Origin of the sequence: Clavibacter sp. A6099 (assembly GCF_021919125.1) — a bacterium.
Lineage (GTDB): Bacteria > Actinomycetota > Actinomycetes > Actinomycetales > Microbacteriaceae > Clavibacter > Clavibacter seminis.
Map to the genome: position 1 here is coordinate 2,151,062 of NZ_CP083439.1, position 228,930 is coordinate 2,379,991.

Here is a 228,930-nt window from a genome sequence, read left to right on the forward strand (position 1 = left end):
CCGAGCACGCGGCCTACGACCAGGCGGCGGCCGTCCCGGCCGTGACCGCAGCAGGCTGATCCGCGCCCGGCGCGCACCGAGCCGCCGCGCGCCGGGCCGCGATCAGCGCCGCGCCGCCTCGAGCGCCCGCGCGGCCTTCACGAGGTCCGCGCAGCGCTCGCCGATCATCATCGTCGTGATGTTCGGGTTCACGGTCGTGAGCTCGGGCATCACCGACGCGTCGGCGACCCGCAGACCCGTGACGCCCTTGACGCGCAGCTCCGGATCCAGCGGCGACATCTCGTCGTCGACCGCGCCCATCCGCACCGTGCCCGCCGGGTGGTAGACGGTGTTGTGCGTGCGGGAGATGTAGTCCGCGAGCTCCTCGTCGGTCTGCGCCTCGACGCCCGGGTACAGCTCGCGGCCGGCCCACTCCGCCATCGCGGGCTGCGCCACGATCTCGCGCGCGAGCCGGATCCCGGCGATGAGCACGCGCATGTCATGCGGGTCGGTGAGGTAGCGCGGATCCACGAGCGGCTTGTCGCGGTGGTCGCGGCTGCGGAGGCGCACCGTGCCGCGCGAGCGCGCGTGCGTGACGTTCGGCGTGAGGCAGAAGCCGTTCTCCGTCGTCGGGTAGCCCTGGCGCACCGTGTGCATGTCGAACGGCACCGAGCCGTAGTGGAACATGAGGTCCGGCCGGTCGAGCCCCTCCTCGGTGGTCGCGAAGATCCCGATCTCCCACCACTGCGTGCTCTCCGTCGGCATGGGCTGCTTCGCCTCCCACTGGATCACGCCCTCGGGGTGATCCTGCAGGTTCTCGCCCACGCCGGGTGCGTCGACGCGCACGGGGATGCCGAGCTCCGCCAGGTGCGCGGCCGGCCCGATGCCCGAGAGCATGAGCAGCTTCGGCGAGTCGATGGCCCCGGCGGAGAGGATGACCTCCCGGCGCGCACCGATGGTGCGCGTCCTCGCGAACGCGTTGTCGACGACCTCCACGCCCGTGCACCGGCGCTCGTCGTCGAACGCGAGCGCGCGCGCCTTGAGGTCGGTGAGCACGGTGAGGTTCGGCCGGTCGGCGATCGGGTGCAGGTACGAGACCGACGACGACGCGCGCGTGCCGTCCGCCTGCCGGTTGATCTGGAAGAAGCCGGCCCCGTTCCGCACGGTCTCGCCGGTGTTGAAGCGCGTGCGCGGGATGCCCGCCTGCTCGCACGCGTCGAGGAGCGCGACGCCGGACGGGTCGCGCGGCGGCACGTTCATGAGGTGCACCGGGCCGTCGTGGCCGTGGTGCGGCTCCGGATCCTCGTTCGTCTCGAGCCGCCGGTAGAGCGGGTAGGTGCTGTCGGCGTCCCAGCCGGTGGCGCCGTGCTCGTGCGCCCAGCCGTCGAGGTCCTCGCGCGGGGCCCAGAACGCGATGCACGAGTTGTGGCTCGAGCAGCCGCCGAGCACCTTGGCGCGCGCGTGGCGCATCGACGAGTTGCCGTTCTCCTGCGGCTCGATGGGGTAGTCCCAGTCGTAGCCGGACTCGAGCAGCTCCATCCACCGGTCGAGGCGGAGGACCACGTCGAGGTCCCTGTCGTGCGGGCCGGCCTCGATGAGGGCCACCTGCATGTCGGGATCCTCACTGAGGCGGGCGGCGACGGCCGCGCCGGCGGATCCCCCGCCGACGACCACGTAGTCGTACTCGGTGCCGGTCATGTCGTCTCCCCTGCTGTCGCTCATCGCGCCGGGAACCATCCGGTCACCTGCGGGCGCGTGTTCTGGTAGATGTGCTTGGCCTCCTGGTACTCGGCGAGGCCGGTCGGGCCGAGCTCGCGGCCGACGCCGGACTGCCCGAAGCCGCCCCACTCCGCCTGCGGCAGGTAGGGGTGGAAGTCGTTGATCCAGATGGTGCCGTGGCGGAGCGCCTGCGCGACCCGCTGCGCCCGGCCGGCGTCCTGGGACCAGACGGCGCCCGCGAGCCCGTAGTCGGTGTCGTTCGCGATGGCGACCGCCTCCTCCTCCGTGCGGAACGTCTCGACCGTGACGACGGGTCCGAAGGCCTCGTCGACCACCACGGACATGCCCCGCTGCACGCGGTCGAGCACGGTCGGCAGGTAGTAGAACCCGGCCTCGAGGTCGCCCGTGCCGAACGCGCCGCCGGTGCGGAGGCGCGCGCCCTCGGCGATGCCCTTCTCGACGTACGCGTGCACCTTGTCGCGGTGCGCGGCCGAGATGAGCGGGCCGGTCTCGGCGTCGGGGTCGAACGGCCCGCCCAGGCGGATCCCCTCGGCCCGGCGCACGAGCTCGTCGACGAAGCGCTCGGCGACGGACTCCTCCACCACGAGCCGCGCGCCCGCCGAGCACACCTGGCCGGAGTGCACGAAGGCCGCGTTGAGGGCGTTGTCGACGGCCGCGTCGAAGTCGGCGTCGGCGAACACCACGTTGGGGTTCTTGCCGCCGAGCTCGAGCGCGACCTTCTTCACGGTCGCCGCGGCGGCCGCCGCGATGGTGCGTCCCGTGGCGAGGCCGCCCGTGAACGAGACCATGTCGACGTCGGGGTGGCTCGAGAGGGGCGCGCCCGCGACGGCGCCCGCGCCGAGCACCAGGTTGGCGACGCCCGCGGGGAGGCCGACGTCGGCGAGCAGCTGCATCATGAGGATCGAGGTGTGCGGCGTCAGCTCGCTGGGCTTCAGGACGAACGCGTTCCCCGCGGCGAGCGCCGGCGCGATCTTCCACGCGGCCTGCAGCAGCGGGTAGTTCCACGGCGCGATGAGGCCGCACACGCCGACGGGCTCGTGGACGATGCGGCTCACCACGTCCGGGTCGCCGGCGTCGACGACGCGGCCGGCGTCCTGGCCGGCGAGCTTGCCGAAGTACCGGAAGCAGGCGGCGATGTCGTCCATGTCGATCTCGCTCTCCACCAGGCGCTTGCCGGTGTCGAGCGTCTCGGCGCGGGCGAACTCGGCCTTCCGCTCCACGAGGCCGTCGGCCACGCGGAGGAGGAGGTCGCCGCGCTCGGGTGCGGGCGTGCGCGACCAGGCGCCGCCGTCGAACGCGGCGCGGGCGCTCGCGATGGCGCGCTCGACGTCGGCGGTGCCTGCTTCGGAGACGTGCCCGACGAGGGATCCGTCGGCCGGGCAGCGGATCTCGCGGGTCGCGCCGTCGGCGGCGGGCTGCCAGCTGCCGTCGATGAAGAGGGAGGCGGGCGCCTCGGTCGTGTGCTGCGTGGTCATGCGGTCCTCTCGGGCTGGTCGGTGACGACGACGACGGTGTTGCCCGGCTCGTCGCGGTTGAGGTGGAGGAACTCGAGGTGGGTCTCGTAGTGGTCGAGGACGTCGGCGATCACCTGCTCGGGCGTGTAGTCGAGGACGTCGTAGCCGCGGCTGCCCTCCAGGGAGAAGACCTCGAGGCGGTAGTAGTGCTCCTCGGATCCGGCGGCCGCGTGCGGCGCGTAGGTCGGGGTGTCGTACCGCACCGGGCGGATCGCGTACCGGAAGTCGCGCTCCTCGCCCATCGAGACCTCGAGGTCGAGCTCGCGGATCCCGTGCTCGGAGTGCTCGCCCTCGACGAGGCGCACGGTCGCGCCCTGCACGATGAGCTCGTCGTGCACCTCGGTGAGCGCGGGCAGCGCCACCTCCTCGGTGAAGCGCTGGGCGCGCTCGCGGTCGGGGTACGTCATCGACCGGGCGAGCCGCTGGCGCCAGCTGCGTCCGTGTCCGGTGTCGCCGGAGCGCCCGGAGAGGAGGCCCGGCAGGCTCGACCGGTAGCTGGCGGCGAGGGAGTTCTCCACCTTCAGGGCCTTGTACAGCCCCAGCATGATGAGCAGCAGCACCACCGAGAACGGCAGGCCCATCACCACGGTCGCGCTCTGCAGGGTCGGCACGCCGCCGACCGCGAGCATCACGAGCGTGAGCGCGCCGGTGGCGACGGCCCAGAACAGGCGCAGCCACTTGGGTCCGTCGGTGTCGGCGTCGGGCAGGTGGGAGGTGAGGTTCGCCATGACGAGCGCGCCGGAGTCGGCGGAGGTCACGTAGAAGAGGAGCCCCGTGAAGGTCGCGACGGCGGCCGTGAGCGGAACACCCGGGTACTCGGCGAGCAGCGAGTAGAACGCGCGCTCCGGCGTGTTCATCGCGACGTCGCCGAAGCCGCTGTCGCCGCCCATGACGATGTCGAGGGCGCTGTTCCCGAAGATCGAGATCCACAGCAGGATGAACGCGAACGGCACCACCATCGTGCCGATGACGAACTCGCGGATGGTGCGGCCGCGGGAGATGCGGGCGAGGAACAGCCCCACGAAGGGCGCCCACGCGATCCACCAGGCCCAGAAGAAGAGGGTCCAGCTGCTGAGCCACGCGTCGGGGCGGTCGTAGGCGAAGGTCTCGAGCGTCATGGCGGGGAAGCGGCTGATGACGTCGCCGACGTTCTGCACGATGGCGTCCATCAGGAAGCTCGTGCGACCCGCGAAGAGCACGAAGAGCATGAGCGCGATGGAGCAGAGCACGTTGAGCTCGGACAGGCGCCGGATGCCCTTCTCCACCCCGGTGAGCACCGAGACCGCCGCCATGATCACCGACAGCGCGATGAGGCCGGCCTGCACGGTGAGGCTCTCCGGGATCCCGAACATGAAGTCGATGCCGTAGTTCAGCTGGGCGACGCCGATGCCGAGCGTGGTCGCGATGCCGAAGATCGTGCCGAGCACCGCGGCGATGTCGACCGCGTGGCCGATGGGGCCGTGGATGCGCTTCCCGAAGATCGGGTGCAGCGCCGAGCGGATGCTGAGCGGCAGGTTGTGGCGGTAGGCGAAGTAGCCGAACGCCATGCCCATGAGCGCGTAGAGCGCCCAGCCGGTGAGGCCGTAGTGGAAGAGCGTGTAGACCATGGCCTGCCGCGCGGCCTCGACGGTGGACCCGTCGCCGGTCGGCGGGGCGAGGTACTGGGTGATGGGCTCCGAGACGGAGAAGAACATCAGGTCGATGCCGATGCCGGCCGCGAACAGCATGGCCGACCAGGTGAAGTAGTTGAAGGCGGGGCGGGAGTCGTCGGGCCCGAGGCGGGTGCGGCCGGCGCGGGAGGCCGCGACGACGACCACGAAGCCGACCACGAGCGTGACGACGGCGATGTAGTACCAGCCGAAGCTCTCGGAGACCCACGCGACGGCGGTGCCGATCGCGTCGGCGGCGGCGGTCGGGGCGAGGGAGGCCCAGGCGACGATGGCGATGATGCCGATCGAGGAGCCGAGGAAGACGGGCTTGTTGAGCCGGGGGCGGCCGGGCGGCGCGCCGTCGACGACGGGGGCCGAGTCGACGGCTGCCGAGCTGTCGGGGGCGGAAGCGGGCATGGGTGTGCGAGTACTCATCGCGTCCTTCGCTGGGAGGGGAATGAGGCTTCGGTCGACACCCGGGGTCTCACGGACCACACCGGGTTGCGCGACCACCCTAGCGAGGAGCCCTCCCCCGGCCGCAAGGCGGTTCGGGCCTGCGGTAGGGTCCGCGCGCGCGGGCGCGTGGCACGGGATCGGGCCGCTCCGACCGCCCCGTATCGTGGCCGCATGACCGCGCCCGTGACCGTCCGCCCCGCCGTGCCCGACGACGCCGACGGGATCGCGGAGGTCCACATCCGCACCTGGCAGGAGACGTACGCGCACCTGCTGCCAGCCGCGTACCTCGAGGGGCTCGACGTCACGGCGCGGGCCGAGCAGTGGCGCGGCTCGCTCAGCGACTCCGCCGGGGCTCCGGTCTTCGTCGCCCTCGACGGCGACCGGATCGTCGGCTTCGCCCTCGCGGGACCGGCGCGCGACGAGGATCCGCCGCGCGACTTCCAGCTCTACGCGATCAACATGGTCGCCTCCGCCCACGGCTCGGGCGCCGGCCAGGCCCTGTTCGACGCGGCCGTCGGCGACTCCCCCGCCTACCTCTGGGCCGCCGACGACAACCCGCGCGCGGCGGCGTTCTACCGCCGGAACGGGTTCGCGCGCGACGGCGGCGTGGAGCGGCAGATGTACCAGGGGGCGGAGATGGTCACGGTGCGGATGGTGCGGTGACGCTAGGACGGCACGTGGGAGACCCGCAGGGAGCCGGGTTCCGGCAGCGATCCGTTTGAGAGCCCGGCCACCCGTTCGACCTCACGGAGACAGGCGACCAGCTCCCGTCGCAGGTTCATCAGGCCGAGCTGCCACTGCTCCGGCTCCTTCTCGACGAACTCCTTGTAGTCGACGCACCAGAAGACCATTGCCTGGAGCTTCGTCCGAAGCCGGTCGTTCGGTGCGATCTCATCGCGGATCACGCTGATTCGTTGCTGGGCCGAGTGCACGCTGCGGAAGCAGCGGTCGGCTTCGTCGCTCGCTCCACCGCCCACGCTCGGGACGATCAGCTCGAAGGCCCGCCGCGCCGCCAAGTCGTCCGCCAGGTTGCGGATGAGCTGTCGATTGCGTCGCCGGAGCTGCAAGAAATAGGTGCCTACGGCTATGCCTCCGGTCAAGACTGCGCCGACCAGGCCGACGATGAGATCCGGGACGAACGAGGACCAGTTCACGAGCGCATCACCGCTCGCATCACATCGTGTTCCAGTGGTACCGGCCGCTGGCGTCGGGGCCCTTGCCGCCGCACTTATAGCTGCGTCCGTTGTCCGCCTGCGCCACTGCGCCCACCGAAGAACAGAAGCCGCCGGGGTTGATGCCGCCGGTCTGCTGCGCGGGCGCGGGGGCCGGGGCGGCCGGAGCCGGGGCGGGTGCAGGCGCGATGGGCGCCGGAGCGGGAGCCGCCGGCTGCTGGACGGGCGCCGGAGCGACCGTCGGCGCGACTGTGGGCTCGGGCGTCGGAGTCGGCGCGGGCGCCAGCAGCACGAGCGTCACGGTGGATCCTGCGTCGACGCGCGATCCCGCGACCGGGCTCTGCGACTTCACAGTCATGCCGTCGGTGACGCTCGGGACCCCGCCCGACTCGAGCACGTACTGCACGACGTAACCGGCCTCGCGGAGGAGCGTGCGGGCGTCGGAGGCGCTCTTGGCGTTGACATCCTCGACGACGTGGACCACGGGGGTCGGCGTCGCGGTGGGCGTCGGGGTGGCCGTCGGCGTCGGGCTCGCGCTGGCGGAGATCGCCTCCGCCTGGCGCGGAGCGGGAGCGGACGCCGCGACCGGGACCGTCGCCCCGATGACGATGAGCACGGCCGCGCCCAGGGCGGCGACGCCATTGCGCGATCGGGTCGTCAGGATGGGGATCCAGCTGCGGCGGCCCGTGGCGTAGGGGTAGAGAGCCGTGGCGATCCCGACGAGGCCGAGTGAGACGAACATGCCGCCGAAGCCGCCGAGGGCGCTGATGATCAGCACCGCCAGCGCGACGACGGAGGTGATGACCCACGTGGTCGCCGGGTGGCGGCTGGGCCGGGTGTCGGTGATCACGGAGGCAGGAGCCGCAGGGGCGACCAGCCCCGCGATGGCCGCCTGTCGCGGCGGAACCTGTGTCGCGACGGTCGCCGCTGCCGCGCGGGCGCTCTGCTCCCGAGACGCCGCCTCGCGCTCCGTGGCCTTCGCCTGCATGGCCGCCTCGCGCTGCGCGAGCTTCGCGGCACGCTGCTGCTCGGCCTCCGCGGCGCGCACGGCCTTCACCTGCGCGGCCTCGGCGGCCCGCATCGCCTTGTCGTGCGCGGCCTCGGCGGCCTGCGCGTTCCGGACTGCGTCGGCCTGCTGCGAGGCCGCCACGGCCGCCGTCGCCGCTGCGCTCGGAGCGGGCGCCGGCGCTGCGGCGGGCTGGACCATCGGCGCGACGTGCTGCGTCCACGCGGATCCGTCCCAGTAGCGGAGCTGCCCGGATCCGTCGGGGAACCAGCCGGCAGGAGCGGCACAGGGGACGTCGGGCATGGTGCTCCTCGGGTGCATGCCGCGGCGAAGGGGTAGGCGGCAGGTGGCGCCGTCGAGTGACGACGCCTGAGGCTATGGGCGCGCTCCCCCGGGCGTAAGCCCTCGCATGGGGGTGGAAGGGGTGCGGGACTACTGGGATCCGCCAGCACCACCAGCGTCGTGTAGATCCTTCGTCCTCGGCGCCTGTGATCGCGCTCTCTGGACCGCAACGATGATCCGTTCCGCCGCCTCCCCCGCCGGCTCGTGCGCCCAGAACCGCAGCACGGTCCAACCGAGGTCTCGCAGGTTCGCTGTCACCTCGGCATCGAGCCCCCCCCACCCCCGCGCAAGCTTCGGGTCCAGTAGCCGGCGTTCGCCTTCGGCACACTGCAGTTGCTCCGGGTAGCCCTACCAGAAGCACGCATAGATTTAGACGGCGATGCGCTGGAAGGGGTGATTGCGACGTCCGCTCCACCGCCGGCATCGCACACTACGCAGTAGTCGACGCGGTCACGCAGGCCGTGCACGCCGCGCGCGCGGAGCTCGGGTCAGGTGTCGCCGTGCGTTGTGCTGCGGGTGGACTCGGCCGAGGCAACGGATGTGGGCCCGCTGAGGCTTGAACGGTGCACGTCGCTCCTTACCTTGACCGAATGGCACGGCCGCGATTTGCGAAGAAGCCCATCAAGAGCACGAACGGCCGTGCGCTCGAGACACCAGCACGACCCGAGGCTGGCACTGCGACCCCCTCGACTGCCGTCAACTCCTCCGACGCGACACCATCCCTTGAGCCCCCCCCCCCCCCGGATGGGGGCTCTAGACCACTCAACATCGGCCCCTGTTCGAAGTCGCTGCCGCTAAAACCAGCGGCTACCAGCACCGTAACCATTCCCGCTGACCGCTCAGATGACGCGGGCTTGCCACAAAGCACCGCGGCCTCTGCATCGGGCTTGAAGCGGTCAGCGACCGACGCGCCCCTGTACGGTGTCAGTGAACCTTGAGATTTTAGGATCGCACTCCCGGGCTCGGATCCAGCAGGGACAGCAGACTCTACGGCGGTCGAATGCAACTATAAGGACTAGTCAAGCCGAGACACGCGCCGTTTGAGCATGCCACCTACTCCTCGCCGCGGGTCGGTTCGTGTATCTTGAACATCACGGTATCTGGTTCGCCGCGGCCACGCCCTGCATTGCGTCGCAACACAGCACCGCTCTCACGATGAAGTGTGGCCACAAATTAAGGAAACTAGTGACACGATCACCCCTAAGGTGGGCCGGTAGCAAGAGAAGCCTACTCCCACTGATAAGCGGCCTCACTCCAGATTTTAATGGGCAATACGTCGAACCATTTATGGGTTCCGCATGCGTTTTCTTTAACATGAAGCCGAAAAAGGCAACTCTCTCAGATTTCAACGGCGACCTCGTTATCTTCTTTACTCAGCTGAGGGATAATGTTGACGAACTTGCTAGCCGGTTTCAGAATTTGGACGAGACTGGTCTCGACTACTACTCCCAGCGGGCGATGCGCATCTCGGAGCTCACACCGCCGGACCGGGCTGCGAGGTTTTTATATCTTAATCGGCACTCATTTAACGCGGTCTATCGAACAAATCGACAAGGGCAATTTAACGTGCCAAAAGGGACTCGAACCGGTGCCGCCCCTACCCGCGACGAACTAATTAGCGCCTCTCGATCATTAACAAATACAGTCATTAGGCATTGCGACTATCTCCAATCTACGGCGCAGGCAACGGTAGAAGACTTTGTCTACCTAGACCCGCCCTACCGTAACGCCGACCGAAAGACGTACGGAGAATATGGGTATAACGCATTCGGTACCGATGAAGACGTTAGCATGCTTGCCGTCGAACTCGACAGACTTAATGAAATCGGGGCCAAGGTACTTCTTTCATTCAATATGGATGACCATCTCATGAGTGCCCTTGACGGCTGGACGATCGTCCACGTTCAAAGACGCAGATCGGTGGCTGCGAACGCCTCGTCCAGAACAGCGCTTCAGGGCGAGATACTCGCGTACAATTACGAGGTCTCCGTCAATGCTTAAAATTGCAGTCCTGAGCGACATACATGCCCACTCTAAGACTCAGTTGAAAGACGGGGAAGACGCGCCTTCTTATGCAGAGGTCACGTTGCCCGACGATCCGCAGTTGAATCCCTTCAGTGGTGTCCGCGACCTAATCCTAAGGGAGGGCATTACAACTGATGTAATCGTTTGTGCAGGCGACATGGGCGATAAGGCCAATCCTGAAGCTGTCCGCTACTCCTGGAACCAAATACAGGCCCTCCAGGCTACACTGTCTGCACCTCTGATACTCGCTGCTACCGGCAACCATGACATGGATTCACGTAGTATAAATGGATATGACGCGAAGGCTACTCTTCAAGAGCTAACTAATTATCCATTTTCTTCCGAAGCGCTAAACAACGAGTACTGGGCCAATAACGCGGTAGTTCAAGCACATGGCAGTTTTCGTTCCGTGCTTCTAAACAGCAGCGCCTATCACGGCTACTCCAATGAACATACTCACGGACGAATTTCGAGTCGGACGCGTAGTTACATCAAACGCAAACTCACGGACCTTCCCGATCCAGGCATAAACATACTTGTCACTCATCATCAGGTGTACAAATACGGCGCGGTGGACCTTACAGACCTCAGCGAGATGCACGATGCCTCCGCGCTGCTAGAAGACTTAAATTCTGGCGAACACGGCTCATGGCTACTCATCCATGGGCATCGTCACTGGCCCGCAGTCACAAATGCCGGCGGCGGTCGAGGGGCACCCATAGTTTTTTCGGCCGGAAGCTTCTCTGCGGTGCTGTACGCAGAAATCCAGAGCCGCGCGCGAAACCAGTTTTACATACTAGAACTTGAAGACACGCAACCAGGCTTTCCTATTCGAGGCACATATAAGGCCTGGGACTGGATTGTAGATCGCGGTTTTCTGCCCGCGCAAGAGAGATCCGGGTTGACACACGTCGGAGGTTTCGGTGGAGCCATGAACGGAGCCGAGCTAGCTGCGGCCGTCAAAGACTTCTACGAAGTTGCGGGGAGCGGATACCAAACGTGGGAAGACGTCACTGCCGCCGTCCCGGATGCACGTTTTACGATGCCATCAGACTTCGAACAGTTCAAACGAGTGCTCAAGAATCAATATGGGCTGACTGTTCTGCAAGACGGCGCAGTGCCGCTTCAAGTCGGGAGGGCTTAAATTGAAAACAGTACAGTCAGACGTCTTCGCAGCCGCTAACGCTCGTTTTCGATCTGCCAGCATGGTTGCTGAGACATTCGTTCCGCCTGAACAATTTAAAACGCTAACCCGCCCTTCACATACTATTATGGTCGGGCCCCGAGGCAGCGGCAAGACAACACTTCTAAAGATGCTTACGCCCGAGGCTCTCGAGGCTGCCTCGAAGGCGAAGAGATTCAAATTATCTCGGGGCATAACCTTCACGGGCATCTTTATTCCATCGGATATCGCATGGAACCGACAGGTTGCGGTCCTCGAAGAATCCGACATACCAACCGAGGTAGCGGAGGGTCTTTTTGAGGCATCTTTCACAGCGTCCGTGCTGCGTAGTTTCGCTACATCATTGCATGAGCGCTTTACTCGATCTGTACCACAGGTCTGGTTAAATCTCCCCACATTAACTATGTCACAGGACGTTGAGGAGTCGCTCGTGCGTGATTTGGCGCGCGTCTGGCATCTCGAACTACACGTTCCAAGCTTTCTCGGCTTACGAGCAGCCGCGTCTGAGCGAATAGTAGCCGTGGGTGCGCTTGCGGCGACAATGCACCGCTCGCACGACTTTACCGGACTTGACTCGCTGTCAACAGGAAGCGGCCTTATTCCCGCAATTACTACAGCTTTGGACACTCTTGAAGCGCATGTCCCAGCACTCGTGGGCGAGAAGTGGTGCATGCTATTTGACGAGCTTGAACTTGCCCCTCTTGAGGTGCGGCGATCACTAATCGCGTCAATGCGGTCAGTCGATGACCGACTCATTTTCAAGTTAGCCATCAGTCCCTATAGCGCCGATCTTAGTGACCTCGTGTCATCTCTTGGCGCCATGGCCGGGCACGATCACGAAGAAATATGGTTAAGTTACGGACATAAACAAGACGCCCTGCGATTCACCTTTGATCTAATGAGCGAGGTTATCCGGGAGCGTCTTGGCCAAAACGCAAGCGTCGAGTCCATGCTTGGCGAAGCAGTTTTTACGGCGGAACTAGAGAATGAAAATCTGGACGACGGAGCCTCACGTGCTTCAACCGATGAGTATGTGAGTGATCTATACGATAGCGACGCCAGTTTTCGTGATTATGTAAACGAAGCAGTGGGCGACCTGCCGAGTCTGCTGTCAAGCGAAGGCCAAAAGCGTGCTCAGCATTATCGAAAAGTCATGCCGCTAGTCATTACTCGCCTTGCTTTTCGTACTCCCGATGACTCTGAGTCATCAGGCACTCGTCGATATCGCTCCCGCAAAAATCCGGATATTTATGCCGGCGCCAACGCTCTCGCTGCCATTCTCGAGGGTAACCCGCGGTGGATCATTGGCGTCATGAACACTCTGTTGGACTCCGGTCCTGGCCGCATTGAGACTCACGTCCAGGCTGCGGAGGTCACTCGTACACGAAATCGCTTCCGCGCTCTACTGTCGACCATCCCAGTGCCCTTGGATTCGAAGGATACACGCAAAGGCCTACTATGGCTCATTGATCAGCTTGGTGCTGCTTTTCGTAAAAACGTAATCGCAGATGATTTCACACCAGATCCGGTCGGTACATTTATAGTCGACAGAGGTGCGTCCGACGCCCTCCTCGAGGCGCTCGGAAGTGCGGTCAATACTGGTGCCCTTGTTTACGTTCCAGACAGTGACAGCTCCGGACTTTTGACCTCTATGCGAGGCAAGCGGCTCCGCCTAAGTTACTTACTCGCGACTGGCTATCAACTACCTCTCGGCCTGCAGCGTGGCGCATCAATGCGCAGCGTATTGGGTCGCATTCAGACGCCGAATCAACTGGAGTTGTTTGATGACCTTTAATACGTCTTTCGTTGTCCGGCACGCAACTAGAGCTACGTCCTATGATTTACTTATTGTGGCGCTGGGATATGAAACCCGCTCGAGTTATATTGCGGCTGAGCTCCATGGGCACTCAATAGCAAAATTGGCTTTAGACCTGGATGGGGACCGCATTTTTGGCTACAGCACGAATCGTACTTTACTAACAGCATTTGGTTTCACCATAGAGGCTCCGTCAAGTGACTTAGCTAACGTGGTGACCTTATCTTTAAACAATTGCTCCACGACTAATGCTTGCATCGGCATTGATGTGTCTAGCTTCACCCGCCTGCAGCTCGCACAGATTATTGAGGGTGTTCTATCAGCTACACCCACCTCCCGCTTGCGGGTCGAGTTTTTATATGCTCCGGCCTCCAGCGCCGGATGGGAAGATCAGGAGGGACCGATCAAGGTAGCCCGCCCAGTGCATCCTGCATTCACATCATGGGCAGATGATCCATCGCTACCGCTCACGGCCGTTATTGGCGTCGGTGTGGAGACTAACTTTGCGCTAGGCGTTGCAGAGTTTCTTGATGCCTCGTCCGTGTTGGCGTTTGTTCCGTACGGCGGCGATGCAGAGTTCGATGTGATGAACGCTGCCGCGAATCATGAATTTTTTCTTGCAAACGACGTTGTGCGGCGCGCCGAGTACGACCTGCTAAAACCATATGACCTATATGTAAAACTTGAGTCGCTAATGTACAGCCTTGCTCAGGAGCAGCGGCTGGCGGTTGTCCCTCTTGGGCCAAAAATGTTTGCGCTTTGCGCATTGCTTGCGACAGCTTCTTTAGACGCTGCAGCTACTGTGTGGCGCTTTTCCCCTGCCGACGCTGGGGTCCCGGTCGATCGCGTTGCTTCGGGTGCCGTAGCTCATTTGACCATCGAAGTGCGAGTTTCTGCATAGGCAGGAACAGCCCGCTACACTTCTGCTACATCGCATCGTCATAGACATCGTAAGCCGACGCCGACGGGATCGTATTACCGTCTGTAACGTAATTCTGAAGACGCGGCAATTGCAAGATGCCTCGGTGTGACCTTTAAGTCACACCGAGGCATGTCCGTCGGGCTGACAGGATTTGAACCTGCGACCCCTTGACCCCCAGTCAAGTGCGCTACCAAGCTGCGCCACAGCCCGCTACCCATCGCTGGGCAACTCGTAGAGCCTACCGCATCGGCGGCACTGCTCCGGCACGCGCGGGGCCCCGGATCAGGCCGGCGCACCGCCCGGGCGACCCGGAGCTGAGGGGTCCGGCGCTCCGGCAGCAGCCACCCGCCCCGGCTTCGGGAACGCGTCCCGCATGTGGTCGCTCCGCAGGATGTCCGCCACCCCGATGAGCAGAAGCGAGAAGACGATCTGCTCGATGACCATCCAGAGCGGGTAGAGGCCCGGGATCGCGGCGACCACCAGGGTCACGATGGGGAAGATCTGGCTGAACAGGCGCAGGCGCGAGTACGCCCACCAGTAGCCGGCCGAGGCGCGCCAGGCGAAGTAGTAGAGCGTGAGGGTCATCGCGAGCACCACGAAGGAGCGGAACCAGACGGCGGGGGCGATCGCGATGCCGTCCTCGGCGAGGGTCAGGGCGATGGCCACGGCGGTCGCGCCCACGATGGTCTCAGCGATGAGGATCCACCGGATCCAGCGGAAGGCCCGCGCCGTCCACGGGTGGTCGCGCATGTCCTCGGCGATGACGTGGCCCGCCTGGCGCCCGGCGGCGATCCGATCGAGACGGCTGAGCAGCTGGTCCACCGGTGCGATCCTCCGTGTCTCGTGAGCGGGCGTCGGATGCGCCCGGAACACGGTACCTCGTGGGGCTGCGGACCGGCTCGCTGTGCTGGCAGTCGTTGGCTCAGGGAGCGGGCGCGGGTGCTTGAGGCGCGTCCCAGGCACCCCGGAAGACGGCCTCGACCTGTGGCCAGACGAGGTCCCGAGCTGCCTCGACGGAATCGATAGCGCCCTCGAGCGGCGGCAGCAGCACGAACTCATGCGAGATGACGCGACCCGCCCTGTCCCGGCGGCCCTCGGGATCAGGGAATCTGATGGCGAGGCGATCGCCGACTCGCGTAAACGCCTCCGGCCCCTCTGCCACACCCGCGAAGGCTGTCTCGTACGACTCGAAGGCGTCCGACAGCCTGGCCGTGCGCAGCACTCGGAACCCCCAGGTCCTGCCACGGGTGACCCAGATGAAGGTCACCGGTTGCTCCGGATGAGGACCTTCTTCTTCACGCCGCGGTCCAGGTCGAGCTGGAACTGAGTGAGGACAGTGGTCAGGAAGTCATGCTTGGCCACCGCCCGGTCGTGGAACGCCTGGAGCGGAGTGCCGGCCAGCTTGGCCAGCACCTCAACGGGCTTTGGGAGCACGAGCGCGGCAATGGCACCGATCGGGGCGGGGAGCTTGATCTTCTTGCCCAGCAGGATCAGCAACGGCCCCGCGCCGTCGAGCAGCTGTTTCGCCACCCGTCCACCTGCCTTCTGCCGCTGCGCCCAGACGACGAAGCGCGCGAAGGGCAGCATCGCTGCCATGGGAAGGATGAGATCGAGGCCGGTCCGCTTGCTCACCTCGATCTTCCCGGGCTCGAACTTCGCCGACGACAGCAGGACGAAGTCTTCTCCGACCGACAGCGCGTCCGATCCCTGGACGAAGGTGGCTATCTCCTTGCCGAGCGCGGTCATCTCCGCAGCGGCCTTCTCGGTCATCAGGTCGCGGAAGCCGTCGATGTCCATCGCGGGGAGGAGGTCGGACTTCGACAGCGCGATCAACCAGATCCGCGGGAACTGCACCAGCGGCTTCCCATCCGGCAGGAGCTCGTCACGGAGCCGGATCAGGTGCGTGCTGAAGCCGGAGAGCAAGGCCTTCAGGTAGCGCTCCTCCTCGCCCGCGTTGTCGATCAACCGCTGCGCATCGACCAGGACGAGAGCGACATCCGAGCCGAGCAGCGCTCGGAACGCCTCTAGTCGACGCTGACGCTCGGTCGCGCCCTGCGGCTCGGACTCGAACCACTCCCCCGGGTAGTCGTGCCACACCAGTCGCAGATCCTCCGCGGGCTTCTTGGCGGCGGCTTCCGCACCCGGCCGTCGCTTGACGGAGAACGCGTATGAGGTGGTCTGCCGCGTCGATTGGGGCAGGGTCGACGAGTTCTTCATCCCGAGGTAGTTCTGGTGCAGACGGCGCCCGTCCCCCACGTCGTCGGCAACGATGTTGAAGAGGCTCGAATCCGCGAAGGCCGGCTCGAGCGCTGAACCGTAGAACGAGGACACCAGCACCGTCTTACCGCTGCCCGATTCTCCGAATACCGCTATGTGTTGCTCGCGGGCGACCTTCTTGGTTTCCATGTCTCGAACCTACGCACAGTTCTCGATGACCGGCTCGGGCCGGGGCCTCGATGCTCGCCTCTTCAGGCTCACCGCATGACACCCCGTGACGCCCCGCGTCGTCACACCCCGCAACCCCGCGTCACACCCCTCGCGACCGCCGCGACCCGCCCCTACCGTGGCCCCACCGCGAGGCGCGGCACCGGTCGCGCCCCTTCACGAGAGGTACAGGACATGACCCTGATCGACCGCGAGCACCGACCCGCATCCGGCTCCCCCACGCCCGCCCCCGGTACCGCGAACGCGAACGCGCAGGCCGACCGCCCGCGCCCCGCCCCCCTCGGCGACGCGCCCGTGGACCGATGGAAGGGCGCGCCCCGCCCCACGACCCCGGCCGCGTGGATCGCCCGCGCCCGCGAGGTCGCCGACATCCTCGCCGTCGACCAGGTCGAGCGCGACCGCGCCGGCGCCAGCCCGCACCAGGAGGTCGCGCTGCTCAAGCACGCCGGCCTCGTCACGCTGCTCGGGCCCGCGGAGCACGGCGGCGGCGGGCAGACGTGGGAGACCGCGTACAAAGTGATCCGCGCGGTCGCCCGCGGCGACGGATCCATCGGCCAGCTCCTCGGCTACCACTACCTCTGGGCGTGGGCCGCGCGGCTCGTGGCGACCGACGCGCAGATCGAGGCGATCGAGGAGCTCGCGACCACCGGGAACCTCCTCTTCGGCGGCGCCGTGAACCCGCGCGACTCCGACCTCGTCATCCGCGAGGACGGCGACGACCTGATCTTCTCCGGCCGGAAGTCCTTCTCCACGGGCGGCGTCGTCTCCGACCTCACGGTGCTGGAGGGCGTGATCGAGGGCACCGAGACGCACGTGTTCGCGATCGTGCCGACGGACCAGCCGGGCATCGTCTTCGGCCACGACTGGGACAGCCTCGGGCAGCGGCTCACGGAGTCGGGCTCGGTCGAGATCCGCGACGTGCGGGTGCCGTGGACCGACGCCGCCGGCTTCGTCGACAAGGTCTTCCAGCCGCTCGTCTACGGCACGCTGAACGTGCCGGCGATCCAGCTGGTGTTCGCGAACTTCTACTTGGGGATAGCGGAGGGCGCGCTCGAGACGGCGGCCGCCTACACGCGCAGCACCACGCGGGCCTGGCCCTACGGCGGCGACGACAAGGAGCGCGCGACCGACGAGTGGTACGTGCTCGAGGGCTACGGGCAGCTGCAGTCGAAGGTGTGGGCGTCGGAGGCGCTGCTGGATCGGGTGGGCGCCGAGATCAGCGCCGTGCTGCACGCGCCGCGCGAGAGGCTGACCGAGCGGAAGCGGGGCGAGATCGCCGTGCGGGTCGCGGCGGCCAAGGCGCGCATCGCGGAGGACGGGCTGGAGGTCGGCACGCGGATCCTCGAGCTCACGGGCGCCCGCGCCTCCTCCTCGAAGGCCGGGCTCGACATCTTCTGGCGCAACCTGCGCACGCACACGCTGCACGACCCGATCCCCTACAAGCGCCGCGAGGTGGGCCGGCACGTGCTCCTCGGCGAGATCCCGGAGCCGACCTGGTACACGTGATCCCCGCCCCGACGACGGACGGCGCCGACCCCTGAGAGGGATCGACGCCGTCCGTCGTGCTGCGAGCCGGAGCCCGCGGAATGCGCGGGCGCTAGCGCTTCCGCTTCTCCCGCACGCGCATGTTGACGATGATCGGGCTGCCCTCGAAGCCGTAGATCTCGCGCAGGCGACGCTGGATGTAGCGGCGGTACTGCGGGTCGAGGTACCCGGTCGTGAAGAGCACGAATGTCGGCGGACGGCTCGAGGCCTGGGTGCCGAACAGGATGCGCGGCTGCTTGCCGCCGCGCACGGGGTGCGGGTGCGCCGCGGTGAGCTCGGCGAGGAACGCGTTGAACTTGCCCGTCGCGATGCGGGTGTCCCACGACTCCAGCGCCGTCTCGAGCGCCGGCACGAGCTTCTCCATGTGGCGGCCGGTGCGCGCCGAGATGTTGACGCGCGGCGCCCACGACACGTGCGCGAGGTCGGTCTCTATCTCGCGCTCGAGGTAGCGGCGGCGCTCGTCGTCGAGGAGGTCCCACTTGTTGAACGCCAGCACGAGCGCGCGGCCCGACTCGAGCACCAGCTCGATGATGCGGATGTCCTGCTCGCTGATGACCTCGGAGACGTCGATCATGACGACCGCGACCTCCGCCTTCTCCAGCGCCGCGCTCGTGCGGAGCGACGCGTAGAAGTCGGCGCCCTGGGCGAGGTGCATGCGGCGGCGGATGCCGGCGGTGTCGACGAAGCGCCACACCTTGCCGGCGATCTCGACCTGCTCGTCGACCGGGTCGCGCGTGGTGCCGGCGAGCTCGTTGACGACCACGCGCTCCTCGCCCGCTGCCTTGTTGAGCAGGCTGGACTTGCCGACGTTCGGGCGGCCGAGGATGGCGACGCGGCGGGGTCCGCCGACCTCCTCCTTGGCGACCTTGGAGACGAGCGGCAGGGTCTTCAGCACGAGGTCGAGCAGATCCGCGACGCCGCGGCCGTGCAGCGCGGAGACGGGGTGCGGCTCGCCGAGGCCGAGCGACCACAGCGAGGCGGCGTTCGGCTCCTGGCGCGCGTCGTCGACCTTGTTGGCCGCGAGGATCACCGTCTTCTTGGTCTTGCGGAGCAGGCGGACGACGTGCTCGTCCGTGCTCGTGGCGCCGACGTTCGCATCCACCACGAAGAGCACGGCGTCGGCGAGGTCCATCGCGATCTCGGCCTGCATGGCGACGGACGCGTTGATGCCCTTCGCGTCGGGCTCCCATCCGCCGGTGTCGACGAGCGTGAACCAGCGGCCCGCGTACTCGGCCTTGTAGGAGACGCGGTCGCGCGTGACGCCGGGGGTGTCCTCGACGACGGCCTCGCGGCGGCCGAGGATGCGGTTGATGAGCGCCGACTTGCCGACGTTCGGTCGGCCGACGACCGCGAGCACGGGCAGCGCCGGCAGGTACGTGACCTGGTCGGGGTCGTCCGTGGCGGATTCGAGGACCTCGAGGTCCTCGTCGTCCAGCTCGTAGTCCTCGAGCCCGGCGCGGAGCGTCTGCGCGCGCTGGGAAGCGAGCTCCTCGTCGATGCTCGACAGGCGCTCGTGGAGCCCGCTGTCGAGCTCGGGGAAGTCGTCGTCGTGATCAGCCATGTTGTCCTCTGGCGTGTCGGCCCGTCACCGGGCCGCGCCTCAATCTGTTCGTGCGTGAACGAGATCGACCACCGCCTGGACGGTCTGGTCGAAGTCGATGTCCGTGGAGTCGATGGTGGTCACACCATCTGCGGCGTTCATGAAATCGACGACCTGCGAGTCGGCCCGATCCCGGGAGGCGAGTGATTCGCCGACCGCGGCTGCCGACTGGGTCGACGTCTCCGCGGAACGCCTGCTCATCCTAGCTTCCGGGGAGGCCGTCAGCAGAATGCGCACCTGGGCGTCGGGCGCCACGACCGTCGTGATGTCGCGGCCCTCGACCACGATGCCGGGCTTGTCGCTCGACGCCATGAGCGAGCGGAACAGCTCCACCATGTAGTGCCGCACCTCGGGCACGCGGGCCACGCGGCTCACGACGGCGGAGACGCGGGGCTCCCGGATCGCCTCCGTGACGTCCGTGCCGCGGACGCTCACGCGGGTCTCGGACGGATCGATCGCGATGTCGTAGTCGAAGCCCTCGATGAGGCTCGTGACCGTCGCGGGATCCTCGGTGTCCACGCCGCTCTCCAGCGCGAACCAGCTGAGCGCGCGGTACGCGGCGCCCGTGTCCTGGTAGTCGAAGCCGAGGGCGCGCGCGGCGGCGCGGCTCACGCTCGACTTGCCGCTGCCTGCGGGGCCGTCGACGGCGACGACCGTGCGGTTGAGCGTGGCGTCGACGAGCAGGGCGTCCTCGAGGGGATCCCTCTCCAGCGGGTCGGGTGCGGTCGGGTCGGGTGCGTCCACGGCATTTCCGGTCATCCGGCGATCCTCCAGTTCCGTTCTTCGAGCCGCGCGACCAGGCGGTCGCGGGCCTCGGGCAGCACGGCGATCTCGACGAGACCCACCTGCGCGCCCTGCGAGTGCTCGAGGCGCAGGTCCTCGATGTTGACGTCGGCGGCGCCCACGTCGTCGATCAGCGCGGCCAGCTGGCCGGGGCGGTCGTCGATCATCACGGTGACGGCGGCGAAGCGGCGGTCCTGGCCGTGCTTGCCGGGGATGCGCGCGACGCCCGCATTGCCCGCGTGGATCCGCTCGGCCACCCGCAGCCGGGACCCTCGTGCGTCGACGTCGTCGAGCGCGTCGATGACCTCGTCGAGGTCGGTGCGGAGGGCCTTAAGGATCGGCACGATGCGGGCGGCGTTCGCGCCGAGGATCTGCACCCACAGCGCCGCGTCGCTCGACGCGATGCGCGTGGTGTCGCGGAGCCCCTGCCCGGACAGGCCGAGCGCGCTCGCGTCGCCGTCGGCCAGCCGCGACGCCAGGAGGCTCGCGACGACCTGCGGCACGTGCGAGACGAGCGCCACCGAGGCGTCGTGCTCCTCGGCCGTCATCTCGATGGGCACGGCGCCCAGGTCGAGGATCAGCTGCTCGACCGGCGCGCCCGCAGCGTAGGTGATGCCGTCGTGGCCCGCGATGACCCAGGGCCGGCCGAGGAAGAGGTCGCCCGTCGCGGAGACGGGACCGCCGCGCTCGCGCCCGGCGAGCGGGTGGGAGCCGAGGTAGCGGGAGAGGTCGGCGCCCATCGCGGCGAGCTCCGCGAGCGGCGCGGCCTTCACGCTCGCGACGTCGGTGACGAGGGCGTCGGGGTGCGCGGCGAGCTCGGCCGCGACGACGCGAGCGGTCACGTCCGGCGGCACGCAGACCACGACGAGAGACGGCCGATCGGGGACGACGGCGATGTCGGCGACGCGGCCCGCGCCCATGTCCGCGGCGAGGCGGAGCGTGGTGGGCGACGCGTCGGCGAGCACCACGTCGACGCCGCGCGCGGAGAGCCCGAGGCCGATGCTCGTGCCGAGGAGCCCGGTGCCGACGATGCGGACGGTCCCCTGCACGCGCGTGTCGGTCGCGGCGGCCGCGCCCGCGGCCTCGCTCACTCGCCGTCCTCGCGGTCCACGTCCCCCTGCGCCTCGGCGGCGGCTCCCGCACCCTGCGGCGTCGCGGGTCCGGCCTGCGCGCGGGCCTCGCGCGAGATGGTGAGGAGCTGGCCGAGCTCGTCGGAGGTGAGGTCGCGCACGCGGCCGACGCCGAGGGATCCGAGGTGCAGCGGCCCGAACTGGCGGCGCACGAGCTCCTCCACCGGGTGGCCGACCTCGTCGAGCATGCGGCGCACGATGCGGTTGCGGCCCGAGTGCAGCGTGATCTCCACGAGCGTCTGGTCGCCTCCGCCCGAGAGGATGCGCGCGCGATCGGCCTGGATGGGCCCGTCCTCGAGGTCCACGCCCTGCGTGAGGCGCTGGATGGTCTGCGGTGTGACGCGCCCGGTGACCTTCGCGATGTACGTCTTCAGCACGCCGAACGACGGGTGCGCGAGCACGTGCGCGAGGTCGCCGTCGTTGGTGAGGATCAGCAGGCCGCTCGTCTCCGCGTCGAGGCGGCCGACGTTGAACAGGCGCTCCTCGAAATCCTCCGTGAACTCGCGGAGGTCGGGGCGGCCGCGCTCGTCGCGCAGCGAGGAGTAGATGCCCACGGGCTTGTTGAGCATGAGGTAGCGCTTGGAGGTGTCGAGCTGCACGGCCTGGTCGTCGACCGCGACCTCGTCGACGTCCGGGTCGATCCGGCGGCCCGGCTCGGTGACGACCTCGCCGTTCACGGTGACGCGGCCCGCGGCGATCATGTCCTCGCAGACGCGGCGGCTGGCGACGCCGGCGGCGGCCATCACCTTCTGCAGGCGGATGCCCGCGACGGGCTCGTCCGGGTTCCAGGAGTGCGCGGGCGCGCGGTCGTCGGGCTCAGAGGAGGGGGTCATGGAAGCCTTCCGCCCCGTCGGGGAGCAACGGGGAGATCGGGGGGAGCTCGTCGAGCGAGTTGATGCCGAGCTGCGTGAGCAGGTGGTCTGTCGTACCGTAATGGATCGCGCCGGTCTCGCCGTCGGTGAAGGCCTCGGTCACGAGCCCCCGCGCGAGCAGCGTCCGCACCACCGAGTCGACGTTCACGGCGCGGATCGCGGCGACCTGGCTGCGGCTGATCGGCTGCTTGTAGGCGATCACCGCGAGCGTCTCGAGGGCCGCCTGCGAGAGGCGCGTGGGGTTCTGCGTGAGCACGTGGTCGCGGATCACGGTGTCGTACTCGGGCCGCACGTACACGCGCCAGCCGCCGCCGACCTCGCGCAGCTCGAAGCCGCGGCGCACTCCCCCTGTCCTCCCGTCGAAGTCGTCGACGAGCCGCTGGATCGCACGGCGCACCTCCTTCACGGGCGTCGAGGTCGCGGTCGCGAGGGTCGTCACGCTCTGCGGCTCGTCGGCGACCATGAGCAGCGCCTCGAGCGCGCGGTCGAGGTCGAGGGGAGCATCGGCGGGCTCCGCGGCGGTGCCGACAGCGGGATCAACGGGCTCAGCTGTCATAGCCGGCCCCCAGGCTCGCGAGCGCGTCGTCGGTCCAGCTCTCGGCGGTCCACGTGAGCGTGAGCTCGCCGAGCGCCTCCGGCTGGTCGAACTCGATCGCCGCGACACGGTACAGCTCGAGCACCGCGAGGAACCGCGCGATCACGACGCCCGTGACCCCGGCGTCGGCCACGAGCTCCCGGAACGTGACCGGCGCCCCGCTCCGCAGCCGCGCGACGACGACGGCCGCCTGCTCGCGGATGCTCACGAGCGGCGCGTGCAGGTGGTCGAGCCCCACGGTCGGGATCTCACGCGGCGCGAGCGCGAGCAGCGCGATGGCCGCGAGGTCGGCGGGCGACGTCGTCCACACGAGCTCCGGCACCTGCGCCCGGAACCGCTCCTCGAGCGGCACGTCGCGGAACGCGCGGCCGGACTCGGCGGCCAGCCGCTCCTGGAACCACGACGCCGCCTGCTTGAACGCGCGGTACTGCAGCAGCCGCGCGAAGAGCAGGTCGCGCGCCTCGAGCAGCGCCACGTCCTCGGCGTCGACGAGCTCGCCCTGCGGCAGGAGCCCGACGAGCTTGAGGTCGAGCAGCGTCGCGGCGACCACGAGGAACGAGCTCGCCTCGTCGAGGTCCTCCGGCCCGTCGAGCCCGCGGATGTGCGCGATGAACTCGTTGGTCACGAGGCTGAGGCTGACCTCGGTGATGTCCATCTCGTGGCTGCCGATGAGCGACAGCAGGAGGTCGAACGGCCCCTCGAAGTTGCCGATGCTGACCCGGAAGGCGCGCTCCGGATCCGCCCGGACGGCAGCGGCGGCGTCCGCGTCGACGGCGAGCTCGCGCTCGGCCAGGGGTGCGCCCCTACGCGACGGCGCCACGCGCGATGAGCTCCCGCGCCACCTTGCGGTACGCGAGCGCGGCCGGGTGCTCGGGCGCGAACTGGATGATGGGCTTGCCCGCCACCGACGCGTCGGGGAACTTGACCGTCCGGCCGATCACGGTCTCGAGCACGCTGTCGTCGAACGCCTCGACCACGCGCTGCAGCACCTCGCGGGAGTGCAGCGTGCGGGAGTCGTACATGGTCGCGAGGATCCCGTCGAGCGCGAGCCCCGGGTTGAGCCGGTCCTTGACCTTCTCGATCGTCTCGACCAGCAGCGCGACGCCGCGGAGGGCGAAGAACTCGCACTCCAGCGGGATCAGCACGCCGTGGCTCGCGGTGAGCGCGTTGACGGTGAGGAGGCCGAGCGACGGCTGGCAGTCGATGAGGATCACGTCGTAGTCGGCGCTCACCTTGCGCAGCACGCTGGCGAGGATCTGCTCGCGCGCCACCTCGTTGACGAGGTGCACCTCCGCGGCCGACAGGTCGATGTTCGCGGGGATGACGTCGAGGCCCTCGAAGCCCGTGGTCTGAATCGCCTCGCGCGGGTCCTTCACGGTGCCGAGCAGCAGGTCGTAGATGGTGACGGCGTCGTGCGTCTGCACGCCGAGGCCCGCGGACAGCGCGCCCTGCGGGTCGAAGTCGACGGCCAGCACGCGGCGGCCGTAGCTCGCGAGCGATGCGCCGAGGTTGATGGCGGTGGTCGTCTTGCCGACGCCGCCCTTCTGGTTGCAGAGGGAGATGATCTTGGCCGGTCCGTGGCCCTGGAGCGGCTCGGGTTCGGCGAACTCGCGCAGCTCGCGACCGGTGGGTCCGAGCACGGGGACGTCCATTCCCGGGAGCTCGGTCACATCTGGCTTGCGCGTCACGTGGATCTCTCTCTGCCGCTCCTCCGACGCGGTCCCGTCGGATCCTGGAAGTCTACCGGGGAGGGTCGCTCACGCCCGGCGGGCACGCGGGTGCGCGGTCGTGTAGACGTCGCGCAGGGTGTCGACGGTCACGCGCGTGTAGATCTGCGTGGTCGCCACCGACGAGTGGCCGAGCAGCTCCTGCACCACGCGCACGTCGGCGCCGCCCGCGATGAGGTGCGTCGCGAACGAGTGCCGGAACGTGTGCGGGGAGATCTCCTCCGCGACGCCGGCGCGCTCGGCGGCCGCCTTGATCACGAGCCACGCGTTCTGCCGCGACAGCGCGTGGCCGCGGAGGCCGAGGAAGAGCGCGGGGGTCGCGGTGCCGCGCGCGGCGAGGATCGGGCGGACGCGCACGAGGTACGCGTCGACGGCGCGGCGCGCGAAGGACCCGACCGGCACGATCCGCTGCTTGCCGCCCTTGCCGAGCACGCGCACCAGCTCGGCCGCGGCGCCGTCGGGGCCGAGCACGTCGTCGACCGTGAGCGCCGTGATCTCGCTGACGCGCGCGCCCGTCGCGTACAGCAGCTCGAGCAGGGCCTTGTCGCGCACGCGGAGCGGCTCGTCGCCGTCGGTGGCGTCGAGGATCCGGCCCATCGTCTCGATGGAGACGGCCTTCGGCAGACGGCTCGGCAGCTTGGGCGGCCTCTGGTCGGCGGACACGTCGACCTCGACGATGCCCTCCTCCACGAGGAAGCGGTGGAAGCCCCGGACGCTCGACAGCATGCGCGCGAGCGACGACGCCGTGAGGCCGCCGTGCTCGGGGTCGCGGACGCGCTGCGCGAAGGCGGCGACGTGCGCGGCGCTGGCACCGGCCGGATCCGATACCCCTTCCGCCGCGAGGTGCGCCGTGTAGCGCGCGAGGTCACGGCGGTACGCCTGGAGCGTGTTGCGGGACAGGCCGCGCTCCACCTCGACGTGCCGGAGCCAGCGGTCGACGGCGCGCCGCAGCGCCACCGGGATCTCGGGCGCGGCGTCGGGCGTCGCTCCCCCGGATCCCTCGGCCGCGTCGGTCACGAGCCGGACGCGCCCCCGCCGTCGCCGTGTCCGTCGCCGTCGCCGTCGCGGAGCTTCGGGTGACGCGGCCACGGCGCGTCGGCCGGTCCCAGCGTCGACCAGCCGCGCGAGCGGGCGACGTGCGCCTGCAGCACCGCGATCACGGTCGACGGGTTCTGGATCCGCCGCTCGAGCACCGCCGTGACGACCTCGTCGAGATCCACCCAGCGCACCTCGATGTCGGCCTCCTCGTCGGTGCGCGCGAACGCCTCCGCCGTGGGGGTCAGCCCGCGCGCGAGGTAGACGCGGATCGCCTCGTCGCTGCCGCCTGGCGTCGTGCAGTACTCCGCCAGCACGCTCCACTCGGCGGCGACCAGGTCGGCCTCCTCCGCGAGCTCGCGCTGCACGGCCGTGAGCGGCGGCTCGCCCGTGATGTCGAGCAGCCCCGCCGGGATCTCCCACTCGCGCATGCGCACGGGGTGCCGGTACTGCTTGATGAGGAGCACCCGGTCCTCGTCGTCGATCGCGAGCACCGCGACGGCGCCCGTGTGGTCGACGAACTCCCGCGTGATCTCGCCGTCGCCGTACGCGAAGGTCTCACGGCGGATGTCCCAGATCTTCCCCTCGAACACGCGCTCGCTCGACGTGACGTCGTACGAGACCGCGTCGTCGTGCAGGCCGTCGGTCGGCGAGCCCGCGACGGCGTCTGTCACGCGACCGCCTCGGCGTCGTCCTCGACGAACAGCGTGCTGGCGGCCTGGCGGTCGAGCGCGGCGCGGATCAGGCCCGCGAACAGCGGGTGCGCGCGGTTCGGGCGCGACCGGAGCTCCGGGTGCGCCTGCGTGCCGATGTAGAACGGGTGCACCTCGCGCGGCAGCTCCACGTACTCGACGAGCGTGCCGTCGGGCGACGTGCCCGAGAACACGAGGCCGGCGTCCTGGATCCGCTCGCGGTACTGGTTGTTGACCTCGTAGCGGTGGCGGTGGCGCTCGTGCGAGACGGGCGCGCCGTACAGCTCGGCGGCGAGGGATCCGGGCGCGAGCGCCGCCTCGTAGAGGCCGAGGCGCATGGTGCCGCCGAGGTCGCCGCCCGCGATGATGTCGACCTGCTCCGCCATCGTCGCGACGACCGGGAACTCGCTCTCGGGGTCGAACTCGCTGGAGGAGGCGCCCTCGAGGCCGGCCTCGTTGCGCGCGTACTCGATGACCATGCACTGCAGACCGAGGCACAGGCCGAGCACGGGGATCATGTTGTCGCGCGCGAACTTGAGCGCGCCGAGCTTGCCCTCGATGCCGCGGATGCCGAAGCCGCCCGGCACGCACAGCGCGTCCAGGTCGCCCAGCCTCTTCGCGGCGCCCTCGGGCGTCTCGCACTCGTCGGACGCGACCCAGCGCAGCTTCACGCGCGCCGAGTGGGCGAACCCGCCGGCCCGCAGCGCCTCGGTGACCGAGAGGTAGGCGTCCGGCAGGTCGATGTACTTGCCGACGAGGCCGACGGTGACCTCGTGCTTCGGGTCGTGCACGGCGTCGAGCAGGTCGCTCCAGCCGGACCAGTCGACGGCGTCCGCTGCCGGCAGCCCGAGGTGGTCGATGATGTAGCTGTCGAGGCCCTGCCCGTGCAGCATCTCGGGGATGTCGTAGATGCTCGGCACGTCCACCGCGTTCACGACGGCCTGCTCGTCGACGTCGCACATGAGCGCGATCTTCTTCTTGTTCGAGTCGGAGACGGGCCGGTCGCTGCGGAGCACGAGCGCGTCCGGCTGGATCCCGATGGAGCGCAGCGCAGCGACGGAGTGCTGCGTGGGCTTGGTCTTCTGCTCGCCCGACGCGCCCATGTACGGCACGAGCGAGACGTGCACGAAGAAGACGTTGTTGCGGCCGAGCTCGTGGCGCACCTGGCGCGCCGCCTCGATGAACGGCTGGCTCTCGATGTCGCCGACCGTGCCGCCGATCTCGGTGATGATCACGTCGGGCTGCGGCTCGTCCGAGGACTGCAAGCGCATGCGGCGCTTGATCTCGTCGGTGATGTGCGGGATGACCTGCACCGTGTCGCCGAGGTACTCGCCGCGGCGCTCCTTGGCGATGACCTCGGAGTAGATCTGGCCGGTGGTCACGTTGGCCGCCTGGTCCAGCTCGATGTCGAGGAAGCGCTCGTAGTGCCCGATGTCGAGGTCGGTCTCCGCGCCGTCGTCGGTCACGAAGACCTCGCCGTGCTGGAAGGGGTTCATGGTGCCCGGATCCACGTTGAGGTAGGGATCGAGCTTCTGCATGACGACGCGCACGCCGCGCGCCGTGAGGAGGTTGCCCAGGCTGGCCGCCGTGAGGCCCTTGCCGAGCGAGGAGACGACGCCGCCGGTCACGAAGATGTGCCTAGTCGTCTTCGCCGCGCCTGTCGTGCTGGTGATGCTGTCCGTCGAGCTCGGGTCCGTGTCCGCTGAATTGATGTCCGCCACGGGCTTCCATCCTACGTGTGTTCCGGGGCAGCGCGACAGCCACGCCGTGCTGGGGCTGCCGCCGGCCATCCGCTCAGCGCAGGGACGCCGCCGTCTCCACGAGCTCGCGCGCGTGCGCCAGGCCGCTCTCGCTGTCCGGCAGGCCGGAGAGCAGGCGCGCCATCTCCTGGATCCGCGCGTCGCCCTCGAGCTGCGTGACGCTCGACGCGGTGACCTGCCCGTCGCCGCCCTTGACGACGCGCAGGTGGTTGGTGGAGAACGCCGCGACCTGCGCGAGGTGCGTGACCACGATGACCTGCGCGCGCTCCGCCAGCCGTGCCAGTCGCCGCCCGATCTCGATCGCCGCCGCACCGCCGACGCCCGCGTCGACCTCGTCGAACACGAAGGTGGGCACGGGGTCGTCGCCGGCCACCACGACCTCGATGGCGAGCATCACGCGCGACAGCTCACCGCCGGACGCGCCGCGGCCGAGCGGACGCGCCTCGGCTCCCGCGTGGGGCCGCAGCAGGATCTCGACCCGGTCGGCGCCCGACAGCGCGGGCTCCTCCCGCGGCGACACCCGCACCTCGAGCGACGCGTCGGCCATGGCGAGCGCGCCGAGCTCGGTCGTCACGGCCGCGGCGAGCCGCGCGCCGGCCTCCTCGCGGACGGCGGTGACGCGCGCGGCCAGCTCGCCGACGAGCTGCTCGTCGCGCTCGACCTCGACCCGCAGCAGGTCGATCCGGTCGGTGTCGCCGTCGAGCTCGAGCAGGCGCGCACTGCCGGTGTCGAGGAACGCGAGAGCGTCCTCCACCGTGGGGCCGTGCGCGCGCGTGAGGGCCGCCAGCTCGGCGCGGCGGTCCTGCAGGGTCTCGAGCTCGCGCGCGCCGTCGGCGTCGAGCCCCGCGAGGTAGCCCGAGAGCTGCACGGCGATCTCCGACACGAGGATCCTCGCGCTGTCCAGCGACTCGATGATCTCAGCGAGGCCCGGGTCGTGCGCCGCGACCCGGTCGAGGCGGCGGTGCGCGGTGTCGAGGACGGACGCGGCGTCGGCCATCTCGCCGGACGCGTCCTCGGCGGACATGAGCTCGTGGGCCGCGGACGCGGCGGCCCGCAGGTCCTCGAGGTTGGTGAGCCGGTCGATGCGCTCACGCAGCTCCTCGTCCTCGCCCGGCTGCGGCGCCACGGCCTCGATCGCGTCGATCGCGATGCGCAGCTCCTCGGCCTCGCGGGTGCGGGCGTCCTGCTCCGTGACGAGGCGGTCGAGCTCGGCGCGCGACGCCTGCCAGCGGCGGAACACCTCCTGGTACTCGCCGAGCACGGGCGCGAGCGCGGATCCGGCGAACCGGTCGAGCGCCTGCCGCTGGGCGGTGGACGACCGCAGGCGCATCTGGTCGGACTGGCCGTGCACCACCACGAGCTGCTCGCCGATCTCCGTCAGCAGCGCCGCCGGAGCCCCGCGGCCCCCGACGGAGGCGCGGCTGCGTCCCTCGGACGAGAGCTGGCGCGTGACGATGAGCTCGCCGCGCGTGCCGTCACCGAACGGGTCGACGTCTCCCCCGGCGTCGCGCACGCGCTCGGGCACGGGCCCGTCGGCCGCGATGATCCAGCGCCCCTCGACGACCGCGCGCTCGCTCCCCTGCCGCACGGCGCCCGAGTCGGCGCGCGCGCCGAGCAGCAGGCCCAGGGCGGTGACGACCATGGTCTTGCCCGCGCCGGTCTCGCCCGTGACGGCCGTGAAGCCGGGCCCGAGCGGCAGCGTGGCCTGGCCGATCACCCCGAGGTCGCGGATGGTGATCTCCTCAATCACGGTCGATCGGCCCCCTCCAGCCGGTGACCGGCAGCTCGAACTTGTTGACGAGGCGGTCGGTGAACGGCGACTGCTTGAGGCGCGCGAGGCGCACGGGGATGGCGGAGCGGCGGGCCTCGACCCGCGCGCCGGGGGGCATGTCGCGGGTGCGTCGCCCGTCGCACCAGAGGACGCCGGATCCGGAGGTGCGGCTCAGCACCTCGACGGCGACCGTCGACTCCGGGCCCACGACGAGCGAGCGGGCGAAGAGCGTGTGCGGGCTGAGCGGCACCACGAGCATCGCCTCCAGGCTCGGCCACACGATGGGGCCACCCGCGGAGAACGCGTACGCCGTGGATCCCGTGGGCGTCGACACGACCATGCCGTCGCAGCCGTAGGACGCGAGCGGCCGCCCGTCGATCTCGACCACCACCTCGAGCATGCGCTCGCGGCTGGCCTTCTCCACGGTCGCCTCGTTGAGCGCCCACGTGCGGTAGACGATGTCGGCGCCGACCTTGAGCGTCACGTCGAGCGTCATGCGCTCCTCGACCGTGTAGTCGCGGTCGAGCACGCGGCGCACGGTGGCCGTGAGGTCCTCGCGCTCGCTCTCGGCGAGGAAGCCCACGTGCCCGAGGTTCACCCCGAGGAGCGGCACGGAGGTGCCGCGCACGATCTCGGCCGAGCGCAGGATCGTGCCGTCGCCGCCGAGGACGATGACGATCTCGAGGTCGGCCGTCTGCACGTCCTCCCCCAGCACGGCGACGCCGTCCATCTCGGGCGCGAACGGCAGGATGTCGGCCTTCTCGTCGGCCGTGAGCACGAGGTGCACGTCGGCCTCGGCCAGCTGCGCGCACACGCTGAGCGCCGCGTCGATGGAGTCGCGCCGTCCCGTGTGGGACACGACCAGGATGTGCCTCGCGGGTCCAGCCACTTCGCTCACGCTCCTGTGATCTCGTTCGACGTCGATCTCCATTGTGTCGGATTGCTCCCCGCGCGACCGCTGAACCAGGCGAGGTACTCGTGGTTCCCGGCCCCGCCGACGATCGGGGAGGAGACGAGGCCGGCGGTCCCGAGGCCGAGGTCCCACGCGGCCCAGAGCACGCGCATGACGGCGTCGTCGCGGAGCCCCGGGTCGTGCACGATGCCCTCGCGGATCCCCGAGCGGCCCACCTCGAACTGCGGCTTGATCAGCAGCACGATGTCGGCGCCGTCCGCGGCGGTGCGCGCGATGGCCGGCAGCACGAGCCCGAGCGAGATGAAGGAGAGGTCGCCGACGACGAGCTCCGGTCGCTCCCCCGCCATGTCCGCGGGCGTCACGCCCGCGAGCGACTCGGGCGTCAGGTCGCGCACGTTGAACCCCTCGACGACGTCGACGCGCGGATCCTCGCGGATGAGCGGATCCAGCTGCCCGTGCCCCACGTCGAGCGCGACCACCCGTCGCGCGCCCCGCTCGAGCAGCACCTGCGTGAACCCACCCGTGGACGCGCCGACGTCGAGCGCCAGGCGCCCGTCGACCGCGACCCCGGGGAACGCGTCGAGCGCGCCGATCAGCTTGTGGGCACCGCGGCTCACGTACGCGTCCGTGCCTGCGACCTCGACGACGGAGCCGGGCATCACCCGGAACGACGCCTTGACGACACCGCGCCCGTCGACCGTGACGAGCCCGTCGGCGATGAGCCGGGCGGCGTGGGTGCGCGAACGCGCCAGGCCGAGCGCGGGCAGGGCGGCGTCGAGCCGCAGGGCGCCGCCGAGCGGCTCGACGGGAACCGGGTCGGCAGCCGGCGTGGACGCGGTCGTGTCGCCGGGGTCAGCCACGCGTCGCGGCCCCGTCGCCGCCCTCGAGCCGGGCGCGCAGCTCGTCGTGCAGCAGCGCGAAAGCGGCCGCGCGGTCGCCGAGCGGCTGCTCCTCGATGAGCTGCAGCCGGGAGACCAGCTCCTCCTCCACGTCGCGGCCGTCGTCGGGCTCCGACTCCGGTGCGGATGCCGCTCGAGCACTGTCGTCCGGGTCGTCGCTCACGCCGTCACGCTATGCCCGGCCTGCGCCGGCCGCGACGTACAGCGACTCCTGCACGTCGAGCCCGTAGATCGGCCGGCCCGAGTTCCAGATCACGGCGCAGGCGGCGCGCAACGTGTCGATGGTGGATCCGCCGTCCTTGACGACCTCCACACGGTCGCCCGCGATGCGCACGGACGACTTCCCGACCGTCGCCACGCGGCCCTCCTGCGAGAACCGCGTCTCGGGGTACGGCTCGTGCAGCTGCCCGAGGTGCTCGAGGATGAACGTCGGCCGCTGGTCCTCCTCGGCGGCGAGGAGCTGCTTCGCCCGGTCGATCCCGGTGAGCACGTGGACCGACGTCATCCCGGCGCGCGTCGCCCCGAGGATGTCGGTGTCGAGCCGGTCGCCGAGGAACACGGGCCGCTGGGCGCCGAAGCGCTCGCGCGCCACGTCGAAGATCGGCGTCTCCGGCTTGCCCGCGACCACGGGGAGCCGACCGACCGCCGTGTGCACGGCCGAGACGAGCGTGCCGTTGCCGGGTGCGATGCCCCGCGCGACGGGGATGGTCCAGTCGGTGTTGGTCGCGACCCACACCACGTCAGGGTCGGCCAGCGCGAACGCGGCCTCGGCCAGCTGGGCCCAGCCCACCTCCGGCGAGAAGCCCTGCACGACCGCCGCCGGGCTGTCCTCCGTGGAGCGCGTGACCACGTACCCGGCCTTCTCGAGCTCGTGCACGAGGCCATCCCCGCCGACGACGAGCACGGTGGATCCGGCGGGCACCCGGTCCGCGAGCAGGCGCAGCGCGGCCTGCGGCGACGTGACGACGTCCGCGGGCGCCACCGTGAGCCCGAGCGAGCTCAGGTGCTCGGCGACCGACGCGTCCGTGCGCGAGGCGTTGTTGGTGATGTAGCCGAGCCGGATCCCGTCGCCGGCGGCGCGGTTCAGCGCGTCGACCGCGTGCGGGATGCTGTCGGGCCCGGCGTACACGACGCCGTCGAGGTCCGCGAGGATCACGTCCACGCCGTCGAGCGGCGCACTGCCCTTGGACGCCCTAGCGAACATCGCGGTCAGCCTCCCCGGCGTCGTCGGCCCGCGGGGCCTCGTCCTGGGCGTCCGCGGCGGGCGACTCGTCGGCCGCATCGCCATCGACCTCCAGCTCGTCGTCGACGTCGACCGCGATGTCCTCGCTGTCGCCCTCCTCGCTCGGCGGGCTCGGCTCAGCCGCGTGGACGGGGTCGTCCGAGGCGTCGACGGTGGCATCCGACGCCTCGTCGGACTCGACGGCGCTCGCGCCCGCATGGAGCGCGTCGCCGGCTCCGTCGTCCTCGGACGACTCGTGCCCACCGTCCTCGACCTCGAGCTCCTCCTCGACGACCTCGACCATGTCGTCCCAACCCTCGTCCGGATCCGCGAACGCCGCCTCGGCCGCATCGGCTCGCTGACGCCAGGCATCCGCCTCCGCCGAGCGACCCAGCTCCGCGAGCACCTCCGCGTAGGCGTGGAAGAGGTCCGCGCTGTACGAGTAGGCGACGTCCCGGTTCAGCTGCGCGATCGAGAGCTCGTCGAGAGCCGCCTCCGTCTGGCCGAGGTCGAGACGCGCCCCGGACATCGCGATCGCGAGCGCGACCTGCTCCGCCGCCGGCAGCGTCTCCTTCGGGACCGAACGCCCGAGCTCCAGGGCCTTGTCCGGGCGTCCCTGCCCGCGCTCGCTGTCGACCATGAGGGCGAGCTGGTCGTCCTTGCCGGAGATGCGCCGGTAGGTCCGCAGCTCGCGCAGCGCGAGCGCGTAGTCCCCGACGGCGTACGCCGTGATGGCCAGCGATTCCCGGACCACCGCGATGCGACCTGCACGGCGAGCAGCCGAGGTGGCGTGCCGGTGCGCGAGCTCCGGATCCTCCTCGATGAGACGAGCCGCCATCACCAGGTGCTGCGCGACGCCCTCGGCGTTGTCCTTGCTCAGCGTCTTCAGCTCGTTGCGGGCGATGCGGTCGAGATCGCCCGGCTTCACGTCCTCGGGGATCTCGGGATCCTCGTGGCGCGGACGCACGGACCGCAGCTCGCGCGCGCGCAGCTGCTCCTCCGTCAGGGCCTCCTCGTAGCGAGGGGCGTCGCGGTCGTTCCGCGCTGGTCGTCCGTCGCGCGTCCAGAGCTTGTCGCCGTCGCGCGGCGGTCGAGCGCCTCCACGTCCGGCGTCACGGCCACCGGCATCCCGACCGCCGTCCTTCGACCACGGCTTCCGCTCGCCGTCCCTCGCCGGACGCGGCGAACTCGACCCGCCATCACGCGACCAGGGCTTGCGCTCCCCGTCACGCTGCGGCCGGGAAGCCCCACCGCCGTCCTTCGACCACGGCTTGCGCTCCCCGTCACGAGCGGGACGAGCCGGACCGCCGGCCCCGCCGCCGTCCTTGGACCAGGGCTTGCGCTCCCCATCGCGCTGCGGCCGGGACGTCCCACCGCCGTCCTTCGACCACGGCTTGCGCTCCCCGTCACGAGCGGGACGAGCCGGACCGCCGCCATCACGGGACCAGGGCTTGCGCTCACCATCACGCTGCGGCCGACCGGCGGCTCCACCGCCGTCCTTGGACCAGGGCTTGCGCTCTCCGTCACGAGCCGGGCGGTCTCCCCCGGCGGCACGCGGACCGGAGGAACGCCCGCCTTCACGGGGCCCGCGAGGCGCACCCGCGGAACCGCGGTCGTACGGCGGCTTGCCGCCATCACGGCCACGCGCCGAGTGCGACGATCCGCGGTCCTGGCCCTCTGGCCGGCTGTCTCGATCGGATGAGTCGCTCACTGTGCTCCTGTCGGCCGCGTGGGCCAGATGATGTCTGTGGTGTTGTGGGTGTCGCCGAAGTCAGGTCCCAGGCTAACCGCTGCCGTCGTCCGTGTGCAGCGGACCGGCTTCGGCGATCATCCTGGTCGCGCACGGACCCCCGGCGGGCCGCATGGCCACCGCCAGGTCAGGCCGACCACGTGGCCGGACTCCACCCGCGAGAGGCTCACCCGCCCGTCCCCGCCGCGAAGGCCGATCACGGACCCAGTCCGAAGGCCATGCCGCGGAGGATCGCCCGGGACGCCTCGGGTGTTAACGCAGAAAGGCCCGCCGCACGATGTGCGACGGGCCTCCCCGATCATTCTCAAGTTAAGTCCGGCGGTGTCCTACTCTCCCACAGGGTCCCCCCTGCAGTACCATCGGCGCTGAGAGTCTTAGCTTCCGGGTTCGGAATGTGACCGGGCGTTTCCCTCTCGCTATGGCCGCCGAAACACCTCATACACACCCCGACAGGGCATGAAATCTGTGATGAATCGACCAGTCAAGCTGGTTGTTCAATTAGCACCCGACCGTATATCGGGAACCACATAGTGGACGCAAGCAAAGTGTTTTCAAGATATCGGCTTATTAGTACAGGTCAGCTCCACGAGTCTTTAGTCCTCGCTTCCACATCCTGCCTATCAACCCGGTAGTCTAGCCGGGAGCCTTCACCCTGAAAGGGATGGAAATCTCATCTCGAAGCCGGCTTCCCGCTTAGATGCTTTCAGCGGTTATCCGTTCCGAACGTAGCTAATCAGCGGTGCTCCTGGCGGAACAACTGACACACCAGAGGTTCGTCCATCCCGGTCCTCTCGTACTAGGGATAGATCTTCTCAAATTTCCTACGCGCGCAGCGGATAGGGACCGAACTGTCTCACGACGTTCTAAACCCAGCTCGCGTACCGCTTTAATGGGCGAACAGCCCAACCCTTGGGACCTACTCCAGCCCCAGGATGCGACGAGCCGACATCGAGGTGCCAAACCATGCCGTCGATATGGACTCTTGGGCAAGATCAGCCTGTTATCCCCGAGGTACCTTTTATCCGTTGAGCGACAGCGCTTCCACAAGCCACTGCCGGATCACTAGTCCCGACTTTCGTCCCTGCTCGACTTGTCAGTCTCACAGTCAAGCTCCCTTGTGCACTTACACTCGACACCTGATTACCAACCAGGTTGAGGGAACCTTTGGGCGCCTCCGTTACTCTTTAGGAGGCAACCGCCCCAGTTAAACTACCCACCAGGCACTGTCCCTGAACCGGATTACGGTTCGAAGTTAGATATCCAGAGTGACCAGAGTGGTATTTCAACAATGACTCCACCCGAACTAGCGTCCGAGCTTCACAGTCTCCCACCTATCCTACACAAGCCACACCGAACACCAATACCAAGCTGTAGTAAAGGTCACGGGGTCTTTCCGTCCTGCTGCGCGTAACGAGCATCTTTACTCGTAGTGCAATTTCGCCGAGTTCGCGGTTGAGACAGCTGGGAAGTCGTTACGCCATTCGTGCAGGTCGGAACTTACCCGACAAGGAATTTCGCTACCTTAGGATGGTTATAGTTACCACCGCCGTTTACTGGGGCTTAAATTCTCAGCTTCGCACTTGCGTGCTAACCGTTCCTCTTAACCTTCCAGCACCGGGCAGGCGTCAGTCCGTATACATCGTCTTGCGACTTAGCACGGACCTGTGTTTTTAGTAAACAGTCGCTTCCCACTGGTCTCTGCGGCCTTCAAACGCTTCAGGAGTAAATCCCTACACGCCTCAGGCCCCCCTTCTCCCGAAGTTACGGGGGCATTTTGCCGAGTTCCTTAACCACGATTCTCTCGATCTCCTTAGTATTCTCTACCTGACCACCTGAGTCGGTTTGGGGTACGGGCGATTGGAACCTCGCGTCGATGCTTTTCTTGGCAGCATAGGATCACTGATTTCGTCCGTGAGGACTACCCATCGGGTCTCAGGCTTCATAGAAGACGGATTTGCCTATCTTCTGCCCTACATCCTTAGACCGGGACAACCATCGCCCGGCTCAGCTACCTTCCTGCGTCACACCTGTTAATACGCTAAACGCCCCAGCGTAGGGTCGTGTGCTAGGCCAAGACCGTCACCCCGAAGGGATCGAATCAAGGATTCAGACACTTAGCATTACTGGATTGTCTTGGGCGGTTCTTCATCGGTACGGGAATATCAACCCGTTGTCCATCGACTACGCCTGTCGGCCTCGCCTTAGGTCCCGACTTACCCAGGGCGGATTAGCCTGGCCCTGGAACCCTTGGTCTTTCGGAGGACGGGTTTCTCACCCGTCTTTCGCTACTCATGCCTGCATTCTCACTCGTGTGGCCTCCACGGCTGGTTCACACCGCCGCTTCGCTGGCCACACGACGCTCTCCTACCCATCCATACGGCTGGACCACGAAGGCCTGCCTATAATATAAATGCCACAACTTCGGTGGCGTGCTTGAGCCCCGTTACATTGTCGGCGCGGAATCACTTGACCAGTGAGCTATTACGCACTCTTTCAAGGGTGGCTGCTTCTAAGCCAACCTCCTGGTTGTCTATGCAACTCCACATCCTTTCCCACTTAGCACGCGCTTAGGGACCTTAGATGGTGGTCTGGGTTGTTTCCCTCTCGACGATGAAGCTTATCCCCCACCGTCTCACTGCTGCGCTCTCACTTACCGGCATTCGGAGTTTGGCTGAAGTCAGTAACCTTTTGGGGCCCATCGTCCATCCAGTAGCTCTACCTCCGGCAAGAAACACGCAACGCTGCACCTAAATGCATTTCGGAGAGAACCAGCTATCACGAAGTTTGATTGGCCTTTCACCCCTATCCACAGCTCATCCCCTCCATTTTCAACTGAAGTGGGTTCGGTCCTCCACGACGTCTTACCGTCGCTTCAACCTGGCCATGGATAGATCACTTCGCTTCGGGTCTAGAACATGCGACTCATACGCCCTATTAAGACTCGCTTTCGCTACGGCTGCCCCTCACGGGTTAACCTCGCCACATATCACTAACTCGCAGGCTCATTCTTCAAAAGGCACGCTGTCACACCAACAAGGGTGCTCCAACGGTTTGTAAGCAAACGGTTTCAGGTACTATTTCACTCCCCTCCCGGGGTACTTTTCACCTTTCCCTCACGGTACTTGTCCGCTATCGGTCATCTGGGAGTATTTAGGCTTATCAGGTGGTCCTGACAGATTCACACGGGATTTCTCGGGCCCCGTGCTACTTGGGATACTCTCCGGACAGGCGACGACATTTCGACTACGGGGTTCGCACCCTCTATGACTGGCCTTTCAAGACCATTCGTCTATATCGCGCTCATTGCCCTCACAGCTCGGTAGAACTGTACGGAAAGTCCCGCAACCCCGACCATGCAACTCCTACCGGATATCACACATGATTGGTTTGGCCTCTTCCGGTTTCGCTCGCCACTACTAACGGAATCGCTTTTGCTTTCTCTTCCTGTGGGTACTGAGATGTTTCACTTCCCCACGTTCCCTCTACCCGCCCTATATATTCAGGCGGGAGTCACCAGGTCACCCAAAGGGCCTGGCGGGGTTTCCCCATTCGGAGATCCTCGGATCAAAGCTCTATTATCAGCTCCCCGAGGCTTATCGCAGATTTATACGTCCTTCTTCGGCTCCAGATGCCAAGGCATCCACCGTTTGCTCTTAGAATCTTGAAATCACATGAGATTGAATCGTTTCGCCTCCCCTAGAGGAGACAGAATTGACCAATGATCTATAAATAGATCTTTGTGATCCACCGGAAAACCGGTGAATCTAAGATGCTCGCGTCCACTGTGTAGTTCTCAATATACGGGCGGTACCCCACCACCATCCACAACAGGACGACGGAAAGGGTCCGACAAGAAACCAGACACACCCCTAAAGGTGCGGCCCGGTCCCTCAGGACCCAACAGCGTGCAACATGCCCTCGACACACCAGACCACGTTCCCACCCCACAAGGAGGCGTACTAGCAGCCCGACACATCAGCCGGCATCAATGTCAATGTTCCACCCATGAGCGCCACCGCCAGGACATACGCCTGACGCGTGACTTGGCACCTATGATCTCCCTGTATACAGAGGAGAGGTGCACATGCTCCTTAGAAAGGAGGTGATCCAGCCGCACCTTCCGGTACGGCTACCTTGTTACGACTTAGTCCTAATCACCGATCCCACCTTCGACAGCTCCTCCCTTGCGGTTAGGCCACTGGCTTCGGGTGTTACCGACTTTCATGACTTGACGGGCGGTGTGTACAAGGCCCGGGAACGTATTCACCGCAGCGTTGCTGATCTGCGATTACTAGCGACTCCGACTTCATGAGGTCGAGTTGCAGACCTCAATCCGAACTGAGACCGGCTTTTTGGGATTCGCTCCACCTTACGGTATCGCAGCCCTTTGTACCGGCCATTGTAGCATGCGTGAAGCCCAAGACATAAGGGGCATGATGATTTGACGTCATCCCCACCTTCCTCCGAGTTGACCCCGGCAGTCTCCTATGAGTTCCCACCATTACGTGCTGGCAACATAGAACGAGGGTTGCGCTCGTTGCGGGACTTAACCCAACATCTCACGACACGAGCTGACGACAACCATGCACCACCTGTATACCGACCTTGCGGGGCACACATTTCTGCATGTTTCCGGTATATGTCAAGCCTTGGTAAGGTTCTTCGCGTTGCATCGAATTAATCCGCATGCTCCGCCGCTTGTGCGGGCCCCCGTCAATTCCTTTGAGTTTTAGCCTTGCGGCCGTACTCCCCAGGCGGGGAACTTAATGCGTTAGCTGCGACACGGAGACCGTGGAATGGTCCCCACATCTAGTTCCCAACGTTTACGGCATGGACTACCAGGGTATCTAATCCTGTTCGCTCCCCATGCTTTCGCTCCTCAGCGTCAGTTACGGCCCAGAGATCTGCCTTCGCCATCGGTGTTCCTCCTGATATCTGCGCATTCCACCGCTACACCAGGAATTCCAATCTCCCCTACCGCACTCTAGTCTGCCCGTACCCACTGCAGACCCGAGGTTGAGCCTCGGGATTTCACAGCAGACGCGACAAACCGCCTACGAGCTCTTTACGCCCAATAATTCCGGACAACGCTTGCACCCTACGTATTACCGCGGCTGCTGGCACGTAGTTAGCCGGTGCTTTTTCTGCAGGTACCGTCACTTTCGCTTCTTCCCTACTAAAAGAGGTTTACAACCCGAAGGCCGTCATCCCTCACGCGGCGTTGCTGCATCAGGCTTTCGCCCATTGTGCAATATTCCCCACTGCTGCCTCCCGTAGGAGTCTGGGCCGTGTCTCAGTCCCAGTGTGGCCGGTCACCCTCTCAGGCCGGCTACCCGTCGTAGGCTTGGTGAGCCATTACCTCACCAACAACCTGATAGGCCGCGAGTCCATCCCCAACCGAAATTCTTTCCACGACCAGGCCATGCGGCCAATCGTCATATCCGGTATTAGCTACCATTTCTAGCAGTTATCCCAGAGTCGGGGGCAGGTTACTCACGTGTTACTCACCCGTTCGCCACTGATCCGCCAGAGCAAGCTCTGACATCACCGTTCGACTTGCATGTGTTAAGCACGCCGCCAGCGTTCGTCCTGAGCCAGGATCAAACTCTCCATAAATGCTTAAACGCACGACCACCCGAAAGCGATCGGCACATCTAAAGCCAGACGTGAACGGGAATCGAACACGAACCAGCAAGTTTGAAACCGACAGAACAAATCATTACTGACTTGCTTGTTTGTTTAAATGTATTCCAAAGGAATCCGAAACGAGCATCCGAAGGACACCCGCAACGGGTATTTGGCATTTGACATTGTGCACGCTGTTGAGTTCTCAAGGAACGGACGCTCCCGACACCGACCATCACAGCCAGCCATCGGAGCTCACACTCCACCGCTCCCCGTGGGAGTGATCCAGACCAAACAGCCCAGCACTCACGTCGGAAGCAGAATCAGACCCTAGCTCAGTTGATGGTAAACACGCAACCCTTCAGGGCCACGGCAACTTCTGTTTCACCAGGATCACCACCACCAGAACAGCTCCGGAAGCTTCTCAGCTCCCCGCCCGTTCCGGCGACAAGAGGAGACATTACGCGGACCACCCCACCCCCGCAAAACCACCCACATCCCGGGCGTGTCGCCACAACCCTCGGAAAGAAGAGCTGATCAAGGGTGGATTCAGGCGACGGTGACGCCCGCGAGGGTCTTCTTGCCCCGCCGGATCACGGCGAAACGGCCGTGCAGGAGGGCGTCGACGACAGCGGCCGCGTCGTCCACCGCGACGTTGTTCACGTAGACCCCGCCCTGCGTGATCGCGCGCCGAGCCTCACCCGCGCTCGAGACCAGACCGGTGTCGATCAGCGCCTGGATCACCGTCGTGCCGGCGGCGACCTCCGCGGACGGGAGCTCGCCCAGCGCGGCGCGGAGCGTCGGCTCGTCGAGCGCGGTCAGCTCGCCCTGCCCGAACAGCGCCTGCGCCGCGGCGATGGCGGACTCCGTCGCCTCGACACCGTGGACCAGCGACGTCACCTCCCAGGCCAGCGTCCGCTGGGCCTCGCGTCGGAAGGGCTCGGACTCCACGGCCCGTGCCAGCTCCTCGATGCGGGCCCGGTCGAGGAACGTGAAGAGGCGGAGGCGCTGGATCACGTCCGCATCCTCCGTGTTGAGCCAGAACTGGTAGAACGCGTACGGGCTCGTCAGGTCCGGGTCGAGCCAGATCGCATTGCCCTCGCTCTTGCCGAACTTGGTGCCGTCGGAGTTGGTGATGAGGGGCGTGCCGATGGCGTGCGCGGTGGTCCGCTCGCTGCGCCGGATCAGGTCGGTGCCACTGGTCAGGTTGCCCCACTGGTCGCTGCCGCCGGTCTGCAGCACGCACCCGTACGTGCGGTGCAGCTCGCGGAAGTCGAGACCCTGCAGGATCTGGTAGCTGAACTCCGTGTAGCTGATGCCCTCGTCGGAGTTGAGGCGCGCGCTCACCGCGTCCTTCTTGAGCATGGTGCCCACCCGGAAGTGCTTGCCGACCTCCCGGAGGAAGTCGATGGCGCTCATCGGCGCCGTCCAGTCCAGGTTGTTCACGATCCGCACGGCGTTGTCGCCCTCGGGGCTGAGGAACGCCGAGACCTGCGCCTGCACACGGCCCACCCAGTCCGCGACCACCTCCGGGTCGTTGAGGGTGCGCTCGGCGGTCGGCCGCGGGTCGCCGATCAGGCCGGTGGACCCGCCCACGAGGCCGAGCGGACGGTGCCCGGCCAGCTGGAAGCGGCGCATGAGCAGCAGCTGCACGAGGTTGCCCAGGTGCAGGCTCGGCGCGGTGGGGTCGAAGCCGCAGTAGTACGTGATGGGCGGACCGGAGAGCAGCTCCTTCAGCGCACCCTGGTCCGTGGAGACATGCACGTACCCGCGCCAGACGATCTCCTCCCACACGTCCTCGAAGGACGGGTCGTTGCGCTGGGAGCAGAGTCGGTCGGGATCGGCGTTCGTCACGCGATCACGGTATCAGCGCGGCATCGCGGGGACGGCGGGACGCGGCGGTGTCGTCCGCTCCCGGGCGGGGCGGTCGGGCTCGGACCGCTGTCGGTGGTCCCGGACATGCTCGTGAGCGCATCGGGGCGATGTGATCAGGCCCATGGGCTTGATCTACGGAGATCAAGTGCATAGCCTTGATGTTCACGCATCAATGACACGGCCTTGAGGGGGTTCCGCATGTTCGTCATCACCGCCGACCAGAAGGGCAGCAGGACCGACGTCGACCGCGCCGGGACGGGACGGGACGATCTGGCGTCGCGCTTCGAGGGCCGGCTCGTGCTCCCGGTCGACCGCACGTCCGGCGACGAGCTGCAGGCGCTCGTCGCCGACGCGGACACCGCCCTCGACATGGCGCTCGTCCTCACCCGCGCCGGGCACTGGAGCGTCGGCCTCGGGATCGGAGCCGTGCGCACCCCGCTCCCCCGGGCGACGCGCGAGGCCACCGGCCCGGCCTTCATCGCCGCGCGTGACGCGGTCGGCGCGGCCAAGCGGAGCGCGACGAGGTTCGCGCTCGCGGTGGATCCGCCTGCTCCCCCGACAGCCGACGGTCCGGGATCCGACGGCCCGGGCTCCGGGCTCCCCGGCCCCGACGAGGTCGAGGCGCTCGTCACGCTGCTGCTCCTGGCGCGGGACCGCCGCACCGCCCAGGGCTGGGACGTCGTCGACCGGATGGCGGACGGGAGCACGCAGCGTGAGGTCGCCGCCGCCCTCGGCATCACTCCCCAGGCCGTGAGCACGCGGCTGCGGACCAGCGCATGGCGCGCCGAGCGGGCCGCGATCCCGGGGCTCGTCGCGCTGCTCGCCCACCTCGACGCGCAGGCGACCCGGGGCGAGGGCACCGCGGCACCCGCACCGCGATCCGCCCGCGCGGGGGCGCGCTCGTGATCCCGGTGGGGACTCCCGGGGAGATCACGGCGTGGATCGCCCTCTGCGTGCTGGTGAGCGCGGCGCTGGTCCTCGCGCTCCTGGCGATGCGGACGCCCCGGACGGGCCGCGTGGCCGCGGCCGCGGGCACGCTCGCCTGCGCCCTCGCGCTCGGGCTGGCCCTCACCGGCCCCGCGTCGCCCCTGGTCGTCGGCTTCCTGGGCCTGATCGCGGTCGTGCTCGCGGTGCTGGGCGGCGGCTCCGCGTCCACCGCGGTGCTCGCCCTCGCCACTCGCGGCTCGGTGCCGCCGGGAGCGTTCGGCGGGATCCTGGTGGCGCCGCGCGGGCACGAGGACGATCCGTCGGCGCTGCGTCGACCCACCCGCGAGGTGCTGCGCGGCGGCGCGACGATCGGGATGCTCGAGCGGCTGGCCGTGGTGGCCGTCATCCTCGCCGGCTACCCCGAAGCGCTCGCGGTCATCATCGCGATCAAGGGCGTCGGCCGGTTCTCGGAGCTCGGCGAGGCTGCGGAGGCGCGAGAGCGGTTCATCATCGGCACGCTGGTCAGCTGGCTGTGGGCCGCCACCTGCGCGGCGGTCGTGCTGGTCGTCCGCTAGTCGCCCACCCGTCCGCGTCGCGCGGACCGGTCAGCGGCGGACGCGCGGCACGTGCGCCCGGTACGCCGAGACGGTCGCGTCGCCCGGCACCCAGAAGCGCCACGGGAAGAGCTCACCGGACCCACCGGGTCCGGACACGCCGACGCGCGGGCCCGCGGCCGGGAGGGCGAGCGGCTCGTCGGGGAGGTCCAGCCGGTACGGCGGCGCGTCCAGCGCCACGCCGTCGTCGGACAGCGGGATCGCCAAGGCGACCGCGAGCCGCGCCGGCCCCCGCGCCAGGTCGCGATCGCGGACCGCGGCGCCGCGCCGGCGCCGCGCGAGCTCGACGCCCTCCACGACCTCGCCGGCGCGCAGCAGCACGCCGGCGCTCGTGCCCTCGGGGCCGCAGACGATGTTCGCGCACGTGTGCATGCCGTACGTGAAGTACGCGTAGAGGTGCGCGGGCGGGCCGAACATGGTCGCGTTGCGCGCCCGCTTCCCGCGGAAGGCGTGCGAGCCGGGATCCTCGCCGACGCCGCGGTAGGCCTCCACCTCGGTGAGGCGCACGGAGACGCGGCCCTCCTCCGAGTCGCGCGAGAGGATCGCGCCGAGGAGCGCGGGCGCCACCTCGACCGCGTCGCGCGCGAAGAAGGCCGCGTCGATCACGCGCGGATCAGATCAGCTCGCCGTTGAGGCTCGCGACGACCACCACGAAGACCAGCACGGCGACGGCCACGCCGATGACGAGCGGCAGGAGCCAGCGGTGCCGCGGCTCGGGCCGCTCGGGACGGCGGCCGTTCGAGAGCGTCACGCCGACGCCTCGCCGGACGCCGCCGCCCGGCGCTCGGCGGCGGCATCGGCCCGCGCGCGCAGCTCGGCCACGCGCCGCACGAGCTCGCCGCGCTGCTCGTCGACGCGCACCCGGGCGGTGCCGCCCACCCCGTCGCGGCTCGCCACCGACCCCTCGATGCTCAGGACCTCGCGGACCTCCGGCACCAGGTGCGGGGACACGGCGCGCAGGTCGTCGTCGGACAGATCCTCGAGGCCGACGCCCCGGGACTCCGCGGCCTTCACGAGCTCACCTGTGATCTCGTGCGCGTCGCGGAACGCCACACGGTGCTTCACGAGCCACTCGGCGACGTCGGTCGCGAGGGAGAACCCCTGCGGCGCGAGCTCGGCCATGCGCTCGGTGTCGAAGCGGAGGGTCGCGATCATGCCGGTGAACGCCGGCAGCAGCACCTCGAGGGTCTGCACCGAGTCGAAGACCGGCTCCTTGTCCTCCTGCAGGTCGCGGTTGTACGCGAGCGGCAGGCCCTTGAGGGTCGCGAGCAGGCCGGACAGGTTGCCGATGAGGCGGCCCGACTTGCCGCGCGCGAGCTCCGCGATGTCGGGGTTCTTCTTCTGCGGCATGATCGACGACCCGGTCGAGAACGAGTCGCTCAGAGTGACGAACCCGAACTCGCGCGTGTTCCAGAGGATGATCTCCTCGCTCAGCCGCGAGAGGTCGATGCCGACCTGCGCGAGCACGAACGCGAACTCGGCCACGACGTCGCGCGCTGCGGTGCCGTCGATCGAGTTCTCGGAGCTGCGCGCGAAGCCGAGGTCGCGGGCGACCGCGCCGGCGTCGAGGCCGAGCGTCGAGCCCGCGAGGGCACCGGATCCGTAGGGCGAGACGTCGGCGCGCGCATCCCAGTCGGCGAGGCGCTCGAGGTCGCGGACCAGAGGCCAGCAGTGCGCGAGCAGGTGGTGTGCGAGGAGCACGGGCTGCGCGTGCTGCAGGTGCGTGCGGCCCGGCATGATCGCGCCGCCCGCCGCCTCGGCCTGCGCGGCCAGCGCGTCGACCAGCTGCACGAGCATCGCGTGGATCACCGCGGCGTGGTCGCGGAGGTACATGCGGACGAGCGTCGCGATCTGGTCGTTGCGGCTGCGGCCCGCGCGGAGCTTGCCGCCGAGCTCGGTGCCCGCGATGTCCATGAGCCCGCGCTCGAGCGCGCCGTGCACGTCCTCGTCGGCCTCGGACGCGACGAGCGCGCCCGAGCGGACGCGGTCCTCGAGGGTGTCGAGCGCCTGCAGCATGGCCTGCCGCTCGGCGTCCGACAGGTAGCCCGCGGACGCGAGAGCACGGGCGTGCGCCCGGGATCCGGCGATGTCGTACGGCGCCAGCTGCCAGTCGAAGTGCGTCGAGCGGCTGAGCGCCACGAGCTCCGGCGACGGGCCGCCGGCGAAGCGGCCGCCCCAGAGGGCGCCCGCCTCGCCCGCGCGGGAGGACGGATCCGTGCTCTCGGTCATGCGGCTACTCCGCGGCGGGCGCGGGGTCGACCGCCAGCGCGGCCTGCTCGACCGCGAGGTCGCGACGCGCCGAGATCTTGCTCGGCAGCGACCACAGCTCGATGAAGCCCTTGGACAGCGACTGGTCGAACGTGTCGCCCGTGTCGTAGGTGGCCAGGTCGAAGTCGTACAGGCTCGACTCGCTGCGGCGGCCGGTGACGACCGCGCGTCCGCCGCGGAGCGTCATGCGGATGTCGCCGGAGACGTGGCGCTGCGAGTCCTCGATGAAGGCGTCGAGCGAGCGCTTGAGGCCGGAGAACCAGAGCCCGTCGTAGACGAGGTTCGCCCAGTCCTTCTCGACGCCGCGCTTGTAGCGGCCGAGGTCGCGCTCGATCGTGAGGCTCTCGAGCTCCTCGTGGGCCTCGATGAGCGTCATGGCGGCGGGAGCCTCGTAGACCTCGCGGCTCTTGATGCCGACCAGGCGGTCCTCGACGACGTCGATGCGGCCGATGCCGTGCGCGCCCGCGGCGGCGTTGAGCTCCTGGACGATGCGGAGCGGCGAGTAGCGCACGCCGTCGATCGCGACGGGGACGCCCGCCTCGAACGTGATGGTGACCTCGGTCGCCTCGCGCAGCACGTCGGGGTCCTGCGTGTACTCGTAGAGGTCCTCGATGGGGCCGTTCCACGGGTCCTCGAGGAAGCCGGTCTCGACCGCGCGGCCCCAGACGTTCTTGTCGATCGAGTAGGGGCTCTTCTTGCTCTGCTCGATGGGCAGGTCGTGCTCGTTCGCGTAGACGATGGCCTTGTCGCGCGTGAGCGCGAGGTCGCGGACCGGCGCGATCGAGGTGAGGTCGGGCGCGAGCGCGGCGACGGCGGCCTCGAAGCGCACCTGGTCGTTGCCCTTGCCGGTGCAGCCGTGCGCGACGCTGTTCGCGCCGAGCTCGTGGGCGACGCGCGCGAGGTGCTTGGCGATCAGCGGGCGGCTGAGGCCCGAGACCAGCGGGTAGCGCTTCTGGTAGAGGGCGTTGGCCTTGAGCGCGGGGACGATGTAGTCGTCCGCGAACTCGTCCTTCGCATCCACCACCACGGCCTCGACCGCGCCGCAGTCGAGCGCGCGCTGCCGGATGACCTCCATGTCCTCGCCGCCCTGGCCGACGTCGACCGCGAGGGCCACGACCTCCTTGCCGGTCGCGTCCTTGAGCCAGCCGATGCCGACCGAGGTGTCGAGTCCGCCGGAATATGCCAGTACCACGCGTTCGGCCATGCCGTTCTCCGTTTCGTTGCTGAGGTGTCTCGGGGTGTGGGGCTGCGTCAGGACTGGCGCAGGAGCCAGACGAGCAGCGCCTTCTGGGCGTGCAGGCGGTTCTCCGCCTCGTCCCAGACCACCGATCGCGGGCCGTCGATGACCTCGGAGGCCACCTCGTACTCGCGGTCGGCGGGAAGGCAGTGCAGGAAGATCGCGTCGTCGACCGCGTGATCCATGAGCTCGGTGGTGACCTGGTACGCGCCCAGCTCGGCGAGGCGCACGGCCTTCTCCTCCTCGCGGCCCATGGACACCCAGGTGTCGGTGATGACGACGTCGGCGCCGGTGACGGCCTCGACGGGATCGGCGAGGATCCGGACGGAGCCGCCCGTGGTCGCGGCGATGCGCTCGGCGTCGGCCACGACGTCCTCGGCGGGCACGTAGCCCGCGGGAGCGGCGATGCGCACGTGCATTCCGGCGGTGACGCCGCCGAGCAGGTAGGAGTGCGCCATGTTGCTCGCGCCGTCGCCGAGGAAGACGAGGGTCTGGCCGGCGAGGTCGCCGCGGTGCTCGCGGATGGTGAGCAGGTCGGCGAGGATCTGGCACGGGTGGAAGTCGTCGGACAGCGCGTTGACGACAGGGACCGTCGTGCCCGCGGCCATCTCCTCGAGGCCCGCCTGGCCGTAGGTGCGCCAGACGATGGCGGCGACCTGGCGCTCGAGCACGCGCGCGGTGTCGCTCGCGGTCTCCTTGCCGCCGAGCTGGCTGCTGGCGGTGCTGATGATGAGGGGGACACCGCCGAGGTCCGCGATGCCGACCGCGAAGGAGACGCGGGTGCGGGTGGAGGACTTGTCGAAGATCACCGCGACCGTCTGCGGGCCGGCGAGGGGGCGCTCGGACCAGCGCTCGCGCTTGAGCTGCACCGCCAGGTCGAGCACCTCGGACTGCTCGGCCGGGCTCAGGTCGTCGTCGCGCAGGAAGTGGCGGGTCATCGCATCGCTCGCTCTCGGGGGACTTGCGGATCGCTCAAGCCTAGGGGACGTGCGGGGGCGGATCCGTCGACGGGCACCCCCGCGCGGGGGTGCCCGCGGACGGATGCGGCGTGGGGCCAGGACCGTCGTGTCGGCCGGCCCCCGCCCGGGTCAGCGCAGGTGCGCCAGGGCGCGGCCGAACCGCTCGCGGAAGTCGCGCACCTCGTCGTCGCCCACGATGAGCGGCGGCGCGATGCGGAGGCTGCGCGCGTTCGGCGCGTTGATGATGAGCCCCTCGCCGAGCGCGGCGGCCGCGATGCGCCCGCCGTCCTCGTGGTGCAGGCCCACGCCGATGAGCAGCCCGCGGCCGCGCACCTCGGCGATGAGCGGGGAGGCCAGCCCGGTGATGGCCGCGCGGATCTCCTCGCCGCGGCGGGCGGCGTTCTCCACGAGCCCGGCGTCCTCGATCTCGGCCAGCACGGCGTTCCCCGCGGCGGTCGCGAGCGGGTTGCCGCCGAAGGTGGATCCGTGCTGGCCCTTCTGCAGCAGGTCGGCGGCCTCGTCGAACGCCACGAGCGCCCCGATGGGCACTCCGCCCGCGATGCCCTTGGCGATCGTGACCGCGTCCGGCCGGACGCCCTCGTGCTCGTACGCGAACCAGCGGCCCGTGCGCCCGACGCCGGTCTGGATCTCGTCGAGGATGAGCAGCGCCCCGTGCTCACGCGTGAGCTCGCGGGCGCGGCGGAGGAAGCCGGCGGGCAGGTCGACCACGCCGGCCTCGCCCTGGATCGGCTCGAGGATGAGCGCCTGGACGGTGTCGTCGATGGCCGCCTCGAGCGCCTCGAGGGTCGGCGCGATGTGCTCGACGCCGCCCGGCAGCGGGAGGAACGGCGCCTGCAGCGCGGGCTGGCCGGTGAGCGCGAGCGCGCCCATAGTGCGGCCGTGGAAGGAGCCCTGCAGCGTGATGACGCGCGTGCGATGCGCGGATCCGTTGCGCCGGGCGAGCTTGAACGCGGCCTCGTTCGCCTCGGCGCCCGAGTTGCCGAAGTAGACCCGGCCCGTGTCGCCCGCGCCGGTGATGCGGCGGAGGCGCTCGGCGAGCGCGATCTGCGGCGGCGTCGCGAAGTAGTTGGACACGTGGGCGAGCGTCGAGACCTGCTCGGTGACCGCGCGGATCAGCGCAGGGTGCGCGTGCCCGAGCGAGTTGACGGCGATGCCCGCGAGGAAGTCGAGGTACTCGCGGCCCGTCGAGTCCCACACGCGGCAGCCCTCGCCGCGCACCAGCATGGCGAGCGGCGGCGGGGAGGAGCGCATCATCGCGGCCTGGAAGCGGTCGGACCACTCGCTCTCGGTCTGGGTGGTGCGGCGCTCTGGCTGGGTCGTGGTCATGCGGGCACGACCTCCGTTCCGATTCCGTTCGTGGTGAAGATCTCGAGGAGCATCGAGTGCGGGATGCGGCCGTCGATGATCGCGGCCTTGGGCACTCCCCCGTCGACGGCTTCGAGGCATGCCGCCATCTTCGGGATCATGCCCGACTCGAGCGACGGCAGGAGCGCGCGGAGCTCGTCGGCGCGGATGTCCGAGACGAGCGACCCGCGGTCGGGCCAGTCGCGGTAGAGGCCCGCGACGTCGGTGAGGATCACGAGCTTCTCGGCGCCGAGGGCCACGGCGAGCGCGGCGGCCGCGGCGTCCGCGTTGACGTTGAGGGAGACGGCGGGGTCGTGCTCGTCGGGCGCGATGGAGGAGACGACGGGGATGCGGCCGGCGTCGAGCTGCGCGAGGACGGCCGTGGGATCCACCGCCACGACGTCCCCGACGAGGCCGAGGTCGACGTCGACGCCGTCGACCACGGCGCCACGACGGCGGCCCGTGAAGAGCCCGGCGTCCTCGCCGGAGACGGCGGCCGCGAGCGGGCCGTGCGCGTTGATACCCCGCACGACGTCGCGGCTGACCTGCCCGGTGAGCACCATGCGCACGACCTCGAGCACCTCGGGCGTGGTGACGCGGTATCCCCCGCGGAACTCGCTCTCGATGCCGAGGCGGGTGAGCATCGCGCTGATCTGCGGACCGCCGCCGTGGACGACGACCGGTCGGAGCCCCGCGTATCGCAGGTACACGACGTCCTCGGCGAAGGTGCGCGTGAGCTCCTCGTCGACCATGGCGTTGCCGCCGAACTTCACGACCACTATGCGGTCGTGGAAGCGCTGCAGCCACGACAGCGACTCGATGAGCGTCGCGGCCTTCGACTCGGCCTGCGCCTGGTCGAGGTCGGCGGCGTCCTGCGTGATGGCGGTCACGTCCGTCCCGTCTGCGTCGCCCATCAGCTGGCGTACGCGCTGTTCTCGTGCACGTAGTCGTGCGTGAGGTCGTTGGTGAGGATGGTCGCCGTCGCGTCGCCCGCGTGCAGGTCGATGAGCACGTGCACGGCGCGCGGGTGCAGGTCGACCAGGTCGCGGCTCTCGTGCGGCTCGCCCGCGCGGCACACCTCGACGCCGTTGATGGCGACGTCGATGCCGTAGGGGTCGAACTCCGCGCCGGTCGTGCCCACGGCGGCCAGCACGCGGCCCCAGTTGGGGTCGTTGCCGAAGACCGCGGCCTTGAAGAGGTTGCTGCGCGCGACCGCGCGGCCGACCTCGACGGCGTCGTCGTCGGACGCCGCGTGCACGACCTCGATGGCGATGTCGTGGGAGGCGCCCTCGGCGTCGGCCTGCAGCTGCTCGGCGAGGTCCGCGCACACCGCGGTGAGCGCCGCCTGGAACTCCTCGGCGTCGGGCACGACGCCGGATGCTGCGGAGGCGAGGAGCGTGACCTGGTCGTTGGTCGACATGCAGCCGTCCGAGTCGAGCCGGTCGAACGTGACGCGCGTGGACTCGCGGAGCGCGGCGTCGAGCGCAGCGGAGTCGAGGTCGGCGTCGGTGGTGATCACCACGAGCATGGTGGCGAGCCCCGGCGCGAGCATGCCCGCGCCCTTGGCCATCCCGCCCACGGTCCAGCCCGCGTCGGAGGTGCTGGCCGACTGCTTGGGCTTCGTGTCGGTGGTCATGATGGCGCGGGCCGCGTCGTCACCCCCGCCGTCGGCGAGCACGACGGCGACGCGGGCGACCCCGTCCTCGAGCTTCTCGAGCGGGAGCTGCTCGCCGATGAGGCCCGTGCTGCAGACGAGCACGTCGCCGCTGGAGACGTCGAGCGCGCGGCCGACCGCCTCGGCGGTGGCGTGCGTGACCTGGAAGCCGCGGGATCCGGTGTAGCAGTTCGCGCCGCCGGAGTTGAGCACGACGGCGCTCACCCGGCCGTCGCCGATGACCTGGCGCGACCAGAGGATCGGGTTCGCCTGGCAGCGGTTGCTGGTGAAGACCGCGGCGGCCGCCTGCGACGGGCCCGTGTTGCGGACGAGGGCGACGTCGAGCGCGCCCGTGGACTTGAGGCCCGCGGCGACCCCTCCGGCGACGAAGCCGCGTGCGGCGGTGACGCTCACGGGGCGACCCCGTTCACCGGGAGGCCCATGGCCTCGGGCAGCCCGAGCGCGATGTTGGCCGACTGGATCGCCGCGCCCGCCGTGCCCTTGACCAGGTTGTCGATGGCCGTGACCGTGATCACGCGGCCCGCGGCCTCGTCGATCGCGATGCCCACGAGCGCCGTGTTGGATCCCGTGACGTCGGACACGTTCGGGAAGGACCCCTCCGGCAGCAGGTGGACGAACGGCTCGTCGGCGTAGGCGAGCTCCCATGCCGCGCGCACGTCGTGCGCGGAGAAGCCGGGGGCGAGGCGCGCGGTGGCCGTGGCGAGGATCCCGCGGGCCATCGGCACGAGCACGGGCGTGAACGAGACGCTCACGTGCCCGCCGCCCGCCGTCTCGAGGTTCTGTCGGATCTCCGGGGTGTGGCGGTGGGTGCCGCCGACCGCATAGGCGCTCGCGGATCCGAGGATCTCGCTGGCCAGCAGGTTCGTGCGGAGCGACCGCCCCGCGCCGGACGGGCCGACGGCCAGCACCGCGACGATGTCCTCCGGCTCGATGACGCCCGCGCGGATGCCCGGCTGGAGGCCGAGCGTGATGGCGGTGACGTTGCAGCCCGGGACGGCGATGCGCTTCACGCCCGACAGGCGCGTGCGCTGGGTGCCGCCCTCCTCCGCGTGCAGCAGCTCGGGCAGGCCGTACGGCCAGGCGCCCGCGAAGTCGCCGCCGTAGAACGCGTCCCACGCGGCCTCGTCGACGAGCCGGTGGTCGGCGCCGCAGTCGACCACGAGGGTCTGGTCGTCGAGCTCGGCCGTGATGGCGCCCGACTTGCCGTGCGGCAGAGCGAGGAAGACCACGTCATGGCCGGCCAGCTGCTCGGCCGTCGTCTCGACGAAGGTGCGGTCGGCGTACGAGGTGAGGTGCGGGTGCACCTGACGCAGACGCTCGCCCGCGTTCTGGAATGCGGTGAGCGTCTGGACCTCGAGGCGCGGGTGGTCGGCGAGCAGGCGGAGGAGCTCCCCGCCCGCGTAGCCGCTGGCGCCCGCGACGGCGACTGAGAATGACATGCCTCAAATCTAGTGCCGGTGCCGGAGGGGTCCCGCCGGGCGGGCACCCGCAGACGCACGCGTGGGCGGACCCTCCCTGGGGAGGAGTCCGCCCGCGTGGACGGCCGTGCCGCGACCGCCGCGGCGGCTGCGCCTACTCCCTGAGCGCCGCGCCGAACCGATCGGCGGCCAGCCGCACTGATCCGTCACGGGCCTCGCTCGCCTCGGCCGCCGTCAGCGTGCGGTCGGGAGCGCGGAAGCGGAGCGCGAACGTGAGCGAGCGCGTGCCGTCCTCGACGCCGGGACCGCGGTAGTCGTCCACGAGCCGGGCGGACTCGAGCAGCTCGCCCGCGCCCTCGACCACCGTGCGGAGCAGCTCCCCCGCCGGGACCTCGAGCGGCACCACGAGGCTGAGGTCCTGCGTGGCGACGGGCATCGAGGTGAGCGTGCGCACCTCGACCGCGCCGCCCGCCAGCTCGACGAGCCGGTCGAGGTCGACCTCGGCGAGCGCGACGCGCTCGGGCAGGTCGAGCGCGGCGGCGAGCGCGGGCAGGAGCTCGCCGGCGAAGCCCACGATGACGGGGCCGTCGGCCGTCACGGCCTCGACCGCGGCCGTGCGTCCGGGATGCAGGGCGATGTGGCTGCCCTGCTCGAAGCGGATCTCCACGCCCACCGCGTGCGCCAGCTGCCGCACAGCGTCGAGCGCGTCGACGAGGCCCGCGCGCTGCGCCGGGGTGCCCGGCTGCTTCGGGACGGCGTCCCCGAGGATCAGCACGCCGACGTGGCGCGGCTGCGGCGGGATGCCCGCATCCAGCGCCCGCAGCGTGTCCGCGTCGGGGCGCGCGGCCCCGGGCGGCATCTCGGGAGAGCCGTACGCGACGCCGGCACGGGGCAGGAACACGGTGCCGGTCTCGAAGACGGCCAGGTCGGTGGATCCGCGCGAGAGGTTGCGCCGCGCGATGTCGACGAGCCCCGGCAGCAGGGAGCGGCGGAGGTACGGGAACGCGACGTCGAGCGGGTTGGCCAGGCGCACCGCGGGCGCGTCGTCGCGGTCGGCCGCGCCGAATCGCGCGTTCTGCGCCTCGGACGCGAACGGAGACCCCATCACCTCGGTGAGCCCGCCCGCCGCGAGCGCGATCGAGGCCTGGCGGCGGAGGCGCTGCGCGGCGGTGAGGCCGCGGCCGGGGGGCGCGACGGGCAGCACGGCGGGGATCCGGTCGTAGCCGACGATGCGCGCGACCTCCTCGACGAGGTCGGCGCGGTGGCGGAGGTCGGGTCGCCAGGTCGGCGGGGTGACGGCGAGCACGCCGTCGCGCTCGTCGAGGGCGCAGCCCACGTCGACGAGCGCGTGGCGCACCTCGTCCTCGGTGTAGTCGACGCCGACGAGCGACGCGGGGTAGCCGAGCGGCAGCTCGATCGCCTCACGCGGCGCGGTCGTGTCGAGGATCGAGCCGAGGCCGTCGGCGTGGCCGCCCGCGAGCTCCTCGAGGAGCTGGACGGCGCGCGCCGCCGCGGCGGGGGCGATGCGCGGATCCACTCCCCGCTCGAAGCGCTTGGACGCCTCGCTCGGCAGCTTGTGCCGGCGAGCGGTGCGCGCGATGGACACCGGATCGAAGCCCGCCGCCTCGATCAGCACGCGGCTGGTGCCCGCGCCGATCTCGGTGGCCGCGCCGCCCATGACGCCCGCGAGCCCGACCGGGCCGGAGCCGTCGGCGATGACGAGGTCCTCGACGTGGAGCGCGCGCTCGCGCCCGTCGAGCGTGACGAGCGTCTCGCCCTCGGCGGCGCGACGGACGACGATGCCGCCCTGCAGCCGGTCGAGGTCGTACGCGTGCAGCGGCTGGCCGAGCTCCAGCATCACGTAGTTGGTGACGTCGACGGCCAGCGAGATCGACCGGACGCCCGCGAGGGTCAGCCGCGACACCATCCACGGCGGCGTGGGCCGGGAGAGGTCGATGCCGGAGACCACGCGCGTGACGAACACGTCGGCGCCGATGCGGCCGCGGATCGGGGCCGCGTCGTCGACGAGCACCTCGATCCCCTGGACGGGCGCGTCGGCCGCGAGCAGCGCGAGCGCGTCGGCGGGATCCGTGAAGGCCGCGCCCGTGGCGTGCGCGTACTCGCGGGCGATGCCGCGGATCGAGAACGCGTAGCCGCGGTCGGGCGTGACGTTCACCTCCACCGCGCGGTCGTCGAGGTGCAGGAGCGCGAGGGCGTCCGTGCCGACCTCGGGGTCGAGGCCGAGCGAGGAGAGGACGAGGATCCCGTCGTGCTCCTCCCCCAGGCCGAGCTCGCGCGACGACGCGATCATGCCGTCGGACACGTGCCCGTACGTCTTCCGCGCGCTGATGGGGAACGGGCCGGGGAGCACCGCGCCGGGCAGGCTCACCACGACCTTGTCGCCGACCACGAAGTTGTGGGCCCCGCAGACGATGCCGCGGACGTCCTCGCCGCCGTCGGCCGCCGAGGCGCCCTCGGGCGCGACGCGCACCTGGCACCAGTTGATGGTCTTGCCGTTGGTCTGCGGCTCGGGGCTCGCCTCGAGCACCTGCCCGACGACGACGGGGCCGGAGATCGAGAACGCGTGCACGTCCTCCTCCTCGAGGCCCACCTTCACGAGGGACGCGTGGACGTCCTCGGGGGTGACCCGCGCGGGGAGCTCGACGTGCTCGCCGAGCCAGCTGATCGGGATCCTCACGACTACACCACCATCCCGAACTGCGCGCCGAACCGGATGTCGCCCTCGACGATGTCGCGCATGTCGGAGAGGTCGTTGCGGAACATGAGGGTGCGCTCGGTGCCCATGCCGAACGCGAAGCCCTGGTACTCGTCGGGGTCGATGCCCGCGGAGCGCAGCACGTTCGGGTTCACCATGCCGCAGCCGCCCCACTCGATCCAGCGGGGTCCGCCCGCGGCGGCCGGGTGCCAGACGTCCATCTCGGCGCTCGGCTCGGTGAAGGGGAAGTAGTTGGGACGCAGGCGGATGCGCGCGTCCTCGCCGAACATCGAGCGCGCGAAGTGCTCGAGCGTGCCGCGGAGGTGCGCCATGGTGAGGCCGCGGTCGATGGCGATCCCCTCGATCTGGCGGAACGCGGGCGTGTGCGTCGCGTCGAGCTCGTCGCTGCGGAAGGTGCGGCCCTGCGCGATCGTGTACACGGGCAGCTCGTCGGCGAGCAGGGTGCGGATCTGCACGGGCGAGGTGTGCGTGCGGAGCACCAGGTGCGCGTCGGTCGGATCCACGTAGAAGGAGTCCTGCATGGCGCGCGCCGGGTGGTCGGGCGGGAAGTTCAGCGCGTCGAAGTTGAACCACTCGCTCTCGAGCTCGGGGCCCTCGTTCACCTGCCAGCCCATGCCGACGAAGATGTCGGCGATGCGCTCCTCGAGCATGGTGAGCGGGTGGCGGGCGCCCGCGCGCCAGCGGCTCGGCAGCGCGGTGACGTCGACGGCCTCGGCCACGAGCCGCTCGGCGGCCTCCTGCTCCTGGATCTCCGCCTCGCGCGCCTGGAACGCCTGCGTGACGCGGGCGCGCGACTGGCCGACGAGCTTGCCTGCGTCCTTGCGCTCGGCGGGCGGCAGCGAGCGGAGCGATCCGTTCAGCCGGGCGAGCGGCGAGGCCTCGCCGATGTGGGCGGAGCGCGCCTGCGCGAGCGACGCGGAGTCGGTGGTCGCGGCGAGCGCGGCCATCGCCTCGTCCACGGCGGAGGCGACGCTCTCCTCGGAGATCTGGGGTTCGGACATGAGGCCCGAGTCTACCGATCGCCGGGGCCGCGACCGGCCCCGGCGAGGACGCACGACGGGCCCGACGCTCGCACGCGACGGGCCCGCGACGGGTGACGGGGAGCGCCCCGCGGCGCGCCTACGCCCCCTGCGACGTCCCCGCCGCGACGGTCTTCGCCACGCGCGGTCCGCGCTTGCGGGCGAGACGTCGCGCGATGGTCGACACCGTGAGGTTGAGCACGAGGTACATGCCCACCATGACCACGAAGATCGGCAGCGAGTTGGCGCGGCTCGTGGCCTCGAGGATCAGCTCGCCCTGCTTGGTGAGGCCGACGAGGCTGACGATGGTGCCGAGCGCGGTGTCCTTGATGAGCACGACGAGCTGGGCGACGATGATCGGCAGCATCGTCCGGAACGCCTGCGGGAACTCCACGAGCAGCCGGTTCTGCAGCGGCCGGAGCCCGATCGCCAGTCCCGCCTCGCGCTGGCCGCGCGGCAGGCCGAGGATCCCGGAGCGCAGGGCCTCGCCGATGATCGCGCCGTTGTAGAGCGCGAGCGCCGTGACGACCGACCAGTACGGGCCGATGGGGAAGATCAGGTAGATGAACAGCATCATCAGCAGCACGGGCATGCCGCGGAAGAACTCGAGCACCACGGTCACGGCGTAGCGGATCGCGCGGTGCTCGCTCATGCGGAGGAGCGCGAGCACCATGCCCAGGAGGATCGCGAGGACCGCGGCGACCGCGGCCGACTGCAGCACCACGACGAGGCCCCGGAGGAGCAGCCCCCAGACGAGCGGGTCGTTGAGCACGAGCCAGATGTCGGGGCTGAACTGACCCGCCTGCTGGAGCTTCACGGCGGCGAAGGCGAGCACGGCCACCACGATGACGCCCGTGACGACGGAGAGGATGCGGGAGCGACGGCGGGCCTTGGGGCCGGGGACGTCGTAGAGGACCTGGCTCATCGGGAGACCGCCACTCGCTTCTCGAGGTGGTCCGCCAGCTGGCCGAGCGGGACCGTGATGATGAGGTAGAAGAACGCGACGCCCACGAACACCCAGACGACCGCGTCGCCGTTGGCGTTCGCGACGTCGCGACCCACGTTGAAGAGCTCGTAGATGAAGTACGCGCCCGCGATCGACGTGTTCTTCGTGAGCGCGATGACCACGTTGATCAGCGGCGGGATGACGGTGCGCACGGCCTGCGGCAGGATCACCGACCCGAGCGTCTGCGAGAACGTCAGGCCGATGCTGCGGGCGGCCTCGGCCTGGCCGACGGGCACGCTGTTGATGCCCGAGCGGATCGCCTCGGCGAAGAACGGCGCCGTGTAGAGCGTGAGCGCGAGCACCGCGGCGGTCATGAACGGCAGCGCGCCCGAGATCGACGTGATCACGACGCTGAAGAAGGTGAAGACGAGCAGCAGCGGCGTGTTCCGCAGCAGCTCGACGTAGACGGTGGAGGTGGCGCGGAGGCTCGCCACGGGCGAGATCCTCATCGCGGCGATCACGATCCCCAGCGGGAGGGCGAACAGCACGGTGAGGCAGAGGAGGCGCAGCGTGCCGCCGAAACCCCGCAGGAACACGTCGAGATTGTCGAGGATCACATCCACGGCGCACCTCCTATGGTCTGCACCCGGCGGGCCGGGCGATGGTCGGATCCGGGCTCGTCTCGCCCGGACAGGGGACGGGTCCCGCGCGCGCATCAGCGCACGCGGGACCCGGTGGGACTAGTAGCGGTCGATCGCCGGGGGCTCCGGCGTGTCGATGACCGTGCCGGCCGTCGCCTTGAACAGGCGCGCCCAGGTGCCGTCGTCGTAGGCCTCCTGCAGCGTGTCGTTGATGAACGTGCGGAACGCCTCGTCGTCCTTGGCGATGCCGATGCCGTAGGGCTCCTGGGTGAAGGTCTCGCCGTCGCCGACGAGCTTGAACTCGCCCTCGTTCTGGTCGATGAAGCCGGAGAGGATCACGTTGTCGGTCGTGACCGCGGACACCTGGCCGTTGCGCAGCGGGTCGAGGCACTTGCTGTAGACGTCGGTCGGCACGACGACCGCGCCGAACGTGGCCTCGATGTTCGCGGCGGGGGTGGATCCGGCGACGGAGCAGACCTGCTTTCCGCGGACGTCCTCGGGCGTGTTGATCGTGGTGTCGTCCGCGAGGACCATGAGCGCCTGGCCGGCGACGTAGTACGGTCCGGCGAAGTCCACGACCTCCTTGCGCTTGTCGTTGATCGTGTAGGTCGCGACGACCGCGTCGACCGAGCCGTTCTGGATGAAGGGCTCGCGGTTCGCGGACACCGTCTCCGTGAACTTGATGCCGTCGAAGGGGATGCCCATCTTGCTGGCGACGAGCGCGGCGATCGCGACGTCGAAGCCCGCGGGCTTGCCGTCGAGCCCGGCGAGGCCGAAGAGCGGCTGGTCGAACTTCGTGCCGACCTTCATCTCCCCCGCCGCTGCCAGGCGCGCCATCGTGGTGCCCTCGTCGAACGTCGGGTTCTCCGCGAGCGCGAGCTTGTAGGGGCCGTCGCCGTTCTCGGGGGCGTTCGTGCCGGCGTCGATGCCGCTGTTCGACGCGCTGCCGGCGGCGCCGCAGCCCGTGAGGGCGACGACGACGATCGCGGCGGCCGCGGCGATGGTCAGTTTCCTGTTCTTCATGGTTCCCGTTTCTCTGCTGGTGAGGTGGATGACGGACGCGATGGGGATCGCTCGTGGTGCGTGGTGCGGGTCGTGCCATGGTGCGGCGCCCGGACGCGCCTGCCTCGGCGGCGTCCGGATGCGGGAGGGCGGGAGGGCGCGTGCCCTCCGCGCGCGTCAGTGGGCGAGGATCTTGGAGAGGAAGTCCTTCGCGCGCGGGCTCTGCGGATCGTCGAAGAAGGCCTGCGGGGTGGTGTCCTCCTCGATGGCGCCATCGGCCATGAAGATCACGCGGTCCGCGGCCTTGCGGGCGAAGCCCATCTCGTGGGTGACGACCATCATCGTCATGCCGTCCTTGGCGAGGCCGACCATCACGTCGAGGACCTCGGTGATCATCTCGGGGTCGAGCGCCGAGGTGGGCTCGTCGAGGAGGATCAGCTTCGGGTCCATCGCCAGCGCGCGGGCGATCGCGACGCGCTGCTGCTGGCCGCCGGAGAGCTGGGCCGGCATCTTCTGCGCCTGGTTGGCGACGCCGACGCGGTCGAGGAGCTCCATCGCCCGCTTCTCCGCCTCGGCCTTGCCCTGCTTGCGCACCTTGATGGGGCCGAGGGTCACGTTCTCGAGCACGGTCTTGTGCGCGAAGAGGTTGAAGGACTGGAAGACCATGCCGACGTCGGCGCGGAGGCGCGCGAGCTCGGCGCCCTCGGACGGGAGGTCCTGGCCGTCGATCGTGATGGTGCCGTCGTCGATGGTCTCGAGCCGGTTGATCGCACGGCACAGCGTCGACTTGCCCGACCCGCTGGGGCCGATGACGACGACGACCTCGCCGCGGTTCACCGTGGTCGAGATGTCCTTGAGGACGTGCAGGTCCCCGAAGTGCTTGTTGACGTGGGATACGACGACCAGGGGCTCGCCGACCGCTGCTGCGGCGGGCGAGGCGGGGTCCGCCGTCGGGCTCTGCTCCATGCGAACACCATATCCATGCCGGTGTTTCGTCCGCGTTTCCGCGGGGCATCGTCACCCCATCGTGACGCGTCGGCCGCGTTTCCGCCGATCAGGGGCGGTGCCGGCGCGCACCCGAACGACGCGCATCCGCCGGGTGTCCGGCGCGTGACGCTTAGGCGCGCTGCGCGAACGCCGACTCGTAGAGGCAGACGGAGGCGGCCGTCGCGAGGTTCATCGACTCGGCCTGGCCGTAGATCGGCACGACGACGGCGCGGTCGGCGAGGGCGAGGTGCTCGTCCTGGATGCCGCGGGCCTCGTTGCCGAAGAGCCACGCCGTGGGGCCGGCGAGCCCGCCCGACGTGCGCTCCGCGAGGAGGTCGTCGCCCTTGACGTCCGCGGCGAGGACCTGGAGCCCCGCCGCCTTCACGCGCTCGAGCACAGCGTCGAGCTCGGGCATGATCGCGACCGGCAGGTGGAAGAGCGAGCCCGTCGTGGCGCGCACGACCTTGGGGTTGTAGAGGTCGACGGAGCGGCCCGTGAGGATCACCGCGTCGGCGCCCGCGGCATCGGCCGCCCGGATGATGGTGCCGGCGTTGCCGGGGTCGCGCACCTCCTCGAGGATCGCGATGAGGCGCGGGTCGTCGCCGAGGATCTGCTTGAGCGACGTCGGGAACTGCCGGCACACGCCCACCACGCCCTGCGGAGTGACGGTGTCGGCCATCGACGCGATCACGTCCTCGGTGACGAACTCGACCTCGACGCCGGCCTCGCGGACGGCGCGCGCGAGGTCCGGGTAGCGATCGAGGGCCGTGGGGGTCGCGAACAGCTCCTGGACGAGGTCGGGCCGGAACGCGAGCGCCTCCGAGACGGCCTGCGGCCCCTCGAGGAGGAAGAGGCCCGTGTCGGCGCGTGCATCCCGCTTCGCGAGCTTGGCGACGCCACGGACACGCGGGGAGCGGGGATTGTCGAGCATGCCTGCAACACTAACGGCGCGCCCCCGGTTGGGGACGCGCCGTCGGCGGTGGTGCGGGAGGTGCTAGGCGTTCGCCGCGACCTTGGGGGCCGAGGTGTTCGCGGGCAGGGCGGCCTTGGCCGTCTGCACGAGCGAGGCGAAGGTCGCGGGCTCGTGGACCGCGAGCTCCGCGAGGATGCGGCGGTCGACCTGGACGCCGGCGAGCGAGAGGCCCTGGATGAGGCGGTTGTACGTGAGGCCGTTCGCGCGGGCGGCGGCGTTGATGCGCTGGATCCAGAGGCGGCGGAACTCGCCCTTCTTCGCACGGCGGTCGCGGTACGCGTAGACGAGGGAGTGGGTGACCTGCTCCTTGGCCTTGCGGTACAGACGCGAGCGCTGGCCGCGGTAACCGGCGGCGCGCTCGAGGATGACCCGACGCTTCTTGTGGGCGTTGACGGCCCTCTTGACTCTTGCCATTTCAGTGATTCCTATTCGAGTTCAGATGTCGCGGACGACGAGGGGCCTAGCGGCCGAGGAGCTTCTTGGCGACCTTCATGTCGGCCTTGGCCAGGGGCTGGTCCTGGTTGAGTCGCGCCTTGCGCCCGGAGGACTTGACCTCGAGGTTGTGCCGCATGCCCGCCTGCTGCTTCATGATCTTGCCGCTGCCGGTGACCTTGAAACGCTTCTTGGCACCCGAGTGGGTCTTCTGCTTAGGCATTGTTCTCTTCTCTCGCTTCTCGTGCGCTCGCCTTGGTGGCGTCGCGCTTCGCGTTGGCCTCGGCCTTGGCCTCGGACTTGTTCTTGTGCGGTCCGATGACCATGACCATGTTCCGGCCGTCGATCGTGGGGGTGGACTCGACGCTGCCGAACTCGGCGACGTCCTCCGCGAACATCTTGAGCAGTCGCACGCCCTGGTCCGGACGCGACTGCTCGCGCCCGCGGAACAGGATCATGGCCTTGACCTTGTCGCCGTCCTGCAGGAAGCCCTCGGCGCGCTTGCGCTTGGTCTCGTAGTCGTGCTTGTCGATCTTCAGGCGGAAGCGCACCTCCTTGAGGATGGTGTTCGCCTGGTTGCGACGCGCTTCCTTGGCCTTCTGCGCGGCCTCGTACTTGAACTTGCCGTAGTCCATGATCTTCGCCACGGGGGGCTTGGAATTGGGCGCGACCTCGACGAGGTCGAGGTCGGCTTCCTGCGCGAGCCGGAGTGCGACGTCGATGGATACGACGCCGACCTGCTCGCCTGCTGGGCCAACGAGGCGAACCTCGGGAACTCGGATTCGATCGTTGGTACGGGGATCGCTGATGGACTGCTCCTATTCGTGTCTTCGGGTGGCCCGGCGGCTCTCGGGGAGCCGCTCGGATTCGAGACGAGGAGGGTTCTTCACCAGGGTGCGACGGATCCGTCGCACTCGGCAACACGCCCATGCCCGCATGATGCGGGGCTCCCGTCCTGCGCGGTTCCCGTTGGGGAGCCGTTCGGACGGGGGAGCGAAATCGACCCGGTAACCTATGGAGGCGGTCAAGCGCGGGTGGGAGATCAATCCTCTTTCGAACCGGGACTGTGACAGCCCCGGAGCCGTCGATCAGCATAGCAGACGCCGACCCCGCCCCGGAAGGGCGGCCACGACGAGCTCCCGCCGCCTCCGCCATCCGGCACCGCCACCCAGCCCGAGGACTCACATGACCGACCAGGCCCAGCCCGACCCCGCGACCACCGCACCCGCCGACCCCGCGTCCGCCGGTCCGGCCGACGCCCACGTGCACCGCTTCGAGGAGCCCGCCGCGACCGGCGACGGCACCTCGGTCGCGGGCGTCGCGGACGACGACACCGCCGACTTCGTCGCCGACCAGTACGCGCGCGACATCGCGGAGGTCTCCGCCGTGGAGGTCATCACGACCACGGCCGTCCACCTGATGAGCGCCGCCGCCGTCAAGTGCGGGCTCGCCGACGACCCCGCCACGCAGACCGACCTCGCCGAGGCGCGGAAGCTCATCATCTCGCTCGCGGGCCTCGTGACCGCCGCGTCCCCGGAGCTCGGCGACCAGCACGCGCGCAGCCTCCGCGACGGCCTCCGCTCCCTGCAGCTCGCCTTCCGCGAGGCGTCGCCGTACCCCGACGCCGTCGGCAAGGGACCCGGCGAGAAGTACACCGGCCCCGTCTCCTAGGCCAGCCGCCCGCCGGGGCTCGCGAGCCGCGCCCGCGGGTCAGCGCGCGGACGTGATCCGGAGCCCCATGCTGTCGACCCGGTCGGCGAGGACCGCGCTCCGTGACCACTCCCCCTGCAGCCGCGCCAGCAGCGCGTCGAGCGCCGGGCGGTCGAGGCCGTCGACGAGCTCCAGCGCGATCATCAGCTCCGGGCCCTCGAGGCGTGCGCGCGGATCGCCCGGTGCCGTGCTCACGGACACGACCGCGGGCTCCTCGGCGACGCTCGCCTCCAGCGCCGCGACCACCTCCGGGTCCTCAGGGCTCGGGGTCCACGGCAGCGACCGGGCGACCGCCCACACCGCCGGCCGCCGCAGGACGAACTCCGTGTCGGACATCGGGTCGACGACCACGAGGTCGGTCTCCTCGCTCGCCGCGGCCAGCGCCACACGGACGGCGTCGGCCGGGACGGGACGCGCGGCGGGGTTCCACCTGCCCATCGCGGCGACGGATGTGAAGACCGGCATGACGGTGCGCCCGTCGGGCCCGGCCACCGTGATGATCGACAGCTCGGCGCTCTTGTCCGCCTTCAGGCCGTGCGCGCCCTCACCCTCCTCGCCGAGGCGGGCGACAAGCGGGATCAGCAGGCGCGCGTCGCGGAGCGCGTCCACGACCGCGGCCTGCCCGACCTCGCCGCGACCGTGCCGCGCGAGCGCGGCCGCGACGGCGGGCGGCGCCGATCCGTCGTCGTCCGGGAACGGGGTGGGCTCGAACGACCGGCCCGCCCAGGGGGTCCCGGCCGAGTCGGCGTGCGAGGAGGATCCCGTCATCGCTCCCCGGCGATGTCGAGCGCCTCGCCGAGCGTGAACGCGCCCGCGTACAGGGCCTTGCCGACGATGGCGCCCTCCAGGCCGAGCGGCACGAGCTCGCGGAGAGCCTGGATGTCGTCGAGGCTCGAGACGCCGCCCGAGGCGACGACCGGGCGCTCGGTGCGCTCGAGCACGTCCCGGAGCAGCTGCAGGTTCGGGCCCTGGAGCGTGCCGTCCTTGGTGACGTCGGTGACGACGTAGCGCGCGCACCCGGCGTCCTCGAGGCGCTCGAGGACCTCCCAGATGTCGCCCCCGTCCTGCGTCCAACCGCGCGCGGAGAGCGTGCGGCCGCGGACGTCGAGCCCCACCGCCACGGCCTCGCCGTGCTGCGCGATGACGCTGGCCGCCCACTCGGGGTTCTCCAGCGCGGCGGTGCCGAGGTTGATCCGCGTCGCGCCGCTCTCGAGCGCCACGTCGAGCGAGCGGTCGTCCCGGATCCCGCCGGACAGCTCGATCTGCACGCCGTCGATGGCGCGGATCACACGGGAGATCACCGACAGGTTGTCCCCGCGGCCGAACGCGGCGTCGAGGTCGACGAGGTGCAGCCACTCGGCGCCCTGCTCCGCCCAGTCGCGGGCGGCGTCCACGGGGTCGCCGTAGCCGGTCTCGGTGCCGGCCGCGCCCTGCGTGAGGCGGACGGCCTGGCCGCCCGCCACGTCGACGGCGGGCAGCAGGGTCAGGCGGGGGGTGCTGGTGAACTCGCTCATGGGGCCTTCCATCGATGGGGCGCGGGCGTGCGGGATGCCGCGCAGGGCGGCGGGTCGGATGCGTCAGGCGGCGCGGAGCGTGCCGAGCCAGTTCGCGAGCAACCGGATCCCGGCCGCGCCCGACTTCTCGGGGTGGAACTGCGTGGCGGAGAGGGGGCCGTTCTCGACGGCGGCGACGAACCGCTCTCCGTGCGTGGCCCAGGTGACGCGGGGCGCGGGCAGCGGCGGGAGCGGGTCGATCCCCCACGTGCGCGCGGCGTACGAGTGCACGAAGTAGAAGCGCTCGTCCTCGAGCCCGGCGAACAGCGCGGATCCCTCGGGGGCCTCGACGGTGTTCCAGCCCATGTGCGGGAGCACGTCCGACTCGATCCGATCGACCGTGCCGGGCCACTCCCCCAGGCCGGCCACGTCGACGTCGCGCTCGACGCCGCGGTCGAACAAGACCTGCATTCCGACGCAGATGCCCAGCACCGGACGTCCGCCCGCGAGACGGCGGTCGACGACGCGGTCACCGCCGGCCGCACGCAGCGCGGTCATCACGGCGGAGAACGCGCCGACGCCGGGGACGAGGAGGCCGTCGGCCTCGTGCGCCCGCTTCGGGTCGCCCGTCAGCTCGACATCCGCGCCGGCCAGCTCGAGCGCCTTGACCGCGGAGTGGACGTTGCCGCTCCCGTAGTCGAGGACGACGACCGAGGGCCGCGTCACAGCGCGCCCTTGGTGGACGGGATGCCGGACACCCGCGGGTCGAGCTCCTTGGCCTGACGGAAGGCGCGCGCGAAGGACTTGAACTCCGCCTCGGCGATGTGGTGCGGATCGCGCCCGCCGAGCACGGTGACGTGCACGGTGAGGCCGGCGTGGAAGGTGATGGCCTCGAAGACGTGGCGGACCATGGATCCGGTGAAGTGGCCGCCGATGAGGTGCATCTCGAACCCCGCGGGCTCACCCGAGTGGACGAGGAACGGACGACCGGAGATGTCGACGACCGACTGCACCAGGGCCTCGTCGAGGGGCACGAGCGCATCGCCGAAGCGCGCGATGCCCGACTTGTCGCCGAGCGCCTCGCGGATGGCCTGGCCGAGAACGATGCCGACATCCTCCACGGTGTGGTGCACGTCGATGTGCGTGTCGCCCGTGGCGGTGACCTTGAGATCGGTGAGGGAGTGCTTCGCGAAGGCGGTGAGCATGTGGTCGTAGAACGGCACCGACGTGCTGATCTCGGAGGCACCGGTGCCGTCGAGGTCGAGCTGGAGGTCGATGGTGGACTCGCTGGTCTGCCGCGTGACGTGCGCGGTGCGCGCGAGGGTGCTCATGGGTTCCATGCTACCGATCGGTTCCCCTCCACCCGCCGCGCTCCCGGCCGCCACCGGGAGCGCGGCGGCGGACCGCCGTGCGCACGACGCACCGTGCGGGCGTCGCCCGAGGATCAGTGCGCGTACTCGGTGGGGACGGCGAGCTGCTGGCCCGCCGCGACGTCCGACGAGGGCAGGCGGTTGAGGTCGACGACCGACGCGATGACGTCGCGCGGGTCGGCCGACGGCGCGATCTCCTCCGCGAGGTCCCACAGGGACTGGCCGCTGGAGACGGTGACGTACTCGAACGTGGTGCCCGACGCGTCCTTCGACGCGACGGCCGCGCCGCCGTTGAGCGCGACGAGGCCGGCGCCGAGCGCGAGCGGGGTGGCGACCAGGGCCGTGAGTACGAGGCGTCCGCGACGCGTGATGCGCAGGCGCGTGCGGGGCGCGACGGCGGCCTCCGCGACGGGCGAGGTGGACGGGCCGACGGGGGTGGACGCTGCGGGGGTGGTGGCTGCGGTGTTCATGGTGACCTCTCGTGCGAGACGGTGGGGCGTCGATGCGACGCGCCCGGCGGTGCAGTGCGGTGTGGCATGCGATGCGGGTCCGGCAGCTCGCACCCGGCTCTCGGCCGGGAGAGCCGGGTGCGAAGCTGTGTTCCGAACATACATTCGAAACGAGCCCTCCGCAAGCCCTCATCGCCTCGATACGGTCGCCGGGCGCGCGACACGCTCGAACAGGTGTTTGCCCGGGGTGCCTCGGCTGGATACAGTTTCGAGTGCCTGGTGTCCATTCCATCGGGCACCACCGACATCGCCCCGCGAGGGCGTCGGCCCGCCGGGTCGACGTGCCGCGGAGGCGTCGGCGACGAGAGGCGGGCCGTGGCATGACGGACGAGCGAGCGGCGGGAGGCGGCGCGACGAGGCGCCGCAAGAGCCTCAGCGACAAGCAGATCTCGATCCTGGAGTTCATCCAGCGCACCATCGCCGGCCAGGGCTACCCGCCGAGCATGCGCGAGATCGGCGACGCCGTCGGCCTCGCCTCGCTCTCGAGCGTCACGCACCAGCTCAACCAGCTCGAGCTCTCCGGCTACCTCCGACGGGACCCGAACAGGCCGCGCGCCCTCGAGGTCCTCATCGACCTCCCCGGCTCGGGCGCCGCGGAGGGCGGTGAGCCGTCGACGCCGGTGGGCGACGCCGCCATGGTGCCCATGGTCGGCCGCATCGCCGCCGGCATCCCCATCACCGCCGAGCAGATGGTGGAGGAGGTCTTCCCCCTCCCCCGGCAGCTCGTCGGCAAGGGCGACCTCTTCATGCTGCGGGTCGTCGGCGACTCGATGATCGACGCGGCCATCTGCGACGGCGACTGGGTCGTCGTCCGCCAGCAGAAGACCGCGGAGAACGGCGACATCGTCGCGGCCATGCTCGACGACGAGGCCACGGTGAAGGTCTTCCGCCAGCGCGACGGCCACACCTGGCTGCTCCCCCGCAACAGCGCGTTCGAGCCCATCCTCGGCGACTTCGCCGAGGTCGTCGGCAAGGTCGTGGCGGTCATGCGCTCCGTCTGATCCCCGCGCACGACGCACGAGAGCGGCCGGTCCCCGAGGGGGCCGGCCGCTCTCGCATGCGCGGGACGTCGTGCAGCGCGGGTCAGACCGCGGGCACGACCGAGTAGGCCTGGACCTGGGCCTGCTGCTCGGCCGTCACGAGCGCGCGCACGCGCGTGCCCTCCTCGACGTAGGAGGTCTCGAGCACCTTCGCCCCGTCGTGGAGCATGGCGACGACCTCGCCGTGCTCGAACGGCACCAGGAGGTCGACCTCGATGGTCGGCTGCGGCAGGAGCTCCGCGATCCGGCGACGCAGCTCCTCGACGCCCTCGCCCGTGCGGGCCGAGACGAAGACGCCCTTCGGTGCCAGGCCGCGCAGCACGACGCGGTCGCCGTCGGAGGCGAGGTCGCTCTTGTTGAACACGACGATCTCGGGGATGGACGAGGCGTCGACCTCCGCGATGACCTCGTGCACGGTCGCGAGCTGGGCAGCGGGATCCGGGTGCGACGCGTCGACGACGTGCACGAGCACGTCGGAGTCGGCGAGCTCCTCCAGCGTCGAGCGGAAGGCCTCGACCAGCTGGTGCGGCAGGTTGCGCACGAAGCCGACGGTGTCGGCCAGCGTGTAGAGCTGACCCTGGTCGGTCTCGGTCTTCCGCACCGTCGCGTCGAGGGTCGCGAACAGCGCGTTCTCGACGAGCACGCCCGCCTTCGTGACGCGGTTGAGCAGCGACGACTTCCCGGCGTTGGTGTACCCGACGATCGCGACCGAGGGCACCGAGTGCCGGTCGCGGTTGGCGCGCTTGGTGTCGCGCGCGGGCTTCATGGCGGCGATCTGCTTGCGGAGTCGCGCCATGCGCGTGTTGATGCGCCGACGGTCGAGCTCGATCTTGGTCTCACCCGGACCGCGCGATCCCATGCCCGCGCCCGCGCCTCCGACCTGTCCACCTGCCTGACGCGACATCGAGTCGCCCCACCCGCGGAGGCGCGGGAGGAGGTACTGCAGCTGCGCGAGCTCGACCTGCGCCTTGCCCTCTCGGCTCTTGGCGTGCTGGCTGAAGATGTCGAGGATCACCGCGGTGCGGTCGATGACCTTGACCTTCACCACGTCCTCGAGCGCACGCCGCTGGCTCGGGGCGAGCTCGGTGTCCGCGATGACCGTGTCCGCGCCGACCGCCGCCACGAGCGCGCGCAGCTCCTCGGCCTTGCCTCGGCCGAAGTAGGTGCTGGGATCCGGCGTGGGACGGCGCTGCAGGAGGCCGTCGAGCACGACCGCGCCCGCGGTCTCCGCGAGGGCCGCGAGCTCGCGCATGCTGTTCTCGGCGTCGTCGACGGACCCCTGCGAATACACGCCGATGAGCACGACGTTCTCGAGGCGCAGCTGCCGGTACTCGACCTCGGTGACGTCCTCGAGCTCGGTGGAGAGGCCGGGGACCCGGCGCAGCGCCTGGCGGTCGGCGCGCTCGCTCTGGTCGCCGTCCGATCCCTGCTCGGTGTCGGGGTTCGCGGACAGGGCCTGCGCACCGGACCCGCGGAAGAGCGCGTAGCCGGCCGACCGGTTCTCCGCTCGGCCCAGGACGCGCGCGACGACGTCGTCCCGGTCGGTGTTCTCGGTGGACGTCGTCGTCGTGTCCGCGGGCTCGTGGTCGTGCTCGTCGTGCGTTGTCATGTGCTCCCATCGTAGCGCGGGCGTCCGGTATCGTCCCGGTATGGCCGACGCGCATTACTTCTCCCCGTCGCCGGCCGGCCCCCTGCGCACGCGCACGATCACGGTCGAGCTCGGCGGACGCACGGTGGACGTCGAGACCGCCGGCGGCGTCTTCAGCCCCGAGCACGTCGACCAGGGCTCCCTGGTGCTGCTGCGCAGCGTCCCGGAGCCCCCTGCCGAGGGGCATCTGCTGGACGTGGGCTGCGGCTGGGGCCCCGTCGCGTTGGATCTGGCGATGCGGTCGCCGGCGGCCACCGTCTGGGCCGTCGACGTGAACGAGCGGGCGCTTGCGCTGACGCGGGCGAACGCCCAGACCCTCGGCCTCGAGAACGTCAACGCCGTGCTGCCCGAGGACGTCCCCGCGCATCTCGAGTTCGCCGCCGTCTGGTCGAACCCGCCGATCCGCGTCGGCAAGGAGGCGCTGCACGGCATCCTGCTCGACTGGATGCCGCGGCTCGCCCCGGGCGCGGACGCCTGGCTCGTGGTGCAGCGGAACCTCGGATCCGACTCGCTGCAGCGCTGGCTGGTCGATGCGCTGCCCGCGGGCCTCGAGACGACGCGTGCCGCGTCCGACAAGGGGTTCCGGGTGCTGCGCGTGCACCGCGCCGACAGCGGCTCCGACTCCTAGGACCGGGCACCCGCGTCGGTCGCCCGACGCCTCACCGGATCAGGCCAGCGCCACGACCCCGTCGAAGACCAGCTCGGCCGGTCCCGACAGGCCCACGTGCTCGCCGTCCTCCGTCGGGAACATGCGGACGCCGAGCGCACCGCCCGGCAGCTGCACGCGCCACTGGTGCGGTGCTGCGGCGCCCGCCCAGTGCCGCGTCGCGAGGGCCGCCGCCGCGGCGCCGGTCCCGCAGCTCAGCGTCTCGCCGCTCCCGCGCTCGTGGACGCGCATGGTGATGTGGCCCACCCCGTCGACGACGAGCGGATCCGCCGGCACCACCAGCTCGACGTTCGCGCCGGCGGCGGGCTCGGGATCCAGCTGCGGCACGAACGCGAGGTCGGCCTCCGCGAGCTCGTCCTCGCTCGACAGCGCGACCACCACGTGCGGGTTGCCGACGTCGATGCCGAGGCCCGGACGCGCGACCTGGAGGTCCTTGGCGCGCACGAGGGGCTCGCCCCCCGCCAGCTCCCAGCGGCCGAGGTCGACCTGGAAGCCGGATCCGCTGCGCTGGACGTCGCGGACACCAGCCCGGGTGCCGATGGGGATCGTGCGTCCCGGGGGCAGCTCGATGAGGCCGTTCTCGATGAGGAAGAGCGTGAAGACGCGGATCCCGTTGCCGCACATCTCGGCGGGGCTGCCGTCGACGTTGCGGTAGTCCATGAACCACTCGGCGTCCGGATCCTCCTCGAGGGCGGCGCGGCCCTCGGGGATGCGACTCGAGAGCACCGCGCGTATCGTCCCGTCGGCGCCGATGCCGAAGTGGCGGTCGCAGAGGGCCTGCACCTGCGTGTCGGTCAGGTCGATCTCGCCCGCGGGATCCGCGAACAGCACGAAGTCGTTGCCCGTGCCCTGGCCCTTGGTGAACTGCAGGTCTGCCATCCCTCCAGCCTACGGGCGCGCCGCCGGGAGGGCGTCGAGCGAGTTCTCGAGGAGCCGCTCGTCGCGCGCGTCGAGCCGCACCGCGTCGGCGTAGCGACCGAACCACGACACCTGCCGCCGCGCGTAGCGACGGGTGAGCGCACGCGTCTCCTCCATCGCCTCCTCCTCGGTGAGCTCCCCCGCGAGCTGTCGCGCCGCCTGCGCGTAGCCGATGGCGCGGGACGCGGTGACACCGTCCGCGAGCCCCGCGGGCAGCAGCCCGGCGACCTCGTCGACGAGGCCGTCTGCCCACATGCCGGAAACGCGGGCGTCGAGCCGCGGCACGAGCTCCTCGCGCGGCAGCGTGAGCGCCAGGATCCGCGCGGGGTGCCACGGGCGCGGCTCGGCGGACGCACGCTCCGGCTGCGGACCCGTGATCTCGACGACCTCCAGCGCGCGCACGAGGCGCCGCCCGTTGTGCGCGCCGATCCGCTGGGCTGCGGCCGGGTCGAGCTCCCGGAGGCGTCGATGGAGCATGCCCGGCCCGGTCTCCGCGAGCTCCCGCTCCAGGCGCCGTCGGATCTCGGGGTCCGTGCCGGGGAACTCGTAGTCGAACAGGACCGACGAGACGTAGAGTCCGGATCCGCCGACGAGGATCGGGACCGCACCGCGTTCGAGGATGCCGGTGATCACCCCGCGCGCCTCCTCCTGGTACGCGGCCACGGTCGCCTCGGCGGTCACGTCGAGGACGTCGAGCATGTGGTGCGGCACATCACCACGTTCGGCCTCCGGCAGCTTGGCCGTGCCGATGTCCATGCCGCGGTACAGCTGCATGGCGTCCGCGTTGACGATCTCCGCAGCGCGACCCTGCGACCGCAGCCGTTCCGCGATGTGGAGGGACAGCCCGGACTTGCCGGTGCCGGTGGCGCCGACGACCGCGACGATCGGGATCACGCGCGGTGGCGCGGGTGCGCGGACCCGTCGACCGCGCCCGCGGATGCGATGGTCGGCACGCGGAGCGAGGGCAGCCCGAGCGAGACGCGCGGTGCACCGTTCGAGCTGGCGCCTGCCGCGGGCGCGGGCACGCCGCAGGAGTCGGCCTGCGCGCGCTCCCACGCGTCGCCCGCCCGGGTGCGGCGGATGCGCAGCGGGGCCTGGTCGACCGAGTCCGCGATGAGGTGGAACGGCGCCGCCCGCGTGATCTCGACCTCGACGGCGTCTCCTGGCCGCGGCTCGCCGCTGCCCGCGGGCACGTCGAGGTGGACGAGGCGGCCGTCCTGCGCGCGCCCCGTGACCCGGCGGGTGTCGCCGTCCTTGCGACCCTCGTGCGCGCTGACCAGCACCTCGACCGTGCGGCCGACGACACGCTCGTTCTCCTCGTGGCTGATGCGCTCCTGGAGCGCGGTGAGGCGTCCGTAGCGCTCCTTCACGACATCGGCGGGCACCTGCTCCTCCATCGTCGCGGCCGGAGTCCCCGGGCGGATCGAGTACTGGAACGTGAACGCGGACGAGAAGCGGGCCGCCTCGACGACGCGGAGGGTCTCCTGGAAGTCCTCCTCCGTCTCGCCGGGGAAGCCGACGATGATGTCGGTCGTGATCGCCGCGTCCGGGATGCGCGTGCGCACGCGGTCGAGGATCCCGAGGAAGCGCTCGGACCGGTACGACCGGCGCATCGCCTTGAGGACACGATCGGATCCGGACTGCAGCGGCATGTGCAGCTGCGGCATCACGGCCCGCGTCTCGGCCATCGCGTCGATCACGTCGTCGGTGAAGGCGGCCGGGTGCGGGCTCGTGAAGCGGATGCGCTCGAGGCCCTCGATGGCGCCCGCGGCGCGGAGCAGCTTGCCGAACGCCTGCCGGTCGCCGAACTCGACGCCGTAGGAGTTGACGTTCTGGCCGAGCAGGGTGACCTCGACGGCGCCGTCGTCCACGAGCGCCTGGATCTCGGCGAGGATGTCGCCCGGCCGTCGGTCCTTCTCCTTGCCGCGCAGGGCGGGCACGATGCAGAACGTGCAGGTGTTGTTGCACCCCACCGAGATCGACACCCACCCGCTCGCGATCTCGTCGCGCTTCGTGGGCAGCGTGGACGGGAACGTCTCGAGGCTCTCCAGGATCTCGAGCTGCGCTTCGCCGTTGTGCCGCGCACGTTCGAGCAGCGTCGGCAGGGCGCCCATGTTGTGGGTGCCGAAGACGACGTCGACCCAGGGCGCCTTCTCGAGGACGGTCGCCCGGTCCTTCTGCGCGAGGCATCCGCCGACGGCGATCTGCATGCCCTCGTGCCGGCGCTTCACACCGGCGAGATGGCCGAGGTTGCCGTAGAGCTTGTTGTCCGCGTTCTCGCGGACGGCGCACGTGTTGATGACGACGATGTCGGCCTCGGCGCCCTCGGCCGACACGTAACCGGCGGCCTCGAGCGATCCCGTGAGCCGCTCCGAGTCGTGCACGTTCATCTGGCACCCGTAGGTGCGGACCTCGTACGTCCGGGGCCGCTCAGCTGCGGGCGGGGCGTCGCGGACGTGCTCGGCGAGGGTGCTCATGATGGCTCGATCCTACGTGCGCGGACGCGTCGCGCCTCCCGACGAGCAGGTCAGCGGAAGCGCACGCGGGAGGAGCCGCGGCGGGTGGCGAGCGCGGCCTTCGCCGCATCGCGCACGACGCCACCCCCGTAGCCGCGGCGCATCAGGAACGAAGTCAGGCGCCGCTCGGCCGTCTCGTCGTCGTACGACGAGAGCTGACCCACGCGCTTCATCGCGACCTCGGTGGCGCGCGCGAGCTCGTCGTCGGGCTGCTCGGCCATGGCTTCCTCGATGACGAGGGGATCGAGCTTGCGGCGGCGCATCTCCATCTCGACCGACCGCCGACCGAGGCCCTTGCGGTCGAGGTGCGTGTGCAGGATCTGCTCCGCCAGCGCGGCCTCGTCGATGTACTGCAGGGAGACGTACCTGGCGAGCGTCTCCTCCGCGATGTCCGCGTCGATCTCCGCACCGTCGAGCACCTCGCGCGCCTCGGCGAGCGAGAGCCCTCGACCGCGTAGGCGGTTGGCGAGGACGTTGTCCGCCCGACGCCGCTGCCGCTCGGGCGTCCGCTCAGCAGCGCGCTCCTCCTCCGCCTCCGCCTCGCGACGCTCGTCCTCGACGCGGTCCTCCTCGAGCCGGAGCATGTCCTTCCGGTACGCCTCGTCCTGCTCCGCCTTGGCGCGCGCTCGCTCGGTGCGCTCCTGCTCGGCGCGCCATGCGGCGGGGGTCGAGTCGTCCTCGGACGCCGGCTCGGACCGGGGCCCGTCGGGGAATGCGGGAGCCGCATCCCCCGACCCTCGCGTGGCCTGGGCCTCGGCCTCGGCGAGGACTCGCCGCGCCTCCGCGATGCGCTCCTGCGCCGCGAGCGCACGACCGGCTTCCGACGCGTCGACGGCGGCACCGATCGTGACGATGCCGTCCACCTCGGTGACCGTCCGGCCGCGTGCGGGATGCGTCGGCGCGACCTGAGCCGCGGGCGGCTCCGCGGCGGGCGACGCGGGCTCGACGGTCGGCCGGGCTGCCTCTCGCCGCGAACGCCGCGCGGCGAGTGAGGCGACGGGCGCGATCTCGTCGGGCCCGGGGCCCGTGCCCTGCTCGCCCTCGGAGGGGAATCTGACCATGGTGCTTCCGTCCTCGGATGGGTCGTCCCCTGCTGGCGCCGGGCGCCATCGGGGAAGAGCCGGAATGGTGCAGGTGGCGGGGCGCATCGGTGCGATGCGCCCCGCCGGGGTGCGCCGGGTCAGGCGCTCTTGCGGGCGGAGGCCTTCGGCGCGACGGCCGCGACCGGCGCGGGAGCCGAATCCGCGGCGGCGTCGGCGACGGCGTTCGGGTCCTTCACGAGGCCGAGCTTGACCTTGATCTTCTGCTCGATCTCGGCGGCGATCTCCGGGTTGTTCAGGAGGTGCTTGCGCGAGTTCTCCTTGCCCTGGCCGAGCTGGTCGCCGTCGTAGGTGTACCAGGCGCCCGACTTGCGGACGATCTCGTGCTCGACGCCGAAGTCGATGAGGCTGCCCTCGCGGGAGATGCCGGTGCCGTAGAGGATGTCGAACTCCGCCTGCTTGAAGGGCGGTGCCATCTTGTTCTTGACGACCTTGACGCGGGTGCGGTTGCCGACCGCGTCGGTGCCGTCCTTCAGGGTCTCGATGCGGCGGATGTCGAGGCGCACGGACGCGTAGAACTTCAGCGCCTTGCCGCCCGCCGTGGTCTCGGGGCTGCCGAAGAACACGCCGATCTTCTCGCGCAGCTGGTTGATGAAGATCATGGTGGTCTGCGTCTGGTTGAGCCCACCGGTGAGCTTGCGGAGCGCCTGCGACATGAGCCGCGCCTGGAGGCCGACGTGCGAGTCGCCCATCTCGCCCTCGATCTCGGCGCGCGGCACGAGCGCCGCGACGGAGTCGATGACGACGAGGTCGATGGAGCCCGAGCGCACGAGCATGTCGGCGATCTCGAGCGCCTGCTCACCCGTGTCGGGCTGGGAGACGAGGAGCGCGTCGATGTCGACGCCGAGCTTCTTCGCGTACTCCGGGTCGAGCGCGTGCTCCGCGTCGATGAACGCCGCGATGCCGCCGGCGCGCTGCGCGTTGGCGATGGCGTGCAGCGTGAGCGTGGTCTTTCCCGAGGACTCCGGGCCGTAGATCTCGACGATGCGGCCGCGCGGGAGCCCGCCGATGCCGAGCGCGACGTCCAGCGCGACGGAACCGGTGGGGATGACGGCGACGGGGGCGCGCTCGTCGCTGCCCAGCCGCATGACCGAGCCCTTGCCGAACTGCCGGTCGATCTGTGCGAGCGCGGTCTCGAGTGACTTCTCGCGGTCTGCCGATGATGCCATGGGGTGCTCCTCGTGTCGAAGGTGGGTTGCCTGCAGGCTGTCGCTCCGCTCCCGCTGGCCGCGGGGTCCGGTGCCGACAAGGCGACGGGTGATCTCCGCGAGGTGCACGTTATGCGGCGCCGCCGACATCGCTGCCGGAGTGGCCGGACCTGTGCAGTCCGCGCTTCGAATCGCTCCTGTGGGGAGACTACGCGCGTTCGAAGGGATATTCGAACGACGCGCCGCGTGTCGACGACGGATCCGCAGCGCGTCGAGGACGAGGAGCTGCGGCGGACGGGAGCGTCAGGCGCGCGGCTCGGGCACCCCGGCGCCGTTCCAGCGCGCGCGCGGCACCTCCTGCGCGCGGCAGAGGGCGAGCCAGACCTCGCGGGCGGGCGTACCGTCCTTCAGCGCCTGCGCGCACGTGCGCCCGCCGAGGTCGCCGAGCACGAGGTCCGCGACGAGCACCGGTCCGTAGCCGGCGCCGAACTCGTCGGAGACGGCCCGTTGGAACTCGCTCAGTCGCATGCAGACCACGCTACCTGCTGCCGTCTGCACGACGACGCCCCGCCCGTCACGAGGACGAGCGGGGCGGGAGGCCGTGGAGGAGAGGTCAGCGCGCGACGAGGTCGCTGTCGAAGCCGGCGACCAGGTCGTCGGGGATGGTGTCGGGGATGGGGTTGAGACCCTCGATGACGGCGAGGCGGTCGCCGACCTCGCGCATGATGACGGAGATGGGGGTGTCCAACGCGTCGGCGACGGACGCGAGGATCTCGCTCGACGCCTCCTTCTGGCCCCGCTCGACCTCGCTGAGGTACCCGAGGGCGACGCTCGCCTTGCTGGCGACCTGCCGGAGCGTGCGCCCCTTCTGCAGGCGGAAGTCGCGAAGGACGTCGCCGATCTCCTGACGGACTAGAACCACGGGAGCCTCCTCGTTGCGCCTGGTGCCTGATCGAACCGGAGGTCCGGGGCTGATGGGTGACCATCTGGCCGAGGACTCAGGCTAAGCAGGGGCACTGGGCGTTGCTTGTGAACGTGATTACGACAACGCGGGAGCCGCATCAGATGTTCCCGCCCGATTCGAGCGCGTGGACGAGGGCTTCGAGGGCCGCCCGGACGACACCCGCGCGGACCGCCTGGCGGTCTCCGTCGAGGTGCAGCGCGATGGCGCGCGAGTCGCCGTCGATGGACAGGCCGACGAAGGCCGTGCCCGGCGGCTGCCCGTCCTGGGGGTCCGGACCGGCGGCGCCCGTCGTCGACACGCCGATGTCGGCGGGGCGCCCGTCGATCGCGCATGCCTGGCGCACGCCGCGGGCCATCTGCCTCGCCACGTCAGGGTGGACCGCGCCGTGGACCGCGAGGATCGAGGACTCGACCCCGAGGATCGTGCGCTTGAGGGCGGTGTCGTAGGACACGATGCCGCCCAGGAGCGCCCGGGAGGCGCCGGGGACTCCCACGAGGGCGGCGGTGAGCAGGCCGCCCGTCAGCGACTCCGCGACCGCCATGCGCCGGCCGCTCGCCACGAGGGCGGCGATGACGCGCTCGGCGAGCTGCTCGACGGGGACGTCGTCCGCCGCGCTCACGACGCGCGCTCCGCCCGCAGCGCCTGGCGCATGTAGTCGAGGCCCGAGAGGACCGTGAGGACGAAGGCGATCGACATGAGCACCGTGTTGACGACGTGCATGCCGTCGCCGACCACGTCCCACGACGGGAGCAGCGCGACGCTGATCGCCACGGCCTGCGCGATCGTCTTGAGCTTGCCGCCGCGGGACGCCGCGACCACCCGGTCGCGGAGCACGGCGAAGCGGTACGCCGTGATGCCGAGCTCGCGCACGAGGATCACGATGGTGACCCACCACGGCAGCTCGCCGAGCACGGAGAGCATCACGAGCGCCGCGCCCGTGAGCACCTTGTCGGCGATGGGGTCGAGGAGCTTGCCGAGGTCGGTGACGAGGTTGCGGCTGCGGGCGATGTGCCCGTCGACGCCGTCGGTCGCGATGGCCACGATGAAGAGGGCCGCGGCGGCGTACCGCAGCGGGCCGTCGGCGCCGTCGTCCGCCACGAGGAGGACGACGAAGACGGGGGCGAGCAGGATCCGCACGATCGTGAGGACGTTGGCGACGTTCCAGGGGCTCGCCGGGGAGTCGCCCGCGCGCCAGATGCGCGGCGCCCCGGTGCCTGCGGTGCCGGATGCGCTCCGCTCGGACATGGGTCAGTCCCTTCCTGTGAGGCCCCAGGCGTCGTCGTCGCCCTCGGCCTCCACCTGCTCGTACGCGTCCAGGTCCTTGTGGAGCGGATCCGACGGGTAGCGGTTCCCGTCTTCCGCGTCGGCGGCGGGCGGCGCGGTCGGGGCAGCGGCCGTCGGCGCGGGCGCGGCGGGAGCCGGCGGCGCCGCGGGGGTCTCGCCGCGCAGGGTCGCGAGCACGCCGGGGAGCTGCTCTGCCGAGACGAGGACGTCGCGTGCCTTGGATCCCTCGGACGGGCCCACGATCTCGCGCGCCTCGAGCAGGTCCATCAGGCGGCCCGCCTTCGCGAAGCCGACGCGGAGCTTCCGCTGCAGCATCGACGTGGATCCGAACTGCGTGCTGACGACGAGCTCGGCGGCCGCGAGCAGCACCTCGAGGTCGTCGCCGATGTCCGCGTCGATCTCCTTGCGCTCGGCCGCGACCGCGACGTCCTGCCGGTACTCGGGCCGCGCCTGGCGGGTCACGTGCTCGACGACCTTGGCGATCTCGGCCTCCTGCACCCACGCGCCCTGCACGCGGACCGCCTTGTTGGCGCCCATGGGCAGGAAGAGGCCGTCACCCTGGCCGATGAGCTTGTCGGCGCCCGGCTGGTCGAGGATCACGCGGGAGTCGGTCATGCTCGACACCGCGAACGCGAGACGCGATGGCACGTTGGCCTTGATGAGGCCCGTGACGACGTCGACCGACGGCCGCTGCGTGGCGAGCACGAGGTGGATGCCGGCGGCGCGCGCCAGCTGCGTGATGCGGACGATCGAGTCCTCGACGTCGCGCGGCGCGACCATCATGAGGTCGGCCAGCTCGTCGACCACGACCAGGAGGTAGGGGTACGGGCGCAGCGTCCGCTCGCTGCCCTCGGGGAGCACGATGGACCCGCTCGTGACGGCCTTGTTGAAGTCGTCGATGTGGCGGAAGCCGAAGCTGGCGAGGTCGTCGTACCTCATGTCCATCTCCTTCACCACCCACTGCAGCGCCTCGGCCGCCTTCTTCGGGTTGGTGATGATCGGCGTGATGAGGTGCGGGACGCCCGCGTAGATGGTGAGCTCGACGCGCTTCGGGTCGATGAGGACCATGCGCACGTCGCTCGGCTTCGCCCGCATGAGGAGCGACGTGATCATGGAGTTGACGAAGCTCGACTTGCCGGAGCCCGTGGATCCCGCGACCAGGAGGTGGGGCATCTTCGCGAGGTTGGCGATGACGTAGCCGCCCTCGACGTCCTTGCCGACGCCGATGGTCATCGGGTGCGCGCTGTTCGTGGCCGCCGAGGAGCGGAGCACGTCGCCGAGCGAGACGATCTCGCGGTCGGTGTTCGGGATCTCGACGCCGATGGCGCTGCGGCCCGGGATGGGCGAGAGGATGCGGACCTCGTTCGACGCGACCGCGTAGCTGATGTTCTTCGCGAGCGCCGTGACGCGCTCCACCTTGACGCCGGGCGCGAGCTCGAGCTCGTAGCGGGTGACCGTCGGTCCGCGGGAGAAGCCGGTGACCGTCGCGTCGACCTGGAAGTTGGTGAGCACCTCGGTGAGCGCGCGGACCACCTCGTCGTTGACCGACGAGCGCGACTTCGCGGGCGTGCCGGGCGCGAGGGTGCTCGCGGCGGGGAGGCGGTACGGGGCCTGGGGGGTGTCGGACTCCCCCGACACGATCGGGGCGTCGGAGCCGTCGTCCTCGAAGCCGGGCAGGACCGCGGGCTCGTCGTCGTCGCGGATCCCCGTCGGGTGCACGGGGACGGAGGGCAGGATCGCGGTTGCCGTCGCATCGACGGGCGCGTCGAGGTCGATGCGGCGGGTCGCGGCGTCGTCGCCCGAGAAGGCGCCGGGCTCGGGGCGGGAGGCGTCGGGATCCACCGTGCGGTCGATGACGGTCGTGGGCGCCTCGGCGGCGGCGCGGCCGGTCGTGTCGTCGCGGTCGTCGGATCCCGCGTGCGGCGCGAGGACCGGGCTGTCGAACGCGGGCGCGTCCTCGCGCTGGCTGCGGTTGCGCCGCCACCACGGGAGGCTGTCGGTGTCGACCGGGCCGTCGTCGTCGAGCCCCTCGAGCTCGACCTGCTCGGTCGCCTGCGCCTTGCGGGCCGCGCGGTCGGCGGCGCGCTGCTCCTCGTCCACCGGCGGGGCGCCGAAGAGATACGAGTAGAGCTCGCGCAGCCGCATGCCGACGCGGTTCGGCGGCGTGCGCGTGATGATGAAGAGGGAGAGCACCAGGAGGATCCCGGCCACGATCCCCGCGCCGATCGGCGTGATGAGCAGCGACAGCGGGGCCGCGAGCACCCAGCCGAGGACGCCGCCGGCGCGGGCGAGCGCGAGCATGCCGTCGCGCGGATCCGGCGCCCCGTTGAAGACGTGGCAGAGCGCGGCTATGGAGACGAGGAGGAGCGAGACGCCCACGCCGATCCGCCCGTTGTCGCTCACCGAGGACGGGTGGCGGAAGAGCCAGAGGGCGAGGAGCACCATCACGATGGGCAGCGCGAACGCCACGCGGCCGAAGAGCCCGCCGAACGTGTAGGCGTCGAAGGCCATGGCCACGTCGTTGAGCGGGTTGAACCACTCGACGACGACGCCGGCGATCGCGAGCACCACGAGGAGGAAGGGGATGCCGTCGCGGCGCTCCTCCTTCGCGAGCTTCTCGGGACCGAGCGCCCGGAAGAGGGCGCCCGTGGCGTGCGCGAGGCCCATCCACGCGGCGACGAGCGGGCCGCGCCGCTCCGACTGGACGGGGTAGGCGACGGTCTGCTGCTTGGTGTCCGCGGTGCGCCCCTTGCGCGGGGGCGTGGCGCGCGGCGCGCCCGAGGAGGTCTTCCCGGCGCGGCTGGTCGACCTGGTGCTCGTAGCCATGCGCCCCACGTTATCCCGCGCCGCCGTCACGGGCAGGACGCCGGGCCGGACGGGACGCTGCCCGACCGGCCCCGGCATCAGTACCGGATCGCGTCGATGACGGACACGCGCACGGCGACGAGCGCCGGGAGCAGGCCCGCGATCGCGCCCACCGCGAGCGACGCGCCGAGCCCGAGGAGCGCCGCCGAGAGCGGGAACGGCGGGAACTCGGTGACCCCCGACGCGACGAACGAGAGGATCCACGGGTTCTTCACGATCGCGACCGCGGCCATCACCCCGACCACGCCCGCGGCGACCGTCGCGACGATGCTCTCCATCATCACGGCGAAGAACACGCGGCCCGCGCTCGCGCCGAAGCTGCGGCGGACGCCGATCTCGCGGATCCGCTGCTTCACGGTCACGAGCGAGATGTTCACGAGGCCGAGGGCGCCGAGGAGGAGCACGAGGCCCGCCACTCCCCCGACGAGGATCTTGACCGACAGCAGCGGGTCGTAGTCGTACGTCCCCCAGTCGCTGCGGCCGACGCTCACCTCCAGGCCCTCGGGCGCGGTCGCCGCCACCTGCGAGGTGATGGCCGCGGTGAGCGTATCGGCCTCCGCCTCGGGCACCCAGAACTCGGACTGCGGCGCCATCGCGTCGAGCGCGTCGTCCGACATGAGGCGCTCGGCGTCGGACGTCTGCAGGTAGGCGGTCGGCGGCTCATCCGCGTACAGCGCGGGCACCGTGCCGACGACGACGCCCACGAGGTCAGAGCGCTCGCCGTGCAGCACGGCGGAGGGGTGCGCGGCGATGTCGGGCGACCCGAGCTCCGCGAGGAACGCGGGGTTGACGACGAGCGCGGGCGCGAGGCGGCCGGCGTCCCGCTCGACGAACCAGCGGCCGTCCGTCACGTCGACGCGGCGCATCTCGCCGTAGTCCCGGTCGACCACGACCGTCTGGACCTGCACCCGGCCGCGCGCGAAGTCGACCGGCACCGTCGTGGAGCCGATGATCGTCGACCAGGTGATGCCGTACCTGTCGGCGACGTCCGCGAGGAGCGTGCGCTGCTCGGCGTAGGACAGGCCGTCCCCGGTCGCGGAGTACGCGGACACCGACAGCGCGGCGGGTCGGCCCGACTGGCGCTCCATCTGCTCGGTCTGCGACTGCTGGACCACCGCCCCGAGGCCGACGACCGACGTGATCGCCGCCACCGCGACCGCGACGCCGATGAGCGACAGCATCACGCGCGTGCGGTGGATCCGGAGCTCGGCCCACGCCTCGACGACCGCGCCCACGAGACCGGTCGCCGTGCGCGCCAGCCAGCCGGTCACGCGAGCACCCCGCGTGTGAGGGCCTCGGACGGCGCGAGGACGCCCATCTCGAGGCGGTGGTGCCGGTCCGCGCGGGCCGCGACGGTCGGGTCGTGCGTGATCGTCACCAGCGCCGCGCCGGACGCGTGCGCGACCTCCGCCAGCAGCGTCATCACCGTCGCGCCCGTCTCGATGTCGAGCGCACCGGTCGGCTCGTCCGCGAGGATCAACCGCGGCGACCGGACCAGGGCCCGCGCGATCGCGACGCGCTGCTGCTCGCCGCCGGACATCGTCTCCGGCATGGAATCGATGCGGTGGCCGAGGCCGACCCGCTCGAGCATGTCCGCCGCGATCGACGCCCGCCGCCAGAACGAGCGGCCCGTCGAGTACAGCAGAGGCGTCATCACGTTCTCCCGGGCAGTGCGGCCCTGCAGCAGGTTGAACTGCTGGAAGATGAACCCGATGTCGCCCCCGCGGGCCCGGTCGCGCCGGGAACCGGACACACGCGCCATCGGGACGTCGTCGAGGTACACCTCACCGGTCGTCGGGGTGTCGAGCAGACCCAGGATGTTCAGCAGGGTCGACTTGCCGGATCCCGAGCGGCCCACGATCGAGACGTGGTCGCCCACGGAGACGTCGAGATCGACGCCGTGCAGGATCGTGAGCGGCTCGTCGTCCGGCCGCTCCACCGTCCGGGTCACCTGCTCGAGACGGATCAGGCTCATCCGCCGTACCCGCCCTGCATCATCATCGCCTCGTCCTCGGGGACGGGCGCGCCGGGCACGAACTCGAGCACCATGTCGCCCTCCGCGAGGCCCGAGGTGATCTGCACCACCTTCCCGTCGCTGATGCCGAGGCCGACCGCGCGCTCCTCGGGCTCGCCGCCGTCCGACGCGAGCCAGACGTTGCCCGTGTCGGCGAGGCCCTCGACCGCCGTGGTCGGGAGCGTCAGCACGTCGGGCGCCTCACCCGCGGGGATCGTGATGTCGGCGGCGAGCCCCGGGAACACGCGGGTGCCGGCCGGGACGGCGCAGGACACGGTCGCGCCGGTGGAGGCGGACTCGGCGCCGCCGGTGGATCCGGAGCCCGCCCCGCCGGCCGCCCCCGTGCCCTCGGTGGACGCCGCCGCCTGCTGCCCGATGCGCAGGTCCGCGCACTCGAACGGCGCGGGGCCGGACGTGATCGCGACCTTCGCCGCCGTCGGCTGCGTCACGAGCCGGTACTGCTCCTCCGCGGTCAGCGGCGCGGTCGCCCGGAAGGTGGGTGGCGCGATCCGGCCGACCGCATCGCCCACGGCGACCTCCTGGCCGACCAGCACGCCGAGCTCCGCGAGCGATCCCGCGGCGGACGCGGTGACGGTCTCGGTGACGACCTTCGGCTTCGACTGCGTGACCGTGCCGTCAGCGGCGACCACCGGATCGACCGGCGTCTCCTGGCGGATGACGAGGATCGGGTCGCCCGCCTTGACCGTCGCGCCCTGACCGGCGACGAGCTTCGAGACCTTCCCCTGCAGCGTCGCCTTCACGGCCACGTCCGGATCCGGCTGGATGCTGCCCTTCACCGTCACGTCGTTGACCACGGTCGCGATGGACGCCGGCACCTGCGACTCCACCACCGAGCCCGTCGGCACCTGGGCCGTCTCCTCCGTCGTGGTCCCGAAGAACGCCATGCGCACGAGCGCCACCGCGATCGCCGCGAGCACCACCAGCCTCGTGATCGGGAGGATCCATCTCCGCCAGATGCCCACGGCCGCTCCTTCCCCGGCGGTCCCCAGCGGCCCGTCCGGTCGCCTCCGACGCTAGGGGCGGCACCGTGCGCGTCGCTTCGTCCACGCGGATGACATGCTCCCCCCGTCAGGGGGCCGCCCGGACGAGCGCCGTCGGCACGCGCGACGGAGGGGGCGAGGTCTCCCCTGCCCCCTCCGGACGTGCTGCGCGCCGGCTCCCGCCGACAGCTCGCCTACGCCTCGATGACCACCGGGATGATCATCGGACGCCGGCGGTGCGACGAGTTGACCCAGCGCCCGACGGTGCGGCGCACGACCTGCGCGTACGCGTGCGTGTCCCTGGTGCCGTTGGCCGCCGCCTCCGCGAGGGCCTTCACGACGAGCGGCTTGACGCTGTCGAAGACCTTCGAGTCCTCGGCGAAGCCCCGCGCCTCGATCTCCGGGCCGACCATGGCCTTGCCGGTCTGCGGCTCGACCACCACGAAGATCGTGACGAAGCCCTCCTCGGACAGGATGCGGCGGTCCTTGAGGTCGGCGTCGGTGATCTCGCCCACGGTCGAGCCGTCCACGTAGACGTAGCCGACGTCGAGCTGGCCCGTGACGCGCACGTGCCCGTCCTTCATGTCGAGGACGGTGCCGTCCTCGGCGAGGAACGTGTTGCGCTCCGGCACGCCGGTCTGGATCGCGAGCTGCTGGTTCGCGACGAGGTGCCGGTACTCGCCGTGCACCGGGAGCACGTTGCGCGGCTTCAGGATGTTGTAGCAGTACAGCAGCTCGCCCGCGGCCGCGTGGCCCGAGACGTGGACCTTCGCGTTGGCCTTGTGCACGACGTTCGCGCCGAGCTTCGTCAGGCCGTTGATGATCCGGTACACGGCGTTCTCGTTGCCCGGGATCAGGCTCGACGCGAGGATGACGGTGTCGTCCTGGCCGATCTCGATCTGGTGCTCCTGGTTGACCATGCGGCTGAGCACGGCCATCGGCTCGCCCTGCGATCCGGTGCTCATGTAGACGATCCGGTCGTCCGGCAGGTCGACGGCCTTCTTGGAGTCGATGAGGACCCCGTCCGGCACCTTGAGGTAGCCCAGCTCGGCCGCGATGGTCATGTTGCGGATCATCGAGCGGCCGATGAAGGCGACGCGGCGGCCGTTCGCGTGCGCGGCGTCGAGCACCTGCTGGACGCGGTGCACGTGGCTGGAGAAGCTCGCGACGATCACGCGGCGGGGCGCCTTCGAGATGACGGCCTCGAGCACGGGGCCGATGGAGCGCTCGGTGGGCGTGAAGCCGGGGACGTCCGCGTTGGTGGAGTCCGACATGAAGAGGTCGATGCCCGCTTCGCCGAGGCGCGCGAAGGCGCGCAGGTCCGTGATCCGGTCGTCGAGCGGCAGCTGGTCCATCTTGAAGTCGCCGGTGTGCAGCACGCTGCCCGCCTCGGTCGTGATGGCGACGGCCAGCGCGTCCGGGATGGAGTGGTTGACCGCCACGAACTCGAGCTCGAACGGCCCGAGGCGCTCGCGGTCGCCCTCCTTCACCTGGAACGTGTAGGGCTTGATCCGGTGCTCCTTGAGCTTCGCCTCGATGAGGGCGAGCGTGAGGCCGGAGCCGATCAGCGGGATGTCCTGCTTGAGCTTGAGGAGGTACGGCACGGCGCCGATGTGGTCCTCGTGCCCGTGCGTGAGGACGATGCCGACGACGTCGTCGAGGCGGTCCGCGATGGACGAGAAGTCGGGGAGGATCAGGTCGACGCCCGGCTGGTGCTCCTCGGGGAAGAGCACGCCGCAGTCGACCACGAGGATCTTGCCGTCGATCTCGAACGTGGTCATGTTGCGCCCGATCTCGCCGAGGCCGCCGATCGGCGTGATGCGCAGGATGCCGGGCTTGAGCTCGGGCGGGTCGTAGACGCCGTGGGGCATGGGACTCCTCTGGTGACGGTGCGGCCCAAGGGGACCGCCGGTGGATGCTCGGGGCGCGCGTCAGCGCGTGGTGCCGGCGACCTGCGGCAGCGCTCCGCCGGCGGCGGCGTTGCGGTCGGGGCGGAAGTTGCGGAAGTCGACGCCGGGGACGTCGCGGACGAGGTCGATCTCGTCCTCGATCTGGGCGGCCTCCCACTCCTCCGGCCCGACGAGGGGCAGGCGGACGCGGGGGCTGCCGATGCGGCCGAGGCCGTGGAGGATGTACTTCGCGGCGACCGTGCCGGGCACGTGGGTCATGACCGCGCGGACGAGCGGCTCGAGCTGCTGGTGCGCGTGCGTCGCGGCACCGAGGTCGCCCGCGTTCACGGCGTCGACCATGGTGCGGTACGGCGTCGCGGTGATGTTCGCGGTGACGCCGATGAGGCCGGTCCCGCCGATCGCGAGGGTCGGCAGCGCGTTCGCGTCGTCGCCCGCGAAGTACATGAGGCCGGTCTGGTTGAGCACGCGGCTGGCCTGCGCGAGGTCGCCCTTGGCGTCCTTGATGGCGAGGATGTTCGGGTGCTTCGCGGCGCGGAGGATCGTCTCGTACTGGATCGGGATGCCCGTGCGGCCGGGGATGTCGTAGAGGATGACCGGGAGGTCTGTCGCGTCCGCGATCATGCGGAAGTGCGTGAGGACGCCGGCCTGCGTGGGCTTGTTGTAGTACGGCGTGACGATCATGTTGCCGTCCGCGCCGGCCTTCTCGCTCTGGCGGGCGAGCTGCATGGCGTGCGCGGTCTCGTTGGATCCGCCGCCCGTGATGATCTTCGCCCGGCCCGCGCTCACGGAGCGGCCGACCTCGACGAGCCTGATCTTCTCGGGGTCGGTCAGCGTGCTGGTCTCGCCCGTGGTGCCCGTGACGACGATGCCGTCCGCTCCGGCGACGATGACGTCGTCCATGTGCTTCTCGACGCCCGCCCAGTCGACCTCGCCATCGGCGGTGAACGGGGTGACGAGCGCCACCAGGACCTGGCCGAACGGGTTCTCTGTGGACACGGTCACCATCGTAACGGGCGGGCCGTCGCCGGGCGGGGCGAGCCTCCGCCCCGGCGCCCCCGGATGGGGGGATGCGCGCGGACCGGATCGCGAGCACCCTTCGCTCGGGACGACGATGTCCCGGAGACGCTGGTGCCACCATGAACATCCCGGCACGGAGACGGCCCTCGCCGCTCCTGGCCCTCACCCTGGCGCTCGTCGTCGGGGGCTCCCTCGCCGGCGCCGCGCCGGCCCAGGCGGCGCCGTCCGGCGCGTCGCTCCCCCTCACCTCGGTCGCCGCGCCCTCCCTGCCGGCCCCCGACGTCTTCGTGGGCGGCGAGGTGACGGACGTCCCCGAGATCGAGGTCATCCTGTCCCTCGACGTCGGATCGCTCGACGTGCGATCGCCCCGCTTCGAGTACCTGCTCGACGGCGCGGGATCCTGGCGGACGGCATACAGCGGGCCGCTCGACCACGCCTACATCCGGATCCCGGCCCCCGCCGGACCGCACACCATCGCCTTCCGGGCAGCGGGCGCGCTCGACGGCGTCCCCGTCATCGGCGCCGCCTCGGCGCCCGTCGCCGCGCTCTCGCTCGGCTACCCCACGCGGTACGACCCGGTCATCACGATCGACGGGCCCCGGATCACCCTCGCCTGGGACGTCCGCGGGTACCTCGCGGGCTGGCCGGAGGCGCGGTCGGTCGTCTACGCGTTCGGAGACGACCCGTACACCTCCGCTGACGCCGTGGGATCGACCACCCTCGACGTCGGCTACGACCGCACCGTCCGCCTCGTGTTCTGGCACGGGCCCAACGTCGACGTGGCCCGGTACGTGTACCTCGAGCTCGCCACGGGCAGTCCTCCCGGCACACCGTCGCTCACCTCCGCGCCGACCCCGACCATGGTCGGCCGCGCGGTCCCGGGGAGCACCCTGTCCGTCCGGACGGGGACCTGGCGGCCCGGCCCCGTCACGCTCGCCTATCAGTGGTACCGAGACGGCCAGCGGATCTCCGACGCGTCGGGGCCGACCTACGAGGTCGACGCGCGCTTCGACGGCGGCAAGCGGATCACCGTCGGCGTCCGGGGCAGCGCACCGGGCCGCGCATCGGTCGAGCGCGTCTCGGCCCCGACCCCGCGTGTGGCGATGCCCGTCATCTCCCCGGGCGTGCCGGCGATCGGCGGGCTCCCGCTCGTCGGACGGCAGCTCACCGTCAGGACCGGGTTCTGGCGTCCGGCGCCCATCTGGCTGACCTACCAGTGGTTGCGCGACGGGGTGGTCATCCCGGGCGCCGAGCAGGCCGCGTACACGCCGGTCGCCGCCGACCGCGGGCGGCTCCTCGAGGTGAGGGTGACGGGAGAGCGGTACCCCTACCCCACCGTCTCGCGGACCAGCGTCGCCGTGCGCGTGGGGTGACGCGACGCGCGGCCGCGTCGCCTCGCGGACTACGGGGCGACGCGGCCGTTCTTCTGGAACGCGGCGTGCGTCAGGGGCATGAGCCGCTCGAACTCGGTCTCCATCTTCTCGGCGCACATCTCGATCTCGCGCTGCGGGAAGCTCGGGAACGTCGAGTCCTCGTGCTTGGTGCGCAGCGACAGGAAGTTCATCAGGGCGCGGGCGTTGAGCGTGACGTACATGGACGAGTAGATGTTGAGCGGGAGCACGATGCGGGCGACCTCGCGCGCGACGCCCTGCTCGAGCATCCGCTGGTAAGAGGCGTACGCCTCGGCGGACGTGCGACGGGTCTCCTCCTGCACGAGCGCGGTCTGCTCGGGGGTGCCCGCGTGGAACTCGTAGGCTCCGGGCTTGCCGACCTGCACGAGGTTGCGCTCGGGGCCGGGCACGTAGAACACCGCGTCGAGCTCCTTGTAGCGGCCCGACTCCTCGTTGTAGGAGGCCATGCGGTGGCGCATGAACTCGCGGAAAACGAAGATCGGCGCCTGCACGTAGAAGGTCATCGAGTTGTGCTCGAAGGGCGATCCATGGCGGTCGCGCATGAGGTAGTTGATGAGGCCACGGTCGCGCTTGACGCGCTTCTCCTCGGCCTCCGTGTCGACGTCGCCCTCGAGGGCGCGGTCCTGGCCGTAGGGCTCGTCGAGCGCGCGCTCGAGAGTCTTCTCGCCTGCGGTGGAGACGCGGGCGGCGAAGATCACGTCGGAGTCGTGGGCGCTGGAGCGGACCAGCTCCACGGTCATGTCGGAGCGGAAGGCGATGTCGTCGTGGGGCACGACCGTCACTGTACGCGACGGCCCGCGCCCGCTCGCGCCCTCTCGCGCCCGGCCCGCTCGCAGCTCCTCCCGGCTGCCGCGCGGGGCCGCGTCCTAGGCTGATGGGCACCGACGAAGGGCTCGACCATGTCCGACAGCACCGCATCCCCCGCCCCGCTCACCGTCCTCATCTCCGGCGCCGGGGGCACGATCGGCACCGAGCTGCAGTCCCAGCTGCATGCCGCCGGGCATCGCGTGCGGACTCTCGTCCGCCACGCGCCGTCGTCGCCCGACGAGCGCGAGTGGCAGCCGGCCGAGGGGCGGCTGGATCCCGCGGCCCTCGACGGCGTCGACGCCGTCGTCAACCTCTCGGGCGCCTCCATCAGCCGCCTGCCGTGGACGAAGCCGTACCAGGAGGAGATCCGCGCGTCGCGTGTCTCCGCGACGCGGACGATCGTCGGCGCGATCGCGTCGGCGGCGAACCCGCCCCGGGTGCTGCTGAACGGATCCGCCGTGGGCTTCTACGGCGACCGTCCCGCCGAGCGCCTCACCGAGGACTCGCCGCGTGGCGCGGGCTTCCTCGCCGAGGTCGTGGAGGCGTGGGAGGCCGAGGCGTCCCAGGCGCCCGCCGACGTCCGCGTGGCCACCTTGCGCACCGGCCTGGTGCTGGCGCAGGCGGGTGCGCTCGCACCTCTCCGCCTCCTCACCAACCTCGGGCTCGCCGGCAGGCTGGGGACCGGCGGCCAGGTCTGGCCGTGGATCTCCCTCCGCGACGAGGCCGCCGCGATCGTGCACCTGCTGACGTCCTCGATCTCCGGACCCGTGAACCTCACCGGCCCCGAGCCCGTGATGGCCGACCGGCTGATGCGCCACCTCGCGAAGCGCATGCACCGGCCCTACCTGGTGCCGGCGCCCGAGTTCCTCATCCGGCTCGCGCTGCAGGATGCCGGGCAGGAGCTGCTGCTCTCCAGCCAGCCCGCACGGCCCGAGAAGCTGCTCGCCGACGGCTTCGCCTTCCGCGACCCCACGGTCGAGCTCGCCATCGACCGGCTGCTCGCGAAGAGCTGAGGCGCGAGCGCGAGCGCGCGGCCGAGGCCCGGGTGGGCTCAGACCGCGCGGTCGGATCCGTGCAGCGCGATCGCGCGGCGGATGGCCCCGCGCGCCCGGCGCCGGTCCCCGCTCGCGTCGTAGGCGAGGCCGAGCCGGAACCACGCCCGCCAGCTGACCGGATCCTGCTCGACCTCGGCCTGGTACGCGGGGAAGGACGCGTCCGCGGCGTCGCGGATCGGTCGACCGCTGGCGCGTGTCGGCAGATCGTCGACGGGCAGGCCGCCCTCCTCCTCGAGGATCCGGGCCAGGCGCCCGCTCCGCACGCCGAACCACAGCTCCCGCACGAGCGCCCACGCGCCGACGAGCGACAGGATCAGGAGTCCGACGCTGATCGCGATGCCCGCCGGCTCACCGGAGATCACGAACAGCACGGCGCGCTGGGCGAGCACCACGAGGTACAGCGCCATGAGCACGGCCATGAGGCCGACGCCGATGCGCGTGCCCATCAGGCGCTCGTGACGGTGGCGGCCTGGCCGCTCGGCCCGCCGTCGTCCACGGGTCCCGCCGCTGCGCCGGCGGCGCCCGCCTGCGCCGCGCGCTCACGCGAGCCGTCGAGGTCGATGAGGCGGTCGAGCCCGACCACCACGCCGCGCGCGGTGCGGGTCGCGCGGAGGGCGAGAAGGATGCCGGCCTCGTAGGCGCTCGGCGCGAGCGTGTCGTGGCTGATGGTGAGCACCTCGCCGTTGCCGCCGAACACGACGTCCTGCTTGGCGACGACGCCCTGCATCCGCAGGCTGTGGACCGGGATGCTCGCGACCTGCTGGCCGCGCGCCCGCTGATCCGTGTGCGGCGCCTGCACGGGCCCACGTGCGCCGCGTGCCTGCGACATGAGCTCGGCCGTGCGGACGGCCGTGCCCGACGGGGAGTCGATCTTGGACGCGCCGTGCGCCTCGACGATCTCGATGGAGTCGTAGAAGCGGGCCGCCATCTGCGCGAACGAGGTCGCGAGCACGCTGCCGACGGAGAAGTTGGGGATGATGACGACGCCCACGGCGAGGTTGCCGGTGATCCGCCGCTCGAGCTCGGTGATGCGCTCGCCGGTCCAGCCGCTCGTCCCCACGAGGACGTTCATCCCATGCGCGACCGCGTACTCGACGACGCCCTGGCTGACCGCCGGGAGCGTCACGTCGACCGCGATGTCGGCGCCGAGCATGTCCGACAGCTCGTCCTTGGAGTCGAGGCTGGCGACGAGCTCGAACTCGGTGCTCGCCTCGACGATCTGCGAGATGAGCTGGCCCATGCGTCCCGTTGCGCCGACGACGGCGACCGTGGTTGTCATCCGCCCAGCGTACCGGCGCGCTCCCCCGCCGACGCTGGGCGGCCGACGCGCCACCGCGGCTAGTAGGGCTGCTGCTCCGGCAGGCCCGTGCGCAGCTCGACCGGCAGGTGGCCGAGGTCGTTGTGCACGACGAGCACGGGCGGCTTCGCGGAGCGGACGCGGATGATGGTGAGGCCGCAGTTGGCCTGGTTGATGCCCATCCACCGCCATTCCGGAGCGTCGAACACGTGCCGCACGAACCAGGCGATGACGAAGTTGTGGGTGATGAGGAGATCGTGCCGTTCTCCGCGGGCAGGAGCCAGGAACTCGCTCACCGCATCCGCCATCTGGGCGCTCCCCGCGTCGATCTCCTCCTCGGTGATGCCGCCGAAGAACGACTCGAACGCGTGCGGCATGTCCGGCACCGGGCCCGAGGGGATGCAGTCGAACAGCAGCGACGACGGCTCCGGCTCGATGGCCGGCATCCGCTCGGCCATGATGGCGGCCGTCTCCTCCGCCCGTGCGAGCGGAGAGTGGCGCACCGACGTGAACGGCACGCCGCTCAGCCGGTCGGCGATGCAGTGGGCCTGGCGCTTGCCGCGGCCCGACAGCGGCCCGTCCGGCAGCCCGTGCTCGGCGTCCTGCTGCTCGCCGTGGCGCACGAGGTAGATGTAGTGGGACACGGTTCCTCCTACAGGAGCGCGGGGGTCTCGAGCAGCGGGGCGAACGCGTCGGCGCCGACGGTTCCCACGGCGGCGATCGAGAGCGGTCGGGAGATGAGGTCGGACGCCAGGGCGCGGACGTCCTCGGCGGTGACGCGGGACAGGCGGACGAGCGTCTCGTCGAGGTCGACGTACTCGCCGGTGGTGATCTCCGACCGGCCGAGCCGCGACATGCGCGTGTCCGAGTCCTCGAGCGCGAGGGCGGACTGCCCCGAGAGCTGGCCGAAGGCACGCGACAGCTCCTCCTCGGTGACGTGCTCCTCGGCGAGCTTCCGGAACTCCTCGACCATGAGGCGCGACACCTGCTCGGTCTTCGCGGCCGTGCATCCGGCGTAGAGGCCGAACACGCCCGCGTCCGAGTAGGAGGCGCCGAACGAGTAGACGGAGTACGCGAGACCGCGCTTCTCGCGCACCTCCTGGAACAGGCGCGAGGACATGCCGCCGCCGAGCACGGAGTTGAGCATCGCGAGGGCGGGACGACGATCGTCGGACGCCGCGAGGCCGGGCACGCCGAGCAGGATGTTCGTCTGCTCGATGGGCCGGTCGACGACGACGAGGTCGCTGCCGCGCGTGATGACCGGCGTGGCACCGGTGCGGCGCGCGACGGGGGCCGCCGCGACCGAGAGATCCCAGCCGGCGCGCTCGAGGCCGGTGGTGACGCGTGCGACGAGGGCGTCGTGGTCCACGGAGCCCGCCGCCGTGATGACGAGGTCCTGCGGGCGGTAGTTGCGGCGGTAGTGCGCGACGACGGCGTCGCGCTCGGCGGCCTCGATGTCCTCGGGGCTGCCGCCGATGGGACGGCCGAGCGGGTGATCCCCCAGCACGGCCTCGAAGAATCGCTCGCTGACGACGTCGCCCGGGTCGTCGTCCGCCATGGCGAGCTCCTCGAGGATGACCCCGCGCTCGGTCTCGAACTCCTCGGCGTCGATGAGGCTGGAGGTGACCATGTCGGCCAGCACGTCGACGGCCATCCCGAGGTCGCGATCCTGCACCTTGGCGTAGTAGCAGGTGTACTCCTTGGCGGTGACGGCGTTGTGCTCGCCGCCGACCGCGTCGAACGACACGGCGATGTCGAGTGCCGTGCGCGACGGGGTGCCCTTGAAGAGGAGGTGCTCGAGGAAGTGCGTGGAGCCCAGGTCGCCCGGCTGCTCATCCCGCGAGCCGACCGCGACCCACATGCCGATCGTGGCGCTGCGGCTGCCGGGCACGTCCTCGCTGAGGATGCGGACGCCGGACGGCAGGACGGACCGCCGGACACGGGCGCCGCCCGTCGACTGCACGGTGAGCTCGGGGAGGTCGAGGGGGAGTTCTACGGCGCGGGACATCAGCGTCACCCTACGCCACGGGCCCTGCGGCGACCCGGGCGCTGACCGGCACGCGACAGGCGGCTCACGGGCATCCGGGTCCGGCGTTCCGCTCCCCGCACGCACCCCCGACCAGCACCGTCGACCCCTGCAGGACATGGATGGCGACCGGCCCGACCTGCACCGGGAGCGTGCCCGCGATCTGCTGCCACGCATTTCCGTCGAACCGGTAGTTCGGCGAGTACGAGATCGTCAGGCTGACCTGCCGATCCCCGATGGAGGCGTACACGTGACTCGTATCCGTCTGCGTGAAGTCCTGCTGACCCAACGCCCTCCACGACGCACCAGGCCCCTCGACCGTGGTGCTCGTGCCATCGCCGTGGTCCCACGTGAAGGACACCGGCACGAACCGCACCTGCGCCGGACGCCCCAGCAACTGGCCGTCGACCACCTGCGCGGACGCGTCCGTGAACAGGTTCACCGGGGCCCCCACGATCGCCCACCCGTTCGGCTGCGACCGGATCGACGCATCCCGTGGCACGAACTGCGCCACATCCGCAAGTGACACCGCCGGAACCGCAGCGACGACCGGCACCGGATCCGCCGGCTTCGACGGCGCCTTCGCCGGCGGCAAAAAGGCATGCTGCCCATCCGAACAGAGAGAACCACCCGACAGACGCGCACTCGGAGTGCACGGCACGTCCACATCCGCCGCCATCCGACCCCGCGGAACCGGAGGCGGCGCCTGCGGCGTCTCCTGCTGCGACGGGCTACCTGATGAGTGCGCATCGACACTCGACGAAACCGTCGGCTCGTCAAGGGTGGTGTCTGCGTGAACCGCCACGCCTCCACCGCCGATGCCACCGGACGTGCAGATGCCGTCGCTCCCGATCTTGAACCCGCAAGGACTCTCGCTGGCTTCGGCATTAACGAAAGGAGCAGCCGTCAGGATGAGTGCGAGACCCACCGTCGAAGCGACGAGACCTAACCGCATGCGTGCACGCTGTCATTGCGAACGATGTCGCTGATGCGCCAGCGATCATCCTCGGACTTGATGGCCTTGGCCTGCAGCGAAAGGCGCGGGACGCGCTCCGGGGTGACGTCCTTACCGGTCGAGTCGATTATCCGTGTGCCGCTCACGTCCAGGCAGACCTGAGCTGTCATGTACTGCGCCCCTTGCGGATCCAGACCGCGATCCGTGACCTGAAACCCTGAGACAGTTTCTTCTCCATCCGTACGTTGCCCCTTCTCGCGCGCGTCGTGCAGCCCGGACTTCTCGCTTTCCAGGACGTTGCCGGTCAGCAGAGCCGCGAGGTCGTCCTCCGTAAGGATATTCGGGTCGAGTTCCGCGTATCGCATCACAACGTCGTGGAACGCCTCGTCGTCCTGCTGCTCCTGCGTCAGCGACGGGGCTGGAGCCGGCGCGGGAGCCGGTGACGATGACGCTGTGCAGCCGGCGAGCAACTGGGTCGACACGACGACGGCCAGCGATAGAGCCACCACTCCCCCTCGTCGTCGCAGCGGAATGCGCAGTCGGTCGTGCATGCTGGTCTCCCCCGGGCCGTGCGGATCCCGCGCGAGAAAGCGGGCGCAGGAGCGCCGGGCATCGCGGGTCCAGGAAAGGTAGCCGCCGGGACGCGAGCACGACCGCGGCCTTCCACATCGCGGGGAAGGACGGCGGGCGCGACGCCCTGGGGACGACTACTCGGACGCGCGGTCGAGACGGGCCACGTCGTGGCGCGAGAGCTGCACGTGCGCCGCCTGCACCAGGTCGTGCACCTGCTCCGGTCGGCTCGCGCTCGCGACAGGCGCGACGATGCCCGGCTTCGCGAGGAGCCACGCCAGCGCGATCGTCGCGACGCTCGTCGAGTGGTGCTCCGCGATCTCGTCGAGGGCGGTGAGCACGCGGAGGCCGCGACGGGTGAGGTACTTGGCGGCCCGCGCCCCGCGGGCGCCCTCGCGCACGGAGGCGCGCGTGCGGTACTTGCCCGTCAGGAACCCGTTGGCGAGCGCGAAGTACGGCATCACCGCGAGCTGCTGACCGCGGACGACGTCGAGGAACGCCGACTCGTAGGGCGCGCGGTTGACGAGGTTGTAGTGCGTCTGCAGGGCGACGAACCGCGGCGCGTCGTACAGGCCGCCCATGATCCGCGCGTGCAGCAGGCGCTCGGCCGCGTAGTTCGACGCCGCGAGGTGCCGGACCTTGCCCGACGCGATCAGGCGACCGGCGGCGGCGAGGCTCTCCTCGAGCGGCACGTCGATGTCGTCCCAGTGGAAGTAGAGGAGGTCGATGAAGTCCGTGCCGAGCCGCGACAGGCTGGCGTCGACGGCGCGCTCGATGCGGGAGGCGCCGAGCCCGGGGAAGTCCTCGCTCTTGCCGATCTTCGTGGCGACGACCATGGAGTCGCGGTTGCGGCGCTCGCGCATCCACGCGCCGATCATGTGCTCGCTGCGGCCGCTCGCGTAGGAGTCGGCGGTGTCGATGAAGTTGCCGCCCGCCTCCTGGTACCTGTCGAGGATGGCGGATGCGTCCTCCGCGCCGGCGGTCCAGCCGAAGACGTTGCCGCCGAGCGCGAGCGGGAAGACGCGGAGGTCGGTGTCGCCGATGGCGCGGCGGCGGGCCGGCTGCGGGATGCTCCCGCCGGTGCGCAGGCCGGGCCCCGCGGCGGCGGCCTCGAGGACGATGGCGCCGGCGGCCTGGACGGTGGTCTCGACGATGCCGCCGGGCCGGGTCGTCGCGCCGGTGGGGCGCGAGAGGCGCGGGACGAGCGATCCCCCGCGACGGCGCCGCGGCTGGGATGCGGGCACGACGTCGGAGGCGGAGGGAGGGGACGTCGTCACATGCACGAGAATACCGCCCAGCAGGCGAAAGGTTTGCGTACCAAGGGAATGACGCGCGCCGCCGTTCGCCTGCGGGACATGGCCCGCGCAGCGACCGTCCGCATGCGGGTGATCGCGATGGCGACGCCGCCGGAAGGGGTGCCGCGATCCCCCGACCCCGGCACCCCTCGGCGGTCTGCATCCCCCGATGCGTCCCCCGGAGGCGGGCGATCACGTGGACCTGCCCGCATCGACCACGGTAGCCAGGCGCCCTCGTCGGGTCCCAGACCCCTCTTCGGGGGCCGTGCCGCCGCGCGCACGCGCACGTGTGGTCCGGGCAGGCCCCTCCGCGGTCGGCGCGGGACGATCCCGGCCGCTCCACGTCCGGCCGTGCGAGGCTGGGGAGGTCAGCACCACCGAGAGGAACCCACGTGCCCAACGACCCGCTTCACCGCCTGCCGGACGCCGCCCCCTTCCACCTCACCAGCCCCGACTTCGCCGACGGGGCAGCGCTGCCCCAGTCCGCGCGCGGTGCCGGGCAGGGCGGCGAGGACCGGTCCCCCACCCTCACGTGGACGGGCGCGCCCGCCGCGACCCGCAGCTACGTGCTCACCGCGTACGACCCCGACGCCCCGACCGGGAGCGGGTTCTGGCACTGGGCGGTGCGCGGGATCCCCGCGTCCATCACGGCGCTGCCCGCCGGCGCCGGCGATCCTGAGTCGGGTCTCCTGCCCGACGGCGCCGTGACCCTGCACAACGACGCGCGCGCGACGGGCTTCTTCGGGGCGACGCCGCCCGCGGGTCACGGCACGCACCGCTACTTCTTCACCGTCACCGCGCTCGACGTGGAGTCGCTGGACATCCCGGAGGGCGCGACCCCCGCGATGCTCGGCTTCCTGATGCTCCCCCACGTGATCGGGCGCGCCCAGCTCATGGGAACCGCGATCAACGTCGGGGACTGAGCGCCCGGATCGAGGCGACGACGTGACCCACGAGGGCGGCCGGACGACGGCGAACGAGGGCGACGACGCCCGCGCCCGCGCCCGTCGCCGGCGCCTCGTGCTCGTCCTCGCGGTGATCGCCGCCGTCCTGGTGATCGCCGGGGTCATCGCGGCGATCACGCTGTCGCGGGACGACCTCGAGCAGGTGCCGTCCACGCCGACCACCGGCGAGCCAGGCACCACGCCCGACGTCACGCCGTCGTCGCCGGCTCCCGGCCCGTCGCCGACGCCGACGCCGGATCCTGGTGAGCCGGCACCGGCACCCGCCCCGAGCCCGACCGCGGATCCGACCCCGTCACCGTCCCTCTCCGCGCCGCCCGCGCAGGACGTGCCGTACCCGACCGATCCGAACCACGGGAAGTAGCCCGCGCACGACGGATGCCCGCCCCACCGAGGTGGGACGGGCATCCGGTTCGTGCGGGTGCGGCGGGGTCTAGCCCTCCGCGGGGCCCTCGGGGCCGTCGCTCGCGGCGGCGGAACCCTCCTGATCGGCGGCCTCCTCCATCACGGGAGCGAGCGAGAGCTTGCCGCGGTCGTCGATCTTGGTGATCTCCACCAGGATCTTCTGGCCGACGCCGAGGACGTCCTCGACGTTCTCGACGCGCTTGCCGCCGGCGAGCTTGCGGACCTCGCTGATGTGCAGCAGGCCGTCCTTGCCGGGGAGCAGCGAGACGAAGGCGCCGAACGTCGCGATCTTGACGACGGTGCCGAGGAAGGACTCGCCGACCTCGGGGTTCGTCGGGTTCGCGATGGCGTTGACCTGCGCACGCGCGGCCTCCGCCGACGGGCCGTCGACGGCGCCGATGTAGACGGTGCCGTCCTCCTCGATGGAGATGTCGGCGCCGGTCTCGTCCTGGATGGCGTTGATCGTCTTGCCCTTGGGGCCGATCAGCTCGCCGATCTTGTCGACCGGGATGTTGACCGAGATCACGCGGGGCGCGGTCGGGGCCATCTCGTCGGGGCCGTCGATGGCCTGGTTCAGCACGCCGAGGATGGCCGTGCGGGCCTCCTTCGCCTGCTTGAGCGCGCCGTCGAGGACCGACGTGGGGATGCCGTCGAGCTTCGTGTCCAGCTGGATGGCCGTGACGAACTCCGACGTGCCGGCGACCTTGAAGTCCATGTCGCCGAGCGCGTCCTCCGCACCGAGGATGTCGGTGAGGGCCGCGTAGCGGACCTGGCCGTCGACGGTGTCGGACACGAGGCCCATGGCGATGCCGGCGACGGGCGCGCGCAGGGGCACACCCGCGTTCAGCAGCGACAGGGTCGAGGCGCAGACGGAGCCCATCGACGTGGAGCCGTTGGACCCGAGGGCCTCGGACACCTGGCGGATCGCGTAGGGGAACTCCTCGCGGCTGGGCAGCACCGGCACGAGGGCGCGCTCGGCGAGGAAGCCGTGCCCGATCTCGCGACGCTTCGGCGACCCGACGCGACCGGTCTCACCGGTGGAGTAGGGCGGGAAGTTGTAGTGGTGCAGGTACTTCTTCTTCGTGACGGGGCTCAGCGAGTCGATCTGCTGCTCCATCTTGAGCATGTTCAGCGTGGTGACGCCCAGGATCTGGGTCTCGCCGCGCTGGAAGATGGCCGACCCGTGGACGCGCGGGATGACCTGCACCTCGGCGTCGAGCGGGCGGATGTCGGCGAGGCCGCGGCCGTCCATGCGGATGCCGTCGCGGAGGATCCGGCCGCGGACGACCGTCTTCGTGACCGACTTGTACGCCGCGGAGAACTCGGTGAGCGCCGACTGCGGCAGCTCGCCGGCCTCGACCTTGGCGGCCACGGCCTCCTTGGTGCGGGTCTTGAGGGCGTCGTCCGCGTCCTGGCGCTCGATCTTGTCGGCGGTCTGGTACACGGTGCCCAGCTCGTCGAGGGCGAGCGCGCTGACGGCGTCGTAGGTCTCCTGCGCGTAGGGCAGGAAGACCGGGTAGTCGACCGTCGGCTTCGCGGCCTGCTGCGCGAGCGAGGCCTGCGCGGCGACGAGCTGGCGGATGAACGGCTTCGCGGCCTCGAGGCCCTGCGCGACGACGGCCTCGTCGGGCTTCGTGGCGCCGGCCTGGATCAGGTCCCAGGCACCCTCGGTGGCCTCGGCCTCGACCATCATGATCGCGACGTCCTCGTTGCCCGCGGAGTCGGTGACGACGCGGCCGGCGACGGTGATGTCGAAGACGGCCTCCTTGAGCTGCGAGTGCTTCGGGAAGGCGACCCACTGGTCGCCGATGAGCGCGAGGCGCACACCCGCGATGGGGCCGGAGAACGGGATGCCCGAGAGCATGGAGGAGGCGCTCGCCGCGTTGATGGCGAGGCTGTCGTAGAACTCGTCCGGCGCGATGCTGAGGACGGTGATGACGACCTGGACCTCGTTGCGGAGGCCCGTGATGAACGACGGGCGCAGCGGCCGGTCGATGAGGCGGCAGACGAGGATCGCCTCGGTGGAGGGGCGGCCCTCGCGGCGGAAGAACGAGCCGGGGATCTTGCCCGCGGCGTAGCTGCGCTCCTCGACGTCGATGGTCAGGGGGAAGAAGTCGAAGTTGTCCTTCGGGTGCTTGCCCACCGAGGTGGCGGACAGCAGCATCGTGTCCTCGTCGAGGTACGCGGCGACCGCGCCCTGCGCCTGCTGCGCGAGGCGGCCGGCCTCGAATCGGACCGTGCGGGTTCCGTGCTTGCCGTTGTCGAGGACTGCCTCGGCGAACTTGATCTCTGGACCTTCCATTGAGGTCTCTCTCCTTCGTGTTGCGCCTCTCGGCGACGCCCGTCGGGCGCTCGTCCTGCATCCCGTGTGGATGCGGACCTCCTACGACAGAGGAGGAGCGGGCGAGGCGACACGTCGGCGCCCGCCTGATTGCGGGATCCGGGTGCACGTGCGCCGCTGGTTCCGCTCACCGGCCGGTGGCCGACGGCGGCGGGCGCATGTCTGGCCATCAGTGGGAATGCTCCGAGCGACTCGGAAGACCACCACCAACGACCAGCTCCTGCCGGCCAGCTCCATCTGTCGTGATCGCATCGTGACGCTGGGCGTCCGCTGGATCACTTCGGCCATGGTAGCACCCGGCCCCTCGCGGGCCCGGGATGACGGGGATCGCCGGGTGTCGGGCGGACGACGCTCGCCTTAACGACGGACGGGCCGCCACCCCGGAGGGTGACGACCCGTCTGCTTCGCAAGCGATGCGATCAGCGACGCGTGATGCGTGTCAGCGACGGATGCCCAGGCGCGCGATCAGGGCGCGGTAGCGCTCGATGTCGACGTTGGACAGGTAGCCGAGGAGACGACGACGCTGGCCGACCAGGAGGAGCAGGCCACGACGCGTGTGGTGGTCGTGCTTGTGCTCCTTGAGGTGCTCGGTGAGGCCCGTGATCCGCTTGGTGAGGAGCGCGATCTGCACCTCGGGGGATCCGGTGTCACCGGGGTGGGTCGCGTACTCGTCGATGATCGCCTTCTTGACGTCTGCTTCCAGAGCCATGTGATGATCCCCTCTCGTGTTCGTTGCGCGGCGCCCGTCACAGGATGTGCGAGCTCTCTTGATCCGCGGCCGTTCAGACGGCAACCGCACGAGCATACCAGGGGGTCGACACCCCGGGGACCGGGCGGAGTCGCCCGTCTCGGCTAGCGTGGAAATCCACTCTAGAGAGACGACGCAGCGACACGTGAGCACCCCGCCCGAGACCTCCCCCATCCCGATCCCCGACGAGCGGCAGGTGCGCGGCAGCCACTTCGTCGACCTGTCGCCGCTCAAGGAGAGCCCGGCGTTCGCGCGGCTCTGGGCGGGCAACGCCATCGCGGGCATCGGCAGCCAGATGACCGTGGTGGCGATCGGGCTGCACGTGTACGAGCTGACGGGATCCACCGGCTCGGTCGCGCTCGTGGGCGTGCTCTCGCTCCTGCCGATGATCATCGCGGGCCTCTACGGCGGCATGCTCGCGGACGCGTTCGACCGGCGGAAGGTCGCGCTCATCGCGTCGTGCGTGGCGTGGGGGTCGACCATCGTGCTGGCGGCGCTCGCCTGGACGCACGCGGAGACGGTGTGGTCGCTGTACGCGCTGAGCATCCTCAACGCGGTCGCGGCGACGGTGATCGGGACGAGCCGGCAGGCGATCCTCCCCCGCATCCTGCCGCCGCGCCTGCTGCCCGCGGCCAGCGCGCTCGGCGGGATCAGCCTCGGCGTCATGGTCACGGTCGGGCCGGCGCTCGCGGGCGTGCTCGTCGCGTCGGTCGGGTTCCAGTGGACCTACACGGTCGACGCCGTGCTCTTCCTCGCGGCGTTCACCGGCGTGCTCGCGCTGCCGCGGATCGCGCCCGAGGGCGAGGTGCAGCGGCCGGGGCTGGCGTCCATCAGGTACGGGCTCAGGTTCCTGAGGACCGCGCCGAACATCCGCATGTCGTTCATCGTCGACATCATCGCCATGACGTTCGGGCAGCCGCGCGTGCTGTTCCCGGCCGTCGGCGCGGTCGTGCTCGGCGGCGGACCCGTGACCGTCGGGATCCTCACGGCGGCCGGCGCGGTCGGCAGCCTCGTGAGCAGCGTGCTGAGCGGATCCGTCGGCCGGGTCACGCGCCACGGCAGGGCCATCCGCTGGGCCATCGTCGCGTACGGGCTCTCCACCGCGGGCTTCGGGGTCGTGCTGCTCCTCGCGTCGAAGCCGGGCATGCTGCACGGGATCGGGTCGCGCATCGAGGACGCGAGCATCCCGGGCATCGTCGCGGCCTCCGTGCTGCTCGCGCTCACGGGCGCGGCCGACAACATCTCCTCGATCTTCCGCAACACCATGCTGCAGACCGCGGTGCCCGACAACATGCGCGGGCGGCTGCAGGGCATCTTCATCGTGGTGGTGACGGGCGGGCCGCGGCTCGGCGACGCGTACATCGGCATCGTCACGCTGTTCGCGTACCTGTGGGTGCCGTCGCTCGTGGGCGGGCTGCTGATCGCGGTGGTGGTGTGGATCCTGATCCGCGCGCTGCCGTCCTTCGAGCGCTACGACTCCCGGAACCCGACGCCGTGACGCGGCGGCGGAAGACGCCCGTGCTGGTGACGCTGGCGGCGCTCGTGCTCGTGATCGTCGCGGGTCTCGTGCAGTGGCGCGGGGACCAGGGGGCCGGGACCGCGGGCGCCGGCGGCGGATCCGCGACCGGGCTCGGGGCGGAGCCGGGCTCGACCGGATCCGCGCGTCTCGCCCTCGACGGGCTCGAGGTGCGGGCCGATGGTCGCGTCGACGGCTACGACCGCGAGTCGTTCGCCTGGCGCACCGACGTCGACCGCAACGGCTGCGACACCCGCAACGACGTGCTGCGGCGCGACCTCGCCGACGCGGAGATCCGCGGCGGCACGCGCGGATGCGTCGTGCAGGCGGGCGTGCTGGAGGATCCGTACTCGGGGGCACGGGTGTCGTTCGACCGGTCGCGCGACCCGGAGGCGGTGCAGATCGACCACGTCGTGTCGCTGTCGGACGCGTGGTCGTCGGGCGCATGGCGCTGGGACGCCGAGTACCGCGCGGCGTTCGCGAACGATCCGCTGGAGCTGGTCGCCGCGTCCGCCGCGGAGAACAACGCCAAGTCCGACGCGACGTCCGACGAGTGGCTGCCCGAGGATCCGGCCGACGCGTGCGCGCTCGTGGTGCGGCAGGTGTCGATCAAGGTGCGCACCGAGCTCAGCGTGACGCGCGCCGAGCACGACGCGATGGCGCGCGTGCTCGACGGGTGCGGCGACGTGCCGCTCCTCAGCTCCGACGACGTGGGCTGGCCGGCGCCGGTGCGCTGACCGGCGCTCGTCGCCGCCCAGGCAGCCGTCACCTTCGCGGGCGAACCGATCGCGCGCCCGGTCCGAAGACACTGCAATGCGCCGGACCACCAGAGACGCGATGCACAACGGGTCCGGATGTCATGGGGAGAGCGGTCGCACGGACGGCGCATGGAGAGGGGTCTCGGCGCCGGGACCACGACCGCAGGGCCGGCCCGTCATCGGGTCGGCCCATCTCCCTGCCCTCGGGCGATCGGGGTTGCCGCGGCGTCAGGCCAGGAGGCCGAGCGCGCCCATCCACGCCGTGCCGACGACGCCCCAGATCACGATGAGCACCACGGCCATCACGAAGCCGACGCGGAACCACTCCTTCGTCGTGACGTAGCCGGATCCGAAGACCACGCCGGACGGCCCCGACGCGTAGTGCGAGATGCCGCCGAAGAGGTTGCCGATGAAGCCGAGCACGAGCGCGGCGAACAGCGGCGGCGTGCCGGTCGCGACCGCCGCGCCGAGGAACACCGCGTACATGGCGACGATGTGGGCCGTGTTCGACGCGAACAGGTAGTGCGAGAAGAAGTACACGAGCGCGAGGACCGCGAAGGCCCACGGCCAGGGCAGGCCGCCGACGGATCCGGAGACGGCGCCGCCCACGAGGTCGATGACGCCGAGCGCGTCGAGCTGGTCGGCCATGCCCACGAGCACCGCGAAGAAGATGAGCGTCGACCAGGCCGATGCGTTCGCGGCCAGGTGCGACCACTTGAGGACGCCCGTGACGAGCAGCACCGCGATGCCGCCGAAGGCCGCGGCCGTCGCGGGGATGCCGAGCAGGGATCCGCCGCACCAGAGCACGAGGAGCAGCACGAAGGTCGCGGCCATGATCCGCTCGTGGACGGACAGGGCCCCGAGCCCCCGCAGCTCCTCGCGCGCGTGGGCCGGTGCCTCGGGCGTGCGGGTGAGGCTCGGCGGGTAGACGCGCGACATAGCCCACGGCACGACGACCAGGCTGAGGAGCCCGGGCACGAGCGCGGCCAGCGCCCAGCCGCCCCAGGTGACCTCGATGCCGATGTCGGCCGCGGCCTTCTGCGCGACGGGGTTGCCGGCCATGGCCGTGACGAACATGGCGGACGTGACCGTGTTGACCTGCACGCTCGTGAGCGCGAGGTAGGAGCCGAGGCGGCGGCGCGACGCGTCCGACTCGGGGGTGGATCCCTGCACCCGGCTGAGCGACGCCACGATCGGGTAGACGACGCCGCCCGCCCGCGCGGTGTTCGACGGCGTCGCGGGCGCGAGAACGAGGTCGGTGAGCGCCATGCCGTACGCGAGGCCGAGGCTGGATCCGCCGAGCCGCGACACGAACGCGAGCGCGATGCGGCGACCGAGGCCCGTGACGAGGAAGCCGTCGGCGATGAAGAACGACGCGACGATGAGCCAGATGGTGGGGTTGGCGAAGCCGACGAGCGCCTCGCCGTCGGTGGTCATGGTGCCCGTGAGCATCGCGACCGCGAGGCCGGTGAGCGCGACGGGCGCGGTCGGCAGCGGCTGGAGGATCAGCGCGAGGACCGTGCCCACGAAGATCCCGGCCATGTGCATGCCGCGGGGGTCTACCCCGGCGGGCGGCGGGACGAGCGCGATGCCGACCGCGACGGCCACGATGACGACGACCTGGACGGCACGCGAGCGGCGGACGCGGCGGGCGGCGGACGCGGCGGCCGCGGCGTCGGCGGGGGCGGCATCCGCATCGGGGGCGGCGACGGTCGCGACCCCGTCAGGCGTCGGATCCGCCTCGTCCCGTGGCGCACCCCCGGGGCCGGGATCCGTCCCGGTGCCGGATGCGGACGAGGGGCCGGGGGATGCGGGAGGAGGGGTCATGACCGGCCCATCCTCCGCGCGTGCGGGCCCCGATGCCACTTGTCTTCATAGTGTTCACGCGAGCGCCGCGCCCTGGTCCGAGAGGCGTCGCGCGGTGCCGCGGATCAGGCGGCGAAGCTCGTGGACGTGACGATGTGCAGGCGCTGCGTCGGCCGCGTCATCGCGACGTAGAGGCCGGCGGCGCCGCGCGAGGTGTGCGCGAGGATCTCGTCGGGCTCCGCGATGACGACGACGTCGAACTCCAGGCCCTTGGCCTCCTGCGAGCCGAGCACGGCGATGGGCCGGCCGAGGCCGCCCACGCCGATGCCGACCGCGGATCCGAACCGCTCGGCGAGCGCGCGGTGCAGCTCCTCGACGCGGTCGTCGCGCGCGATGACCGCGAGCGTGCCCTGGTCGCCGCCCTCGCGCTCCTCGTCCACGACGTCGACGACGGCGGAGACGACCTCGTCGGCCGCGACCTCGACCGTGTCGATGGGGTGGTCGCCCTCGCGGACGGCGCGCGAGCGCGTGACCGGGAGGCCGTGCGCGATGGCCATGCGCTCGGCCGCCTCGGCGATCCGGGCGGGCGTGCGGTAGTTGACGGTGAGCTCCTCGAGGCGCCACTCGCGGCCGAGCACCGGCCCGAGCGCGTCCTGCCAGCTCGTGACGCCGACCGCGGAGCTCGCCTGCGCGACGTCGCCCACGATCGTGAAGGAGCGGAGCGGGCAGCGGCGGAGGAGCACGCGCCACTGCATGGGGCTGAGCTCCTGCGCCTCGTCGACCACGATGTGGCCGTAGGTCCAGGTGCGGTCGGATGCGGCGCGCTCCGCGGTCGTGCGCCGCGCGGCCTGCTCGGCGAAGCCCTCGGCGAGGCGCTCGGCCGTGACCATGCCGCCGACGCCCATGTTCTCGATGGCCTGCTCGGCGTTCTCGATGTCGCGGAGGCGCTGCTGCTCGCGCTCGCGGGCGCTCGCGTCGGCCTGCGCGCTGAACTCGCCGAGGAGCTCGGCCGCCTCGTCGAGCAGCGGCACGTCGGCGATCGTGAAGGGCGCGTCGCGGTCGCGGCGGAGGAGCGCGCGCCGCTCCGGGCTCCAGCGCGGTGTGAGCGAGGCGAGCCAGTTCGGGCGCGCGAAGAGGTCCTGGATCAGCTTCTCGGGGGTGAGCGGCAGCCACGCGGTGTTGAGCGCGACCTTCACGTCGTACGAGGTGCGGAGGTCCTCGCGGAGCATGGCGAGGTCGCTGTCGTCGAGGGCGCTGCCGTTGCGGCGCATCTGCGACGCGAGGACCTGGGCGAGGGATCCGAGGGCGGCCTTGTTGAAGACCACGCGCGCCTCGTTGTGCGGCTTCCTGCTGTCCTGCGCGCGGCGGAGCGCGTTCGCGACGAGCGACGGCTCGAGCACGATGCGCTCGCCGTTGACGTCGAGCGTGACGGCCTCGGTCGGGACGACCTGCCGCGAGCGCACGGCGCGCTGCAGGAGCCCGGCCATCTCGGCGGATCCCTTCACGGCCGCGACCTCGGGCGCGTCCTCCCCCGCGGCGTCGATGCCCGGGTAGAGCTGCCCGACGCTGGCGAGCACGACGCCCGTCTCGCCGAGCGACGGCAGCACGGCCTCGATGTACTGGAGGAAGGAGTGGCTCGGCCCGACGACGAGCACGCCCGAGGACGCGAGCCGGTCGCGGTGCGAGTAGAGGAGGTACGCCGCGCGGTGCAGCGCGACCGCGGTCTTGCCGGTGCCCGGCCCGCCCTGCACGACGAGCACGCCGCGGAGGTCGGAGCGGATGATGCGGTCCTGCTCGGCCTGGATGGTGGCGACGATGTCGTTCATCCGGCCGGTGCGCCCCGCGGCGAGCGCGGCGAGCAGCGCGCCCTCGCCCTGGAGGCTGGTGCGGCCCTCGTCGAGGAGCGTGGGGTCGAACACCTCGTCCTCGACGTGCACGACCTCGCGGCCGTGCGTCGTGAGGTGGCGGCGGGCGCGGGCGCCGAGCGGGGTCGCGGCGGTGGCCTGGTAGAAGGCGCTCGCCTGGGGCACGCGCCAGTCGAGCAGCAGCGGCTGGAGGTCGTCGTCACGAAGGCCGATGCGGCCGATGTACCGGTAGACGGGATCCCCGTCGCCGACGGCCCGCGCGGGAGCACCGTCGTGCGGCTCGTCCTCCGGCAGGTGGCCGTCCTCGAACTCGAGGCGGCCGAAGACGAGGCGCTCGTCGACCTCGCGGAGCGCCTGCAGGCGGTCCTCGTAGATGCGGGCGAACGCGTCGCGCTCGGAGCGGTTCTGGTGCGTTCCGCCGGTGGGGCTGTCCCGCACCGCCGTCAGCTGATCACGGGTCTCGGCCCGCACCGCGTCGAGTCGTCCGTAGAGGCGGGTGACGTACGCCCGCTCGCGCTCCAGCTCCGTACCGGCCACCTGCACACCCCTTGGAATCCGGCGTCAATCCTATCGAGCCGAGGGGGCCTCCCCTGACCGTGGGTGCCCCCGACGACGGCGGCGCGCGACGGCCGACGTCGGGTCAGCGGCGCGTGCCGACGAGGCGCTGCGGGCCCGTGGTAACTGGCTGCGGGCGCCGGCGGAGCGCGCGGCGGCGGGCGTTCTCGGAGCGGGCCGTGAGGATCAGGACCACCACGACGCCGACGAGGGCGCCGAGGCCGTTGTGCACGATGTCGCGGACGTCGGAGACGCGGGTGGGCAGGAACGCCTGCGCGGTCTCGATCAGCGCCGAGAGGCCGACGCCGAGCGCGATCGCGAGCCACCAGCGCGACCGGCCGAGGAGCAGCACGAGGAACATGCCGACGGGCACGAACATCGCGACGTTGGCGGCGCCCTCGACGGCGGAGTACGTGATCCACGAGGTGCCGTCGTGCCGGTGGAGCGCGCGGAGGGCGCGGAAGAGGTAGCCGTCGATGCGGCGGTCGTAGGGCTCCGGCGACAGCGTGATCCACGCGACCAGGCCGAGGTACAGGGCCGTCGCGGTTCCGAGGACGGGGTGGCGGAGGAGCATCCGTCCATCATCCGGGCTCGCCCCTGTGCGCCGGATCCGCCGGAGGTGCCGGTTCCGTGACTCCCTGTTGCGGCCGACCCGTCCTCGCGGATGACCCGGTGGGACCATGTGCGTGCAGCGCATCCCGCGAAGCCTCGCGTCCCACCCGCATCCGCGGCCGGACACCGCCTGCGATCAGTTCCCGCTCGCCGCGGGCGGTCGTCCGAGGCCGCCCGACGGCACGAGAGACCCGCGGAGGTCCCCATGCTCGACAGCACCGACCGGATCCAGACGTCCCACGCCGGCAGCCTGCCGCGGACGGACGCGCTCATCGCCGCCAACGCGGCGCGCGCCGACAGCAGGAAGGCCGTGCTCGTCGGCGGCGACGCATCGGCCGCGCCGGCCCCCGCCCCGGCCGACGACGGCCTCGACGCCGTGCTCGCCGACGCGGTCGACGGCCTCGTCGCCCGCCAGCGCGAGGTCGGGATCACCGTGCCGGGCGACGGCGAGTACGGCAAGGCCATGTCGAGCGCGATCGACTACGGCGCCTGGTGGTCGTACTCGTTCCAGCGCCTGAGCGGGCTCGAGCTCGTGCCGGGCGGCCCGTTCTCCTCGGAGCCCGTGCGCAGCTCGCCCGGGGACGTGCGGCTGACGACCTTCCCCGACCGCCGCGACTGGACGATCTTCGCCGACGCCTACCGGGATCCGTCGAGCGGCATCACCGTGGGCGACGCGCCCATCGAGTTCCCGAGCGCCACCGGGCCCGTCTCCTACACGGGGCACGCCGCGATCCAGGCCGACATCGCGCACCTGAAGCACGCCCTCGACGCGAACGGGTACGAGGAGGGCTTCATCACCTCCCTCTCCCCCGGCAGCGCCTCGCGCATCGGCAACCTGCACTACGCGACCGAGGAGGAGTTCATCTGGGCCTGCGCGGACGCGATGCGCGAGGAGTACGTCGCGATCATCGACGCGGGGCTAGTGCTGCAGATCGACGACCCGTCCATCGCGGAGAACTGGGACCAGATCAACCCGGAGCCGAGCGTGGAGGACTACCTGGCGTTCACGCGGATCCGCGTGGAGGCGCTCAACCACGCGCTGCGCGGGCTGCCACAGGAGCGGATCCGCTTCCACCTCTGTTGGGGCTCGTGGCACGGGCCGCACACGACCGACATCGAGTTCCGGCACCTGGTGCGGACGATGCTCGAGATCGACGCGGGCGCGTACTCGTTCGAGGGCGCGAACGCGCGGCACGAGCACGAGTGGCGCGTGTGGGAGGACGTGGAGCTGCCCGACGGGAAGCTCATCGTGCCGGGCGTGGTCGGGCACGCGACCAACGTGGTCGAGCACCCGGAGCTCGTGGCCGACCGGATCGAGCGCTACGCGCGGCTCGTGGGCCGGGAGCGCGTGATCGCGTCGACCGACTGCGGGCTCGGCGGGCGGATCCACCCGCAGATCGCGTGGGCGAAGCTCGAGAGCCTGGCGCAGGGCGCGGAGATCGCGACCCGGCGGCTCTGGAGCTGATCGCGCGGGCGGGTCAGAGCGAGAGGATCGCGTGCACGTCGTGGCCGGCCAGGCGCGCGCGGCCGCCGAGGTCCGCGAGCTCCAGCACCACGCCGATCCCGGCGACCTCGTAGCCGGCGCGCTCCAGCAGGCGCGCGGCCGCCTCGAGGGTGCCGCCGGTGGCGAGGACGTCGTCGAGGAGCAGCACGCGGGATCCGGGCGCCAGCTGGCCCGGGTGGAGCTCGATGGCCGCCTCGCCGTACTCGAGCGCGTAGGTCTCGCGGAGCACCTCGCCGGGCAGCTTGCCTGCCTTGCGCACCGCGAGCGTGCCGACGCCGGACGCGTAGGCGGCGGCCGCCGCGAGCAGGAAGCCGCGCGCCTCGACGCCCGCGACGGCGTCGACCGGTCCGCCTGCGGCCACGAGGTCGTCGACCACGGCGCGGAGGCCGGCGCCGTCGGCGAGCACGGGCGTGAGGTCGCGGAACAGGATCCCCGGCTGCGGGAAGTCGGGGACGGTGAGCAGGAGGGAGCGGACGAGGTCGGATGCGGGGGTCTCGGGCACCCGACAACGGTAGTCGGTGGCCGGGCGGCGGCGATCCGTCAGGCGGCCGGGAGCGCGCCCTATCGTGGAGCGATGCGCCCCTCCCGCCTCGCCGCCGTGTCCGTCGTCGCCGTCGCGGTCGGCGCCCTGTCCGCCTGCGCTCCGCCTGCCGTCGACCAGGGGGCGCTCGAGCGGTGGCACGCGGAGCGCGCCGCTCGCGGGGCCGACGACGGGAGCGTGACCGTGCTCACCTCGACCGCTCCCGCGGGCGCGACGGGAGACCGTGTCGGCGCCGACCTCGCCGCGCCCGTGATCCCGACCTCCCTGACGTTCGAGTGCTTCGGCGAGGGGACCGTCAGCCTGCAGGTCGACGGCGCCACGGTGGACGGATCGCGGAGCACCACGACGACGGTCGGCCCGCTCGACTGCGCGGACGGGCCGCACGAGCTCGACCCGACCTCGGTCGGCCGGACCGCGGTCGCCCGCGTCGGCGCGATCGGGTACCGCGCCGACCGGGACACCGCGTGGTCGCTCACGGTGCACGGGGATCCTGTCGGACCCTGACACGACCGCGGCGCCGGACGGGCGCTCCCCAGCGACGCGCTCCTAGGCTGGCGGCCGCGGTGGCACCCCGGCGCCGCGACCGCCACGGAGGAGCAGCCATTGGACCCCGTCGAGATCGTCCGCGACGTCGTCGCGCGCGCGACCGCCGTCGAGGCGCCGCTCGATGCGGGACCCGCGCTCGTCGCCGTCGCGCTCGCCGCGGTGCTCGTACTCCTGCCCGCCGCGTGGCGGCTCACCCGGCACGCGGTGACGATCGTGCACGAGGGCGGCCACGGCCTCGCGGCGACGCTGAGCGGACGGCGGCTCGCGGGGATCCGGCTGCACTCGGACACCTCGGGCCTCACCGTGAGCGTCGGCCGACCGCGCGGGCCCGGCATGGTGATCACGCTGCTGGCGGGCTACCCCGCGCCGGCGCTCGCGGGGCTGGGTGCCGCCTGGCTCGCAGGATCCGGTCGCTCGGCGGCCGTCCTGTGGCTCTGGCTGCTGCTGCTCGCCCTCGTCGTGATCCAGGTGCGCAACTGGTTCGGACTGTGGTCGTGCCTCGTCGCCGGCGTCGTGGTCGGCGTGGTGGCGGGCGCGGCCCCGATCGTCGTGCAGGGCGTCGCGGCGCACGCCCTCGCGCTGTTCTTGCTGCTCGGCGCGCTGCGGGCGACGCTCGAGCTGCAGCGGTCGCGGTCCCGACGGGGCGGCGGCGCGTCCGACGCGGACCAGCTCGGGCGGCTGACGCACCTGCCGGGGATCCTGTGGGTCGGCGTGCTCGTCGTCGTCGCGGCCGCGTGCCTCGTCGCGGGCGTCGTGCTGCTCGGGATCCCGGCGTTGCTCGGGCGCTGACCCGCCCCGCATAGGCCGCGGCCGCCGCGCCCCGGAGGGACGCGACGGCCGAGCGAGCCATGACGAGAGCGCTACATCTCCTCGTGCGTGTCCGGGTCGCCGTCCCAGAGGCGCGACTGCGGACCGGAGCCGATCGCGCGCACCTCCTCCTCGGTGAGCTCGAACCCGAAGACGTCGAGGTTCTGGCGCTGGCGCTCGGGATCCGTCGACCGCGGGATCGGCAGCGCGCCCGACTGGACGTGCCAGCGGAGCACGGCCTGCGTCGGGGTGACGCCGTGCGCCTCGGCGGCGGCGACGACGGCCGGGTCCTGCATGAGCTGCTCGCGCGTGCCGAGCGGGGACCAGCTCTCCGTCACGATGCCGTGCTCGGCGTGGAAGGCGCGGAGATCCGCCTGCGCGAACGTCGGGTGCAGCTCCACCTGGTTGACGACGGGCAGCACGCCCGTCTCGTCATGCAGGCGCGTGAGGTGCGCGGGCGTGAAGTTCGAGACGCCGATGGACCGGACGAGGCCGCGCTCCTTCAGCTCGACGAACGCGCGCCAGCTGTCGACGTACCTGTCGACGCTCGGGTTCGGCCAGTGGATGAGGTACAGGTCCACGTAGTCGACGCCGAGCGACGCGCGCGACTCCTCGAAGGACGCGAGCGTCTCGTCGTAGCCGTGGTGGCGGCCGGGCAGCTTGGTGGTGAGGAAGAGCTCCTCGCGGGGGACGCCGGAGCGGCGCATCCCCTCGCCCACCGCGGCCTCGTTGCCGTAGTTGAGGGCCGTGTCGAGCAGGCGGTAGCCGGCACCGATCGCGCCGGAGACGAGCTCGGCGCCCGCGTCGTCGTCCAACCCGTACGTGCCGAGGCCGATGGCCGGGATGCGGTTCCCGTCGGACAGTTCCAGTGTGGGGATCGTGGTCATCCCCTCACGCTACGCCGGGGCGTCAGGCGCGGTCGGTGGGCGCGGATCCGGTGTCGGGGGCCGAGGCGACGGCCGCGTCGTCCGCCTCCGCCTCGGCAGCCGCCTCGCGCGCGTCGGCCACGTGGTCGCGCCCGAACACGGTCGTGAGGGCCCACGCGATCATGCCGCAGACGGTGAGGATGTCGGCCACGTTGAACACGGCGAACCACTCGACGGCGATGAAGTCGACCACGTGGCCGGACAGCGGGCCGTCCTCCGCGCGCGTGATCCGGTCGAAGAGGTTGCCGAGCGCGCCCGCGAGCACGGCCGAGAGCAGCAGCACCTGCAGGAGCGACGCGCGGTGCCGGATCTGCCACCCGACCCACACCGCGAGGCCGAGCGCGAGCGCCATGATCCCGACGGTGAGCAGCGGCCCCACCTCGGCGCCCATGCCGAAGGAGACGCCCGGGTTGTAGACGAGAGCGAAGCGCGCTGTCGGGAACAGCGGGATGGTCTCGCCGCCGCCGAGGGCGTCGACGGCCCAGCGCTTGCTGAGCTGGTCGAGGACGAACCCGACGACCACCACGACGACCGCGAGCGCCACGACGACGGGGCGGGAGGTGCGGGGACGGCGTGCGGCGGCGGGTGCGGTGGTCACGCGACGAGCCTAGGCGGTGGTCGCGGCCGGATCCTCCGGGTCGCCGGCATCGGACGGCGCGATGGGCGCGGCGGCCGCCCGGTCGCGGATCCGCGTGGCCGCCTCCCGCGGGAACGTGCTGCGGACGAGGTGGCGGGTGCCGTCGGCCGACTCGATCGCGACCGCGGGGCCCGCGTCGAGCAGGATCGCCGCGCCGCCGCCCGGGAGCGATCGGACGCCGATGCCGCCGACGGTCCGCGGGCGGAGGTGGTCGACGACCGTGCAGTCCGCGACGGCGGAGTACGGGATCCGGATGCGCTTCAGCGGCACGAGCGCCACCTCGACCTCATCCGCGTCGAGCGTGATGCGGATCCGGAGCGAGCCGACGACGGCGCCAGCCGCCACCAGCAGGACGGCGACGACCACGCCGAGCGCGGAGCCCCCGGTGGCGATGAGGGCGACGAGGCCGACCACCGCGACCGCGAGCCCCACGATGCGGACGGCGCGCGGCGCCGGCGTGGTCTGGCGGAAGCGCGCGTCGGGTGAGGGCGTGGTCACGCCCTCACCCTAGGCGCGCGGGCCGTCCGGTCCGCGGTGCCGCGACGGGTCAGGCGTGCTGCTCGTCGTGCTCGCCCTCGGCGATCTCCTCGATCAGCTTCGCGTTGAACGCGGGCAGGTCGTCGGGGTTGCGGCTGGTGACGAAGCCGCTGTCGACGACGACCTCCTCGTCGACCCACTCGGCGCCCGCGTTGCGGAGGTCGGTGGCGAGGGTCGGGTACGAGGTCATGCGGCGGCCGTCGACCACGCCGGCCTCGATGAGGATCCACGGCGCGTGGCAGATGGACGCGACGGGCTTGCCCGCCGTGAAGAAGGCCTTGGCGAAGGCGACCGAGTCGGCGTCAACGCGGAGGTCGTCCGCGTTCACGACGCCGCCGGGCAGCACGAGGCCGTCGTAGTCGGCCGCGTCGGCGTCCTTCACCTGCACGTCCACGTCGAACGTGTCGGCCTTGTCGATGTGGTTGAGACCCTGCACCGTGTCCGACTTCGGGGACACGAGGACGGGCTTCCCGCCGGCCTCCTGCACGGCCTTCCACGGCTCCGTGAGCTCGACCTGCTCGAAGCCGTCCGTCAGCAGGAAGGCCACCGTGCGGCCCTGGATGCTCTCTCCGGTCATGTGCGTTCCTCCTCGTGAGAGTGTCGCCGCCCGGTCGGACGGCCTCCTCGACGCTACGCCCGCCGGGCGTCGTCGACCACGGTGCGGAAGACGTTCACGGGCCGCCCGGAGACGCCGGTGTCGATCGCGAAGACGCCGCCCGAGAGCGGGTGCTCCTCCAGCTGCTCCTCCGTGAGGTTCTCGCGCGCGGTGCCGATGACGAGGGTGCGGAGGTCGGGTCCGGCGAAGGCCACCGAGGTGACGTTCGGCGCCGGGATCGCGATCTCCAGGTCCTTCGTGCCGTCGGGCGCCCAGCGGACGACCTTGCCGCCGCCGTAGATCCCGTTCCACGCGTAGCCGTCGACGTCGAGGGTGAGGCCGTCGCTCATCTCGCCGTGGATCCAGCGCTCGAGCTCGCCGAGCTCGCCGTCGGCCGAGTAGGGGGCGCGGTAGACGGTCTGCGCGCCGGTGTCGGTGAGGATCATGGTCCGGCCGCCGTCGATCCACTCGAAGCCGTTGGTGACCGCGAAGCCGCCGAGGAGCGTGCGCAGGGCGCCGGATCCGTCGACGGAGTAGACGGCCCCGTCCGGTTCGCCCTCGGTGACGTCCATGGATCCGACGACGAAGCGGCCCGCGGGATCGACCTTCCCCTCGTTGAGGCGCATGCCGTCGTGGGCGTGCTCGACCCGGGCGAGCTCCCGCGTGATGCGGCCGGCGCGGTCGACCAGCACGATGCGGTCGCCGAGCCCCGCGACGAAGCCGCCGTCGTCGGCCGGCTGGAAGGACGCGAGCGGCGGGGGCAGCTCGAGCACGGTGTCGTCGGATCCGTCGGCCGCGCCCTCCCACGGGCTGCGGTGCAGCGTGCCCGCGGTGATGTCGTTCCACATCACGTCGCCGGCCGGATCCCACCAGAGGCTCTCGACGAGGATCGCGCGGGCGTCGCGCAGGACGCGGAGGTCGGAGGTGATGGCGGTCATGGATCCAGCCAAGCACCGGGAGCGCGGGTCGTCCGAGGAGCGAAGCGAGGACCCGCGTCGCTGGGCGCGGACTGTGAGCCCACTCATCGTTCGTGCGACGAGCAAGCTGCGGGCGTACCGTCGAAGACGAGGTCGGACGACGCGCGAGAGCGCGCCCGGCCAGCAGGGGCAGGATCCCACCGGACGCCGCCCCGCACGGATCGGGAACCCCCGACCCCACGAACGAACAGAACGAGGAGTCGCACATGACCACGACCGTCGAACGCCCCACCAGCGCATCCGAGAAGGCCACCCAGCCCGAGGGCTCCAAGCCCACCAAGCGCCAGAACGCCGAGCGGGGCTTCAAGGCCTCCGAGCAGCTGCACGAGAACATGCAGAAGGTGCTCGTCGACCTGATCGAGCTGCACATCCAGGGCAAGCAGGCGCACTGGAACGTCGTCGGCAAGAACTTCCGCGACCTGCACCTCCAGCTCGACGAGATCATCGACTCGGCGCGCGAGTTCAGCGACGACCTGGCCGAGCGCATGCGCGCCCTGCACGCCACGCCGGACGGCCGCAGCGACACGGTCGCCGAGACCACGACGCTCCCCGAGTACCCGCAGGGCGAGGTCGACACGGCCGAGACCGTGGACCTCGTCACCCAGCGCCTCGAGGCCGCCGTGCACACCATGCGCGAGGTGCACGACGACGTCGACGAGGAGGACCCGACCACCGCGGACCTGCTGCACGGCTTCATCACCGCGCTCGAGCAGTACGCGTGGATGGTCTCCGCGGAGAACCGCCGCGTCGGCTCGGTCGCGAAGTAGCACCGCTCCACCACCGAGGGCCGCACCACCAGGTGCGGCCCTCGTCGCGTCCGCGGACGCATCGGACGATCAGCATCGACCGCCCCACGGGGCAGTGAGGAGACCGAGATGGACCTCGGGATCACAGGCAAGACCGCGCTCATCACGGGCGCCGACTCGGGGATCGGGTGGGAGACCGCCCGCATCCTCCTCGCCGAGGGCGCGACCGTCGTCCTCAGCGACCAGGACCAGGGATCGCTCGACGAGGCCGCCGCGCAGCTCGACGGCGGCGACCGCGTCCACGCGTTCGCGGCCGACGTGACGAGCGTCGAGTCGCTCGCCGCGCTGCACGACAAGGTGCAGGAGGCGGTCGGCGACATCGACATCCTCGTGCAGTCCGCGGGCATCACCGGCGCGCAGGGCCTCTTCCACGAGATCGACGACGAGGGCTGGACGAACACGATCGAGGTCGACCTGCTCGGTCCCGTGCGCCTGGTGAAGCAGTTCCTCCCGTCGCTCCGGAAGGGCGGCTGGGGCCGGATCGTGTTCCTGGCCTCCGAGGACGCCGTGCAGCCGTACGACGACGAGCTCCCCTACTGCGCCGCCAAGGCCGGGATCCTGGCGCTGTCGAAGGGCCTGTCCCGCAGCTACGCGAAGGAGGGCCTGCTCGTGAACGCGGTCTCGCCCGCCTTCATCCACACGCCCATGACGGACGCGATGATGGAGAAGCGCGCCGACCAGCTGGGCACCTCGAAGGACGACGCGATCGAGTCGTTCCTCGACGAGGAGCGCCCATACATGGAGCTCAAGCGCCGCGGCGAGCCCGCCGAGGTCGCCAACGTGGTCGCGTTCCTCTGCTCCGACCTCGCGTCGTTCGTGAACGGGTCCAACTACCGCGTCGACTCCGGATCGGTGGCGACGATCTGATGGCCGGCCTCTCGAAGGGCGACCACGTCACCTGGAACACGCCCCAGGGCGAGACCCACGGCGAGGTCGTCGAGGAGAAGACGAAGGACTTCCAGCACGACGGGCAGCACTTCACCGCGTCGAGCGACGAGCCCGCGTACATCGTGGAGAGCGACAAGTCCGGCAAGACCGCAGCCCACAAGGGATCCGCGCTGACGAAGAAGAAGTAGGCACGCGCTCCCCCGCGGGTACCGGCGACCGGTACCCGCGGGGGGCGACCCGCCCGCGGGGCCGCGCCTAGGCTGTGGCCGATGGACACCGGGACCGCCGCCACGACGCGCTCGACGTCGACGCGGGCGCCCCGGCACCGCGACGGCATCGAGCTCTTCGTGGACGCGGTCGTCGGCCTCGTGCTCGCGGGCCTCGCCCTCAAGCCGCCGGTGGATGTCCAGGAGGCGGGATTCCCCGTCGCCGGGCTCGTGCTCCTGGCCGTCGCCGTCCGCTCGGTGTTCCCGGGGGCGGCGCTCGCGCTGGCCTGGGTGATGGCGCTGGCGCAGTGGCAGCTGGGCGAGCGGCCCGGCTTCGCGGACCTCGCGCTGCTGCTGGTCCTGTACTCCACCGCCCGGCGGGGATCCCGGGCGACGGCCGTGCTCGGCCTCGCCTCCGCGCTCGTCGGCGGCGCCATGGCCACGGTGTACCTGCTGCACACGGGTGCGCGCTACTCGCTCCTCATCAGTCCCGGCGGCATCGGCGCCGTGATCTTCGTGCTGGCACCGGTCCTGATGCTGCTCCTCGCGTGGCTGACCGGCCTCGTGGTGCGCGTGATCCGCTCCCGCACCGCCGAGTCGCGCCTGCGGGTCCAGGCGGAGGACACCGCGGTGAAGGCCGTCGACCTCGCGCAGGCCGAGACGCTGCGGGCGAGCATGGCGCGCGACGTGCACGACATCGTCGGGCACTCGCTCGCGGTGATCATCGCGCAGGCCGACTCCGTGCAGTTCCTCGACGACGAGGAGCGGATCCGCGGGGTGTCCGCCACCATCGCCGACACCGCCCGCCGCTCGCTCGCCGAGGTGCGCGAGGTGCTGAGCGGCACCAGCACGGCCGACGCCGACGACGGGCCCGAGGACCTCGACGCGGTCGTCGCGCAGGTGCGGGCCGCGGGCGTCGACCTCGCGCACGAGGTGCGCGGCGTGCGCCGGCCCGTGGATCCCGCGCGCCAGGTGGTCATCCGCCGCGTCGCGCAGGAGATGACGACCAACGCGATGCGCCACGGCGAGCCGGGCGGACGGATCCGCCTGCGCGAGACCTGGCGGACCGCCGACGTCGTGCTCGAGGTCGAGAACCCGGTGGCCCTCCGCGGGCCCGCGCCCGACCGCGCCGACCCGCTCGGGCTGGGCGCGTTGCGCGTCGGCACGGGGGTCGAGGGCATGCGCGCCCGGCTCGCCGCCGTCGGCGGCGACCTCGAGGCCGAGCCCGTCGACGACCTGTTCACCGCCCGCGCCCGCATCCCCCTGCCTGCCGCCCACCCCATCGCCGTGCCAGGAGGCCGCCCGTGATCCGCATCGTGCTCGTCGACGACCAGGAGCTGTTCCGCGGCGGCGTGCGCGTCGCCCTCGACGCCCAGCCCGACCTCGAGGTCGTCGGCGAGGCCGGCGACGGGCGGCAGGGGCTCGCCGTGATCGACGAGGTGCGGCCCGACGTCGTGCTCCTCGACATGCGCATGCCCGTGATGGACGGCCTCGAGACCGTGCGCGCGCTCTTCGACGGCACCCGCGACGCTCCGCCGCGCGTGATCGTGCTGACGACCTTCGCGCTCGACCGCGCGTCGGCCACGGCGATCCGCGGCGGCGCGAGCGGCTTCCTGCTCAAGGACGCGACGCCCGCCTTCCTCGCCGCCGCGATCCGCGCCGTGCACGCGGGCAGCGCCGTCCTCGCGCCGGACGAGCTCACGCAGCTGTTCACCTCGGATGCGACGGCCGCCCCCGCTCCCCCGGCGCCGCCCGCGTTCCGGTCCCTGAGCGCGCGCGAGAAGGACGTCTTCGGGCACGTCGCGCGCGGGCTGTCGAACGCGGAGGTCGCGGCGCTCGAGTTCGTCAGCGAGTCGACCGTGAAGACGCACGTGAGCAGCATCCTCGCCAAGCTCGCGCTCCGGGATCGCGTGCAGCTCGTCGTGTACGCGCACGACCACCGGCTCGTGGAGCGCGCCGGGTCCTAGCCGGCGTCCGTCCTCCGCGTGCGCCTGTGGCGGATCAGCCCCCGAGCGCGCCTCCGCAGCGGTGCAGGTCGGTCGCGAGGGCGTCGATCTCGGCGCGGGCGGACTCCGCGGGGACGGACGGATCCACGTCCTCCGCCCAGATGGTGAAGGCCACCTCGGTGCCGTCCTCCGCGTCGGCGATGCCGGTGAGGCCGTGCATCCGCTCGAGCGTGCCCGTCTTGCCGCGGATCCGGCCGGCCGCCGCGTCCGCCTCGCCCGTGAAGCGGCCGCCCTCGGTGAGCGTGCCGGTGCGACCGGCGACGGCGAGCCCGGCGTCGACGATGGCGAGGTCCCCGCGGTGCTCGGCGATCCGCACCATGAGCCGGGTGAGGAGCGCGGCCGGGACGCGGTTCGCGTCCGACAGGCCGGAGCCGTCGACCAGGACCACCCCGTCGGTCGGCAGGTCGAGGTCGGTGAGGGCGGCGGGCGTGCCGCGCTGGATGTCCGCGGCGGCGCTGCCCGCGCCCGTCTCGATCGCGACCAGCCGCGCGAGGGTCTCGGCGAGCGTGTCGTCGGAGTGGGTGAGCATGTAGCCGACGAGGTCGCGCACCGGCGCGGACTCCACGGTGCCGAGCACGGCGGATCCGGACGTCGCGGTCACGAGCGGGCCGTCGGCCGCGACGTCGTCGCCGAGGAGAGCCGCGAAGGCGTCCGCGGCACGCGCGACGGCCTTCTCGCCGCGGCGCGAGTAGGGCTCCGCCGTGTCGTCGCGGTCGCCGTCGACCATGAGCGCCGTGATGTTCGACATGGACCCGCCGCGCCGCGCCTCGAGCGGCCACTCCGGCAGCCAGGCCGGCCCGGTGAACAGCCCGCTGTCGACCTGGAGGCGGCGGATTGGGACGCCGGCGAGGTCGGGATCGGCGCGGCGGGCGTCGAGCACCTGGCGCGCGAGGTCATCGAGGTGCGGGGCCTCCGGGTAGACGCCGTCGGTGCCGGACGGGAGGCGGCTGAGCGTGGGGTCGCCGCCGCCGACGAGGACGACCGTGTCGGCGCGCGCGCCCTGGACGACCCGGGTCGCGATGCGGCGGTCGGGGCCGAGCGCCTCGACGGCCGCCGCGGCGGTGAGGACCTTCATGGTGCTGGCGGTCGCGGCCGGCACGTCGGCGCGCACGTCGAGGAGGTCGCGCCCCGCGTCGCCGTCGACCGCCGCGGCGGAGAGGTGGAGCGTGCCGGTGGACCAGCCGGCCGTGAGCGCGTCGACCGTGCAGGACGCGGGATCCGCCGACGCGCCGCCCGCGGGTGACGGGAGGATCCCGGTGGCGAGCCCGACGCCGACCACCGCGGTCGCGACGACGGTCGCGAGCACCGCGTCGCGGCGACGGCGGACGGACCGGGATCTACCCGGCGGTCGTCGGGCGGGCGCGGGGCGGGATCCGGTCATGTCCCCAGGGTAGGAAACGGCCGGGCCTGGCACCTCGGCCGCGGGTGCCGACGCGCTCCGTCGCGGGGACGAGCCGGACGAGCGCGACGAGCGCGAGCGGCCCGAGCGCGAGCGGCCCGAGCGCGAGCGGCCCGAGCTGGCGCAGCCGGCCCTGGCATCAGCGCTGGATGCCGCCCTGGCGACCCGACTCGGCCCACGCCAGTGCGCGCGTGACGACGCGCTCGCTGACGTCGAGCACGCTCGCGATCTCCGCGGTGTCGCGCCCCTTCGAGCGCTCCTCGACCGCGATCTGCAGCTTCCGCCGGGTGATGCCCTTGGGCAGCGACGGGAGGGCCGGCGCGGCGGGCGGCGAGCTGTCGACCTCGGGGGGGCCCTCGGATGCGGATCGCGACGGCCGGTCGGCGGATCGCCTGCGATGCCGCTCGGCCTCCGTCGTCGCCTCCACGGTCGCGAGCGCGAGCGTGGCCGCGAACAGCCCGCGGCCGGCCGCGGTTCCGGCCTCCAGCCCGTCGCGGATGGCGCGGAAGGCGATGCCTCGTGCCTCGAGCCCGTTGAGGATCCGCACCACGTCGGCGGCGCCCGGCCCCAGCCGGTCGAGGCTCACGACGAGGAGCTCGTCGTTCTCGCGGAGGTAGTCGAGCGCGTCCTGGAGGCCGGGGCGCGGGGCCCTGCGTCCTCCCGCGACGTCGACGAAGATCCGCTCGCAGCCGGCCGCGTCGAGGGCGTCGACCTGGTCCTGGTACGGCTCCTCGGAGCGCGCGACGCGGACGTATCCGACGAGCGTGGTCATCCGTGCTCCCTCCCTGCGTGCGCCCCCGCGTCACGCGACGACGGACGGGCGCCCATTTGGCGCCCGCCCGTCCCGGTCATGCTGCGATCAGCTCGCGTCGTCGGACTGCGGCGACGCCGTGTCCTTCTTCTCCTGCAGGCGCTCGATCTGCTCGCTCGCCTCCGCCTTGTTGAGGTCGGCGGGGATCTCCTCGCCGGCCTGCGTGGCGAGCGAGTCGAGGTAGCTGCGCTGCGCGCCCGTCATCGGCTCGTCGCCCGTGACCCACGTGCTCGGGTCCTTCTCGGCGCTCTGCGGCGGCGTGGGGGTGGAGGAGCCGAGCATCTCCTTCTCGTCGCCGCCTGTGGTGTCCTGGTTCGCATCGCTCATGGTGGTGCCTCCTCGTGTCGCCTTCGACGCTACTCGCGACCGGCGACACCGGACGGGTGCCGGGTCGACCGCGACGCCGGGCGGCCAGCGCCGGGTCGCCGGCGCAGGATCGCCGGCGCCGGATCGCTAGCGCCGGCCGCCGCGCAGGAGCGCCTCGCGGTGCTCGGTGACGGCGCGCAGCAGGCGCCGCTCGTCGTCGAGGTGGCCGGCCTCCGAGCGCCCGGACGCGGCGGGTCGCTCCGAGAGCATCCGCTGGCGGGCGAACGCGAGCCGCGTGGCGTCGCGCGTGAACAGGCCCATCGCCCGGCCCGCCTCGCCGCCGCGCGTGCGCGCCCAGAGCCGGGCCCGACGACGCCCCTGCCAGGTGCTCAGCATCTCGACCTCGGCGGGCGTGAACCAGCCGACGGCCGCGTACTCCCGGAGGCGGCGGCGCGTGAGGTGGATCTCGTAGCGGCGCAGGAGGATCACGACGGTCACGAGGAAGGCGAAGATCGGCACCTGCAGCAGCACGTAGAAGGAGAGGAAGTCGCCCGTGATGGTGACGCCCGTGTTCCAGAGGGCGTGCAGCACGATCGCGCCGACCAGCCCGATCGCGCCGAACCCGAGCGCCGCACCCGGACCGCGGCGGGCCCCGTAGCCGATCGCGATGCCGGTGATCATCGTGAAGGTCACGTGCGCGAACGGCGAGAACAGGCCCCGCAGCACGAAGGTGCCGACGAGCGTGCCCGTCGTGCCGGAGACGAGCGGGCCGCCGAAGTAGACGATGTTCTCCGTGAAGGCGAAGCCGGCCGCGATGGTGGCGCCGTAGACGACGCCGTCCACCGGGCCGTCGAAGTGGCGGCGCGCGACCCAGAAGACGAGGAGCAGCCCGATCGCCTTGGCGGACTCCTCGACGACGGGTGCCTGGACGGCCAGCTGCAGGAACTCCGTGTAGCGCGTGGGCACGCCGATCGCGAGGCGCGCGTACTGCGCGACGAGGTCGAAGAGGAGCGCGATCGCCACCGACGCGGCCGCGCCCCACAGCAGCGCGAACAGCAGGGCGAGCCGCGGCTCGGGCTCCCAGCGGTCGACCCAGCGGATGGCGAGGAGGACGCCGGCGAGCGGGATCAGGGCGAGGAGCGCGCAGATCGCGACGGCCTGGATCCCGAGGCTGAGCACGAGGTAGGCCGCGACGACCAGGCCGACGAGCAGCAGCACCGCGACGCCCACGACGCCGAGCACGGCGGACGCGGTGATGCGCGACGACGCGTGCGGCGCGGGCAGCTCCATGGACGGCGGGGGCGAGGCCGGCGAGGGTCGGTGGACGGTCACGGGGATGGACGGGTCGGTCACGACGGCCCTCTCTTCGGCGGATCGGCTCCGCCAGCCTAGCGACGGGACCGGCCGCCGTGCGGGTCGGATCGGCGCGCGGACACGCGACCGGATGGGCGTCTGATCAGGCCGCCTTGCCGGGGTTCAGGCCGCCTTGCCCGGGTTGAGGATCCCCCGCGGATCGAAGACGCGGCGGATCCCGGCGGCCAGCCCCATGACGTCGTCGCCCAGCTCGTCGGCCAGCCAGCGCCGCTTCAGGAGCCCCACGCCGTGCTCGCCCGTGAGCGTGCCGCCGAGGTCCACGGCCGCGCGGAAGAGGAGGTCCGCCGCGCGCCAGACGTCGTCGGGGATGCCGGTCGCGTCGCCGTCGGGCGTCGTCGGGTCCTCCGGGATGCAGAAGTTCGGGTGCAGGTTGCCGTCGCCCGCGTGCGCCACGGTCGGGATCTGGAGGCCGGTCGCGCGCTCGATCTCGCGGATCCGCGTGAGCATGTCGGCGAGGCGCGAGCGCGGCACGGCGACGTCCTCGATGAGCACGCGGCCGCGGGCGGCGAGCGCCGGGTGGAAGGCGCGGCGGATCGCCAGGAGGCGCTCGCCCTCGTCGGCGTCGTCGGTGACATCGGCCGTGCCGCCGCCCGCGACGACGACCTCGACCACTCGCGCGGCCTCCTCGGCGGCGTCGGGGCCGTCGCAGCGCACGAGGAGGTGGGCGGATCCGCGGGTGGAGTGGTCGGTGCCGAGGAACGCGTCGATGGCCTCGAGCGCGCCGGCGTCGAGCAGCTCCATGGCGGCCGGCCGGATCCGCGCGGCCGTGATCGCGGAGGACGCGGCCGCCGCGGCGGTGGAGTCCGGGAAGAAGGCGGCGACGGTCGACGGCGTCGCGGTCGGCAGCGGGCGGAGCCGCACGGTCGCGCGCACGATGACGCCGAGCGTGCCCTCCGAGCCGATCATCAGCGCCGTGAGGTCGTAGCCCGTGACGCCCTTGACGGTGCGGTGGCCGGTGTCGATCACGCGGCCGTCGGCGAGCACGACCGTGAGCGCGAGCACGGCCTCGCGCGTCACGCCGTACTTGGCGCAGAGCAGGCCGCCCGCGTTGGTCGCGATGTTGCCGCCGATGGTGGAGATGGCCTTGCTCGCGGGATCCGGCGAGTACCAGAGGCCGAGCGGCTCGAGCCGCGCGTTGAGGTCGTCGTTGAGGACGCCGGGCTCCACGACCGCGAGCTCGTCGGCCTCGCTCACCTCGAGGATCCGGTCCATGCCACGCACCGACAGCACGATCTCGCCCGCGGTCGCCGTGGCGCCGCCCGCGAGGCCCGTGCCGGCGCCGCGCGTGACGACGGGGGTGCGGGTCGCGTGCGCGATGCGCAGCGTCTGGACGACGTGCGCCGCCTCGGTGGCGCGCACGACGGCGATCGGCGCGGCCGGGCTGCGGTAGCCGGACCGGTCGCCGCGCGCGTCGTCGAGGGAGGCGGGGTCGGTCGCGACGATGTCGCCGAGGGCCCGGACGAGCTCGGCGCGGACGGCGTCGGCGTCGGCGGCGGCGTCCGCGTCGGCGGAACGGGCGTGGACCACGTCGTCGATCATGCGATCCACCCTAGGTCGCGCGCCCGCCGCCGTCGGGGGCGTCGGGCAGGCTGGGCGCATGGACTCCCCCGGCGCCGTCGCGCACGTCGCCCGGACGGCGCTCGAGGTGCCCGCGCCCTTCGACGGCGGCGGCGTGATCCGCTTCCTCTCCTGGCACGCCGTCACGGGCGCCGAGGAGGGCGACGCGACGTTGTTCACGCAGTCCGCGCGACTCGCGCACGGCGCGGGGACGGTGACCGTGCGGCTCCTCGAGGCCGAGCCGGGCGATGACGCGGCATCGCGCGTCGAGGTCACCACCCGCGTCGAGGACGCCGCCGACGCCGCCGAGCTCCTCGCCGGCACGCGCCGCCTGCTCGGCCTCGACGTGGACGCCGCCCGCATCGACGCCGACCTCGCCCGCGACCCCGCGCTGGCCGCTGTCGTGCGCGCGACGCCCGGCCTGCGGATCCCCGGCACGCTGGATCCGCGGAGCACGCTCTTCCGCACCATCGTCGGCCAGCAGATCTCCGTCGCCTCCGCCCGCGCCACCCATGGCCGCATGACCGCCGACCTGGGCGAGGACCTGCCCGCGTCGGTGGCGCACGGATCCGTGACCCGGCTGCCGCCGACCGCCGCCCGCATCGCCCGCGACGGCGCCGAGCTGCTGCGGGGACCCGCCCGGCGCACGGCGACGCTGATCCGCATCGCCGAGGCGCTCGAGACCGGCGAGCTGGTGATCGAGCCCGGCATGCCGCGCGCGGAGCTCCGGGCGGCGCTCGTCGCGTTCCACGGCGTGGGCCCGTGGACCGCCGACTACGTCGCGATGCGCGCGCTGGGCGAGCCGGACATCCTGCTCTCCGGCGACCTCATCGTCCGCCGCGGCGCCGCAGCCCTCGGCCTCCCCGACGAGGCGCGCGCCCTCGACGCGCGCGCCGCCGCGTGGTCGCCGTGGCGCTCCTACGCGACGCTGCACCTCTGGCGCGTGATGACCGACGGGATGCCGGCCGCGAGCTGATCCGCCCGGTCAGCGCCGACGACCCGCGGGCCGCCGGCCGATGAGCGCCCCGACGACCACGAGCAGCGCGAGGGCGACCCCGAGGATCACCCCGAGGGCCACGGGCGAGGCGCCCTGCGTCGCGAGGACGGCGGAGACCGCGGCGAGGATCGCGGCGAGCGACGCGAGGACCGGGACGAGGGGCGAGCGGGTGGCGTTCTTCGCGTCGGGCACAGCACTCCTCATGATCGGTCGCCGCGGGATGCCGCGGTCCCCTCGAGCGTAGGCGGGCCAGGTCCCGTCACCCGCCGGATCGGGCGGACCCCGGGGCGTGATGCCGCTACGCGCTCTTCCGCTCGGCGGCGGATCCCTTAGCCGGGGCCTTCCTCCCGGCGGGCGCGGCCTTCGGCTTCGTCGCCGTCTTCCGCTTCGCGGCGGTCTTCGGCTTCGCCTCCGCCTCGGTCTTGGGCTTCGCCTCGGTCTTGGGCTTGGGCTTCGCCGCCGGCTTCGCCTTCGCCGGCTTCTTCGCCGCCTTCGCCGCGCCCGCCTTCCTCGCCGCCGGCGCCTTCTTCTTCGCCCCGGATCCCCCACCCCGGCTCCGCTCGATGCTCCGCTTCAGCGCGTCCATGAGGTCGAGCACCTCGCCGCCCTCGCCCTCGTCGTCGTCCGCGTCGCCCTCGCCGAACGTCGCGTCGGTGTCGAGCGAGTCGCCCTGCGCGAGCTTCGCGTCGATCAGCGTCTTCAGCTGCTCCTGGTACTCGTCGCCGAACTTCGACGGGTCGAAGTCCTCCGCGAACCCCTCCACGAGCTGCGCCGACATCTTCAGCTCCCGCGGCGAGACCTTGGGCGCCGCGTCGAGCGACGGGAAGTCGGCCTCGCGCACCTCGTCGTCCCAGAGCAGCGTCTGCAGCATGAGCACGTCGCCGCGCACGCGGAGCGCCGCGAGCCGGGTGCGCTGGCGGAGGGTCACGTGCACGATCGCCGTGCGGTCGGTCTCCTGTAGCGTCCGGCGGAGGAGCGCGTACGACTTGGGGCTCGAGGAGTCGGGCTCGAGGAAGTAGCTGCGGTCGAGCATCACGGGATCGATCTGGTCGCTCGGCACGAACTCGACGACGTCGATCTCGCGGCTCCTCTCCTCCGGGAGGCTCGAGAGGTCCTCCTCGGTGATCACCACGGTGCGGTCGCCGTCGTCGAACGCCTTGTCGATGTGGGCGTAGTCGACGACCTTGCCGCACGCCTCACAGCGCCGCTGGTAGCGGATGCGCCCGCCGTCCGCGTCGTGCACCTGGTGCAGCGGCACGTCGTGGTCCTGCGTCGCGCTGTAGACCTTCACGGGCACGTTGACGAGGCCGAAGGTGACGGCGCCCTTCCAGATGGCTCTCATGGATCCAGTGAACACCGGCAGGGCCATGCTGGAGCGATGGCGGGAGCGAAGCAGCAGGTGGAGGTCGACGGGCACCGGATCGCGCTCACGAACCTCGACAAGGTGCTGTACCCGGCGACCGGCACGACCAAGGGCGATGTCATCGCGTACTACGCCGCCATCGCGCCGCACATGCTGCCGCACCTCCGCGACCGGCCCGTGACCCGCAAGCGCTGGGTCGACGGCGTCGGCACCGACGAGCAGCCGGGGAAGATGTTCTTCCAGAAGGACCTCGACGCGCACACGCCGGAGTGGGTGCAGCGGCGGGCGATCCAGCACAGGGACCACGCGAACGACTACCCGCTCGTCGGCGACGTCGCGACGCTCACCTGGCTCGGCCAGATCGCGGCGCTCGAGCTGCACGTCCCGCAGTGGCGCTTCGGCCGCACCGGCGACGTGCGCCGCCCCGACCGGCTCGTGCTCGACCTCGACCCGGGTCCGGGCGCCGGCCTCCCCGAGTGCGTGGAGGTCGCGAAGGCGGCGCGGTCGATCCTCCGCGACATGGGCCTCGACCCCTACCCGGTGACGAGCGGATCCAAGGGCATCCACCTCTACGCCGCGCTAGACGGCAGCCACGACGCGTACGCGATCTCCGAGGTCGCCCACGAGCTCGCCCGCGCGCTCGAGGCCGACCACCCGGACCTCGTCGTGAGCGACATGAGGAAGGCCCTCCGCGAGGGCAAGGTGCTCGTCGACTGGAGCCAGAACAACCCCAACAAGACCACGGTCGCGCCGTACTCGCTGCGCGGGCGCTCCCGGCCGACGGTCGCCGTGCCGCGCACCTGGCGCGAGCTCGCGTCGCCGACCCTGCGGCACCTGGAGCTGGACGAGGTGGTCGCGCGGATGCGGAAGCGCCAGGATCCGCTCGCCCCCGTCGAGGAGGGCCACCGCGAGAGCCTGGAGCCGACGCGCGAGCGGCTCGCGGGCTTCGCGCGGAAGGACCCCGCCGACGACGCGCCCGCCGACGACCGCCTCGCGACCTACCGGTCCAAGCGCGATGCCGCCAAGACCAGCGAGCCCGTGCCCGCGGAGGCCCCCGCGCCCTCGGAGGGCCGCTCCTTCGTGATCCAGGAGCACCACGCCCGCGCGCTGCACTGGGACTTCCGGCTGGAGCACGACGGCGTGCTCGTGAGCTGGGCCCTCCCCAAGGGCGTCCCGACCGAGCACGGCACGAACCACCTCGCGGTGCAGACCGAGGACCACCCGCTCGAGTACGGATCCTTCGAGGGCACGATCCCCGCGGGCGAGTACGGCGGTGGCGAGGTCACCATCTGGGACGCGGGCACCTTCGAGCTGGAGAAGTGGCGCGACGGCAAGGAGGTCATCGCGACGCTGCACGGGCGGGGCGACGGCACGGGCATCGACGGGCCGCGGCGGTACGCGCTCATCCACACGGGCGGGCACGGGAAGGCCGACGCGAACTGGCTGATCCACCTGATGGAGCCGGCCGACGCGCCCGCGAAGGCGCACGCGAAGCCGGCCCGCCCCGCCGCGCTCGAGAAGGCGGGCGGGCGCACACGCGTCGGCGCGCGACGGAAGGGCGGCGCCGCGTCCGCCCCCGCGCCCATGCTCGCGACCGCCGCGACCGGCGCCGGCCTCGACCCCGACGAGGAATGGGCGGTCGAGATGAAGTGGGACGGCTACCGCGCCATCGCCGTCGTCGCGGACGGCCGCGCGACCATCACGAGCCGCAACGGCGTCGACCTCACGCCCGCTTTCCCGGAGCTCGCCGAGCTGCCCGACTCCCTCGACGTCGACGCCGCCGTGCTCGACGGCGAGATCGTCGTGCTCGGATCCGGCGGCCGCCCCGACTTCGGCCTCCTGCAGACGCGGCTCGGCCTCACGGGCGAGAAGGAGATCGCGCGCGCCCGGAAGGCCGCTCCCGTGCACCTCATGCTCTTCGACGCGCTCGCGATCGGCGACCGCATGCTCGTCGAGGAGCCGTACCGGGTGCGCCGTGCCGCGCTCCTCGATGCCGTCCGGTCGCCTGGTCGGGGCCGGATCCAGGTCCCGCCCGCGTTCGACGGCGACCTCGACGGGGCGCTCGCCACCAGCCGCGAGCTCGGCCTCGAGGGCGTCGTCGCGAAGCGCGTCGACGCGCCCTACGAGTCGGGCCGCCGGTCGACCGCCTGGATCAAGATCAAGCACCACCGCGCGCAGGAGGTCGTGGTCGGCGGGTGGCGCCCCGGATCCGGCAGCCGGTCCTCCGGCATCGGCTCGCTGCTGGTCGGCGTCCCCGGCCCCGACGGCCTGATGTACGCGGGCCGCGTCGGCACGGGCTTCACCGAGCGCGACCTCGCCGACGCCCTCCGCCGGTTCCGCCCGCTCGCGCGGAAGACGAGCCCCTTCGCCGACGTGCCCGCCGCCGACGCCCGCGACGCGCACTGGATCACGCCGCGCCTCGTCGGCGAGGTCGAGTTCGCCGAGTGGACCTCGACCGGCCGCCTCCGCCAGGCGTCGTGGCGCGGCTGGCGGCACGACAAGTCGCCCGACGAGGTCGTGCGCGAGGGCTGACCGGCGCGCCCGCAGGTGAGGCGGACCTTCCCATGCACGTTATGACCGCAACCGCGCCCGTCCACGCGCGCCCGATACGCTCGGGGACATGAAGTTCGCCCACCTGCTCGCCGACGACGGCGTGACCCCCCGACTGGCCGCGATCGTCTCCGAGGGCGAGGCGCTCTTCCTCGACGAGGTGCTCGACGACTCCCCGCGCGACCTCCAGGACCTGATCGAGCGCGGCGACGACGAGATGGCCCGCGTCCGCGCGACCGTCGAGCGCGCCGTCGCGAGCCGCACCAGCACCACGCCGGTGGACGGCCTCACGCACGCCTCCGCGATCCTCCGCCCGCCTGCCGTCTACGCCGTGGGCCTCAACTACTCCGCGCACGCCGAGGAGCTCAACATCACGAGCGCCTCCGCCCCCACGGTCTTCGCGCTCTGGCCCAACTCGCTGTCGGGCCACGAGGGCACCACGAGCTGGCCGCGCTCGCTCAGCGAGGAGGTCGACTACGAGGTCGAGCTCGGCGTGATCATCGGGAAGGCCGCCCGCGACGTGTCGGAGGCGGACGCCCTCGACCACGTCTTCGGCTACACGGTCGTCAACGACATCACGGCCCGCAACCTGCAGTTCTCGGAGCAGCAGTGGAGCCGCTGCAAGAGCTTCGACGGCTTCTCCCCCACGGGTCCCGTCGTCGTCACGCGCGACGAGGTGCCGGATCCGCAGGACCTGCGCATCACGACGGTCCTCGACGGCGAGACGGTTCAGGACGGCCGCACGAGCGGCATGGTCCGCACGGTCGCGCGCCTCGTCTCGTACCTCTCCACCTCCTCCACGCTCCTGCCCGGCACGCTCATCTCCACGGGCACGACGAGCGGCGCCGGGTACTCTCGCGACCCCCAGATCTTCCTCAAGGACGGCAGCACCGTCACGGTCTCGGTCGAGGGCATCGGCTCGCTCACGACGCACACGCGCATCCTCTGAGGCGCGGCCCGCGCGTAGGGTCGATCGCATGACCGACCAGCAGCAGGACCCGATCCACGACCACTCGATCCCGGAGGACGCCGACGTCTCGGCGCCCGACGCCGTGGATCCCGAGACGGACGAGCTGCACGACGCCACCGGCCGTCGAGGCGAGCAGGACGCGTAGCCGCTCCCGGCCGATGCACGTGCGCCGCGTCTAGGCTCGACGCATGATCAACCGTCTCCTCTTCCTCGCCGGCATCGGCACCGGATACGTCCTGGGCGCGCGCGCCGGGCGCAAGCGCTACGAGGGGATCGCGCGCACCTCGCGCTCCGTCTGGTCGAGCGAGCCCGTCCAGCGCGGCGTCCGCCAGGCGCAGACCGTGCTCGACGAGAAGGGCCCCGTCGTCGTCGAGCGCACGGTGGAGACCGCCCGCGAGGTCGCGGACTTCGTCGGCCACGCCGTGCAGGGCGCCGCCGTCGCCGTCGGCCGCACCGCGCACACGGTGGGCGAGCGCATCGGCACCACCACGCAGGACGTCGCCGGTCGCGTCGGCAGCACCACGCAGGACATCGCGGGCCGGGTCGGCGACACCGCCAAGGACCTCGGCACCCGCACCGCTGACCAGACCAAGCACGTCGTCGACCGCGTCGGCCAGCAGGCCACCGAGGTCGGGCACCGCGTCGCCGAGACCGCCGAGGACGTGCGCGGCCGCGTGGTCGAGACCGCGGAGGACGCCCGCACCCGCGTCCAGGCCACGGCCGAGGATCTGCGCGAGCGCGGCGAGGAGGCCGGCCGCCGCGCCGTCTTCACCGCGGCCGAGGCGCGCGACGAGGCCCTGGCGTCGTTCGACGACGAGGACGAGACCGGCCCCGTGACGATCCCCCGGGACGGCGACGCCGAGGAGGCCCCCGCCCCCACGGAGCCCGCCGCCACCCCCGCTCCCGCGAAGCCCAAGGCCGCCGCGAAGAAGGCGACCCCGAAGCCGAAGGCGACCCCGGCGGCGTCCGACGCCCCGCACGTGCCGACGCCGGGTGACATCGCCGGATCCGTGCACCGCGAGGAGCCGGCGCACGCCGCGCCCGCCGACGACGCCACCGGCACCACCCCGGCCCGCACGTCGAGCGACGACGCCTGACGCCGAGCACGCCACCCCGCACGCGACAGCGCGCCGCAGCCCTCGGGCCGCGGCGCGCTGTCGTCGTCAGGGGGGCAGGTCAGTCGGCCTGGCCGCCCTCCTCCGCCGCGTGCGCCGCGAGCATCTCGGGCGTGATCACCGACATGGCCGCCGTCACCGGCTCGAGCCCCGAGAGCCGGTCGGGCGCGAGGATCTTCTCCACCTGCGTCCGCGTCATGAGCCCCGCCTCGACCACGAGGTCCGGTATCGACGCGCTCGTCATCAGCGCCGTCTTCGCGAGGCTGGAGGACGCGGCGTAGCCGATGTACGGCGTGAGGGCCGTGACGACGCCCACCGACGACTCCACCTGCGCCGCGAGCCGCTCGGTGTTGGCCGTGATCCCGTCGATGCAGTTCACGCGCAGCGTCTTCGCCGCGTTCCGCAGCCAGCTCAGCGACTGCAGCAGCGAGTGCGCGATGACCGGCTCGAACGCGTTGAGCTGCAGCTGCCCGCCCTCGGCCGCCATGGTCACGGTCACGTCGGCGCCCGCGATGGAGAACGCGACCTGGTTGACGACCTCGGGGATCACCGGGTTGACCTTGCCCGGCATGATGCTGGACCCCGCCTGGCGCGGCGGCAGGTTGATCTCGCCGAGCCCCGCCTGCGGCCCCGACGACAGCAGCCGCAGGTCGTTGCAGATCTTCGACAGCTTGATGGCGCTCCGCTTGAGCGTGGACGAGAGCGTCATGAAGACGCCCGCGTCGCTCGTCGCCTCGATGAGGTCGCTCGCGGTCACGAGCGTGTAGCCCGTGATGGCGCTGAGGTGCCCGCGCACGGCGGCGGCGTAGTTCGGGTCCGCCGTGATGCCCGTGCCGATCGCCGTGGCACCGAGGTTGATCTCCGACAGCAGCGGCACGAGCTCGCCGAGCCGCGCGTGGTCCTCGCCGAGCGTGGTCGCGAAGCCGTGGAACTCCTGGCCGAGCGTCATGGGCACCGCGTCCTGCAGCTGCGTGCGCCCGACCTTGAGCACCTGCGAGAACTGCGCGCCCTTCGCGAGGAACGACCGGCGCAGCAGGTCGAGCTCGTCGAGCGTCTGCAGGAGCGAGTGGATGAGGGCGACCTTGAGCGCGGTCGGGTACGTGTCGTTCGTCGACTGGCTGCGGTTCACATCGTCGAGCGGGTGCATGTGCCGGTAGTCGCCGAGCGCGTGGCCGGCCTTCTCGAGGGCGCGGTTCGCGATGACCTCGTTGGTGTTCATGTTGGTGCTCGTGCCGGCGCCGCCCTGGATCACGCCGACCACGAACTGGTCGTGCAGGTGCCCCGCGATGATCTCGGTGCACACCTCGTCGATCTGCTTCGCCTTCCGCGCGTCGAGCACGCCGATCTGCACGTTGGCACGGGCTGCGGCCTGCTTCACCTGCGCGAGCGCGACGACGAACTCCGGGTAGACGCTCAACGGCCGCAGGCTGATGGGGAAGTTCTCGAGCGCGCGCGCCGTGTGGATCCCCCAGTAGGCGTCGGCGGGGACGTCCATGCTCCCCAGGCTGTCGGTCTCGGTCCGGACGGGGTGGCCGTCCGGGGTCGGGATGCGGTCGTCGTTCGGGCTGACAGGGGTCACGGTGCAGGCTCCATCGTCTCGTCGCTCGTGGCATGAGGATCCCTCGACCCTACTAGCGGCCCCGCGCCCCGCCGAGGCCGCCCGGGCCCGCGGATAGGCTCGTCTGATGCGCCGCTTCCTCGGGATCGACCTCGCCTGGGCGGAGGGCACCGCGACCCGCCCGGCGCGCGAGACCGGGCTCGCGTGCGTCGACGCGGCGGGCCGCGTGCTCGACCTCACGACGGCCCGCGGGATCGACGAGGTGGTCGCCTGGGTCGCCCGCTGGCAGGGCCCCGGCGCGGTCGCCGCGGTCGACGGGCCGCTCGTCGTCGCCAACGCCACGGGCAGCCGGCTCGCGGAGAAGGAGGTCGCGTCCCGCTACGGCCGCCTCGGGATCTCGGCCTACCCTTCGAACCAGGGCCTCCCCGCGCAGGGCGCCGTCGCGCTGCGGCGGCGGCTGGAGGACGCGGGCTGGGCGTACGACGACGGATCCGGTGCCGCGCGCGACGCCGACGCGCGCACGATGATCGAGTGCTACCCGTACACGACGCTGGTCGGCGCGCCCGAGCTCGGGTTTGCGGGTCTCAAGCCCCGGTACAAGCGCCTCGCCCCGCTGCTCGCGACGGCCGAGCGCCGACCCCATCGCGCGGCCGAGTTCCGCGTGGTGCTCGACGCGGTCGCGGGGCTCGCGCACGCGGATCCGCCGCTCGACGTGTCGACGCATCCGCGCGCGGCCGCGCTCGTCGCCGACGGCCCGGCGATCGTGGAGCGGCGGCACAAGCACCTCGAGGACCTGCTCGACGGCCTCATCTGCGCGTGGACCGCCGCGTACTGGGCGCGCCACGGGCGCGCGCGGTCGCAGGTGCTCGGGGCGACGGACCCCGTGGTCGACGCGCTCGGGCGGCGCGGCACGATCATCGCGCCGGCCCGGCCGCACCAGCGCGCCCCCGGCGATCCGCTGCACGCGCCCGAGGCGTGACCACGGAGGCGTGACCACGGAGGCGCGACGGCGGGTCAGCCCCGGCGGAGCCCGAAGCGCAGCTGCAGCACGAGCAGCAGGTTCTTCACGAGCGTGTCGCTCGGGATCTTGGACTCGCCCTCGGTGCGGTCCATGAACACGATCGCCACCTCGGTGGGACGCTTCGCGAGCTTCAGCGCGCGCTGCTTCATCTCGATCTGGAAGCCGTAGCCCGTCGTCGTGATGGTGGACGGCGTGATCCGCCGCAGCAGCTCCGTCTCGTAGAGGTTGAAGCCGCCGGTGTAGTCGGTGATCCGCGAGCCGAGGAACAGGCGCGTGTAGAGGTTGCCGCCGACGCTCAGGAACCGGCGCTTGAGGTTCCAGTCGGGCGTCGCCCCGCCCCGGATGTAGCGCGAGGCGACCACGAGGTCGGCACCGCCGCGCACCCGGCGCAGCATCTCCGTGATGTAGGCGGGGTCGTGCGAGAGGTCGGCGTCCATCTGCAGGATGTGGGTGGGCGGCTCGTCGGACCCGAGCAGCTTCTCGAATGCCCAGATGTACGCGGCGCCGAGGCCGGCCTTCTCCGCGCGGGTCTCGACGCGCACCCGGAAGGTGTCGGTCTCGACGCTCGGCGCGATCGATCGGACGAGGTCCGCGGTGCCGTCCGGCGAGGAGTCGTCGACGATCATGGCCGTGATCCGGAAGTCGGTGTCCTCCGCCGCCATGGCCGCGAGGCGGGGCAGCAGCTCCCCGACGTTGCGCGCCTCCTCGTAGGTGGGGATCACGATCGTGAGACTGCTCAAGCTGGTGGTTCCGTCTCCGAATCGGGGGATGACCCGGATCCGGGCCTCGTCGAGTCTAGCCAGCGACCGCCGGTCGGACAGCGCGGGAGGGCCGTCGCCCGTTATCTCCTTGTTACACTTCGGGTGGCCCGGCGTCCTGACGCCGTCCGCACCCGCCGAACCGTCCGGCGACCGCCCGGGAGGATCAGCGTGACCAGACTCCTCGCCGACCGCCGCGTCCGCTTCCTCATCGCCGGGCTCCTCAACACGGCCCTCGACTTCGTCCTGCTCAACGCCCTGATCCTCGCGGCGCACATGCCCGTGATCGCCGCGAACCTGATCTCGGTCACGGTCGGCATCACGATCTCGTACTTCCTCAACCACTTCTTCGTCTTCCGCCACGGCGAGGCGGTGACGATCGGCCGGTTCCTCAAGTTCTTCGCGGTCACCGGCTTCAGCTCGCTGCTGCTGCAGAGCGGCGTCATCTGGCTCTTCGAGCGCGGGTTCGACACGACCTTCGGCCGCTCGCTCCTGATGTTCGGCACGAGCGCGGAGCAGGAGTTCCTCGAGATCAACATCGCGAAGGCGACCGCGGTGCTCATCGGCCTCGTGTGGAACTTCACGCTGTACCGGCTCGTGGTGTTCCGGACGCCGACGCCGGTCGCCGAGGCCGGCGTCGACGCGGCGACCGACGCCTCCCCCGCCGTCCGCCAGGCCGCGTCCGCCGACTGAGCCCGCCCGGGCCGCCGACTAGAGCAGCTTCCCGACCTCCGTCACGAGCTGCTGCACGCCGAGCACCACGAAGAGCAGCGCTGAGAGGCCCATCACGGTGTTGCTGAGGGGCCGGTTCCGCCACGCCCGCGGCGTGCGGTCGGTGTTGAGCAGCACCAGCAGCGTGATCGCGAGGAACGGCATGAACAGGGCGCCGAGCACGCCGTACGCGATGATCAGGCCGATCGGCTGGTCGAGGAACAGCAGGCCGATGGGCGGGATCGTCAGCCAGAGGATGAACGCCCGGTAGTAGCTGCCGCCGAGGCGACGGCGCGGGTCCTCGACGTCGAGGCCGCGGACGGTGCCGAGGAAGTCGGCGAACATGAGCGAGACGCCGTTCCAGACGCCGAGGATCGACGAGAACGACGTGGCGAAGAAGCCGAGCAGGAAGAACCACGTCATGAAGGCGCCGTAGCGCTCCCCCAGCACGTCGGCGAGCTGCACGAGGCCGCCCTCGCCGTCGGCCAGGGCGATGTCGGCGGAGTACAGCAGCTCCGCGCCGACCACGAGCATCGAGAGCACGAAGATCCCGCTCATCACGTAGGCGACGGAGTTGTCGATGCGCATGACCTTCATCCAGCGGGGCGCGACCCAGCCCTTCTCCCGCAGCCAGTAGCCGTAGGCGGCGAGCGTGATGGTGCCGCCGACGCCGCCCGCGATGCTCAGCGCGACGACGAGGCCGCCCTCGGGGATCGTGGGGACGAGGCCCGTGAGGAGCGCGGGCACGTTCGGCACGGTGACGATCGCGGCGCCCACGACGGTCACGAACATGAGGCCGACGAACACCGCGATGATCTTCTCGAACGCGGAGTACCGGCCGAACCAGACCACGACGGCGCCCACGATGCCGCACGCGATGGCGAACACCTTGAGGTCCACGCCCGGGAAGAGCGCCGCCAGCGGGAGCGCCGAGGAGCTCATCGCGGCCGCGCCGTAGACGAGGCCCCAGATGAGGATGTACGGGCCGAAGTACCACGTGGTCCAGCGGCCGACGGTGCGCCAGCCCTCGAAGATGGTCCTCCCCGTCGCGAGCGAGTACCGGCCGGCGCCCTCCACCAGGAAGATCTTGATGATCACGCCGAGGACGGCCGCCCACAGCAGCGCGTAGCCGAAGCGGGATCCGGCCACCAGGGTCGCCACGAGATCGCCCGCCCCGATGCCCGTGGCGGCCACCACGAGGCCGGGGCCGACGATGCGCCAGCGCTTGGCCGACTCCTGGGGTCCGCGGACGTCGCCGCGCGTGTCGAGGTCGGTCATGTCGGGCTCCCGTGCGTCATCGAATGGGGGTCCCGTCCCACCTTACGCACGGGGATCAGACGCCGAGCAGCTGCTCGATCGGCCCGCGGGCGAAGAAGATCAGGAACCCCGCGGAGACGACCCAGAGCAGCGGCGAGACCTCGCGCACGCGGCCCGAGAAGGAGCGCACGAGCACCCAGGAGAGGAAGCCGACGCCGATGCCGTTGGCGATCGAGTAGGTGAGCGGCATGACGAGGACGGTGAGGAACACGGGCAGCGCGACCGAGAAGTCGGTCCACACGATGTCGCGGATCTGGGACGCCATGAGCGTGCCGACGATGACCAGCGCGGCGGCCGCGACCTCGAGCGGCACGACCTGCGTGAGCGGCGTGAAGAACATCGCGAGGAGGAACAGCACGCCCGTGACCATCGAGGCGAGGCCCGTGCGGGCGCCCTCGCCGATGCCGGACGCCGACTCGATGAACACCGTGTTCGACGAGCTCGAGGTGGCGCCGCCCGCGACCGCGCCGAAGCCCTCGACGACGAGCGCGCCCTTGAGGCGGGGGAAGTCGCCGCGCTCGTCGGAGAGGTCGGCCGCCTTGGCGAGGCCCGTCATGGTGCCCATGGCGTCGAAGAAGTTCGTGAAGACCAGCGTGAAGACGAGCATCAGGCTGGAGATGATCCCTATGCGGCCGAACGCGCCGAAGTCGAACGCGCCGACGAGGCCGAGGTCCGGCAGCGCGACCGGGGTGCCGGGCAGCACGGGCGCGTTGAGGTTCCAGCCGGTGGCGCCCGAGGTGTTCGACGGGCCGATGTGGAAGACCTGCTCCACGACGATGGCGATGAGCGTGGTCGCGACGATGCCGATGAGGAGCGCGCCCGGCACGCGGCGGGCCATGAGCACGCCCATGATCACGAGGCCGAGGATGAAGACGACGGTCGGCAGCGACGCGATGGAGCCGTCGATGCCGAGCGCGAGAGGCGAGGCCGGGACGCCCGTGCCGCGCACGAAGCCGGAGTCGACGAAGCCGATGAACGCGATGAACAGGCCGATGCCCACCGTGATGGCGGTCTTCAGCTCGCGCGGGACGGCCCGGAAGATCAGGGTGCGGAGGCCCGTGGTGGCGAGCAGCACGATGACGAGGCCGTTGATGACCACGAGGCCCATCGCCTCCGGCCAGGTGACCTCCCCGACCACGCTGACCGCGAGGAAGGAGTTGATGCCGAGGCCCGCGGCGAACGCGAACGGGAGGCGCGCGACGAGGCCGAACAGGATCGTCATCACGCCCGCGGTGAGGGCCGTCGCGGCGCCCACCTGCGAGGCGCGCAGCCAGTTGCCCTCGACGTCGAGCGTGGCCGCGTCCGCGCTGAAGCCGCCGAGGATCAGCGGGTTGAGCACGACGATGTACGCCATGGTCACGAAGGTGAGGACGCCGCCGCGGACCTCGCGCGCGTACGTGGATCCGCGCTTCGTGATCTCGAAGAACCGGTCGAGCGCGCCGCGCCCTCCTCGGGTCTCGGGGTCAGGGGACGACGTGCGCGCTTCGGTCATGGGCTTCTTCCGCGATGGGTCGGGTCGGGCGACGGGGAGGGGAGGAGCCGACGACCTTGTCGGGACGGGTTCGAGCCTAGGGCCGGGCGCGCGGCCGGGACCAGCCCTGGCCGCGACGCCCGCCGCTCAGGAGTGCAGGGCCGGGATGATCAGGTACACGCCGTAGAGCACGGCGAGGCCGCTGAGGGCGAAGCAGACGTAGCCGCCCACGGTCGCGGCCTGCGGGCGGATGCCCGTCACCGAGACCTTGTCGCCCTCGTCGTCGTACTCGGTGCCGACCGCCAGCAGCCGGACGCCGAGCGAGAACAGGCACACCACCGCGACGGCGCCCACGAGGGCCGCCACGGCGACGACGACGAACGCGCTCCAGTCGATCATGCGGCCTCCCTGGCCTTCCGGGCGGCCTTGGTGGCCTTGCGTCCGCGCACCGCGAATCCGGCGGCGTCGACCTCGACGATGGCGTTGCGGGCATCGACCGCGTTCCGGCGCGAGCGCCGGAAGATCCAGACGATGACCGCGACTCCGACGACCGCGTCGATGACGAAGCCGACCGTGCCGGTGCTCGCGATGAACGCGGCGACGGCGCCCACGACGGCGGCCGACGGCAGCGTGAGCAGCCAGCCGAGCGCGATCTTGCCCACCGTGTTCCAGCGGACGGACGCGCCGCGGCGGCCGAGGCCCGAGCCGATGACGGATCCGGACGCGACCTGCGTGGTCGAGAGCGCGAAGCCGAGGTGGCTGGACGCGAGGATGGTGGCCGCGGTCGACGCCTCGGCGCTGAAGCCCTGCGCGGGCTTGACCTCGGTGAGGCCGGATCCCATCGTGCGGATGATGCGCCAGCCGCCCATGTAGGTGCCGAGCGCGATGGCGACGGCGCAGACCGCGATGACCCAGAACTCGGGGCCGGAGCCCGCCGCCTGGAAGCCGCCCGCGATGAGCGTGAGGGTGATGATGCCCATGGTCTTCTGCGCGTCGTTGGTGCCGTGCGCGAGGGCCACGAGCGACGACGTGAAGATCTGGCCGTAGCGGAAGCCGCCGCGCTCGTTCGGGCCGCTCGAGCGGCGCGTGATCGAGTAGGCGAGCTTCGTGGTCGCGTACGCGATGAGGCCCGCGATGGCCGGGGCGAGGAGCGCCGGGAGGATGACCTTCGACAGCACGACGCCGAAGTCGACCGAGCCGAGCCCTGCGCCCACGACGGCCGCGCCGATGAGGCCGCCGAACAGCGCGTGGCTGGAGCTCGACGGGAGGCCGCGGAGCCAGGTGACGAGGTTCCAGACGATGGCGCCCATGAGGCCCGCGAAGATCATGGTCGGCGTGATCTGCACGCCGCCGTCGCCCTCGCGGATGATGCCGCCGGAGACGGTCTTGGCGACCTCGGTGCTGAGGAACGCGCCGACGAGGTTGAGGACCGCGGCGATCGCGACGGCCACCCGCGGCTTCAGCGCACCCGTCGCGATGGGGGTGGCCATCGCGTTCGCCGTGTCGTGGAAGCCGTTGGTGAAGTCGAAGAACAGGGCCAGGGCTATGACCAGGACGACGATGAGGGTGAGATCCACTACCGGATCCCTCGAGCGGATGTCACAGTCGTCGATCCTAACGGCTTGCATACGCCGGGCCCGAACGGGCGACCGGCGGATGGCGGTCAGGTGAAGATCTCGCGCCGGCCGGCCGAGGCGGTCGGCTCAGATGTGCGGTACGAAGTCGCGCCAGGCGACGCGGCGGTCGGCGTGCGGGTCGTGCTCGATGCGGTCGACCACGTCGAAGACGAGGGTCGCCCGCTCCCCCGATGCCCCCGCGTCCGACGCACCGGTGCCCGGAGCCTCGTCGGCGCCGCCCACGTAGGGCGGCCAGGACTCGTCGACGGTGCCGTCCTGCGCGAAGCGGAGCCACGCGATGCGCATCCGCTCGCCCGCCGCGACGAACGCGCGCCGGCCGCCGAGCAGCGTCATGCCGCGGCCGAGCATCGAGTCCATGCGGTCGAACAGGGCGAACAGCTCGAGGCCGTGCGTGGCGTCGAGGCCCATGAGGTGCACGAGGCGCGGGGCGATGTCGAAGCGGTAGAAGTGCACGGGCGCGTAGCGGGCATGGCGCTCGGCGACCTTGATCGACGGGAACCAGAAGGCGTAGTCGCCGCCGAAGTCGAGCGCGGCCCGGCGCTTGGGCAGGCCGGGGTAGAGCGCGGCGAGCTCCTCGCGGTGGGCCTCGTCGGTCTTCGCGAACACCGCCTCGATGCGGGGCGGCGTGGTCGCGAGGATGTCGAGCCGGCCCGTGAACAGGGATCCCTCGCGCTCGTTGGTGCCGATGATGAGCGGCACCCGGGCCGCGCGGCCGTGCTTGAACGCGTCGAGCGGGCGCTCCGGCAGCACGTCGCCGTCGATGACGGGGCTGAACGTGATGGTCCCCGGCTCCTCGTCGGGCGTCCGCACCATCAGCTCGTTGGCCGTCGCGGCGAGGGTGGATGCGCTCGCGGCCGTGAGCAGCCGGACGGCCTCTGCATCGTCGGGCGCGCGGCCCGCCCGACCCGCGAGGAGGTCCACGAACTCCCCGGCCCACCGCGCGGTCTGCTCTGCCGGGTAGACGGCGTTCGTCGGCGAGCTCTGCGCGATGGCGCGCGCGAACAGCCCGTGCGCCGACGGCACCGCCATGAGGGTCGTGACGGCGTTGCCGCCCGCGGACTCGCCGAAGACCGTGACGTTGTCGGGATCCCCGCCGAACTCGCGGATGTTGTCGCGCACCCACTGCAGCGCCTGCACCTGGTCGCGCAAGCCGAGGTTCGACTCGATGGGCCGCTCGGGCGTCGAGTACCGGCTGAAGTCGAGGTAGCCGAGCGCGCCGAGCCGGTAGTTGAAGCTCACGTAGACGATGCCGCCCTGGCGGACGAGGCCCTCGCCCTGCACGGGGTTCTCCCGCGAGGATCCGACGACGTAGGCGCCGCCGTGGATGAAGACCATGACCGGCCGCAGCTGCGACTCGCGGTTCACGCGGGCGGCGTCGGGGCTGAGGCCTGAGGGCGCGATGACGTTGACGGTGAGGCAGTCCTCCCCCATCGGCGTGCCCTGCGGCGCGCCCATGAACGCGCCCGCGCTGACCTGCGGCGCGACCTTGCCGAAGTGCTGGGCGAAGCGCGCGCCCTGCCAGGCGACGACGGGCTGCGGCGCCCGGAAGCGGAGGTCGCCGCGGGGCGGTGCCGCGAAGGGGATGCCGCGCCATGCTTCGATCCCGCGCTCGCGCACGCCGCGGACGGTGCCGCCGGTGACCCGCACGTCGAGCTCCGACGGGTCGTACGCCGGGGTGGGCGGATCGGCGTCGGGGGTCACCCGATCGAGTTTACGGTCCGCCCTCACGCTCCCGGGACGGCGGTCGCGAGCAGGCGCTCCAGCGCGCGCTCGGCCCGCCACAGCGCGGACTCGGTGCGCAGCCGCTCGGCCTCGTGCAGCACGCCGAGCGCGAAGGCGTCCTCGCCGCGGGCCGCGAGGCGCTTCGCCTCGTCGCGGAGGACCCGCTGCATCGCGATGCCATCGCGGTGCTCGCCGAGCTCGTCGTGCACCTCCTCGGCGGCGGTCGCGAGCCGCATCGTCTTCCGGCCGAGGACCTGGACCGTGCGGCCGCTGAACTCCTCCGCGGCGTAGCGGAGGCGCTTGGCGGCCTTGCGGACCTCGTGCAGCGCCTCGGTGCGCGCGGCCTCGCCGACCGCCTCCTGCGCGACCGCTGCCCGGCGGCCGACCCGCTCGGCGTCGCGACGGAGGGCCGCGTGCAGGGCGGGACCCGCCGGGGCGCTCGCGTCGTGCGTGAGGGGCGGATCCGCGACCAGCCGGTCGAGGTCGTCGAGCAGCGCGAGGTAGCGAGCGGACGAGAGCGCGCGGACCACGCGCTCGCGGGCGCGGCGGTAGCGCTCGTCGAGGACGTCGTGCAGGGCGTCGCCGACGTGGTCGGGCACGGTCTCCGTGTCGTGCTCCACCACCGACCAGACGACGCGGTCGCGCAGCACCTCCATGTCGCGCGCGCCGCCGAGGACGGTCCCGAGCGCGGTGAGCTCGGCGCGGACGGGCGCCGTGGCCGCCGGGTCGATCACGTCCTGGTGGGTGCGGAGCGCGCTGCGGAGCCGGCGGACGGCGACGCGCATCCGGTGCACGGCGTCGTGCTCGTCGGCGCGCACGTGCGGGTCGGCGGCCACGAGGTCGCGGACGCCGCGGGCGAGGATCGCGCGGGCCACCTCGGATGCGGGGCTCTCCTTCGTGAGGGTCGTGGGATCCGGCAGGGCGGGACCCGCGGGCGCCTCGCGTCCGAGCGCATCGGCGCCGAGCGCGCGGGCGAGCTTCGAGGCGCTGTCGGAGGGGCGGGCGCCCGCGTCGACCATGTGCCGCTCGATCCGGTCGAGGAGCGCCGCGCGCTGCTTCCGCTTCGCGGGCGCGTCCGGCAGCAGCTCGACCTCCCACTCGTGCCAGGCGCGCACGGTGCCGCCGCGGATGTCGGATCCGGTGACGCGGTCGTCGGCGAACTCGGCGACCGCGCGCCCGTCGGCGTCGTGCAGCGTGACGGTGGTGCGGACGGTCTCGAGGCGCGCGAGGGGCGTGAGCTCGCGGCCGCGCACGTGCACGGCCACCTGGTCGAGCACGGCCGGCGGGATCGCGCCATCGCCGTCGTCGCCGTCGGCCAGCGGCCAGCCGAGCTCCGTGCGTCCCTCGCCGCCGTCGGCCGGGAGCTTCACGTGCCAGCCCGCATCGTGCCCGCCCTCGCGGCGGCGGAGGATCATGCGGCGGTCGGCGAGCGCGTGGTCCGCGGTGTCGAGGTAGACCGCCACGAGCGTCACGGGCTCCGCGGGTCGCGCCTCGGCGATCCCCTCGATGCCGGTGAAGGCCGGGACGGGCACCCCGTCCGGGACGTCGTACTTGCGCTCGATCTCGACGGACGATGTGTGGACCATCCCCCCTGTGTAGCGCACCCGGCCTGGCGCGGCCAGCCGCCGACGGTCGCCGGGAGCGTCGCGGCGCCGGGCGTGGGTCAGACTGGCTGGCATGCCCATCCGCCCGCGACGCGTCGCGCCCGACGACGCCGCGCCGCAGGCCGAGCTCGACGAGCAGGCGCTGCACCGACGCCAGCGCATCGGCCGCGAGCTCGGCTGGTACGCGTGCCGCCGCGCGGTCTACGGCTTCATGAAGCACCGCGGCATCGACATGGCCGCGAGCCTCACCTTCTACTCCACGCTCTCGCTCGTCCCCGCGGCGGTCGCGGTGCTCAGCCTCATCGGCGTCGTCGGCGACACGCGCGCCGGCGTCGAGGGCGTGCTCGGCGTGCTCACGGCCGTGCTGGGCGACTCGGCCGTCGACGTGATCCGCGACCCCGTCGAGCAGCTCGCCGACGGGCCGCGCTCGGGCATCGCCTTCACCGTCAGCTTCCTCGGGGCGCTCTGGACCTCGGCCGCCTACGTCACCGCCTTCGGCCGGGCGATGAACCGCGTGCAGGAGACCGAGGAGGGCCGGCCGCTCGTGAAGTACCGGGCGCTGATGCTCGGGGTCACCGTCGCGCTGCTCGTCGTCAGCGTCGTGATGGTCGGCATGCTGCTGCTCACCGACGACGGCGCCCGCGCGCTCGGGCAGCAGCTCGGCCTCGGGGACACGACGCTCGTGGTGTGGTCGATCGTCAAGTGGCCGCTGCTCGCGGCACTGCTGACGGGGATCATCGGCGTGCTGTACGCCGCGACGCCGAACCTGCGTCGGCGCCGGGTGGACCTGCTCACCTGGGGCAGCCTCGTGGCGATCGTGGCCTGGGGCCTCGGCACCGCCGGCTTCGTCTGGTACGTGACGACCATCGCGACCTACGAGTCGACCTACGGGGTGCTCGGCGCGGTGATCGTGCTGCTGCTGTGGCTCTACATCGGGAACCTGTCGCTCGTGCTCGGCGGGGAGCTCGACGTGGAGATCATCCGCGCCCGCCAGCTGCAGGCGGGGATCCCGGCCGAGCACGCGCTGCGACTGCCGGTGCGCGACACGACCCGCGCCGACCGGCTCGCCCGGCGCCGCGCCCTCCTCGAAGACGAGGGGCGGCGCCTGCGCGAGGCGCGCTCGGGAGGACACGGGTCGGACCCCGGGGAGCGCCGGGCGGATGCACCGCAGACGCTCCCCGAGGACGACACGAGGGAGGTGCGGGTCAGGCGGAAGCGCTGGTCCGCACGACCATCTTCCCGACGTTCTCGCCGCGCATGAGGCCGGTGAAGGCCTCGAACGCGCGGTCGATCCCGTCGATCACGGTCTCGTCGGCGGTGATGCGGCCCTCGGCGAGCCACGGGCCCATCTTCTGGGCGAACTCGGGCGCGAGGTCCTGGTGGTTGCCGAGGGTGAAGCCGCGGAGCGTGAGGCCGCGCGTGACGATGCGGCCCGTGTTGCGGATCGCGATCTCCTCGCCGGTGGAGTTGTAGGTCGAGATCGACCCGCAGTTGGCGACGCGGCCGCCGTTCTTGAGCGCGCCGAGCGCGGCCGAGAGGTGGTCGCCGCCGACGTTGTCGAAGTAGAGGTCGATGCCGTCGGGCGCCGCCTCCGCGAGCTTCTGCTCGAGGTCGCCGCCGTGGTAGTCGAACGCGGCGTCGAAGCCGAGGTGCGAGGTGAGGCGCTCGACCTTCTCCGCGGATCCGGCGCTGCCGACGACGCGCGAGGCGCCGAGCAGGCGGGCTATCTGGCCGACCATGGAGCCGACCGCGCCGGCCGCGCCGGACACGAAGACGACGTCGCCCTCCTTGATGGAGGCGATGCGGGTGAGGCCGACGTACGCGGTGAGGCCCGTGAGGCCCAGCACGCCGAGGTGCGCGGAGGACGCGACGCCCGGGACCTCGGGCACGGGGCGGAAGCCGCCGGCCTGACCCTGGGCGACGTCGCGCCAGCCGAGCATGTGGCTGACGAGCGTGCCGACCGCGAGGTCGTCGGAGCGGGACTCGACGACGCGGCCGACGGCGGATCCGGTCATGGCCTCGTCGAGCTGGAACGGCGGCACGTAGGACGGCACGTCGTTCATGCGGCCGCGCATGTAGGGGTCGACGGAGATGAACTCGTTCTCGACGCGGACCTCGCCGTCCTGCAGGTCGGGCAGGTCGACCTCGACGCGGCGCACGTCGTCGGGGGTGGGCTCGCCGGTGGGGCGCTTCGCCAGCTGCCACTGGATGCTGCGTGCAGACATGGGTCTCCTTCGTTCTCGGGTGCGGGCGGTCGGACGGCCGGCCCGCGGCGCTCGTGGCGCGGCCCCACCCTTCCACCGCCCGCTGGACGCCGCACCCAGCGAGCCGTGGCCTCGTGACGGGACGGCCGGGCGCGTCGCCCGGCCGCCCCGATCCCGCGTGCGGCTACGCGGCGGTCGATGCCCCGCGCTCGGCGACGTGCGCGGCCAGCACGTCCCGCACGCTCGTCCAGGTGTGCGCGCCCAACCGCTCGCGGTCGACGTGCAGGAGCTCCGCCTCGCCGCTGTACATGCTCACGAGGTACTGCATCCCCTGCCATGCCGGGAAGGTCTCCTGCTCGTCGCGGCCGACCCGGCGCATCGCCTTGGCCGCCGTGGAGAGGACCCCCGTGCTGCCCGCCCACTGCAGCGCGAACGGCGTGCCCGTGATCTCCGTCATGGTGCGCGCGAGATCGCGCGCGGTCACGCGGTCCCCCGCCACCTCGACCACGCGCGGCGCGTCGTCGTCGAGCGCGACGAGCGCCGTCACGCGGGCGGTGTCGTCCTTGGTCGTGAAGTCGAGCACCTGGTCGGCGGACGACCAGTACAGGACGCGGCGCCGGTCGAACAGGACGATGGGCGCCTGCCCGGTGAGCATGTCGGCGAAGGCGCCGTTGAGCACCGAGGTCGCCCGGATCGGCGCCGCGTCGAGGTCGGCCGCGAACTCGCGCCGGAGCTCGAAGTTGCGGTTGCTGCCGGGCGTGACCCGGCGGTAGTCGGAGGAGTAGTCCGAGGGGATGAAGCGCGGCACGCCGGCGGCGACCGCCGCTGTCAGGAGCGCGCGCTGCGCCCCCACGATCACGGCCCGCGCCCCGCTCACGGCGGAGACGACGACGCGCGCGCCGGCGACCGCGCGGATCAGCGCGGCCCGGTCGGTGTACGCCGCCTCCACGACCTCGACGCGGGGGTCGTCGCCCCACGCCTCGGCGGCGGCCGTGCTGCCAGGCCGGGTGAGGACGCGGACGCGCGCGCCAGCGGCGAGCAGCTCGCGGACGATGCGGCGGCCGATGTCGCCGGTGGCGCCGGCGACGACGACGGGGCCGGATGCGGATGTGGGGGAAGAGGTGGTCACGAGGGTTCTCCGTCTCGGATGGTGCGGCGCGCCGGTCGGCGCGAACGATGGGGGGCGGCGACGGGCTGCTCGAGGCGCTCCGTCTCCGACGGCTCGGCGGCGGGGCCGGCGGCCTCGCCGATGCCGAGGGCGACGCGGGCGAGGAGGCGGCGGAGCACGATGCGCTCGTCGGGGGCGAGGGCGCCCATCAGGGCGTCCTCCACCTCGCCGAGCGCGACGCGGGCCGTCGCCAGCAGGGTGCGCCCGGCATCGGTCGGCACGACCTGGCGGATCCGCCTGTCGCGCGGGTGCGGCTGCCGCTCGACGTGCCCTCCCTCGGCGAGCGCGTCGATCACGTAGGTCATCTGCGTCTTGTCGATTCCGAGCCGCTGCGCGAGGGCCAGCTGCGACGACGGCTCCTCCGTGGTGACCGCGACGAGCACCTGGTAGCCGCGGGGCCCGCCGGGCACGTCCGCGACGGCGGCCTGCGCGGTGCGCACGAAGCCCTGGTAGACGGACTGGATCGACCAGCCGAACTGCGTCTCGATGCCACCGGAGCCCCAGTCGATGCCGGATGCGTCCACGTCGGCGTGACCCAGGTCGCGGGTCGAGGTGGATGAGCTCATGCGGAGATCATATGCCCAAAAGATCGTCTTTCGTCAAGACCATCTGTCCGACCGAGTGATGGCGACCGCCGGTTCAGCGCCAGCTCGGCGCATCCCCGCCCAGCGCCGTGGGGATCCAGGTCGGGGAGAGCGACGCGGGGCCGACGCGCAGGGGCGACGCCGTCATGCGCGCGCCGCCGCGCGGGGTGGTCACGAGCCGCGGGGGCTCGTCCTCCGCGTCCCCGGCCTCGTCCACGTCGCCCTGCCCCGCGGAGCGCGGCAGGGCCAGCAGCGCGTGCGCCGTGCGCGCGAGCGAGAGCCGCCACGAGGATCCGCGCCCGGTGCCGGCCCGCCGCGCGAGCCCGGCGACAGCGGACGCCGCCGCGAGGTACCCCGTGCTCCAGTCGAGCGCCTGCACGGGTAGCGGCACGGGCCGGTCGCCGCCCGCCGCGACCATGCCCGCGTGCGCGATCCCGGATGCGCTCTGCACGATCGAGTCGAAGCCGCGGCGTCCCGCCCACGGACCCGTCCAGCCGTACGCGTCGACGGCCACGTCCACGAGGCTCGGGCGGATCCGCTCCCTCTCCTCACGCGGGAACCCGAGCGCGTCGAGGGCACCGGGACGGTAGCCGTGCACGAGCACGTCGGCGCCCGCCATGAGCTCCGTGAGGCGCGCGTGACCCTCCGGCGTGCGGGCGTCGAGGCGCGCGGTCCGCTTGCCCGCCATCACGAGCGGCAGCACGGCGGGCTCGTCCCAGGCGGGCGGATCCACGCGCAGCACGTCCGCGCCGAGCGCCGCGAGCGCCTGCGTGCAGGCCGGGCCCGCGATGACGCGCGTGAGGTCGAGCACGCGGATCCCCGCGAGCGGCGCCTCCGCGCTCGGCCGCCAGCCGGAGGACCGGGCGACCGCGCCGCCGTCCTGGCGCGCGATGAGCGGCTCGGCGGCGACAGCCCGGCCGGTGTCCGTCGCGGCCCACTCCCCCGCGCTCCGCAGGGCAGCGGCCACCCCGCCCGCCGCGACGACCGCGTCCTCGAGGGCCAGGGCATCCCACCCGGCGATCGCCCGGGTCAGCGCCGCGACGTCGGCGTCGGGCGCGCAGCCCGTCACCGACAGCAGCGCGGCACGGTGCCGGGGCGCGTTGGCATGCGTGCGGATCCACGAGCCGTCGCGGGTCGGGAACGAGCCGGAGAGCGGATCCCACGGCGAGGGCAGCGCCCACCCCACCGGCTCCACGTGCTGCCCGCACCACGCCTCGGCGCGTCCGCGGTGGACGACGACCCCGCGGGGACCGGCCAGGTCGGCGGCCTCGGCGAGAGCCGCCACGGCGCCGCCGAGCAGCCCGATCGCGGACACGACGAGATCCGTGACGGGCAGCGCGGAGCGGAGGGCGCCGCGGCCCACGACGCGCGTCGGAGCGGTCGCGCCCAGCAGGGTGGCCGCGGCCGCGAGCCCGGAGGCGTCGTCGGATCCCGGGGTCGTCATGCCCGCACGCTACGCCGGCGGGCGGGCCCGGATCAGCCCCCGAACGGCCGCAGCGACACCGACTCGAGCGTGCCGTCACGGGTCTGGTCGACGACGAGGCGCACGGCGCGAGCGACGGACGCGGGCTCGAGGTAGCGCGTCTCGTCGTACTCGCCGCCCTCCTTCGCCCGGAGCTCGCGCTGCATGTCCGTGGCGACGCGGCCCGGGTGCACGCTGGAGACGCGCACGCCGTGCGGGCGCTCCTCCTCGCGGAGGGCGTCGCCGAGCGCGCGGAGGGCGAACTTGGATCCCGCGTAGACGCCGCCCGTGGGGTTGGCCGTGAAGCCGGATCCGGAGTTCACGAGCACGACCTGCCCCTTAGCCGCCCGGAGCGCGGGCAGGAGCGCGCGCGTCACCTCGGCGACCGCGAAGACGTTGATCTCGAAGACCCGCCGCCACTCGTCGACGGGCGTCTCCGCGACGGCGTCGCCGCCGATGACGCCGGCGGAGTGCACGAGCACGTCGAGGCGGTCGAGGGACGGGACGAGGTCGGCGAGGCCGCCCGCGGCGAGGTCGGCCGGCCAGCCGACGGCGTCCGGCAGGGAGGCGGCGAGCGCGTCGACGGCGTCGCGGTCGCGGCCGTGCACGATCACGCGGTGGGTGCGGCCGAGGTCCTCGGCGACGGCGCGGCCGATGCCGCGGGTGGCTCCCGTGACGAGGGCGACGGGGCGGGCGTGGTCGGTCATGGATCCTCCTGGGTCGCGGTCCTCCAGGCTACCGACGGCATCCGGCCACCCGGGCGGGAGCGGTCCGGAGCGTGACGTAGCGTGGAGGGACCGGCGGCCGTGAGGCGCGTCGGCCCGCCGCCCGAGAGGATCCGCCCGTGCACGCCCGCTTCCCCGCCAGCCTCGAGGTGCTGCGCCAGGAGGCCCGCGACGAGCTGGACGCCGTGATCGAGCACCGCTGCCGGAACGGCGACGACCCATGGGAGGTGATCCCGCAGCTGCCCACCGTGGACGAGCACGTGGTCGCGACCCTCCGGCAGGACGCGCTGGAGGCCGACGGGATGACCGAGGAGCTGGCCCGCGTGCGCCACCCGTCGACCGAGCCGGGGGTCGTCGCGCGCTTCGAGTACCGGCTGCTGCGCGGCATCGCGCTGGAGCACCCGGACCTCTCGCGCGCGGTCTGGACGCTCATCGGGCGCATGGAGCGCGACCTCCGCCGCCGCTCCTGAAGAGGTGATGAGAGCTGCATTCGCCGTCGGCGAACGGCTTGGCACTCCCCTGCGCCGAGTGCTAATCTCATCGTGGTTGAGCCGAGGGGGCTCAACCCCGGAGATCATCACCGCAGATCATCAGAGGAGTCGAGCATGAACATGACCTTCGATCCGTTCCGCGAGCTGGACCGCGCCATGGGCGCGCTGGCCGAGACCCGCCAGGCGAACCGTCCGATGCCCATCGACCTGCACCGCGAGGGCGACACCTACGTGCTGGCCGCCGACCTGCCCGGCATCGACCCGGGCTCGGTCGACATCGACGTGGACGGCCAGCTGCTCACCATCCGCGCCGAGCGCACGCTCGCCGGCGACCAGAACGTCCGGTGGCTCACGCGCGAGCGCGTCGCCGGCACGTTCCTCCGCCAGCTCACCCTCGGCCAGGGCATCGACACGGAGCGCATCTCGGCGCACTACGCCAACGGCGTGCTGAGCGTCACCATCCCCGTGAGCGAGCGGGCGAAGCCGCGCAAGATCGCGGTCACGTCCGACGAGCAGCAGGGCCAGGGCGGCCAGACGCTGACGGTGGAGCAGGGCGCGCCCGCCGCGAGCTGATCCACCCGGCGGCGCCCCGGCGCCGCGCACGACGAGGAGCCGTCGTCCGCATGAGCGGGCGGCGGCTCCTCCGCGTGTCCGGGCGAGCGGCGTCAGCCGATGCGCGGCCGCAGCCCTCGATGGATCGCGAGCGGGTTCCGCAGCGAGCCGTGGATCTGCATCACCGGCGCCTGCAGGTCGACCATCCGCCGGTTGTCGCGCAGCTGCAGCCGGTTGAGGCACGAGCGGTCGAACGACGGCGTGAACAGGTCGAACCGGGAGAAGCGCTCCGCGAGCTCCGGGTGCGCGCGCTCGTGGTCGGCGAGCGCCTCCGCGGCCACGCGCCACAGGCCCTCGGGGCCGAGGTCGTCGCGGTCCTCGAGGAGCGCGGCGGCGAAGCGCAGGAAGCCGTCCATGACGTCGGTGAAGACCGTGAGGGTGCGCTCCTCCTCGGGGATCTCCATGCGGATCCGTCGGACGTCCTCCGGCAGCTCGCGCTCCGTGTCGAAGAGGGCGACCTCCTCGGCGATGTCCTTCATCAGCACGCGCACGACGACGTGGTCGCGGAGCACGAGGATCACGTTCTCGCCGTGCGGCATGAACGCGAGGTCATGCGCGATCAGCGCGTGGGCGAGCGGCACGAGGTAGGCGTCGAGCCAGCGGCGGAGCCACCCGGCAGCGCCGATCCCGGACGCGTCGATGAGCGCGCCCAGCACCGCGTCGCCGTGGGCGTCGACGTGCAGCAGGCTCGTCATGCTCATCAGCCGCTCGCCCTCCCCGAGCCCCGGCACGGGCGACTCGCGCCAGAGCGCGGACAGCATCTTGCCGTGGGAGTGGCCGGGCGGCAGCGCGGACTCGACGCGCTCGTCGCGCACGCCGACCGCGGCGACCTCGCGGAGGATCCCGAAGCCGAGCCGCGCGAACTCCGCGTCGCCCGTCACGAGCGCGTGAACCCAGTCGTTGATCGCCGGGGTGACGGCCATGTAGGCCGGCGAGAGGCCGCGCGTGAAGCCCATGTTGAGGATCGACAGCGAGGTCTTCACGTAGCAGCGCTCGGGGGTCGTGCGGTTGGCCCACGTGCGGATGGACTGCTGCGCGCCGTACTCGTCGTCGCCCGTGCCCAGGAGCACGATGTCGCGCCGCGCGACGAGGCCCGCGAAGGTCACCGTGACGACGTTCTCCCACTGCCACGGGTGCACCGGCACGAGCACGCGCTCGGCGGGGTCGATGCCGAGCTGCTCCATGCGGGCGCGGAAGCGAGCGCGGACGGATCCGCCGAGCTCCGCGTCGAGGAACGCCTCCCGGTCGAGGCCGTCGATCGCCGTGAACCGGGCGAGGCGCTCGTGGACGGCGAGCCAGAGGATCCGCACGTCCTCCCCGGCCTCGGGCGCGTACCGGTCGTGGTCGTCGAGGTCGAAGCCGATGCGGCCGTTGGTGGCGACGAAGCAGGGGTGCCCCTCGTCCATCGTCGACTCGACCTCCGCGTACGAGGCCGTGAGGAGGCCTCGCGCATCCGGCACGTCGCGGAGGCGCGAGAAGGCGGCGGCCGACAGCGTGCTCTGGATCTCGTCGAGGTAGACGGGCAGCACCTCGTCGGTGATCTCGAGGCGGTCGCGGAGGTCGAGCACGAGGTCGGTCGCGTCGAGGTCGGCGGGCTGGCCGTCGACCGTGCGGCGGATGCTCGCCTCGTCGACGTCCCAGTGGTCGAGCTCGAGGACCCGGGCCCGGTACGCGTACGCGCTCCGGCCGTCGGCGCTCGCGACGCGGTAGTCGGCCCAGCGCCTCGGGTCATGCGGACGGCGGGGGGCGCCGGCGGGGGGCTCGGGATCCACGCGCTCGGGCGCGATGAGCAGCTCGTGGGCGAACTCGGCGAGCGCCTTGCGCACGAGGTGGCGGGTGGCGGCGGCCCACACGTCGGGGCGGAGGTGCGCGGCGGGGTGGACGCGGGGATCCGGCTCGGCGGTCCTCGACGCGGCGGCCGGCCGGGCCTCCGGGTGGGTGTCGAGGGGGCGGTCGTGGGTGAGGGTCATGGCGGGTCCGTCCGTGGGGGTGGCGTGCAGGAGGGCGTCGTCGCGGGTGGCGACGCTGAGGAGCGCGTGCTTCGTGCCGAGGTCGACGACGCGGAGCGGCCGGAAGCCGACGAGCTCGTTGAGGCGCTGGATCCGGGTGTTGCGGACGTCCGGCTCCACGACGAGGCGCTCCACGGCCGGGTCCCGGAGCAGGTGCGCGACGACGTGCCGCATCACGGCGGTCGTGAATCCCGGCAGCGGATCGCCCGTCGGCGGGCCGACGAGCAGGTGCATGCCGCGGTCGCCGGGGAGCGGATCGAGGTGCGCGCCGACGGGGTCGTCGGCCGGGTCGTACGCCTCCACGAGGAACGCGGGGACGCCGTCGTGCAGGCCGATCCAGGCCTCGCGCCGGGGATCCGCCGCGATCGCCGCGTACTCGGCCCGCACGTCGCCGAGGGTCGCGTGCTCCATCTGCCAGAAGCGGGCGCGCGGCGCGGTGACCCAGGCGTGCACGAGGGCGGCGTCGGCGTCCGGCTCGAGCGGGCGCATCGCGAGCGGGTAGCCGCGCTCGGCCGTGGAGCGTGCCACGGCGGGCGCGGGCGCGGAGGCGGGCGCGCTCACGCGAGCACCCCCGAGCCGGCCGCGGGCGCGTCGTCCGGCAGCCCGAACTCCTGGAACGCGATCCGCTCCTCCACCGCGTAGTCCTCGCGGCCCCTGATGGCGCGCAGGATCCGCGAGTTGCGGTGCGCGGTCATGCCGAGGTCGGGCGCGACGAAGCCGTGCGTGTGCACCTCCGCGTTCTGCACGAAGAGAGTGCCGGCGTCGTCGACCGTGTGCTCGCGCGCCACGTCGAGGCGGCCGCGCGCGTCGCGGTGCACGTGGGCGCCGAGCCCGTCGAGGATCCGCGGGGCCTGTGCGTCGTACCCGCTCGCCATGATCACCGCGCCCGTGGGCCAGTCGCGCTCGGCGCCCGTCTCCGCGTGCCGCAGCCCGAGGACCGCGCCGCCGTCGGGCGTCGCGCGCGACGACACGACCTCCGCGTTGGTCAGCAGCCGTGTCGGCACCCCGGATCCGGCGTCGCCGCCTGCCGCGAGCTGCCCCTCCGCCCGCAGCGCGTCGAACGCGAGCCGCTTCCGGTAGAGCGTGTGGAAGACCTCGTCGATGAGCTCCGAGTCGATGCCCTTGTAGAGGTTCCGCTGCTCGCGCAGCAGCACCTCGCGCGCATCCGCGGGCAGGCCGAAGAAGTGGTCGCTGTACTCGGGGCTCGTCATCTCGAGCGTGAGGCGCGTGTACTCGAGCGGGAAGAACCGCGGCGAGCGCGTGATCCAGTCGAGCCGGTAGCCGCGGGAGTCCACGTCCTCGAGGAGGTCGCGGTAGATCTCGGCCGCGCTCTGCCCGCTGCCGACCACCGTGATCGCGTCCCGCTCCTGCAGCGCGTCCTTGGCGCCGAGGTAGCCCGAGCTGTGGATCACGCCCGGCAGGTCGCGGACGGCCTCGGGTAGCCACGGCGGCGTGCCGACGCCGACCACGAGGTTCCGGCCGCGGTGCACGTGCGCGGCGCCCGCGGCGTCGACCGACTCGACGACGTACGCGCCCTCGGCCTCGTCGTAGCGGATCGCCCGCACGTCGCGGTCGAGCTCGATCCCGCGCGCCCGCTCCGCCGCCCACCGGCAGTACGCGACGTACTCGCTGCGCAGCACGAAGAAGTCCTCGCGGATGTAGAAGGAGTAGAGCCGCCCGGTGTCCTTGAGGTACGCGAGGAACGAGAACCGCGAGGTCGGATCCGCGAGCGTCACCAGGTCGGCGAGGAACGGCGTCTGCAGGTGCGCGGTGGGCAGCATCATGCCGGGGTGCCAGTCGAAGCGGGGCTTCCGCTCGAGCACCACGAGGTCGAGGTCGAGCGGATCCGCGAGGCAGGCGAGGCCGAGGTTCGCGGGGCCGAGGCCGATCGCGACGACATCGTGGATGCGGTCGGGGGCGGTCACGGCGGCGCTCATCGGGCGACCTCCGCCGCGGCGGCAGGCTCAGCGGCGGACGCGGGTGCGTCCAGCCCGGCATCGAGCGCGTCGCCCGCCGCCATCACCATCCCCAGGATCTCCGCGATGTGCGCGTCCGTCGTCGCCGGGTTGAGCAGCGTGAGCTTGAGGTGCGCGCGGCCGCCGACGCGTGTGGCGGCGACCATCGCGCGGCCGGAGTCCTGGATCGCCTGCCGGATGCCGCGGTTGACGGCGTCCGAGCGCGTCCCCGCGTCGGGTCCCGCGGATCCGTCCCGCTCCCCCGCCGGCACGTACCGGAACACGAGCGCGCTGATCTCCGGCCGCACCACGACCTCGAGCGCCGGATCCCGCCGCAGCGCGGACCACGTGCGGTCGGCGAGCGCGATGACGTCGTCGAGCATCCGCCCCACCCCGTCGGCGCCCACGGTCCGCAGCGTCAGCCACAGCTTCAGCGCGTCGAAGCGCCGTGTGGTCTGCAGCGACTTGTCGACCTGGTTCGGGATCTCCTCGTGCGCGCGGTCGGCCGGGTTCAGGTAGTCGGCGTGCAGCGTCGCGTGCCGGAGCGTGCGGCCGTCGCGCACGAGGAGCGCGCTGGAGCTCACGGGCTGGAAGAACGTCTTGTGGTAGTCGACGGTCACGGAGTCGGCGCGCGCGATGCCGTCGAGGAGGTGCCGGTGCCGGAGCGACGTCAGGAGCCCGCCGCCGTACGCGGCGTCGACGTGCAGCCAGATCCCCTCGCGCCGGCACACGTTCCCGATCGCGGGCAGCGGGTCGACGCTGCCGAAGTCGGTGGTGCCCGCGGTCGCGACGACGGCGACCGGCAGGAGCCCGGCCGCGTAGCAGCGCGCGAGCTCCTGCTCGAGGGCGTCGACGCGCATCCGCTTGGCGTCGTCGCTCGGCACGCGCACGACCGCGTCGGGGGCGAGGCCGAGGATCCGCGCGCTCTTCTCGACGCTGAAGTGGCCGACGTCGCTGACGAGGATCCGCATCCGCTGCCGGTCGGCTGCCGTGAGCCCGTGCACGGCCGCGGCCTCGTCGCGGGCGAGCAGCAGCGCCTGCAGGTTGGACTGGCTGCCGCCGCTCGTGAAGACGCCGTCCGCGTCCTCGCCGAGCCCGGCGCGGCCCGCGGTCCAGTCGATGAGCGCGCGCTCGATGAGGGTGGCACCCGCGCTCTGGTCCCACGTGTCCATCGAGGTGTTGACGCTCGAGAGGATGAGCTCGCCCGCGATGGCCGGGATGAGGATCGGGCAGTTGAGGTGCGCGACGTACGACGGGTCGTGGAACCAGACCGCGTCGCGGAGGTACAGGTCGTCGAGCTCGTCGAGGGCGTCGTCCAGGCCGCCGAGCGGGCGGTCGAGGTCGAGCCCGGCGAACGAGCCGCGGAGCCGGTCGGGCGTGATCCCGGTGAACGGGCCGTCGGCGCGTCGGGCGGCCCCGCGGACGTGGTCGGCGGCGGCGCGGAGGGCGGCGTCCCAGCCGGGGAGCGTCCGGTCGGAGAACAGCTCGTCGGCGGGATCCGCGGCGGCCGTGACGACGGCCGACCGGGGGTCGTCGAGCGTCGGATCGGAGGGACGGGAGGCGTGCGGGGAGAGGGTCATGGGTCCTTCGTCGATTCGATGGGGAGCCGTGTCCGGGTCACGAGCACCCTGCATGGTTAGGCAAGGCTCACCTAATATGAAGGCGCTCGGGCGGGAACGCAACCCGGCAGACGACGACTCGCGGGGACCCTCCGCGGGGCCATCGCGCGACCCCGTTTCGGGGGCGTCCGCGGGGGGATCCCGTGCGCGGATCCCGCCGATGCGGGGACGGGATCCGTCGCCCGGATCAGTGGTGGAACAGCCGCAGACCGGTCCGGACGCGGGTGATGCCGTGCTCGGCGCAGGCCGCCGCGACCTCGTCGGCGCGCACCGAGCCGCCGGGCTCCGCGATGTACCGGACGCCGTGCCGACGCGCGTGGTCGACGTTGTCGCGGAACGGGAGGAAGCCGTCCGACACGAAGCCGACCCCGTCGAGACCCGCCATCCACCGCCGGCGGTCGTCGGCGACGAGGTCCGGAGCGCGACCGACGAGCGCCGCCGCCAACCGCGCGCCCTCGTCGGCCGTCATGTCGCCCTCGAGGCACCGGATCCGCCAGTTGATCCGCTCCTGGCGGCTGACCCCGTCCCGGAACGCCATGTCGCGCACGGCCGGGAGACGCCGCAGCCACCAGGTGTCGGCCTTCGCCCCGGCGAGCCGGGTGCAGTCCACCCGCGACTGCTGCCCGGCGCCGATCCCCAGCGTCACGCCGTCGCGCACGTAGGCGACGGAGTTGGACTGCGTGTATCGGAGGGCGACCATGCCGAGCAGCAGGTCGTCCACGGCGTGGTCCGGCAGCGCCTCGCCATCCGCGTGCGCGAGCAGCCCGCGGTCGATCACCACCCGGTCCGTCGGCTGCGTGAGACGCACCCCGAAGACGTCCCTCGACTCCTCGGGCGGCGGCACGAAGCCCTCGTCCGCCTCCAGGACGACGAACGCGCCCTTCTTCTTCCGGCGCAGGATCTCGACGGCGCCGTCCTCGAAGCCCGGAGCCATGATCCCGTCGGAGACCATCCCCGCGAGGCGCATGGCCAGACCACGGGACACGGCATGGCCGATCGCGACGAAGTCCCCGTAGGACGACTTGGGGTCGGCGTCCCGCGCCCGGAGGTACGCGCTCGTCACGTCGTCGACCTCCTCGGCAGCAGCGAGCCCCGATTCGGCGCGGACCACCGCGTCCAACGAACCGGCACGCGCGACGCCAGCCGGGGACACGTGCTTGAAGGACGCCGCGACGACCGCCCCGAGCGCGACGCTCGCCTCGCGCACGAGCTGCCACGCGTTCACCGCGTCCAGCACGTTGACGTAGGACGGATCGCCGTTGACGATCCCGAACGGCAGACCACCCGGCCCCGCTGCCGTCATCCGCGCCGGCGCCCGGTGCGGGTTGATCCCGTATCGCATGTCCATGTCGCCGTCGCCTCCCGCGCCCGTGGTGTCGCTCGGAGGCCGATGCGCCGGAGGCGCGGGAGGCCGGTGAACGTGAGCGGCCAGTGAACCAAGGGGCGGCGGTGCGCCGCCGGGCGCGTGCACATCCGCGGCACCACGGTCGCGACGGGCCGCCGCTCGTAGGGTGGGAGCATGAGCGACCGAGACGAGAAGGCAGACGGCATCCGCACCGGGCGCGGCCCCGGGGATCCCGACGGGCTGGTGACCGTCGACGACGTGGTCTCCGACGACGACGCTCCGGCGGGCGTCGGCGACGCGGTCCGCGATCCCGACGGGACGACCTACGGCACGCCCGAGGTGGACACCCTCGAGGTCGAGGACGCGGATCCGGCGAGCGCCGCGTACCCCGCGGTCCCCGACAACCGCTCCGTCACCGCGGCCGACTCGCACATGAGCGCGCCCGCCGACGACGCCGCCGGGCACGTCGACCCCGAGGGCCGCTGACGTGACGGATCCGGCCGCCGCCGACGCCCCGCGCAAGCCGCTGGCCGAGCCCGCGCCCGTCGACGCCGACTCGGTGGCGGAGCTCGCCGAGGCCGCGGAGGAGGATGCCCGGGACGACGCCGCCGACCCGTTCGGCGAAGGCCCCGACGACCAGTGATCCACCCCGGGACGCGCCGCCACGACGGGTCCCCGACGCCGCACATGCGCGTTGCCTGAACGCCACCACACGCTTCCGGAGGCCGAGCGTAGCGTCGGACGCATGGACACCGACGACCCGCGCCTCCAGCCCGCGGACACCTCAGACACCAACCAGGACAAGGACTTCATCTCGCCCAGCGAGGACGACACGCGCGTCAAGCAGGAGCAGCAGATCACCGAGAGCGAGGGCGTCTCCGACGACGTGCCCGCCGCCGCGGACGACGTGCAGGTGCTCCCCGGATCGGGCGGACCCGACGACGTCGGCGAGATCGACGTGGATCCCGACGAGCTCAACCTGAGCGGAGACTCGATCCCCGGCCACCCCAAGCCCGAGGCCGGTGCATGACCGTGACCGACGCCACCGCCACCCCCGCTGACGACGCCACCGGCGATGACACGGCGCTCGACACCGAGGCCCTCGCGAACGAGACCGTCGTGAACGACGCCGTCGCGGGTGAGACCGTCCTCCCGGACACCGACGAGCCCGTCGAGGAGCCCGACGACGACGCCGTCATGGGCGCCGACGCGGAGCCCACCTCCGACGTCCTCGGCGTCGACGGGGAGGCGGAGCCCGTCCTCGCGGAGAACGACCTCGCGGGCCAGGACATCGACCTCGACGACACCCCGCCCAGCTGATCCACTCCCCACCTTCCCGCACGCAGATCACAGCACCAGGAGACACATGAGCACCGACCAGTACGCGTTCCAGGACCCGACCAAGATGTACGCGGAGATCCAGCCCAGCGCGCAGCAGCAGGACGGGCCCGGCCTCGACGCCGCGCTCGACGACACCGCGGACCGCGGCGAGAAGACGTACCGCGGATCGAACCGCCTCGTGGGACGCAAGGCCCTCGTGACCGGCGCCGACTCCGGCATCGGCGCGGCCGTCGCCATCGCCTACGCCCGCGAGGGCGCGGACGTCGCGCTCTCCTACCTCCCCGAGGAGGAGGAGGACGCGAAGAAGGTCGTCGCCCTCATCGAGGAGGCGGGACGCACGGCCGTCGCCATCCCCGGCGACATCGCCACGGCGGAGTTCAGCCGCGAGCTCGTCGCGAAGGCGGTCGATGGCCTCGGCGGCCTCGACATCGTCGTGAACAACGCGGGCAAGCAGCAGAACTTCGACTCCCTCGAGGACATCTCGGACGAGGAGTTCGACGTCACCTTCAAGACCAACGTCTACGCGATGTTCTGGATCACGAAGGCCGCGCTCCCCCACCTCAAGCCCGGCTCGTCGATCATCAACACGTCGTCGATCCAGGCCTACGCGCCCTCGCCGAACCTCGTGCACTACGCCACGACCAAGGCGTCGATCAACGCGTTCTCGAAGGGCCTCGCGCAGCAGCTCGCGCCCAAGGGCATCCGCGTGAACGTCGTCGCGCCCGGCCCGATCTGGACCCCGCTGCAGACCGCGGGCGGCCAGCCCGAGGACGCGCTGCCCGAGTTCGGCGAGGACACCCCCCTCGGCCGAGCCGGCCAGCCCGCCGAGCTCGCGCCCGCCTACGTGTTCCTCGCCTCCAACGAGTCGAGCTACGTGGTCGGCGAGACGCTGAACGTCAACGGCGGCATGCCGACGCCGTAGCGGACCCCGTTCCGACGGACCGCTCGACAGAACCGCCCGACGCCCGGACCGACCAGATGGTCGGCCCGGGCGTCGCCGCGTGCCGCTCGACGATCTGGAGCCGGACGCCGGGAGCGCACCGGAATAGGGTCGGGAGATGTCCGGCACCCCGGCCCGCGTCGGCGGGAACGTCCTCGCGGGGCTGGTCTCCGCCGTCCGCCTCGTCCGCCGGCCGCGACCGCTGCATCCGCACGGCGTCGCGCTCTCCGGGACTCTGACGCCCGTCGCCGGTCGCGCGGCATCGGGGCTCGCCTGGCTCGATGGGCTTGACGAGACGCTCGCCGTCGACGCCCGGTTCTCGCGGGGCGGCGGCCTCCCCGCGGCGCTCCCCGACGTGCTCGGGCTCGCGCTGCGGATACCGGGTGAGGGCGGCACCACGGTCGACGTGCTGCTCGCCACCACCGGGATCTCGCCCACCGGCCGGTTCCTGCTGGCGCCGCGGCGCGCCCTCTCGGGGGCGCGGTTGACGACGCTGATGCCGTACCGCGGATCAGCCGGGCCCGTGCTGCTCGGCGTGCTGGTGGACGCGGATCCGCCGCTCCCCGCGGGCGCGGACGACCTCGGTCGCGCGCTCGCGACGCGACCCGCGCGCATGCGGCTGGTGCACGCGACACCACGCGGACTCTGGCACGTCGCCGCGCGCATCGAGCTGACGCACGACGCCGCGGGACCGCTCGACACGGCGGCGCGCGCGGATCCCGTGCTCGCGGCACCGCCCGGCGACACGACGTACCCCTGGACGCGCCGGCTCCGCTCCCCCGGCTACCGCGTCGCGCGCGCGGGCCGACCGGTCGCGTCCCGGCACGCGTCCCACGATCCGGACGCCTGACCTGCGTGCCGCCGACGTGACATCAGCGCCCTCGACGCGGGTCGTGCGCCCTTGTCACTGCTCGCGGTCAGGCGTTGCCTGGAGTCAGAGCGTCGACGGCGGCGCCGGAACCGGCAGGAGACCCCATGAGGGAGCTGAGGCTCGTCGCGGCCATCGCGAGGATCGAGGACGCGGAGGCGCTGGATCCGATCGTCGACCGGGTGAAGGGCGTCGTCACCGCGCTGCTCAAGCCGCGCGCGCTGGCCGACCTCCTGCACGGCGTGCCGTTCGGGCACCCGCTGCACCCCGTGGCCGTGCTGATCCCCACCGGCGCCTGGCTCTCCTCCGCGGTGCTCGACCTCCTGCCCGGCAACGAGAAGGCCAGCCGCGCGCTCGTGGGCGTCGGCGTGCTGAGCGCGGCGCCCTCCATCGTGTCCGGCTACGCCGACTGGTCGCAGCTGCACGAGCAGCAGATGCGCGTCGGCATCGTGCACTCCGCCGCGAACGCGCTCGCGACGGGCATCTACGGGCTGTCGTGGATCCAGCGGGCCCGCGGCAAGCACACGAGCGGCAAGGTCCTCGGGCTCGCGGGCCTCGGACTCGTCTCGGCCGGCGGCTTCCTCGGCGGGCACCTCGCCTACCGCCAGGCGGCGGGCGCGAACCACGCCGAGGACGTGCCGCACCGCTTCCCCGCGGGCTGGCAGGAGCTCGGCCACCTCGACGAGCTGCCCGACGGCCGCCTCGCGACGCGCGACGTCGCGGGCCTGCCGCTCCTGGTGCGCCGGAACGGCATGACCGTGGATGCGCTGAGCGACGTGTGCAGCCACCTCTCCGCGCCGCTCCACGAGGGCGAGCTCGGCACGGACCCGAAGACCGGCGAGGCGTGCGTCACCTGCCCGTGGCACGACAGCGTGTTCAGCCTGAAGACCGGAGCGGTGATCCACGGCCCCGCGACCGCGCCGCAGCCCCGCTTCGAGACGCGCGTCACCGGCGGGCTCGTGGAGGTGCGGCTGCCGAACGCGGGCTGACCCGCGGCGCGTCAGCCGGTCGGCTCCGGGCCGAGCGGTCCCGCGTCCACCCGCGGCCCGGCTCGCAGCAGGGCCGCCGCCGCACCCGCGAGCACGACGCACATCACGACGATGAGCGCCCGGTACGGCACGTGGGCGACGAGGGACGCCCCCACCGCGATGGCCGCCGTCTGCGGAACCGTCAACGCCATGTCGAAGGCCGAGTACACGCGGCCGCGCAGCCGATCGGGCGATCGCCGCTGGATGAGGGTCGTGCAGCCGACGACGAGCGGAGGCAGCGCCGCACCGAGGACGAAGGACCCGATGAGGACCGCCGTCACGTCCGGCAGCATCCAGACCAGGAAGCCCGCCGCGAGCATCGCGGACGCGCCGCCGGCGACACGCAGCTCGCCGCGCCGCCGGATCAGCCGCGCGGAGAGGACCCCGCCGACGAGGGCGCCGGCGCCCTGCAGGCTGGACGTCGCGGCGAGGAACGACGGCTCGAGGCCCAGACCCCGACTCACGACGGCGAATATCACGCTCTCCGCGAGGCCGAGCGCCACCCACACCCACGCGCAGGCGACCACGACGACGCGCAGCGCGGGGTCGAGACGGATGCGCGCGAAGCCCGCGCCGATGTCCGCCCGCGCGGAGACCCCGCGGTCGCGCGCGGACGGGGCCGGCTCGTCGACCCGGACGAGCAGCAGCGCGACGACCGCCAGGGCGAACGAGACCGCGTCGACGACGGCGACCACCCCTCCCCCGAACGCCGTGAACAGGCCGACTCCCACGATCGGGCTGAGCACGCGCGCGCCCTGCTGGAACGTCTGGAGCAGGCCGTTGGCGTCGCCGAGGAGGTCCTCCGGCACGATCGCGGGCAGGAGCGCCGACTGCGCCGAGGCGATGATCGTCGACGCGGCTCCGTACAGCGTCATGACGGCGTAGACGAGCCAGACGTCGCCGGAGTCGCGGACCAGCAGCAGGAGCAGGACGGCAGCGCCCGTCAGCGCGTTCACGACCATGAGCAGGGGCCTCCGGCGCACGCGGTCGACGAGCACCCCGACGAACGGCGACGCCAGCGCGGGCACCGCGAGGAACAGGAAGGTGGAGGCGGCGGCGCCGTCGGATCCGGTCAGCTCCCGCACCCACACCGCCGCGGAGAGGAACAGAGCCGTGTCGCCGAAGATCGAGACGATCTGCCCGCCCAGGTAGATCCGCGAACGGCGATCCCGTACGAGTCGCATCAGGGGCCGGGCGGCGATCTCCGTCACGGGGCCGGCCGCATCGGGTATCCGAGCAGGAGCAGCTCGACGGGCAGCGCACCCGCGGGTCGGGACGCGGGATCCGCGCGGCGCTCGCGGTGGAGCGGCCGGATCAGGTCCTCGATGCGTTGCCGCAGCTCCCCCAGCTCCGACGGCGTCAGCCAGTACCCGTACTGGTCGTGCACGGCGGCCGTGCGCCACTCCTCCGCGTAGTCGGACTCGGTCTCCCGCCAGGTCCCGTACCGCGTCAGCCACCGCTCGACGAGGACGCGGTGGAGGACCTCGCCCGCCCGCCGCTCGTCCTGGCTCCCCTCCGGCTCGAGGTGGAGACCGTCGCTCGCCACCTCCCACGGCCGCGCGCGCCCGCCGGGACGCGGTGCCTCGCGGACGAAGCCGTGCGCCGCCAGGTGCCGCAGGTGGAAGGAGCAGAGGCTGGGCGACGCTCCCACGCGGGGCGCGAGCTGCGACGCGGTGAACGGGCCGTCGAGCGTCAGCTCCTCGAGGATCGCGAGCCGCAGCGGATGCGCGAGCGCGCGCAGCTCGGCGGCGCCAGTGACGCGCCGTGGTTCGGACCGTGCATCGAAAGACATCTTTCGATGGTCGCGATGCGGCATCCGCGGCGCGCGCGTCCTCCACAGCCGGGGCAGGCGTCAGGCGGTGGCGTCCGCTGCCCCGCGCAGCGCCACGACCGCGAGCAGCGCGCATCCCGCGAAGACGATCGCACCCGCGACGGTCGGCAGCGCGATGCCGGAGGTCGCGAGCAGGCCGCCCAGCGCGGATCCGGCGGCGAGGCCGAGCAGGCTGACCACCCGGCCCGCAGCGCCCACGCGCCCGAGGAGGTCCGCCGGCACGAGCCGCTGCCGGAGCGTGGTCGCGCAGATGCTCCAGACCACCGCGTGCAGGATGTAGAGCGCGAGCAGGATCCCGGCGACGATCGGGTCGCGCGTCACGGCGAGGCCCGCGAGGCTCGCGGCACCGAGCGCGAGCGCCGCCGTGATGGTCCACCGGGAGCCGAGGCGGGCCCGGAGCGGGGCGGCGATCGCGGATCCGGCCAGGCCGCCGAGCGCGCTGGCCGCGAGGAGCACGCCGTAGCCGGCGGCGTCGAGTCCGAGCCGCTCGCCCGCGAAGAGCACGAGGACCGAGAACGGCAGCATGTAGCCGACGCTCGCGAGGCCGCCGATGAGGGCGAGGGATCCGACCACGCGGTGCCGGGCGAGCCAGCGCACGCCCTCCGCGGCCTCGCGGAAGACGGAGGGGCGCGGGCTCGAAGCGGAAGACGCCGGATCCACCCGCCGCGGCAGCGCGAGCGCCACCGCACCCGCCGCCACCCACAGCCCGCCCGTGGCGTACACGGGAACCGCGGCGGCGAGCGCGAACAGGATCCCGCCGAGCGGCGGCCCCACGAACTCGTCCGCCACGAGCTGCGTGCCGGTGATGCGCGCGTTCGCCCGGTCGAGCCGGTCACCCGGCACGATCGACGGCAGCACGGCGACCGCGGCCCCGTCGGCGGCGCTCTCGAGCACGCCCACCACGGCCATCACCGCGTAGAGCACCGCCAGCGACGCGACGCCCGACTGGATGGACACCGCGAGCCCCAGCACCGCGACACCCCGCAACAGGTTCGCGACGACGATCAGCGTGCGCCGGTCGAGCCGGTCGACGTACACGCCCACGGGCAGCGCGACCAGCAGCCGCACGAGCGCGTACGTGGTCGCGAGCCCGGCGACGCCGCGCGGGTCGTCGGTGAGGCCCGCCGCGACGAGCGGCATCGTGACGAAGACGAGCCCGTCCGCGAGGTTGGAGAGCGCGTTCGCGCCCCACAGCGCCCGGAACGGGCTCGTGGATCTCACGCCGTGCTCCTCGGGGCGGCGTGCGCCCCGAGGAGCCGCGGCATCGGGATCAGATCCCGGCGCCCTCGGACGCGGCCGTCTTCGGGCCGACATCCGTGGAGGTGGAACCGGCGCCGGCGGACGTGCCCGCGGCGGTCGACCCGAGGAACGAGCTCAGCGCCGTCGCGACGTCGATGCCCGTGGTGTCCTTGAGCAGCTTCGGCAGCGTCGCCATGTTCTCGGCCACCGAGCGGTTGAGCGCGTTCGCGCCGTCCGCCGAGATGATCGTCATGTTGTCGACGTTCGCCAGCGGCGCCGCCATCTCGCGGGCGATCTCCGGCATCGACGCGATGATGCGCGCCTGCAGCGCCTCGCGCGACAGCTTGTTCTGCGCCTCGGCGAGCGCGGCGGCCGCCTCGGCCTCCGCCTGTCCGCGGGCCTGGATCGCGTCGGCGTTCGCCTTCCCGAGCGCGGTGATGGACGCGGCCTCGTTCACGGCAGCGGTCTTCGCCGCCTCGGCGTTCTGCGTGCGCTGGTAGACCTCCACGTCGACCTTCGCCTTCTCGGCGTCGCGGGCCGCCTGCGCGTCCTGGACGGTCGCGTACTTGCGCGCCTCGGCGGGGAGCTCGACGTCGATGCGCAGGCGCTCCTTGGAGACCTCGGCCTGCGCGGCCACGGCGGTGCGCTCCTGGTCGGCGACGAGGCGGTCCTGCTCGGCCTTCGCCAGCTCGCCGGCCGCGTACGCGGTGGCGTTGGCGCGGTCGGTGTCGGCCTTGATGGCCGCGCGACGCAGGTCGAGCTCGAGCTGGCGCTCGGCGGTCTGCTGATCGTTCTCGATCGCGGCGAGCGCGGAGATCCGCTTGTTCTCGGCCTCCGCGACCTCGGCGACCTGGCGGGCGCGCGCGGCGTTCGAGCGGGCCCGGTCGTCGAGGTAGGAGCTGCCGGGGGTCGTGATCTCGCGGACGTTGAGCGTCTCGATCTGGAGGCCCAGCTCCGCGAGGTCGTTCTTCGTCTGGTTCACGGCCTCCTGCGCCACGACCGAGAAGCTCTTCACGAGCTCATCGACGGGACGGTCGCCGATGAGACCGCGGATCGCGCCCTCGAGCGACTGCCGCACGATCTCCGGCAGGGCGTCCTGCTGGAGGAGGTAGCGCTGCACGGCGCGGCGCACGCCGTCCTCGGTGCCCGTGACCTTGAAGTTGACGGTCGCGACGACCGCGGTGTTGATGAAGTTCGCGTCACGCGCCTCGGCCGTGACGCTCGTCTGGTACTGCTCCAGGGAGAGCGTGAATCCCTCCTGGAAGATCGGCCAGATGAAGGTCCGGCCGCCGATGATGACCTTCTGCGGGCTGGAGAAGCCCGCGCCGCCCTCGCTCTTCTCGGCGTTGCGGCCGACGATGACGAGCGCCTGGTTCGGCGGGACGCGGCGGACGCGGGAGGCGATGAACGCCACCAGCGCCACGAGTATGACGATGACGACGATGACGGCGATGGCTGTGGTGCCGCCGGAGATCAGGTCCACGGGATGGTTCCTCTCGTTGGGACGGGTGCTGCTAGGTGGTGGGGTCGGCGTCGGCGTCGGGTTCGACGCGCACGCGGAACCCGTCCTCCGAGACGACGCGGATGCGGGTGCCGACGGCGAGGTGCGCGTCGCTCATGGCGAGCCGGCGCTCCAGCTCGCGGATGTGCTCGAGCCGCACCTCGCCGCCGGCGGGCGAGGTGGGCGAGGTCACGACGCCGACCATGCCGACGGGCGAGTACGAGCCGCCGCTCTCCTGCTTCGCGACGAAGCGGACGGTGAGCTGCACCACGACGAGGGCGACGAGCGCGAGGGCGACGGCGATCGCGATGGCGCCGCCGGATCCGATGCCGGCCTGGTCGGCGAGCACGCCGCCGACGCCGTAGATGGCGAGGGCCGCGCCGAGCGCGACGCCGGAGACGAGGCCGTCGCCGCCGCCGATCGCGTCGAGCAGGTCGCCGAGCACGATGCTGGAGAGGAGGAGCAGGAGGCCGACGGCCCCGACGACCACGAAGACGATCACGCCGCGGCTCCCGGGCAGGCCGCCGCGGCAGAGACGTGCGCGCCGTCGTGGTGCGTGGTCATGCGGGGCCGATCTGCCGTGTGCGTGTCCTCCGAACGTACCGGCTGATCCGCCCAGCGTCGCCTCCTCGTCCGGGGGCCGCCCCACCGCCTATGCTCCGCGCGCCGCGCGTAGCCTCGGGAGGTGATCCTCCTGTTCGGCACGCGCGCCCGCGACGCCCTCATCGTCATCGTGACCTTCGCGTGCCTGCGCTGCGGCGTGACGAGCGCCCAGCGCGTGCTCCACCGGACGCTCCGCTTCACGGTCTTCTTCGTGCCGCTGATCCCGCTGCGCTCGACCTACCGCGTCGAGTGCCCGAGCTGCGGGCTCGAGACCCGGCTCTCGAAGGACCAGGCGATGCACGCCCTCGAGTGGGCCGTGCGGAACCGGGGCGCGCGGCGCTGAGCCGGCTCGCGCCGCTCTCCCAGGAATCCCTACCAGGGGTTAGGAATAAGTTTCGTCGCGCGCTTAGAGTGATCGTGGGCTCCGGCCCATCTGCCATCAACGACGACGGGAGGGATGCGATGACGCATTCGATCAGCAGGAGACAGGCACTGGGGGTGGGGGCCGCCGCCGCAGGGACGCTCGCCCTCGCGTCGTGCTCCGCGCCGGGCGGGAGGCTGGTCAACTCCGATCCGGTCATCCCGGCCGTCGCGGCCGGCGAGAAGGTCACGCTCACGTACTGGGCATGGCTCAAGGACCTGCAGAAGGTCGCGGACGTCTGGAACGCGCAGAACCCCGACATCCAGGTCGAGGCGGTCTGGATCCCCGGCGGCAACGCCGGCGGCTACCAGAAGATGTACTCCGCCATCACGGCGGGCGGCGGCCCCGACATCGGCCAGGTCGAGCTCCGGCAGCTGCCCGAGTTCCTCCTCGCCAACGGCCTCGTCGACCTCACCCGATACGGCGTCGAGGAGTACAGGGACAGCTACGACGAGGCGCTGTGGAAGCAGGTGAGCTTCCAGGACGGCGTCTTCGGGATCCCGCAGGACTCCGGCCCCATGGCCTTCTACTACCAGCGAGAGCTCCTCGACCAGGTGGGCGGCCAGCCGCCGGCGACCTGGGACGACTGGGCGACGCTCGGCGCCGAGGTGCGGAAGACCGGCGCCGGCAACTACCTCGACTGCTTCCCCGTGGCCGACGCCTCCGTCTTCACCTCATACGCGACGCAGGCCGGCGCGAGCTGGTTCAAGGTCGACGGCGAGCGCTGGGTGGTCGACATGCTCGACGACCGCACGATGGAGGTCGCCGCGTTCTTCGACAAGGCCATCGACGACGACGTGGTCAACACCTCGTACTCGGCCTTCTCCCCGCCGTGGACCGCGGCCGCCGCGGACGGCAAGGTCTTCGGCGTCACGAGCGCCAGCTGGGGCGACGCCCTCATCCAGTCGGTCTCCGGCGGCGAGGGCAAGTGGAAGGTCGCGCCCATGCAGACGTGGGGCTTCGACGGGGCGTACGGATCCAGCTACCTCGGCGGATCCACCGCGGCCGTGCTCGCGAACAGCAAGCACCCGGCGGAGGCGCTCAAGTTCATGACGTGGATGACGACCTCCCCGGAGGGCATCGACGCGATGATCAAGAACTCGGGCATCGGCTGGTCGCCGTCGCCCGACTACATCGGCGCCTCCCGGCAGGAGCCGAGCGAGTGGTTCAGCGGCCAGAGCTACAACGAGGAGGTGTTCGCGCCCGCGGCGAAGGAGCAGAACCTCGACTGGACCTGGTGCCCGCTCACGCAGTACACGCTGAACACGCTGCAGGACGAGTTCCGCCGCAAGCTCACGAGCGGCCAGACCCTCGTCGAGTCCCTCCCCCTGGCGCAGGAGGCCGTGATCGAGGCCTTCCGCAACAAGGGCCTCTCGGTCGAGGCGGCCTCCGCATGAGCGTCGACACGCGACCGGCCCGCGGCGAGCGCGCCGCCACCCGTCCCGTCCGCGCCGAGCGCTCGGGCGTCACGAAGGGCCAGCTGAAGAAGTCGCAGACCATCGCGCCGTGGGTGCTGCTCGCGCCGTTCCTCGCGGTCTTCCTGCTGACCTTCGTGCTCCCGATCATCTACGCGGTGTTCCAGTCGTTCACGACCGTGCGGCGGGAGGGCCTGTTCGGCGAGCAGGGCGTCACCACCGTCTTCGCCGGGTTCGAGAACTACGCGCTCGCGCTCGCGAACGACGCGTTCACCGCATCCATCGGCCGGGTGCTGCTCTTCGGCGTCGTGCAGGTGCCGGTGATGATCATCCTCTGCACGATCCTCGCGCTCCTGCTCGAGTCGGCGTCGGCGAAGTGGCCCCAGTTCTTCCGGGCGGCGTACTTCATGCCGTACGGCGTGCCGGGCGTCATCGCCACGATCCTCTGGGGCTTCCTCTACATCCCGGGACTATCTCCCATCATCGACATCGGCCAGATGTTCGGGATCCAGCTCGACTTCCTCGGCGCGGGCACCGTGCTCTGGTCCATCGCGAACATCGTGACCTGGACCTACACGGGCTACAACATGCTCATCATCATCGCCCAGCTGAAGTCGATCCCCGGGGACGTGTACGAGGCCGCGCGCATCGACGGGGCGGGCGCGTGGCGCACGGCGATGTCGATCCAGCTGCCGCTCATCCGGCCGGCGCTCGTGCTCGCGACCGTCTTCTCGATCATCGGGACGCTGCAGCTGTTCGCGGAGCCGCAGGTGCTCGCCACCTCGGCCCCCGCGATCGACTCGCAGTACACGCCGAACCTGTCGGCGTACACCACGGCGTTCGCGTACAACGACTACGGCGTCGCCGCGGCCCAGGCGGTCATCATCGCCCTCGCCGCGTTCGTGCTGTCGTTCGTGTTCCTGGCGTTCACGAACAGGAAGCCCAAGGAGGAGCGGGAAGCCGCCGCAGCGAGGAAGAAGGGGGCACGCGCATGACCGCCACGGAGGCACGACCGACCACCACGGAGAGCGCCGCGGAGAAGGCGGAGCAGAAGCGCCTCGCGCAGGCCGCCGAGTCGAAGGTGAGCCGACCGTCGAAGGACGGCAGCGCCCCGGGCGCGGGCACGAAGCCGGCGACGCGGATCATCGTCACGGCGATCCTCACGCTCGTCGCGCTGTACTTCCTCGTCCCCGTCTACTACATCGTGGTCGCCGCCACGAAGACGACGGCCGACCTGTTCAGCACCAACGGGTTCCTGTTCGCGAACATGAACCTCTGGCAGAACCTCACGATGGTGTTCACGTACGACGGCGGCATCTTCGTGCGCTGGTTCATGAACTCGGTGCTGTACGCCGGGGTGGGCGCGCTCGTCGCGACGTACTTCGCCGCCGCCGGCGGGTACGCGCTCGCCAAGTACAAGTTCAAGGGGTCGAACATCGTGTTCGGCACCATCCTCGGCGGGGTGCTCGTGCCGGGCACGGCGACCGCGCTTCCGCTGTTCCTGCTGTTCAGCAGCATGGGGATCGCGAACACGTACTGGTCGGTGCTCATCCCGTCTCTCGTGTCGCCGTTCGGCCTGTTCCTCTGCCGGATCTACGCGCAGGCGTCGGTGGAGGACGCGGTGATCGAGTCGGGCCGGATCGACGGGGCGAGCGAGCTGCGGATCTTCCACACGCTCGCGCTCCGCTCCATGACGCCCGCGCTCGTGACGGTGTTCCTGTTCCAGCTCGTCGGCATCTGGAACAACTACTTCCTGCCGCTGATCATGCTGGCCGACACGAAGCTGTACCCGATCACGCTCGGCCTCAACAACTGGCGGAGCCAGGTCGACCGGCTGCCGGAGTTCTACCAGCTGACGACGGGCGGCGTGCTCGTCTCGATCATCCCGCTCATCGCGGCGATGATCGTGCTGCAGCGGTTCTGGCGGGGCGGTCTGACGGACGGCGCCGTGAAGGGCTGATGCGGGACGGACAGCACCCGACACGGCGGACGGCCGTGAAGGGCTGATGCAGGACGGACAGCACCCGACACGGCGGACGGCCGTGGAGGGCTGACCTGCCCGCGCACGGATCCCGGACGGCCGGGCAGGGCGACCTGCCCGGCTGTCGGCGCATTCGGCGCGTCACCCCCCGACCCACGATGATGGATGCGCGGCACGTCGCCGCACCCGCCCACGCGCAAGGAAGCCCATGACGCACGCCCTCCCCTACTTCGAGGACTTCGCCCCCACGACGGGCGCGGCCCGCCGTCCCCGGTCCTGCCTGCACTCGGATGCCCCGCGCATCGTGCTGAACGGCGACTGGCGGTTCCGCCTCTCCCCCACCCCGCGCGGCCTCTCCGACGAGATGGCCGACCCCGCGTTCGACGACTCCGGCTGGGACGAGATCCCCGTGCCGAGCCACTGGGTGCTCGGCCAGGACGGCCGCTTCGGCCTCCCCGCCTACACGAACGTGCAGTACCCGTTCCCCGTCGAGCCGCCCTTCGTCCCGGACGAGAACCCCACGGGCGACTACCGCGTCGAGATCGACGTGCCCACCGACTGGCAGTCGCTCGAGCGCGTCGTGCTCCGCTTCGAGGGCGTCGAGTCGGCGTTCAAGGTGTGGCTGAACGGCGAGGAGGTCGGCACCGCGATGGGATCCCGCCTCTCGCACGAGTTCGACGTGACGGCGTCGCTCCGCCCGGGACCCAACGTGCTCGCCGTGCGCGTGCACCAGTGGTCGATCGCCAGCTACCTCGAGGACCAGGACCAGTGGTGGATGCCCGGCATCTTCCGCGACGTCACCCTCCTCGGCCGTCCCCAGGGCGGCATCGACGACGCGTGGACCCGCGCCGAGTACGACCACGAGACGGGTGCCGGCACGGTGCACGTCGAGGTCGACGCGGAGCCGACCGCGTTCCCCGTCACGTTCGAGGTCGAGGACCTGGGGATCCACGTCACGTGGGACACCCCCGCCGACGTCGCGCCCGTGCACGTCGACAGCGTCGAGCCGTGGAGCGCCGAGAACCCCACGCAGTACCAGGGCTTCCTCCGCACCAACGTCGAGGCGCTCTCCATCCGCCTCGGGTTCCGCACCGTGCGCATCGAGGGCGACCGGTTCCTCGTCAACGGCCGTCGCGTGGTCTTCCACGGCGTCAACCGGCACGAGGCCCACCCCGAGCGCGGCCGCGTCTTCGACGAGGAGCACGCGCGCGCCGACATGCTGCTGATGAAGCAGCACAACGTCAACGCGATCCGCACCAGCCACTACCCGCCGCACCCCCGCGTCCTCGACCTCGCCGACGAGCTCGGCTTCTGGGTCATCGACGAGTGCGACCTCGAGACCCACGGCTTCGAGTTCGGCGGCTGGGTCGGCAACCCCAGCGACGACCCGCGCTTCGCCGACCACTACCTCGACCGGATCGAGCGCACGATCGAGCGCGACAAGAACCACCCCTCGATCGTCATGTGGTCGCTCGGCAACGAGGCCGGCACCGGGCGCAACCTCGCTGCCATGTCGGCGTGGGTGCACCGCCGCGACCCGGGCCGCCCCGTGCACTACGAGGGCGACTACACGGGCGAGTACACCGACGTCTACTCGCGCATGTACTCGAACCTGCAGGAGACCGAGTCCATCGGCAGCGACGTGATCCCGGGCGACCTGCTCGGCTGCACGCCCGGCGAGGGCATGCGCCAGCGCACCAAGCCCTTCATCCTCTGCGAGTACGTGCACGCCATGGGCAACGGCCCCGGCCAGATCGGCGAGTACGAGGACCTCGTGCTCCGCTACCCGCGCCTGCACGGCGGCTTCGTGTGGGAGTGGCGCGACCACGGCATCCTCACCGAGACCGCCGACGGCGAGGCGTTCTACGCCTACGGCGGCGACTTCGGCGAGGTCGTGCACGACGGCAACTTCGTGATGGACGGCATGGTCCTGCCCGACGACACCCCCACGCCCGGCCTCGCCGAGTACAAGGCCGTCGTGCAGCCCATCGCGTTCGGGCTCGAGCGCGACGGCGGATCCGCGTCCCTCGTGGTCGAGAACCGCTACCACTCCGTGTCCACCGCGCTCGCGAGCCTCGTCTGGGTGCTCGCGGTCGACGGCGACGACGTGGCGACCGGGGTCCTCGACGCCGAGGCCGTCGCGGCCGGCGAGACCGCGCGGATCCCGCTGCCCGCCGACGCGCTCGACGCGGGCGAGCTCGCGGGCGACGGCGCCGAGGGCTCTGCGCCCGAGGTGTGGCTGACCGTGCAGGCGATCCTCCGCGACGACGAGCCGTGGGCCGAGGCCGGCCACGTGGTCGCCGTCCAGCAGTTCGACCTCACGCCCGCTCCGCGACCCGCCGTGCCCGCGCGCTGGGTCGACGCCGACGAGGAGACGTACCCCGCGTCCGGCGCGACGCGCCTCACCCTCGGCGACGGCGAGTTCGACCTCGCCACCGGGCGCCTCGTGCGCCTCGGCTCGCTCGAGGTCGACGGCCCGCGCCTCGAGCTGTGGCGCGCGCCCACCGACAACGACCGCAGCGACAGCAGCGGCTCGTACGAGCTGGCGGATCCGCGCCTCACCTTCGGCAAGGGCGTCCCCGGCCCGTCGAGCGACGCGCGCTGGCGCGGAGCGGGCCTCGACCGGCTCACCCACCGGGTCCGCTCGGTGAAGGTCGGATCCGGCTCGCTCACGGTCGTCGTGCGCACGAGCGCGGCGCAGTCCTTCGACTCGGTCGACACGACGTACTGCTGGACCGAGGGCGCCGACGGCGACCTGGGCCTCCGCGTCGACATCGTGCCGAGCGCCGGATGGGCCATCACCTGGCCGCGCGTCGGGATCCTGTTCGACCTGCCCGCGAGCGTCACCAACGCGGAGTGGTTCGGCACCGGGCCCTTCGAGTCGTACCCCGACTCGCGGCGCGCGGCGCTCGTCGGCCGGTTCTCGTCGCTCGTCGACGACCTGGGCGCCGTGTACTCGATGCCCCAGGAGACCGGCCACCGCAGCGACCTGCGGGAGCTCGAGCTCGGCACGTTCGACGGCGAGGGCGGCATCGTGGTCCAGGCCCGGCCCGACACCGCGGGCCGCCGCCCCGGCTTCACGGCCTCGCGGCACACACCGCAGGAGCTGGACCGCGCGGCGCACCCGCACGAGCTGCCCGCGAGCGAGGCGGTGCACCTCTACATCGACGCCGCGCAGCACGGGCTCGGCTCGCGCGCGTGCGGGCTCGACGTGCTGCCCGAGCACCAGCTGTGGCCCTCGGCCCGCACGCTGGAGCTCACCATCCGCAGCCGCTGACGCGGAACGGGTCCGGGCCGCCCATCCGGGCGGCCCGGCGCGCGCCCTTCCCCCGGGAGGGCGAGCAAGCTGGAGACGACGGCGTCCGATGGCGGGCGCGAGGAGGACGCATGACCGACACCATCGAGCAGGGCACCGCGGGCACCAACTGGGCCGGCAACTACGCGTACCGGGCCCGCGAGGTCCGCACGCCGACGAGCGTCGAGGAGCTGCGGGCCATCGTCCGCGACGCGCCGACGATCCGCGTGCTGGGATCCCGCCACTCGTTCAACGACATCGCCGACTCGGAGGTGCTGGTCTCGCTCGCCGAGCTGCCGGCCGACCTCGTGATCGACCGCGACGCCAGCACCGCCACGTTCTCCGCGGGCCTCCCCTACGGCAAGCTCGCGGAGCTCCTCGGCGAGGAGGGCCTCGCGATCCACAACCTCGCGTCGCTGCCGCACATCTCCGTCGGCGGCGCCATCGCGACCGCGACCCACGGATCCGGCATCGGCAACGGCAACCTCGGCACCGCCGTCGCGGCGCTGGAGATGATCACCGCCGACGGCGAGACGGTCACGTACCGCCGCGGGGACGACGACTTCGACGGCGTCGTGGTGGGCCTCGGCGCGCTCGGCGTCGTCACGCGCGTGACCCTCGACGTCGAGCCCGCCTACCTCGTGCGCCAGCGCGTGTTCGAGGGCCTGTCGTGGGACGCGTTCGACGAGAACCTCGAGGACGTCTTCGGCGGCGCGTACAGCGTCAGCGTCTTCACGCGCTTCGGCGAGGCCACCGACCAGGTGTGGCTGAAGAGCCGCGTGCAGCTCGACGTCGACGGCCAGCCCGAGGACGAGGTCGTCGTGGCCGACTACTTCGGGGCGCCCGCCGCCACCGAGGAGCGCCACCCGATCCTCGGCATCGACCCGGTGAACAGCACGTCGCAGCTCGGCGTCGTGGGCCTCTGGTCCGACCGCCTCTCGCACTTCAAGATGGGCTTCACGCCGAGCGACGGCGAGGAGATCCAGTCGGAGTTCCACGTGCCGCTCGACCGCGCCGTCGAGGCCGTGCGGGCGCTCCGCGACATGGGCGACCGGATCCGCCCGATCCTCCTCGTGTGCGAGCTGCGCGCCGTCGCCGAGGACCGCCTCTGGCTGAGCCCCCAGTTCGGGCAGACGACCATCGGCCTGCACTTCACGTGGAAGCGCGACCAGGCGGCCGTCGAGGCCGTGCTCGCCGAGCTCGAGGCGGCGATCCGGCCGTTCGGCGCGCGCCCGCACTGGGGCAAGGTCTTCACCGCGACAGCGGCCGACATCGCCCCGCTCTACCCGCGATCGGGCGACTTCCTCGCCCTCGCCGAGCGCCTGGACCCGACGGGGAAGTTCCGCAACGCGTGGTTCCAGCGCTCGCTCCTCGGCTGAGCGGCATCCGCCCCTGACCGGGACCGCACCCGGGGATCCGCGACGCGCCGGCTCATTCCGTCGGCGCGCCGCGATCCCGGGTCGGCGTCGAGAACGGCGCGTAGGGTGAGGACCATGGCGCCCGAGACCTCCTCCTACGTACCTGCCCCCGGGCGGATCACGATGTTCTCCACCACCTGGTGCGGCTACTGCCGCCGACTGAAGTCCCAGCTCGACAGGGCCGGCATCGGCTACGACGAGGTGGACATCGAGCAGGTGCCCGGCACCGCTGAGCTCGTCGAGGCCATCAACGGCGGCAACCAGACCGTGCCGACCGTGCTGTTCCCCGACGGCTCGTCCGCCACCAACCCGTCGCTCGCCGACGTGACCGCGAAGGTGGCCTGAGCCATGCAGCACCACGACCTCAGCGTGATCCCCGACTTCCTCGCCGCATGGATGCGCGAGCAGCGCTGGTTCGCCTCGAAGGGCACGGAGCCGCGCCTCGAGCGCATCGGCGGCTGGAGCTTCAGCGACGAGGGCTGGTTCGCCCGCATCGAGACGCACCTGATCATCGACCACGGCAGCGCCAAGCCCGTGCTGTACCAGGTGCCGCTCACCTACCGGCAGGCGCCGCTGGAGGAGCTGAAGCCCTTCCACATCGGCACCACCGTCGAGGACGACGGCGTCGAGCTGCACGTCTACGACGGCCCCCACGACCCCGCGTACGCGTGGGCGCTCATCCGCACGATCCTCGACGACCGCGACGCCGACGTCGACGAGACGTCGCTCGGCGCGACCGCGCGCGGGCAGCGCCAGCCGGGCGTGGAGATCGCGACCGTCGTCGGATCCCACGTGCTATCGGGCGAGCAGTCGAACACGTCGATCATCTACGACATGGTCTCGGCCGACGGCCACGCCGTGAACCCGATGATCGTCAAGGTGTTCCGCGCGCTGCACCACGGCGAGAACCCGGACGTCGTGCTCCAGTCCGCCATCGCGGGAGCCGGATCCCGGCTCGTGCCGCAGACCATGGGCAGCGTGCTCGCCGAATGGAGCGACTCCGGCCGCGAGGAGGGGCGCGCCATCGGGCACGTCGCCTTCGCGCAGGAGTTCCTGCCGGGCGTGACCGACGCCTGGCGCGTCGCGCTCCGTGCCGCCGAGGCCGACGCCGACTTCCAGGCCGAGGCCCGCGCGCTCGGGGAGGCGACGGCCGACGTGCACGCCACGCTCGCCGCCGCGCTTCCCACCGTCGAGGCAACGCCCGACGTGATCGAGGGGATCATGGTCAGCTTCCGCCGCCGCCACGCGACGGCCGAGCGCGAGGTCCCCGAGATCGCCGCCTTCCACGACGCCATCTCGAGCGTGTACGACGCCGCCGAGAAGGGCGAGTGGCCGAAGCTTCAGCGCATCCACGGCGACTACCACCTCGGCCAGGTGCTCTCGGTGCCGAACCGCGGCTGGGTGCTCCTCGACTTCGAGGGCGAGCCGCTCCGGCCGATGCACGAGCGCTCGCTGCCCGACGTCACGCTGCGCGACGTGGCCGGCATGCTCCGCTCGTTCGACTACGTCGCGGGCTCCTACGCCCTCGCGCACCCCGGCAAGTCGGCCGCCGCGTGGGCGTCCGCCGCCCGCCGCGCGTTCGTCGACGGGTACATCGCCCGCTCCGGCACCGACCTCCGCGCGAACCGGGCCCTGCTCGACGCGTTCGAGATCGACAAGGCCGTCTACGAGGCGATCTACGAGGTCCGCAACCGGCCCGGCTGGCTGTCGATCCCCCTGCAGGCCGTCGCGCGCCTCGCCACCCGCTCGAGCACGCTCGGCGCGGCGACGACGCCGGGCGCGACCGGTCCGCGCGAGGCGGGGCCGATCACCTCCTGAGCGGGATGAGGGAAATGGCGCATCACGAGCGGGACGACGCTCCGGGCCATTTCCGTGGACCCTTGCGAAGGCCCGTATCGCGCTAGTATCGTCGACCCATCGAACGAATCCGAATACGTCATGGCTTCACCGCCACGAATGCGAGGAGACGCAGATGAGAAACGTCAAGGCCCTGTCAACGGCCGCCATCGCGGGGGCCATCCTCCTCGGTACGGCAGCGCCGGCGCACGCCCAATGGGGCCAGCAGCCGAATCCGGGTTACTGCTCGTCGTCCACGGGCTGCTACATGGAAAACGGGCGACCCGTGCAGACCACGGTGGGCCCGGACCTCACGCAGCGGGAGAAGGACCTCCAGCTGCAGTGCAACCTCCGGCTCGCCGGCACCGCCTTCGCGGGCGCGGGAGGCGTGATGTCCCGGAACGTCTTCGCCATCCTGGGCGCCGCGTTCAACGGCGGGGCGGCGCTCCAGGGACCGTGCAAGGAGTTCTGGGACTCGACGTCCCGATTCCGCGGCTGACGTCCGCACACGCACATGAACAGGGCACTCGCCGTATCGGGCGTCCTCCTCGGGATCCTGTCGTACTCGTATCTGACGGAGGACGTCATCTCGGGATCGGTGGGAATCGCCGGGAGCGCATTGATGATCGTGGGTGCGGTCCGCGCCGGGGCACGAGAGCGTCGCGGAGACCGCTCCCGCGGATGAGGAGACGACCGGGGAATCCGGATATCCGGATATCCGGATATCCGGTCCCCCGATATCCGGATGTCCGGCTCGATGGACTCGTCCCCTGCACGAGAGGGCACGAACGCGCACCGTGCGGCCGCGCTCCGGGCCTCGCCGGGTGCCGTCGGTAGGCTGGCGGGATGACCGACCCCGCCGTCCCGGCCGTCTCCTCCCCCGCATCCGCCTCCCCCTCCAGCCCTCCCGTCGCGGACCAGCGCCCGATCGAGCGCACCTTCCACGGCGACACGTTCGTCGACCGCTACGAGTGGCTGCGCGCCAAGGACGACGCCGATGTGATCGCGCACCTCGAGGCGGAGAACGCGTACGCGGAAGCGCAGACGGCGCACCTGGAGCCCCTGCGCGAGGCGATCTTCACGGAGATCAAGGACCGCACGCAGGAGACCGACCTCTCCGTCCCCGTCCGCGAGGGCGACTGGTGGTACTACGCCCGCACGGTCGAGGGGTCGCAGTACGCGATCCGCTGCCGCCGGCCCGTCGCGGGTCCTGACGACTGGACGCCGCCCGTCGTCGAGCCCGCGGCCGACGGCGGCGCGGTCCCCGGCGAGCAGGTCCTGCTCGACTCCAACGTCGAGGCCGACGGCCACGAGTTCTTCTCGCTCGGCGCCTTCGAGCTGAGCCCCGACGGATCCCTCCTCGCCTACTCCACCGACACGGAGGGCGACGAGCGGTTCACGCTCAAGATCCGCGATCTCGCGACGGGGACCGACCTCGCCGACGAGATCCCCGGCACCAGCCACGGCGCCACCTTCTCGGCGCACGGCGACCACCTGTTCTACGTGACGGTCGACGACGCCTGGCGCCCCGACACCGTGTGGCGCCACCGCGTCGGCACGCCCGCGTCGCAGGACGTCAAGGTCTTCACCGAGCCCGACGAGAGCTACTTCGTCGGCTTCGGCATGACCCGCAGCCGCCAGTACCTCACCATCTACGTCGGCTCGAAGATCACCACCGAGGTGCTGCTGCTCGACGCCGGGGATCCCACGGGCACGTTCCGCTCGGTGTGGCCGCGTCGGCACGGAGTCGAGTACGACGTGGACCACGCGGTCATCGACGGATCCGACCGGCTCCTCATCCTGCACAACGACGGCGCCACGAACTTCGAGCTGATCGACGTGCCGGCCGACGACCCGACGTCCACGACCGACCGCCAGGTGGTCATCCCCCACGACGACGAGGTGCGCCTCGAGGACGCCAGCGCGTTCGCCGACCACCTCGTGATCTCGTACCGCCGCGAGGGCCTCACCCGCGTCGGCGTGATCCCCTTCGACCGCGTGCTCGACGGCGAGCAGCTGCACGAGATCGCGTTCGACGAGCCGATCTACACGGTCGGCACGGCGGGCAACCCCGAGTTCGCGCAGCCCACCGTCCGCCTCGGCTACACGAGCCTCGCGACGCCGGCCACGACCTACGACTACGTGCTCGCGACCCGCGAGCTGCGCCTGCTCAAGCAGCAGCCCGTGCGCGGCGGATACGACCCCGACGACTACGTGCAGACCCGCGAGTGGGCGACCGCGGAGGACGGCACGGAGATCCCGCTGTCCGTCGTCTACAAGCGCGGCCTCGTGCACCCCGGCACGCCCGCGCCGCTCCTGCTCTACGGCTACGGCTCGTACGAGGCGAGCATCGACCCGTCGTTCTCCATCGCCAGGCTGTCGCTGCTCGACCGGGGCATGGCCTTCGTCATCGCGCACGTGCGCGGCGGCGGCGAGATGGGCCGGCGCTGGTACGACGAGGGCAAGACGCTCACCAAGAGGAACACGTTCACGGACTTCGTCGCCGCAGCCGACCACCTCATCGCCCGCGGGTGGACGAGCCCGGAGAAGCTCGTGGCCGAGGGCCGCAGCGCCGGAGGGCTGCTGATGGGCGCGGTCGCGAACATCGCGCCGGACCGGTTCGCCGGGATCCTCGCGGGCGTGCCGTTCGTCGACGCGCTCACGAGCATCCTCGACCCGTCGCTGCCGCTCACCGTGATCGAGTGGGACGAGTGGGGCGACCCGCTGCACGACCCCGAGGTGTACGCGTACATGAAGTCGTACACGCCGTACGAGAACGTGCGCGAGGGCGTGCAGTACCCGCGGATCCTCGCGGTCACGAGCCTCAACGACACGCGCGTGCTCTACGTCGAGCCCGCCAAGTGGACCGCCCGCCTCCGCGAGGTCGGCGCGCCCGTGGTGCTGCGCACCGAGATGCAGGCCGGCCACGGCGGCAAGTCGGGCCGCTACGACGCGTGGCGCGAGCGCGCATCCGACTACGCGTGGGTGCTCGACGTGGCGGGGCTCGCGTAACGGTCCCGCCACGCCGCCGCCGGTCGACCCGGCAGTTGCAACGCGTCTCCCCGTAGGGTGGATCACTGACACGGGGTGCCCACCAGGGCTGAGATGAGACCCGTCGCACCTGATCCGGTTCGCACCGGCGGAGGGATGTCATCATGAGCGCTGCGCGCCCATCGGCCCACGAGATCACGGGGACGGGGACCGCCTCGGCGGGTCTCCTCCTCCTGCTGCGGGAGCGCCAGCCGCTCGTGCAGTGCATCACGAACCAGGTCGTCACCGGATTCACCGCGAACGTCCTCCTCGCGCTGGGCGCCTCGCCCGCGATGACGGACGTGCCGACCGAGGCGGGGCCGTTCGCGCGCATCGCGTCGGGGCTGCTCGTCAACCTCGGCACGCCGCACGCGGAGCAGCGGGAGGCCGCCGTCGAGGCCGCGCACGCGGCGCGCGAGGCGGGGACGCCGTGGGTCCTGGATCCCGTCGCGGTCGGCGCCCTGCCCGTGCGGACGCGGCTGGCGCACGAGCTCGTGGCGCTGTCGCCGACGATCGTGCGCGGCAACGCGTCCGAGATCATCGCGCTCGCGACCGGCGGCGCGGGCGGCCGCGGGGTCGACGCCACCGACGAGGTCGAGGCCGCGCTCGACGCCGCGACGCTGCTCGCGCGCACCTTCGGCACGGTGGTCGCGGTCTCCGGGCCGGTCGACCACATCACGGACGGCCACCGGGTCGTGCGCGTGCACACGGGCGACGCGCTCCTCACCAGGGTCACGGGCGGCGGCTGCGCGCTCGGCGCCGTGATGGCGGCGTTCGCGTCGACGGATCCGGATCCGCTGCGGGCCGCCGTCGCCGCGACGAGCGTCTACACGGTCGCGGCGGAGATCGCCGCCGAGGGCGCGCGCGGGCCAGGATCCTTCGCGGTCGGGCTGCTCGACGCGCTCGACGCCGTCACGCCCGAGCTGGTCGCCCAGCGCGAGCGCCTCTCGTGAGCGCGCTCGACCTCTCCGTCTACCTCGTCACCGATCCCGCCCTGTGCGGCGCCCTCGGCGTGCCCGCGGTCGTCGCCGCCGCGGTGGCGGGCGGGGCGACGGCCGTGCAGATCCGCGACAAGCACGCGAGCGCGGCCGAGCTGCTGGCGACGGTGGTCGCGGCCGCGGAGGCCATCGACGCCCATGCGGCCGCGCATCCATCGGCGCGGCGTCCGCTGCTGCTCGTCGACGACCGCGTCGACGTCGTGCTGGCCGCGCTCGCCCGCGGCGCGCGCGTGGACGGCGTGCACGTCGGCCAGTCGGACGTGCCGGCCGACCTCGTGCGCCGGATGCTCGACGCCGCGAGCCCCGACCGACGTCTCGTCGTGGGCCTCACCGCGAACACGCCGGCCCACGTGGAGGCGGTCCGCGCGCTGCCGGCCGGGACGGTCGACTACCTCGGCGTCGGCGTGATCCGCCCCACGACCACCAAGCCCGACCACCCGGCGCCGCTCGGGCACGACGGCTTCGGGATCATCGCCGGGCTCTCGCCCGTGCCGTGCGTGGCGATCGGCGGGGTCGACGTGCGCGACGTCGCGGCGATCGCGGCGGCGGGCGGTGCGGGGACGGCCGTCGTGTCGGCGATCTGCGCGGCGGAGGATCCGGGCGCCGCGGCGCGCGGGCTGGTGGAGGCGTGGGCGCGGGTGCGCGCCGGCGTGACCGCGGCCGGGCCCGCGGAGGCGGCCGGGCTGGCGGAGGCGACGGGACGCGTCGAGCCCGACGCGGATCCGGCCGACACGGCGAGCGCCGCGCCACCCGCAGCAGCCGACCCCACCCGCGTCCCCCGCGTCCTCAGCATCGCCGGCACGGATCCCACGGGCGGCGCCGGCATCCAGGCCGACCTCAAGTCCATCGCGGCGAACGGCGGCTACGGCATGGCCGTCGTCACGGCGCTCGTCGCGCAGAACACGACGGGCGTGCGGGAGATCCACGTGCCGCCCGTCGCGTTCCTGCGCGCGCAGCTCGACGCGGTGTCCGACGACGTCGTGATCGACGCCGTGAAGATCGGCATGCTCGGATCCGCCGCCGTGGTCGACGAGGTCGCCGACTGGCTGCGCGCGGTGCGCCGGCCGGTCGTGGTGCTGGATCCCGTGATGGTCGCCCAGTCCGGCGACGCCCTCCTCGACGCCGACGCGACGGACGCGCTCCGCCGCCTGCTGCCGCTCGCCGACGTCGTCACGCCGAACCTGCCGGAGCTGGCCGCGCTCCTCGGTGAGCGCGAGGCCGTCGGCTGGGACGAGGCGCTCGCGCAGGGGCGGACCCTCGCCGCGCGGCACGGCGTCCGCGTGGTCGTCAAGGGCGGCCACCTGCGCGTCGACGACTGCCCGGACGCGCTCGTCACGCCGCGCGACGGCGACGCCGTGCCGTCGGTCGACGTCGTCCCGGGCCCGCGCATCGCGACGACCAGCACGCACGGCACCGGCTGCTCCCTCTCCAGCGCGCTCGCGACGCTGCATCCGCGCCGCGGCGACTGGCTGGCCGCGCTCGCGGAGGCGAAGGCCTGGCTCACGGGATCGCTCGCGCACGCCGATGGCCTCGAGGTCGGATCCGGCGCCGGCCCGCTCGACCACCTGCGCGCGCTGTGGGACGCGGCCGGCACCCACGCGGGTCCGATCTCCACCGAGATGTGGGCGGGATCCGCCGACCTCCGCGCCGAGATCGACGACCTCCCCTTCGTCCGCCGGCTCGGCGACGGCACGCTCCCCGAGGCGTGGTTCTCGCACTACCTCGCGCAGGACGCGATCTACCTGCGGGCCTACTCGCGGGTGCTCGCGCGGGCGAGCCAGCTCGCGCCGACGCCGGACGCGCAGGTCGTGTGGGCCCGCGGCGCCGCCGACGCGATCGCCGCCGAGTCGGCGCTGCACGAGGAGTGGCTGTCGCGGCATCCGGCCCCCGCCGTCGCCGCGCCGGTGACGCGCGCCTACGTCGACCACCTGCTCGCGCACGCCGCGACGAGCGACTACGCGGTGCTCGTCGCGGCGCTGCTGCCCTGCTTCACGATCTACGCGGACGTGGGCACCAGGCTCCGGGCGGCGGGATCCGCGGCGGCCGCGGCCGGCGACGCGCACCCGTACGCGGCGTGGCTGGCGACGTACGCGGATCCGGCGTTCGCCGCGGCCACCCGGCGCGCGTGCGAGCTGGTGGACGAGGCCGCCGTGCTCGCGGGTCCGTCCCGGCGGGCCGCGATGCTCGAGGCGTCGCGCCTGTCGTCCGCGTACGAGCGCGACTTCTTCCGCGCCCCGGAGGCGCTCGGCTGACGCGAGCCGGCGGATCCGGGAGGCGGATCCGCACGCGGATCCACCCGCGCCTGGGGACGCCCCGGCCCCCTCCCAGCGGCACCCGCGGGAGGATGCCCGTGCCCCGACGCGACCACCGCGCCGGGGCTCCCCGTTCCACGACCCGGGCACCCGCGTGCCCGACAGAGAGGACACCGCATGCGCGTCCAGGCCGAGACCCCCGCCGTCACGATGCCCGACCACCAGTTCACGGGCGAGGTCCGCCTCCGCTGGCTCTCCACCCCGCAGACCCCCGAGCAGCGCGCCGTCGTCGCGGCCGTCACGTTCGCGGCCGGCGCCCGCACCGTGTGGCACTCCCACGTCCTCGGCCAGACGCTGCACGTGACCTCCGGCATCGCCCGGGTGGGCACGCGCGGCGGCGAGGTGGTCGAGGTCGGGCCCGGCGGATCCGTGTACATCGCGGCTGGCGAGGAGCACTGGCACGGCGCCACGGCCCACGCGCCGATGGAGCACATCGCGGTGCTGGAGGACGGCGACGATCCCGTCGACGCCACCACCTGGGGCGCGCACGTGACCGACGAGGAGTTCCTGCGGCCGGCCGCCCCCGCGTCCGTCGCGGCGCCCACCGCCACCCCTGCGGCCGCGCTCCCGGTGCCGCTCGGCGCGCCCGTGCTCGTGCACGCGCTCCGCTACACGGCGATGTACGGCGAGAAGCCGTTCGACGAGGCGCTGCTCGTGTACCTCGACAACGGCTCCTACAAGATCCTCTCGCCCGGCGAGGAGCACTACGGCAGCTACGTGTCGGCGTCGGGGACGGGCGTCGCGCCGCGCCACGTCGCGTTCCTGTCGTGGCCGTCGGACGACTGGCACCGCAACGTCGCCAGCCACACGCTCACGTTCTCGGAGGACACGGGAGCGTTCATCCAGTCGCTCGTGCTGCCCGGCGACGCGGTGCCGCGCGCGCAGCACGGCTTCGCCGAGGTGGTCGCGGATCCCGAGCGCGTCGACATGACGGCGTCGTGGGACGCGCTGCGGGTCACGCACGCGGCCGCCTTCGAGCGCCTGGCGGAGCGGGTCAGGCAGCTCTGACCGCGCGGGGCGGGCCGCGGCCCGCCCCGGCGCTACGCTCGATCCACCGCGAGCGCCTCCACCTCCCCCGCGAGGCGCGCGATCCGCCCGAGCGCCCTCCCGGAAGCCAGGACCATGACGACCACCACCCCGCCGCGCACGCGCGCCCAGCGCCTCGATGCCCTCCCCTGGACCCGCGCCCACTCCCGCATCCTCGGCGGCAGCGGCGTCGGCTGGGCCCTCGACGCGATGGACGTCGGGCTCATCTCGTTCGTGATCGCGCAGCTGGCCGTGGTGTGGGAGGCGGATGCGGGCCAGCTCGGGCTCGTCGCCTCGGCGGGGTTCCTCGGCATGGCGATCGGCGCGAGCGTCGGCGGCCTGGTCGCCGACCGCATCGGCCGCCGCCAGGTGTTCGCGCTGACGCTGCTCGTCTACGGGGTGGCCACGGGCGTCTCGGCGCTCGCGATGTCGGTGGGCGCGCTCATCGCGCTCCGCTTCGTGGTCGGCCTGGGGCTGGGCGCGGAGCTGCCCGTCGCCTCGACCCTCGTGAGCGAGTTCTCGCCCGCCCGGATCCGGGGACGCGTCATCGTGATCCTCGAGTCGTCCTGGGCCGTCGGCTGGACGGCGGCGGCGCTCATCGGCTACCTCGTGATCCCCGCGAGCGACGACGGCTGGCGGTGGGCGCTCGCGCTCGGCGCGGTGCCCGCGGTGTGGGCCATCGTCGTGCGGCTGCGGCTGCCGGAGTCGGTGCGGTTCCTCGAGGCGAAGGGGCGGCACCGGGAGGCGGAGCGCGTGGTGCGCGACCTGGAGGTCGCGGCGGGGGCGGATCCCTCGACGGACGGCGCCGTGGGTCCGACGGCCGAGGCCCGGGTCGCGGATGCCGCTGCCGGCAGCGAGACCGCCGTGGCCGCCCCGCACGCCGCGCCCCGCGAGCGCCTCTTCGGCGCCCGCCTCCGCCGCCGCACGCTGTCCCTCTGGATCGTGTGGTTCTGCGTCAACTTCGCCTACTACGGCGCCTTCATCTGGCTGCCGACACTGCTGGTCGCGCAGGGCTTCTCGCTCGTGCGCTCCTTCGAGTACACGCTGCTCATCACGCTCGCGCAGCTGCCGGGGTACGCGGTCTCGGCCTGGCTCGTGGAGCGCTGGGGTCGGCGGGTGACGCTCGCGGTCTTCCTCGCGGGATCCGCGGTGTCGGCCGGCCTCTTCGGCACCGCCGACTCCGTCACGGCCATCCTCGTGTTCGGCGCCCTCATGTCGTTCTCTAACCTCGGCGCGTGGGGCGCGCTCTACGCCGTGACGCCGGAGCTGTACCCGACCCGGGTGCGCGCGACGGGCGCGGGCAGCGCCGCGGGCTTCGGGCGCCTCGCCTCGATCGCCGCGCCGCTGTGCGTGCCGCCGCTCCTCGCGCTCGGCGGCGTCGCGCTCCCGTTCGGCGTCTTCGCGGCGGTGTTCGCGCTGGCCGCCGTCGCCGCGCTGACCCTCCCGGACCTCCGCGGCGCGGCCCTCGAGGACTGAGCGCGGGGATCCGGTCGGTACGCTCGGGAGGACCGAGCCGAGGAGACGCCGTGATCCTGTCTGTCGTGACGCCCGCCGTGATGGTGGTCGTGGTGATCCTCCTCGTCTTCGCGGTCATCGGGACCAGGCGCTCGAACCCGACGCAGGACGCGCAGGACGCCGTCGCCCGCGAGCGCCGCGCGGCCCGGAAGGCCGAGCGGGCGCGGCGCAAGGCCCAGCGCGGCTGACCGGCGCTGGGGAGGATCCGCATCCCGCGCGCGTCCGACGCGCATCCTGGGCGGATGACCCCGGACGATCTGCGGCACCGCCGCATCCGAGCCGCGCGTGACGCCGCCATCCTCTCCGCCTTCTACCTCGTGTCGCAGCTGGTGGTCGTACCCCTGGTCTCCGGGCGACCCGCTTCCGAGCAGGCGGGCCCGGCCGCCGTCTGGACGGTCCTCCTGTTCGCGTTCGCCTACTCGATCACGATGGCCCGGCACCGACGCAGCCGGGACCGCGACTAGACCCCCACCGCACGCACGACGCCCCCGCGACCAGCTGGTCGCGGGGGCGTCGTCACGTGCGGCGTGTCGCGACAGCTACGCCGCCAGCGCCTCCTCGAGGAGGTGCGAGAGCGCGTCGAGCTGCACGGACGTGGATCCGGCCTCGTCGAAGTCCTCGCCGTCGAGCGCGCGCGCCGCGAGGCCCGCCTTGCTGTCGATGAGCTCCGCGATCTTCGCGTCGATCGTCTGCGCCGCGATGATCCGCCACGCGGTGACGGGCTCCTCCTGGCCGATGCGGTGCACGCGGTCGATGGCCTGCGTCTGCTCCGCGCTGGTCCAGCTGAGCTCGGCGAGCACCACGTTCGACGCCGCCTGCAGGTTGAGGCCGACGCCCGCCGCGGTGAGCGAGCAGACCACGACCTTCACCTCGGGGTCGTTCTGGAAGGAGTCGATCGCGTTCTGGCGGGCCGCCGGCGTCTGGTCGCCGCGGATCGAGACGCTCTTCAGCTCGCGCTTCGCGAACGTGGCCTCGGCCTGGTCCATCACGTCGACGTGCTTCGCGAAGAACACCACCTTGCCCACGGATCGCGCGAGCTGCGCGGCGTAGTCGGCCGCGAGCACGGCCTTGGCCTGGCCGATGCGGCGGACCATGGTGAACACGTTCTCGCCGGTCTTCTGCGCCTTGGCCTCGTCGAGCTCGGACTGCGCCACGAGCCGCACGAGGCTCGCGCGCTCGGACGCGGATCCCGCCATGACCTCGGGCACGGTGGTGCCGCGCGCGCCGACGAGCGCCGTGAAGCGCTTGACGAGACGGGCGGCGAGCTCGCGCTCGGCCTGGCGGATGGAGCGGCCCAGGTCGTCGTCGAGCTCGACCGGGAGGTCCGCGATGCGCTTCGACGGCAGGTCGGTCGCCACGTCGATCTTGCGGCGCCGCACGATGCCGAGGTCGATGACCGCGCGCCGCGCCTCGGCGAAGAAGCCGGGGTCGGCGGGCGTGAGGCCCGCCTCCTCCAGCTCGCCCATGAGACGCGAGGTCGGCTTGTCGCCGTCGATCCAGCCGAGGAACTGCCAGATGGCGCGGAAGTCGTCGATGTCGTTGATGAGCGGCGTGCCCGTGAGCGCCATGAGCAGCGGGTTCGACTGGCGCTGGCGGATGCTCTCGGCGAGCGCGAGCACGAACTTCGACCGCTGCGACTGCAGGTTCTTGATGAAGTGGGCCTCGTCGACGACCATGCCGCGGAAGCCGAGCGTGCGCAGCCAGCCGATGTGCCGATCCAGCACCTCGTAGTTGACGATGACGACGTCCGCGAAGGCGTCGAGCCCCGCCCCGTCGCCGTGGATGACGGTGGCGCGGCGGTGCGGCGTCCACCGCTCGACCTCGCGCTTCCAGTTCATCTTCACGACGTTCGGCACGACGACGAGGAGCGGATACGCGTCGGCGACCGACGCGGCGAGCAGCGCCTGCGCGGTCTTGCCGAGGCCGGGCTCGTCGGCGAGCAGGAACTCGCGGTGGCCGAGGCGCACGCTCTCGAGGAAGCGCGCCTGGTGGCGCATGAGCTCGAGGTTCTGCGGGGAGAGGCGGTCGATGCGGGGGCTCTCGGGCAGGTCCATGCTCGCGATGCCGCCGCCGGCGCCGTACTCGAACGACTTGAACAGCGGTCCGAGCAGCTCCCAGTTCGCCAGCAGGCGGGTGGGCGGCGCGGCCGGCGCGGGCCGGTCGAGGTCCGGCTCGAGGAACGGGTTGGCGAGCACGCGGGCCTTGACGGACGGCGGCACGACCTGGCGCTCGTGCAGCTTGGCGAGGGCGGGATCCTCGGGCTCGGGCTCCGGCTCCTCCTCGACGACCATCTCCACGCCGCCGTCGAACAGCATGTGCTTGCGCATGGCGCGGGCGGTCTCGGAGAGCTTGGCGTCGGGATCCAGCAGCGGCAGCACCGAGGTGTCGCGCGCGGCAGTGCGGGCCAGGATGCTCGCGATGCCGTCGAGGCGCTTCAGCGTCTCGACGCGCTCGGGGTCGCTGAGGGGGGTGGCCGGGTCCTTCGCGTGCGTGCGCTCCTCGCGCATCAGCACGGCGATGACCTGGAACTTCGTGCGGTTGACGGGCTTGAGCTTGCCGCGCTGGGCGGCCTGCTCGATCTCGCGCACGGCGCGCGCCAGCACGGGGATGAGCCCCTCGTTGTCGATCGTGCGCGTGCGGGCGGAGGACCGCCGCTGGCCGGTGCGAGCCATGCAACTCCTTGTTCACTGCCGGGGCCAGGCGCTGCCTGCGCTCCCGGATCGGAAGGACGTAAGCCCGTCGCGCACGGTGACGCGTGCGGTCGGACGGTGGCGAGGGGACCTGCCTCGAGCAACCGGGGTTCCGGGTCGGGGGTGGGATGAGGGTCCGCCGCCTGCGCCCGGCCGCCTCGGGGAGGACGGGCACACGGAGGAGTTTACGGTACGCGGGAGCCGCCGCGCGCCGGTGCGCGCGGTGCGGCTCTGCGCGGCCCGGTCGCCGTGGGCGGCCCGGCCTAGGGTGGATGCATGACGGATCAGGCGACACCCGCAGGCAGCAACGAGGCGGGCGCTCCCGGCCGCTACGTCGAGGAGGGCGAGTTCACCCGCGACACGAACTACATCGAGGACCGGATCCTCCGCGACGGCTCGCAGGGCTGGCCCGTCGAGGCCGGCCGCTACCGCCTCGTCGCGGCGCGCGCGTGCCCGTGGGCGAACCGCTCGGTGATCGTCCGCCGGCTGCTCGGCCTCGAGGACGCCATCTCGCTCGGCCTCCCCGGCCCCACGCACGACGCCCGCAGCTGGACCTTCGACCTCGACCCCGACGGGCGCGACCCGGTGCTCGGCACCGAGCGCCTGCAGGAGTCGTTCTTCGCGCGCTTCCCCGACTACCCGCGCGGGATCACGGTGCCGGCGCTCGTCGACATCCCCTCCGGCCAGGTCGTCACCAACGACTACCCCCAGATCACGCTCGACCTCTCCACCGAGTGGACCGAGCACCACCGCGAGGGCGCGCCGGACCTCTATCCCGTCGCGCTCCGGGCCGAGATCGACGAGGTCGCCGACCTCGTCTTCCGGGACGTGAACAACGGCGTCTACCGCTGCGGGTTCGCGGGATCCCAGGAGGCGTACGAGAAGGCCTACGACCGCCTCTTCGGCCGGCTCGACTGGCTGAGCGACCGCCTGTCGACGCAGCGCTACCTCGTGGGCGACACGATCACCGAGGCGGACGTGCGGCTCTTCACGACGCTCGCGCGCTTCGACGCCGTCTACCACGGCCACTTCAAGTGCAACCGGCAGAAGCTCGACGAGATGCCGGTGCTGTGGGCCTACGCGCGCGACCTCTTCCAGACGCCCGGCTTCGGCGACACCATCGACTTCGTGCAGATCAAGCAGCACTACTACCTGACGCACACCGACATCAACCCGACCCGCGTGGTGCCGGTCGGCCCCGAGACCTGGGGCTGGCTCGAGCCGCACGGGCGCGAGGAGCTGGGCGGCCGGCCGTTCGGCGACGGCACCCCTCCCGGCCCGGTCCGCGAGGGCGAGCGCGTGCCCGAGGGCCACGGCGCGGTGCCGCGCGGCGGACGCGGGACGCGCCCGTCCGAGGCGCGCGCCTCCGTCTCCGGGTCGCCCGTGCCCGGATCGGCAGGCGCCGGATCCGCGGGCGCCGCCTGATGGCCGGACGCACCTCTCCCGGCACGCTCACCCGGCGTCGCCGGCTCCTCGGCCTCGCGATCCGGCACGTCCCGGCGATCGCGCGCTCCATGCGGGGCACGCCCGCCGCGGGCACGCGCGTCGTGCGCTTCCCCGCCGGCCAGCAGGGCGTCCCGCTCGACGTCGCCGTGTGGACGCCGCCCGGGCACGACCGCTCGGCGACCGGATCCCCCGTGCTCGTCGTCCTCGCCCGGCACGACGGCGACTGGCTGCCGTCCACGCTCGCGAAGGACCTCCGCGCGGTGGTCGTGACCATGGCGCCCGACGACGACGCGCAGGCGCTCGCGGGCCTGTCCTGGATCGCATCGCATGCGGCGGGCTGGAACGGCACGCCGGAGCGGCTCGGCATCCTCGGCGACGGCCCCGGCGCCGACCGCGCCCTCCGCATCACCGCGCTCGCCCGCGACGCCGACGGTCCCGCCGTGCTGCGGCTCGTGCTCGTGAGCCCGTCCGGCGACGTGCCGAGCGCCGGATCCGCCGACCGCCAGGGCCACGGCCGCGACCGGCTGCCCGACATGCTCGTGCACGTGGGCGCAGCGGATCCGCGCATCGACCGCGTCGCGGAGGGCGTGACGGCGCTGAAGGCGGCCGGCGCCAAGACCCGGCTCATCCGGATCCCCCGCGCAGACCAGGGCTGGCTCGCCTACCCGGCGGCCGACCCGGCGCTCGCCCGCCGCTCGCTCGACGAGATCGTCGCCTACCTGCGGCGCGGACTCAGCGAGGAGCGCGCGTTCGGGGTCGGCCCGGCGTAGGGCTCTCCTCCACGGGCACCTTCACGAGGATGCCGGCCGCGATGAACACGATCGCGGCGACGTACTGCAGGGACTGCCACGTGACGGCCTCGACGGGGATCACGGCGACGGGGTTCCACATGACCGCGACGGCCGCGAGCAGCGCGGCGCTCCACCAGCTGCGGGCGCGCGCCGAGAACACGATCATGATGAGCGCGAGGATCGCGACCGCGAACCGCACGACCGTGAAGAGGTCTCCGTCGATCACCGCGAACCCGGCCAGCAGCACGATGGCGCCGAGGAGCCCCGGCGCGAGCGACGGACGGGTGAACGCGGGGGCGGCGGGGGTGCGGGTCACCCGACCAGTGTGCCAGCGCGCGCCGGGAGCGGGCCGTGGCAGGCTGGCGGCTCCGTCCCGTCCCGTCCCGTCCCGAGAGGATCCCCGTGCCCGAGACCCTCGACGCCCAGCTCGACCGCATCGTCGCCGCCCGCGACCGCGACGACATGGGTCCCACCATCGCCGCCCTCCTCCCGCTCCTGGAGCAGCATCCCGACGACGCCCGCGTGCTCTACGAGGTCGGCGGCGCGTACGACACCGCGGGAGAGGAGGCGTCGGCGCTCGACCTCTACGAGCGCGCGGAGGCGGCGGGGCTCGCGGGCGACCTCCTCCGCCGCTGCCACCTGCAGCACGGCAGCACGCTGCGGAACCTCGGCCGCGTCGAGGAGTCGCTCGCGCTGTTCGCGCGGGCGCGGGCCGAGTTCCCGGGATCGTCGTCCCTCGCCGTGTTCGAGGCCCTGACCCTGCACGCGGCCGGACGCCCCGACGCGGCGCTCGCGAGCGCGCTGCGGATCGTGGCGGATCACGTGCCCCACGACGAGCTGCAGCGCTACCTCCCGGCGATCCGCGGCAACGCCGCGTACCTCGACTCGCTCGACGTCCCCGCGGAGCCCGCGTGACGGCGCGCGCACCGGTCCCCGGGAGGCCGGACCCCGTGGACGGCGACCTGTTCGTCGCCGCGATCCGCCGCAGGTTCGAGGCGACACCCTCCCTCGCCCCCGAGAAGGCGTGGATCGCGGGCCGGGCGAGCGCCGACGGCACCGCCGTGATCCTCTACTCCGACGGCCGGGGCCGCCTGCGCGGACGCCGCTGGGTGCTCGATCGCCTGGCTGCGCGGTTCGCGCCGCATGATGCCCAGAGCCTCGCGGACGACGTCTACCCGAACGAGGTCATCGAGCCCGACGGGCCGATGACGCCGCTCGACGTCGACTGGGCGGACGGGCTCGTGGAGGATCCGTCCCGCGTCGGCTGGGTCGTGAACACGTGGACGCACGACGACCCGCCCGCGCCGGGATGACTCCGCCGCTCGGATAGCGTGGACGGACCCGTCCCGCCCCGAGCCCGAGGAGCCCCCATGCGCGCCGTCGTCTACGAGAGGTTCGGCGAGACCCCCGTCGTCCGCGAGCTGCCGGATCCCGTCCCGTCCGCCGCCGGCGTCGTCGTGCGCGTCGAGGCCACGGGCGTCTGCCGCAGCGACGCGCACGGCTGGCTCGGCCACGACGACGGCATCGAGCTCCCGCAGGTGCCGGGCCACGAGCTGGTCGGGCGGATCCACCAGGTCGGCCCCGAGGTCACGCGCTTCCAGGTGGGCGACCGCGTCACCGTGCCGTTCGTCTGCGCGTGCGGCCGCTGCGCCGAGTGCCGCGCCGGGAACGGCCAGGTGTGCCGCGACCAGACGCAGCCCGGCTTCACGCATTGGGGCTCGTTCGCCGAGCTGGTCGCGCTGCACGACGCCGACGTGAACCTCATCCCCGTGCCCGACGACCTCGACGCCGGCGCCGCGGCGCTCCTCGGCTGCCGCTTCGCGACGGCCTTCCGCGGGCTCGTGCACCGCGCACGGATCCAACGCGGCGAGCGCCTCCTGGTCATCGGCTGCGGCGGCGTGGGCCTCAGCGCCGTGATGATCGGCGTCGCGGTCGGCGCGGAGGTCATCGCGGTCGACGTGGATCCCGCAGCCCTCGCGCGCGCCTCGGAGCTCGGCGCCGAGTACACGATCGACTCCTCGGACCTGTCCGAGCTCGACGTGCTGGACGCGATCCGCGCGGTCTCGCCCGACGGCGTGCAGGTGTCGGTGGAGGCGCTCGGCCGCGAGTCGACCCTCCGGATCAGCCTGCTCGCGCTCGCGCCGACGGGCCGCCAGGTCCAGATCGGCCTGTTCGCGAGCGAGCCGACCGTGCCCGTGCCGTTCGTCATCAGCCAGGAGCTGAGCCTGCACGGCAGCCACGGCATGCCCGCGCACGACTACGCCGAGCTGATGGCCATGGTCGCGTCGGGGGCGCTCCGCCCGGAGCTGCTCATCGAGCACCGCATCACCCTCGACGAGGCGCCGGCCGCGCTCGAGGCGCTCGCGTCGGGCGATCGGTCGGCGGGGATCACGCTGGTCGAGGTCGGCTGACAGCCGCTCGCGCGGTCACCGCGGCGCGTCGAACCAGGCGTCGACGGCGGCGGTGATCCCGGCGTCGTCGACCACGGCGTCCGGCACCACGGGACCGCCGCAGCGCTTCCCGGTGCGATCCGCGTCGACCGCGACCGTGAGGTTCACGATCGCGCCGTCGACGAGCGTCCGCGGTCGCCGAGCTGAAGCCGTAGGTGGGCTGCCCGAACGAGCGGACGCCGTGCTGCCCGATGAACGCGATCGCGACCGCCTCGCCGGAGCTCACGGTCATGCCGTCGGTGAGGACGGCGATCGGCAGCCCCGCGGGCACCCGGCCCGCGTCGCTCGTCGCCATGACGTCTCCGTCCTGGGCGACGGCACCGCCGGCGACGGTGACGGGCTCCGAGCGGTCCGCGTGCTCGAACGACATGACCTGCCCCTCGTCGAGGAGCGGTGACAGCGCGGCGAGCATGGGCCACATGTCCCCGCCGGTGTTGCCGCGGAGGTCCACGACCCAGCCGCGGGTGGTCGCGGGAACTGCGGCCACGAGCCCCCGGGCGCCCGTGTCGACGTAGCGCTGGCGGGACGCGTCATCTCCGCCCACGATCGCGGGGACGACGATGGTCGTGATCCCGTCGGCCGTCGTGACCGTGGGCCGGGGCTCGGCCGCGGCCGAGACGGGAGGACTGTCGCCGAAGTCGGCCGCCGCCTCCGCAGGTCCGAGGAGTGAGCTGTGCTCGCCGCCCAGCTCCTTCGCGGCGGCGGACAACGCCGGGTGCGTGCCGGCGTAGTCGCGGGCCTTCGCCGCCTGCGCGTCCACCTGCGCCCGGACCTCCGCGACGCGGGCGGGATCCGCCTGGAGCCCGTCGACCATGAGGTCGACGGCCATGTCGGCGTAGCGCTGCGGCGAAGGAGGGACGTCGAGCAGGCCGGCGCGCTCGAGGCTCGGCGTCGCGGCGATCGTCCCGCCGATGAGCACGACCACGGCGACCGCGAACGCGACCGGCAGCAGGTGCAGGACGCGGCGGCGGGTTCCGATCGAGGGCATGCACTCACCCTGCCGGATGCGCGATCCTGCCGCGCGGCCGCTCCCCCGGCGGCTAGAGCGCGCCCTGCAGCTCCGAGCCGGCCGGGATCGGCGCGAGCCGCGTGACGACGGCGGGCCCCGTGATGAGGCCGGCGAGCGACGCGCCCATGCGGGCGACGGCCTCGCCCGCGCCGTGCGCCTCGAGGTCCTCGACGGACGACCACTTCTCGAGCATCACGATGGTGCCGTCGGGGGCGTCGTGGATCGCGTAGACCTCGCAGCCCTCCTCCTCGTGCACCTCGGCGATGCCGCGGGACAGGGCGGCGACCGCCTCGTCGTGCTTGCCCTCGACGGGCGTGAAGACGGCGGTGACGACGACGGGCTGGGACATGGGTTCTCCTCGAGGTGGGATGGGTGGTGGGACGTCAGCGGAACCGCTCACGGCCGCGGGATGTTCCGCAGGTTCGAGCGGGCGAGCTTCACGGCCTCGCCGACGCCGCCGTTCATCACGATCTTCGACATCGAGAGCGCGAAGCCCTTCACCTGCGCGGCCGTGATCTCCGGCGGGATGGAGAGCGCCATCGGGTCGGTCACGAGGTCGACGAGCGCGGGACCGTCGTGCGCGAACGCGGCCTCGAGCGCGCCGCGGATGTCGGCGGGGTCCTCGACGCGCTGGGAGTGGATCCCGAGGGCGGCGGCCACCGCGGCGTAGTCGACCATGGGCACGTCGACCCCGAAGTCCGGGATCCCGTCGACGAGCATCTCCACCTTCACGAGCCCGAGAGTCGAGTTGTTGAACACGACGACCTTCACCGGCAGCTGGTAGGCGGCGACCGTGACGAGCTCGCCCATCAGCATCAACAGCCCGCCGTCGCCGGAGACGGAGACGACCTGGCGCTCCGGGTGCGCGACCTGCGCGCCGATCGCCATCGGCAGCGCGTTCGCCATGGACCCGTGCACGAGCGACCCGAGCATCCGCCGCCGCCCGTTCGGGGTGATGTACCGCGCGGTCCACACGTTGCACATGCCCGTGTCGCTGAGGAAGACGGCGTCGTCGGCCGCGACCTCGTCGAGGATGCTGGCCGCGTACTCCGGGTGGATGGGCCGCAGCTTCTCCGCCTTCGACGTGTACGCGCCGACGACCTGCTCCACCTTCTTGTCCTGCTCCTTGAGCAGCTTCTCGAGGAAGCGCCGATCGGTCTTCCGCTCGACGAGCGGCAGCACCGCGCGGATGGTCGAGAGCGCGTCGCCGTGGATCGCGATGTCGACGTCGGTGCGGCGGCCGAGGCGCTCGGGCGCGATGTCGATCTGCGCGGTCCGCACCTCCTTGCCGGGCAGGAACTGGTCGTAGGGGAAGTCGGTGCCGATGAGGATCAGCAGGTCGGCGCCCGAGATCCCGGCGGCCGCGGCGCCGTAGCCGATGAGGCCCGTCATGCCGACGTCGAACGGGTTGTCCTGCTGGATCACGTCCTTGCCGCGCAGCGAGTGACCGACGGGCGCCGCGATCTTGTCGGCGAGCTCCATGAGCTCGGCGTGCGCTCCTCCCGCGCCCCGGCCCGCGAAGATCGCCACGCTCCTGGCGTCGTCGATGGCGGCGGCGAGCGCGCGCACGTCCTCCTCGGCCGGCACGATCGCGGGGCGGCGGGGCAGCGAGAACGCGGGCGCCTCGCCCTCCGCCTCGAACTCGGCCACGTCGCCCGGCAGCGTGATCACGCTGACGCCGCCGAGCGCGAGGGAGTGCCGCATCGCCTGGTCGACGACGCGCGGCGCCTGGACGGCGGTCGAGATCATCTCCGTGTAGTGCGAGCACTCGACGAAGAGACGGTCGGGGTGGGTCTCCTGGAAGTAGCCGGACCCGATCTGGTTCGTGGTGATGTGGCTCGCGATGGCGAGGACGGGCGCGCCCGAGCGGTGCGCGTCGTAGAGGCCGTTGATGAGATGGAGGTGGCCGGGGCCGCAGGATCCGGCGCACACGGCGAGCTTCCCGGTGAGCTGCGCCTCGGCGGATGCGGCGAACGCCCCGGCCTCCTCGTGCCGCACGTGGATCCAGTCGATGCCGCCCTTGCGGCTCCCGCCCGTGCGCCGCACCGCGTCGACGACCGGGTTGAGGCTGTCGCCGACGACCCCGTAGATGCGGCTCACCCCCGCCTCGATGAGCTGGGCGATGAGCTGGTCGGCGACCGTGCGAGCCATGTTGCGTCCTTCCGTCGGTGCGTCCAGTCAATACCCGGTGCCTCCGCGCGACCTCCGCGCGCCGCCCGCTCCGGGAATGCGACCGCGCCAGGCGCGTTGACCCTCACGTGACCGACACGACGACCGATCCCGCCCGCCCCGCCGCCGACCCCGCCGCCCTGGCCGCGTACGAGGCCTGGCACCGCGCCCGCCTCGCCGCCGTGACGAGCCCGTTCGGCAGCCTCGCGCTCATCCAGACGACCTGGCTCGAGCCCGGCCGGGAGGTCAGCGACCTGGAGGCGCTCGAGGGCCAGCCCGACACCGTCCAGCTGACGCGCATCGAACGCACCTCGCTCGACACGGGCGAGCCCGAGCACGGATACCGGCTGTGGGACTCGGCGTCCCCGAGGAACCAGGCGTTCGAGGACATCGAGGTCTATCCGTACGCGCCCGAGTGGATCCTCGAGGGCCGCTTCGAGCGCGTCGACGACGACCGCGTGATCCCGTTCGAGCACATCGCCGACGCCGGCCGCACGCGCGAGCTGCCCGTGCCCGGCGACATCGTCGTCACCATCGAGGGGCGCGAGGTCCGCCTCAGCGCCTTCGCCGACGGCGACCGCCTCCAGCTCGTGTTCGCCGACGCGACCACCGGCCGCGAGAGCTACGCGCCCAGCCGCTTCCTCTTCATCCCCCGCCCCGACGGCGACGGACCCGTGACCCTCGACTTCACGCGCGCCGTCGTCCCGCCCTGCGGCTTCTCCGACTGGATGAACTGCCCGCTCCCGCCCGCCGGCAACCGCCTGACCGCGGCCGTCCGCGCCGGCGAGCGCCGGGTGGTCTACCGCGACGAGGCCTGAGCCGGGCCCGGCACCTCGACGCCCGCCGCCCAGACGCGGGTGACCGCGAGGTCGGGTGACAGCGCCACGACGTCCGCCGCGTGTCCCGCGTGCAGCAGGCCGAGGCGGTCGTCGAGGCCGAGCGCCCGCGCCGGAACGAGGGTGAGGGCGGCGATCGCGTCGGGCAGCGCCAGGCCGACCTCGCGCACCGCGATCCGCAGCGCCGCATCCTGCGTGAGCGTCGAGCCCGCGATGGTGTCGGCGCCCGCCAGCCGCGCCACCCCGTCCCGCACGTCGACGTCGAGCGCCCCCAGCCGGTAGCGGCCGTCCGCCGATCCGGCTGCCGCCATCGCGTCCGTGACGAGCGCGACGCGGCCGGGTGCGGCACGCAGCAGGAGCGCCGCGACGGACGGCGCGACGTGCACGCCGTCGAGGATCAGCTCCAGGGTCACCCACTCGTCGGCGAGCGCCGCCATGATCGGCCCCGGCTCGCGGTGGTGGATCCCCGGCATCGCGTTGAACGCATGCGTCAGCACGGTCGCGCCCGCGTCGAACGCGGCCCGCGCCACGTCGCCCGAGCACGTCGTGTGCCCGACGGCCGCGACGACGCCCGCGCCCACGAGCCGGCGGATCGCGTCGAGCGCTCCGTCGAGCTCGGGCGCGATCGTGACCTGCCGCAGCACGCCCTCCCCCGCCTCCAGCAGGGCGTCGATGCGCGCGGGCGTCGGATCCACCAGGTGCCCGTGGGCGTGGGCCCCCGCCGCGTGCGGCGACAGGAAGGGGCCCTCGAGGTGCGCGCCGAGGACGGTCGCGTCCTCGGCCATCGCGTCGCGGATCCGCCCGAGCGAGCGCACGAGGTCGGGCACCGGGTTCGCGACGAGGCTCAGCACGGAGCGCGTCGTGCCGTGCCGCCGGTGCAGGGCGACGGCGGCGCGGCTCCCCTCTGCCCCGTCGTCGTGGGACCCGCCCGCGCCGCCGTGCACGTGCAGGTCGACGGAGCCGGGCACGAGGGTCGCGTCGCCGAGGTCGACCGTCCGACTCGCGGACGGGGCCCCGCGCCCGCTCCCGACCGCCGCGATCACGACGCCGTCCAGGAGGATCCACGCGTCGGCGGTCGAGCCCCGCGCGTCCACCGCCCGCGCCGCGCGGAGCAGCGTGGTCACGGTCTCGTCGCGCGCGGGCATGCCGTCATCGCGCATGGCGCCGCACCCGCTCCGAGCCCACCCGCTAGCCGAGCACCTCGGGCCGCTTCCACTCCGCACCGTGCACGTGCTGGTCGAGGAACGCGAGCACCGTCCGGTACCAGACCACCGACTGCTGGGGCTTGAGGACCCAGTGGTTCTCGTCCGGGAAGACCAGGAACCGGTGCGGCGTGGTGCCGTCGTCGGCCGCGTGGTGCTCCGCGAGCTCCGACCAGAGGCGCAGGCTCTCGCCGATGGGCACGCGGTAGTCGCGGTCGCCGTGGATCACGAGCATGGGCGTCACGATGTCGCGCACGGAGTGGTGCGGGGAGTTCCGGTCGAGCCCCTCGGCCGAGAAGATGCTCTGCCAGTACTGCGACGAGTCGGTGGTCGGCCCGAACTGGTCGAGCGACCACAGGCTCGCGTGGCTGACGATCGCGCGGAAGCGGTCGGTGTGGCCCGCGACCCAGTTGGCCATGTAGCCGCCGAACGAGCCGCCCATCGCAGCGGTGCGCGTCTGGTCGATGTCGTCGCGCGCCTCGACCGCGTCCGTGATCGACATGAGGTCGGTGTACGGCGCCTCGCCCCACGCGTCCCAGCCGCGCGCGATGAAGTCGAGGCCGTAGCCGGTGCTGAGCGCGGGATCCGGGAGCAGCACCGCGTACCCGCGCGCCACCATCACCTGCGGCGTCCACCGCCAGCTCCACGCGTTCCAGCTGTTGAGCGGGCCGCCGTGGATCCACAGCAGCAGCGGCGCGGGCACCTCGGCCGACGCGCCCTCCGGCAGCATCAGCCAGCCGCGCACGCGGGCGCCGTCGGCGGCCGTCGTCTCGACCTCGGTCATGGTGCCGGTCGTCGCGGGGACGGGAGCGGGCGTCGCGAGCCCGGTCACGGATCCGTCGGCCGCCGACACGCGCACGGGGTGCGCCGGTGCCATCCACGAGGAGCGGAGGGCGAGCACGTCGCCGGTCTCGCGATCGACCTGCACGTCCGTGTAGGTGTGGTCGTCGGTCGTGAGCTGCGTCACCGAGTCGTCGAGGCCGATCCGGAACACGGGGCCGCGCCCGTCCTGGTCGGCGGTGACGACGAGCGCCTGCGAGTCCGCGTCGAACCGCAGCGACGAGGGCCAGCGATCCCAGTCGGCGGCGACGCGGCGGGCGTCGGATCCGTCGAGCGCCGACACCCAGAGCTCCTGCTGCGTGGGCGCGGCCGGGGTCGCGCGGTCGGTGCGCACGTGGGCGAGCAGCGCGCCGTCGGGGCTGATGGCCGGCATCTCCAGGTCGACGCCCGGCAGGTCGAGCAGAGTGCTGCGCTCCCCGGTCGCCACGTCGATCGACATGAGCGCCTGCCGGTAGCCACGGCGCTCCTTCACGCCGAGGGCGACGACGAGCGTGCGGCCGTCCGGGCTGATCGCAGCGGTGGCGTGCTCGAGCGTGCGGCCGGGCGCCGGCGTGAGGTCGCGCGGGCGCGGCAGCGAGGTCGGGTACGGGAGCGCGCCGACGGCCGGTGCCGCGGCCGCGGATCCGCCGTCCTCGGTCGCGGCCTCGGCGGCGAGCGCGGCGGCCGCGTCCGCCGTCGTGGGCCGCGCGGGCTGCTCGACGAGCGCGTCGGCGAGGTCGAGCGCGAACAGGTGCGGCTCGTCGGGGCCGAGGTCGTGGTCCCAGTAGCGCACGGGGTAGCTCTCGTGCAGGATCGCGTTGACCTTCAGGTCGGCGCGCGTCTTCCGCGCCACGGAGTCGGCCTCGAGCGAGCCGGATCCGGGCAGCAGCGGCGCCTGCAGGATCACCGTGTCCGCGTCGCGCGCGACGGCCGCGATGCGGTCCACCCCGCCGGCGAAGCGGGTCAGCGCGCGGGCCTCGCCGCCGGCGGCCGGGAGGATCCAGAGCTGGGCCGCCTCGTTCCCGTCGGCGTCGTCGGCGTCGGGCCGGGAGGAGACGAAGAGGAGGTCGCCGGATGCGGTGAAGGCCGCGCCGCCCTCGCTCTTCGCCGAGCGGGTGAGGCGCCGCGGCACGCCGCCGCCCGCCGCGGGCACGACCCAGAGGGCGTGGCGGTAGCCGGTCCTCGCGGTGTCGAGGGTCGTGACGGTGAGCACCGCGCGGCGTCCGTCGGGCGAGAGCACGAGGCCGCCGAGGCGCGGGATGGCGATGAACTCGTCGAGGTCGGTGAAGGGGGTGCGGGTGTCGGGCATGCTCCCACGCTAGCCGCGGCGCGCGACCGGCGTCGTCCGACCGGGCCGCCCCGACCCGCCTCCCGCCCCGTCGCTTGCCGCCCGTCCGCGGGATCCTTTGGGCCCAAATCACTGGGACCGTCACGGTAGGATCGAGCGCATGGAGCGGCGAGCCGGTCGGGTCGGGAGGCCCGCGCGCGTCTCGCGGAGGCTCATCGCGGAGGCGGCCCTCGAGGTCGGCCTCAGCACCCTCACCCTCACCTCGCTCGCGCACCGCCTCGGCGTCGACCACTCGACGCTGTACCGGCACGTCGCCAGCCGGGACGACATCGTCCTCCTCGCGTGCGACACGGCCATCGCGCGGATGGACTGGCCGACGGTCCCCGACCTCCCCGCAGCGCAGCTCGTGGCGCCCGACGACACCTCGTGGCGCACCTACCTCGAGCAGGCCGTCGCGCGCATCTGGGACATGTACGACCGGCATCCGGGGCTCGCGAGCGCGATCCATCACCTCGACACCGCCCCCGACCAGGTCGTCCTGCGCTTCACCGGGGCGATCCGCGACCTGACCCGCATGGGCTTCGCGGAGGCGGAGGCCGTGCTGGTCCTCGACACCGTGCTCGACATCGGGGTGGAGTCCTACGTCGGGTGGGAGCGCGTGCTGGCGGCGAGCGGCGGCGCGGCCGACCGGCCCGCGTCGTCGTCGCCGATCGTGGACGCCACGCTGCCGGCCGCCATGGGACGCGGGCTGCTCGCCCTGGCCGCCGACGGTATCGCGGCCGAGCACGCCGCCGACGCCGACGCCGCGGAGACGCCCCACGCGTCCCGGCGCGGCGGACCCTCGCACTCGGCTGGCGCCCCGGACGCGCTGCACGCTCGCGAGGAGGCGGCCCAGCGCGACGCGCTCGGCACCATGGACCGCGTCACCGCCAGGTTCTCCGGCGAGGTGTCGACGGGATCCGCCGCGACGCCGCGGGACTGGTGGCTGCGCAAGCTCGGCGTGGTCCTCGCGGGCGTGGGTGGGCTGCGCTCCCCCGGGCCGAGCGCGACGGACCGCTAGGAGCCGGCCGGGTCCCCCGCGTCGGCCGTCGCGTCGTCCGCCGACTCGTCCTCGTCGTCCTGCTCCGCGAGCACGGGCGCGAGCACCGCGCGCACCGCGGCGGCGCCGTCGTCGTTCAGGTGCAGCCGGTCGTCCGTGAGGGTGGGGGCGAGCTCGCCGTCGCCGAAGCCGAGGGCGGGCCAGAGGTCGACGTGCTCGGCGCGGACCGCCGGCGCGTACTGGCGGATGTGCACGTTGACGACGCGGATCCGCTCGGCGTGCTCGCGCCCGCGCGGCGGCACCGAGAGCACGACGATCCCGGCCGCGGGGAGATCGCGGCGGAGGTGCGCGAGGATCGTCTCCAGCGCACGGACGGTCGCCTCCGGACCGCGGCGCGCCGCGCCCAGGTCGTGCGTGCCGCAGGACACCACGACGGTCGACGGCTCGGCGGCCACCGCGTCCGGCAGGAGGGCGAGCACGTCGTCGGTGGTCTGGCCGGCCCGGCCGAGGTCCACGATCCGCGCCTCCGCGTCGTCGCCGTCGGGGACGATGCCGCCCCAGCCGCCGTCCCCCGTCAGGCTGTCGCCCAGGAGGACTGTCGTGCGCGTGCGCGGTGCCATGGATCCGCCTCTCGTCGTGCCCATCATGGTCCCCGCGCCCGGGGAAGTCACCGGATCCGCGCCGGCCTCAGCCGTGCTGCCGGCGCGCGACCCGGCGCCACCAGCGACGTCGGCGCGGCGACAGCACGAGGACCGCGACGGCGATGAGGAGCGGGAGGGACAGGATCGCGGCGACCAGCGCGCCCGCCTGCCCGGGGTTCAGGGGGATGCCGAGCACGTCGATGGTGACGCGCGACGCGGCGCCGTCGGTGAGGTCGGTGATGTTGCGGTCGCCTGCCGCGTCCACCGGGACGGGCTTCCACGACTCGGACGCCGCCGGGTCGGGCGTGCTCCCGGCTGACGGCGTGCGCGCCGCGGCCGGTCCCTCACCCGAGATGATCGCGAGGTCGGCCCGCGCCTGCACGGGGGCGGACACGCTCATCGTCACCGCGGTCGCGAGGCCGGCCGACGCGAGGGCGATGCCCACGAGGGTCAGGAGGATCAGGCCGATGCGCGGGGCCCCGATCCGCCGGCTCACCGCGCGGCCCCCTCGCGGGGACGCCCGGCCTCACGGGACGACGTCGCGGCGAGCGCCTTCGCGGTGATGCGGGTGGCCATCGACGTGAAGATCACGCCGTGGAAGGGCAGGATCGAGAACCAGTACAGCCGGCCGGCGAGGCCGGAGGGGAAGAAGATCGCGCGCTGCCGGTAGTCGCTGCCCCCGCCCTCGCGGGGCGTGGAGCTCAGCTCGAGCCAGGCCTCGCCGGGCAGCTTCATCTCGGCGCGCAGCCGCAGCGAGGATCCGCGCTCGATGTGCTCGACGCGCCAGAAGTCGAGCGCGTCGCCGGTCTGCAGGGTGGTCGCGCTGCGGCGTCCGCGGCGGAGGCCCACGCCGCCGACGAGCTTGTCCATCCAGCCGCGTGCGGCCCAGGCGACGGGCAGCGAGTACCAGCCGTTGTCGCCGCCGATCGACTCGATCACGGCCCAGAGGTCCTCGGGCGCCGCGTCGGTCGAGCGCTCCTTGAGGTCGAGGTAGACGGTGTGGCCGGACCAGTCGGGGTCGCTCGGCAGCAGGTCGCTGGGCGCGCCGACGACGGCGGAGTCCTTCCAGCTGGTCTCGACGACGCCGTCGCGCATGCGGCCGAGTGCGAGGCGCACGGAGCGGCGGTAGCCGGTGAGGCCGCCCTCGGGGTCGGGGATGTAGGTCGAGATGTCGTGCTCGCCCATCACGCAGTCGTACTGCAGCGACTCGATGATGGGCACCGCGAGCGTCCGCGGGATGGGCGTGACGACGTTGACCCAGTGCGCGGCGAGGCGCGGGGCGAAGACCGGGATGGACGCGATGGGCCGCTGGGGCAGGCCGGCCTCGACCGCGTAGCCGTTCATCATCTGGCCGTAGCGGAGCACGTCCGGCCCGCCGATGTCGAAGGTGCGGTTGAGGTCGGCGGGCAGGTCGGCCGCGGCGACGAGGTAGTAGAGGACGTCGCGGATCGCGATGGGCTGGATGAAGTTGCGCACCCAGCCGGGTGCGGGCATGAAGGGCAGGACCTCGGTGAGGTGGCGGATCATCTCGAACGACGTGGAGCCGGATCCGATGACCACGCCCGCCTGCAGCGCGATGGTCGGCACGCCGCTCGCGAGGAGCACGTCGCCGACGGCCTTGCGGCTCGCGAGGTGCTTCGAGAGCTCCGGGGTGTCGGGGTGCAGCCCGCCGAGGTAGACGATGCGACCCACGCCCGCGGCCTTCGCGGCGGTCGCGACGTGCTCGGCGGAGGCGCGCTCCGACGACGCGAAGTCGCCCTTGGATCCCATGCCGTGCACGAGGTAGTAGAGGACGTCGACCCCGTCGACCGCGGGGCCGAGGGTCGCCGCGTCGGCGAGGTCGCCGCGCACGACCTCCACGTCGTCGCGCCAGGGCACGTCGGTGAGACGGCGGGGGTCCCGCACGAGCACGCGCACCCGGAAGCCGGCGTCGAGGAGACGGGGCACGAGCCGACCGCCGATGTAGCCCGTCGCTCCGGTCACGAGGGCGAGACGGGAGGCGGCGCTCGGCGATGTCATTCCCTCACGCTAGGCAATCAGCCTGGCAAGCCGCTCCCAGGAGCCGGGACGGAAGGTGGGCGGGATCCGAGGATCAACCCTCGGCGGACTCGAGCTCGGCGAGGTACCGGCGCCAGGTGGGGCCGTGCTCGGCCTCGCACGTCGTCCAGTCGACCGGGCGGCCGTGCACGAGGTCCTCGAGGAGGTCGAGGTGCAGGCGCCAGCTCGCCTTCAGCACGTTCGCGATGCCGGCGGGGAGGTACCCGGAGACCGTGACGCCGAGCTCCGTCTGGCGGTCCCGCGGACCGCCGGCCACCTCCTGGAGGCGGAGGAGGAAGCGCGCCGAGACCTCTCCCTCGTGGACGAACGTGTAGTCGATCGCCCGCCCCTCCTCGAAGCGCGTGATGACGCCGCCGGACGCGGAGGCGAGGCTGCGGTCGGGCTGCGTCATCCACTCGAACCAGAAGTCGCCGCCGTCCATCTGCTCGATGGACGCCTCGGCGAGCCAGCCGGAGACCATGTCGGCGTCGGAGACCGCGTCCCACACGATGAGCGCGGGCAGGTCGATGAGCCGGCGGAAGACGAACTCGTACGGCAGGAAGACGGTGTTCTCGCGGGCCTCCGAGAGGAAGGCGCCGGGAAGGGAGGGGAACCGGGTGCGATAGGGCTCCTGGTCGTAAGCCTGGTCGCCGTCGAGGCCGGCGGAGGCGGGCATGCCCTCGTCGAGCTCGCGGGAGGCCAGGCGCGCCTCGGCGGCGTCGGTGTGCTCGAGGGCGGGGGCGCCACCGCGGCGCGAGGGCATCGGGTTCTCGGCGCGCGGGTCGGACGCCTCGCGCGGGGCCTGTCCGGGGGTGTGATCGGGATCCACGTGCCGAGCCTAGGCGCGGACCGCCGGTCCGGTCCCTGAATTCCTCACAGGTGTCAGGGCATGGTGCGCACGGGGATGCGGACGGCGGGCCGCGCGCCCCGCGGGCGGCCCGCCCACCGCCCGTATCCTGGACGCCGGTCGACGGGCGGATCCGGGACCGGGACAGGACGAAGATGCCTCGCACGCTCGCGCTCGCCGTCGACTTCGGCGGCACCAAGGTCGAGTCCGCGCTCGTGGACGACGCGGGCCGCGTGCTCGAGGGCAGCCGGTTCCGCGGTCCCACAGGTCCCGAGCGCTCCGCCGACGAGCTGCTCGACGCCGTCCTCGGGGTCGCCCGGCAGGCGCTCGCCGCCCTGCCCGACGACGCCGAGCTCGTGGGCACGGGCCTCGCCGCCGCCGGTCCGGTCGACGTGCCGCACGGCCTCGTCTCGCCGCTCAACGTGCCCGCCTGGCGGGACTACCCGCTGCGCGACCGCCTCGCCGAGCTCACCCCCGGCGTGCCCACCACGCTGCAGATGGACGGCCTCGCCATCACGCTCGCCGAGCACTGGGTCGGCGCCGGCCGCGGCCACGACCACGTGATGGGCATGATCGTCTCCACCGGGATCGGCGGCGGGCTCGTGCTCGGCGGCCGCACCGCCGCGGGATCGACGGGCAACGCCGGCCACATCGGCCACGTCGAGGTCGCCGGGTTCGACGACCCGTGCACCTGCGGCGGGCAGGGGTGCGTCGAGGCCATCGCGTCGGGGCCGAAGAGCGTCGCCTGGGCGCGCGCGCAGGGCTGGACGGGATCCACCGGCGAGCATCTGGCCGCCTCCTACCGGGACGGCGACGCGACGGCCGTCGCGGCCGTCCGGCGCGCGGGCCTCGCGATCGGCCGGGCCATCGCGTCCGCGAGCTCCCTCGTGGACCTCGACGTCGTCGCGATCGGCGGCGGGTTCAGCCGCGTCACGCCCGACCTCTTCGACATGATCCGCGAGCCGATCGCGCTCCGCGAGCAGTTCGGCTTCGTCACGAAGACGCGCGTCGTCCCCTCCGGCCTCTCGTCCGACGGCCCGATCATCGGCGCGGGCGCGCTCGTGCACCGCAGGGAGATGGTCCCCAGCTTCTGACGGCGGCCGTCGGGCGGATCCCCCGACCCCTCCCGACGACCGCCGCCCGGCCGCCGACCGCCGCCCGCCGCTAGGACAGCTCGGCGTAGAGCGGGCTCGTGTAGAACCAGAGGTCCTTCCACGGGTCCGCGTCGCCCAGCACGTCGATCGCGGGGCCGGCGGGGTCGATCGCCTGGCCGAGGAAGCCCGGCTGCTGGCGCTTGCCGTCGGTGCCGCGGAGTCGCACGTAGAAGCGGTCGCCGGGCACGGTGATCTCCTGCGACAGGTGGTAGCCGCCCGGGATCGCCGTGAGGCGCGCCACCGGGAGCTGCGCGACCACGCGCGTCGCGGGCGCGGTCATGGAGTCGCGGTCGGCGGCGGGGCCGTCGATCCGGCCGACGATCACGTCCACGCGCGCGAGCTCCGGCACGAAGCCGGCGCGGTTCGGGCGCGACGCCGTCATGATGTCGGCCGTCACCGTGACCCTGCGGTCGCGCTTGCCGATGAGCGTCCCGCCGAGCGGGACGGTGCGGCCGCGCTCGAGGACGAGGCGCGCGTCGATCGAGTCGACGAGGCCGCCGTGGTCCACCCACACGCGGCCGGCGCGGATCGCGTCGAGCACGGAGGTGTGGTCCTGGCGGACCGCGCCCACGTGCGTGCGGCTGTAGTGGCCAGGCCAGAAGTCGTTCTCGTCGGTGTCCACGCCGCCGCGGTAGACGGGATCCACCATGCGGCCGTCGCGGTCGTAGTCGCTGCCCGGGCCGACCTCGGTGGTGTCGAGGTAGACGTTGTGGCTGTCGCTCGTGGCCGTGACGACGAAGTGCCGCCCCTCGGCGAGCATCGAGTCCCAGACGCCGCCGACCGTCGCGGTGACCCAGTCGAAGCCGCCCCAGGTGCGGTATGACTCGGCCGGGTAGCCGGGGAACGAGTACGTGCCGCGGGAGTTGCCGTAGAGGCCGCGCCCGCCGGTCGTGCTGTGCGGGGACGGCAGACCGCCCGCCTGGTGGCCGGGCGCGCCCTCCATGCCGAGGACCACGCGCGGGCCCGCGTCCTGCCACGCCCGCAGCTCGTGCGGCGAGTCGATGCCCTGGCGCGACGGGTGGTTGGGGAGCATCACGGCGTCCTTCACGCGGCGCGAGGCGACGGCCTGGTCGAGGAAGCGGATCCCCTCGAGCGCGAGCGCCTCGTTCGCCGGGGTGCCGTCGCGCGTGCCCTTCACACGGGCGTCCCAGCGGTCCTCGATCTCCCTGAGGACGCCGACCGCGTCGCCCTGCGGGTGCACGAACACGGTCGCGTGCTCGGCGCCCGGGATGTTCCACTCGAGGCCGTGGAAGATCACGATGTCGGAGCCGAACTCCTTCCGCGCCTCCTCGATGAACGGCACGATCGCATCGACGCTGCCCTTCGTGGAGTGGGCCGTGTTGCCGTGGTCGGTGAGCACGATCCACTGCACGCCGTTGGCGACGGCCTGGCGGATGTGGTCGCGGACGCGGTACTTGCCGTCGTTGCTGAAGAGCGTGTGGACGTGGTGGTCGCCCTCGAGCCAGAGGTAGCCGCCGACCTTCGCGGGCGCACCGGCGGCGCGGGCGGCGGGTGCGGGTCCGAGAGCGGCGATGGCGGCGCCGGCTCCGACCACCGCACCGGTCTGGAGCAAGCCCCTGCGGCTCACCGTCGTGCGTGCGTCGTTCGTCATCCGTGTCCTCCGTGTCGCCGTGCGCGTGGATTTCCCACGGTGCCGAATCAATGCGACGGGCGGTGGACCCGGGATGGACGGCGGGCTGTCGGGAGGTGAACGGAGCGCGCGTCGGGGCGCGCGATGCCGGGCGACCCGACGCGATCCGTGGGGCGTCAGCCCTCGCGCGCGGACTCGCGGGGCGCGCGGTCCCAGGTGTCCTCGAGCATGCGCGGCCGGGCGAGGTAGAAGCCCGACGCGGACGCGACGGCGACCATCGCGAACAGCATGAGCAGCGGGACGGTCCAGCCGCCGGACAGCTCGTGCAGCACGCCGAACAGCAGGGGTCCGATCGCGCCGATCGAGTAGCCGATGCCCTGGACGAAGCCGCTCAGGGCCACCACTCCCCCGTGCGTGCGGGTGCGGAGGTTGATGAGCACGAAGACCAGCGGGAACAGCAGCGGGCCGGATCCGGCGGCCGCCACCCACAGGAGCGGCGCGGCGGCGGGTGCGACCAGGAGGCCGACGTAGCCGACGACGAAGAAGAGCACGCCGACCTGGATCAGGATGCCGACGTTCCTCATGCGCGCCGCGAGGATCGGCATGACGATGGCCGCAGGCAGCCCCATGAACCCGAACACGGCGAGCAGAGCGCCCGACGCGACGGGCGTCTGCCCCGCGGTGTCCTGCAGGAGGGCGGGCAGCCACGCGAACATGGCGTACGCGTTGAACGACGACGCGGCCTGGATCCCGACGAGCGCCCACGCGACCGGCGAGCGGAACACGCGGCCGGTGACGGCGGCGGGCGCCTCCTCCACCTGGTCGCGCGCGGCCGCGGCGGCGCGCTCGCGCCGGGTGTCGCGGCGGTGGTTCACCAGCAGCGCGATCCACGGCACCAGCGCGACGACCGCGATCGCGGCCCAGGCGCCGATCGCCACGCGCCAGCCCGCGCTGTCGGCCAGGGGCGCCGCGACGAGCGACGGGACGCCCGTGCTGATCGACAGCATCACGGTGGTGAGGGAGGTGAGCGGCCCGATCCGGCCGGGGAAGTACTTCTTCACGAGCGGCGGCAGGAGCACGTTGCCGAGGCCCATGCCCGCGAGCGACAGGATCGTGCCGACGCCGAAGACGACCACGGTGCCGGATCCGGCGCGCAGCAGGTGCCCGAGCACCATGGCCACGAGGCCCACCACCACGGTGAGCTCGAGGCCGAGGCGGCGCGAGATCGCGGGCGCGAGCAGGCCGAAGAGCGCGAAGCAGACGGGTGGCAGGGCGCCGAGCACGCCGATCGAGACGCTGTCGAGCGGCACGTCGCGGCCGATCTCGTCGACGATCGGCGAGAAGACGGCCACGGCCGTGCGGAGGTTCAGGGCGACCAGCACGATGCCGACCAGGGCGAGGAGCGCGCCCGCGCGGGGAGCTGCGGGAGTCGTCGTCACCACCAGATTCTACGGCGGCCGGAATAGGCTCTCGGCCATGAGCGAGATCTCCCGGCACCTGCCCCTCAGCCAGCGCGCGTCCGAGCCCGAGGCGAAGGTGACCGGGATCTGGAGCGCGGAGATCGCGGACGTCCTCGACCGCACCGCCGACCTCCTCGCGTCCCTCGACGCCGACGGCTGGGAGGCCGCGAGCATGTGCGACGGCTGGACCGTCCGCGACGTCGCCGGCCACATCGTCTGGCGGGTCGGCGCGAGCAACGCCGCCATGGTGCGCACGGCCGTGGGGTCGATGCGCCGCCGCCCGCACCTCAACCCCATGCACGTGATGGACGAACTCAGCGCCGACGAGGCCGCCCGCTCCCCCGAGGACCTCGTCGCCCGGATCCGCGCCATCGCCGCCGACAAGCGCGCCGGGAAGGGCCGGAAGCGCCTGCCGGAGCTGCTCGAGGTGGTCGTGCACGCCTTCGACATCGCGCACGCGCTGAAGGCGGACCTCGAGCTCGACCACCGCGCGACCGGCGCCGTCGCCGTGGCGCGCGCCGCGATCGCGCCCGCGCAGATCCGCGGGGTGCTGCGGGCGCGCACGCTGCGCGCGTCGGACGCCGGCTGGAGCGTGGGCCACGGTCCCGTGATCGAGGCGACCGCGTCGACGCTCGTCATGTACCTCTTCGGCCGCACGCCCCGCCCCGAGGGCGACGCGGCGCGGCCCGCGGGCGACGCCTAGATCCCGAGCACCCCGCGCGTGCGCACCACGTCGTCCGTCATCTGCGCGATGAGCGGCTCGCGCCCCTCGTAGGCGACCATGCCGCGGATCCGGGCGACGAACACGACCTCGACCTCGTGGTCGTAGAGGTCGAGCGTCTCATCGAGCACGAACGCCTCGACGACGCGCGGCCGGACGCCCGCGAACGTCGGGTTGGTGCCGACCGAGATGGCGGAGGGGTACGTGCGGTCGCCGTCGCGCAGCCAGCCCGCGTAGACGCCGTCCGCGGGGATCAGACCCTCGGCCTCCGGCGACAGGTTCGCGGTGGGGAAGCCGAGCTCGCGTCCGCGCTTCTCGCCGTGCACGACGACGCCCCGGACGGCGGGCGCTCGGCCGAGAAGCTCGGCGGCGGCCTCGACGTCGCCGCGGTCCATGAGGTCGCGGATCCACGTGGACGACACCTTGCGGCTGCCGTCGGGCATGACGTCGCCGACGACGACCGTGCGGAAGCCGTGCCCCTCGCCGAGGCGCGTGAGCGTGGCCGCGTCGCCCGCGCCCTGCGCGCCGAAGCGGAAGTCCTCGCCCACGAGCACGACGCGCGCACCGAGGGCGTCGACCAGCACCGTGCGCACGAACTCCTCCGGGCTCAGCCGCTGGAGGCGCTCGTCGAACGGGAGCATGAGGGTCGCGTCGACGCCGAGCTCCGCGAGCAGCTCGATCTTCTGCCGGTTGCTCACGAGGCTCTGCGGCCGCGCCGCGGGCGCGAGGAGCGCGGCGGGGTGGCGGTCGAACGTGACGACGGCGGACGACAGGCCCTCGTCGGACGCGATGCCGAGGAGGCGACGGATCACCGCGCGGTGACCCGCGTGGACGCCGTCGAACTTGCCGATGGTGACGGCGCTCGGCCCGAAGCCGCCCGGCACGTCGGCCGGGTCGTGGACGACGAGCACGGTCAGCGGTCCCCGCGCACGGGGCGCTCGTCCACGGCGCTCACGCGGGAGCGGCCCCCGCTGCGGAGCCACCACAGGCCGAGCACCGGCAGCACGAGCGGGATGAAGACGTAGCCGTATCCGTAGACCGACCACACGCTGTCGTGCGGGAAGAGCTGCGAGTCGACGAGGCTCAGCGTGCCGACGACGAGCACACCGACGAGCTCGAACGCGATGGTGGCGAACGCGATCCGGTACCAGCGCCGGGCGGCCTCCGAGGTGCGCGCCGGCGCGACCAGGGCGACGGTCGCGACGATGTAGACCACGGCGGCGAGCGCGGAGAGCGCGTAGGCGACGGGCGCCTCGTCGAACTTGGTGAGGATCTGCGTGACCGATCGGCCCGTCGCGGCGAGGGCGAGCAGCCCGTAGAAGAAGACCAGGACCCGTCCGAGACCGGTCATGCGCGAGGTACGGGAGTCAGTCATGGCACCTGCGATTATCCCCTACCCGAGGGAGAGGGCGGTCACGCGGACTGCACGTTCCAGATGACGTCCATCCGGTAGACCATGATCGCGATGGCGAGGCACGAGGCCCCCAGGATGATCGTGCTCCAGCGGGTGCGCTCGACCAGCGCCCAGAAGACGGCGAGCGGCGGGATCAGCAAGCCGCTCAGCAGGTAGGCGTAGAACTCGATGAGGCTGCCCGACGGCGGGTCGCCGACCGCGGGCGCGACGATCGCGATGACGAGCTGGACCACGAGCAGCACCTCGACGAGCGCGGTCGGGAGCACCGTGAGGTCGCTCGGCTTCCGCCCGATCGCGCCGACGACGAGGCACAGCACGCCCGCGACGACCGCGACGGCGATCTGCGCGACCGTGAACCAGCCGATCACGACGCGCCCCGGTCGTCGGCCGGGAAGTTGACGATGGACGTGCCGGTGCGACCGCGGAAGCCGACCAGCCCCACGAGCCGGCCGTCGGGCGCGACCGCGGCGAGCGGATCCTCCGTCGGCGCCTCGTCGGGCGTCGTGAGCTTCTTGCCGTGCCCGAGGTCGACGGCCTCCTGCTCGGTGAGGTGCAGCACGTCGAAGAGGCGCGCGGCGGCGTCGGCCGGCGGGATGAGGCGGTCGGCGACGACCATCTCGTCGATCGGCACCGCGTCGTCGACGTGGAAGGGGCCGACGCGCGTGCGGCGGAGCGCGGTGAGGTGCCCGCCGACGCCGAGCGCGCGCCCGAGGTCGCGCGCGAGCGCCCGCACGTAGGTGCCGGACGAGCAGGTGATGCGCACGTCGAGGTCGAGCTGCGCGCCGTCCTCCTCGCCCTCCTCGGGCTCCACCGCGTCGAAGCGCAGCACGTCGAACGCGGAGACGGTGACCTCGCGCGCGGCGAGCTCGACGTCCTCGCCGGCGCGGACGCGGGCGTAGGCGCGCTTGCCGTCGACCTTGATGGCGCTCACGGCGCTCGGCACCTGCGAGATCGTGCCGCGGAGGTCGGCGACGGCGCGCTCCACGTCGGCGACGGCGAGGTCGCGGATCCGCCCGGGCTCGGCACGCGAGACGACCTCGCCCTCGCGGTCGTCGGTCGTGGTGGCGCGGCCGAGGCGGATGGTCGCCAGGTACTCCTTGTCGAGGCCGACGAGGTGGGTGAGCAGGCGCGTGGAGCTGTTGACGCCGAGGATCATGAGGCCGGTCGCCATCGGGTCGAGCGTGCCCGCGTGCCCGACCTTGCGGGTGCCGGCGAGGCGGCGCGTGCGGGCGACGAGGTCGTGGCTGGTCCACTCGCCGCGCTTGTCGATGAGGAGCAGGCCGCTCGCGGTCGAGGGCGCGGCGCGGGGGGTCGGGGTTTCCATGGCCCCACCATCATGCCGTGCCCGGCGGTGCCCCCGGCTCCCTCGGATCCGCCCGGCTTAGGATCGGAGGAGGCGGAGGAGGACGCGTGCGGATCGGTGTCTTGGGTGCTGGCGCGGTCGGCGGCACGCTCGCGGCGCTCCTCGAACGGGCCGGCCACGAGGTCGACGTCACCGCGCGCGGCCCGCATCTCCGGGCGATCCAGGACCGCGGCCTGCGCCTAGCCGGCGGCTACGGCGACCACGTGGCGCGCGTCGCGGCGGCCGAGCGGCTGGGCCGCCCGCCCGAGCTCGCGATCGTCGCCACCAAGATCGCCGACGCCCGCGACGCCATGGCGGAGAACGCGGGATGGCTCCGCGGCATCCCCGTGCTCGTCGTGCAGAACGGCCTCTCCGCGATCACGATGGGCGTCGAGTGCCTGCCGCGCTCGCAGGTCGTGGGTGGGCTCGCGCTCGCGGCGACGTCGCTCACCGAGCCCGGGCTCGTCACGGTCACGTCGCCCGCAGGCATGCAGATCGGCTCCGCGGACGGCCCGGGAGGCGACGGCGTCGCCCTCGTGCGCGACATGCTGGATCCCGTCATGCCGATCACGGTGGCCGGCGACTTCCGCGGCGCCCAGTGGACCAAGCTCGTCATCAACGGGATCAACGCGGTGCCGGCCGTCACCGGCCTCAGCGTGCAGGCGGTCATCGCCGAGCCCGTGCTGCGGCGCATCGTCACGCGCGCCATGCAGGAGACCGTACGCACGGGCCTCGCGCGCGGCGTGACGTTCGGACGGCTCGGCGGGCTCACCCACCGCCGCCTGCGGCTGTTCGCGTCGCTGCCGCTCCCCCTGGCCGAGCGCCTGCCGGTGTCGCTCGCCCGGAACATGGGGCAGGTGCCGAACCCCGGGTCGACGCTGCAGAGCATCCGCCGCAACCGGCTGACCGAGGTGGACCATCTCAACGGGGCGGTCTCGGCCCTCGCGCCCGGCGCCGGGCAGGACGCGCGCGTCAACGCCGCGCTGGTGCAGCTCGTGCACGGCGTGGAGGCCAGCGGCCGCCACATCTCCCCCGCGGAGCTCGCCCGGCTCGTGCCGCGCTGATCCCCGCGTCCGGTCTGATGCCGGATGAGCGGCCGGACGCCGGGAGGCCTCAGCAGCTGTCGGCGAAGACGCGGCGCGGGAGCTCGGGGTCGGTGACGTCCACGATCATGGTCGCCGCGCGTCGCGGGTTGACCTGCCGGATGTAGCGAGCGTGGGCCTCCTGCGCGGCGGATCCGGCGCCGCCACCCGAGGTCGCGAGCGGCTCGTCGGGCAGCAGCAGGTAGACGACCGCGTTCCAGAGGCCCCGGAGCTCCGGGGTCTGCAGGGCGTCGCCGGCCACGATCAGCACCGCGTCGTCAGGGGCGTCGTCGACGGGATCGCCATCCGGCCGGAGCGCGAACGGCGTGCCGGGCTTCCGGAACGGCCGCACGACCCCGTCGCGGAGGGCGCCGGCGTCGGCGGGGCCGCCGTCGGACGCGAAGTCCGCGGCGGCGGCGACGTACGCCCCGCGGCCGTCCGCGCGCAGCACGTCCGCGAGGTCGTGCGCGAACGCGCTCGGGTCCGCGAGCGGTCCGCCGTCGACCGCGAGGAACGCGCGGCCGTGGCCGTAGTTGTGCAGGAACTCGTCGGCGAGCGAGGAGAGGACCTCGGCGCGGGAGGCGCGGTACAGGGGCATGCGCCGAGCCTAGGCTCATCGTCTCGTACGCTGGCCGGATGCCGGAGACCGCCCTCGCCCGAGACGTGAACGCGTGGTTCCGGGAGAACGCGCGGGACCTGCCGTGGCGGCGCGAGGGATTCGGATCCTGGGGCATCCTCGTCAGCGAGTTCATGCTCCAGCAGACGCCCGTGGTGCGCGTCATCCCGCGGCTCGAGGAGTGGCTCGCGCGCTGGCCCGTGCCCGCGGCCCTCGCGTCGACGCCCGCCAGCGAGGCCGTCCGCGCGTGGGGCCGCCTCGGCTACCCGCGGCGCGCGCTGAACCTGCACGCGTGCGCGGTCGCGATCGTCGAGCGGCACGGCGGCGAGGTGCCCGAGGACGTGGACGCCCTGCTCGACCTCCCGGGCGTCGGCCCGTACACCGCGCGCGCGGTCGCGGCGTTCGCGTTCGGCCACCGGCATCCCGTGGTCGACGTCAACGTGCGGCGGGTGCTCGCACGCGCGATCGCCGGCCAGGGCGACCCCGGACCGGCGCGCACGAGCGTCGACCTCCAGGCGATGGAGGCGCAGCTGCCCGACGACGTGGCGGAGGCGCGGGTGTTCAACGCGGGCGCGATGGAGCTGGGCGCGGTGATCTGCACGGCCCGCGCGCCGCGCTGCGACGACTGCCCGGTCCGCGACCTGTGCGCCTGGCGCGCCGCGGGGTACCCGGTCTACGACGGGCCGGCGCGCGTCGTGCAGAAGCGGTTCGAGGGATCCGACCGCCAGGTGCGCGGCCTCCTGCTCGCGGAGCTGCGGTCGAGCCACTCCCCCGTGAGCGCGGCCGACCTGGCGACCGCGTGGCCGGAGCCCGTGCAGCGCGGGCGCGCGCTCGACGGGCTCATCGCCGACGGGCTCGCGGTCCGCCAGCCCGACGGGACGTACGCCCTGCCGAGCTGACGCGCGCCACCGGCCGATGCGGATGCCGGCCGGCGCGGAGGATCAGTGGGCGGGCTCGGACCCGGGCGCCGGGCGATCGACGTCGTCGCCGTCCTCGTCGTCCGACTCGTCGTCCTCGTCCTCGTCCTCCCCGATCACGCGGGGCTTGACGTACGGGTCCTCGTCGCCCGCGTAGACGCCGGCCTTCGCCTGCGCCTGCACGTCCGCGTCGCGTCGCCGCGCCTCCTCCAGGAGGGCGTCGATCGCGGCCGCGTTCTCGGGCACGCCGTCGAGGATGAACTCGAGCGACGGCGTGAGGCGCGCGGTGATGTTCTTGCCCACCTCGCTGCGGAGCATGCCGGTGGCGGACTTGAGGGCGGCTGCCGTGTCGGCGCGCTCCTCGTCGGTGCCGTAGACCGTGTAGAAGATGCTGGCGTGCTGCAGGTCGCCCGTGACGCGCACGTCGGTGACGGTCACGAAGCCGAGCCGCGGGTCCTTGATGCCCCGGTCGAGCTTGCGCGCGACGATCTCCTTGATGCGGTCGGCCATCTTCCTGGCCCTCGCGTGATCGACCATGGTCGACGTCCTTCCGTGACGCTGCTCGCCGGGCGTGCTCGTCCGGCGTCGTGCTCGTGCCCCGCTGGTGGCGGGTACTGCCGGACGCGAGCGCCCGGGCCGTGCTGGTGCCCCGCTGGTGGCGGGTACTGCCGGACGCGAGCGCCCGGGTCGTGCTGGTGTGCCCCGCGGGTTGCGGGACGGGGAGGGCCCCGCTCCCCTGGTGGGGAGCGGGGCCCGGATCGGCCGGGGTCAGACCCGCGGCTTCTCCTTCATCTCGATCGTCTCGATCTCGTCGCCGATCTGGATGTCGTTGAACTTGCCGAGGCCGATGCCCGCCTCGAAGTCCGTGCGGACCTCGGACACGTCGTCCTTGAACCGGCGGAGCGACTCGATGGCCAGGCTGTCGCCCACCACCACGCCGTCGCGGATGACCCGCGCCTTGGCGTTCCTGGTGATGGTGCCCGAGCGGACGATGACACCCGCGATGTTGCCGAACTTGGAGGAGCGGAACACCTCGCGGATCTCGGCGACGCCGGACTGGACCTCCTCGAACTCGGGCTTGAGCATGCCCGTGAGGCTCGACTCGATCTCCTCGAGCGCCGAGTAGATGACGCTGTAGAAGCGGATGTCGACGCCCTCGCGAGCCGCACGTGCACGGGCCTTCGGGTCGGGGCGGACGTTGAACCCGATGATGATCGCGTTGTCGATCGTCGCCAGGTTGACGTCGCTCTCGGTGACCGCTCCGACGCCGCGGTGGATGATCCGCAGCTGCACGGAGTCGTCCACCTCGATCTTCATGAGCGACTCCTCCAGCGCCTCGACGGCACCGGACACGTCGCCCTTGATGATGAGGTTGAGCGACTCGACCTTGCCCTCCTCCAGCGCACGCGTGAAGTCCTCGAGGCTGATGCGCTTGCGGGCCTTGGCCAGCTGCGCGTTGCGCTCGACGGCCTCGCGCTTCTCGGCGATCTGACGGGCGGTGCGGTCCTCCTCGGTGACGAGGAAGGTGTCGCCCGCGCCGGGGACCGACGAGAGGCCCTGGACCTGGACGGGCCGCGAGGGGTAGGCCTCGTGGACCGCGTCGCCGTTCTCGTCCATCATCGCCCGGACGCGGCCGTAGGCCGTGCCCGCCACGATGGCGTCGCCCACGCGGAGCGTGCCCGACTGGATGAGGACGGTCGCGACCGCACCGCGGCCCTTGTCGAGGCGCGCCTCGATGGCCACGCCGCGCGCGTCCTTGTTCGGGTTGCTGCGCAGGTCGAGCCCGGCGTCGGCGGTGAGCAGGACGGCCTCGAGGAGGTCCTCCACGCCCTTGCCGGTGAGCGCCGACACGTCGACGAACATGACGTCTCCGCCGTACTCCTCGGCGACCAGGCCGTACTCGGTGAGCTGCTGGCGCACCTTGGCGGGGTTGGCCCCCTCCTTGTCGACCTTGTTGACCGCGACCACGATCGGCACGTTCGCCGCCTGGGCGTGGTTCAGGGCCTCCACCGTCTGCGGCATGATGCCGTCGTCGGCCGCGACCACGAGGATCGCGATGTCGGTGACCTGCGCACCACGGGCGCGCATGGCGGTGAACGCCTCGTGGCCCGGGGTGTCGATGAAGGTGATGGCGCGCTCGTAGCCCTCGTGCGGCGCCCAGACCTGGTACGCGCCGATGTGCTGCGTGATGCCGCCCGCTTCGCCCTCGATGACGTTGGCGTTGCGGATGGCGTCGAGCAGCCGCGTCTTGCCGTGGTCGACGTGGCCCATGACGGTGACGACGGGCGGCCGGATCTCCAGCACGTCGTCGTCCTCGTCCTCGAGCTCCTGGTCGAGGTCGATGTCGAAGCCCTCGAGCAGCTCGCGGTCCTCGTCCTCCGGGGAGACGACCTGGATCTTGTAGCCGAGCTCGGTGCCGAGCACCTCGAAGGTGGCCTCGTCGAGCGACTCGGTCGCCGTGGCCATCTCACCGAGGTGGAACAGCACAGTCACCAGGTTGCCGGGGCTGGCGTCGATCTTGTCGGCGAAGTCCGAGATGGACGCGCCGCGACGCAGGCGGACGATGGTGTTGCCGTCGCCGCGGGGGACGCTGACGCCACCCAGCGACGGGGCCTCGCGCAGCTCGAACTCGGCCCTCTTCGTCCGCTTCGACTTGCGCGACTTGCTCTTGCCGCCGCCGCGCCCGAAGGCACCCGCGGTGCCGCCGCCGGGGCCGCGACCACGGCCGCCGCCACCGGGACGACCGGCGAAGCCGCCGGCCGGACGCTGGAAGCCGCCGGCAGCGGGGGCGCCGGGGCGTCCCGCTCCGCCGGGTGCGCCGCCGGGGCGGCCCGCACCCGCGGGACGCTGGCCGAAGCCGGCCGGGCGAGCGCCCTGGCCGACGCCGCCGGGACGCGGGGCGCCGGGGCGGGGGGATCCGGGACGGGGAGCGGCCGGGCGGGGGCCTGCGGCTCCCGCGGCGGGGCGCTGGCCCATGCCCTGGTTGCTCGCGAACGGGTTGTTGCCCGGGCGGGGCTTGGTGCCCATGCCCTGGTTGCTCGCGAAGGGGTTGTTGCCGGGGCGCGGGGCCGCCGGACGCGGGATCCCGGGACGCGGGATGCCGTTCGAGGGGGCGGGCGTGCTGCCGGCGTCCGGGCGCGGGGCGCTCGGGGTCTCGGCGGCCGGGGCGTCGGGGGTGGCGGACGCGGCCGACTTCTCGGCCTGCGCCTTCTCCTCCGCGGCGGCCTTGCGGCTCGCCTCGGCCTGCGCCTGGCGCTCCGCGACGGTCAGCGGCTTCGCCGGGACCGGGACGTCGGACGCCTCGGGCGCCTCGACCTCGGGAGCAGCGGTGGGCTGCGGGCCGGGGGTGGGGCGGCCGCCGGGCTTCGGGGCCGACGAACGGGCTCCGGGGCGCGGGGCGGACGAGGGGGCCGCGGCGGGTGCCGCCGCCTGTCCGGTGAGGCCGGCGGCCTCGAGGGCCGCCTTGAGCTTGCGGGCCACGGGGGGCTCGATGCTCGACGACGGTCCCTTGACGAACTCGCCCATCTCCTTGAGCTTGGCGAGTGCGGTCTTGCTGTCGACGCCGATCTCGGCGGCGATCTCGTGTACGCGTGGTTTAGCCACTGTTCTCCTGTCTGGGGGTCCTCTCCCAGGCAGGAGGGGACCGCTAGTGCTGGACGGATCTCATTTCGAGCCGCTCATTAGTTGTCCATGTGCCGTTCAGCCTGTTCTCTCGGATGCTCGCGCGCTCGGCTGGGCCGCGAGCCGCTCTCGTAGTCCCCCAAGAGCTGCGGGGTCGAGCGCCGCATCGCTCCGCAGGGCCCGCCCGAAGGCACGCCGCGCGATCGCTCTGTCGATGCACTCGATGGTCGGATGGATCCACGCGCCCCTGCCGGCCATCACCGCGCGCTCGTCGATGACGAGGGAGCTGGTGGGGGGATCGGCGACGATCCGCAGTAGCGCGGACCTCGGGGCACGCCGACGACAGCCGACGCACGTTCTTTCCGGATCCATACTACCCCCTCCGTCCGGCGGCGGTGGGGCCGGGTCGTGGCGGGCGGCGCTCAGTCGTCGCCCTCGAGGATCGAGTCGGGCTGGATGTCGATCTTCGCGCCCGTGAGCTTGGCGGCGAGGCGGGCGTTCTGGCCCTCCTTGCCGATGGCGAGCGACAGCTGGTAGTCGGGCACGAGCGCGCGGACGGCCTTGGTCGCCTGGTCGATGACGAACGAGCTCGTGACGCGGGCGGGCGAGAGCGCGTTGCCGACGAACACGGGGAGCGACTCGGAGTAGTCGACGATGTCGATCTTCTCGTCGTTGAGCTCCGCCGTGACCGCGCGGACGCGCTGCCCCAGCTCGCCGATGCAGGCGCCCTTGGCGTTGATGCCGGGCTCGGTCGCGCGCACCGCGATCTTGGTGCGGTGGCCGGCCTCGCGGGCCAGCGACACGATCTCGACCAGACCCTGCGCGATCTCCGGCACCTCGAGCGCGAACAGCTTGCGGACGAGCGACGGGTGCGTGCGCGAGACCGTGATCTGCGGTCCCTTGGCCCCGCGGGAGACGCTCGTGACGTAGACGCGCAGGCGCGAGCCGTGCACGTACTTCTCGCCGGGGACCTGCTCCTCGGGCGGCAGGATCGCCTCGATGGTGCCGAGGTCGACGTGGATCATGCGCGGGTTCGGGCCCTGCTGGACGACGCCCGCGACGATGTCGCCCTCGCGGCCCTTGAACTCGCCGAGGATGCGGTCGTCCCCGATGTCGCGGAGGCGCTGGTTGATGACCTGCTTGGCGGCGAAGGCGGCGATGCGGCCGAAGTCGCTCGGGCTGTCCTCGGACTCGCCGATGACGAGGCCGTCCTCGTCGAGCTCGGGGACGTGCACGGACACGTGGCCGGTCTTGCGGTCCAGGTGCACGCGCGCGGGGGGCACGCCGTCGGCGACGGGCTTGGCGTCCGCCTGGTCGGTGTGCTTGAGGTAGGCGGTGAGGATGGCCTGCTCGATGATCGAGACGAGCTCCTCGAACGGGATCTCGCGCTCGCGCTCCATCAGGCGCAAGACGCTCAGGTCGATGTCCACGGTGCGACTCCTCTATTCGGTTGGAAACACTCGAGGCTACCCGACCGGGAGGGGTCGGGCAGCCTCGAGCGGGGGCGCGCTGCGGATCAGCTGTCGGCGGTGAGCGCGCCCACGACGTCGGCGAGCGCGACGGGCGTGCGCTCGTTCGTGCGGCGGTCCCAGAGCTCGGCCATGCCGTCGACCGCGCCGCGGCCGACGATGACGATGGTGGGCACCCCGATGAGCTCGGCGTCGCCGAACTTCACGCCGGGCGACACCTTGGGGCGGTCGTCGAAGAGCACGTCGAGGCCGGCGGCGTCGAGAGCGTCGACGAGCTCCTCGGATGCGGAGGCGATCTCGTCGCCCTTGCCGGTCATGACGACGTGCACGTCGAACGGGCTGATGGACGCGGGCCAGAGGAGGCCGCGGCCGTCCTGCGTGGCCTCGGCGACGAGGGCCAGGTTGCGCGTGATGCCGATGCCGTAGGAGCCCATCGTGACGGTGACGAGCTTGCCGTTCTCGTCGAGCACCTTGAGGCCGAGGGCCTCCGCGTACATGCGGCCGAGCTCGAAGACGTGGCCGATCTCGGTGCCGCGCGCCGTGCTGATGGGTCCGGATCCGTCGGGAGCGGGGTCGCCGTCGCGCACGTCGGCCGCCTCGACGACGCCGTCTGGCGTGAAGTCGCGGCCGGCGACGAGCGAGAGCACGTGCTTCCCGGCGACGTTGGCGCCTGTGATCCACGAGCTGCCGTCGACCACGCGGGGGTCGACCACGTAGCGCACCTTCGTGGCGGAAGTGGATCCGAGCACGGGGCCCTCGGCGGACCACGGGCCGATGTAGCCCTTCACGAGGCCGGGCTGCTTCGCGAGGTCGCCCTCGGTGGCGGGCTCGACCTCGGCGGGGAAGAACGCCACCTCGGCGCGCTTGAGGTCGATGTCGCGGTCGCCGGGGATCCCGACGACGACGAGCTCGCGCGTGCCGTCGAGGTGGGTGAGCGCGAGCACGATGTTCTTCAGGGTGTCCGCGGCGGTCCACGCCCGGCCGTCCTCGCGGGGCTCCCGCGCGTTGGCGAGGTCGACGAGGGTGGCGATGGTGGGGGTGTCGGGCGAGTCGAAGACGCGCGCGGCGGGCTGGCCCTCGATGGGGATCGACTCGGGCACGAGCGTGGTGAACGCCTCGACGTTGGCCGCGTAGCCGCCGGGGCTGCGCACGAACGTGTCCTCGCCGATGGGCGTGGGGTGCAGGAACTCCTCGCTCTTGGACCCGCCCATGGCGCCCGCGTCGGCCGCGACGATGACGTACTCGAGGCCGAGGCGCTGGAAGATCCGCTCGTAGGCGTCGCGCTGGGCCTGGTAGCTGACGGCGAGGCCGGCGTCGGTGTGGTCGAAGGAGTAGGCGTCCTTCATGGTGAACTCGCGGCCGCGGAGGATGCCGGCGCGGGGGCGGGCCTCGTCGCGGTACTTGTCCTGGATCTGGTAGATCGACAGGGGCAGGTCCTTGTACGACGAGTAGAGGTCCTTCACGAGCAGCGCGAAGAACTCCTCGTGCGTGGGCGCGAGCACCATGGGCGCGCGCTTGCGGTCCTCGAGGCGGAACATCCCGGGGCCGTACTCGTCGTATCGCCCGGTGGCCTGGTACGGCTCGGCGGGCAGCAGCGCGGGGAAGTGCACCTCCTGGGCGCCGATGCGCTCCATCTCCTCGCGGACGATGGCCTCCACCTTGTTCTTGACGCGGAGGCCGAGCGGCAGCCAGGCGAAGATGCCGGGGGCCTGGCGGCGGATGTAGCCGGCGCGCACGAGGAGGCGGTGGCTGGCGACCTCGGCGTCGACGGGGTCTTCCCGGAGGGTGCGGACGAAGAGCTTGGAGAGGCGTGTGGACACCGGATCAGCCTAGCGATCCGCCCGGGCCCGCTCAGCGCGCGGCGGCGTACGAGAGGCGGAGGCGCTCGAAGCCCTCGTCGAGGGAGACGGCCGGGGTCCAGCCGAGCGCGCGACGCGTCTCGCGCTGGTCGAACCAGTGCGCGGTGGAGAGCTGCTCCGCGAGGAAGCGGGTCATGGGCGGCTCGTCGGATCCCGGACGCACGGCCCACACGCGCTCCACCGCTCCCCCGGCGGCGCGGGCGAGGGCGGCGGGCACGCGCATCCGCGGGGCGGGCACCCCGGCCGCGCGGCACATGCCCGCGAGCAGCTCGGCGACGGGTCGCGGCTCGCCGTTCGTGACGACGTAGGCGCGGCCGTGCGCGGTGTCGGCGGCGGCGAGCGCGGCGACGATGGCGTCGGCGGCGTTGTCGCGGTAGACGGTGTCGATGAGCGCGGCGCCGTGGCCGAGGAGCGGGAGGCGCCCGCGGGCGGCCCGGTCGACGATGCGGGCGACGAGCTGCGCGTCGCCGGGGCCCCAGACGAGGTGGGGGCGGACGGCGAGGACGCGCATCGCCGGGTCGTCGGCGTCCAGCGCGATGAGCTCGCCCTCGGCCTTGGTGCGGGCGTAGTCGCCGCGGGCGCGGACGGGATCCGCGGGGCCGGCTCCGTCGCCTGTGATCGAGAGGCCCGTGTGCGCGACCGACGGCGAGGAGACGTGGACGAACCGCGTCACGCCCGCCGCGCGCGCCGCCCGGAGGAGCCCGCGCGTTCCCTCGACGTTGACGGTGCGGAAGTCGGCCGGATCCCCCGCGAGCGAGACCTTGGCGGCCAGGTGGATCACGGCATCGACGCCCTCGACCGCGCGGACGACGGAGGCCTGGTCCGTGACGCTGCCGCGGAGGTCGACGACGGATCCCGGCACGGGCGAGGTGCCGCTCGCCGCGAGGCCGGACGGCTGGCGCTGGAAGGTGCGGACGGCGTGCCCCGCCGCGGCGAGGCGCTCGGCGACGGCGCGGCCGAGCATGCCGCTGGCGCCCGTGACGAGGACCATCACGGGGCGCTCACGCGTCCGCCCGAGAGGATCCCGGCGGCCCAGCGGCCGAGGCGCGCCCGGTCGACCTTGGAGTTGTGGCGCACGTCGGTCGGCAGGACGGGGACGACGATCACGGCCGCGACGGGGATGCCGACCGCGGCGCGCACGGCGGCGGCGAGGTCAGGATCCGCGAGGCCGACCCGGCGCGCGGCCGGCTCGCTCTCGACGACGAGGACGAGCTGCTGCACGCCGGCCGGCCCGACGCCCACGGCGGCCGCGCGGCCGACGCCCGGCGCGGACTCGGCGCGCTGCTCGGGGCCGACGGGCGTGAGCACGCCGTCGGCAGTCGTGATCGCGTGCGGCAGGCGGCCCTCGATCCAGAGGGCGCCCGTGGCGTCGAGGTGGCCGACGTCGCCCGTGCGGTGGCGGCGGATGCCGTCGGCCGAGTCGCGGCGGGCCGCGCGGTCGGTGACGTGCAGGCGGTCGTACCGGTCGTGCACGTGCGGCGCGGACGCGACGATCTCGCCCGTGATGCCGGGCGCGTCGGTGAGCGCGCCCGTCGCGGCGCCGTCGGCGTCGAGCGGGCTGATGCGGATCGCGACGGGGTCGACGGGCGTGCCGACGCACACGCCGGCGTCGCCGCGGCGGGCGGCGGCGCGGATCCCCTCGAGCGTGATGTCGGTGAGCAGCAGCCCCTCGGTCATGCCGTACGGCGTGTGGACCTCGGCGGCCGGCACGAGCGCGGCGGCGCGCGTGAGCAGCGCCTCCGACAGCGGGGCGCCGGCGGAGAGCAGCGACCGGACCCGGCCGAGCGCGGCGCGGTCGTCGTCGGTGAGCGCGTCCGCGGTGGCGACCACGTTGGCGAGCGCGGCGGGCGACGCGAAGACGACCGTGGCGTCCGCGGCGCGGGCCGCGGCGGCGAGGGCGGACGCGGTCAGGTCGCGCGGGCGGGTCACGTCCATGTCGGGCGTGACGCTCGTGGCTCCGAGCGCCGGACCGAGCAGCGCGAACGGCGCGAACCCGGCGACGAGGCCGGTGCCGATGCCCACGTCGAAGCGGGACCCGAGGGTGTCGCGGAGCGCGGCCAGCTGCCGGTTCGTGTACACGACGCCCTTGGCGGGGCCGGTGGATCCCGAGGTGAAGAGGATCGCGGCGTCGTCGTCCGCAGCGGGCTCGGGCGGGAGGACCTGGGCCCGTCCGTCGCGGGCGATCTGCGGCAGGCTCGCGGCGACGCCGAGCGCGCGGGCGACGGGCGGCGCGAGGGTGGTGACGGAGACCCGCTCCCCCGGCCAGCCGAGGGCGCGCGCGAGGGCGAGGCCGGCGGGGATGCCGACGACCATGTCGGGGCGGGATCCCGCGACCGCGCGACCGAGGCCCTTCACGCCGAGGCCCGCGTCGGCGACCACGACGATCGCGCCGATGCGCAGGCACGCGTAGAGGAGGGCGGTGAGGTCGGCGCCGGGCGGGACGAGCAGCGAGACGCGGTCGCCGGCGCGGAGGCCGCGCGCATGCAGGCCGGCGGCGATCTCGCGGACACGGCGCGAGAGCAGCCGCCAGGAGACGGTGCGCGAACCGCCGCCGCCGCCGCGCGGCGCCATCTCCACGAGGACGGGGTCGTCGCTGTCGCGCAGCTCCTCGAGGAGGGCGCCGAGCAGGCGCGCGGGCGGGGAGGCGACGGCGGCCGAGGGAGCGGACGCGGATCCCGGTGCGACCCGGTCCGCGAGCCAGTCGAGCGCGGCCGTCGCGTAGTCGTGGTCCTCCGCGACGAGGTGCCCGGCGCCCTCGACCCGGTGCACGTCGGCGTGCGGCAGGCGCTCGAGGAGGTCGGACAGGTAGACGTCGCTGAAGATCGGGTCGCGCGGGCCCCAGACGAACAGGGCCGGCAGGTCGAGGTCGCGGAGGCCCTCGGCGATGGACGTGAGGGTCGCGTGGCTGGGGTGCGCGGGGCCGACCGGGATGTCGGCGACGAAGCCGCGGATCCCGGCGCGGCGGTCGGCACCGCGGTAGGGCGCGGCGAACGCACGGCGCACGGCCGGATCGAGCGGGGGGTGCGCGAGCGCGAGCGTGGTGGCGAGGAAGCCGGGCGTGCCGCGCGTGGCGGCGTCGTGGATCCCGGTGGCGAGCGCCAGGCGCAGGGGCCACGGGATGGGCACGCCCTCCTCCTGGTGCACGGCCGTGTTGAGCGCCATGACCCCGGCGAGCACATCGCGGTTGCGGAGCGCCCAGCCGAGGCTGACCACACCGCCCCAGTCGTGGCCGAGCGTGACCACGGGCGCCGTGGCGCCCGGTCCCGACAGCCCGAGCTCGTCGGTCAGCGCCTGCAGGTCGTCGAGCCGCGTCGGGAGCGTGCGCGTCACGCCCGTGCGCTCGGAGAAGCCCATGTCGAGCTGGTCGACGGCGACCACGCGCCAGGCCGGCCGCGACGGATCCCGCTCGGCGCGCGCGAGCGACTCCGCCGCCATGCGCCGCCACAGGTACGACCAGGTCGGGTTGCCGTGCACGCAGAGGATCGTGCCCGCGAGGGGCGCGCCCGTGGCCGCCAGCCGCTCCCCGGTGTCGAGCAGGTGCCAGCCGTGGCCGCCCGCGCGCGTGACGCGCGACCATGCGGGATCGAGACCAGGCAGCGGATGCCCGTCGGGGCCCGTCACGGGGACGGTCGCCGGGGCGACCGCGGCCGATGCGCTCACGCCCCGGCTACCAGAGGATCTCGGTCATGGCCGTGTTGAGGCCGGAGCCCACGCCCATGCAGAGCACGCGGTCGCCGCGGCTGAGGCTGTCGGCCTGGTCGGCGAGCGTGATGGGGATGCTCGCGGGCCCGACGTTGCCGTAGCGCGGGTAGGTCAGCGGCACGCGCGACTTGTCGAGCTTCGCGGCCTTGACGATGGCGTTCGTGTGCACGTCCGAGACCTGGTGGAGGATGTAGCGGTCCATGTCCGACCAGTCCCAGTCGTCCTGCGCGGCTTCCTTCCACGCGTCGACGACGAGCTCCATGCCGCCGCGGAGCAGCTCCTTCGTGTCGGTGAACATGCCGTCCACGTCGCCGATGCAGAGCTCGTGGTGCTGGGTGGCCGCGCGCGTGACGCCGCCGAGGATCCGGTGCCCCTCCGGGTGGTCGCTCGTGCGGCCGAGGACGGCCGCCGCTGCACCCGCGCCGAGGGTGAGGCTGGGGAACTCGCTGAGGAAGTCGGCGCGCGTGGTCTCCGGGCGGAGCAGGCGCGCGACCGTGTTGTGGCGGATCTCGCCGGCGTCCTCGCCGTCGACGATCATCGCGTAGTCGATCTGGCCCGAGTCGATGAGGTGGCCGGCGAGCGTCATCGCGTTGACGAAGCCGAGGCACGCGTTGGCGATGTCGAAGTTGAGGGCCGACGACGGCAGCCCGAGCCCGTTGTGGATGCTGACCGCGACGCTCGGCTCGAGGTGCGCGCGCGTGACGGACGTGTTGATGAGCAGCCCGATCTGCGACGCCTCGACGCCGGCCTGGGCGAGCGCCTTGCGTCCGGCCTCCGTGGCGGCCGCGTCGAACGACATGGACGTGTCCCAGTTGCGCCGCTCGAGCACGCCCGCGACGCGCTGCAGCAGACCGGTGGGGAGGCGGAGCCGGGACAGCACGGGCTTCAGGCGGTCGTCGATCTCGACGGAGGTCACGGTGTGCGGGGCGAGGACGCTGGCGAGCCCCAGCAGGGAGGTGTTCCGATGCCGGAAAGTGGCGTTACCGTTCAACAGCATCCTCAGTTCGTGGGGCGGTCCGCCGGGCGGACGACTAGCAGAGCCTACGCGCAGCCGGCGCGCGCGGACGCACGCCGCCCGCGCGGGCGGGTGGGGAGAGAAGGGGACTAGACCAGGATCTCGGGGCTGCCGATGGATCCGGCGGGCATCTCCGCGGCGAGGCGGTTGGCCTCCTCGATGAGCGTCTGGACGATCTCGGCCTCGGGCACGGTCTTGATGACCTCGCCCTTGACGAAGATCTGCCCGCGGCCGTTGCCGGACGCGACGCCGAGCTCGGCCTCGCGGGCCTCGCCGGGCCCGTTCACGACGCAGCCCATGACGGCGACGCGCAGCGGGACGTTGACGTGCTTGAGGCCCTCGGTGACCTGCTCGGCGAGCGAGTAGACGTCGACCTGGGCGCGGCCGCAGCTCGGGCAGGAGACGATCTCGAGCTTGCGCTCGCGGAGGTTGAGCGACTGGAGGATCTGCAGGCCCACCTTCACCTCCTCGGCCGGCGGCGCGGAGAGGGAGACGCGGATGGTGTCGCCGATGCCCTCGGAGAGCAGGATGCCGAACGCCGTGGCGCTTTTGATGGTGCCCTGGAACGCGGGGCCGGCCTCGGTGACGCCGAGGTGCAGGGGCCAGTCGCCGCGCTCGGCGAGCAGGCGGTAGGCCTTCACCATGATGACCGGGTCGTTGTGCTTGACCGAGATCTTGAAGTCGTGGAAGTCGTGCTCCTCGAAGAGGCTGGCCTCCCACACGGCGGACTCGACGAGCGCCTCGGGCGTGGCCTTGCCGTACTTCTGCAGGAGGCTCGGGTGCAGGGATCCGGCGTTGACGCCGATGCGGATGGAGACGCCCGCGTCCTTGGCGGCCTTCGCGATCGCGCCGACCTGGTCGTCGAACTTGCGGATGTTGCCGGGGTTCACGCGCACCGCGCCGACGCCGGCGTCGATGGCGGTGAAGACGTAGCGGGGCTGGAAGTGGATGTCCGCGATGATCGGGATCTGGCTCTTCTTCGCCAGGATGTGCAGCACGTCCGCGTCGTCCTGGTGGGGCACCGCGACGCGCACGATGTCGCAGCCCGTGGCCGTGAGCTCGGCGATCTGCTGGAGCGTCGCGTTGATGTTGGTCGTCTGCGTGGTCGTCATCGACTGGACGCTGACCTGGGCGTTGCCGCCCACCTTCACCTTGCCGACGCTGATCTGACGGGTCTTGCGGCGGGGCGCGAGGACCTCAGGGACCTTCGGCATTCCGAGATTGACTGCTGGCACGGGAAGAGCCTACGTCCGATTCCTGCGCGCCCGGTGCGACGGGGGCGCGGGGCCCCGCCGTCGCGGCCCGGCCCGGCCCGGGGTCAGGCGCTGGGCGACGTCAGGCGCTGGGCGACGTCAGGTCAGCCGGACGGGGTTCACCAGGTCGGCGAAGATCAGCAGCGCGCTCATGGCGCCGAAGACGATCACGACCACGAACGTCAGCGGCATGAGCTTCGCGACGTCGACGGGTCCCGGATCGCGCCGGCCGAACGCCTTCGCGAGGAAGCGGCGGACGCCCTCCACGATCGCGCCGAGCACGTGCCCGCCGTCGAGCGGCAGGAGCGGCAGCAGGTTGATCATGCCGAGCGCCACGTTGAGGGAGGCGACCAGGCCGATCATCGCCGAGGCGCGCGAGGCGACCGGCGTCTCGTCGAGGCTCGCGATCTCGCCGGCGACGCGACCGACTCCGACGACGCTCATCGGGCCGTTCGGATCCCGCTCGCCGCCGCCGAACGCGGCACGGCCGACGTCGACCAGGCGCTGCGGGAGGTTGAGGATCAGGTTGCCGACCGCGGCCATGTTCTCGCCCGTGGTGGCGAACGCGGCGGAGAGCGGCTGCTGCTGCACGGCCTGCGTCGGGCTGAAGCCGATGAGGCCGACCTCGCGCGTGACCGGGTTCCCCTGCTCGTCGACCTCGGGGGCGCCGCGGGATCCGGGGACGGCCTGCTCCGAGAGGACGGGCGTGATGGCGAGCGTCTGCCTGGCGCCGCCGCGCTCCACGACGACGTCGAGCTCCTTGCCGGCGGATGCCTGGACCGTGCTCGTGACCTGGTCCCAGGCGGTGACCGGCGAGCCGTCGATGCTGACGATCGTGTCGCCGGGCTGGAGGCCGGCCGCGGCACCCGGGGCCTCGGGAGCGCCGGCGGGGCAGGTGGCGGCGTCGGCCGACGCGGTGGATCCGGCGGGCACGATGCACGCGTTCACCTGGCCGACCGTGGTGGTGGGCGTCGTGACGCCGAAGCCGCAGAGCACGACCGCGAACAGCACGATCGCCAGGATGAAGTTCATCGCCGGGCCGCCGAGCATGATCACCAT

The 228,930-nt window shown here is 72.3% G+C and carries 211 protein-coding genes, 1 tRNA gene, 3 rRNA genes and 1 riboswitch (2 of these 216 only partly in view); of the genes, 70 read left to right on the top strand and 145 right to left on the bottom strand.

Annotated features, from left to right (window positions below):
• Window positions 1-59, top strand: the end of a protein-coding gene (locus KYT88_RS10165; RefSeq protein ID WP_051629344.1) for a trypsin-like serine peptidase. 952 nt of this gene lie to the left of the window's left edge; the window shows 59 of its 1,011 coding nt (coding positions 953-1,011); its start codon lies beyond the left edge, outside the window; the stop codon is at window positions 57-59.
• Between the two features lie 43 nt (window positions 60-102).
• Here the strand turns inward: KYT88_RS10165 and KYT88_RS10170 are convergent, their stop codons facing one another.
• From KYT88_RS10170 to betT, 3 genes are read right to left on the bottom strand one after another with little or no spacing between them, the layout of a single operon-like run.
• Window positions 103-1,677: a GMC family oxidoreductase gene (locus tag KYT88_RS10170; RefSeq protein WP_182480757.1), complete on the bottom strand. Its 1,575-nt coding sequence runs from the start codon at window positions 1,675-1,677 to the stop codon at window positions 103-105.
• Window positions 1,678-1,697: 20 nt separating this feature from the next.
• The gene (locus tag KYT88_RS10175; RefSeq protein ID WP_043586333.1) at window positions 1,698-3,194 is read right to left on the bottom strand and encodes an aldehyde dehydrogenase family protein; all 1,497 of its coding nucleotides are present in this window, start codon (window positions 3,192-3,194) and stop codon (window positions 1,698-1,700) included.
• On the bottom strand, window positions 3,191-5,299 hold the full coding sequence (gene betT / locus KYT88_RS10180) for a choline BCCT transporter BetT (RefSeq protein ID WP_237583633.1): 2,109 nt from the start codon (window positions 5,297-5,299) through the stop codon (window positions 3,191-3,193). Before betT ends, KYT88_RS10175 begins: the two co-directional genes overlap by 4 nt.
• Before the next feature lie 210 nt (window positions 5,300-5,509).
• Here betT and KYT88_RS10185 point away from each other — a divergent pair, with 210 nt between their 5' ends.
• On the top strand, window positions 5,510-6,001 hold the full coding sequence (locus KYT88_RS10185; RefSeq protein WP_043586329.1) for a GNAT family N-acetyltransferase: 492 nt from the start codon (window positions 5,510-5,512) through the stop codon (window positions 5,999-6,001).
• A 2-nt stretch (window positions 6,002-6,003) separates the two neighbouring features.
• Here the strand turns inward: KYT88_RS10185 and KYT88_RS10190 are convergent, their stop codons facing one another.
• Entirely contained in the window at window positions 6,004-6,492 is a 489-nt protein-coding gene (locus KYT88_RS10190; RefSeq protein ID WP_043586327.1) for a DUF6650 family protein, read from the bottom strand.
• A 19-nt stretch (window positions 6,493-6,511) separates the two neighbouring features.
• A complete protein-coding gene (locus tag KYT88_RS10195) occupies window positions 6,512-7,819 on the bottom strand; it encodes a DUF2510 domain-containing protein (protein WP_043586325.1) in 1,308 nt (435 codons plus the stop codon).
• A gap of 1,224 nt (window positions 7,820-9,043) precedes the next feature.
• On the opposite strand from KYT88_RS10195, the gene KYT88_RS10200 reads away from it, so the two are divergent.
• The 4 genes from KYT88_RS10200 to KYT88_RS10215 are packed head-to-tail and all read left to right on the top strand — an operon-like array spanning window position 9,044 to window position 13,783.
• A complete protein-coding gene (locus KYT88_RS10200; protein WP_162178077.1) occupies window positions 9,044-9,859 on the top strand; it encodes a DNA adenine methylase in 816 nt (271 codons plus the stop codon).
• Window positions 9,852-11,027 carry a metallophosphoesterase family protein gene (locus KYT88_RS10205; protein ID WP_081840955.1) on the top strand — a complete coding sequence of 392 codons (1,176 nt, stop codon included), beginning with the start codon at window positions 9,852-9,854 and terminating at the stop codon, window positions 11,025-11,027. The genes KYT88_RS10200 and KYT88_RS10205 overlap by 8 nt, the downstream gene beginning before the upstream one ends.
• A 1-nt stretch (window position 11,028) precedes the next feature.
• Complete coding sequence (locus KYT88_RS10210; RefSeq protein ID WP_444505535.1) at window positions 11,029-12,861, top strand: ORC-CDC6 family AAA ATPase; 1,833 nt, start codon at window positions 11,029-11,031, stop codon at window positions 12,859-12,861.
• Window positions 12,851-13,783, top strand: coding sequence for a hypothetical protein (locus KYT88_RS10215; protein WP_156032216.1), 933 nt, complete (start codon window positions 12,851-12,853; stop codon window positions 13,781-13,783). Before KYT88_RS10210 ends, KYT88_RS10215 begins: the two co-directional genes overlap by 11 nt.
• Window positions 13,784-13,940: 157 nt before the next feature.
• Here the strand turns inward: KYT88_RS10215 and KYT88_RS10220 are convergent.
• The 4 genes from KYT88_RS10220 to KYT88_RS10235 all read right to left on the bottom strand — a co-directional run bounded on the left by KYT88_RS10220 (window position 13,941) and on the right by KYT88_RS10235 (window position 16,210).
• Window positions 13,941-14,014 (bottom strand) — tRNA-Pro (locus KYT88_RS10220).
• A 72-nt stretch (window positions 14,015-14,086) separates the two neighbouring features.
• Window positions 14,087-14,626 (bottom strand): hypothetical protein, encoded by a 540-nt coding sequence (locus KYT88_RS10225; RefSeq protein WP_043586323.1) that lies wholly within the window; start codon window positions 14,624-14,626, stop codon window positions 14,087-14,089.
• 100 nt (window positions 14,627-14,726) lie between these two features.
• A complete protein-coding gene (locus KYT88_RS10230) occupies window positions 14,727-15,071 on the bottom strand; it encodes a hypothetical protein (RefSeq protein ID WP_043586321.1) in 345 nt (114 codons plus the stop codon).
• Entirely contained in the window at window positions 15,068-16,210 is a 1,143-nt protein-coding gene (locus KYT88_RS10235; protein WP_043586318.1) for a TRAFAC clade GTPase domain-containing protein, read from the bottom strand. The genes KYT88_RS10230 and KYT88_RS10235 overlap by 4 nt, the downstream gene beginning before the upstream one ends.
• 213 nt (window positions 16,211-16,423) lie before the next feature.
• On the opposite strand from KYT88_RS10235, the gene KYT88_RS10240 reads away from it, so the two are divergent.
• Window positions 16,424-17,755 (top strand): acyl-CoA dehydrogenase family protein, encoded by a 1,332-nt coding sequence (locus KYT88_RS10240; RefSeq protein ID WP_200871154.1) that lies wholly within the window; start codon window positions 16,424-16,426, stop codon window positions 17,753-17,755.
• A 91-nt stretch (window positions 17,756-17,846) separates the two neighbouring features.
• On the opposite strand, the gene der is transcribed toward KYT88_RS10240, so the two are convergent.
• The 20 genes from der to tyrS form a co-directional block, all read right to left on the bottom strand.
• Window positions 17,847-19,355, bottom strand: coding sequence for a ribosome biogenesis GTPase Der (der, locus tag KYT88_RS10245; RefSeq protein ID WP_043586316.1), 1,509 nt, complete (start codon window positions 19,353-19,355; stop codon window positions 17,847-17,849).
• A gap of 39 nt (window positions 19,356-19,394) precedes the next feature.
• On the bottom strand, window positions 19,395-20,153 hold the full coding sequence (gene cmk / locus KYT88_RS10250; protein ID WP_237583634.1) for a (d)CMP kinase: 759 nt from the start codon (window positions 20,151-20,153) through the stop codon (window positions 19,395-19,397).
• Window positions 20,150-21,268, bottom strand: a complete 1,119-nt coding sequence (locus tag KYT88_RS10255; protein ID WP_043586314.1) for a prephenate dehydrogenase — start codon at window positions 21,266-21,268, stop codon at window positions 20,150-20,152. The genes cmk and KYT88_RS10255 overlap by 4 nt, the downstream gene beginning before the upstream one ends.
• The gene (locus tag KYT88_RS10260; RefSeq protein WP_119374012.1) at window positions 21,265-22,140 is read right to left on the bottom strand and encodes a pseudouridine synthase; all 876 of its coding nucleotides are present in this window, start codon (window positions 22,138-22,140) and stop codon (window positions 21,265-21,267) included. Before KYT88_RS10260 ends, KYT88_RS10255 begins: the two co-directional genes overlap by 4 nt.
• Window positions 22,124-22,735: an SMC-Scp complex subunit ScpB gene (gene scpB, locus KYT88_RS10265; protein ID WP_043586312.1), complete on the bottom strand. Its 612-nt coding sequence runs from the start codon at window positions 22,733-22,735 to the stop codon at window positions 22,124-22,126. The genes KYT88_RS10260 and scpB overlap by 17 nt, the downstream gene beginning before the upstream one ends.
• Window positions 22,725-23,594, bottom strand: coding sequence for a segregation and condensation protein A (locus KYT88_RS10270; RefSeq protein ID WP_051629343.1), 870 nt, complete (start codon window positions 23,592-23,594; stop codon window positions 22,725-22,727). The genes scpB and KYT88_RS10270 overlap by 11 nt, the downstream gene beginning before the upstream one ends.
• On the bottom strand, window positions 23,578-24,426 hold the full coding sequence (locus KYT88_RS10275) for a ParA family protein (protein WP_174239708.1): 849 nt from the start codon (window positions 24,424-24,426) through the stop codon (window positions 23,578-23,580). The genes KYT88_RS10270 and KYT88_RS10275 overlap by 17 nt, the downstream gene beginning before the upstream one ends.
• A 105-nt stretch (window positions 24,427-24,531) precedes the next feature.
• Window positions 24,532-25,518 (bottom strand): site-specific tyrosine recombinase XerD, encoded by a 987-nt coding sequence (locus tag KYT88_RS10280; RefSeq protein ID WP_081840954.1) that lies wholly within the window; start codon window positions 25,516-25,518, stop codon window positions 24,532-24,534.
• On the bottom strand, window positions 25,515-26,210 hold the full coding sequence (locus tag KYT88_RS10285; RefSeq protein ID WP_043586309.1) for an NUDIX domain-containing protein: 696 nt from the start codon (window positions 26,208-26,210) through the stop codon (window positions 25,515-25,517). The genes KYT88_RS10280 and KYT88_RS10285 overlap by 4 nt, the downstream gene beginning before the upstream one ends.
• On the bottom strand, window positions 26,207-27,901 hold the full coding sequence (gene pyrG / locus KYT88_RS10290; protein WP_167332599.1) for a CTP synthase: 1,695 nt from the start codon (window positions 27,899-27,901) through the stop codon (window positions 26,207-26,209). Before pyrG ends, KYT88_RS10285 begins: the two co-directional genes overlap by 4 nt.
• Window positions 27,902-28,022: 121 nt before the next feature.
• A complete protein-coding gene (recN, locus tag KYT88_RS10295; protein ID WP_043586305.1) occupies window positions 28,023-29,738 on the bottom strand; it encodes a DNA repair protein RecN in 1,716 nt (571 codons plus the stop codon).
• Window positions 29,731-30,648 carry an NAD kinase gene (locus KYT88_RS10300; protein WP_012038672.1) on the bottom strand — a complete coding sequence of 306 codons (918 nt, stop codon included), beginning with the start codon at window positions 30,646-30,648 and terminating at the stop codon, window positions 29,731-29,733. The genes recN and KYT88_RS10300 overlap by 8 nt, the downstream gene beginning before the upstream one ends.
• Window positions 30,649-30,653: 5 nt before the next feature.
• A complete protein-coding gene (locus KYT88_RS10305; RefSeq protein ID WP_237583635.1) occupies window positions 30,654-31,532 on the bottom strand; it encodes a TlyA family RNA methyltransferase in 879 nt (292 codons plus the stop codon).
• Window positions 31,525-31,734 carry a hypothetical protein gene (locus tag KYT88_RS10310; RefSeq protein WP_043586303.1) on the bottom strand — a complete coding sequence of 70 codons (210 nt, stop codon included), beginning with the start codon at window positions 31,732-31,734 and terminating at the stop codon, window positions 31,525-31,527. The genes KYT88_RS10305 and KYT88_RS10310 overlap by 8 nt, the downstream gene beginning before the upstream one ends.
• A gap of 9 nt (window positions 31,735-31,743) precedes the next feature.
• Entirely contained in the window at window positions 31,744-32,775 is a 1,032-nt protein-coding gene (locus tag KYT88_RS10315) for an HAD-IIA family hydrolase (RefSeq protein WP_043586301.1), read from the bottom strand.
• Window positions 32,765-33,760 (bottom strand): tetratricopeptide repeat protein, encoded by a 996-nt coding sequence (locus tag KYT88_RS10320; RefSeq protein WP_043586299.1) that lies wholly within the window; start codon window positions 33,758-33,760, stop codon window positions 32,765-32,767. The genes KYT88_RS10315 and KYT88_RS10320 overlap by 11 nt, the downstream gene beginning before the upstream one ends.
• 1,096 nt (window positions 33,761-34,856) lie before the next feature.
• A 5S ribosomal RNA gene (gene rrf, locus KYT88_RS10325) occupies window positions 34,857-34,973 on the bottom strand.
• Window positions 34,974-35,090: 117 nt separating this feature from the next.
• A 23S ribosomal RNA gene (locus KYT88_RS10330) occupies window positions 35,091-38,210 on the bottom strand.
• A 428-nt stretch (window positions 38,211-38,638) separates the two neighbouring features.
• Window positions 38,639-40,159 (bottom strand): 16S ribosomal RNA (locus KYT88_RS10335).
• Together the 16S, 23S and 5S rRNA genes form the textbook arrangement of a ribosomal RNA operon.
• Window positions 40,160-40,717: 558 nt before the next feature.
• On the bottom strand, window positions 40,718-42,022 hold the full coding sequence (gene tyrS / locus KYT88_RS10340) for a tyrosine--tRNA ligase (protein ID WP_119374204.1): 1,305 nt from the start codon (window positions 42,020-42,022) through the stop codon (window positions 40,718-40,720).
• 219 nt (window positions 42,023-42,241) lie between these two features.
• On the opposite strand from tyrS, the gene KYT88_RS10345 reads away from it, so the two are divergent.
• Window positions 42,242-42,949, top strand: a complete 708-nt coding sequence (locus KYT88_RS10345) for a DNA-binding protein (RefSeq protein WP_119374205.1) — start codon at window positions 42,242-42,244, stop codon at window positions 42,947-42,949.
• 5 nt (window positions 42,950-42,954) lie between these two features.
• Window positions 42,955-43,545: a hypothetical protein gene (locus tag KYT88_RS10350; protein WP_237583636.1), complete on the top strand. Its 591-nt coding sequence runs from the start codon at window positions 42,955-42,957 to the stop codon at window positions 43,543-43,545.
• Between the two features lie 30 nt (window positions 43,546-43,575).
• Here the strand turns inward: KYT88_RS10350 and KYT88_RS10355 are convergent, their stop codons facing one another.
• The 19 genes from KYT88_RS10355 to infC form a co-directional block, all read right to left on the bottom strand.
• A complete protein-coding gene (locus KYT88_RS10355; RefSeq protein WP_237583637.1) occupies window positions 43,576-44,190 on the bottom strand; it encodes a DNA-3-methyladenine glycosylase in 615 nt (204 codons plus the stop codon).
• Between the two features lie 7 nt (window positions 44,191-44,197).
• A complete protein-coding gene (locus tag KYT88_RS10360; RefSeq protein ID WP_012038681.1) occupies window positions 44,198-44,335 on the bottom strand; it encodes a hypothetical protein in 138 nt (45 codons plus the stop codon).
• Window positions 44,332-45,813, bottom strand: a complete 1,482-nt coding sequence (gene argH, locus KYT88_RS10365) for an argininosuccinate lyase (protein ID WP_237583638.1) — start codon at window positions 45,811-45,813, stop codon at window positions 44,332-44,334. The genes KYT88_RS10360 and argH overlap by 4 nt, the downstream gene beginning before the upstream one ends.
• Before the next feature lie 4 nt (window positions 45,814-45,817).
• The gene (locus tag KYT88_RS10370) at window positions 45,818-47,056 is read right to left on the bottom strand and encodes an argininosuccinate synthase (RefSeq protein ID WP_043584833.1); all 1,239 of its coding nucleotides are present in this window, start codon (window positions 47,054-47,056) and stop codon (window positions 45,818-45,820) included.
• A 47-nt stretch (window positions 47,057-47,103) separates the two neighbouring features.
• On the bottom strand, window positions 47,104-48,027 hold the full coding sequence (gene argF, locus KYT88_RS10375; RefSeq protein ID WP_043584834.1) for an ornithine carbamoyltransferase: 924 nt from the start codon (window positions 48,025-48,027) through the stop codon (window positions 47,104-47,106).
• Window positions 48,028-48,177: 150 nt separating this feature from the next.
• Window positions 48,178-49,395, bottom strand: a complete 1,218-nt coding sequence (locus KYT88_RS10380; RefSeq protein ID WP_043584836.1) for an acetylornithine transaminase — start codon at window positions 49,393-49,395, stop codon at window positions 48,178-48,180.
• Window positions 49,392-50,303, bottom strand: coding sequence for an acetylglutamate kinase (argB, locus tag KYT88_RS10385; RefSeq protein ID WP_043584886.1), 912 nt, complete (start codon window positions 50,301-50,303; stop codon window positions 49,392-49,394). Before argB ends, KYT88_RS10380 begins: the two co-directional genes overlap by 4 nt.
• A gap of 23 nt (window positions 50,304-50,326) precedes the next feature.
• Window positions 50,327-51,481, bottom strand: coding sequence for a bifunctional glutamate N-acetyltransferase/amino-acid acetyltransferase ArgJ (gene argJ, locus KYT88_RS10390; protein ID WP_043584838.1), 1,155 nt, complete (start codon window positions 51,479-51,481; stop codon window positions 50,327-50,329).
• A complete protein-coding gene (gene argC / locus KYT88_RS10395; RefSeq protein WP_043584840.1) occupies window positions 51,478-52,527 on the bottom strand; it encodes an N-acetyl-gamma-glutamyl-phosphate reductase in 1,050 nt (349 codons plus the stop codon). Before argC ends, argJ begins: the two co-directional genes overlap by 4 nt.
• A 133-nt stretch (window positions 52,528-52,660) precedes the next feature.
• On the bottom strand, window positions 52,661-55,204 hold the full coding sequence (gene pheT, locus KYT88_RS10400; RefSeq protein WP_043584842.1) for a phenylalanine--tRNA ligase subunit beta: 2,544 nt from the start codon (window positions 55,202-55,204) through the stop codon (window positions 52,661-52,663).
• A gap of 2 nt (window positions 55,205-55,206) precedes the next feature.
• The gene (gene pheS, locus KYT88_RS10405; RefSeq protein WP_043584844.1) at window positions 55,207-56,244 is read right to left on the bottom strand and encodes a phenylalanine--tRNA ligase subunit alpha; all 1,038 of its coding nucleotides are present in this window, start codon (window positions 56,242-56,244) and stop codon (window positions 55,207-55,209) included.
• Window positions 56,245-56,362: 118 nt separating this feature from the next.
• Window positions 56,363-57,187, bottom strand: coding sequence for an amino acid ABC transporter permease (locus KYT88_RS10410; RefSeq protein ID WP_043584846.1), 825 nt, complete (start codon window positions 57,185-57,187; stop codon window positions 56,363-56,365).
• Window positions 57,184-57,831, bottom strand: coding sequence for an amino acid ABC transporter permease (locus KYT88_RS10415; RefSeq protein WP_043584848.1), 648 nt, complete (start codon window positions 57,829-57,831; stop codon window positions 57,184-57,186). The genes KYT88_RS10410 and KYT88_RS10415 overlap by 4 nt, the downstream gene beginning before the upstream one ends.
• A gap of 117 nt (window positions 57,832-57,948) precedes the next feature.
• Window positions 57,949-58,872 carry a glutamate ABC transporter substrate-binding protein gene (locus KYT88_RS10420; protein WP_043584850.1) on the bottom strand — a complete coding sequence of 308 codons (924 nt, stop codon included), beginning with the start codon at window positions 58,870-58,872 and terminating at the stop codon, window positions 57,949-57,951.
• A 156-nt stretch (window positions 58,873-59,028) separates the two neighbouring features.
• On the bottom strand, window positions 59,029-59,817 hold the full coding sequence (locus KYT88_RS10425; protein ID WP_012038694.1) for an amino acid ABC transporter ATP-binding protein: 789 nt from the start codon (window positions 59,815-59,817) through the stop codon (window positions 59,029-59,031).
• 151 nt (window positions 59,818-59,968) lie between these two features.
• Window positions 59,969-60,769: a TrmH family RNA methyltransferase gene (locus tag KYT88_RS10430; RefSeq protein ID WP_043584852.1), complete on the bottom strand. Its 801-nt coding sequence runs from the start codon at window positions 60,767-60,769 to the stop codon at window positions 59,969-59,971.
• A 63-nt stretch (window positions 60,770-60,832) separates the two neighbouring features.
• Entirely contained in the window at window positions 60,833-61,225 is a 393-nt protein-coding gene (gene rplT / locus KYT88_RS10435) for a 50S ribosomal protein L20 (RefSeq protein WP_012038696.1), read from the bottom strand.
• 46 nt (window positions 61,226-61,271) lie between these two features.
• Window positions 61,272-61,466, bottom strand: a complete 195-nt coding sequence (gene rpmI / locus KYT88_RS10440; protein ID WP_015490648.1) for a 50S ribosomal protein L35 — start codon at window positions 61,464-61,466, stop codon at window positions 61,272-61,274.
• Window positions 61,459-62,052, bottom strand: a complete 594-nt coding sequence (gene infC / locus KYT88_RS10445; protein WP_015490649.1) for a translation initiation factor IF-3 — start codon at window positions 62,050-62,052, stop codon at window positions 61,459-61,461. The genes rpmI and infC overlap by 8 nt, the downstream gene beginning before the upstream one ends.
• Window positions 62,053-62,428: 376 nt before the next feature.
• Here infC and KYT88_RS10450 point away from each other — a divergent pair, with 376 nt between their 5' ends.
• Window positions 62,429-62,914, top strand: coding sequence for a DUF1844 domain-containing protein (locus KYT88_RS10450; protein ID WP_043584855.1), 486 nt, complete (start codon window positions 62,429-62,431; stop codon window positions 62,912-62,914).
• Between the two features lie 39 nt (window positions 62,915-62,953).
• Here KYT88_RS10450 and KYT88_RS10455 read toward each other — a convergent pair whose 3' ends face one another.
• The 5 genes from KYT88_RS10455 to KYT88_RS10475 form a co-directional block, all read right to left on the bottom strand.
• The gene (locus KYT88_RS10455; RefSeq protein ID WP_043584857.1) at window positions 62,954-63,721 is read right to left on the bottom strand and encodes an SseB family protein; all 768 of its coding nucleotides are present in this window, start codon (window positions 63,719-63,721) and stop codon (window positions 62,954-62,956) included.
• Window positions 63,718-64,467 carry a bifunctional 1-(5-phosphoribosyl)-5-((5-phosphoribosylamino)methylideneamino)imidazole-4-carboxamide isomerase/phosphoribosylanthranilate isomerase PriA gene (gene priA / locus KYT88_RS10460; protein ID WP_043584858.1) on the bottom strand — a complete coding sequence of 250 codons (750 nt, stop codon included), beginning with the start codon at window positions 64,465-64,467 and terminating at the stop codon, window positions 63,718-63,720. The genes KYT88_RS10455 and priA overlap by 4 nt, the downstream gene beginning before the upstream one ends.
• Before the next feature lie 63 nt (window positions 64,468-64,530).
• The gene (hisH, locus tag KYT88_RS10465; RefSeq protein WP_043584860.1) at window positions 64,531-65,172 is read right to left on the bottom strand and encodes an imidazole glycerol phosphate synthase subunit HisH; all 642 of its coding nucleotides are present in this window, start codon (window positions 65,170-65,172) and stop codon (window positions 64,531-64,533) included.
• On the bottom strand, window positions 65,169-65,777 hold the full coding sequence (hisB, locus tag KYT88_RS10470) for an imidazoleglycerol-phosphate dehydratase HisB (protein ID WP_043584862.1): 609 nt from the start codon (window positions 65,775-65,777) through the stop codon (window positions 65,169-65,171). The genes hisH and hisB overlap by 4 nt, the downstream gene beginning before the upstream one ends.
• Before the next feature lie 113 nt (window positions 65,778-65,890).
• Complete coding sequence (locus KYT88_RS10475) at window positions 65,891-66,286, bottom strand: hypothetical protein (RefSeq protein ID WP_043584864.1); 396 nt, start codon at window positions 66,284-66,286, stop codon at window positions 65,891-65,893.
• A 359-nt stretch (window positions 66,287-66,645) separates the two neighbouring features.
• On the opposite strand from KYT88_RS10475, the gene lexA reads away from it, so the two are divergent.
• Window positions 66,646-67,326, top strand: a complete 681-nt coding sequence (lexA, locus tag KYT88_RS10480; RefSeq protein ID WP_043584866.1) for a transcriptional repressor LexA — start codon at window positions 66,646-66,648, stop codon at window positions 67,324-67,326.
• Window positions 67,327-67,408: 82 nt separating this feature from the next.
• Here the strand turns inward: lexA and hflX are convergent, their stop codons facing one another.
• Complete coding sequence (gene hflX / locus KYT88_RS10485; RefSeq protein WP_043584867.1) at window positions 67,409-68,974, bottom strand: GTPase HflX; 1,566 nt, start codon at window positions 68,972-68,974, stop codon at window positions 67,409-67,411.
• 40 nt (window positions 68,975-69,014) lie between these two features.
• Between hflX and KYT88_RS10490 the strand changes: the two genes are divergently transcribed.
• Window positions 69,015-69,641: a class I SAM-dependent methyltransferase gene (locus tag KYT88_RS10490; RefSeq protein ID WP_043584869.1), complete on the top strand. Its 627-nt coding sequence runs from the start codon at window positions 69,015-69,017 to the stop codon at window positions 69,639-69,641.
• A 39-nt stretch (window positions 69,642-69,680) separates the two neighbouring features.
• On the opposite strand, the gene dapF is transcribed toward KYT88_RS10490, so the two are convergent.
• The 15 genes from dapF to dapA form a co-directional block, all read right to left on the bottom strand.
• A complete protein-coding gene (gene dapF, locus KYT88_RS10495) occupies window positions 69,681-70,559 on the bottom strand; it encodes a diaminopimelate epimerase (RefSeq protein WP_043584871.1) in 879 nt (292 codons plus the stop codon).
• 9 nt (window positions 70,560-70,568) lie between these two features.
• On the bottom strand, window positions 70,569-71,492 hold the full coding sequence (gene miaA / locus KYT88_RS10500; protein ID WP_043584873.1) for a tRNA (adenosine(37)-N6)-dimethylallyltransferase MiaA: 924 nt from the start codon (window positions 71,490-71,492) through the stop codon (window positions 70,569-70,571).
• Entirely contained in the window at window positions 71,489-73,075 is a 1,587-nt protein-coding gene (gene miaB, locus KYT88_RS10505) for a tRNA (N6-isopentenyl adenosine(37)-C2)-methylthiotransferase MiaB (RefSeq protein ID WP_043584875.1), read from the bottom strand. The genes miaA and miaB overlap by 4 nt, the downstream gene beginning before the upstream one ends.
• A gap of 50 nt (window positions 73,076-73,125) precedes the next feature.
• Entirely contained in the window at window positions 73,126-74,175 is a 1,050-nt protein-coding gene (locus tag KYT88_RS10510) for a regulatory protein RecX (RefSeq protein WP_237583639.1), read from the bottom strand.
• 119 nt (window positions 74,176-74,294) lie between these two features.
• Window positions 74,295-75,383, bottom strand: coding sequence for a recombinase RecA (gene recA, locus KYT88_RS10515; RefSeq protein WP_043584877.1), 1,089 nt, complete (start codon window positions 75,381-75,383; stop codon window positions 74,295-74,297).
• Between the two features lie 282 nt (window positions 75,384-75,665).
• Window positions 75,666-75,890: a DUF3046 domain-containing protein gene (locus tag KYT88_RS10520; RefSeq protein ID WP_043584890.1), complete on the bottom strand. Its 225-nt coding sequence runs from the start codon at window positions 75,888-75,890 to the stop codon at window positions 75,666-75,668.
• A gap of 85 nt (window positions 75,891-75,975) precedes the next feature.
• On the bottom strand, window positions 75,976-76,284 hold the full coding sequence (locus KYT88_RS10525) for a helix-turn-helix domain-containing protein (RefSeq protein WP_012298599.1): 309 nt from the start codon (window positions 76,282-76,284) through the stop codon (window positions 75,976-75,978).
• A 139-nt stretch (window positions 76,285-76,423) separates the two neighbouring features.
• Window positions 76,424-76,945, bottom strand: a complete 522-nt coding sequence (locus tag KYT88_RS10530; RefSeq protein ID WP_043584880.1) for a CinA family protein — start codon at window positions 76,943-76,945, stop codon at window positions 76,424-76,426.
• Entirely contained in the window at window positions 76,942-77,571 is a 630-nt protein-coding gene (gene pgsA, locus KYT88_RS10535; RefSeq protein WP_081840913.1) for a CDP-diacylglycerol--glycerol-3-phosphate 3-phosphatidyltransferase, read from the bottom strand. Before pgsA ends, KYT88_RS10530 begins: the two co-directional genes overlap by 4 nt.
• Before the next feature lie 3 nt (window positions 77,572-77,574).
• A complete protein-coding gene (locus tag KYT88_RS10540) occupies window positions 77,575-80,436 on the bottom strand; it encodes an FtsK/SpoIIIE family DNA translocase (protein ID WP_119374042.1) in 2,862 nt (953 codons plus the stop codon).
• A 77-nt stretch (window positions 80,437-80,513) separates the two neighbouring features.
• A complete protein-coding gene (locus KYT88_RS10545; RefSeq protein WP_119374041.1) occupies window positions 80,514-81,746 on the bottom strand; it encodes an ABC transporter permease in 1,233 nt (410 codons plus the stop codon).
• Entirely contained in the window at window positions 81,743-82,450 is a 708-nt protein-coding gene (locus KYT88_RS10550) for an ABC transporter ATP-binding protein (protein WP_119374040.1), read from the bottom strand. The genes KYT88_RS10545 and KYT88_RS10550 overlap by 4 nt, the downstream gene beginning before the upstream one ends.
• Complete coding sequence (locus KYT88_RS10555; protein WP_119374039.1) at window positions 82,447-83,472, bottom strand: permuted SH3 domain-containing protein; 1,026 nt, start codon at window positions 83,470-83,472, stop codon at window positions 82,447-82,449. The genes KYT88_RS10550 and KYT88_RS10555 overlap by 4 nt, the downstream gene beginning before the upstream one ends.
• A gap of 212 nt (window positions 83,473-83,684) precedes the next feature.
• Window positions 83,685-85,361: a ribonuclease J gene (locus tag KYT88_RS10560; RefSeq protein ID WP_043582859.1), complete on the bottom strand. Its 1,677-nt coding sequence runs from the start codon at window positions 85,359-85,361 to the stop codon at window positions 83,685-83,687.
• A gap of 60 nt (window positions 85,362-85,421) precedes the next feature.
• Window positions 85,422-86,405: a 4-hydroxy-tetrahydrodipicolinate synthase gene (gene dapA / locus KYT88_RS10565; protein ID WP_043582857.1), complete on the bottom strand. Its 984-nt coding sequence runs from the start codon at window positions 86,403-86,405 to the stop codon at window positions 85,422-85,424.
• A 131-nt stretch (window positions 86,406-86,536) separates the two neighbouring features.
• Here dapA and KYT88_RS10570 point away from each other — a divergent pair, with 131 nt between their 5' ends.
• Window positions 86,537-87,790 (top strand): hypothetical protein, encoded by a 1,254-nt coding sequence (locus KYT88_RS10570; RefSeq protein ID WP_051629153.1) that lies wholly within the window; start codon window positions 86,537-86,539, stop codon window positions 87,788-87,790.
• A gap of 29 nt (window positions 87,791-87,819) precedes the next feature.
• On the opposite strand, the gene thyX is transcribed toward KYT88_RS10570, so the two are convergent.
• Window positions 87,820-88,611 (bottom strand): FAD-dependent thymidylate synthase, encoded by a 792-nt coding sequence (thyX, locus tag KYT88_RS10575; RefSeq protein ID WP_043582854.1) that lies wholly within the window; start codon window positions 88,609-88,611, stop codon window positions 87,820-87,822.
• 117 nt (window positions 88,612-88,728) lie between these two features.
• Here thyX and KYT88_RS10580 point away from each other — a divergent pair, with 117 nt between their 5' ends.
• A complete protein-coding gene (locus KYT88_RS10580) occupies window positions 88,729-89,649 on the top strand; it encodes a TIGR01777 family oxidoreductase (protein WP_043582852.1) in 921 nt (306 codons plus the stop codon).
• A gap of 38 nt (window positions 89,650-89,687) precedes the next feature.
• On the opposite strand, the gene KYT88_RS10585 is transcribed toward KYT88_RS10580, so the two are convergent.
• From KYT88_RS10585 to KYT88_RS10615, 7 genes are all read right to left on the bottom strand, one after another.
• The gene (locus KYT88_RS10585) at window positions 89,688-90,137 is read right to left on the bottom strand and encodes a hypothetical protein (protein ID WP_043582850.1); all 450 of its coding nucleotides are present in this window, start codon (window positions 90,135-90,137) and stop codon (window positions 89,688-89,690) included.
• Entirely contained in the window at window positions 90,137-90,970 is an 834-nt protein-coding gene (gene dapB, locus KYT88_RS10590) for a 4-hydroxy-tetrahydrodipicolinate reductase (RefSeq protein WP_043582848.1), read from the bottom strand. Before dapB ends, KYT88_RS10585 begins: the two co-directional genes overlap by 1 nt.
• Before the next feature lie 59 nt (window positions 90,971-91,029).
• Window positions 91,030-91,632 carry a histidine phosphatase family protein gene (locus KYT88_RS10595; RefSeq protein WP_012038728.1) on the bottom strand — a complete coding sequence of 201 codons (603 nt, stop codon included), beginning with the start codon at window positions 91,630-91,632 and terminating at the stop codon, window positions 91,030-91,032.
• A gap of 8 nt (window positions 91,633-91,640) precedes the next feature.
• Window positions 91,641-92,996, bottom strand: coding sequence for a M16 family metallopeptidase (locus KYT88_RS10600; protein WP_043582846.1), 1,356 nt, complete (start codon window positions 92,994-92,996; stop codon window positions 91,641-91,643).
• Window positions 92,997-93,060: 64 nt separating this feature from the next.
• Window positions 93,061-93,942: a hypothetical protein gene (locus KYT88_RS10605; RefSeq protein ID WP_237583640.1), complete on the bottom strand. Its 882-nt coding sequence runs from the start codon at window positions 93,940-93,942 to the stop codon at window positions 93,061-93,063.
• A 17-nt stretch (window positions 93,943-93,959) separates the two neighbouring features.
• Complete coding sequence (locus tag KYT88_RS10610) at window positions 93,960-94,520, bottom strand: hypothetical protein (RefSeq protein ID WP_043582843.1); 561 nt, start codon at window positions 94,518-94,520, stop codon at window positions 93,960-93,962.
• Between the two features lie 156 nt (window positions 94,521-94,676).
• On the bottom strand, window positions 94,677-95,816 hold the full coding sequence (locus KYT88_RS10615; RefSeq protein WP_081840869.1) for an aldo/keto reductase: 1,140 nt from the start codon (window positions 95,814-95,816) through the stop codon (window positions 94,677-94,679).
• A 410-nt stretch (window positions 95,817-96,226) separates the two neighbouring features.
• Here KYT88_RS10615 and KYT88_RS10620 point away from each other — a divergent pair, with 410 nt between their 5' ends.
• Window positions 96,227-96,757, top strand: a complete 531-nt coding sequence (locus KYT88_RS10620; RefSeq protein ID WP_043582841.1) for a YbhB/YbcL family Raf kinase inhibitor-like protein — start codon at window positions 96,227-96,229, stop codon at window positions 96,755-96,757.
• 22 nt (window positions 96,758-96,779) lie between these two features.
• A complete protein-coding gene (locus tag KYT88_RS10625; RefSeq protein ID WP_043582840.1) occupies window positions 96,780-97,160 on the top strand; it encodes a hypothetical protein in 381 nt (126 codons plus the stop codon).
• Between the two features lie 69 nt (window positions 97,161-97,229).
• Here KYT88_RS10625 and KYT88_RS10630 read toward each other — a convergent pair whose 3' ends face one another.
• On the bottom strand, window positions 97,230-99,503 hold the full coding sequence (locus KYT88_RS10630; protein ID WP_043582838.1) for a polyribonucleotide nucleotidyltransferase: 2,274 nt from the start codon (window positions 99,501-99,503) through the stop codon (window positions 97,230-97,232).
• 478 nt (window positions 99,504-99,981) lie between these two features.
• Window positions 99,982-100,251, bottom strand: coding sequence for a 30S ribosomal protein S15 (gene rpsO, locus KYT88_RS10635; RefSeq protein ID WP_012038735.1), 270 nt, complete (start codon window positions 100,249-100,251; stop codon window positions 99,982-99,984).
• Window positions 100,252-100,435: 184 nt separating this feature from the next.
• Between rpsO and KYT88_RS10640 the strand changes: the two genes are divergently transcribed.
• Together KYT88_RS10640 and KYT88_RS10645 are read left to right on the top strand one after the other, a co-directional pair.
• Entirely contained in the window at window positions 100,436-101,788 is a 1,353-nt protein-coding gene (locus tag KYT88_RS10640) for an MFS transporter (protein ID WP_237583641.1), read from the top strand.
• A complete protein-coding gene (locus KYT88_RS10645; protein WP_237583642.1) occupies window positions 101,785-102,543 on the top strand; it encodes an HNH endonuclease family protein in 759 nt (252 codons plus the stop codon). Before KYT88_RS10640 ends, KYT88_RS10645 begins: the two co-directional genes overlap by 4 nt.
• 249 nt (window positions 102,544-102,792) lie before the next feature.
• Here the strand turns inward: KYT88_RS10645 and KYT88_RS10650 are convergent, their stop codons facing one another.
• The 3 genes from KYT88_RS10650 to KYT88_RS10660 form a co-directional block, all read right to left on the bottom strand.
• Window positions 102,793-104,391: a DASS family sodium-coupled anion symporter gene (locus KYT88_RS10650; protein ID WP_043582833.1), complete on the bottom strand. Its 1,599-nt coding sequence runs from the start codon at window positions 104,389-104,391 to the stop codon at window positions 102,793-102,795.
• Window positions 104,392-104,495: 104 nt separating this feature from the next.
• Complete coding sequence (locus KYT88_RS10655; protein ID WP_182480749.1) at window positions 104,496-106,772, bottom strand: HelD family protein; 2,277 nt, start codon at window positions 106,770-106,772, stop codon at window positions 104,496-104,498.
• 103 nt (window positions 106,773-106,875) lie between these two features.
• Window positions 106,876-107,364, bottom strand: a complete 489-nt coding sequence (locus tag KYT88_RS10660; protein ID WP_043582829.1) for a VanZ family protein — start codon at window positions 107,362-107,364, stop codon at window positions 106,876-106,878.
• A gap of 243 nt (window positions 107,365-107,607) precedes the next feature.
• Here KYT88_RS10660 and KYT88_RS10665 point away from each other — a divergent pair, with 243 nt between their 5' ends.
• Complete coding sequence (locus KYT88_RS10665; RefSeq protein WP_043582828.1) at window positions 107,608-108,867, top strand: cobalamin-independent methionine synthase II family protein; 1,260 nt, start codon at window positions 107,608-107,610, stop codon at window positions 108,865-108,867.
• 13 nt (window positions 108,868-108,880) lie between these two features.
• Here KYT88_RS10665 and KYT88_RS10670 read toward each other — a convergent pair whose 3' ends face one another.
• The gene (locus KYT88_RS10670; RefSeq protein ID WP_043582827.1) at window positions 108,881-109,408 is read right to left on the bottom strand and encodes an adenine phosphoribosyltransferase; all 528 of its coding nucleotides are present in this window, start codon (window positions 109,406-109,408) and stop codon (window positions 108,881-108,883) included.
• 72 nt (window positions 109,409-109,480) lie between these two features.
• Here KYT88_RS10670 and KYT88_RS10675 point away from each other — a divergent pair, with 72 nt between their 5' ends.
• Window positions 109,481-109,951, top strand: coding sequence for a hypothetical protein (locus tag KYT88_RS10675; RefSeq protein ID WP_043582825.1), 471 nt, complete (start codon window positions 109,481-109,483; stop codon window positions 109,949-109,951).
• Between the two features lie 99 nt (window positions 109,952-110,050).
• Window positions 110,051-110,782: a M50 family metallopeptidase gene (locus KYT88_RS10680; RefSeq protein ID WP_043582822.1), complete on the top strand. Its 732-nt coding sequence runs from the start codon at window positions 110,051-110,053 to the stop codon at window positions 110,780-110,782.
• A gap of 71 nt (window positions 110,783-110,853) precedes the next feature.
• Here KYT88_RS10680 and KYT88_RS10685 read toward each other — a convergent pair whose 3' ends face one another.
• The 5 genes from KYT88_RS10685 to KYT88_RS10705 are packed head-to-tail and all read right to left on the bottom strand — an operon-like array spanning window position 110,854 to window position 114,433.
• Window positions 110,854-111,687 carry an aldo/keto reductase gene (locus tag KYT88_RS10685; protein ID WP_043582820.1) on the bottom strand — a complete coding sequence of 278 codons (834 nt, stop codon included), beginning with the start codon at window positions 111,685-111,687 and terminating at the stop codon, window positions 110,854-110,856.
• A 22-nt stretch (window positions 111,688-111,709) separates the two neighbouring features.
• On the bottom strand, window positions 111,710-112,324 hold the full coding sequence (locus tag KYT88_RS10690) for a signal peptidase II (RefSeq protein ID WP_043582818.1): 615 nt from the start codon (window positions 112,322-112,324) through the stop codon (window positions 111,710-111,712).
• A gap of 9 nt (window positions 112,325-112,333) precedes the next feature.
• Window positions 112,334-112,861, bottom strand: coding sequence for a hypothetical protein (locus KYT88_RS10695; RefSeq protein WP_043582816.1), 528 nt, complete (start codon window positions 112,859-112,861; stop codon window positions 112,334-112,336).
• 49 nt (window positions 112,862-112,910) lie between these two features.
• Window positions 112,911-113,477 carry a type 1 glutamine amidotransferase domain-containing protein gene (locus KYT88_RS10700; RefSeq protein WP_012038747.1) on the bottom strand — a complete coding sequence of 189 codons (567 nt, stop codon included), beginning with the start codon at window positions 113,475-113,477 and terminating at the stop codon, window positions 112,911-112,913.
• Between the two features lie 53 nt (window positions 113,478-113,530).
• Entirely contained in the window at window positions 113,531-114,433 is a 903-nt protein-coding gene (locus KYT88_RS10705) for an SMP-30/gluconolactonase/LRE family protein (RefSeq protein WP_043582813.1), read from the bottom strand.
• Window positions 114,434-114,678: 245 nt separating this feature from the next.
• Here KYT88_RS10705 and KYT88_RS10710 point away from each other — a divergent pair, with 245 nt between their 5' ends.
• From KYT88_RS10710 to KYT88_RS10730, 5 genes are all read left to right on the top strand, one after another.
• Complete coding sequence (locus tag KYT88_RS10710) at window positions 114,679-115,239, top strand: Dps family protein (protein ID WP_043582812.1); 561 nt, start codon at window positions 114,679-114,681, stop codon at window positions 115,237-115,239.
• 108 nt (window positions 115,240-115,347) lie between these two features.
• On the top strand, window positions 115,348-116,145 hold the full coding sequence (locus KYT88_RS10715; RefSeq protein WP_043582811.1) for an SDR family NAD(P)-dependent oxidoreductase: 798 nt from the start codon (window positions 115,348-115,350) through the stop codon (window positions 116,143-116,145).
• The gene (locus KYT88_RS10720; protein WP_043582809.1) at window positions 116,145-116,354 is read left to right on the top strand and encodes a hypervirulence associated TUDOR domain-containing protein; all 210 of its coding nucleotides are present in this window, start codon (window positions 116,145-116,147) and stop codon (window positions 116,352-116,354) included. The genes KYT88_RS10715 and KYT88_RS10720 overlap by 1 nt, the downstream gene beginning before the upstream one ends.
• 81 nt (window positions 116,355-116,435) lie before the next feature.
• Window positions 116,436-117,680 (top strand): sensor histidine kinase, encoded by a 1,245-nt coding sequence (locus tag KYT88_RS10725; RefSeq protein ID WP_043582807.1) that lies wholly within the window; start codon window positions 116,436-116,438, stop codon window positions 117,678-117,680.
• Window positions 117,677-118,339 carry a response regulator gene (locus tag KYT88_RS10730; protein WP_012038753.1) on the top strand — a complete coding sequence of 221 codons (663 nt, stop codon included), beginning with the start codon at window positions 117,677-117,679 and terminating at the stop codon, window positions 118,337-118,339. Before KYT88_RS10725 ends, KYT88_RS10730 begins: the two co-directional genes overlap by 4 nt.
• A gap of 34 nt (window positions 118,340-118,373) precedes the next feature.
• On the opposite strand, the gene KYT88_RS10735 is transcribed toward KYT88_RS10730, so the two are convergent.
• From KYT88_RS10735 to KYT88_RS10755, 5 genes are all read right to left on the bottom strand, one after another.
• Window positions 118,374-119,759 carry a D-alanyl-D-alanine carboxypeptidase/D-alanyl-D-alanine-endopeptidase gene (locus tag KYT88_RS10735; RefSeq protein WP_043582805.1) on the bottom strand — a complete coding sequence of 462 codons (1,386 nt, stop codon included), beginning with the start codon at window positions 119,757-119,759 and terminating at the stop codon, window positions 118,374-118,376.
• 157 nt (window positions 119,760-119,916) lie between these two features.
• A complete protein-coding gene (locus KYT88_RS10740) occupies window positions 119,917-120,549 on the bottom strand; it encodes a recombinase family protein (protein WP_043582803.1) in 633 nt (210 codons plus the stop codon).
• An 87-nt stretch (window positions 120,550-120,636) separates the two neighbouring features.
• On the bottom strand, window positions 120,637-120,915 hold the full coding sequence (locus tag KYT88_RS10745) for a DUF3072 domain-containing protein (RefSeq protein ID WP_012038756.1): 279 nt from the start codon (window positions 120,913-120,915) through the stop codon (window positions 120,637-120,639).
• Between the two features lie 126 nt (window positions 120,916-121,041).
• On the bottom strand, window positions 121,042-122,247 hold the full coding sequence (locus KYT88_RS10750; RefSeq protein WP_043582801.1) for a PrsW family intramembrane metalloprotease: 1,206 nt from the start codon (window positions 122,245-122,247) through the stop codon (window positions 121,042-121,044).
• Window positions 122,248-122,370: 123 nt separating this feature from the next.
• A complete protein-coding gene (locus KYT88_RS10755) occupies window positions 122,371-123,807 on the bottom strand; it encodes an FAD-binding oxidoreductase (protein ID WP_043582799.1) in 1,437 nt (478 codons plus the stop codon).
• Between the two features lie 58 nt (window positions 123,808-123,865).
• Here KYT88_RS10755 and KYT88_RS10760 point away from each other — a divergent pair, with 58 nt between their 5' ends.
• Window positions 123,866-124,801, top strand: coding sequence for a DNA-3-methyladenine glycosylase family protein (locus KYT88_RS10760; protein ID WP_051629152.1), 936 nt, complete (start codon window positions 123,866-123,868; stop codon window positions 124,799-124,801).
• 9 nt (window positions 124,802-124,810) lie between these two features.
• Here KYT88_RS10760 and KYT88_RS10765 read toward each other — a convergent pair whose 3' ends face one another.
• Together KYT88_RS10765 and ku are read right to left on the bottom strand one after the other, a co-directional pair.
• Window positions 124,811-125,014 carry a hypothetical protein gene (locus tag KYT88_RS10765; protein ID WP_043582797.1) on the bottom strand — a complete coding sequence of 68 codons (204 nt, stop codon included), beginning with the start codon at window positions 125,012-125,014 and terminating at the stop codon, window positions 124,811-124,813.
• Between the two features lie 106 nt (window positions 125,015-125,120).
• Complete coding sequence (gene ku, locus KYT88_RS10770) at window positions 125,121-126,164, bottom strand: non-homologous end joining protein Ku (protein WP_043582796.1); 1,044 nt, start codon at window positions 126,162-126,164, stop codon at window positions 125,121-125,123.
• Window positions 126,165-126,200: 36 nt separating this feature from the next.
• Between ku and KYT88_RS10775 the strand changes: the two genes are divergently transcribed.
• The 4 genes from KYT88_RS10775 (at window position 126,201) to KYT88_RS10790 (ending at window position 130,802) form a co-directional block, all read left to right on the top strand.
• Window positions 126,201-128,717 carry an ATP-dependent DNA ligase gene (locus tag KYT88_RS10775; protein WP_043582793.1) on the top strand — a complete coding sequence of 839 codons (2,517 nt, stop codon included), beginning with the start codon at window positions 126,201-126,203 and terminating at the stop codon, window positions 128,715-128,717.
• Between the two features lie 88 nt (window positions 128,718-128,805).
• On the top strand, window positions 128,806-129,684 hold the full coding sequence (locus KYT88_RS10780) for a fumarylacetoacetate hydrolase family protein (protein ID WP_043582790.1): 879 nt from the start codon (window positions 128,806-128,808) through the stop codon (window positions 129,682-129,684).
• Between the two features lie 28 nt (window positions 129,685-129,712).
• Complete coding sequence (locus KYT88_RS10785) at window positions 129,713-129,850, top strand: hypothetical protein (RefSeq protein WP_167332588.1); 138 nt, start codon at window positions 129,713-129,715, stop codon at window positions 129,848-129,850.
• 43 nt (window positions 129,851-129,893) lie between these two features.
• Window positions 129,894-130,802, top strand: a complete 909-nt coding sequence (locus KYT88_RS10790; RefSeq protein ID WP_043582788.1) for a hypothetical protein — start codon at window positions 129,894-129,896, stop codon at window positions 130,800-130,802.
• A gap of 79 nt (window positions 130,803-130,881) precedes the next feature.
• Here KYT88_RS10790 and KYT88_RS10795 read toward each other — a convergent pair whose 3' ends face one another.
• Window positions 130,882-132,399 carry an aspartate ammonia-lyase gene (locus KYT88_RS10795; protein ID WP_051629151.1) on the bottom strand — a complete coding sequence of 506 codons (1,518 nt, stop codon included), beginning with the start codon at window positions 132,397-132,399 and terminating at the stop codon, window positions 130,882-130,884.
• 106 nt (window positions 132,400-132,505) lie between these two features.
• Here KYT88_RS10795 and KYT88_RS10800 point away from each other — a divergent pair, with 106 nt between their 5' ends.
• A complete protein-coding gene (locus KYT88_RS10800) occupies window positions 132,506-133,357 on the top strand; it encodes a DUF429 domain-containing protein (protein ID WP_043582786.1) in 852 nt (283 codons plus the stop codon).
• A 35-nt stretch (window positions 133,358-133,392) separates the two neighbouring features.
• Here KYT88_RS10800 and KYT88_RS10805 read toward each other — a convergent pair whose 3' ends face one another.
• Window positions 133,393-134,139, bottom strand: a complete 747-nt coding sequence (locus KYT88_RS10805) for a polyprenol monophosphomannose synthase (protein ID WP_043582784.1) — start codon at window positions 134,137-134,139, stop codon at window positions 133,393-133,395.
• Window positions 134,140-134,328: 189 nt separating this feature from the next.
• Between KYT88_RS10805 and KYT88_RS10810 the strand changes: the two genes are divergently transcribed.
• Window positions 134,329-134,850 carry a GtrA family protein gene (locus KYT88_RS10810; RefSeq protein ID WP_043582783.1) on the top strand — a complete coding sequence of 174 codons (522 nt, stop codon included), beginning with the start codon at window positions 134,329-134,331 and terminating at the stop codon, window positions 134,848-134,850.
• 18 nt (window positions 134,851-134,868) lie between these two features.
• Here KYT88_RS10810 and KYT88_RS10815 read toward each other — a convergent pair whose 3' ends face one another.
• The 6 genes from KYT88_RS10815 to KYT88_RS10840 all read right to left on the bottom strand — a co-directional run bounded on the left by KYT88_RS10815 (window position 134,869) and on the right by KYT88_RS10840 (window position 142,601).
• Window positions 134,869-136,146 carry an Nramp family divalent metal transporter gene (locus KYT88_RS10815; protein WP_043582782.1) on the bottom strand — a complete coding sequence of 426 codons (1,278 nt, stop codon included), beginning with the start codon at window positions 136,144-136,146 and terminating at the stop codon, window positions 134,869-134,871.
• 55 nt (window positions 136,147-136,201) lie between these two features.
• On the bottom strand, window positions 136,202-137,677 hold the full coding sequence (locus tag KYT88_RS10820; protein WP_043582780.1) for an NCS2 family permease: 1,476 nt from the start codon (window positions 137,675-137,677) through the stop codon (window positions 136,202-136,204).
• A 126-nt stretch (window positions 137,678-137,803) separates the two neighbouring features.
• Window positions 137,804-138,055 carry a hypothetical protein gene (locus KYT88_RS10825; RefSeq protein WP_043582778.1) on the bottom strand — a complete coding sequence of 84 codons (252 nt, stop codon included), beginning with the start codon at window positions 138,053-138,055 and terminating at the stop codon, window positions 137,804-137,806.
• Window positions 138,052-139,233, bottom strand: coding sequence for an inorganic phosphate transporter (locus KYT88_RS10830; RefSeq protein ID WP_043582776.1), 1,182 nt, complete (start codon window positions 139,231-139,233; stop codon window positions 138,052-138,054). The genes KYT88_RS10825 and KYT88_RS10830 overlap by 4 nt, the downstream gene beginning before the upstream one ends.
• 126 nt (window positions 139,234-139,359) lie before the next feature.
• Complete coding sequence (locus KYT88_RS10835; protein WP_237583644.1) at window positions 139,360-140,994, bottom strand: carboxylesterase/lipase family protein; 1,635 nt, start codon at window positions 140,992-140,994, stop codon at window positions 139,360-139,362.
• Between the two features lie 23 nt (window positions 140,995-141,017).
• Window positions 141,018-142,601, bottom strand: a complete 1,584-nt coding sequence (locus KYT88_RS10840; RefSeq protein ID WP_043582772.1) for a CYTH and CHAD domain-containing protein — start codon at window positions 142,599-142,601, stop codon at window positions 141,018-141,020.
• A 91-nt stretch (window positions 142,602-142,692) separates the two neighbouring features.
• On the opposite strand from KYT88_RS10840, the gene KYT88_RS10845 reads away from it, so the two are divergent.
• The gene (locus KYT88_RS10845; RefSeq protein WP_043582770.1) at window positions 142,693-143,880 is read left to right on the top strand and encodes a YihY/virulence factor BrkB family protein; all 1,188 of its coding nucleotides are present in this window, start codon (window positions 142,693-142,695) and stop codon (window positions 143,878-143,880) included.
• Here the strand turns inward: KYT88_RS10845 and KYT88_RS10850 are convergent.
• From KYT88_RS10850 to KYT88_RS10870, 5 genes are all read right to left on the bottom strand, one after another.
• A complete protein-coding gene (locus tag KYT88_RS10850) occupies window positions 143,825-144,844 on the bottom strand; it encodes an NADP-dependent oxidoreductase (RefSeq protein WP_043582767.1) in 1,020 nt (339 codons plus the stop codon). The two genes, KYT88_RS10845 and KYT88_RS10850, sit on opposite strands and share 56 nt — an antisense overlap.
• Before the next feature lie 163 nt (window positions 144,845-145,007).
• Window positions 145,008-145,952, bottom strand: coding sequence for an NmrA family NAD(P)-binding protein (locus KYT88_RS10855; protein ID WP_043582765.1), 945 nt, complete (start codon window positions 145,950-145,952; stop codon window positions 145,008-145,010).
• Window positions 145,949-146,557: a MarR family winged helix-turn-helix transcriptional regulator gene (locus tag KYT88_RS10860; RefSeq protein WP_051629150.1), complete on the bottom strand. Its 609-nt coding sequence runs from the start codon at window positions 146,555-146,557 to the stop codon at window positions 145,949-145,951. The genes KYT88_RS10855 and KYT88_RS10860 overlap by 4 nt, the downstream gene beginning before the upstream one ends.
• A 73-nt stretch (window positions 146,558-146,630) precedes the next feature.
• Window positions 146,631-148,019, bottom strand: coding sequence for a CoA transferase (locus KYT88_RS10865; RefSeq protein WP_051629149.1), 1,389 nt, complete (start codon window positions 148,017-148,019; stop codon window positions 146,631-146,633).
• 32 nt (window positions 148,020-148,051) lie between these two features.
• Window positions 148,052-148,744 (bottom strand): SDR family oxidoreductase, encoded by a 693-nt coding sequence (locus KYT88_RS10870; RefSeq protein ID WP_043582763.1) that lies wholly within the window; start codon window positions 148,742-148,744, stop codon window positions 148,052-148,054.
• 137 nt (window positions 148,745-148,881) lie between these two features.
• Between KYT88_RS10870 and KYT88_RS10875 the strand changes: the two genes are divergently transcribed.
• A complete protein-coding gene (locus KYT88_RS10875; RefSeq protein WP_043582761.1) occupies window positions 148,882-149,232 on the top strand; it encodes a hypothetical protein in 351 nt (116 codons plus the stop codon).
• Window positions 149,233-149,367: 135 nt separating this feature from the next.
• Window positions 149,368-149,826, top strand: a complete 459-nt coding sequence (locus KYT88_RS10880) for an Hsp20/alpha crystallin family protein (RefSeq protein ID WP_043582759.1) — start codon at window positions 149,368-149,370, stop codon at window positions 149,824-149,826.
• Window positions 149,827-149,918: 92 nt separating this feature from the next.
• On the opposite strand, the gene KYT88_RS10885 is transcribed toward KYT88_RS10880, so the two are convergent.
• From KYT88_RS10885 to KYT88_RS10900, 4 genes are all read right to left on the bottom strand, one after another.
• Window positions 149,919-152,435, bottom strand: a complete 2,517-nt coding sequence (locus KYT88_RS10885) for a GNAT family N-acetyltransferase (protein ID WP_043582758.1) — start codon at window positions 152,433-152,435, stop codon at window positions 149,919-149,921.
• Entirely contained in the window at window positions 152,432-153,811 is a 1,380-nt protein-coding gene (locus tag KYT88_RS10890; RefSeq protein WP_043582757.1) for a lysine N(6)-hydroxylase/L-ornithine N(5)-oxygenase family protein, read from the bottom strand. The genes KYT88_RS10885 and KYT88_RS10890 overlap by 4 nt, the downstream gene beginning before the upstream one ends.
• On the bottom strand, window positions 153,808-155,409 hold the full coding sequence (locus KYT88_RS10895) for a pyridoxal phosphate-dependent decarboxylase family protein (RefSeq protein ID WP_081840868.1): 1,602 nt from the start codon (window positions 155,407-155,409) through the stop codon (window positions 153,808-153,810). Before KYT88_RS10895 ends, KYT88_RS10890 begins: the two co-directional genes overlap by 4 nt.
• A gap of 226 nt (window positions 155,410-155,635) precedes the next feature.
• A complete protein-coding gene (locus KYT88_RS10900; RefSeq protein ID WP_043582756.1) occupies window positions 155,636-156,796 on the bottom strand; it encodes a phosphoribosylaminoimidazolecarboxamide formyltransferase in 1,161 nt (386 codons plus the stop codon).
• 171 nt (window positions 156,797-156,967) lie between these two features.
• Between KYT88_RS10900 and KYT88_RS10905 the strand changes: the two genes are divergently transcribed.
• The 7 genes from KYT88_RS10905 (at window position 156,968) to KYT88_RS10935 (ending at window position 160,931) form a co-directional block, all read left to right on the top strand.
• Entirely contained in the window at window positions 156,968-157,279 is a 312-nt protein-coding gene (locus tag KYT88_RS10905) for a hypothetical protein (protein WP_043582754.1), read from the top strand.
• A gap of 1 nt (window position 157,280) precedes the next feature.
• Window positions 157,281-157,436, top strand: a complete 156-nt coding sequence (locus KYT88_RS10910) for a hypothetical protein (RefSeq protein WP_167332587.1) — start codon at window positions 157,281-157,283, stop codon at window positions 157,434-157,436.
• 102 nt (window positions 157,437-157,538) lie between these two features.
• Window positions 157,539-157,823 carry a hypothetical protein gene (locus KYT88_RS10915; RefSeq protein WP_043582752.1) on the top strand — a complete coding sequence of 95 codons (285 nt, stop codon included), beginning with the start codon at window positions 157,539-157,541 and terminating at the stop codon, window positions 157,821-157,823.
• The gene (locus KYT88_RS10920) at window positions 157,820-158,113 is read left to right on the top strand and encodes a hypothetical protein (RefSeq protein WP_043582750.1); all 294 of its coding nucleotides are present in this window, start codon (window positions 157,820-157,822) and stop codon (window positions 158,111-158,113) included. The genes KYT88_RS10915 and KYT88_RS10920 overlap by 4 nt, the downstream gene beginning before the upstream one ends.
• Window positions 158,114-158,159: 46 nt before the next feature.
• A complete protein-coding gene (locus KYT88_RS10925) occupies window positions 158,160-159,056 on the top strand; it encodes a glucose 1-dehydrogenase (RefSeq protein WP_043582748.1) in 897 nt (298 codons plus the stop codon).
• Between the two features lie 136 nt (window positions 159,057-159,192).
• The gene (locus KYT88_RS10930) at window positions 159,193-159,924 is read left to right on the top strand and encodes a hypothetical protein (RefSeq protein ID WP_043582746.1); all 732 of its coding nucleotides are present in this window, start codon (window positions 159,193-159,195) and stop codon (window positions 159,922-159,924) included.
• A 125-nt stretch (window positions 159,925-160,049) separates the two neighbouring features.
• A complete protein-coding gene (locus KYT88_RS10935; RefSeq protein ID WP_043582744.1) occupies window positions 160,050-160,931 on the top strand; it encodes a Rieske (2Fe-2S) protein in 882 nt (293 codons plus the stop codon).
• 11 nt (window positions 160,932-160,942) lie between these two features.
• Here the strand turns inward: KYT88_RS10935 and KYT88_RS10940 are convergent, their stop codons facing one another.
• Genes KYT88_RS10940 through KYT88_RS10960 form a run of 5 tightly spaced genes read right to left on the bottom strand, consistent with a single transcriptional unit; the run spans window position 160,943 to window position 166,043 of the window.
• Window positions 160,943-162,181 carry an MFS transporter gene (locus tag KYT88_RS10940; protein WP_051629148.1) on the bottom strand — a complete coding sequence of 413 codons (1,239 nt, stop codon included), beginning with the start codon at window positions 162,179-162,181 and terminating at the stop codon, window positions 160,943-160,945.
• On the bottom strand, window positions 162,178-162,762 hold the full coding sequence (locus KYT88_RS10945; RefSeq protein WP_051629147.1) for a helix-turn-helix domain-containing protein: 585 nt from the start codon (window positions 162,760-162,762) through the stop codon (window positions 162,178-162,180). The genes KYT88_RS10940 and KYT88_RS10945 overlap by 4 nt, the downstream gene beginning before the upstream one ends.
• 60 nt (window positions 162,763-162,822) lie before the next feature.
• Window positions 162,823-164,022 carry an MFS transporter gene (locus KYT88_RS10950; protein WP_043582740.1) on the bottom strand — a complete coding sequence of 400 codons (1,200 nt, stop codon included), beginning with the start codon at window positions 164,020-164,022 and terminating at the stop codon, window positions 162,823-162,825.
• 49 nt (window positions 164,023-164,071) lie between these two features.
• Window positions 164,072-165,523: an SPFH domain-containing protein gene (locus KYT88_RS10955; RefSeq protein WP_043582738.1), complete on the bottom strand. Its 1,452-nt coding sequence runs from the start codon at window positions 165,521-165,523 to the stop codon at window positions 164,072-164,074.
• 31 nt (window positions 165,524-165,554) lie between these two features.
• Window positions 165,555-166,043 (bottom strand): NfeD family protein, encoded by a 489-nt coding sequence (locus KYT88_RS10960; protein ID WP_043582736.1) that lies wholly within the window; start codon window positions 166,041-166,043, stop codon window positions 165,555-165,557.
• 183 nt (window positions 166,044-166,226) lie between these two features.
• Here KYT88_RS10960 and KYT88_RS10965 point away from each other — a divergent pair, with 183 nt between their 5' ends.
• From KYT88_RS10965 to KYT88_RS11040, 16 genes are all read left to right on the top strand, one after another.
• Window positions 166,227-166,487: a zinc-ribbon domain-containing protein gene (locus tag KYT88_RS10965; RefSeq protein WP_012038795.1), complete on the top strand. Its 261-nt coding sequence runs from the start codon at window positions 166,227-166,229 to the stop codon at window positions 166,485-166,487.
• 119 nt (window positions 166,488-166,606) lie between these two features.
• Entirely contained in the window at window positions 166,607-167,962 is a 1,356-nt protein-coding gene (locus tag KYT88_RS10970; RefSeq protein ID WP_043582734.1) for an ABC transporter substrate-binding protein, read from the top strand.
• Complete coding sequence (locus KYT88_RS10975) at window positions 167,959-168,975, top strand: carbohydrate ABC transporter permease (RefSeq protein WP_043582733.1); 1,017 nt, start codon at window positions 167,959-167,961, stop codon at window positions 168,973-168,975. Before KYT88_RS10970 ends, KYT88_RS10975 begins: the two co-directional genes overlap by 4 nt.
• Window positions 168,972-169,940, top strand: coding sequence for a carbohydrate ABC transporter permease (locus KYT88_RS10980; RefSeq protein ID WP_043582731.1), 969 nt, complete (start codon window positions 168,972-168,974; stop codon window positions 169,938-169,940). The genes KYT88_RS10975 and KYT88_RS10980 overlap by 4 nt, the downstream gene beginning before the upstream one ends.
• A gap of 229 nt (window positions 169,941-170,169) precedes the next feature.
• Window positions 170,170-173,238, top strand: a complete 3,069-nt coding sequence (locus KYT88_RS10985; RefSeq protein ID WP_237583645.1) for a glycoside hydrolase family 2 TIM barrel-domain containing protein — start codon at window positions 170,170-170,172, stop codon at window positions 173,236-173,238.
• A 110-nt stretch (window positions 173,239-173,348) separates the two neighbouring features.
• A complete protein-coding gene (locus KYT88_RS10990; protein ID WP_119374082.1) occupies window positions 173,349-174,635 on the top strand; it encodes a D-arabinono-1,4-lactone oxidase in 1,287 nt (428 codons plus the stop codon).
• Between the two features lie 114 nt (window positions 174,636-174,749).
• Window positions 174,750-175,019, top strand: coding sequence for a mycoredoxin (locus KYT88_RS10995; RefSeq protein WP_043582728.1), 270 nt, complete (start codon window positions 174,750-174,752; stop codon window positions 175,017-175,019).
• Between the two features lie 3 nt (window positions 175,020-175,022).
• Window positions 175,023-176,492 carry a maltokinase N-terminal cap-like domain-containing protein gene (locus tag KYT88_RS11000; protein ID WP_043582726.1) on the top strand — a complete coding sequence of 490 codons (1,470 nt, stop codon included), beginning with the start codon at window positions 175,023-175,025 and terminating at the stop codon, window positions 176,490-176,492.
• 154 nt (window positions 176,493-176,646) lie between these two features.
• Complete coding sequence (locus tag KYT88_RS11005) at window positions 176,647-177,009, top strand: hypothetical protein (protein WP_147362366.1); 363 nt, start codon at window positions 176,647-176,649, stop codon at window positions 177,007-177,009.
• Window positions 177,010-177,356: 347 nt separating this feature from the next.
• Window positions 177,357-179,522, top strand: a complete 2,166-nt coding sequence (locus KYT88_RS11010; protein WP_119374083.1) for a S9 family peptidase — start codon at window positions 177,357-177,359, stop codon at window positions 179,520-179,522.
• Window positions 179,523-179,583: 61 nt separating this feature from the next.
• Window positions 179,584-179,675: riboswitch (TPP riboswitch) on the top strand.
• Complete coding sequence (thiM, locus tag KYT88_RS11015) at window positions 179,666-180,493, top strand: hydroxyethylthiazole kinase (protein WP_043582723.1); 828 nt, start codon at window positions 179,666-179,668, stop codon at window positions 180,491-180,493. Its footprint overlaps the riboswitch before it by 10 nt.
• Complete coding sequence (locus KYT88_RS11020) at window positions 180,490-182,790, top strand: bifunctional hydroxymethylpyrimidine kinase/phosphomethylpyrimidine kinase (protein ID WP_237583646.1); 2,301 nt, start codon at window positions 180,490-180,492, stop codon at window positions 182,788-182,790. Before thiM ends, KYT88_RS11020 begins: the two co-directional genes overlap by 4 nt.
• A gap of 177 nt (window positions 182,791-182,967) precedes the next feature.
• A complete protein-coding gene (locus tag KYT88_RS11025; RefSeq protein ID WP_043582721.1) occupies window positions 182,968-183,858 on the top strand; it encodes a cupin domain-containing protein in 891 nt (296 codons plus the stop codon).
• Window positions 183,859-183,972: 114 nt separating this feature from the next.
• Entirely contained in the window at window positions 183,973-185,352 is a 1,380-nt protein-coding gene (locus KYT88_RS11030; protein WP_043582719.1) for an MFS transporter, read from the top strand.
• Between the two features lie 50 nt (window positions 185,353-185,402).
• Window positions 185,403-185,579 carry a hypothetical protein gene (locus KYT88_RS11035; RefSeq protein ID WP_156032159.1) on the top strand — a complete coding sequence of 59 codons (177 nt, stop codon included), beginning with the start codon at window positions 185,403-185,405 and terminating at the stop codon, window positions 185,577-185,579.
• A 54-nt stretch (window positions 185,580-185,633) separates the two neighbouring features.
• Complete coding sequence (locus KYT88_RS11040; protein WP_043582717.1) at window positions 185,634-185,855, top strand: hypothetical protein; 222 nt, start codon at window positions 185,634-185,636, stop codon at window positions 185,853-185,855.
• Window positions 185,856-185,930: 75 nt separating this feature from the next.
• Here the strand turns inward: KYT88_RS11040 and KYT88_RS11045 are convergent, their stop codons facing one another.
• Complete coding sequence (locus tag KYT88_RS11045; protein WP_043582715.1) at window positions 185,931-188,063, bottom strand: DEAD/DEAH box helicase; 2,133 nt, start codon at window positions 188,061-188,063, stop codon at window positions 185,931-185,933.
• A 294-nt stretch (window positions 188,064-188,357) separates the two neighbouring features.
• Here KYT88_RS11045 and KYT88_RS11050 point away from each other — a divergent pair, with 294 nt between their 5' ends.
• The gene (locus tag KYT88_RS11050) at window positions 188,358-189,506 is read left to right on the top strand and encodes a glutathione S-transferase family protein (RefSeq protein ID WP_043582714.1); all 1,149 of its coding nucleotides are present in this window, start codon (window positions 188,358-188,360) and stop codon (window positions 189,504-189,506) included.
• Window positions 189,506-190,297 (top strand): alpha/beta hydrolase, encoded by a 792-nt coding sequence (locus KYT88_RS11055; RefSeq protein WP_043582713.1) that lies wholly within the window; start codon window positions 189,506-189,508, stop codon window positions 190,295-190,297. The genes KYT88_RS11050 and KYT88_RS11055 overlap by 1 nt, the downstream gene beginning before the upstream one ends.
• On the opposite strand, the gene KYT88_RS11060 is transcribed toward KYT88_RS11055, so the two are convergent.
• A complete protein-coding gene (locus KYT88_RS11060; protein ID WP_043582711.1) occupies window positions 190,260-190,634 on the bottom strand; it encodes a DUF6804 family protein in 375 nt (124 codons plus the stop codon). The two genes, KYT88_RS11055 and KYT88_RS11060, sit on opposite strands and share 38 nt — an antisense overlap.
• A gap of 86 nt (window positions 190,635-190,720) precedes the next feature.
• Between KYT88_RS11060 and KYT88_RS11065 the strand changes: the two genes are divergently transcribed.
• From KYT88_RS11065 to KYT88_RS11075, 3 genes are read left to right on the top strand one after another with little or no spacing between them, the layout of a single operon-like run.
• Window positions 190,721-191,233 carry a tetratricopeptide repeat protein gene (locus KYT88_RS11065; RefSeq protein WP_043582709.1) on the top strand — a complete coding sequence of 171 codons (513 nt, stop codon included), beginning with the start codon at window positions 190,721-190,723 and terminating at the stop codon, window positions 191,231-191,233.
• A gap of 35 nt (window positions 191,234-191,268) precedes the next feature.
• Window positions 191,269-191,631 (top strand): hypothetical protein, encoded by a 363-nt coding sequence (locus KYT88_RS11070; RefSeq protein ID WP_043582708.1) that lies wholly within the window; start codon window positions 191,269-191,271, stop codon window positions 191,629-191,631.
• 57 nt (window positions 191,632-191,688) lie between these two features.
• Window positions 191,689-192,729, top strand: coding sequence for a zinc-dependent alcohol dehydrogenase family protein (locus tag KYT88_RS11075; protein WP_043582707.1), 1,041 nt, complete (start codon window positions 191,689-191,691; stop codon window positions 192,727-192,729).
• On the opposite strand, the gene KYT88_RS11080 is transcribed toward KYT88_RS11075, so the two are convergent.
• Genes KYT88_RS11080 through KYT88_RS11090 form a run of 3 tightly spaced genes read right to left on the bottom strand, consistent with a single transcriptional unit; the run spans window position 192,707 to window position 195,928 of the window.
• Entirely contained in the window at window positions 192,707-193,756 is a 1,050-nt protein-coding gene (locus KYT88_RS11080) for a S41 family peptidase (RefSeq protein WP_043582706.1), read from the bottom strand. The genes KYT88_RS11075 and KYT88_RS11080 overlap by 23 nt on opposite strands.
• Window positions 193,757-193,808: 52 nt before the next feature.
• A complete protein-coding gene (locus tag KYT88_RS11085; protein ID WP_043582702.1) occupies window positions 193,809-194,126 on the bottom strand; it encodes a putative quinol monooxygenase in 318 nt (105 codons plus the stop codon).
• Window positions 194,127-194,173: 47 nt separating this feature from the next.
• The gene (locus tag KYT88_RS11090) at window positions 194,174-195,928 is read right to left on the bottom strand and encodes a pyruvate dehydrogenase (protein WP_043582700.1); all 1,755 of its coding nucleotides are present in this window, start codon (window positions 195,926-195,928) and stop codon (window positions 194,174-194,176) included.
• 107 nt (window positions 195,929-196,035) lie between these two features.
• On the opposite strand from KYT88_RS11090, the gene KYT88_RS11095 reads away from it, so the two are divergent.
• Entirely contained in the window at window positions 196,036-196,764 is a 729-nt protein-coding gene (locus KYT88_RS11095) for a DUF1684 domain-containing protein (protein ID WP_043582697.1), read from the top strand.
• Here the strand turns inward: KYT88_RS11095 and nagA are convergent.
• Window positions 196,746-197,942: an N-acetylglucosamine-6-phosphate deacetylase gene (nagA, locus tag KYT88_RS11100; RefSeq protein WP_237583647.1), complete on the bottom strand. Its 1,197-nt coding sequence runs from the start codon at window positions 197,940-197,942 to the stop codon at window positions 196,746-196,748. The two genes, KYT88_RS11095 and nagA, sit on opposite strands and share 19 nt — an antisense overlap.
• 28 nt (window positions 197,943-197,970) lie before the next feature.
• Complete coding sequence (locus KYT88_RS11105) at window positions 197,971-200,112, bottom strand: S9 family peptidase (RefSeq protein WP_043582695.1); 2,142 nt, start codon at window positions 200,110-200,112, stop codon at window positions 197,971-197,973.
• Between the two features lie 139 nt (window positions 200,113-200,251).
• On the opposite strand from KYT88_RS11105, the gene KYT88_RS11110 reads away from it, so the two are divergent.
• The gene (locus KYT88_RS11110; RefSeq protein WP_043582693.1) at window positions 200,252-201,151 is read left to right on the top strand and encodes a TetR/AcrR family transcriptional regulator; all 900 of its coding nucleotides are present in this window, start codon (window positions 200,252-200,254) and stop codon (window positions 201,149-201,151) included.
• Here the strand turns inward: KYT88_RS11110 and KYT88_RS11115 are convergent.
• The 4 genes from KYT88_RS11115 to KYT88_RS11130 form a co-directional block, all read right to left on the bottom strand.
• Complete coding sequence (locus KYT88_RS11115; RefSeq protein WP_237583648.1) at window positions 201,148-201,750, bottom strand: GDSL-type esterase/lipase family protein; 603 nt, start codon at window positions 201,748-201,750, stop codon at window positions 201,148-201,150. The genes KYT88_RS11110 and KYT88_RS11115 overlap by 4 nt on opposite strands.
• Window positions 201,751-201,817: 67 nt before the next feature.
• Window positions 201,818-202,267 (bottom strand): hypothetical protein, encoded by a 450-nt coding sequence (locus KYT88_RS11120; protein ID WP_043582691.1) that lies wholly within the window; start codon window positions 202,265-202,267, stop codon window positions 201,818-201,820.
• Window positions 202,264-203,790 carry an SDR family oxidoreductase gene (locus KYT88_RS11125; protein ID WP_043582688.1) on the bottom strand — a complete coding sequence of 509 codons (1,527 nt, stop codon included), beginning with the start codon at window positions 203,788-203,790 and terminating at the stop codon, window positions 202,264-202,266. Before KYT88_RS11125 ends, KYT88_RS11120 begins: the two co-directional genes overlap by 4 nt.
• Window positions 203,791-203,863: 73 nt before the next feature.
• A complete protein-coding gene (locus tag KYT88_RS11130; RefSeq protein WP_043582685.1) occupies window positions 203,864-204,637 on the bottom strand; it encodes an SRPBCC family protein in 774 nt (257 codons plus the stop codon).
• A gap of 173 nt (window positions 204,638-204,810) precedes the next feature.
• Here KYT88_RS11130 and KYT88_RS11135 point away from each other — a divergent pair, with 173 nt between their 5' ends.
• Complete coding sequence (locus tag KYT88_RS11135) at window positions 204,811-205,749, top strand: ROK family protein (RefSeq protein WP_043582679.1); 939 nt, start codon at window positions 204,811-204,813, stop codon at window positions 205,747-205,749.
• Between the two features lie 70 nt (window positions 205,750-205,819).
• Here KYT88_RS11135 and KYT88_RS11140 read toward each other — a convergent pair whose 3' ends face one another.
• Window positions 205,820-207,421 carry a PHP domain-containing protein gene (locus KYT88_RS11140; protein WP_043582677.1) on the bottom strand — a complete coding sequence of 534 codons (1,602 nt, stop codon included), beginning with the start codon at window positions 207,419-207,421 and terminating at the stop codon, window positions 205,820-205,822.
• Between the two features lie 155 nt (window positions 207,422-207,576).
• Window positions 207,577-208,839: an MFS transporter gene (locus KYT88_RS11145; protein ID WP_237583649.1), complete on the bottom strand. Its 1,263-nt coding sequence runs from the start codon at window positions 208,837-208,839 to the stop codon at window positions 207,577-207,579.
• Between the two features lie 37 nt (window positions 208,840-208,876).
• Between KYT88_RS11145 and KYT88_RS11150 the strand changes: the two genes are divergently transcribed.
• A complete protein-coding gene (locus KYT88_RS11150; protein WP_043582673.1) occupies window positions 208,877-209,563 on the top strand; it encodes a maleylpyruvate isomerase family mycothiol-dependent enzyme in 687 nt (228 codons plus the stop codon).
• On the opposite strand, the gene KYT88_RS11155 is transcribed toward KYT88_RS11150, so the two are convergent.
• Genes KYT88_RS11155 through truB form a run of 4 tightly spaced genes read right to left on the bottom strand, consistent with a single transcriptional unit; the run spans window position 209,560 to window position 212,319 of the window.
• Window positions 209,560-210,492 carry a bifunctional riboflavin kinase/FAD synthetase gene (locus KYT88_RS11155; RefSeq protein WP_043582671.1) on the bottom strand — a complete coding sequence of 311 codons (933 nt, stop codon included), beginning with the start codon at window positions 210,490-210,492 and terminating at the stop codon, window positions 209,560-209,562. The two genes, KYT88_RS11150 and KYT88_RS11155, sit on opposite strands and share 4 nt — an antisense overlap.
• Before the next feature lie 2 nt (window positions 210,493-210,494).
• A complete protein-coding gene (locus tag KYT88_RS11160; RefSeq protein WP_043582669.1) occupies window positions 210,495-210,956 on the bottom strand; it encodes a hypothetical protein in 462 nt (153 codons plus the stop codon).
• Window positions 210,957-210,994: 38 nt separating this feature from the next.
• Window positions 210,995-211,363, bottom strand: coding sequence for a hypothetical protein (locus tag KYT88_RS11165; protein WP_043582668.1), 369 nt, complete (start codon window positions 211,361-211,363; stop codon window positions 210,995-210,997).
• Window positions 211,360-212,319 (bottom strand): tRNA pseudouridine(55) synthase TruB, encoded by a 960-nt coding sequence (gene truB / locus KYT88_RS11170; RefSeq protein WP_043582665.1) that lies wholly within the window; start codon window positions 212,317-212,319, stop codon window positions 211,360-211,362. The genes KYT88_RS11165 and truB overlap by 4 nt, the downstream gene beginning before the upstream one ends.
• An 86-nt stretch (window positions 212,320-212,405) precedes the next feature.
• Between truB and KYT88_RS11175 the strand changes: the two genes are divergently transcribed.
• Window positions 212,406-213,401 (top strand): ketopantoate reductase family protein, encoded by a 996-nt coding sequence (locus KYT88_RS11175; RefSeq protein ID WP_043582663.1) that lies wholly within the window; start codon window positions 212,406-212,408, stop codon window positions 213,399-213,401.
• A 49-nt stretch (window positions 213,402-213,450) separates the two neighbouring features.
• Here KYT88_RS11175 and KYT88_RS11180 read toward each other — a convergent pair whose 3' ends face one another.
• A complete protein-coding gene (locus tag KYT88_RS11180; protein ID WP_043582661.1) occupies window positions 213,451-214,017 on the bottom strand; it encodes a nucleoside/nucleotide kinase family protein in 567 nt (188 codons plus the stop codon).
• Window positions 214,018-214,055: 38 nt separating this feature from the next.
• Between KYT88_RS11180 and KYT88_RS11185 the strand changes: the two genes are divergently transcribed.
• On the top strand, window positions 214,056-214,934 hold the full coding sequence (locus KYT88_RS11185; protein WP_043582658.1) for an iron-sulfur binding domain-containing protein: 879 nt from the start codon (window positions 214,056-214,058) through the stop codon (window positions 214,932-214,934).
• A gap of 42 nt (window positions 214,935-214,976) precedes the next feature.
• Here the strand turns inward: KYT88_RS11185 and rbfA are convergent, their stop codons facing one another.
• The 10 genes from rbfA to KYT88_RS11235 form a co-directional block, all read right to left on the bottom strand.
• Window positions 214,977-215,489: a 30S ribosome-binding factor RbfA gene (gene rbfA / locus KYT88_RS11190; protein ID WP_043582656.1), complete on the bottom strand. Its 513-nt coding sequence runs from the start codon at window positions 215,487-215,489 to the stop codon at window positions 214,977-214,979.
• Between the two features lie 231 nt (window positions 215,490-215,720).
• Window positions 215,721-218,555, bottom strand: coding sequence for a translation initiation factor IF-2 (gene infB / locus KYT88_RS11195; RefSeq protein WP_237583650.1), 2,835 nt, complete (start codon window positions 218,553-218,555; stop codon window positions 215,721-215,723).
• Between the two features lie 96 nt (window positions 218,556-218,651).
• On the bottom strand, window positions 218,652-218,945 hold the full coding sequence (locus tag KYT88_RS11200) for a YlxR family protein (protein ID WP_081840867.1): 294 nt from the start codon (window positions 218,943-218,945) through the stop codon (window positions 218,652-218,654).
• Between the two features lie 50 nt (window positions 218,946-218,995).
• A complete protein-coding gene (nusA, locus tag KYT88_RS11205; protein WP_012038841.1) occupies window positions 218,996-220,003 on the bottom strand; it encodes a transcription termination factor NusA in 1,008 nt (335 codons plus the stop codon).
• 86 nt (window positions 220,004-220,089) lie between these two features.
• On the bottom strand, window positions 220,090-221,862 hold the full coding sequence (locus tag KYT88_RS11210) for a proline--tRNA ligase (RefSeq protein ID WP_043582655.1): 1,773 nt from the start codon (window positions 221,860-221,862) through the stop codon (window positions 220,090-220,092).
• Between the two features lie 31 nt (window positions 221,863-221,893).
• Window positions 221,894-222,895, bottom strand: a complete 1,002-nt coding sequence (locus KYT88_RS11215; RefSeq protein WP_043582649.1) for an NAD-dependent epimerase/dehydratase family protein — start codon at window positions 222,893-222,895, stop codon at window positions 221,894-221,896.
• Window positions 222,892-225,561: an alpha/beta fold hydrolase gene (locus tag KYT88_RS11220; RefSeq protein WP_043582647.1), complete on the bottom strand. Its 2,670-nt coding sequence runs from the start codon at window positions 225,559-225,561 to the stop codon at window positions 222,892-222,894. The genes KYT88_RS11215 and KYT88_RS11220 overlap by 4 nt, the downstream gene beginning before the upstream one ends.
• Window positions 225,562-225,568: 7 nt before the next feature.
• The gene (locus KYT88_RS11225; RefSeq protein WP_043582646.1) at window positions 225,569-226,600 is read right to left on the bottom strand and encodes a 3-oxoacyl-ACP synthase III; all 1,032 of its coding nucleotides are present in this window, start codon (window positions 226,598-226,600) and stop codon (window positions 225,569-225,571) included.
• A 107-nt stretch (window positions 226,601-226,707) separates the two neighbouring features.
• Window positions 226,708-227,853, bottom strand: a complete 1,146-nt coding sequence (gene ispG, locus KYT88_RS11230; protein WP_182480759.1) for a flavodoxin-dependent (E)-4-hydroxy-3-methylbut-2-enyl-diphosphate synthase — start codon at window positions 227,851-227,853, stop codon at window positions 226,708-226,710.
• A gap of 117 nt (window positions 227,854-227,970) precedes the next feature.
• Window positions 227,971-228,930: the 3' portion of a M50 family metallopeptidase gene (locus tag KYT88_RS11235; RefSeq protein WP_182480758.1), read on the bottom strand. 459 nt of this gene lie beyond the right edge of the window; the window shows 960 of its 1,419 coding nt (coding positions 460-1,419); its start codon lies off the right edge, out of view; its stop codon occupies window positions 227,971-227,973.

Coding starts and splice junctions, on each gene's coding strand:
- KYT88_RS10815 (WP_043582782.1), bottom strand. CDS start 136,146: ATGACCGACCTCGACACGCGCGGCGACGTCCGCGGACCCCAGGAGTCG.
- KYT88_RS10780 (WP_043582790.1), top strand. CDS start 128,806: ATGAAGTTCGCCCACCTGCTCGCCGACGACGGCGTGACCCCCCGACTG.
- KYT88_RS10705 (WP_043582813.1), bottom strand. CDS start 114,433: ATGACCGCCATCACCTCCGACCTCCGCGTCCTGCGCGACGCCCGCGCG.
- KYT88_RS10490 (WP_043584869.1), top strand. CDS start 69,015: ATGGCCGACGCGCATTACTTCTCCCCGTCGCCGGCCGGCCCCCTGCGC.
- KYT88_RS10760 (WP_051629152.1), top strand. CDS start 123,866: ATGGACTCCCCCGGCGCCGTCGCGCACGTCGCCCGGACGGCGCTCGAG.
- KYT88_RS10420 (WP_043584850.1), bottom strand. CDS start 58,872: ATGAAGAACAGGAAACTGACCATCGCCGCGGCCGCCGCGATCGTCGTC.
- KYT88_RS10945 (WP_051629147.1), bottom strand. CDS start 162,762: ATGTCTTTCGATGCACGGTCCGAACCACGGCGCGTCACTGGCGCCGCC.
- KYT88_RS10240 (WP_200871154.1), top strand. CDS start 16,424: ATGACCCTGATCGACCGCGAGCACCGACCCGCATCCGGCTCCCCCACG.
- KYT88_RS10175 (WP_043586333.1), bottom strand. CDS start 3,194: ATGACCACGCAGCACACGACCGAGGCGCCCGCCTCCCTCTTCATCGAC.
- KYT88_RS10850 (WP_043582767.1), bottom strand. CDS start 144,844: ATGTCTGCACGCAGCATCCAGTGGCAGCTGGCGAAGCGCCCCACCGGC.
- KYT88_RS10665 (WP_043582828.1), top strand. CDS start 107,608: ATGCTCGACAGCACCGACCGGATCCAGACGTCCCACGCCGGCAGCCTG.
- KYT88_RS10710 (WP_043582812.1), top strand. CDS start 114,679: ATGACCACGACCGTCGAACGCCCCACCAGCGCATCCGAGAAGGCCACC.
- KYT88_RS10845 (WP_043582770.1), top strand. CDS start 142,693: ATGCCCATCCGCCCGCGACGCGTCGCGCCCGACGACGCCGCGCCGCAG.
- KYT88_RS10205 (WP_081840955.1), top strand. CDS start 9,852: ATGCTTAAAATTGCAGTCCTGAGCGACATACATGCCCACTCTAAGACT.
- pheS (WP_043584844.1), bottom strand. CDS start 56,244: ATGTCCGAACCCCAGATCTCCGAGGAGAGCGTCGCCTCCGCCGTGGAC.
- KYT88_RS11025 (WP_043582721.1), top strand. CDS start 182,968: ATGCGCGTCCAGGCCGAGACCCCCGCCGTCACGATGCCCGACCACCAG.
- KYT88_RS10560 (WP_043582859.1), bottom strand. CDS start 85,361: ATGCCCCACGGCGTCTACGACCCGCCCGAGCTCAAGCCCGGCATCCTG.
- lexA (WP_043584866.1), top strand. CDS start 66,646: ATGACGGACGAGCGAGCGGCGGGAGGCGGCGCGACGAGGCGCCGCAAG.
- KYT88_RS10975 (WP_043582733.1), top strand. CDS start 167,959: ATGAGCGTCGACACGCGACCGGCCCGCGGCGAGCGCGCCGCCACCCGT.
- KYT88_RS10980 (WP_043582731.1), top strand. CDS start 168,972: ATGACCGCCACGGAGGCACGACCGACCACCACGGAGAGCGCCGCGGAG.
- KYT88_RS11160 (WP_043582669.1), bottom strand. CDS start 210,956: ATGACTGACTCCCGTACCTCGCGCATGACCGGTCTCGGACGGGTCCTG.
- argF (WP_043584834.1), bottom strand. CDS start 48,027: ATGACCCGCCACTTCCTGCGCGACGACGACCTGAGCCCGGCCGAGCAG.
- KYT88_RS10610 (WP_043582843.1), bottom strand. CDS start 94,520: ATGCACGACCGACTGCGCATTCCGCTGCGACGACGAGGGGGAGTGGTG.
- KYT88_RS10840 (WP_043582772.1), bottom strand. CDS start 142,601: ATGGTCCACACATCGTCCGTCGAGATCGAGCGCAAGTACGACGTCCCG.
- KYT88_RS10455 (WP_043584857.1), bottom strand. CDS start 63,721: ATGACGGGATCCTCCTCGCACGCCGACTCGGCCGGGACCCCCTGGGCG.
- KYT88_RS10430 (WP_043584852.1), bottom strand. CDS start 60,769: ATGCTCGACAATCCCCGCTCCCCGCGTGTCCGTGGCGTCGCCAAGCTC.
- KYT88_RS11030 (WP_043582719.1), top strand. CDS start 183,973: ATGACGACCACCACCCCGCCGCGCACGCGCGCCCAGCGCCTCGATGCC.
- KYT88_RS10600 (WP_043582846.1), bottom strand. CDS start 92,996: ATGTCCCGCGCCGTAGAACTCCCCCTCGACCTCCCCGAGCTCACCGTG.
- KYT88_RS10725 (WP_043582807.1), top strand. CDS start 116,436: ATGGACACCGGGACCGCCGCCACGACGCGCTCGACGTCGACGCGGGCG.
- KYT88_RS10585 (WP_043582850.1), bottom strand. CDS start 90,137: ATGGGCACGCGCATCGGCGTCGGCCTCATGGCCGTGCTCATGGCGCTG.
- KYT88_RS11050 (WP_043582714.1), top strand. CDS start 188,358: ATGACGGATCAGGCGACACCCGCAGGCAGCAACGAGGCGGGCGCTCCC.
- KYT88_RS10650 (WP_043582833.1), bottom strand. CDS start 104,391: ATGACCCCTCCTCCCGCATCCCCCGGCCCCTCGTCCGCATCCGGCACC.
- KYT88_RS10370 (WP_043584833.1), bottom strand. CDS start 47,056: ATGGCCGAACGCGTGGTACTGGCATATTCCGGCGGACTCGACACCTCG.
- KYT88_RS10755 (WP_043582799.1), bottom strand. CDS start 123,807: ATGATCGACGACGTGGTCCACGCCCGTTCCGCCGACGCGGACGCCGCC.
- KYT88_RS11125 (WP_043582688.1), bottom strand. CDS start 203,790: ATGACATCGCCGAGCGCCGCCTCCCGTCTCGCCCTCGTGACCGGAGCG.
- pgsA (WP_081840913.1), bottom strand. CDS start 77,571: ATGTCCGAGCGGAGCGCATCCGGCACCGCAGGCACCGGGGCGCCGCGC.
- KYT88_RS11040 (WP_043582717.1), top strand. CDS start 185,634: ATGACCCCGGACGATCTGCGGCACCGCCGCATCCGAGCCGCGCGTGAC.
- KYT88_RS11010 (WP_119374083.1), top strand. CDS start 177,357: ATGACCGACCCCGCCGTCCCGGCCGTCTCCTCCCCCGCATCCGCCTCC.
- KYT88_RS11110 (WP_043582693.1), top strand. CDS start 200,252: ATGGAGCGGCGAGCCGGTCGGGTCGGGAGGCCCGCGCGCGTCTCGCGG.
- KYT88_RS11180 (WP_043582661.1), bottom strand. CDS start 214,017: ATGCCCCTGTACCGCGCCTCCCGCGCCGAGGTCCTCTCCTCGCTCGCC.
- KYT88_RS10540 (WP_119374042.1), bottom strand. CDS start 80,436: ATGGCTACGAGCACCAGGTCGACCAGCCGCGCCGGGAAGACCTCCTCG.
- KYT88_RS11085 (WP_043582702.1), bottom strand. CDS start 194,126: ATGTCCCAGCCCGTCGTCGTCACCGCCGTCTTCACGCCCGTCGAGGGC.
- thiM (WP_043582723.1), top strand. CDS start 179,666: ATGAGCGCTGCGCGCCCATCGGCCCACGAGATCACGGGGACGGGGACC.
- KYT88_RS10215 (WP_156032216.1), top strand. CDS start 12,851: ATGACCTTTAATACGTCTTTCGTTGTCCGGCACGCAACTAGAGCTACG.
- KYT88_RS11185 (WP_043582658.1), top strand. CDS start 214,056: ATGCCGGAGACCGCCCTCGCCCGAGACGTGAACGCGTGGTTCCGGGAG.
- KYT88_RS10825 (WP_043582778.1), bottom strand. CDS start 138,055: ATGATCGACTGGAGCGCGTTCGTCGTCGTCGCCGTGGCGGCCCTCGTG.
- recA (WP_043584877.1), bottom strand. CDS start 75,383: ATGGCATCATCGGCAGACCGCGAGAAGTCACTCGAGACCGCGCTCGCA.
- KYT88_RS10410 (WP_043584846.1), bottom strand. CDS start 57,187: ATGAGCCAGGTCCTCTACGACGTCCCCGGCCCCAAGGCCCGCCGTCGC.
- KYT88_RS11000 (WP_043582726.1), top strand. CDS start 175,023: ATGCAGCACCACGACCTCAGCGTGATCCCCGACTTCCTCGCCGCATGG.
- miaB (WP_043584875.1), bottom strand. CDS start 73,075: ATGAGCACCCTCGCCGAGCACGTCCGCGACGCCCCGCCCGCAGCTGAG.
- KYT88_RS10790 (WP_043582788.1), top strand. CDS start 129,894: ATGATCAACCGTCTCCTCTTCCTCGCCGGCATCGGCACCGGATACGTC.
- KYT88_RS11055 (WP_043582713.1), top strand. CDS start 189,506: ATGGCCGGACGCACCTCTCCCGGCACGCTCACCCGGCGTCGCCGGCTC.
- KYT88_RS10900 (WP_043582756.1), bottom strand. CDS start 156,796: ATGGACATGCGATACGGGATCAACCCGCACCGGGCGCCGGCGCGGATG.
- KYT88_RS10775 (WP_043582793.1), top strand. CDS start 126,201: ATGGCGGGAGCGAAGCAGCAGGTGGAGGTCGACGGGCACCGGATCGCG.
- argH (WP_237583638.1), bottom strand. CDS start 45,813: ATGACCGAGAGCACGGATCCGTCCTCCCGCGCGGGCGAGGCGGGCGCC.
- cmk (WP_237583634.1), bottom strand. CDS start 20,153: ATGACCGGAAATGCCGTGGACGCACCCGACCCGACCGCACCCGACCCG.
- KYT88_RS10315 (WP_043586301.1), bottom strand. CDS start 32,775: ATGTTCGCTAGGGCGTCCAAGGGCAGTGCGCCGCTCGACGGCGTGGAC.
- KYT88_RS10985 (WP_237583645.1), top strand. CDS start 170,170: ATGACGCACGCCCTCCCCTACTTCGAGGACTTCGCCCCCACGACGGGC.
- KYT88_RS11105 (WP_043582695.1), bottom strand. CDS start 200,112: ATGCCCGACACCCGCACCCCCTTCACCGACCTCGACGAGTTCATCGCC.
- KYT88_RS10185 (WP_043586329.1), top strand. CDS start 5,510: ATGACCGCGCCCGTGACCGTCCGCCCCGCCGTGCCCGACGACGCCGAC.
- KYT88_RS10880 (WP_043582759.1), top strand. CDS start 149,368: ATGAACATGACCTTCGATCCGTTCCGCGAGCTGGACCGCGCCATGGGC.
- KYT88_RS10195 (WP_043586325.1), bottom strand. CDS start 7,819: ATGCCCGACGTCCCCTGTGCCGCTCCTGCCGGCTGGTTCCCCGACGGA.
- KYT88_RS10995 (WP_043582728.1), top strand. CDS start 174,750: ATGGCGCCCGAGACCTCCTCCTACGTACCTGCCCCCGGGCGGATCACG.
- rplT (WP_012038696.1), bottom strand. CDS start 61,225: ATGGCAAGAGTCAAGAGGGCCGTCAACGCCCACAAGAAGCGTCGGGTC.
- KYT88_RS10990 (WP_119374082.1), top strand. CDS start 173,349: ATGACCGACACCATCGAGCAGGGCACCGCGGGCACCAACTGGGCCGGC.
- dapB (WP_043582848.1), bottom strand. CDS start 90,970: ATGACAACCACGGTCGCCGTCGTCGGCGCAACGGGACGCATGGGCCAG.
- KYT88_RS10380 (WP_043584836.1), bottom strand. CDS start 49,395: ATGACCACGACCCAGCCAGAGCGCCGCACCACCCAGACCGAGAGCGAG.
- KYT88_RS10925 (WP_043582748.1), top strand. CDS start 158,160: ATGAGCACCGACCAGTACGCGTTCCAGGACCCGACCAAGATGTACGCG.
- KYT88_RS10275 (WP_174239708.1), bottom strand. CDS start 24,426: ATGGACGTCCCCGTGCTCGGACCCACCGGTCGCGAGCTGCGCGAGTTC.
- KYT88_RS10745 (WP_012038756.1), bottom strand. CDS start 120,915: ATGAGCGATGCGAACCAGGACACCACAGGCGGCGACGAGAAGGAGATG.
- KYT88_RS11140 (WP_043582677.1), bottom strand. CDS start 207,421: ATGACGAACGACGCACGCACGACGGTGAGCCGCAGGGGCTTGCTCCAG.
- rpsO (WP_012038735.1), bottom strand. CDS start 100,251: ATGGCTCTGGAAGCAGACGTCAAGAAGGCGATCATCGACGAGTACGCG.
- KYT88_RS10660 (WP_043582829.1), bottom strand. CDS start 107,364: ATGCTCCTCCGCCACCCCGTCCTCGGAACCGCGACGGCCCTGTACCTC.
- KYT88_RS10345 (WP_119374205.1), top strand. CDS start 42,242: ATGTTCGTCATCACCGCCGACCAGAAGGGCAGCAGGACCGACGTCGAC.
- dapA (WP_043582857.1), bottom strand. CDS start 86,405: ATGGTGACCGTGTCCACAGAGAACCCGTTCGGCCAGGTCCTGGTGGCG.
- KYT88_RS10935 (WP_043582744.1), top strand. CDS start 160,050: ATGAGGGAGCTGAGGCTCGTCGCGGCCATCGCGAGGATCGAGGACGCG.
- KYT88_RS10970 (WP_043582734.1), top strand. CDS start 166,607: ATGACGCATTCGATCAGCAGGAGACAGGCACTGGGGGTGGGGGCCGCC.
- KYT88_RS10235 (WP_043586318.1), bottom strand. CDS start 16,210: ATGGAAACCAAGAAGGTCGCCCGCGAGCAACACATAGCGGTATTCGGA.
- betT (WP_237583633.1), bottom strand. CDS start 5,299: ATGCCCGCTTCCGCCCCCGACAGCTCGGCAGCCGTCGACTCGGCCCCC.
- KYT88_RS10260 (WP_119374012.1), bottom strand. CDS start 22,140: ATGACCCCCTCCTCTGAGCCCGACGACCGCGCGCCCGCGCACTCCTGG.
- KYT88_RS10425 (WP_012038694.1), bottom strand. CDS start 59,817: ATGGAGCAGAGCCCGACGGCGGACCCCGCCTCGCCCGCCGCAGCAGCG.
- KYT88_RS10870 (WP_043582763.1), bottom strand. CDS start 148,744: ATGACCGACCACGCCCGCCCCGTCGCCCTCGTCACGGGAGCCACCCGC.
- KYT88_RS11225 (WP_043582646.1), bottom strand. CDS start 226,600: ATGCTGTTGAACGGTAACGCCACTTTCCGGCATCGGAACACCTCCCTG.
- KYT88_RS10895 (WP_081840868.1), bottom strand. CDS start 155,409: ATGACCCTCTCCCCGCACGCCTCCCGTCCCTCCGATCCGACGCTCGAC.
- KYT88_RS10865 (WP_051629149.1), bottom strand. CDS start 148,019: ATGACGACCCCGGGATCCGACGACGCCTCCGGGCTCGCGGCCGCGGCC.
- hflX (WP_043584867.1), bottom strand. CDS start 68,974: ATGACAACGCACGACGAGCACGACCACGAGCCCGCGGACACGACGACG.
- KYT88_RS11135 (WP_043582679.1), top strand. CDS start 204,811: ATGCCTCGCACGCTCGCGCTCGCCGTCGACTTCGGCGGCACCAAGGTC.
- KYT88_RS10735 (WP_043582805.1), bottom strand. CDS start 119,759: ATGACCGGATCCCGCCCCGCGCCCGCCCGACGACCGCCGGGTAGATCC.
- KYT88_RS10685 (WP_043582820.1), bottom strand. CDS start 111,687: ATGACCACGATCCCCACACTGGAACTGTCCGACGGGAACCGCATCCCG.
- KYT88_RS11005 (WP_147362366.1), top strand. CDS start 176,647: ATGAGAAACGTCAAGGCCCTGTCAACGGCCGCCATCGCGGGGGCCATC.
- KYT88_RS10715 (WP_043582811.1), top strand. CDS start 115,348: ATGGACCTCGGGATCACAGGCAAGACCGCGCTCATCACGGGCGCCGAC.
- KYT88_RS10520 (WP_043584890.1), bottom strand. CDS start 75,890: ATGCGACTGAGCGAGTTCCAACGGGCCGTCTCCGACGAGTTCGGCGCC.
- KYT88_RS10570 (WP_051629153.1), top strand. CDS start 86,537: ATGAACATCCCGGCACGGAGACGGCCCTCGCCGCTCCTGGCCCTCACC.
- truB (WP_043582665.1), bottom strand. CDS start 212,319: ATGGAAACCCCGACCCCCCGCGCCGCGCCCTCGACCGCGAGCGGCCTG.
- KYT88_RS11200 (WP_081840867.1), bottom strand. CDS start 218,945: ATGGATCCGGAAAGAACGTGCGTCGGCTGTCGTCGGCGTGCCCCGAGG.
- KYT88_RS10580 (WP_043582852.1), top strand. CDS start 88,729: ATGTCCGACAGCACCGCATCCCCCGCCCCGCTCACCGTCCTCATCTCC.
- KYT88_RS10170 (WP_182480757.1), bottom strand. CDS start 1,677: ATGACCGGCACCGAGTACGACTACGTGGTCGTCGGCGGGGGATCCGCC.
- KYT88_RS10785 (WP_167332588.1), top strand. CDS start 129,713: ATGACCGACCAGCAGCAGGACCCGATCCACGACCACTCGATCCCGGAG.
- hisB (WP_043584862.1), bottom strand. CDS start 65,777: ATGAGCACCCTCGCGCGCACCGCGCACGTCACGCGGCAGACCAGCGAG.
- KYT88_RS11045 (WP_043582715.1), bottom strand. CDS start 188,063: ATGGCTCGCACCGGCCAGCGGCGGTCCTCCGCCCGCACGCGCACGATC.
- rpmI (WP_015490648.1), bottom strand. CDS start 61,466: ATGCCTAAGCAGAAGACCCACTCGGGTGCCAAGAAGCGTTTCAAGGTC.
- KYT88_RS10820 (WP_043582780.1), bottom strand. CDS start 137,677: ATGACCGAAGCGCGCACGTCGTCCCCTGACCCCGAGACCCGAGGAGGG.
- KYT88_RS11090 (WP_043582700.1), bottom strand. CDS start 195,928: ATGGCTCGCACGGTCGCCGACCAGCTCATCGCCCAGCTCATCGAGGCG.
- rbfA (WP_043582656.1), bottom strand. CDS start 215,489: ATGGTCGATCACGCGAGGGCCAGGAAGATGGCCGACCGCATCAAGGAG.
- der (WP_043586316.1), bottom strand. CDS start 19,355: ATGGCTGATCACGACGACGACTTCCCCGAGCTCGACAGCGGGCTCCAC.
- nagA (WP_237583647.1), bottom strand. CDS start 197,942: ATGCGCGATGACGGCATGCCCGCGCGCGACGAGACCGTGACCACGCTG.
- KYT88_RS10720 (WP_043582809.1), top strand. CDS start 116,145: ATGGCCGGCCTCTCGAAGGGCGACCACGTCACCTGGAACACGCCCCAG.
- KYT88_RS11150 (WP_043582673.1), top strand. CDS start 208,877: ATGAGCGAGATCTCCCGGCACCTGCCCCTCAGCCAGCGCGCGTCCGAG.
- KYT88_RS10860 (WP_051629150.1), bottom strand. CDS start 146,557: ATGAGCTCATCCACCTCGACCCGCGACCTGGGTCACGCCGACGTGGAC.
- priA (WP_043584858.1), bottom strand. CDS start 64,467: ATGAGCGAGTTCACCAGCACCCCCCGCCTGACCCTGCTGCCCGCCGTC.
- KYT88_RS10740 (WP_043582803.1), bottom strand. CDS start 120,549: ATGACCACGCTCGTCGGATACGTCCGCGTCGCGCGCTCCGAGGAGCCG.
- KYT88_RS10930 (WP_043582746.1), top strand. CDS start 159,193: ATGTCCGGCACCCCGGCCCGCGTCGGCGGGAACGTCCTCGCGGGGCTG.
- KYT88_RS11075 (WP_043582707.1), top strand. CDS start 191,689: ATGCGCGCCGTCGTCTACGAGAGGTTCGGCGAGACCCCCGTCGTCCGC.
- KYT88_RS10475 (WP_043584864.1), bottom strand. CDS start 66,286: ATGAACACCGCAGCCACCACCCCCGCAGCGTCCACCCCCGTCGGCCCG.
- KYT88_RS11115 (WP_237583648.1), bottom strand. CDS start 201,750: ATGGCACCGCGCACGCGCACGACAGTCCTCCTGGGCGACAGCCTGACG.
- KYT88_RS10800 (WP_043582786.1), top strand. CDS start 132,506: ATGCGCCGCTTCCTCGGGATCGACCTCGCCTGGGCGGAGGGCACCGCG.
- KYT88_RS10675 (WP_043582825.1), top strand. CDS start 109,481: ATGCGCCCCTCCCGCCTCGCCGCCGTGTCCGTCGTCGCCGTCGCGGTC.
- KYT88_RS10450 (WP_043584855.1), top strand. CDS start 62,429: ATGACCGACCAGGCCCAGCCCGACCCCGCGACCACCGCACCCGCCGAC.
- KYT88_RS10915 (WP_043582752.1), top strand. CDS start 157,539: ATGGACACCGACGACCCGCGCCTCCAGCCCGCGGACACCTCAGACACC.
- KYT88_RS10890 (WP_043582757.1), bottom strand. CDS start 153,811: ATGAGCGCCGCCGTGACCGCCCCCGACCGCATCCACGATGTCGTCGCG.
- KYT88_RS10905 (WP_043582754.1), top strand. CDS start 156,968: ATGAGCGACCGAGACGAGAAGGCAGACGGCATCCGCACCGGGCGCGGC.
- dapF (WP_043584871.1), bottom strand. CDS start 70,559: ATGGCAGACCTGCAGTTCACCAAGGGCCAGGGCACGGGCAACGACTTC.
- KYT88_RS10920 (WP_043582750.1), top strand. CDS start 157,820: ATGACCGTGACCGACGCCACCGCCACCCCCGCTGACGACGCCACCGGC.
- scpB (WP_043586312.1), bottom strand. CDS start 22,735: ATGACAGCTGAGCCCGTTGATCCCGCTGTCGGCACCGCCGCGGAGCCC.
- ku (WP_043582796.1), bottom strand. CDS start 126,164: ATGAGAGCCATCTGGAAGGGCGCCGTCACCTTCGGCCTCGTCAACGTG.
- KYT88_RS10700 (WP_012038747.1), bottom strand. CDS start 113,477: ATGACCGGAGAGAGCATCCAGGGCCGCACGGTGGCCTTCCTGCTGACG.
- KYT88_RS11080 (WP_043582706.1), bottom strand. CDS start 193,756: ATGCCCTCGATCGGAACCCGCCGCCGCGTCCTGCACCTGCTGCCGGTC.
- KYT88_RS10510 (WP_237583639.1), bottom strand. CDS start 74,175: ATGGTCAGATTCCCCTCCGAGGGCGAGCAGGGCACGGGCCCCGGGCCC.
- argC (WP_043584840.1), bottom strand. CDS start 52,527: ATGTCATTCTCAGTCGCCGTCGCGGGCGCCAGCGGCTACGCGGGCGGG.
- KYT88_RS10550 (WP_119374040.1), bottom strand. CDS start 82,450: ATGAGCCTGATCCGTCTCGAGCAGGTGACCCGGACGGTGGAGCGGCCG.
- KYT88_RS10630 (WP_043582838.1), bottom strand. CDS start 99,503: ATGGAAGGTCCAGAGATCAAGTTCGCCGAGGCAGTCCTCGACAACGGC.